Genomic DNA, 165,103 nt, shown 5'->3' with positions numbered 1-165,103 from the left:
CGGCGTTGTTGCTCGCGGTCCGCGCTGCCCGCCGCCCCCGTGGTGGTGCGGGGAATTGTCGAAGGCGGGGCGGTGTCGGATTGCGGGGTGTCCGCGGCATGGATGCCGCGGCCAAGCCCCCATGGATGGGTTTACGGCGTCCCCGCAATCCGACACCGCCCCGCCAAACCCACAGATAGTGCAGAGCCGGCTGTTGCTGTTGCTTCGGCTGTTGCAGTTGCTGTTGAGGTTGCCGGCCAGCGGCCGGCACTACCGCAGGTGCCGGGCGCAGCCCGGCCGGACCCCCTACAGCACCTGGTACGCGCGCTCGGCCGCATCGAACACATTGCCCGGCGCGAACTGCTCGCCCAGGTAATGCAGTGCTTGCCGGTGCTGCTGCAACGAGCGCTGCGCCGCGCCGGGGCCCAGCAGCATCTGCTCGAATTCGATCAGGTCCTGCAGGATGCGCCAGTGCCGATACCACGCAATCCAGCGCGGATCGCCCAAGTCGCTGCCATAGCCTTCGGCGAAGCCCAGCGGATGCTCGCGCCCCCAGCGACCACCTACCGCGGCGCCGACAAACATCAGGTCGCGCTCGCGCGGGGCCAGTGCCAGTCCGTCCCAGTCGATCAGGTGCAGTGCATCGTCCTGCCCCATCAGCAGGTTGCCCGCGTGCAGGTCGGTGTGGCACAGGCGCAGCGCCGGTGCCTCACCCTGCAATTGGCGATGCAGCGCTTCTGCACGCTGGTGAAGTTCGGCGATGCGCGGCCGCTGCTGCTGCCACAGCGCCAGGAACGCACTGCCGGACCGATCCTGCGCCTGCGCCAGCGTCGAGGGATCGCGCAACCATGTCCCCACCGTGTCGACCGCTGCGGTTTCAAGCCGCAGCGTCGGCAGGGCCTGGCGCAACGCCGGCGGAATCTCGGCCTCATGCAGGCGACGCAGCACTTCGCCCAGCTGGCGCCATTGCGCACGGCTCAGCGGCGCCTCGAAGCCCGACTGCCCTTCGATGTAGGGGAACAGCGTGAACTGCAGGCCCCAGCGCTGCACCGATGCGCCGCCGGTCAATGCCGGCCACGGCGCAACAATCTCTTCGATGCCCAAGGTGCCACGCAGCCAATGCAGGCTGTCCCACACCGCGGGTGCCACCTGGAAGTTGCGGCACTTCAACCACCAATGGTCGTGGCGGGCATCGATGCGGAACACGCACGCATTGGCGTCGGCGCCCACCGGACGCGGCACCACCGCGGTCGCGTTGATGTCGTAGGACTGCTGCAGGACTTCAACGATCTGCTGCGCCGAAGCGAATGACATGGATGCAGGCGTGCTTTGGTGACGACACCTACTATCGCAGATGGCCTTGCATCCGCACAGGCAAACTGGTCACAACATCGCTCTCCTGCGACAAAAGAACTAGCCGGCGATGCGTCGCATGACCGCTTCCAACGGACCGCGCGCGAACTGCCACGACCACAACCAGGCCGCCGCGGTCGCCAGCATCACGAACAACAACGCGGCCATCAGCACCCACGACAGGCTGGCACTGCCATCAAGCAGTCCAAGCGATTCCAGCACGCCCATGCCGATCAGGATGTGCGCCACGTACAGGCTCAGCGTCATCCGTCCGGCCGCGGTGAACGGTTCCAGCCAATCGCCAGGATGCAGCCGCACCAGCCACAGGCATGCCGCGATCAGTGCACATGCCGCGCCTGCGCCGGTCAGCAGATAGGCCGGACCGGGCGGCATCGGCTGCGTCGCCAGCCACACCTGCCACACCGTGCCGTGGCCCCACTGCTGCAACACCTGGCCGGCCCCCATCAGCAGCAGGCCGAGCAGCAGCAAGGCACGCTGCACCCGGGGTTGCGACAGCGGCAGCCGCGCCAGCAGCATGCCCAGCAGGAAAAAGCACAGCCACGGCAACACCGGATGGAAGCCATTGAACAGCAGGTTGCGCATCGCACCCGGCCAGTGCCACAGCCCCTCGTAAGCCAGCGTCTGCCAGTTCCAGCCCTGGCTGTAGTCCCAGCGCAGCAGGGCCCAGAACGCGACCATCGCCAGAGCCACCATGCTGCCCAGCAGAACACGGGGCGACGCGCGCAGCCACAGCACCGCCAGCGCGAAGTACACCGCGTAGTAATGCAGGATATCGGCAGGAAACACGGTCAGGTTGAGCAGGCCGAGCACGGCCAGGAACACGGCCCGCCGCCAGGTCTGCACGCTTGCCTGCCACCACGCCAGTCGCTGTGTGGCCAGCATCAGGCCCACCCCGGCCAGCGTCACGAAGGTCGCCGAAGCCTTGCCTTCCAGCAGGTGGAAGAATCCAGCAAGCCAGCCGCCGCCGTCGGTCTCGGCGGCCATCGCCAGGCGGAAGTTGACCAGCACCATGCCGGCCAGGGCGAGGTAGCGCGCCAGGTCCAGCCCATGCAGCCGCCGATCGTCAGTGCTCACGCACGCGCCCCAAGCAGAGCTGCCAGCAGAGAGGGATCAAGCACGTCGGTATCGGCATCGCTCGCCTCACCCAATCCCTGTCGCAGCGCAGCGCTCTCGATCGCATCCAGCAGCACCTGCGCCTGCAGCGCGGGCGCCAGCACGGGCCGGCGGTGCTCACGACGTGCGACCTCCTGCAAAGCCTCGGCAAGACCGCGCTGCAACTGCGCGCGGTTGCCAGCGAATGCCGCCGCCACCGCCGGATTGCGCGCGCTCTCGGCCAGCACTTCCACGCTCAACAGCGCCCATTCCGGCTGCCGGCACAGGGTGTGGAAGTCCCGCAGGAACCCCTGCACCTGCGCACGTTCGCCATTGCATCCCGCCAACCGCTGCAGCAACGGCTGCAGTTCGTCCCGTTCGGCCTCGGCCGTCGCCAGGATCAGCGCCTCCTTGCCGGGAAAGTGGTTGTAGAGATTGCCCAGGCTGACCCCGGCCGCCTGCGCGATGTCGCGCATGCTGGTCTGGTGGAAGCCCTTGGACAGAAAGCACTGCAGGGCCGCCTGCAGGATCTGCGAAGCGCGTTGCTCATTGCGGTCGGTGCGGTTCATGCGGCAAACAATGAACGAACGTTCGTCCATTTAAAAGCCGAATCCAAGCCTTCGGCCAGTCGCCGTTCAGCGCGTCGCGCTTGACCTCAACCGCTGTTGAGGACCGATCCTGCCGCGCCCTGCTGCAACTGCGGACCCTGCATGCACCTAGAAGAACTCGTCCAGCAGGCGGTAGAACGCGAGTCGGCGCTCATCGGCACCCATGCCATAGCGGGCCAGCAAGGGCGCAACCCAGCGGGTGTCGTCATAGTTGTGGACCAGGCTGCGTGCGGCCAACGCCAGGTCCTGGCAACGATCAGCCACACCCAGCCGGCCGCAATCGATGAAACCGCTGAAGCGGCCGTCGACCGCCATCAGATTCGGCAGGCATGCATCGCCGTGCGCTACCACCAGATCTTCATCCGCCGGACACGTTGCGATCAGCTCGGCATGCACCTGCTCGGCGCTCTGGCCCAGGCGCTCATCGTCGAAATCATCCGCATCGATCAACCCTGCGGCAACGCGCGCAGCGACCTCTGGCAAGCGCGATGCAAGGCGATGATCGAACGGACAACCGGCAACCGGCAGCGCATGCAGGGCGCGCAGCGCGTCAGCCAGCAGCACGACCACCTGGGCGGGCGCCAGCGTCGGCGACGATGCCAGGTCATGGCCGGGCAACGCGCTCATCAGCAGCCAACGCCGACCGCCCTCCTCCGCAGTGTCCAACACCGTTGGCACCGGCTGTCCCTGTGCCCGCAGCCAACGCAGACGCAGGATTTCGCCCTCCAGTTCGCTGAAGGCATCGATCACTTCCGATTTCAGGAACGCATCCGGCAACCCTTGACGTCGCACCCGCGCCACATCGGCGCGCGACACGCCGATGCCCTGCATCTCGATATCTGCATCGCGCAGCGCGCTGCGCCACTGCGACGGCAAGGGCATTACACCGCCATCGCTCGATCCTGCTTCCATCCCCACCTCCGGCCCCGGTCACAGCCTGGATTCTCTCCGAATCGGACACCCCACAGCAAAGGACATCGCATGAAATTCATGGTCATCGGCGCCAGCAAAGGTCTTGGCCGCGCCTTCGTGGAAGGCCTCTGCCGGCCCGGCGATACCGTCATCGGCGTATCGCGCACACGCCCCACGCAGCTGGACTGCAGCGAGGGCGTCGACCTGCACTGGATAGAAGCAGACCTGAGCCAGCCAGCACGGGCCGCCGCCAGCATCGCGGCGCAGGCGCCGCCGGATCTCGATGTGCTCATCCATAACCTTGGCATCTGGGAGGAGACCGCATTCAGTGACGACTACGATTTCCTCAACGAAAGTGACAGCGCGCTGGCGCAGCTGGTGGACGTCAACATCACCGCCACCCTGCTGCTGCTCAAGCAGCTGCTGCCGCGCGTGCTCGGCGGGCGCCGCCCGCAACTGGTGTTGACCGGCTCGACCTCGGCACTGCCACGCAGTGGCCGCCCCGAGGTGACCTTCGGCGCGTCCAAGTTCGCGCTCAACGGCATTGCCGATGCCCTGCGCGAAGGCTTCCGCCAGCAGCGGCTGGCCGTGACGACGCTGCAGCTGGGCTACCTCAATACCGAAGATGCACTGTCGGTGCCGCTGCAGCAGGCGGCCGCACGCGGCAATGGCGAGTACGTGCCGGTGCACGACGTGGTGTCGATGGTGCGCGCCCTGCTGCAGCTGTCATCGTCCAGCTTCGTGCGCGAGCTGGTGCTGCCCGCCATCGCCGATCCGCGTTACTAGACCAGCGCTCAGCACACACTGGCAGCCCCGGTTTGGCCGTACACGCGGCCGTGGTTTACTCTGCGTCTACTGGCAGTTGGCCGCACACAGGACCGGCTATGGCTATCGATGCGCTATCGAGGCTCTCGACCCGGGTTCTGGACAGCGCCCTGCCCAGCCTGCCGCTGTACTTGCTGCAGGCCACTGCGGTGATCGGCATGATCGGCGTGTTCCTGATCGCCACCCGCCGCGGCGGCCATGCCATGGAAGGACGCCGCGTCTACATCGGCGCGATCCTCGGCCTGATCTACTTGTTCAATTCATGGTTCGTGGCCGGCTACGCGCAGGGCGTGGTCAAACTCAACCTCGGCATCGACATCCTGCTGATCAGCGGTCTGCTGGGCGGCTGGCGCGGCGGCGTGACCTGCCTGCTGGCCAGCCTGCTGGCGCGCTACCAGTTCTCCGGCACGCAGTATTTCCTGCCCGCCAGCCTGGAAGCGGCGCTGCAGGTGCTGGCAGGCATCTGGCTGCGCGGGCGGATATACCCGCGCATGCTCACCCACTTCTCGCTGCGGTTGATCCTGCAGGCCTGGGCGGTGCGCATCGCGGTGACCTTGATCGGGCTGGTGTTGGGCGTGGCGATCATCGGCAGCGCGCAGCTGCCCCTGCTGGAACTGGCCACCCAGCGCGTGCTGGCCCTGCCGGTGTCACTACTGGTGCTGGTGGCCGTATTCGCGCTGGTCTACAACGATGCGCAGATCGATGCCCAGCGCCAACGCGAACATGCGTGGATGCGCATCGACCCGGTGAGCGGCCTGCCCAACCTGCGCGCCCTCGACGAGCGTCTGCAGCGTCATTGGCGCAGCAGCGACGACCGCGGCAACGCGTGCCTGATCGTGACCGAGATGGGCAACCTGCAGGACCTGCTGCTGCGCTATGGCCCGCTCAATGACAGTGGCCTGTGGAACCCGCACAACGCCGAGGCCGTGCGCCGCACCCTGCTGCATGCGCGACCGACCGATGCGATGGAGATCTATCAGTTCGGTGACAGCGCGCTGGCGATCCTGCTGCCGGACGCAAGCCTTGCCGATCTCCGCGCGGATACCGGGCTGCCTGCGTTGGCCGACCGCCTGTCCACGGTGATCGGCGATGACTGGCCGGGCTTCCGCCCGGTGTTCCGCTGCGCGGTGGTCGAGCTGCAGCCGCCCACGCAGGACGACAGCTCCATCCCGTTCCGCGCGGTCACCCTGGCCTTGAACGCGATCGAGTCCGGTGTGGTGTTCTTCGATGATCCGATCCAGCGCGACAGCGAAGTGGATGCCCTGATCGAGACCGCGCTGGACCACTGGCTGCAGCACGCCGATGCACCACTTTACTACCAGCCCAAGTTCCGCCTGCAGGACCGCCACCTGGTCGGCGCCGAGGCGCTGCTGCGGATGCGCGATGGCGATGGCCACCTGATTGCACCGATGCGGGTGGTTTCGCTGCTGCGCCGTCGCGGACGCCTGGCCGAACTGGAATGGGCCACGCTGCAGGCAGCCACCGCCTTCCTTGGCCACTGCAGGGATGATGGGCATACGCTGACGATCGCAGTGAACGTGTCCGCCGAATCGCTGCGCCAACCCGGTTTCGGCGCACGCCTGTGCACCTTGCTGGAGCAGCAGCGCATACCCGGCGCGATGCTGCGGCTGGAGATCGTCGAATGGACCGAAATCGTCGAGCGCGACGTTGTCGATGCCAACGTCGTCGTCCTGCTGGCCGCTGGCATGAGCCTGTCACTGGACGACTTCGGCGCCGGCTATTCGACCCTGATCCTGCTGTCGCAGCTGTCGGTGGCCGAGGTCAAGATCGAGCGGGCATTGATCGCCACGTTGTCCGATGCCAAGTCGCAGTCCATCGTCCGCTTCATCGTGGAAGTAGCCCACCGCTGCGGTGCCATCGTCGTTGCCGAAGGCACCGAGACCCCGGCGCAGGAGCAGCTGCTGCGTGCGCTGGGGGTGGATGTGGGCCAGGGCTATCTGTATGCACGGGCCCTGCCACCGGAGCAGTTCCGGCAGCTGGCCTGAGCGGCCTTCAGGCCAGCCGCATCGACAGCTCCACATCGTCGGCGAAGGGCACGGACAGATAGCCTGCATTGCCCGAGCGCATGCGCTGCTGGTAGCGCGGGCTGTCGTCGGCGTTGTCGGCGATCACCACTGCGCCCGGGCGCAGCCGCTCGTGCAGCAGCTCCAGCACATCGTCGTACAGCACCTTGGCACCATCGAGCAGCACCAGATCGATCGTATCGGGCAGGTCCACCGCCAGGGTCTCCAGTGCGTCGCCCACGCGGATCTCGACCAGATCGTCCAGGCCCGCTTCACGCAGGTGGCCGGCGGCACGGCGCGCCTTCTCCGGTTCGAACTCGGTGGTGATCAGGCGGCCGCCGCCGTTGTCACGCAACGCCGCAGCCAGATGGATGCTGGAGATGCCGAACGACGTACCGAACTCAACGATGCTGCGCGCGCCACTGCTGCGCGCCAGCAGGTACAGCAGGCGGCCGGTTTCCGGCGACACCGGCAGCCACAGGTCCTTCAGCAGCTCGCCATACAGGCGCCGGTATTCGGTGCGGCTGCCCAGCAGGCGCTGCCGTTCTTCGGGGGAGACGGAGGTCAAGGCCGGGCTGAGCGCGCTGTCGGCTTCGGCAAACAGGCGCGCAAGCAGGGGCGCGACCGGGGTTGAGATCAGGGTGGACATGGGCGGGTGTTCCTTGCGATGACGGGGTTAGAATGCGAATGATTCGTCGCAATCAAGAATACGGACGATCTCCGGTTCCGCCTATTCGCATTGGAAAAGCCCCATGTCCGAACGTCGTCCGCCGCAGATTTCCTCGAGAAAACAGCCTCGCCAGTCACGATCAAACGACCTGGTCGCAGCCATCCTCGAAGCCGCTGCTCAGGTTCTGAAGCACGAAGGCGCCCCCCGGTTCACCACCGCGCGGGTGGCCGAACGCGCCGGCGTCAGCGTCGGCTCGCTGTACCAGTACTTTCCCAACAAGGCGGCAATCCTGTTCCGCCTGCAGCGCGACGAGTGGCAGCAGACCGGCGCGATGCTGCGCGACATCCTGCAGGACACACGACAACCGCACCTGCAGCGCCTGCGCACGTTGGTGCATGCCTTCATCGTGTCGGAATGCGAAGAAGCGCAGACCCGTGGCGCGTTGAACGATGCCGCGCCGCTGTACCGCGATGCGCCGGAAGCGCAGGAAGCACGCAGCGAGACCGACGAAGCGATGCTCGTGTTCATGGCCGAGCTGCTGCCGCAGGCCTCGGCGGGCACGCGCCAGCTGGCGGTGGATCTGATCGATACCACGCTGGGTGCCACCGGTCGCGAATTTTCCAGTGAACCGCGCACTGCCGCCGAGATGCGCGTCTATGCCGATGCGGTCGCGGATATGTTCTGCGCCTATCTCAGGCAGCTGGGCGCGCACTGAGGTGCAGCCGCCGGCTTACACCGTGTAGAAGCCCAGGAACATCGCCACCGCCGACTCGGCCACGCGCGTGCGTTCGGCCTGTGCCAGCGGCGCCTGGCCCATCGTCACCTGCGGCCAGAACGCGAAGCTCTTCACCAGGCCCTGCAGCTGATGGCCGGCGAATTCCGGATCGACCTGGCGCAGCCGCCCATCGGCAATCGCCGCACGGATCCATGCGCTGACGCCGCTCTCCTTCTCGCCCATGCGGCAGACGATCGCCTGCGCGCGCTCGGGTGAATGGATGATCTCGGCCATCGCCACCCGCGCCAGATCGATGAAGTTGGCATCACCCAGCAGGTCCAGCTTCTGCCGCAGCAGCTGCAGCAGCTGCACATCCAGCGGCTGGTCGGCGCGGTACGGCAGCTCGACGCTGGCCACGCTGCTCTGCCACAGCTCTTCCAGGATCAGCGCGAACAGTTCTTCCTTGCTCGGGAAGTGGTTGTAGACGGTGCGCTTGGAGACACCAGCCACCGCCGCGATGCGGTCCATGCTGGTCGCCTCGTAGCCGGCCGAACGGAACTCTTCCACCGCCGCGCGGACGATGGCCTCGCGCTTGCGGTCGGTAAGGCGTTGCGGGGTACGGGGCATGGCGGAACCAGACAGCTGAACGGATGCCACCATTTTACACCCAGCAGTGTACTTTCTGAAATCCGGAAACTACACTGTGCAGTGTACCCTGCGGACGTCACCCATGAAGCGCCTGCTCCTTGTCCTCCTGCTCGGAATCCTCGCCGTGACCGCTTATACCTTCTGCAAATCCTGGTCCCTCCCTGACTTCCCCGATTCGCCGCAGTACCGCGAAGGCAAGTTCCGCAATGCCCTGCCGAAACCGGCAATGGGCCTGCGTGATGGCCTGGAGATCTGGTGGACCTTCCTGTTCAACAAGCCCAAGGGCACCGTGCCCGACCACCCCATCCCGGTGCAGGCGCTGGACCGCGCCACCCTGGACGCGGCGCCCGACCGCAGCCTGTTCCGGCTGGGGCATTCGACGATCCTGCTGAAGCTGCGCGGGCAGTACTGGCTGACCGATCCGGTGTTCTCCGAACGCGCCTCACCGGTGCAATGGATGGGCCCGGCACGCTTCCATGCACCGCCGATCAGCATCGACGAACTGCCGCCGATCGCCGGTGTCATCCTCTCGCACAACCACTACGACCACCTCGACCACGCGGCGGTAATGAAGCTGGCTGGCAAGACCGCGCGCTTCATCGCACCGCTGGGTGTGGGCGACCAGCTGATCGCCTGGGGCGTGGATGCAGCCAAGGTCGAGCAACTGGACTGGTGGCAGTCCACCGAAGCCGCTGGCCTGCGCCTGACCGCAACCCCCGGCCAGCATTTCTCCGGCCGCGGCCTGGGTGACGGCGATCGCAGCCTGTGGGCATCGTGGGTGATCCAGGACGGCGACTTCCGCATCTTCTTCAGCGGCGACACCGGCTACTTCGACGGCTTCAAGGCCATCGGCGAGAAGTACGGTCCGTTCGACCTGACGATGATCGAAACCGGTGCCTACGATCAACGCTGGGCGTTCGTGCACATGCAGCCCGAACAGACCCTGCAGGCGCACCTGGACCTGCGTGGCAAGTGGCTGCTGCCGATCCACAACGGCACCTTCGACCTGGCCCTGCACGAGTGGCAGCAACCATTCGAACGCATCAGCGCATTGGCTGCCGCAAAGAACGTGCCGGTGGCCACGCCGATGATGGGCGAGGCACTGGACATGCAATCACCGACCGCTGGTACGCGCTGGTGGGAGCGTGTGCAACTGTAACGGCCTGTCGCGCAGCGACCCTCAGCCGGGATGCTGAACCAGCCGTTCCTGCTCCTTCGCCACATTGATCTGCAGCGCCGCAGCAGCGAGCTCCGCCAGCTCGCTGCTGACCTTCTGGCTGCCGCGCGCCTGCATCCACGAAAGAATATCGGCCAGATGCCAGATCGACGCGCTGCCTTCGTGCACCGGTGCCGGAAACGTCTGCGGGTGCGCGAGCAGCAACTTGCGCATGTTCTGCCGTGACATGCCCAGCAGATCAGCGACATCCGTCAGCCCTACCAGATCGGGACTGACTTCGATCAGCTCTGCATCGGGTACGGCTTGTCGTACATCTGCAAGCGCGGAAAGTACGGCCTCCCGGGCGCTGGCCGCCTGACGGCAGAATTCAAGCGCCAACCTGCCCGGCCTGCCAATGCCCAGCAGCGCATCATCACAGCCGGCATCGGCAAGGCGTTGCTCAAGCGAGCCAGCATCGGTACCTGTATCCGGCAGACGGTATTTGAGAATGAAGGTGAATTCCATCATCGATGTGTCCTTGGGAGGATGGCGGCTGCGTCATCGCTCACGGCTGCAGTTCTCGACAACGCGACACAAGGCCCGCGCGTGGTTCAAGGCATTCCGGGGCGTGCTCCATACGCTCACCACACAGAATTCCCCGCATCGGCAGTCCCTGTCGTTGTAGGGACAGTACATTCGTCCCCAGGCATGACTGCCGCCGATCCGCAGCCACCATCCACGCGACTCGGCGAAACGGAGGGCAGCTTCAATGTCTTTGTCCGGATGGCGCGAACGGGGCATTCCCTTCCCTCTGAGTCTGGATGCGATCGCAAAGGTTGTCAAGTGACAACCCGTGGTGGTGCGATCAGTCGCTTCGACCCTACAGCCTCTCCGCCATGGGTCCAGAGCCATCCGCGTCAGTGATCCGGGTGCACCTGTTCCTGCAGGTGAATTCCCAACCCACACTCCTTCGCCGAGATTCCAGGTCGCAGCTCAAGCGATGGGATCAGATAATCCCCAGCGTTCTGCCGCCGATAGGCAATCACCGGATCGCTCGCCAGCCCATCCAGCCGCGCGCCCAGCCCCTCCAGCACGCCAGGCAAGGACGCCTCATCGATACGGCTGCTGCGGTAGATCACATGCGCGGGCAGCACGTCAAAGCCGGGATAGAACAGGATGCCGTGCTGGATCGGGAACAGCACATCGTCGATCGGCCCATTGATGCCGCGCGGACCGTAATGCGACTCCCAACCACCGGTGGTGACCACCAGCATCGCGCGCTTGCCGGACATCGCGCCCTCGCCATAGCGGTCGCCCCAATGCCGATCGGAATGTTCGCCCACGCCATAGGCAAAACCATAGGCGTACACGCGATCCACCCAACCCTTCAGGATGGCCGGCATCGAGAACCACCACAGCGGGAACTGCAGGATCACCGCGTCGGCCCAGCGCAGTTTTTCCTGCTCGGCGGCGATGTCGGCGCTCTGCCGGCCCGTCCTGAAGGCGTCGCGCGAATCCAGTGACGCGTGGAACGGCACCGAAGGATCCCGCCCGGGGTGATCGTCGGCATCGATCTGCGCCTTCCATTGCATGGCATGCAGGTCGGACACCTGCACGGTGTGGCCGGCGCGTTGCAGGTGCTCGACGGTGAAGGCCTTCAGGCTGCCATTGAGCGAGGTGGGTTCGGGGTGGGCGTAGACAAGCAGAACGTTCATGGTGGTACCAGGGAGGGAATGCCGGCCATGTTGGGTGCCGCCACGCTATAGTTGAAATGAATTCCTGCAATCCCCGGCATTGCCATGGACAATACCCTGCGTCGCATCGACCTCAACCTGCTGGTAACCCTGCAGGCCTTGCTGGAAGAGCAGAACGTCACCCGCGCGGCCGAACGCCTGCATCTGGCCCAGCCCACGGTCAGCGTGCAGCTGGCGCGCCTGCGCCACCTGTTCGATGATCCGCTGCTGCTGCCGGGGCCACGCGGCATGCGTGCCACCGCACGTGCCGATGCGCTGCGCGAACCATTGGCCGACGCACTGGCTGCACTGCAGCGTGCGGTCGCACCGGTGCAGGCGTTCGATCCCGCCCAGGCTACGCAGACCTGGCGGATCATGGCGTCGGACTTCGGCGAAACCACGATCGTCCTGCCGGCATTGGCCGACCTGCGCGTGCGCGCACCCGGCACGCGCCTGGCCGTGGTCAGCCTGGCGCCGGCGCAGATGGTGGCGCAGAGCGAACGCGGCGAGATCGATCTCGCCCTCCACATCACCTCCGACGCGCCTGCCTCCCTGCACCATCGTCCGCTGTTCCAGGAACGCTACGTACTGGCCGGGCGTCGCGACCATCCACGACTGAAGCGGCGGCCGACGCTCAAGCAGTTCTGCGCGCTGGACCATGTGATCGTGTCACCGGATGGCGGCGGTTTCCATGGCGGCACCGACAGTGCGTTGGCGCATGTAGGCGCGCGTCGCAACGTGGTGCTGTCGGTGCCGCACTTCCTGTTCCTGCGCAGCGTGCTGCTGCGCACGGACCTGGTGGCGATGATGCCCTCGCGCCTGGTCGCGCAGGACCCGGCCTTGAAGGCGGTTGCCGCGCCCATTGATGTGCCCGGGTTCGAGATAGTGATGCTCTGGCACGAACGCGTGCATCGCGATCCGGCACATCGCTGGCTGCGCGAGCGCATCTGTGCGCATTCATGAAACCTCGTGCCAGGACCCGCCCGGGAAATATTGCGACGCGTCATGTAACCGGTTACATCCCTTGCTAGCGTAGGCCCGCCCGTTCCCGGGCCCTGCCGATGTGAGGCCTTCGCAATGACGTTGTGCGCTGACCGCTGGACCGCTCCCTGCCTGCCGAACCGGCGCCTTGCCGCGGCCCTGCTGCTCGGCCTGTCACTGGCCGCCACCGCCACCGCACAGAACCTGCCACCGCGCGCGCATTGGCAGGCCAGCGCGTCGTCGCAGCAGGTTCCGGCGATGGCGATCAGCCACCTGATCGACAACGATCCGAAGACGGTGACCGGCGGCGCGTTCAGTCCCGGCCACTGGTTCCAGGTCGATCTCGGCAAGCCTGCGATGCTGGCCGGTGCACGCCTCACCTGGGATGTCTCCAACCCCGAAGGCTATTCGCTGCAGACTTCGCTCGACGGCAAGCAGTGGCAGAACGCCTACGTGATGGGCGATTCGCTGGGTGGCATCGAGACCCTGTACTTCGCGCCGCGACAGGCCCGCTACCTGCGTCTGGCCAGCCCGCAGCGCACCTCCGACTGGGGCGTATCCATCTTCGAAATGGAACCGCTCGACACCACGCTCAGCGCACGGGTGACCGGGCTGGACGCCACCCAGTCCGCTGCGCTGTGGCAGGGCGGCGGCACGGTTGCCATCCCCGCAGGCAAAGGCGGCATCCACACGCTCGACATCACCCTGCCCCGTGCGCAGCCCAGCACCGGGCTGGCGGTGGACTGGGCCAATGTGCACGGCGCTGCACGCCTGCAGGCGCAGGACACACAGGGCCGCTGGCACGAACTGGCGCGCGACGCGCAGGCGGCGACCCGGCAGCAGAGCTGGCTGGCGGCCGACGCGCCACTGGACATCAAGGCACTGCGGCTGACCGTGGAAGGCGATGCCCCCCAGGTCAAACGCATCCGCCTGCTCGGCCCGAAGGCGGTGATGACGCCGATGAAGCGCTACCAGATCGCCGCCAGTGGCGCGCAGCGCGCGTTGTTCCCTGCCTCGTTGCACATGCAGCAGACCTACTGGACCGCAGTCGGCGTGCATGCGGGCCGGCAGAAATCGATCTTCGACGAATACGGCAACATCGAAGCCTACAAGGGCGCACCGCTGGTGCAGCCGATCTGGCGCAGTGCCGATGGCCGCGCGACCGGTGCCGCCGAACAACCGGTGCAGCACGCACTGCGCGATGGCTGGAAGCCGATGCCGTCTGCCACGTGGTCACCGCAGCCCGGGCTGGAACTGCGCAGCGAAGCCTTTGCCATCGAGCGCGACGGGCAACCGGTCACCTTCGTGCGCCATCGCCTGCGCAACACCGGCAGCGCGGCCATCGAAGGCACGCTGACCCTCGCAGTGCGACCGATGCAGATGAACCCGCCGTGGCAGAACGGTGGCCTGTCGCCGATCCGCCAGGTGGCCGTCGAAGGCAACAGCGTGCGCGTCAATGGCCGCATGCTGTTGCAGTCACTCAGCGCGGTGGATGCCGCTGGCACCGCCCCCTTCGGCAACGAAGGCGACACCGAGATCACCACGGCCATCGCCAGCGGGCAGCTGCCTGCCGCTCAGCAGTCCAGCGATGCCGCAGGCTTGGCAGCGGCGGCGTTGAGCTACCGCGTCACCCTGGCACCCGGTGCCAGCGACGCGGTGGTGGTGGCCTTCCCGCTCGGTACCGCCACCGCCGATGCCAATGGCGTGCTGCCGGAAGCACCGGCCCTCAACCTCGCCTCGCTGCCGCGCGACGGCGACAAAGCGTTCGACACGCTGGCCAGCCGCGCCTCCGCCGATTGGCAGGCGCGGCTGGGCCAGGTCGGCCTGCGCCTGCCCGACCCTTCGCTGGTGGACATGCTGCGCGCACAGGCCGCCTACATGCTGATCAACCAGACCGGCCCGGCCATGCAGCCCGGTCCGCGCAACTACAACCGCTCCTTCATCCGCGATGGCATGGCCACCTCGGCCGTGCTGCTGCGCATGGGCGAAGCCAAAGTGGCACGCGACTACCTGGCCTGGTACAGCGAACACGGCGTGCACGGCAATGGCCTGGTGTCGCCCATCCTCAACGACGATGGCAGCGTCAATACCGGCTTCGGCTCGGACATCGAGTACGACAGCCAGGGCCAGTACGTCACCCTCGTTGCCGACGTCGCCCGGCTCGATGGCGGGCCGGAAAGCGTGCGTGCCTACCTGCCCAAGGTGAAGGCCGCGCTGCGCTTCCTGCAGGAACTGCGCGAACGCACGCTGGTGCCGGGCTACATGGCCGACCAGCCTTCGCCGGAGCGCTTTGCCGGCATCCTTGCGCCGTCGATCAGCCACGAGGGCTACCCCTCACCCACCCACAGCTACTGGGACGACTACTGGGGCCTGAAGGGCTGGCATGACGGCGCGTGGTTGGCCGAATCGCTGGGCGACCACGAAACCGCCACGTGGGCGCGCGAACAGTACAAGGCGCTGTATGACGCACTGCACGCCTCGATCCGCGCGACGATGGCGTGGAAGGGCATCGACTTCATTCCGTCGTCGGCCGACCTCGGCGATGGCGACCCGACCGGTGTATCGATCGCGCTGGATCCCACCGGTGCGCAGAGCGTGCTGCCGGCCGAGGCCCTGCGCACCACCTTTGCCCGCTACCTGGACGATGTGCGCAAGCGCAACCAGCCTGGTGCGCTGTATGCCTACACGCCGTATGAAATCCGCAACGTGCTGAGCTACGTGCACCTGGGCCAGCCCGAAGCGGCCGACGAGCTGCTGCAGGGCCTGCTGCACGATCGCAGGCCGCTGGAATGGCAGGTGCTGGCCGAGGTCGTGCACTCGCGGTTGCGCTTCCCGCGCTATCTGGGCGACATGCCGCACACCTGGATCGGCGCCGAATACGGCCGCACCCTGTTCGGCATGCTGATGCGCGAGGATGACGATGCGTTGTCGCTGCTGCCGGGCACTCCCCGTTCCTGGGTCGCTGGCGAGGGCCTGGCCGTGGACCGCCTGCCCACCGCCTATGGCACCCTGCAGATGCAGGCACGCCAGCGCGACGGCAACCTGAGCGTGTCGCTCGGCAAGGGGCTGCGCAAGGGCACGCCGGTACGCGTATGGTGGCCCAGCCGTACCCTGCCCAAGGACGTGCGCGTAGATGGGCGATCGGTACGGAACTTCGACAAGGACGGCGTGCTGCTCGATGGCCCGTTCCGCACCCTGGAGGCACGTTGGCAGTAATGCCGATGCAGGAACCGAAGTGATCGAACTTCTACTCGATGGCAGCCCTGTCGCCGCCGCTACCGACGATCACCTGGCCAGCGCACTGGCGCTGGCCGCATCCATGCCCCAGTTCGAACTATGGGCATCGGTGCCCGACGGTCCATCGCTGTGCATGCTGCGCAATGCCGAGCATGCATGGCTGATGTACCTGCGCGAGCCTGGCGACGGCGGCTTCCACTCCTGCGGAAACGAACACCGCGCCGGCAACGCTTATTTCCGGCTCGACAATGGCCAGGTGGATGGCTATCCCCTGGCGTGGTGCATCGGCATCGAGGCGTGCTTCGCCGCGATCCGCTTCTTTCACGGCAATGGAGGCGCCCGCCTGGAACACATCGATTGGCAGCCCTGACCCCGGTAGAGGCCGACTTTGGTCGGCATGCCCCGCCTCGCATTCCGGTGGGTGCCAACCGTTGGTTGGTACGCCCTCCGGTAGAGGCCGACCTTGGTCGGCACGCCTTCCGTCGAGCAAGCGCGACGCCTACCAAGCGGCATCGCTAGAACCCTGGCAACCCCGGCGGATTGGTCTGCGACTGCGGCACCGCTTCTTCGGCCACATTCCAGCGCGCCAGCACCTTCGCGTAGGTACCGCTGCTGATCTGGGTGTTCAATGCCTGGGTCACCGCATCGGCCAGGCCACTGCCCTTGCGGGTGGTCACCGAGATCGCCGCTGCGTCCGGCCAGCCACCCGGGAACAGGCCGACCCGGCGCACCTTGCCATCACGCGCCGAATAGGCGCCGGTGGCATTCGGCTCGAACGACACGTCGGCGCGGCCGGTGATCACTGCCAACCGCCCGATCACCGCATCATCGAAGTACTGGTACTCCACCGGTTTCAGGCCTGCGGCGATGTTCTGCTTGTCCCATTGGCGCAGGATCTGGTCCTGGTTGGTGCTGGCCCCCACCACCACTTTCAGGCCTGCCACGTCGGCCGGTGTGGCGATCTTCTGGATCGGGCCATCGGTGCGGGTATAGATGCCCAGCAGGTCGAAACGATAGCTGGAGAAATCGAACTTCTTCTTGCGTTCTTCAGTGACCGTCACGTTCGACAGCACCGCATCGTACTTGCCCGATTCCAGCCCCAACGGCCAGTCGGCCCAGGCCACCGGCACCACCACCAGCTTCAGGCCCAAGCCATCGGCGATCAACCGCGCGATGTCCGGCTCCACGCCCACCACTTCCTTGCTGTCGGCACCGTAGTCGGCCAACGGCAGCTGGCCGGGATGGGTGGCGATGGTGAACGCGCCCGGGGTGACGAAGCGATAGCCGGCCGGAATCAGCGCCTGCGCCTTCGGATCGGGCGTGCCCTTCAGTATCTGCGCGTTGCTGGCGGCCAGCGAGGTCGCCGCAACGGGCACGCCGTCGGGGCCCTGGCGCACGCGCGAATAGACGATGCCGGCAATGCCGATGACCAGCACACCGACGATCAACAGGGTGCTACGGGCGGGACGTCGCTGCGATGCTGGGCTCATGGCGGTTCTCGAAAAAGGGTTACAGGGTCTTGGCCAGGAAGTCGGCCGTGCGTTGCTGGCGCGGATGTTCAAACAGCGCGTCCGGCGTGCCCTGCTCGATCACCCGGCCCTGGTCCATCATCACCACGTGGTCGGCAACGCGGCGGGCGAAGCCCAATTCGTGGGTGACGATCACCAGCGTGGTGCCGGAACTGGCCAGTTCCTCGATCACGCTCAGCACCTCCGACACCAGCTCCGGGTCCAACGCGGAGGTCGGCTCGTCGAACAGCAGTACCTTCGGCTGCAGGGCCAGCGCGCGGGCGATGGCCACACGCTGCTGCTGGCCGCCAGACAGCTGGCGCGGGAAGGCATCGGCCTTGTCGGCCAGCCCCACCCGCTCCAGCAGGGTGCGTGCCTGCTGCTCGGCCTGGGCGCGCGAAATGCCGCGCACCGCGATCGGTGCTTCGATGATGTTCTCCAGTGCGGTCATGTGCGGGAACAGGTTGAAGCCCTGGAACACCATGCCGACTTCCGCGCGGCGACGGCGGATCTCACCTTCCGGCAGCTCGTACAGGGTGTCGCCGTCGCGGCGGTAACCGATCAGCTGGCCGCCCACGGTGACGAAGCCGCTGTCAGCACGCTCCAGGTGATTGATCAGCCGCAGCAGCGTGGACTTGCCCGCACCGGACGGACCAATCAGCACGGTCACGCTGCCGGCCCTCAGTTCCAGATGCACGTCATCAAGCACCGTCTGCTCGCCGAAGGCCTTGCCTACCCCCTGCAGGGACACAGCCGCGCCCGTTCCGGCCTCGATCGGCACGGCAAATGCCGCGCGGCTGGGCACGCGTGCAGCGGTCGCCGCCGCCCGCGGTGCTGCAGACGATACCCGCGACACGTTGCGCTCATGCTGCAGCTGGCCGCGGGCAAAGCGCTGCTCCACCCGCCGTTGCAGCAGCGACAGCACCGTCAGGATCACCAAGTACCAGACGGTAGCCACCATCAGCAGCGGCACCACCTCCAGGTTGCGCCGGTAGATCACCTGCACGGTGTAGAACAGCTCCGGCAACGCCAGCACGTAGACCACCGAGGTGCTCTTGGCCAGGCCGATCACATCATTGAACGCTGCGGGCAGGATCGAACGCATCGCCTGCGGCAGGATGATGCGGCGCACCTGGCGCCCACGCGGCAGGCCCAACGCTGCGGCCGCCTCGTACTGGCCGTGGTCGACCGACAGGATGCCACCACGGATCACCTCGGCCGAGAACGCCGCCTGGTTCAAGGTGAGGCCGAGCACGGCGGCAGTGAACACGCCGATCAGCTGCGTGGTCGGGTACGAGAACAGGCTGATGCCGGTGAAGGGAACGCCCAGTTCGATGGTGCTGTACAGGTAGCCCAGGTTGTTCAGCAGCAGCAACAGCACCAGCAGCGGAATCGAACGAAACAGCCACACGTAGCCCCACGACACTGCCGACAACAGCGGTGAACCGGAGACCCGGGCCAAGGCCAGCAAGGTGCCCAGCGCGAAGCCGAGGCCGGTACCGAGTGCGGTCAGCAGCAGCGTTCGCCCCAACCCTTCCAGTACCGGCCGGGCAAAGAACCACTCGGCGAACGTGCCCCAGCCCCAGCGCGGATTGCCCAGCACCGACTGCAGGCCGATCAGGATCAGCGCGAGTGCCAATACCGTGCCGATCACCTGCAACGGATGCCGCGCCGGCACGATCTTCAACGCCGTGGCCGGCTGGCGGACAATGCCCTCGATGGCAGTGGAAGGCGTACTCATGCCGCCGCTCCATGCAGTGCGAGGGCGGTTGCGTCGCCCGCCTGTGGCTGTGGCACCAGATGTTTCTCGAACGGCAGATGCGCGATGGTTTCCGGGTCCGCATCCAGATCGAACAACGCGGTGTAGCCGTGGCTGAGATACAGGCCGACCGCCTCGGGCTGGCGGAAGCCGGTGGTCAGGAATACACGCCGATAGCCCTGACGTGCAGCCTGGTCTTCCAGTTCCTGCAGCACGCGCCGGGCGATGCCCTGCCGACGCAGGCCAGGCAGCGTCCAGATGCGTTTGAACTCTGCGGTGTCCTCATCGCGATGCGGCATGAACGCGCCGCCGGAAATCGCCACGCCGTCGCGCAGCAGCAGCACGAACGCACCGACCGGGGCAGCGAAGGCTTCGGCCGGATAGCGCTGCAGCTCCTCGCGGGCACTGCCACCGATACGCCGGCGCACGTCCGCATAGCGGTGGTCGTACTCCTGCTCCAGGCCGTCGAACAATGGGCGCGCCAGCGGATCGTCCACCGAGGTGTACAGGAACCGATCGTTGTCGTACCGCACGCTCATGCCACGTCCTCCACCAGATAGTGCTCGGCCAGACGCGCCCACAGGCTGGCCGCCGGGGCGATGGCCGCGTCGTTGAACACATAGCGCGGGCTATGCAGCGGCGCGCTGTCGCCGTTGCCGACGAACACGAAGCTGCCCGGCCGTGCCTGCAGCAGGAAGGCGAAGTCCTCGCTGGCGGTACGCGGTGCGAAGGCCTCCACCACCTGCCGCGCACCGAACCCCTGTACCGCCACCTCGCGGATGTAGGCCGTCTGCTCAGGGTGGTTGATCACGCTGGGGAAGCCACGCGGGAATTCGATCTCGGCACGCGCACCGAAGGCAGCGGCGGTCTGCTCGGCAATGTCGGTGACCCGCCGGCGCAGCGTATCGCGCACCTCCGGCAGGTAGGCGCGCACGGTCAGCTTCAGCTCCACCACATCGGGGATGACATTGGCGGCCTGCCCACCGTGGATCGAGCCGACGGTGACCACGCCCATCTGCCGCGGATCGACATTGCGCGACACCACGCTCTGCAGCGCGGTGATGATGTGCGCGGCAGCCAGGATCGGATCGACGCTGCCCTGCGGCTCGGCGCCGTGGCCGCCCTTGCCGATCACCCGCAGACGCGCCCAGTCCACCGATGCCATCGCCGGTCCGTCGACGAAGCCGAAGTGCCCCACCGGCACGCCCGGCCAGTTGTGCAGGCCATAGATGGCATCGACCGGAAAGCGTTCGAACAGGCCATCGGCGATCATCTTCGAAGCGCCCGAGCCGGTTTCCTCGGCCGGCTGGAACACCAGCTGCAACGTGCCATCGAAACGCCCGTGGTGCGCAAGGTAGTGGGCAGCCGAGAGCAGGATGGCGGTGTGGCCATCGTGGCCGCAGGCGTGCATCAGGCCTTCGCGCTGGCTGGCATAGGCCAGCCCGGATTCTTCATGGATCGGCAGCGCATCGATGTCGGCACGCAGACCCAACCGGCGACTGCCCTGCCCACGCTGCAGCGTACCGACCACGCCGGTGCCACCGATGCCGGTGCTGACCGCATAGCCCCATTGCTGCAGCAGCTCGGCCACGCGGGCGCTGGTGCGGTGTTCTTCGAAGGCCAGTTCCGGATGCTGATGCAGGTCGTGGCGGATCGCGATGGCCTGGTCGGCACGTGCCGCGATTTCGGGCAGTACGCCCGTTGCCGGCGAATTCCGCCGGGCATGGCCCGGCGCTACCGAAGTGTCTCCGCTCATCGCCTTATCCCACCTTCCGCGCCGGCTCGGCGTCGGTGCTGTAACGGCTTGCCTTGCGTGGCAGGCCCAGGTGGTCGCGCAGGGTCTGTCCTTCCAGCGCACTGCGGTGGTAACCGCGTGCTTCCAGCAGGGGCAGCACCAGCGTTACGAAATCATCCAGGCCTTCGCGCTGCGCGGCGAAGCCGAGGATGAAGCCATCGCTGGCGCCGGCGTCGAACCAGCGGATCAGTTCGTCGGCCACATGTTCCGGCGTGCCGATGAAGTTCGGCCGCGGGCTCACCGCCTGCAGTGCCACCTGGCGCAGGCTCAGGCCCTGCTCGCGCGCGTCCTGCTTGATGCGGTCGGTGGTGGAGCGGAAGGAATTGGCGCCGATGTCACCCAGCTCCGGGAACGGTGCATCCGGGTCGTACTGGCTGAAATCATGGTGGTCGAAGAAGCGGCCGAGATACGCCAGGGCATCATCCAGCCCGGCCAGCGCAGCAATCGCCTGGTACTTGGCCTCGGCGTCTTCCGCCGTGCGGCCGACGATCGGGCCGATGCCCGGGAAGATCTTGACGTCACCGGCGCTGCGGCCATGGGCGATCGCCGAGTTCTTCACCTTCTGGGTGAACGTACGGGTCTCCTCCAACGACGGCGCGTGGGTGAATACCGCATCGGCGTACTTGCCGGCCAGCGCAATGCCATCGTCGGACGATCCGGCCTGGAAAATCACCGGCTGCCCCTGCGGCGAGCGCTGGATGTTGAGTGGGCCTTCCACCTGGAAGAAGCGGCCCTTGTGGTCGAGGCGGCGGAACTTCTCCGGCGCGAAAAACGTGCCGCTGTCGCGGTCACGCACGAACGCATCGTCATCCCACGAATCCCACAGGCCCTGCACCACTTCCAGGTACTCATCGGCAATCTGGTAACGCAGCGCGTGTTCCGGATGCGGACGCCCGTAGTTGCGGCCCGAGCCTTCCAGCGGCGAGGTCACCACGTTCCACCCTGCACGGCCACCGCTGAGCAGATCCAGCGAGGCGAACTGGCGCGCCACGGTGAACGGATCGCTGTACGAGGTGGAGAGCGTGCCGGCCAGGCCGATCTTCTTCGTCGCCGTCGCCAGCGCCGACAGCAGCGAGATCGGCTCGAAGCGGTTGAGGAAATGCGGGATCGACTTCTCGTTGATGTACAGCCCGTCAGCAACGAAGCCGAAGGCGATGCCGTTGTCCTCGGCGGTACGCGCGATATCGATGTAATAGCCCAGGTTGACGCTGGCATCAGGCACGTTGGACGGATGCTTCCACGCATGCATGTGGCTGCCGGGGCCCTGCAGCATGATGCCGAACGGGATGGGACGCGGGGTCGTGCTCATTGGGTCGCTCCAGCAGTCAGGCCACCGCCGCGCGGGGTTCGGGCGACAGCAGTTCAAGGGAGGTCAGGCGTGCGTCGAGGTCGGCCACCGGCGCGTCGAGGATGAATTCACCGACGCCGAAGCGGCGGTGCAGCGCATCCAGCTCGCTGCGTACATGCTGTGCATCGCCAGAGAGCACGCTGGGGCGTGTTTCTTCGATGCGGAAATCAGCAACCCCGACCTGCCGTGCGTACTCGGCAGCGGCCTCGGGGCTGGGCAGGTTCACCGTCTGCCCTGGGGCGAGGTGCAGCTTGTAGACCCGCAACGCGCCAATGTGGCGGGCGGCGGCCTCGCTGGTGGGCGCGGCGAAGGCCACCGTTGCCAGCAACGGGGCGTGCGCGGACACCGCGCGATAGGCCTCGAAGGCGGCCTCGATGTGCTTCGGGTCGCCATCGAAGTGGGCGGCGTAGACGAAGCGCCAGCCAAGCTCTGCGGCCTGCCGCGCACTCTGTGGACTCGCGCCCAGCAGGAAGCGCTCTGGCGGCGTCTGCGGAATCGGCCGCGCCTGCGCGTCTGCCTGCGCATCGGACAGATAGCCTTCCAGGTCGCGCAGCTGCTGGTCGAAATCGGCGAATGCCGGGCGACCGGCGGCCAATGCGGCAGTCGATGCCGGCAGACCACCCGGCGCCTTGCCCACGCCAAGATCCACGCGTCCGGGCGCAAGGGCGGCCAGCAGATTGAAATTCTCGGCCACCTTGTAGGGGGCGTAGTGGCGCAGCATCACCCCGCCACTGCCGATGCGGATGCGCCGGGTCTGCGCCAGCACCCACGCCGCCAGCACTTCCGGTGCCGGGCTGGCCAGCGTCGGCGCGGCATGGTGTTCGGCAAACCAGTAGCGGTGGTAACCCAGTTGCTCGGCGCGCTGTGCCAACTGCAGGCTGTTGCGCAGCGTTTGTTCGGGCGTGCTGCCGTCGGCCACTGGGCTCTTGTCCAACACGCTGGTGAGGTAGCTCATCGTCACGTCCTCGCTCAGGGATGGGCCACGGGAATGCCAAGCAGGCCATTCAGTGCCGCCAGGATCGGCTCAGCACCGGAGATGTACTGGCGCTGCTGGTACTCACCACTGGCGTGCTCATTGACCACGCCCTGCGGCAGCACCAGCTTCGGCAGCGACTGGTCCTGCTCACCGATCTCGGCGATCACCTCGCGGCGCGGCCGGCTGAAGCCGATGCGGCGCACATCCAGCTGTGCGTCCAGGCCATCGATGCTCGACAGCGCACCTTCCAGCAGCAGGCTGTGCCGGCAGAAGAAGCGTTGGCCGGGCAGCTGGCCGTCCTCGAACTCGCGGTCCAGCAGGAACAGGATGGGTTTGTGGGTTGCGTCTACAGCCACGGGATCGTCCTCGTAGGGGCCGGCAATGCACTGCCGCTTCGATATCGATGCTAGAGAAGGACGGCCCGATGCCAGCGCCGGAACTCGACAATCCACGGTCGGATCCGGCCATGCAGATGCAGGTTGGCAATAAGCAGACTGCCGGCCGTTATGGGCACGGGCGGCATCACGCCGCTTGCGCAGGTGCGCGCCAGCCCAGCGCCGGCGCGATGTCCTCGATCACCGTGGTGAGGATGCGCCGGTAGTCCTGCTCGGGCAGCTCATAGGGCAGCTCCACCCGCAGCTCGTCCACCTGCTGCAGCAGCGGATCGGCCTGCAACCGCGCGATGATCTGCGCCGTGCTGCCGACCACGTCGGGTGCGAACATCGTGCGTCGCGGCCCTTGCGGGGCCAGGGTGCGCGCATGCCGCTGCGCACTGAAGGCCTCGATCCGCTGCCGCGTGGCCGCATCCACACCCTCGGTGGGCACCAGCACCCGCCCCACCGCCACGCGGCGTGCGCTGCCCACCGGCAATGCCGCACGATAGGCCTGCAGGTGCTGCAGCTGGGCGCCAAAGAAATCATCACTCAGCTCGGCACGGTTGACGTTGCCCAGCAGCAGATTCAGCCCCTGCTCACCCGCAGAACGCGCCGACTGCAGGGAGCCAGCGCCATACCAGACCCGGTCCACCAACCCCGGCGCATGTGGCTGCAGACGCGGGCGATAGCGCGTGGCGGCGTTGCCGACTTCGGCATCGGCGGCGCCCAACGGCTCACCACGCAGCGCTTCCAGCAACCGCGCCACCCGGCCATGGGAAAAGTCGATGCGCGCAGGGTCGCTGTCGTACAGCAAAGGCCCTACCAGCTCCCCGTGCGGCGGCGCGCCAGTACTGACGCCTACCTGCAGCCGGCCACCGGCCAGCGCATCCAGCAATGACAGATCCTCGGCCAGGCGGAAAGGTGTTTCGTAGCCCAGCTGGATGACCGCACTGCCCAGTTCGATGCGCGTTGTGTGCTGGCTGGCCGCCGCCAGGAACACCGCTGCCGAGCTGATGCCCGGTTCCAGGTGCCGATGGCGCACCCACGCGCCGTCATAGCCCAGCTGTTCGGCAAACGCGATCAGCGCCAACGTCGCGTCCAGGCCTGCGCGCGGTTGTTCCGGCAGATAGCTTCCCGGCGTGAGGAACGCCAGGTGCCGCAGCTGCACCGCCACGTCCTAGGCGATCCTGCGCAGCGGCGCAGGCAGCGCCGCCGCCACGTGCGCCACGTGTCCCGCCGCACGCTCGGCCGCCAGTTGGATGCGTGCCTGCAGTGCAGCGCTGTTGATCCGGTCGCCGTCGAAGTCGGCTGGCGTGGCATACACCCCGATCGGTAACGTATGCGCTTGCAGGAAGCTGAAGAGTGGACGCAGCTGATGATCGATCACCAGCGCGTGGCGCTCGCTGCCACCGGTAGCCGCCAGCAGCACCGGCGTATCCACCAGCGCGTCCAGCCCGATGAAGTCGATCAGGTGCTTGAACAGGCCCGGATACGACCCGCGATACACCGGCGCGGCCGCCACCAGCAGCTGCGCCGATTCAATCGTGGCCAGCGCGCGCTCCACCTGCGGCTCTACTTCACTGCGCTGCAGCGCCTGCCCCAGCGAGCGCGCGATCGGCGCCAGCTCGACCAGCTCCACGCTGATGTTGATCCGCTCACGCAGTTCTTCCAGCAGATGCCGCACCAGCAGCAACGTGCGCGAGGTCGCCGAACTAGTCGGCGACCCCACCAATGCAACCACCTTCAATGCAGAAGACATGACCCCTCCTCGGTAGCGCCGGGCCATGCCCGGCGACGTTTCACATGAACCCTCAGAACCGGTAATTGACGCGCCCGTACCAGAACGTCCCGACGTTGCTCAGCACATCACCGCTGTCCCAGGTGGTCTCGATGCTGGCCACATCGGTGGCGCTGCGTGCGTACGCAGGCACCTTGCGGGTGCGCTTGTCGAACACGTTGTTGATGCCCAGCGCCGCGCTCCAACCGGCACCCAGCTCGACGCCACCGGACAGGTTGGTCACCAGCACCGGCGGCTGCTTGTACTGCACGCCGTTGTTCAGGCGCTTGATCGGGCCGTAGTAAGTGAAGTCCACGTTCGAACGCCAGCGCCCGTTCTGCCAGCCCAGCCCCGCCACCTGCGTGTACGACGGCGTGCGGAAGCGCAGCGCGTACTCACTGGATTTGGTCAGCAGGTTGATGTTCGGCAGCCCCTGCAACGCCTGCGGAATCGCGCTCACTTTCTGGATGGTGGTGCGGCCCACATTGGCCGCGTAGCTCCAGCGCAGCTTGCCCCACTGCGTTTCCTGGTTGGCTTCCAGGGTCAGCTCCACGCCGCGCGTGCGGGTGTCGCCCACGTTGGTGAAGTAGCTGGCATAGAACGCATCACCGGGCAGGATGCTGATGCCGGCCGTGCCCAGCAGCGCGTCGATGGTGTTCTTCTGCGCGGCGGTCAGCACGGTGCCACTGTTGTCGGTCACCCGCGCCGGGTCCTGCGCGTTGTAGCCGATCTGGCTGGACTGGCCCAGCTGGCCACGGATGTCGATCTGGTACGCATCCACCGCCAGATGGAAGGCCGGGCTCGGGTCCCAGGTCACGCCGAGGCTGTAGTTGGTGGCCTTCTCCGGCTTCAGTGGCGTAGCGCCCAGCGCCACTGCTGCCGGCGAAGCGACCTGCGCCACCAGCGTGGTACCGCACGGGCAGCTGCCGGTGGCCTGGTAGAACTGCGCGCCCAGGCTCGGCGCGTGGAAGCCATTGCTGACCGTGGCACGTACGCCCAGCGCATCGGTGAAGTCGAAGCGCGTGGTCAACCGACCGGTCGACACCGTGCCGAAGTCCGAGTGGTCTTCCCAGCGCGCGGCGGCATCCAGGTACCAGCGCGACGTGATGTTGGTCGCTGCACCGGCGTACACCGCCTTGCTGTTGCGGGTGGCCTTCACCGCATCGGCGGTCGAATAGCCCACGAAGGCGGCCGCACCGAAGCCGGTGTACGACTCCCACTGCCCTGCCCCGCGTTCGTACTGTTCGTGCTGGTACTCGGCACCGGCGCTCACTTCCAGTGGCGATGCGAAGGCCGCCACCTCGAAACCGCGACGCAGATCGAGGTTGGCGATGCCCTGCTGGTAATCCAGCTTGCCGTCATAAAAGTCGGTCGGCGAGTCCGGGTACGGCAGCGAGTAGTTCACCGAATTGCGGGTGTAGGTGCGCACCGTGTTGCGGTTGCCGGTCAGGCTGAAGTCGTAGTCCCACCCCGCAACCTGGCCCTTCACCCCAGCCGTGCCGGTGTACTGCTTCTCCTTGGTTTCCAGCACCGGCAGGAAGCCATCGGGAAACACGCTCAGCACGCCCGGCGCCTTGTAGGTGGTGAAGATCGTTGCCGGCAGGCGGAAGTTCTGGATCGCCTGCGCGGTGCGGTCGCTGGCGGTCGCATTGGCGTAGAACTGGGCGTTCTCGCCCAGCCCATGACCCACGTTCACCGCGAAGGCCTTCAGCGCATACGACGGCGAGCTGAGGATGATGTTGGCCTCGGCATCGCGCCCGGCCTCGGCCGGGTTCGGCGTCGCTCCAGCCGGCAGGCGGTTGTTTGGACGCAGCGCCACCAGGTTGCCGTTGCCATCCACGGCGGGATAACTCAGGTAGCCGTCGATGTAGCGCCGCGTGCGGATCGCATGGTGCTGGCGCGTGCTCTCGCCGGACAGGTTGATGAAGCCATCCTCGCCCCACGGCAGGCCGATGTTGGCGCGCACGCTGGTGCGGCTGCCGTCGCCGTCGGTGCTCTGCCCGCTCTCCACCGAAACATCGCCACCGTGCGCCTGCGATTTCAGGATCACGTTGATCACTCCGGTGATCGCGTCCGAACCATAGATGGCCGAAGCACCATCACGCAGCACCTCCACATGGTCGATGGCCGACACCGGAATCAGCGCCAGATCGGCCCAGGCGTGGCCGGGATAGCCGCCACCGTTGGCGCCACTGACATACGCGCTGGCGTTGCGGCGCTTGCCGTTCACCAGCACCAGCGTGTAACCCGGCGACAGGTTGCGCAGCTGGTAACCGCGGATCAGGCTTTCCTGGTCGCTCTGGTAACCGCCGATCTGGCTGAGCGATGGCAGGCTGCGCTGCAGCGCTTCCAGCAGGTTGGCCTGGCCGGTCGCGGCCAGGTCCTCGGCGGAGATCACGTCGATCGGTGTCGAGCTGTTCTTCACCGTGCGCGTGCTGGTGCGTGAACCGGTCACCACCACCGCATCCAGCGTGGACGCGGCAAGGTTCGCAGAAGTGGCAGTGGTCGCCGACGGTGCATCGGCCTCAGCCGCATACGCCGGGGCAGCGGCAAGAGTGGCGGCAATCAGCAGGGAGAGCGTGGACAGCGCAGGAATGTGGGCAGCAGGCATGGGGGCTCGTGGGGGTGGGCCGGAGACACGCCTCCATTCAAGAGCCCACGCCCAACACGCAACAGCGGATATCGCGTCATGTGACCGTCACATCGCGCCAGCCACATGACTGCTGGTAATGACCTTACGCAGCCTGCACACACCGGGTCGGATCCCTTTCCCAAGGAAAAGGCTCTGACCCCATACACGCGAATCCGCAGGGTCAGAGCCCTTCCTGCGGAAAGGATCTGACCCCGGTCTCCATATACCCTGCGGGCATCACCTCATGCCCGCGCGCCACTCAGCGGCACGTGCCTTCATCGGTAGCATCAAGCCATGCCCACCCTGCCTGCCGATCCGACCGCGCCCACCGTCGCCATCGTGGCCTGCCACGGCCAGGGCCTGTTCGAATTCGGCTGCGCGGTCGGCCTGTTCGCACCCATCCGCCCTGAACTGGGCGTGGCCTGGTACCGCACCCAGCTCTGCGCTGGCGAACCCGGTGCACTGCGCATGCTCGGCAGCGCGCAGGTGCAGCTGCCCTACGATCTGAGCGCCGTCGACGACGCCGACATCATCGTCATTCCCGGTTGGCGCGAACCCAGCGAGCGCCCGCCGCAGGCGTTGCTTGATGCCCTCACCCGCGCCCACGCGCGCGGCGCACGCATCACGTCCATCTGCTCCGGTGCATTCGTGCTCGCCTGGGCTGGATTGCTCGATGGTCGCCAAGCCACCACCCACTGGCGCCTCACCGAAGCGCTCGCGCGCGAATTTCCGCGCATCCACGTGCGCGACGATGTGCTGTACGTGGACGCCGGCAGCATCATCACCTCGGCCGGATCGGCCACCGGCATGGACATGATGCTGCACATGGTGCGCAAGGATTACGGCGCGCGCGTGGCCAATCTGGTGGCCGAACGGCTGGTGCTGGCACCCTGGCGCGATGCCGAACGCAGCCAGCGGGTCAGCCGCGCGATCCCGCTGGGCGAGCCCACGCGGCTGGCGAAACTGATGGAATGGATGCGCCGCAACCTGCGCGAGCCGCATTCGCTGGGCAGCCTGGCCGAACAGGCCGCACTCAGCCAGCGCACCCTGCAGCGGCAGTTCCTGGAAGCCACCGGCCTGTCGCCCATCGACTGGCTCATCCGCGAACGCGTGGCCTACGCACGCGAACTGCTGGAAACCACCGACCGCCCGCTGCAATGGGTGGCCGAACAGGCGGGGTTCGGCTCGCAGGAATCGTTCCGCCGGCACTTCCGCGGCATGGTCGATGCCAGCCCCATCGAATACCGCAACCAGCACCGCAGTGGCCTCAGCGCCGACCGGCTGGTGGGTTGCTGAGCGCCGCCCGGTTATTCAGGCCACAGACGTACATCGCGTGTGCCGACCGGGAGCATGCCCCTCGGCTTGCAGAACACCAAGTCCCGCCCGACGCAGTTGTCGCGCGTGAAAATAGCGACGCCGCCCTCGCTGCCGAACACCGCATAGTGCGACGTCAACTGGCAGACCAGGGTGTGCTCCGCGTCAGGGTGATGCCGCCAGAACGGACTTTCCGCGTAGTAGGGAAACAAATGGAGCTGCGCGTTGGCATACCCGCGCTGGATGGAATAGTCAGCAAACCCGGAGTGCTCAACCTCCACACTCCGAAGCGCTTCGCCAAGCTGCTTCATCGCAGCCGCTGCGTCCTGCGCTGGCGGCATTCCTTCGAACAATTCCAATGCCAACTGTAGCCGTTCGCTCTTTCTCATCACCTGATCCGTGGATAAGCAGCTTCCCTGCACAGGATTGTAGAGCGTTGCCGCGATGGGCACAGCGTCTGTTCGACCGCATCAGAGTCGTGTCCGCGCGCGAATCCGCCAGCACTGCGCCACGAATCCGATCGCGAACACCACCGCGCACCCCAGCAACGTCTGCAGGATCTCCGGCGCCAACGGCGCAGCCGCGATCGGGTGCGCCACCGGCAAGCGTGTCAGCGTTTCATTCACGCCTGGCACCAGAGACAGCAGGAAGCTGAAAGACAGCGCGAACGTGGACAGATAGGGTGCCAATCGCCCAAGGAACCGCAACCGGGCCGCCAACACCCCACCGAACGCAATCAGCAGAATCACCACACCAAACGCGTGGCCAGGATTGAGGCCCCCGGTGCTGGAGACGGTGAACGAGGTCACCACCGACAGCACCAACCCCAGCAGATAGAGCTTGCCGGCGCGCGTAGCCGGATCGATGCCGCGATGGCGGATGAAACCGTACAGGCCGGCGGCGATGGGAACCAGGCTGATCGCGGTGTGCACAATGCCCAAGGAAGAAAGCGGATGACTCATGGCGACCTCTGTTGGAGTTTTTAACCTACTAGTAGGTAGGCTCAGTGGACAAAAAGAAGGCCCGCTCCACGCAGGCCTTCGTCGAAACATTCAGACCGCCGGCACCAGCCGGGCAATCGACAACCGTGCGAGCGCCGCGAACGTCGCCGCATCACCAAATCCACGCGCGGCCAGCATCGCGCCGTGCACCGAGGCCATGAACGCCTTGGCCTCATCGGCAGGCGTGCCCTGCAGCCTCAGCTGCCCCTGCGCCGCCCCCTTTTCCAGCGTGATCGTCAGCCAGCCGCTCAGATCCTCGAAATGCCCGCGCACTTCATCGGCAATCTCGTCGGGGATCATCGGCGCTTCGGCCGCCAGCATCGCGCAGATGCAGAACGACGAGGTGCCACCGGCAATGCAGCTGGACCAGTAGTCCACGTAGGCGTTGAGCGCCAACAAAGGATCGCCCAGCTGCCGGTCCAGCAGCGCCAGGCCTTCCCGTGCCTCTGCCCGGTACAGCTCCACCACCGTCCGCACCAGATCCGCCTTGCTGGGGAAATGGTGGTGGATGCTGGCCTTGCTGATGTTCACCCGCGCGGACACGTCGGCATAGCTGAAACCGTTGTAGCCACCGGCTTCCAGCAGCGAACGGGCGTGGGCCAGGATCTCGTGGGCCTTGGGGGACAGTGACTCTTTCATGGGTGCAAACCTACTAGTAGGTAGGCCCCCTGTCAACCGACTCGTTCTCCGGGCATGGCCCGGCGCTACCTGACACGGGCTTCCCTGGTAGCGCCGGGCCATGCCCGGCGAGCGCAGCGGTCAGTGCGAAGACACATACAGCGCATCGGCTGGCGCCGGCCGCAGCGCAAAACTTCGCCGCATGCGCGCCACCTCGGCCGCCGGCGGCAACCCGAACAAGCGCTTGAACTCCCGATTGAACTGCGACGGGCTGGCGTACCCCACCGCCAACGATGCCGCCTCGGCCGTCATGCCCTGCCGCAGCATCAGTACCCGCGCCTGGTGCAGCCGCGTCGACTTCACGTACTGCATGGGCGAGGTACCGGTAATGCTGCGGAAGTGATCATGGAACGTGGCCACGCTCATCTCCGCCTGCGCTGCCAGCGCATCCACATCCAGCGCCGTCGAGTAGGCCGCATGAATATGCCGCAGCACCTTGCCGATGCGGCCGAAGCGCCCGCGCATCGCCAACGCCTCGCGCAGCGCCCCACCCTGTGCGCCGGTCAGCACCCGGAAATACAGCTCGCGCACCAGCGAGGGCCCCAGCACGTCGGCCTCCAATGGATCGGCCAGCGCTTCCAGCAATCGCAGCACCGTGGCCTGCATCGCAGGCTGCATCGGGCTGGACATCATGCTTCTTGCCGGCGCTTCGGCGCTGGTAGTGCGCTCGCCCAGTTCTATCAGCAGATCTGCGGCCAGCTGCAGATCCAGATGCAGGTAGATCGCCAGCAGCGGTGCCTCGGCCGTGGCCTCGGTTTCCATGGTGAAGGGCACTGGCACCGACACCGCCAGGTAGTGCTGCGCGTCGTACTGGTAGACCTGCCCGCCCAGATAGCCGCGCTTGACGCCCTGACAGACGATCACGATGCCCGGGTCGTACAGCACCGGCGTGCGCGCCAGTGGCCGGTTCGAGCGCAGCAGCCGCACCCCGGGCACTGCCGTCAGCGTGTAGCCCTCGTCCACGGCCAGCGCCTGCAGCAGGCCGACCATGCGCGCCTGTGCGGGATGTTGCAGCGGATCGTCAGCCGGCCCCATCAGGTACTCCAGAGGAATAGGCAAGAAAGCCCGAAGCTTAGGCCTGGGCGGCCGCGCACTCAATCACTAACGTGCAACTCCCCAGCCACGAGCCCTCAGCCATGACCGTATCCCGCCTCCTCCTCATCACCGGCGTCAGCAGCGGCTTCGGCCGCGCCCTGGCCCAGCAGGCCCTGCTGGCCGGCCATCGCGTGGTCGGCACCGTGCGCAGCGAATCTGCCCGCCAGCAATTTGCGGCGCTCGCCCCCGGTCGCACCTTCGGTCGCCTGCTGGATGTCACCGACGCCGCGGCCATCGATGCACTGGTGGCCACCGTCGAAGCCGACATCGGCGCCATCGACGTGCTGGTCAACAATGCCGGCTACGGCCACGAAGGCATCCTCGAAGAATCCACGCTGGACGAACTGCGCCATCAGTTCGAAGTGAACGTGTTCGGTCCTGCCGCGCTGATCAAAGCCGTGCTGCCGCACATGCGCGCGCGCCGCCGCGGCCACATCCTCAACATCACCTCCATGGGCGGCTTCATCACCTTGCCGGGCATCGCCTGGTACTGCGGCAGCAAGTTTGCGCTGGAAGGCATCAGCGAGGTGCTGGGCAAGGAAGTGGCGCAGTTCGGCATCCACGTGACCGCGATCGCGCCGGGCTCGTTCCGCACCGATTGGGCTGGCCGTTCGATGGTGCGGGCCTCGCGCAGCATCGGCGACTACGACGCGCTGTTCGATCCGATCCGCAGCGCACGCGAGGAAAAGAGCGGCCATCAGCTGGGCGACCCGATCAAGGCCGCGCAAGCCATGCTGCAGGTGATCGACACCCCCAACCCACCCACGCATCTGCTGTTGGGCAGCGACGCGCTGCAACTGGTACGCGGCAAGCTGGCCGCCATGACAGAACGCATCGATGCCTGGGAGAACCTCAGCCGCTCCACCGACAACGCGGCGTTGCGGTAGCGCCGGGCTATGCCCGGCGAGCGAAGCGGCGCCAAAAGAAGCCGCCGGGCATGGCCCCGCGCTACCTCCCCGCTCGCTCAGTCGTCCTGCACCAGCCCGAACTCGCGCAGCAGCCCACCAATCTGGGTCTTGTCCAGCTTGTTCATCAGCAGGTTGCGCAGGAACGCCGGCCCCGGAATGTCCAGCTCCTTGCCATCGCGAAGACGCCCGGTCGCTGCCAGCAGCGTGCGCACGTCGTAGGTCGAATTGAACACCTCCGGCACGCCGCGCTCGATACCCAGCAGCGTGTACACCGCTTCCATCGGCGTGCGCACCGAATACTCGGTGGTGAAGATGCAGTCGCACTGCTTCGATTCGGCGAACTGGCCGATGAAGGCAAAGTTCACCGCGCCCTCCGGCACCACGTCCGGGCGGTCACCGGCCTGGCGCGGCATGAAGAACGCAGTGATGTACGGCATCATCACCGGCACTGTCTTCGCCCCGGTCGCCGCCAGCTCGTCGATCTCCTCCACCGGCACACCCAGGTGGTACAGCCATTCGCGGGTGATCTCCTCGCCCGTGCAGTCCTGCATCGGCTTGTTCACGTAATCGCCCGGCGTATCCACGAACAGCGAATACACCCACACCACGATCTGGTCCTTCGGCTGGTTCTTGAAGTGCGGCTGGCGGTTCACCGTCCAGCTCATCAACCAGCGCGAATCGCGCACGCTCACGATGCCGCCGGTCACCACCCTGCCGCTGAACGGATCGCGCTTGGCAATCTTCTCGATGTACGCCGGAATGCGCGCGTCCAGCGTGGTCACCGTCGCCGATTCCCACTTGGTTTCCGGTATATGCGCACCGAATACATCCGGGCGCCCGAACGCCGCATCCTTGGCCGCGATGCGTCGCCACAGGTCCCACGCCGGTGCAGGGCCTTCATTCAAGCGTGCGGCGGTGTGATGGTCGCCGTTGTCGGAATTCTCGGTCAGCGAGCCGATCGTCATGAACACCAGATCGTCCGCGCCCAGGTCCACGCCACCGGCCTGTCCATCCTGCATCCAGTGGATGCGCGTGGCCTGCTTGCGGCCCGCCTGCAGGTCGAAGTCAACATCGGTCACTTCAGTGCCGTACTGGAACCGCACGCCGCGCTCCTGCAGCCACTTCACCAGCGGCAGCACCAGCGATTCGTACTGGTTGTACTTGGTGAACTTCAGCGCCGAGAAATCCGGCAGCCCGCCGATATGGTGGATGAAACGATGCAGGTACAGCTTCATCTCCAGCGCCGAGTGCCACTCCTCGAACGCGAACATCGTGCGCCAGTACAGCCAGAAATTGCTGTCGAGGAAATCGCGGCCAAGCACTTCGTTGATGCGCTTGTTCTCCATCTCCTGCCGGGTGGCCAGGAACAGCGCGATGACGTCCTTCTGCGCCTGCTCGCTCAGGGTGAACAAGCCATCGGTATGCGCATCTTCGCCGCGATTGATCGTGGCACGCTGCAGCGAATAGTTCGGGTCGTCCTTGTTCAACCAGTAGAACTCGTCCAGCACACTGGCATCGTCGATTTCCAACGACGGAATCGAGCGGAACAGATCCCACAGGCACTCGAAGTGGTCTTCCATCTCGCGGCCACCACGGATCACGAAACCCTTCTCCGGCACCTTCAGGCCATCCAGCGCGCCACCGGCAATCTGCTGCTGTTCCAGGATGGTGATGCGCTCACCGGGCATGCGCCCATCGCGCACCAGGAACGCCGCACCGGCCAGCGAGGCCAGGCCCGAACCCACGAACCAGGCCGTCTTGTTGTCCACGCCCTGCGGCTTGCGCGGGCGCGCGAAGGCCTCGTAGTTGCCACTGCTGTAGTACATGCGTGTCTCCTTCCTGGATGGGGTAGCCCCCACTCTAGCGCCGAACCGATGTACCGCATCCTGCAGAGAGACTGCGACGCAGTGACGCAGGTGCTTCCCGTCCCAGCGTTGCAAGCGGCCTCATCCGCGGTCAGCCGTCGCCTCGGTAGTGAACCAGCGCTGGAACCCCTGGATGGCGTCAGGCATCAGCGCGCTGGCGCGCTCACGCACAATAGACTCGGCGTGGCGAATGGCACTCACTGCATCCGGCTGCGCACACAACGCCATCGCCACATCCGACGCGTCCAGCATCGCGAGGTTCACGCCCACGCCCACCGGCGGCATCAGATGGGCAGCATCGCCGATCAGCGTCACGCCATTGCGCGGTGTCCAACGGAAATCCGCCGGCAGGCTGTAGATCGGCCGCCGCACGAAGTCGGTGCACGCCTCCAGCAGCCGCCGCAGGTTCGGTGCCCAGCCGGTGTAGCTGCCTGTCACCAGCGCGCGCATGCCTTGTTGCGCGATCTGCGCATCAAGCCAATCAGAGGGCCGCTTCAGCGCCGCGTACACGCAGAATCGATCGCCGCTGTTGCGCTGAACGAACAGCGCTTCCTCGCCGCCAAAGCAGAACAGGCTGCCCTGCCCCACCATGCCCGCGATATCTGCCGCAGGCTGCGCTATCCATCCTTCAAAGAAAGTAATGCCGGTCGACAGCGGCTGGCAGGCACTCAAGGCAGCGCGCACTTTCGACCACGCACCATCGGCACCAATCACGATGTCCGCCTCGGCCTGCACACCATTGGCGAAGCGCAGGCTCTGGCAGCCGGCATCTGCAGGTTCCATCCCGCTCAGGCAATGGCCCCACTGCACCGTGTCGGCCGGCAACGCGTCCAGCAGCAACTGGCGCAGGTCACCGCGGTCGATCTCCGGCTTGTCCATGCTTCCCTCCGGCCCGAACCCACCTGCGGTAATCGCCCCGGACCACGGATCACCCACCCGCGCCTCCTGGCCTTCATGGCGCGCCACCGCCCGGAACGCCTCCAGCAGACCAGCCCGCTGCAGCGCTACCTGGCCGGAGTCCTCGTGCAGGTCCAGCGTGCCGCCCTGGGTGCGCTGCTGCCCGGACGACTCGCCCTCGTACACGCTCACCCGATGGCCGCCGCGATGCAGGATGAGCGCGGCCGTCAGGCCGGCGGGGCCCGCGCCGATGATGGCGATACGTGGAGGGTGCGGCATGAGGTGGCCTGCTGGTCGGTTGATACATCAACCGTAGAACGTTCGAGTTGACACGTCAACCAACCGCAGGCAACGTGAGCGCATGACCTCACCCACCATCACCCCTGACGAGTGGGCCGCTTGGCGCGGCTTCCGGCGCATGGCCGAGATCACCTCCGGCCGCATCGTCCACGACATCACCCGCAGCACCGGGCTTTCCAGTGCCGACTTCGTCGTGCTGATGGAACTGAGCAAGGCCAAGGACCGCTGCCGCCGCCAGCGCGACCTGCAGGACTACCTGGAATGGGACAAGACCCGGCTCTCGCACCAGCTCACCCGCATGGCCGGCCGTGGCCTGATCGAGCGCGACACCGACAGTGACAACGTGGTGGTGATCCGCATGACCGCAGAAGGCCGCACCCAGCTAGGCGCAGCGCGGCCGGTACACGTCGCCAGCGTGCGCCGGAATTTCCTCGATCATCTCTCAGCCGATGACCTGGCCGCGCTGCAGCAGATCACCGACAAACTGCATGCAGCACTACAGGACGCGGAAAACTGAGACGCCGCCAATCGCCCGCGGCATCCCGGTAGTGCCGGCCGCTGGCCGGCAGCTGCAATCACCCAACCCCGCCAGGCTGCCGGCCAACGACCGGCACTACCCCAACCGACAATCCACGCCGCGTCATTGACCGGTAGTGGCGGGCGCCGGGCCGCCCCCCCCCCCCCCCCCCCCCCCCCCCCGGGCCCGCCCCCCCCCCGCCCCCCCCCCCCCCCCCCCCCCCCCCCCACCCCGCCTTCGACAGATTTCCGCGATCTGTCGGGAAGGCATGGCCTGCTCTTGGTGGGTGTCGACCTTGGTCGACAGGTAGATGTAGATCCACGCCACGCGTGGATGCTTTTCGATCAATTGTCGAAATATTCGAATTCGATGGAGTCATCCACGCATGGCGTGGACCTACCAGATCGCGGGAAACCGTCAGAGGTGGGGCGGTGTCGGAGTGCGGGGTGTCCGCGGCATGGGCCCGAGGCATGCCTCGGGCGGGTTGGGCAGGACGCCCAACCCCGGTCTTGCCGTGTGCGCAGGACAGCGCACACGAGCAAGCGGCGGCCAAGCCTACAAGGACGTACTTGCGGCGTCCCCGCAGTCCGACACCGCCCCGCCATCCCACGGAAGCCCGCTGTAGCTGTAGCGGTTGCTGTTGCTGTTGCTTGAAAGCATCTGCAGGTGCAGGGCGCAGCCCTGCCGACCTACTCCGCCCAGCCTTCGATTTCGCCGTGCGCGAACGGTCCGAGCTTGGCCTTCACCATCCGTCCCTGTGCGTCGAACAACACGCTGTAGGGCAGCAGACCCTGCGCGTTGCCCAACTGCACGCTGGCATCGCGTGGGCCGGGGGTATCGAGCACGATGGGATAGTCCACCGGCACCCGCTGCAGGAAATCATGCACGCCGTCCGGCGTATCCAGTGCCAGGCCCAACACCTGCACGCCGTGCGCGCCTTGGCCCTCGGCAAAGCGGGCCAGTTCGGGCATCTCTTCCACGCAGGGGCCGCACCAGCTGGCCCACACATTGACCAGCAATGGGTGGCCCTTGAAGCGTTCGCGGATATCCAGCGCGTGACCTTCAGCATCGGCAAGCACCAGCGCCGGCAGCGGATCACCGGGCCGCAGCATCGGCAGCGCCGGCGGCGATACCGCAACAGGCGCTGCAGCTTCCGTCGCCGGCTCCGGCGCCAGCCGGTTGCCGGCCCACAGGCCAAGACCGGCAGCCAGCACTGCTGTCCACAGCAGCGCTGGCCGTTGCCACTTCATCGCGCGGTGCGCAGCAGTGCTTCTTCCACCAGCGCCTGCGTCAGCAGGGTCGGCAGCACCGTCGGCGGGGCGCCGGGGCCGTACACCACGTACAGCGGCACGCCCACGGCCTTGTGCTCATCCAGGAACGCGGTGATCTGCGGGTCGACATTGGTGTAGTCGCCACGCATGTACACCGCGTTGGTGCGCTTGAGCAGTTCCTTGAACTCCGGGCGCGACAGCACCGCGCGCTCGTTGGCCTTGCAGCTCACGCACCAGTCGGCGGTCATGTTGACGAACACGACGCGGTTGTCGGCGCGCAGGCGGTCCAGCATCTGCGGCGAATAATCCACCACGTTCTCGCTGCTCGCCTGCGCGGCACGCGCCGGCGGTGCCAGCTGGGTCACACCCCACACCGGCACCAGCGCGGCGATCACCAGCAGCACGCCCAGCAGCCCGGCCGCGCGCTGGCTGCGCCAGCGGCTGCGCTCGAACAGCCACAGGCCACCGGTAAGCAGCAGCAGGCCACCCAGTGCCAGCGCCATGCCATCCACGCCGCGCTGCTTGCCCAGCACCCACAGCAGCCACAACGCGGCGGCGTACATCGGGAAGGCCAGCACGTGCTTGAGGGTTTCCATCCACTGGCCCGGCTTGGGCAGGCGACGGGCCAGCGCCGGCACGAAGCCGATCAGCAGGAACGGCAGGGCCAGGCCCAGGCCGAGGAACAGGAACACCAGCATCGCCGCCACCGGCGGTGCAACGAAGGCATAGGCCACCGCCGGGCCGAAGAACGGTCCCACGCAGGCACTGCCGACCACGCAGGCCAGCACGCCGGTGAAGAAGTCGCCGGCCGGGCCACTGCGTCGCGCCAGCGACTGGCCGAAGTTGCCGATGCCGCCGCCCATGGTGAACACGCCGGACAGGCTCAGGCCCACCGCGAACATGATGTAGGCCAACGCCGCGACCACGCCGGGATGCTGCAGCTGGAAACCGATGCCGACCGCATTGCCGAGCATGCGCAGGCCGACCATCAGCGCGCCGATCACCGCGAAGGCGACCAGCACGCCCAGCGTGTACCACATGGCATGGCTGCGGGCGCGCTCGGCGCTTTCACCGCTCTGCGCCAGGCTCAGCACTTTCAGCGACAGGATCGGCAGCACGCAGGGCATCAGATTCAGCACCAGGCCACCGCCCAGTGCCAGCAGCAGTACCCACAGCAGCGAGCTGTCGGTTTTCGGTACGCGGCTCGGAGCCTTGGTACGCAGCGCATTGTCCTGCTGCGCGTCGGCGGCGAAGGCATCGCGCGAGCCGTTGCTGGCGTCGGCACCACCCGTGGCGGCCGGCGCGTCGTTGGGCACGGTCGGAAGCAGGCGCAGCGGTGTGCCGTTGGCGCCCTCGCGGGTGCCGGCAGTGGCCGAAGCCGGCAGCGAACGAATCACTTCGTCGCGTGCGGCAGGTGCATCACTGGTGGTGTTGGCCTTGCCGGCGGGGATCGACAACTTCACCCGGCGGGTCATCGGCGGGTAGCAGATGCCATCGGTCTGGCAACCCTGGAAGGTCACCACCAGCGTGCTGTCGACCGCCTCGGCGCGGCTGCGGCGCAGCGGCACCGGCACTTCCACCTGGTTGAAATAGACCGCCACATCACCGAAGTGCTCGTCGCGGTGCGACTGCGCCGCCGGCCAACGCGGCTTGTCGGCCAGTACCCCGGCGCTGCCTTCCAGCTTCAGCGAGGTGCGGTCGCGATACAGGTAATAGCCCGGTGCCGGGCTGAAGCGCAGCAGCAGGGTATTGCCATCGCTGGCGATGGCATCGAAACCGAATGCCTGATCCGACGGCAGCGGCAGTGCCTGGCTGTTGCTGGTGCCCGGCAGTCGCAGGCCACCGCCACTGCCGGCGCCGGCCAGCGGGTTGTTGAATGCACTGGCGCCGGTGGCGCGTGCGGTCGGCAGCGTGGCCGCCGCACCGCCTGCACCGGGCAGGGTCACCTGCACCACGCGCTTCTGCGGCGGGTAGCACACACCAGCATCGGCGCAGCCCTGGTAACGCACTTCCAGGCTGATGGTGCCGGCGGCATCGGTGGGCGCGCCGGGCAGGGTGGCCTGCAGGCGCTCGCGGTAGGTCTCCACCTCACCGAAGAAATCGTCGTGGTGCTTCTTGCCTGCGGGCATCTGCAGCGCAGCGGCGTTGAACGCCGGATCGGCCTTCACCGTGGTGCGGTGGCGATACAGGTAGTAGCCCGGGGCGATCTTGAACTGCAGTTGGATCTGGCCACGCTCGGGCGCGCTGGCGGTCAGCGCGAACGCCTGGTCCACCGGCAGCAGATCCTTCTCATCCAGCGCGAAGGCCGGCAATGAAAGCCACAACAGAGCGCACAAGGCGGCGCCACGCGCAAACAGAGTCTTCAATCAGTGTCCTCCCGGGTCTGTGCCCGGATCCAGTCCAGATACGCCGGCAGGCCGGCCCGGGTTTCGACCGCGATGCACTCCGGGAGTTCATACGGATGCAGTTCGACGATCCGGGCGATGGCTTCATCGACACGGCTCGCGGTGGTCTTCACCAGCAGCTGCAGCTCGGCGTCGGTGGTGACCTCACCCTGCCAGCGGTAGGTCGACTGAGCGCCGTCCAGGCGGGTCACGCAGGCAGCCAGATGCTCGGCGACCAGCGCATGCGCGATGCGCTCGGCACTGGCCCGGTCCGGGCAGGTGGTCAACAGCAGCAGGACGGGATCGACGGTCGACATGACCGTCGAGTATAGGGCCGTCGCCGGGGCAGGGCCCGGCGACGGCAGTGGACCGCAGCGTTGCGCGGTCAGTTGGCCAGCTGGCAGGTGGCCGGCTTGGCCGAGGTGAACAGGCCCGGGGTGGCCCACTCGGGGTGGTCGATGAAGGGGTTGCGGTTGCCCTGGAACGAGTAGATCACGTCATTACGCGCCTGCTCGGCGGCATCCGGCGGATCGGACAGGTGCCAGTCGATCAGGGTCGACAGCAGGCCCATGTAGGCCGGCGAGCTGCTGGTCTTGACGATCTTGCTGCGGTCGTCGGTCAGTTCCAGGTCCGGTTCGGACTGGCCGGTGGCCGCATCCTTGCCACCTTCATAGCGGATGGCCATGTACATCACCGCGCGTGCCATGTCGCCCTTGCGATGGCCCCACACCTCGAAGGTACCGGCATTGCCATCCGGTGTACGTACCCAGTTCGAATTGCCCGGGTAACCACCGCTGCCACCGCCGTGGCCGTTGTTGGCTTCGGTGGCACGCTCGCCGCAGTTGGCATCGCACTTGCCGAACGGCTTGTTGCCGCGGTCGGCATTCCACTGTGCGTCGGTCAGGTACAGCATGTGGGTGTCGGTGTAGGGCGCGTACGGCAGGCCCTTGTCACCGGTGGTGCTGGCAAAGCCCAGCGAGTTCGGCCAGGTGTGCTCGCGGTTGTACTTCAGTCCACCGCCACTGCCTGCACGGTCGGTCACCTTGGCGAAGCTGTGGTTGCGGTAGGCATCGAGGATCCGGCCACTGTTGTTCGGATCTTCGTCGGCGATTTCCAGGATGGTCCAGGTGCTGGTGCCCGAGCCACTGTACGGATACGCGGTGTGGCCCTTGATGGTGGCGTGCAGCGAGCAGCGCAGCTGGCTGGGGCTGCTGGTGTTGACCTTCGAGTAGTAACCGGCCGGTCCGCCGGGATTGCCCGGGTCCGGATTGCCGGTGGTGGTGGCCACGGTGAAGGCGATGCGGCTGTCGGTCGCCGGGCGGGCACCCTGCGCATCGGTGATGCGTGCGGCACGGATGTCGAAGCGGCAGGCTTCACCGGCGACCAGCGCGGTGTTGGTCGACAGCTTCACGCTCTTGCCGCTGGCCGGCCAGGTCAGCGGCACGCTGCCCGAAGTGCCGCAGGTCAGTGCGAAGGCACCGCTGGCGAGGTTGACCGTCTCGCTGAACACCACTTCCAGGTCGGCGGCGGCAGGGAAGGTGCTGCTGCCCTGTGCCGGCGTGGTGGTGGACACCGACGGCGGCGTGTTCGGGCCCGGGGTGCTACCGCCGCTGAAGGTCTGGTTGTTGTTGCAGCTGCCGAAGGTCTGCCTGGCCGATTCGGCCCAGGTGAAGTGCGCGTACTGGCTGCCGCTGCCGGTCAGCTGCAGCGAGGTGCCCGCTACGGTGCTGTTGGTTTCGGCAACCGGAATGTTCTGGCTGGTCATGCCGGCGGCGGGGCCGCCGGAGGCGGTGATCGCGCCCTCGTAGCTGAGGAACTGGACCACCTTGCCGCTGGCGTCGACCAGGGCGATGCCGTCGTTGGCACCGTTCTGCAGGCCGTTGCTGGGGTAGGTGACCACCGCCAGGGTGGCGCTGCCGCAGCTGGCCGCGGTTCCGGCCGGCACCGCGTTGTTGGCGTAGACCGTGGCGGCCGACGGGTTGCTGCCGTTGTAGAGGTACAGGCGGTAGCCGGACAGGTCTTCGCCGGCGGTGGCGACCACTTCGATGGCTTCGCCGACGTCACCGGCAGCGGTGCTGTCGTCGTAGTGCAGTTCGTTGATGAAGACCTCGGCCTGGGCCGGCGCGGCAGCCAGGGCCAGCAGGCAGGCGGCGGCGAGCGGGGACAGCAATCGCATCGACTACTCCTTGTGATTGGGAATGCCGGGCCACCCTAAAGCCGATCCGGTGACACTTTGTCGTAAATGAACGCCAGATATCTGACAGTGCGACGGCGGTCACCAAATGGTGGCCAATTCCCCCTTGGCTTGCCGCGACGCATCCCTATAAAGGCGTCCGCGCAGGGAAGGAGTGCCGCCGGGCCGCCGGGAAAAATTTCGGGGGCGGGCCTTGAAAGGCCTCCGGAGGTCTCCATCTCTGTCGTGCTCCCGACCTGTCGGGCTTTTTCACGCGCGTTGCTGGCAGTCGCCTGGTGCGAGTGCTAACATCGCCGGACTTTTTCAGACCAATCAATAACTTAAGAGGTCCCACATGAGCATCAAGCCGCTGCACGACCGCGTTGTGGTCAAGCCGATCGAAGCCGACGAAGTTTCCGCCGGTGGCATCCTGATCCCGGACTCCGCCAAGGAAAAGTCCACCAAGGGTGAAGTCGTGGCCGTGGGCCCGGGCAAGCCGCTGGACAACGGCAACGTGCGCGCTCCGTCGCTGAAGGTCGGTGACAAGGTCATCTACGGCCAGTACGCCGGCAGCTCGTACAAGAGCGAAGGCGTCGAGTACAAGGTCCTGCGCGAAGACGACGTGCTCGCCGTCATCGGCTGAGCGTCGGCGCGACCTGCTTCATCCCCTGATTCCAACACCCAGCCGCCGGGCATGGCCCGGCGCTACCAATGAGGTAAACGCAATGGCTGCCAAGGATATTCGTTTCGGTGAAGACGCCCGTTCGCGCATGGTGCGCGGCGTCAACGTTCTCGCCAATGCCGTCAAGGCCACCCTGGGCCCGAAGGGCCGCAACGTCGTGCTCGAGAAGAGCTTCGGCGCCCCGACCATCACCAAGGACGGCGTGTCCGTCGCCAAGGAAATCGAACTGGCTGACAAGTTCGAGAACATGGGCGCGCAGATGGTGAAGGAAGTCGCCTCGCGTACCAACGACGACGCCGGCGACGGCACCACCACCGCCACCGTGCTGGCCCAGGCCCTGATCCGCGAAGGCGCCAAGGCCGTTGCTGCCGGCATGAACCCGATGGACCTCAAGCGCGGTATCGACAAGGCCGTCGTGGCTGCCGTCGCCGAGCTGAAGAACATCTCCAAGCCGACCGCTGACGACAAGGCCATTGCCCAGGTCGGCACGATCTCGGCCAACTCGGACGAGTCGATCGGCCAGATCATCGCCAACGCGATGAAGGAAGTCGGCAAGGAAGGCGTAATCACCGTTGAAGAAGGCTCGGGCCTGGACAACGAGCTGGACGTGGTCAAGGGCATGCAGTTCGACCGCGGCTACCTGTCCCCGTACTTCATCAACAACCAGCAGTCGCAGACCGCTGACCTGGATGACCCGTACATCCTGCTGCACGACAAGAAGATCTCCAACGTCCGTGACCTGCTGCCGGTGCTGGAAGGCGTCGCCAAGGCTGGCAAGCCGCTGCTGATCGTTGCCGAGGAAGTCGAAGGCGAAGCGCTGGCGACCCTGGTGGTCAACACCATCCGCGGCATCGTCAAGGTCGTGGCCGTCAAGGCTCCGGGCTTCGGCGACCGTCGCAAGGCGATGCTGGAAGACATGGCCGTGCTGACCGGCGGCACCGTGATCTCCGAGGAAGTCGGCCTGTCGCTGGAAAAGGCCACCATCAAGGACCTGGGCCGCGCCAAGAAGGTGCAGGTCTCCAAGGAAAACACCACCATCATCGATGGCGTGGGTGATAAGGCTGCGGTCGATTCGCGCGTTGCGCAGATCAAGACCCAGATCGAAGACACCTCCTCGGACTACGACCGCGAGAAGCTGCAGGAGCGCGTGGCCAAGCTGGCCGGTGGCGTTGCAGTGATCAAGGTCGGCGCGTCGACCGAAATCGAAATGAAGGAAAAGAAGGATCGCGTCGACGACGCCCTGCACGCGACCCGTGCAGCCGTTGAAGAAGGCGTGGTCCCGGGCGGCGGCGTTGCCCTGGTCCGTGCGGTCTCCGCACTGGCTGGCCTGAAGGGTGCCAACGAAGACCAGAACCACGGCATCCAGATCGCCCTGCGCGCGATGGAAGCCCCGCTGCGCGAAATCGTTGCCAACGCCGGTGAAGAGCCGTCGGTCATCGTCAACAAGGTCAAGGAAGGCACCGGCAGCTTCGGCTACAACGCCGCTACCGGCGAGTTCGGCGACATGCTGCAGTTCGGCATCCTGGACCCGACCAAGGTGACCCGTTCGGCGCTGCAGAACGCAGCCTCGATCGCTGGCCTGATGATCACCACCGAAGCCATGGTTGCCGACGCTCCGAAGAAGGACGAGCCGGCCATGGGTGGCGCTGGTGGCATGGGCGGCATGGGTGGCATGGGCGGCATGGACTTCTAAGTCCCGCTGCACTGCTGCAATGAAAAACCCCGCCGCAAGGCGGGGTTTTTTTGTGGGTGGCGTGTTGCCGCCAATGGGCACACGCCAATGGGTCCATACCCATGTGTCCATGCCAATGAATCCATGCCCATCGGTCCATGCCAGTAGATCCACGCCATGCGTGGACGGCGTCAGCGCACGAACACCTTCTCCGCGCCGTACTCCCAGTTCCACGGCACTCCGGTATCGCCCAGCACGAACGCCACCAGCGCCGGAAACGCCGCCTCGGCGCGGACATCGTTGCCCAGCATCACCACGCAGCGCTGGCCCTGCTCGATGCACACCAGGGTGTTGCCCACCGCGTCATCGTGGCCGCCCTTGTAGAACCCTGGCCCCTGCGGCCCGCGGAAGGTGACTACGCCCAGGCCGGCTGCCAGGTCCCTGCGCCGCTCCGCTACCGGCAGTTCCGCCTGCAGGGTCGGAAACTGGCTGGCCGTGGTGATCGGCAGCTGCGGACGTACCAGCTCCTGCCGTATCGCCGCTGAAAGGCCTTCGCCGCGTACATAGCCCGCTGCGAAGTTGGCCATGTCGGCGATGGTGGTATCCATCGAGCCGGCGGCCCGCACCCGGCTGCGCTCGTCATGCGGCTCGGGCGTGCCATCGGTGGTCCAGCCGTCGGCCAGGTTGGTGGCGAAATCCTCGCGCCACATCATGCTGGTGCGGGGCATGCCGAAGCGGTCGAACACGCGCCGCTGCATCAGCGCGCCGATGTCCTGGCCAAGGCGCCCCCGTTCGAGCACGAACTGCAGCAGGATCAAGCCTTCGCCGGAATAGCCGTAGCGGCTGCCCGGATCGAAATGGAATTGCAGCCTGCCATCCGGTTCCAGAAACGCGAAGTTGGCAAAGCCGCTGCCATGATTGAGCAGCAGGCGCGGGGTGAGCCGGCGCCAGCGTTCGTCGCCGGCCAATACGCTGTAATCGGCGTAGTGCTTCGTATCGACGGGGTAGTCCGGCAATGGCTTGTCCAGATACGTGGCAATGCCGGCGTCCAGCGCGATCACCTGGTCCTGTGCCAGCTGCGCGACCAGGTGGCCGAAGGCCATCTTGGTCAGCGAAGCGGCGTACATCACGGTGTCGGTACGCAGCGGTTCGCCGGCGGCGTTGCGCTCGCCATAGGCGGCCACGTGCACCACCTTGCCGGCGTCGATCACCGCCAGCGCCATGCCACGTGCGTGTGCGGCCTGCATCAGCCGGTGCGCCTGGGCATCAATGCGGGCTGGCGATGGCAGCGGTGGTGGCGCAGCGACTACGGCCATCGGCAACAGCGTCAGCAACAACAGGACGACACGGCACATGCGTGGAACTCCTGGCGGGACGTGGCGCGATGCTACCGCAGCTTTGGCTGTTGGCGCCTGTCGACCCCATCCAGGCCCCGGGGCGGCGCCGCGTCATGCCCTGCGGCAGCCCGGTCCGGACTTGCGCCCTGCGGGAGCGGGAATATAATAAGGCACCTAATCATAACGGGTATGATGGATGCTTGAAGCAAAACACACGGCTCTCATCCAGGAGGCTGGCCGTCGCGGCGATCCCCACCTGGCCCAGCTGCGCCTGTGCTTCCAGCTGCTTTCGCTGTCCAACGCGATCGACCGTGACTGCGCTTCACGCCTGGCGCCGCACGGCCTCAGCGAAGGCCGCTTCGTGGTGCTGTTCCTGCTGCACGGCGCTGGCGGCACGTTGCCTCCGCACGCGTTGGCCGAGCGCGCTGGCGTCACCCGCGCCACCATCAGCGGGTTGCTCGATGGCCTGCAGCGTGACGGCCTGCTGCAGCGACGCAACGATGCCGAGGATGGCCGCCGCCTGCAGATCGTGCTGACCGCGCGCGGCAAGCGCCTGGCTGCCGATCTGTTCGACCAGCACACTCAGTGGATCGGCGGACTGTTCAACGGTCTTGATTCCCGCCAACAGGTGCAGTTGTCGCTGCTGCTGGAAAAAGTCTGGCGACACACCGACGCAGGCCAGGAAACAGTCACATGAGCGGCACCATCGGCACTGCACGCCTGCAGGCACTCAATGCGGGCAGCGTATCCAGCACGCACCTGGCCGAGTGCCTGGCTGTGGACTTCGCTGCGTTGCTGCAGGCGGTGGCACCGACCTTGCCACCGGCCTCGATACAGCGCATGCAGGCCGCCGCAGGCAGGGGGATCACCCAGCGCATGGCATTGGCCGCAGCGCTACTGCGCGAGGCAGGGCAGGGTGACGTGCAGCGCAGGCAGGCGCATCCATCCGATACCGTGCGGGGATGGGCGTGCTATCTGATTGGCAGTGACCCGCAGGCGGCATTGGCCGACAAGCTGCAGGCCATGCGTCCTCTGGCAGATGATGCGCACTTCGGTGTGCGCGAATGGGCATGGTTGGCCTTGCGCAGCGATATCGTCGCCGAGCCGCTGGAAGCGCTTGCCCTGCTGCAACCCTGGACGCAGCAGCGCTCGCCGCATCAGCGCCGCTTCGCCTGTGAGGCGCTTCGCCCGCGCGGCGTATGGGCCACGCACATCGCGCTGTTCAAGCAGCAACCCGAGTACGCGTTGCCCCTGCTGGAGGCCCTCGCTGACGATCCCGAGCGCTATGTGCAGGACTCGGTTGGCAACGGGCTGAACGACGCAGGCAAGAGCCAGCCCGGATGGGTGCGCGATGTATGCGCACGGTGGCAGTCAACGCACGAAAGCGCAGCCAATACGTACATCCGCAAGCGCGCGCTGCGCTCGCTGTAACGCCGTTCCGTTCACCCGCGTTTCCCGGTAGTGCCGGCCGCTGGCCGGCAACCCCATGACCTTCAAGGGAGACCCCATGCGCCACCGCCTCATCGGACTGCATTCCGGCACCCTCGTGGCACATGCGCGTGTCATCCATTCCGGGTAAAGATGGCGCTCGGCCGTGTCCACCCGCAGGGAAGTCGAGCATGCAGAGCAAGATCCAGGTGACGTTGTACGGAGCGCTGGGCAGCAGTCCAGCGCTGCAGGTGCCCGGCCTGGAAGGGCCGGTGGTGGCCATCCAGGAAGCCACCCTGCGGCAGCTGGTGTCCGATCTGTATACGGCCAGGTCCATGCTCAACCCCGAACAGCTTGATGAGGCCAGGCAGGAACTGGACCGCGTGGTGGAGCGTTGGGTCGACATCCACGAGACGCTGCTGCTGGATGTGGAAGTGCATGGCGGCCGATAGTCCGCTGAACCGCGCCCGCAGTTGCGGATGAAACAGTTGGCACCCGCCAAAACCCTGTGTTATCAATAGATCCCATGAACGCAGCCCACGCCAGCTTTTATTGGTATTACTTTCCGAAGCCCCCGGCGGAGGAAGGATTGCGCTCACCCTGAAGAAAGCTTCAGACGCATTCCCGAAAGCCGCCAGCGAACCTGGCGGCTTTTTTCATGTCGCCACGCTGCGGACCCCCAACGTTCCGTAGAGACCCCTCACCATGCCCCCGCACACCGACGACCTGCGTATCCGCACCATCGAACCGCTGACACCGCCTGCCCAGCTGCTGGCGATGCTGCCCTGTGATGACGAAGCCTCCGACACCGTCAGCGCTTCGCGCGCCGCCCTGCACCAGATCCTGCATGGCCGCGACGACCGCCTGGCGGTGGTGGTCGGGCCGTGCTCGATCCACGATCCGAAAGCCGCCATCGAGTACGCACAGCGCCTGAAGCCGCTGCGCGATGCGCTGGCCGGCGAGCTGGAAATCGTCATGCGCGTGTACTTCGAGAAGCCGCGCACCACGGTGGGCTGGAAGGGCCTGATCAACGATCCGGACCTGGACGGCAGCTTCAAGATCGACAAGGGCCTGCGCATCGCCCGTGGCCTGCTGCGCGACATCAACAAGCTCGGCCTGCCGGCCGGCGTCGAGTTCCTCGACGTGATCTCGCCGCAGTACATCGCCGACCTGGTGGCATGGGGCGCGATCGGCGCACGCACCACCGAAAGCCAGGTGCATCGTGAACTTGCGTCGGGGCTGTCGTGCCCGGTCGGCTTCAAGAACGGCACCGACGGCAACGTCAAGATCGCCGCCGATGCCGTGGGCGCGGCCTCCAATCCGCATCACTTCCTGTCGGTCACCAAGCAGGGCGGCACCGCCATCGTCTCCACCACCGGAAACCCCGACTGCCACGTGATCCTGCGTGGTGGCAAGCAGCCGAACTACGATGCGGCCAGCGTGGCCGATGCCTGCCAGGCGCTGGCCAAGGCCAAGCTGCCGACGCGCCTGATGATCGATGCCAGCCACGCCAACAGCCTGAAGAACCACGAAAACCAGCCGAAGGTGATCGAAGACATCGCCATCCAGCTGGAAGATGGCGAGCAGCGCATCGTCGGTGTGATGGTCGAAAGCCATCTGGTCGGCGGTCGCCAGGAACTGGTGGAAGGCCAGCCGCTGGTCTACGGCCAGAGCATCACCGATGGCTGCATTGATTGGGACACCACCGTGCAGGTGCTGGAGCGGCTTGCCGCTGCCGTGCGCGCCCGCCGTGAGGTGAAGGTGTCCGAAGCCGCTTGAGTGCGGCACGTGTGTGGATGGCGGCCAGCGCCTGCGGGGGTGCGGCCGCGATCAGGGCCGGTCGGAGTTGGAGACCGGCCCGTCTGCACCGGCGATGCGCCTGGCGCTGCGTATGTGCGACAGCGCCAGGTACATCGCCGGGGTGGCGTGAGACCCGAACCGGCGATGGCCGCAGTAGACCCACGCCATGCGTGGATGAAGCCGCCTCGCTCACCGCCCCGCCCGTACTCGCGCCAACGCCAGATACATCGCCGGCGTGGTGTACAGCGTCAACCACTGGCTGACCAGCAACCCGCCGACGATGGCGATGCCCAGCGGCTGCCGCAGCTCCCAGCCTTCACCGTTGGCCAGCATCAGCGGCAATGTGCCCAGCAGTGCCGCCAGCGAGGTCATCAGGATCGGCCGCAGGCGCAGTCGTGCAGCTTCCATCACCGCATCCTGCGCGCTCAGGCCGCGGCGTTCGCCGGCCAGCGCGAAGTCGACCAGCAGGATCGTGTTCTTCATCACCACCCCCACCAGCAGGAACAGGCCGAGCAGGGCGATCAGGTTCAGTTCGTTGCCGAACAGCCACAGCGCCAGCAACGCCCCGATGCCGGCCGACGGCAGCGTGGACAGGATCACCAAGGGCTGCAGGAAACTCTCGTAGAGGATGCCCAGCACCAGGTACACCGCCAGCGTCGCACCCAGTACCAGCCACAACTGGCGCGAACGCAGCTGCTCCAGGCCACCGGCCTCGCCGGAAAGCTTGGCCTGCACCGAGCGCGGCAGCATCAGTTTGGCCATCGCCGCATCAATGGCCCGGGTGGCCTGTTCCAGGCCCACGCCCGGCGCCAGCGCGAACTCGATCCAGATCGAGGCGAACTGCTCGCTGTGATACACGCGGTCCGGCGCCATGCCATAGCGCCAGCTGGCGATGCTCGATAGTGGAATGCGCTGGCCGCTGCCATCGATCACCTGCAGCCGTGCCAGCGTGCCCGGGTCCTGGGTGTGCTTCGGGTCCAGCTCCATCACCACCCGGTACTGGTTGAGGCTGTCGTACAACGTGGCGACCTGGCGCTGGCTGAAGGCGTTGTTGAGCATGTTGGCCACAATGCGCAGGTCCACGCCGTGGCGCGCCGCTGCCTCGCGGTCGATGTCCAGCATCACCTGGCGCATGCCGGCCTCGCCCTGCGCTTCCACGTCCACCAGTTCCGGCAGGCCACGCAGCGCAGCAGCGACCTTCGGTGCCCATTGGCGCAAGGGTGCGGTGTCCGCTGACAGCAGCTGGAATTCGTATTTGCCGCTGCTGCCGGCGCCTTCCAGGCGGATGTCCTGGTCCACCCACAGGTACAGATTACCGCCGGGCAGCTTGGGCAGGCGCGCGCGCAGGCGATCGATCACCTGCTGGCTGGAGACACCGCGCTCGGCCAGCGGCTTCATCTTGATCATGATGAAGGCGTTGTTGACCCCGTTGCTGCCACCGATATACCCGATGATGTCCTCGATGGCCGGGTCGGACAGCAGCAGTCTGCGGTAGGCATCGATCTTCGGCTGCATCGCCTGGAAGGACAGGCCGTCATCGCCACGCGCGAAGCCGCGCAGCTGTGCGGTGTCCTGCTGCGGAACGATGCCCTTGGGTACCTGCTGGAACAGCCAGGCGTTGAGTGCGATCACTGCCACGAAGGCCAGCAAGGGCCAGCGCAGGTGACGCAGGCTGGCCTGCAGGGTGCGCAGATAGGTGCCACGCACGCGCTCGAACAGCGCATTGCTGCCGCGCTGCCAGCGCGAGGGTTGTTGCGCGTCATCGACGAACAGGCGCGCACACAGCATCGGCACCAGGCTGAGCGCCACCAGTACCGACACCGCCATCGCTGCTACCAGGGTCAGCGAGAATTCGCGGAACAGGCGCTCGACGAAATCGTCCAGGAACAGGATCGAGACGAACACCACGGCCAGCGCCAGGTTCATCGACAGCAACGTAGTGCCCACTTCCGATGCACCACGCACCGCCGCCTGCCAGCGGTCGGCGCCCAGCTCGCGATGGCGCGCGATGTTCTCCAGCACCACGATGGCGTCGTCCACCACCAGTACCGCCGCCACGATCAGGGCCATCAGCGAGAGCGTATTGAGCGAGAAGCCCATCAGCGCGATCAACGCCAGCGTGCCGAACAGCACCACCGGAATCGCCACGCTGGGCACCAGTGCTGCGCGCCAGTGGCCGAGGAAGCCGAGCACCACCAGTACCACCAGCGCGATCGCCAGCAGCAGGGTCACTTCTGCTTCGTGCAGGGTGGCGCGGATCACCGGCGAGCGGTCCATCACCAGGCGCATGTCCACCGTGCTGGGCAGCAGGGCGTGCAGCTGCGGCAACTGCGCCTGGATGGCATCGACGGTGGCGATGATGTTGGCGCCGGGCTGGCGGCTGACGATCAGCAGCACGGCGGGGCGTTCGTTGTGGAAGCCACTGGCATAGCGGTCCTCGACGCCCTCGGCGACGGCAGCGACATCGCCCAGCCGCAGCAGGCGGTCATCGCTGGCCTTCAGCGCCAGCTGGCGATACTGCGCTGCCTGGCGCAGCTGCAGCGGCGCTTCCAGTTGCCAGTGCTGCTGCGCGCCTGCGACCGCACCCAGTGGGCGCACTGCATTGGCGCGGCTGATTGCCTGTGCCACGTCTTCCAGTGCCAGGCCTGCGTGATTGAGAGCATTGGGGTCCAGCGACACGCGAACCGCCGGCAGCGCGCTGCCGCCCACCTGCACTTCGCCCACGCCCGGCACCTGCGACAGCTTCTGCGCCAGCACGGTCGAACCCAGGTCGTACAGCTGTCCCGGCGAGAGCGTATCGGAGGTCAGCGCCAGCGCCAGGATCGGCGCCTGCGACGGATTGACCTTGCGGTACTGCGGCATGCCCGGCATGCCGCTGGGCAGCTGGCCGCGGGCGAGGTTGATCGCGGCCTGCACTTCGCGCGCGGCCTCGTCGATGTCGCGGCCGAGCACGAACTTCAATTCGATCTCGGTCTGCCCCTGGGTGCTGGCCGAGTCGATGCGCGAGATGCCGGGCAGGCTGCCCAGCGCACGCTCCAGCGGCGTGGCCACGGTGGCCGCCATCGATTCGGGCGAGGCGCCAGGCAGGCTGGCGCTGACTTCAATGGCGGGGTAGTCGACCTGGGGTAGCGGCGCCACCGGCAGCAGGCGCAGCGCCAGCAGGCCGGCCAGTCCCAGCGCCACCGCCAGCAGGAGGGTCGCCACCGGACGCTGCACGCAGGCCTGTGCCAGGCGTGCCACAGGGGTCATGCGCTGGCCTCGCCAGCGGTTGCCGGTGCTGTCGCGCGGCGACGCTGCAGACGGTCGAAGGCCAGGTAGATCACCGGCGTGGTGAACAGGGTCAACACCTGGCTGACCATCAGGCCACCCACCATCACCCACCCCAGCGGCTGCCGCAGCTCTGCGCCCGAGCCACTGGCCAGCATCAGCGGTACCGCGCCGAACAGCGCGGCCAGAGTGGTCATCAGGATCGGCCGGAAGCGCAGCAGCGCCGCCTGGTGGATCGCCTCACGCGGGCTCATGCCGCGCGTGCGCTGCGCGTCCAGCGCGAAGTCGATCATCATGATCGCGTTCTTCTTCACCAGGCCGATCAGCAGCACGATGCCGATCACTGCGATCAGGTCCAGGCTGCGTCCGCTCACCCACAACGCGGCCAGGGCGCCCACGGTCGCTGAGGGCAGGGTGGAGAGAATGGTGATGGGGTGGATGAAGCTCTCGTAGAGCACGCCCAGCACGATGTACATCACCACCACCGCCGCCAGGATCAGCCACAGCGTGCTCGACAGCGAACTGCTGAAGGCCGCCGCCGCGCCCTGCAGGCGCAGCTCGATGCTCTGCGGCAATGCCACCTGTGCCTGCGCGGCATGCACGGCATCCACCGCTTCGCCCAGCGATGCGCCGGGCGCAAGGTTGAACGACAGCGTGGCCGCCGGGAACTGACCGACATGGTTGCGCAGCAGCGCCGTTGGCCCCTGCTCGACGCGCGCCACCGCGCCCAGCGGCACGGTCTGGCCGTTGCTGCTGCGCACGCGCAGGCCGCTGATCGCCTCCGGCCCCGGTTGCCGCGCCGGATCGGCCTCCAGCACCACCCGGTACTGGCTGGCCTGGGTGAAGATGGTCGAGATCTGCCGTTGCCCGTAGGCGTCGTACAGTGCGTCGGCCACCGCTTCCACACTCACGCCCAGACGCGCGGCAGCATCGCGGTCGATGCTCACCCTGGCCTGCCGGCCCTGCATCTGCAGGTCACTGGCCACATCACGCAGCGCCGACGATTGGCGAAGCGCTTGCAACAGTTTCGGCGTCCAGGTTTCCAGCGTCTGCAGGTCCGGCGTGGTCAAGGTGAACTGGTACTGGTTGCGGCTGATGCGGTCTTCGATGCCCAGCTCCTGCACCGGTTGCAGGTACAGGGTGATGCCGGGAATCCTCGCCACGCGTTGCTGCAGCCGCGCCATCACCACGTCGGCGCCCTCGCGCTCGCCGTGTGGCTTCAGTTCGATCAGCAGGCGGCCGGTGTTGAGGGCGGCATTGTTGCCGTCCACGCCGATGTAGGAAGACAGGCTGGCCACGGCCGGGTCCTGTTCAATGGCCGTGGCCAAGGCAAGCTGGCGCTCGCGCATGGCTTGGAACGAGATTGCCTGCGGGGCTTCGCTGATGCCCTGGACCAGGCCGGCATCCTGCACCGGGAAGAAGCCCTTCGGCACCGCGAAATACAGCGCCACCGTCAGCGCAAGCGTGGCCACGGTCGCCAGCAGCATCAGTGGCTGGCGCTGCAGCACCCAGCGCAGCTGGCGGTCGTACAGGGCAATGATGCGATCGAACACGTCGCGCTTCGGGGTTGGAGCCCTGACCGGATCCGACCCGGGCGGGGTCAGATCCCCGTGGGGCGCTGACCCTTTGGCATGTGGTTTCAGGAAGCGCGCGCACAGCATCGGCGTCAAGGTCAGCGACACCAGCAGCGAAATGCCGATGGCCACCGCCAGCGTCACTGCGAACTCATGGAACAGCGCGCCCACCAGGTCGGCCATGAACAGCAACGGGATCAGCACGGCGATCAACGAGACCGTCAGCGACACCAGGGTGAAGCCAATCTCGCTGGCACCTTTCAGCGCTGCCTCGCGCGGGCTTTCGCCGTCTTCCAAGTGGCGGGCGATGTTCTCCAGCATCACGATGGCATCGTCCACCACGAAGCCGGTGGCAATGGTCAACGCCATCAGCGTGAGGTTGTTGAGCGAATAGCCGGCCAGCAGCATCACCGCGAATGTGCCGATCAGCGACAGCGGCACCGCCACGCTGGGAATCAGCGTAGCCGGCAGGTTGCGCAGGAATACCCAGGTGACCAGCACCACCAGCGCGATGGCCAGCACCAGTTCCTTCTGTACGCCGCGCACGGACGCGCGGATCGATTCGGTGCGGTCGCTGAGCACGGTCATCTGCACGCCGGCCGGCAGCGTGGCCTGCAGCTGCGGCAGCAACGCACGCACCTGTCCGACCACGGCGATGACGTTCGCGCCGGGTTGGCGCTGGATGTTCACCAGCACCGCCGGGGTGGTGCCGCTCCATGCCGCCAGCTGGCGGTTCTCGGCGCCGTCGGTGATGGTAGCGACATCGCCCAGCCGCAGCGGTGCGCCCTCACGCCAGGCCAGCACCAGTGCGCGGTATTCGGCAACGCTGCGCATCTGGTCGTTTGCATCGAGCATCACCGCACGGATCGGGCCATCGAAGCTGCCCTTGGGTAGGTTGACGTTGGCTGCGGCAATCGCAGTGCGGATGTGGTCCATGCCCAGGTTGTTGGCGGCCAGCGCGGCCGGATTGACCTGGATGCGCACGGCGGGACGCTGGCCACCGGCCAGGCTGACCAGGCCCACGCCCGGCAACTGCGCCAGCCGCTGCGCGATGCGGGTGTCGACCAGGTCATGCACCTGCGGCAGTGACAGGCCCTGCGAGGTCACCGCCAGGGTCAGGATCGGCGTGTCGGCCGGATTGACCTTGCGATACACCGGCGGCACCGGCAGGTCGCCGGGCAGGAAGCTGCCGGCGGCGTTGATCGCCGCCTGCACGTCCTGTTCGGCCACGCCCAGCGACACCTCCAGGCCGAACTGCAGGGTGATCACCGACGCTCCCCCGGAACTGGTGGACGACAGCTGCTTCAGGCCGGGGATCTGCCCGAGCTGGCGCTCCAGCGGCGCGGTGATGGTGCGCGTGGTCAGCTCGGGGCTGGCACCGGGGTACAGCGTGGTGATCTGGATGATCGGATAGTCGACCTGCGGCAGCGCCGCCACCGGCAGCAGGCGATAGGCCAGTACCCCGGACAGCAGCAGCGCCACCATCAGCAGGGTCGTGGCGACCGGGCGCAGGATGAAGGCGCGCGAGAGGTTCATGCGCCGGCCCTGGTCGATGCCTCCTCGGTGATGATCTCCACCGCGGTGCCGTCTTCCAGCCCGTCGATGCCTTCGATCACCACCTTGTCACCAGCCACCAGGCCGGAACGCACCGCCACGCGTCCGGCGTCGGCCGGACCGAGCACCACCGAGCGACGTTGTGCCTTGTTGTCCTTGTCGACGATGTGCACGTAGTTGCCCTGGCTGCCGAACTGCACGGCGGCATCGGGAATCAGCAGCGCGGGATGCTCACCCAGCTGCAGGCGCACATTGACGAACTGGTTGGGGAACAGCGCCTGGTCGGCGTTGTCGAACTGCGCGCGCAGCTTCAGCGTGCCGGTGGCGGTATCGATGCGGTTGTCGACGCTGGACAGGGTGCCGCTGGCGAGCTGCCGTTGTTCTTCGCGGTCCCAGCTTTCCACCGCCAGCGCCGGCTGCGCCTGCACCGCATCGAGCAGGGCGGGAAGCTCCGGCTCGGGCACGGTGAACAGCACGCTGATCGGCGCCGTCTGCGCCAGCGTGACCAGGCCTTCGGTATCGCTGGCGTGCACCAGGTTGCCTACGTCCAGCCGACGCAGGCCGACACGGCCGCTGACCGGGGCGATGATGCGCGTGTACTGCAACTGCAGTCGCGCTTCGTCCACCGATGCCTGGTCGCTGAGGCGACGCCCCTGCAGCTGCCGCACCTTGCTCTGCTGGTCGCTCAGTTCCTGTGCCGACACGTAGTTCTGTCGCTGCAGTTCGCGGTAGCGCTGCAGCTGGCGCTCGGCATTCTCCAGCTCGGCCAGGTTCTGCTGCTGCGTACCCTGTGCGTGCGCAAGCTTCACTTGGTAGGGGCGGGGATCGATCTGTGCCAGCAGGTCGCCGGCGTTGACCTGCTGACCTTCCTGGAAATGCAGGCGCATCAGTTCGCCGTCCACGCGGCTGCGCACCACCACGCTGTGCAGCGGAGTGACCGTACCGACCGCCTTCATCCGCAGCACCAGCGGCTCGGCGCTGGCAAGGGCGATGCGTACAGGCACCGTCTTGCCGCTGCCGGCTTCGCCACTGCCCGCCTCGGCCCGGGGCCACAGCCACCACGCCAGGCCAGCGACAAGGGCAAGACCGGCAGCTACCAGCAACAGGCGGGCACGACGTGAGCGGGAATTTTCGGCGACAGACATGGGCATCCTGCGCCCTGCGTGCACGCAGGGTCATGCGGGCCCGTCGGCACCACGAAGGGCCACGGGCAGCGGGGGAGGGGGATTGTCTGGCGGGGCCGCAGGCGCGGCGTGGCTGGATGCCGTCGCGCGTGCGACGGGGCGCCAATGGTAGCGGTTTACGCAGGCCGTCGCCGCGTGACCTTGGTCATGCCACCCCGCCGGTGGTGCCGGCCCGCGCCGCTCAATGCACTTCGTCGTGGTACACGAACTTGGGCATTTCCCAGCGGTAGTGGATGGCCAGCAGACGCACGGCGAAACCACCGCCCAGGCAGCACAGGATCGCCGTAGCATCGGCCACGCCCCAGTGCAGCAACAGCAGATACACCGCACCGGTCAGCAGCGAGATGATGGCGTACAGCTCTTTCTGGAAGATCAACGGCACCTCGTTGCAGAGGATGTCGCGCAGCACGCCGCCGAAGGCGCCGGTGAGCATGCCGGCGATCAGCACGATCGGCAGTGCATGGCCGGCCTCGCGCGCGATCGAGCAGCCGATCAGGGTGAAGGCGATCAGGCCCAGGCCATCGAGCACCAGGAAGGTGCGGCGGAAGTGATGCATCCAGCGCGCCACCCAGGTGGCGATCAGTGCCGCGCACACGGTGAAGCCCAGGTACTCCGGATGTTTCACCCAGCCCAGCGGGTAATGGCCGAGCAGGATGTCGCGCAGTGAGCCGCCACCGAGTGCGGTGACACAGGCGATCATGACCACGCCGAACAGGTCCATGCGGCGGCGGCCGGCAGACAGGGCACCGGTCATGGCTTCGGCGGAAATGGCGATCAGGTAGATGATGGACAGCAGCATGGGACAGGCTCCGGGCGCGGTGTGGCCGGCCATGCATCACTATCGCCACTGCCTGCGCAATGACGGGATGACGATGACCGGTGCCGCTCCCGCTGTCCTTTTGCCTGAGAGTTCAGCGGCGTGAGCCGCGTGCCCCTTCGGCGGATCGTCCCGGGCGTGCCCGGTGACCTCTCTCCAGCTCGGCGAGTCGAATGCATGGTTGGTGGGATTCCAGCCCACCGGCCTGAGCGATCATGGGAGCCTGCGCCTTCGGCGGGCGCCAGCGCGGCGCCTCTCTCCTGCATTCGGTCGCCAGTATATCCGCTGCAGTGCAGCACGGCATAATCCGGCAATGGTTTCGCCCTCCCGCCCGTGGTTCCTGTACCTGCTCGAATGCCGCGACGGCAGCTATTACGCCGGCATCAGCACCGACGTGCAGGCCCGTTTTGCTGCCCACCAGGCCGGCAAGGGGGCCCGCTACACCCGGTCGCGGCCACCACTGCGGGTCCTGGCGGTGCGCGAGTACCCGGACCGGGCAGCGGCCTCACGTGCCGAATGGGAGCTCAAGCGGCAGCCGCGCGAACGCAAACTGGCGTGGCTGTTGCAGTAGATCCACGCCATGCGTGGATGGGGCGCATCCGGCCATGCCATGATCGCCCAGCCCTCAGCGCTGGAGACCCGGATGTCCACCGTTGCCCTGTTGTTCGCACTTTCCGCAGCAGCAAGCCCTGCCGCCGACGCCGCCACGATCGCAGCCATCGATGCCACCTGCCACGACTACGTCGACGGTCAACTGGAAGCCGACCCGCAGCGCGTCGCCCGTTCCCTGCATCCGGACCTGGCCAAGCGCGCGGTGCTCGGTGATACACCGGACGAGCGCCTGGGCCTGCGCCGGATGTCGAAGGAAGAGCTGGTTGCGCTGACGAAGCAGGGCGCGTTGAAGACCCCGAAAGATCAATGGGATCGCCGCTGCACGGTGCTGGACGTGACCGGCAACGCCGCATCGGTGCGGCTGGAAACCCCGTGGTTCGTCGACTACTTCCACATGGGCCGCTTCGAGCAGCGCTGGGTCATCGTCAACGCGCTGTGGTACCCGAAGCCGAAGGCGAAATGAGCAATGCGCGCCGCCGGTAAAGCGTGGCTCTCGGTCGTCCTGCTGGCAGCCGGTATCGCGCTGCTGCCCGGCCTACTGTACCTGCTGGGGCTGGCGATGGTGGAAGGCTGGCCGCAGCCGGCTGATCGCGCGCCCAGTGGTGTGGCCGCATGCAGCGGTGAGCCGCGCATGGGGCACCAACCGATCAACCCCTGGAGCTTCACCGCGCAGTTTTTCGACAAGGATGCGATGAAGAAGAAGGTGCCGGATGTCGAGCGGGAGGCCTACTGGATTGCCCGCCGCCACCTGTGGCGGCAGCCGCAGCACGACATGCTGCGCTGGCATCTGAGCAGCACCGCGTTGGCGATCTGGATCACCCGGCATTGGAGTGCCGCACAGATTGCCGATACCGCGAGGAAGGAAGATTTCTGCCGGGCATGGTCGAAACGGCGTGTGCCCGGCGGCCCGATGAAACGGTGAATCCACGGCATGCGTGGCTACGCTCCCTGCGGCCTGCACAGAAATTCATCCACGCATGGCGTGGATCTACTGTGTCGGTCGAGGGCGCTCGCCGCGCTACCTACCGCGAAGATTTCTGCCGGACATGATCCAGGCCCGATGAAGCAGTAGAGCCACGCCATGCGTGGCTGCGCTCCATGCAGCCTGCGCAGAACTTCATCCACGCATGGCGTGGATCTACTGTGTCGGTCGAGGGCGCTCGCCGCGCTACCTACCGCGAAGATTTCTGCCGGACATGATCCAGGCCCGATGAAGCAGTAGAGCCACGCCATGCGTGGCTGCGCTCCATGCAGCCTGCACAGAAATTCATCCACGCATGGCGTGGCTCTACTGTGTCGGTCGAGAGGTCACCCACGGCAGTACCTACCGCTTCGGTCGCCGGTCTTCGCGGTCATCGCCGAAGATGATCCGCGCGCTGCGCTGGTAGCTCCAGTACGCCACCGCCCAGTTCAACAGCACCACGACGCGGTTGCGGAACCCGATCAGGAAGAACACGTGCGCGGCCAGCCAGAACCACCAGGCCAGCACGCCGGACAGCTGGAGCTTGCCCAGGTGCACGATCGCGGCCATGCGGCCGATGGTGGCCAGGTTGCCGAAGTCGGCGTACTTGAACGGTCCGGGTGCTGCCTTGCCATGCAGGCGCGCGCGAATCACGTCCGCCACGTACTTGCCCATCTGCTTGGCGGCAGGCGCAACGCCCGGTACCGGCTTGCCGTTGGCCTGGTTCAGCGCAGCGAGGTCGCCGGCCACGAACAGTTCCGGATGACCAGGCAGGGTCAGGTCGGGCTGCACCTGCACGCGACCGGCGCGGTCCAGCGGCACGTCCAGGGTGCGCGCCAGCGGTGAGGCGGCCACGCCGGCGGCCCAGACCACGGTGCGCGCGGGCACGAAGTGGTCGCCCAGCTTGAAGCCCTGTCCATCGATGTGGCTCACCGGCGTCCCAGTCATCACTTCCACGCCCAGCTTTTCCAGCTGCCGGCGTGCCTTCAGCGAAAGTACTTCGGGGAAGGTGGACAACACGCGCGGACCGGCCTCGACCAGCCGAACCTTGGCGCTGGCCGGATCGATGTGGCGGAACTCATTGCGCAGCGTATGCCGGGCGATTTCCGCGAGGGTGCCGGCCAGCTCGACCCCGGTCGGGCCACCCCCCACCACGGCAAAGCTCAGCCATGCCGCCTTCTTTTCCGGGTCCGGCTCGGCTTCGGCGCGTTCGAACGCCAGCAGCAGTTTGCGGCGCAGGGCGATGGCATCGTCCAGGGTCTTCAGGCCGGGCGCATCGTCCGCCCATTCGTCGTGGCCGAAGTAGGCGTGGGTGGCGCCGGTGGCCAGCAGCAGGCTGTCGTAGTCCAGCGAGCTGCCATCGGCCATGCGCACCTGGCGGGCCTGCTTGTCGATGGCCACCACTTCGCCCAGCCGCACCTCCACGTTGCGCTGGTGGCCGAGGATGTGGCGCAGCGGTGCGGCGATATCCGGAGCGGACAGCCCAGCGGTGGCCACCTGGTAAAGCAGCGGCTGGAACAGGTGGTGGTTGCGACGGTCGACCAGGGTGATGCGTATGCGTTCGCGGGCCAGCGCACGGGTGGCCCACAGGCCGGCGAAACCGCCGCCGACAACGACCAGGTGGGGGACGCGATCACGACTCATCGACTCACTCCAGGGGGGCATGGGGGAAGTGCCTGGCATCTTCGCACGGCCGCTCCTTGTCACGTCAGCGTGCATCGGGATCGGCGATACTCGGGTTCAGGCAACTGCCCGTGAGGAGTCCATGAGCGAACCGGAAAAGCGCATCGCCCTGTTGATCGACGCCGACAATGCACCGGCCTCGAAGATCGACGAAGTCCTGGCCGAGGTCGCGCGCTACGGTGTGGCCAACGTCCGCCGTGCCTACGGCAACTGGAAGAGCCCACGACTGAAGGGCTGGGAGGCGGTGCTGCACGAGTACGCGATCCGCCCGATCCAGCAGTTCGCCTACAGCAAGGGCAAGAACGCGTCGGACATGGCGATGGTGATCGACGCGATGGATCTGCTGTACGCGCGCAACCTCGATGGCTTCGCGATCGTGTCCAGCGATGCCGACTTCACTCCGATGGTGATGCGCCTGCTGACCGATGGCGTAAAGGTGTATGGCTTCGGCGAAAAGAAAACGCCGGAACCCTTCGTCAACGCGTGCTCGAAGTTCACCTACCTCGAAGCGTTGGGCCAGACCCACGCCAGCGTGCAGGATGTGGAGCAGGCAGCGAACGAACAATCATCGAACGGACAGGCGCCCAGCGAGCAGGCCACCAGCGATGATGCGCGCCCACGCAAGAGCGGGGCGGAAATGCGCAGCGACACGCGCCTGGTGAAGATGCTGCGCCGTGCGGTGTCCTCGGCAGAAGGCGAGGATGGCTGGTCGCACCTGGGTCCGGTCGGCAGCCAGATCGGCAACCAGGCCTCGTTCGATCCGCGCAACTACGGTTACGGCAAACTCAGTGACCTGCTGGCGGCGATCGGTTTGTTCGAACTGAAGAAGGACGGTAAGTCCTCCTACGTACGCGCGCTGCCGAAGAAGAACCGGTAGCGCCGGGCGTTGCCCAGCGTTTGCCGGTCGCGCAGCACTGCAGAAGACATGGTGTGGCTACAGCGTGCGTGCGCTGGAGCCGGCATAGCCTTCCGCAAATCCGTTGGCGAAGTCTTCAACGCCATTGAAGGCCAGCAGCAGCACGCCGGCGCACAGCAGCATGTTGCGGTTCGAGCGCCGGTACCCGAGCACCAGCATCAGCAGTCCTGCTGCCAGAAGCGTGTAGTTCACTGCATCCCATGCGGTCATGTCGTCTCTCCCTGTGGATGGGCGTATCGTAGCGGCTCCGCGCCATCGCGGCGCACTGCTGCACGCAAGGAAACCCGCATGTTGAAGATCTGGGGCCGCCGCAATTCCAGCAACGTCCGCAAGGTGCTGTGGTGCGCCGAGGAAATCGGCCTGCCGTACGAGTCCATCGAAGTGGGTGGCAGCCACGGTGGCACGCAGTCGCCGGAGTACGTGGCGATGAACCCGAACGGCCTGGTGCCGGTGATCGAAGACCACGGCCTGCCGCTATGGGAGTCGAACACCATCGTGCGCTACCTCAGTGCGCGCTATTCGCTGGGCACGCTGTATGCCGAAGATCCGATGGAGCGCGCCCAGGCCGAAAAGTGGATGGACTGGAGCACCTCGCGGATGGCGCCGCTGTACTCCGAACTGATCTGGGGCATCATGCGCACCGCACCGGCCGACCGCGATGAGGCGCGCATCAATGCGGCGATCGTGCGCGCCGGTGATTTCCTGGCGCTGCCCAACGCAACCCTGGCCAAGCAGCCGTGGCTGTCGGGCGACACGTTCGCCATGGGTGACATCGCGCTGGGCTCGTTGATCTACGCCTGGTTCGAACTGCCGATCCAGCGCCCGGACCTGCCGCACCTGGCCGAGTGGTATGCACGCCTGCGCGAACGCCCGGCGTACCAGCGCGGCGTGATGTCACCGATGACGTAAGCGAAGGCGCGACGTTCGGGGTCAGAGCCCTTTTCTGCGGAAAGGGATCCGCCCCAAGCCATCGGGGTCGGATCCCACCCAGCGGGTGGGCTCTGACCCCAGCGTATTGTCCTCAGTACAGATCCGTCGGATCCACATCCAGCGACCAGCGCACCTTGCGTGCCTCCGGCAGCGCGTACAACTGCGGCACCAGCTGTGCCAGTACCCCATGCAGCGGCGGCCGCTGTGCCGCCGACAGCAGCAGCTGCGTGCGCTGATAACCGGCACGGCGTGGCATCGGCGCCGGCATCGGCCCGTAGGCCTCCACCATGTCCTGTTCACCCAGCAGTTTCCGCGCAGCGAGCAGGAACGCGTTGGCATGCTCGACCTGCTGTGCTTCGGCACGCATCAATGCCAGGTGCGCGAAGGGCGGGAACCCGGCTGCCTGGCGCTGGTTGAGTTCGGCCTGGGCGAACGGGTGGTAGCCACCGTTGACCAGCGTCTCCAGCAGCGGATGGCCCGGATGATGGGTCTGCAGCCACACTTCACCCGGATCGCGCGCGCGACCGGCGCGGCCGGCTACCTGGATCAGCTGCTGCGCCAGTTTTTCGCTGGCGCGGAAATCGGCCGAGAACAGGCCTTCGTCGATGCCCACCACCACCACCAGCGTCAGCTTGGGCAGGTCGTGGCCCTTGGCCAGGATCTGCGTGCCGACCAGGATGCCGGGCGTGTTGCCGAGCTTGGCCAGCTGCTGCTCCAGCGCATCGCGGCGGGCGGTGGTGCCACGGTCGATGCGCACCACCGGGAAATCGGCGAAGGCACTGACAAGGTGTTCTTCCAGCCGCTCGGTGCCGATGCCCTGTGGCTGCAGGGCCAGGCTGCCGCAGGCGGGGCAGGCCAGTGGTGCCGGCTGCCGCGCACCGCAGTGATGGCATTGCAGGCGACGGCCACCGCCATGCACGGTCATCGGTGCATCGCAGCGGTTGCAGGGTGCGGTCCAGCCGCAGTCGTGGCACAGCAGCACCGGCGCATAGCCGCGGCGGTTCTTGAACACCAGTACCTGCTGGCCACGCTGCAGGTGTTCGCCGATGCCGGCCAGTACGTCGGCGGAAAGGCCATCGCGAAGCGGGCGTTTGCGGACGTCGAGGATGCGCACGCGCGGCGGTCGGGCATCACCGGCGCGCTGTTTCAGGCGCAGGTGCGCATAGCGGCCGGCATAGGCGTTGTGCAGGGTTTCCAATGACGGCGTGGCGCTGCCCAGCAGCACAGGAATGCCCTGCGCCTTGGCCCGCACCAGAGCGAAATCACGTGCGTGGTAGCGGATGCCGTCCTGCTGCTTGTAGCTGCCGTCGTGCTCTTCGTCCACGATCAGCAGGCCGGGCTGCGGCAGCGGAATGAACACCGCCGAGCGCGTGCCCACGATCACCCGTGCTTCGCCGCGCGAGGCCGCAGCCCAGACCCGCGCGCGTTCGTTGTCGGTCAGCCCCGAGTGCAACGCATGCACGGCGATGCCGAGACGGCCGCGGAAGCGCGCCAAGGTCTGCGGGGTCAGGCCGATCTCGGGCACCAGCACCAGGGCCTGCCTGCCCTGCGCCAGGCAATGGATGATGGCCTGCAGGTAGACCTCGGTCTTGCCGCTGCCGGTCACCCCGTCCAGCAGGAATGCCTGGAAGCTTTCGGCGGCGGTGATTGCGGCCACCGCTTCGGCCTGCTCCGCATTGAGGGTGGGGCCGGGCAGGGGCTGGGCGTGCTGCGGCGCCACGCTCAGGGCGATGCGCTCGGCCAGGTCGCGCTTGCCCAGGCTGCGTGCGGCCACCCGCCAGTCCTGCATGCGTGCGGACAGGACATCTTCGTCCACCACCGCTTCGGCCAGCAGCTCGGCCAATTGCCGCGGTCGGCTGCCGGCGCGCAGCTTGTCGCGCTGGGCATGGCCTTCGGCTGTCAGCTGCCAGCCCCAGTGATGGGTGTCGGGCAGCGGTTCGCCATGCCGCAGCGGGCCGGGCAGGGCGGTGCTCAGTACTTCGCCCAAGGGGGCGTGGGTATAGCGGGCCAGCCACTGCAGGCTCTGCCACAACTCGCCCTGCAGCAGCGGTGTGGTGTCACACCAGGCCAGTGCCTGGCGCAGGCCCTGGCTGTCCTCCACCTGCCCATGCCCTGCCACCACGCCGATCAGTTCGCGGTTGCCGAACGGCACCTTCAGCCGGCAGCCGACCGCTACCGTCGGGCCTTCGCCCTGCGGTGACAGGTAGTCGAACAGGCGCGGCAGGGGCACGGGCAGGGCGACCTGCAGGGTCGGGACAGGGCCGGATTCAGGGGCGAGCATCGGGTCAGTGTAACGGCCCATGCGAGGGCGCATGGCAGTGGCAGATGCGACTGGCATGCCCTCCGGCGAATCATAAATGTCACCTAAATATCGGTGTCTATTGGAGATTCAGTCTTATCCACATCTTCTGTGGATAAGTCTGTGCGTTAGCGGCTCATGGCGCCGTATGAGGCCGATGGCGACGGCCTCACGCTTCGGTTGGTCAAAAAATAGCCACACTTTAAATTCAATTGAAATCAACAGCTTAAGTGTGAAACATTGCTGAAACAGGGTGAATTCAGCCATTCACGCAGGAATCGCCCGGTTCCCGCGTGGTGCTGTGCACAACCTGCAGCAGAAAGCGTCTGCAATCGCAAGTCCTGCCGGGCAGTGATGGGCTGCCGCTATCATGCCGGCAGACCTTTGGAGTGACCGATGACGGCTGTGCCCGCCCCTGTTTCCTCGACCGCGGCCGGCGCGCTGTCGGCATTTCTGCGTGGCGTCGAACGCCGTGCCCTGGTCGTGGCCGAACTGCAGTGCGGTGACCCCGCCCGTGCCGAACAGACGCTGGTGGCGGTGATGCGCGCCTTCGCCGCGGTCGCCAGCGACCTGCCGATGGCGCAGTGGCCCAGCCGCTTCTGGACCCTGCTGGGCCAGCGCCAGGCGCTGCGCGAGCCGGCCACCGGTCAGTGGCCACCGTCGTTGGCCGCGCTGGGCGAGATGGCCCCCTTGCCGCGGCTGGCCTTGCTGCTGCGGGTGGGGGGCAGCTTGGACGAGGGCATCGCCACCCGCGTTCTGGATGTCGACGAAGAAGGCTATCAGCGCCTGTTGGCCACGGCCTGCCCACGCGATGCCGATGGCCAGCCCGACGCCGCTGCATGGCGCGCTCTGGCCGAACAGGTGCAGCTGCGTGTCCGCGACCTGCCGGCCAAGCGCCTGCAGCAGCTGCAGCAACCGTCCGCGCCAGCGGCCAACAACCAGGCGCCTGCGTCCAGCTGGCGTGCACCGCCGCGCGACGAACGCGCATCTGCAAGCGGCAAGCGTCGCCGCCCCAATGCCAAGCCGCGCTGGCGTGGCCCGGTGATCCTGTTGATCACCGTGGCGGTGCTGCTGCTGGCTGCGTTGGGCTGGCGCCATTGGCAGGGCCGTGCGCTGACTGCCGATGGCCCCCTGCCCGAAGGCGTGGTGGGTGAGGCCGGGCCGGTCACCGTCGAGGCGCTGCCAGCCAGCGATGTCCGCCCTGCTGCGGGCAGCGATGCGCTGGCCAGCGAAGATGCCGCGATGCTGGCCGACCGCGATTACCCGCTGCTGGCCGAGGCCGACATGCATGCCTGGAGTGCCGCCGGTGGCCCGTTGCCGGTGGACGAGTCACAACCCAAGCCGACCCGGCCGGAACCGGTCGGCGCAGCGCTGGAAACCTCTGCTGCCGATGAATAAGCTCCTCTTCGCCGGCCTGCTGCTGGCCCTGCCGCTGTCGCTGGCGGCCGCTCCGCAATCAGTGAACGTGCCGCTGCCCGCACCGTCGGCAACACCATCTGCGGCGCCCACTGCCGCGGCGGCATTCGCGCAACTCGATCCCGCCCAGCAACGCCAGCGCCGCAGTGACTACGCCGCGTGGCGGGCCCTGCCGGAGGGTGAGCGCGAACGCATCCGCCAGGCCGCCGCCCGCTTCGCCGCGTTGCCGGCCGACCAGCAGCAACGCCTGCGCGCGCAGTTCCAGGCACAGGACCAGGCCTTCCGCGAAGGCTGGCGGCTGGGCCCGCAACTGGGCGCCGAATTCCCCAAGCTGCACGGCCTGTTCGGCTTCGTACCGCCGCAACAGCGCGACGCCGTGCTTGCTGTGCTGCGCCAGCTGAGTCCGTCGCAGTTGGCGCAGCTGGCCCTGGTCGCCCAGCGCACGCCGCCGCAGGAACGCGACAGCGTACGCAGCGCATTCCTGACGGTCCCCGCCGCCGAACGCGACACCTGGCTCAAGCGCCAGGCCGGCCAATAAGCGAAAAGGGGACGGAGGGAATTAAGTCGTTTCTGGCGCGACTGTGCCGGAAACGACTTAATTCCCTCCGTCCCCTTTATGGGGCAGTCATGGGAATGACCGCCCGGCGCGCGTAAGATGGCCGGCCGCAACCCGGTGCCTGTGCCCTTCGCGCGCAACCGTAGTTCGCGTCAAGCACCTTATGTCTACTGCAACCTCCACGCCGCGCTTCAGCAAGGAAGTCGGCGCTACCGGTCTGCTTGCCCTGCCGCTTGTGCTCGGGCACGTCTCCACCGGTCTGATCTCCTTCGTCGACAACGTGATTGCCGGCCACCATGCGACATCCACCCTGGCCGCAGTGACCATCGGCACTGCGCTGCTGTGGCTGCCGATGCTGATCCCGATCGGCACGCTGATCTCCCTCACCGCCTCGGTGTCGCAGCTGCATGGCGCCGGCCGTGAGCGCGAGATCGGCCCGCTGTTCCGGCAGGCGCTGTGGCTGGCGCTGGGCCTGGGCCTGATCATGTTCACCTTCCTCACCGTGGTGCCGCCGCTGCTGCCGGCATTCGGCATCGCCCCGGACATCGTGCCCGGCGCAACGGCCTTCCTGCATGCGGTGCGCTGGGGTGGCCCGGCGCTGACGCTGTACTTCTGCATGCGCTACCTCAGTGAAGGCATGCATTGGACGCTGCCGACCATGCTGCTCGGTTTTGGTGGCCTGCTGGTGCTGGCGCCGATGGGATACGTGCTGGCCAACGGCAAGCTGGGCTTCCCGGAAATGGGCGCTGAAGGCCTGGGCATCGCCTCGGCGGTGATGATGTGGCTGCAGGCGATCGCCTTCGGTACCTACCTGTGGTTCACCAAGCGCTTTGCCCACCTGCAGCTGTTCTCGCACTTCGAGGGGCCGCGCTGGAAAGCGATCTGGGACCTGCTGCGCACCGGCCTGCCGATCGGCATCACCGTACTGATGGAAGGTGGCCTGTTCATCGTCACCGCATTGCTGATTGGTCGCCTGGGCGCCAATGAAGCGGCCGCGCACCAGATCGCGATCAACGTGGCGCAGCTGTGCTTCATGATTCCGATGGGCGTGGCCGAGGCGACCACCGTGCGGGTCGGCCATGCGGTTGGCCGTGGCGATGGCTTCGGCGTGCGTCGTGCGGCATGGGCCGGCTACGCGATCATCATGGGTACGCAGACGCTGTCGGCGGCGGCACTGCTGTTCGGCCACGACGCCATCGTCGGCGTCTACACCAACGACCTGGCCGTGGCCGGGCTGGCCTCGACCCTGCTGCTGTACGCGGCCACCTTCCAGTTCCCCGATGGCATCCAGGTGCTGTCGGCCGGCGCGCTGCGCGGCCTGAAGGACACCCGCGTGCCGATGTTCATCGCCATGTTCGCCTACTGGGGCCTGGGCATGCCGCTGGGTGCCGGGCTCGGCCTGGGCCTGGGCATGGGGCCGCAGGGCATGTGGATCGGCCTGATCGTCGGCCTGACCGCCGCCGCCATCCTGATGGGCTGGCGCCTGAGCCGCAGCAGCAAACGCATTGGCCAGTCCACGCTGGCCTGACATCACGCCGGTCCCGGGCAACCGTGACTGGCGATCCCCTGACTTGTGTCCGATGCTGCCTCACGCGGCACCGGCTATGCTGTTACCACGGCAAGAAGCCATCCGGAGTGCTCCATGAACCAACCCGTGCCGCCGTTGCCCCCGGCGAACCGCAATCCTGTCGCCAGCTTCTTCATCGGGCTGTGGGATGTGATGAATTTCACCCGCCGGTTGATCCTCAACCTGGTGTTCTTCGGCCTGTTGCTGCTGGTGCTGGTGATGTTCATCGTCGCTGCGGGCATGGGCGCAGGTGCCAGCAAGGCGCTGCAGGACCGCACCACCCTGGTGATCGCGCCGGAAGGCCGCCTGGTCGAGCAGTACAGTGCCGATCCGGTCAGTCGCGCGCTGGCCAAGGCCGTCGGTGACAACGGTGCCGAGGAAGTGCAGCTGCGCGATCTGATCCGGGTGATCGAGAGCGCGCGCGATGACAAGAAGATCGAGCGGGTGGTGCTGGAACTGGACAAGCTGCAGCCGTCCGGTTTCGCCTCGCTGCGCGAAGTGTCCGCCGCGCTGCAGGAACTGCGCGCTTCGGGCAAGCAGCTGGTGGCCTTCAGCGAGAGCATGGGGCAGTCGCAGTATCTGCTTGCCGCACAGGCCGACGAGGTCTACCTGGACCCCATGGGTTCGGTGGTGCTGGAAGGCCTGGGTCGCTACCGCCAGTATTTCCGCACCGGCCTGCAGGACAAGCTGGGCGTGGACGTGCACCTGTTCAAGGTGGGCGAGTACAAGTCGGCCGCCGAGCCGTACGTGCTCGACGCGGCGTCGCCGGCGTCCAAGGAAGCCGATCTGTTCTGGATGAACGATGTGTGGCAGCGCTACCTCGGCGATATCGCCAAGGCCCGCCGCCTGGATCCGGCACAGCTGGCGGCCGGTATCGACACCCTGCCTGAAGGCGTCGCTGCCGCCGGCGGCGACCTGGCCAAGTTCGCCCTGCAGCAGAAGCTGGTGACCGCGCTGAAGACCCGCGAGGAATTCGAGGATCTGATGATCGAGCGCGGCGTGGCCGACGAAGACGCTGACGGCGGCTTCCGCAACATCGATTTCGGCACCTACATGGCCCAGCTCGATGCGCGTCGCAACCCGGTTGATTCGCGTCCGCAGGTCGCCGTGGTGGTGGCCTCCGGTGAAATCAGCGGCGGCGATCTGCCGGCCGGCCGTATCGGTGGTGAATCGACCTCGGCGCTGCTGCGCGCGGCGCGCGACGATGACGACGTCAAGGCTGTGGTACTGCGTGTGGATTCGCCGGGTGGCGAGGTCTACGCCTCCGAGCAGATCCGTCGCGAAGTGGTGGCCCTGCAGGCTGCGGGCAAGCCGGTGGTGGTGTCCATGGGTGACCTCGCTGCATCGGGTGGTTACTGGATCAGCATGAACGCCGATCGCATCTATGCCGATCCGTCGACCATCACCGGTTCGATCGGCATCTTCGGCATGATCCCCAACTTCAGCCGTGCGCTGGACAAGTTCGGCGTGCACACCGATGGCGTCGGCACTACCCGTTTCGCCGGTGCCTTCGACGTCACCCGGCCGATGGACCCGGCGGTGGGCCAGGTCATCCAGTCGGTGATCAACAAGGGCTATGCCGATTTCACCGGCCGTGTTGCCGAGGCCCGCAAGAAGCCGGTCGAGGCGATTGACGAAGTGGCCCGTGGGCGCGTCTGGAGCGGTGCGCAGGCCAAGGAGCGCGGTCTGGTCGATGCCTTCGGTGGCCTGAAGGACGCCGTGGCTGACGCTGCTGGCCGGGCCAAGCTGGGCGCGACCGACAAGTACCGCGTGCGTTACATCGAGAAGGCGGCGACGCCGTTCGCGCAGTTCGTCAGCGGCTTCGCTGGCAGCCACGCCGGCGCCTGGATGCTGGCCGATTCCGGCGTGGGCCGGATGATGCTGGCGCGCACGATGCCGGAAATCGATACGCAGCTGCGCTTCGTTGAGAACGCGGCCCGCGAGAAGGGCAACGGTGCACCAGTGAAGTCGCTGGCGTATTGCTTCTGCGGGTTCTGATGGCCCATCCACGCATGGCGTGGATCTACTGAACGCACAACGCCCGGCCTTGGCCGGGCGTTGTTGCATGCGGGGTTCTACTGCGCGTCGGCCTCTGCCTTGCGCTCGCGTTCGGCCGCCTCGTCCAGGGTCTTCTGCACGGCCTTTGCGCGCTCCAGCGGTTGATTGATCGCCTTGGCCATCGCCTGCGGTTGCGGTGGTCGTTCGGGATTGGGCGGTGCAGGGCGCTGGCACCCGGCCAGCGCGACGGCCGACAGCAGGACGGGAATCAGGACGCGCATGGCAGCTCTCCACGAGGGACGTGCAGCCAGTGTCGCATCCCGGGCGGCGGACGGTCGTGAGCGCGTATCCTTGCCGCATCGAAACACAGTGGGCGCGGCCCCGGAGGACATATGACCCAGCAACGGTGGCGCCTGGATGGGCAGACGGCCCTGATCACCGGTGCCAGCGCCGGTATCGGCCTGGCGATCGCGCATGAACTGGCGGGTCTCGGCGCCGATCTGATGATCGTCGGCCGCGACCTGGACATGCTGGAGAGTGCCCGCGACGAACTGCTGGATGTGTATCCGCAGCACCAGGTGCATGCCTTGGCCGCCGATGTGTCCGACGACGAAGACCGCCGGCAGATCCTGGACTGGGTCGAGGACCACGCCGACGGCCTGCACATCCTGGTCAACAATGCCGGTGGCAACATCACCAAGCCCGCCACGGAGTATTCCGAAGACGAGTGGCGCGGCATTTTCGAGACCAATCTGTTCTCGGCGTTCGAGCTGTCGCGCTATGCGCATCCGTTGCTCGCGCGACACGCTTCATCGGCCATCGTCAACGTCGGCAGCGTGTCCGGCCTGACCCATGTGCGCAGCGGCGTGGTCTATGGCATGACCAAGGCGGCGATGCACCAGATGACCCGCAACCTCGCGGTGGAGTGGGCCGAGGATGGCATCCGGGTCAATGCAGTGGCGCCGTGGTACATCCGGACCCGTCGCACTTCGGGCCCGCTGTCCGATACCGACTACTACGAGGAAGTGATCGGACGCACGCCGATGCGGCGCATCGGTGAGCCGGAGGAAGTGGCCTCGGCCGTGGGCTTCCTGTGCCTGCCGGCATCGAGCTATGTCACCGGCGAATGCATCGCGGTGGATGGCGGCTTCCTGCGATACGGGTTCTGACGGGACCGCCCGCTGCGGATGGAGGCATCCACGGCGGGCGTGGATGCTCTACTTCGGTACGGGGCAGTCGCTGGCTTCCAGCACGGCCTGCAGGCGTTCGCGTTCGCCGCGCGCTGCCGGTTGGTTCTCGGGCGCAGCAAAGCGCTCGCGACCGCGTGCATCGCGGAAGCGCTGCTGCCAGCTGCCGCAGCGCTGCGCTTCGGCCACTTCAGTGCAGCGGTCCCGGACCACCTCGCAGCTGGCGGCGTTCACCGGTGTCGCTCCGCCCAAGCCCTGCACGTTCAACAGTTCGCAGCGGCCTGGTGCAGCCTCGTACTCATGCAGGTACGAGCTTCCCTCGCTGCTGAGGCATTGATAGATCGCCGGCAGCGGTGGCTTTGACGGAGTGTTGCCATCCCCCGACGTGGCGTCGCTCGAACGTGGCAGCACCGCGCTGTCGAGTATGGCGTCGCCGCCTTCGTGCTCGACCATGCGTGCTTCCATGATCGTTCGGCCCTCACGTGGCTGCGTCGCGGCAGGCGAGGCGGCGACGTCCATGGACGGCATCGCTGCAGGCGGCGGAGCGGGGCTGTTCTGCACCGGTACGATCGGCGCCGTCGGCGAAGGCGCCGGGACACGCTGGATTTCCTGCCGGGTGCCGGCGGGGCAGGGGGTGCGCTGCAACGTAGGAACATCGCTGCTGCCCATGCAGCGGTAGATCACCATGTCATCGGCCAACGCGTTGCCGGGCAACAGGGCGATGGCCAGCCAGATCAGTCTTCTCATGCGAGCAGCCTACAGCGGTGGTCCATGCCCGGGTAGTTGCCAACCTTGGTTGGCACCCGTAGTGCCCATGCCGTGGTAGTTGCCAACCTTGGTTGGCACCGCTGTTTGCCAGTGCCCACCAAGGTGGGCATCTACCAAAGCGGGGGCATGGCCCCCAGCGCAGGGCTCAGATGCCCCGGTAGTTGCCAACCTTGGTTGGCACCGCTGTTTGCCAGCGCCCACCAAGGTGGGCCTCTACCAAAGAGGGGGCATGGCCCCCAGCGCAGGGCTCAGGTGCCCCGGTAGTTGCCAACCTTGGTTGGCACCGTTGTTTGCCAGCGCCCACCAAGGTGGGCATCTACCAAAGCGGGGGCACAGCGCCAGCGCAGGGCTCAGATGCCCCGGGTAGTTGCCAACCTTGGTTGGCACCGCTGTTTGCCAGTGCCCACCAAGGTGGGCATCTACCAAAGCGGGGGCATGGCCCCCAGCGCAGGGCTCAGGTGCCCCGGTAGTTGCCAACCTTGGTTGGCACCGCTGTTTGCCAGTGCCCACCAAGGTGGGCGTCTACCAAAGCGGGGGCATGGCCCCCAGCGCAGGGCTCAGGTGCCCCGGTAATTGCCAACCTTGGTTGGCACCGCTGTTTGCCAGTGCCTACCAAGGTGGGCATCTACCAAAGCGGGGTACCGTCCTCAGCGTGGGGCTCAGCCGCCGCAGTCCTGCGCCAGCCGCGCGTCGATGCCACGCTGCTCCCTGCTGATCGCGGTGCGCTCGCTCTGCAGCGCGCTGTTGTAACGCCGGTCCAGTTCCCAGCGACGATCACGCAGGCGTGCGCACACTTCCTGCGGGGGCAGGGCGTGGCAGGTATCGCGCACCAGGATGTTGCCGGCAGGCACGTTGACACCGACGCCCACTGACGGCGGGCGATACACCGCAGGCCCGCCGCCGATGGGGGTACCGATGGTGTTGCCGCTGCCGGCCGGACGCGGCCCCGGATGCGGTCCGGGGTACGCACCGCCAGGATGACCATGCGGGTACCAGACCGTGGTCCACAGCGGCACCCAGCGCGGATTCCCTTCGTTGTTGTCACTGGTGTAGCGGTCGCCGTCTTCACTCACGCATTCGTACATCGGCTGTGGCGGCTGGATGTAGACATGGCGCACCTCGCGCTCGCGCATCGCTGGCGTCTGCACCGGTGCGGGCGGCGCGGCCTCGGTGCTGACCACCCGTGGCGGCGGGTCGCGCGGCCGTTGCAGGTCGCGCACTTGCTGGCGGCCGGCCGTGCAGGGCTTGTCCTGCAGCGCGACGGCACCATTGCTGCCGACGCAGCGATAGACCCGCACGTCGTCGGCGGCAAGGGCCGGCAACGACAGCAGCAGGGCCAGAGACAGGACAGGGCGCAGCAGGGTCATGGGCGCAGCGTGCGCGATCGGCAACACCGACGCAATGGACCTGTCAGGAGCGCAGTACGTTGCCACTGAGCGCGTCGCGGATCGGCGTGGGTTGGGCCAGGCCGCCGGTCTGCCCATCGAGGATGCCGTCGAGCAGGCGCAGCAGGCGTGGGTCCAGTTCTTCGCGGCTGCGCGCGGGGGGCTCGCCGGCAAGGTTGGCGCTGGTTGATACCAGGGGGCCACCCCAGGCCTGGCACAGCGCTGCGACCAGCGGGTGGGCGCTGATGCGTACCGCGATGCCGCTGTGTTCGCCGGTGATCCAGCCGGGCGCGCGGGTACCGGCGGGCAGGATCCAGGTGTTGGCGCCGGGCCAGCTGGCGAGCACTGCGCGCTGGCGTGCATCGGGCAGCGCCTGCAGGCGCACCCAGCCCTGCAGCTGCGACAGGTCAGCGGCCACCAGGATCATGCCTTTCTCGATCGGGCGCTGCTTCAGTCGCAGCAGCGTGTGCACCGCTGCCTCGTGCGCAGGATCGCAACCCAGGCCCCAGACCGCTTCGGTCGGGTAGGCAATCACCCCGCCACTGCGGAGCGTGGCGACTGCGGTGTCCAGTGTGAGTTCTTTCATGGCGGCGACCGGGCCCGGCGTGGGCCTTCATTATCCCCCCGCTGCGTGCAGAGCGGGTGGAGCGGTGGGGGCGGACCGTGGGTCCGCTCACCTTGGCAGATCATCCACGCGTGGCGTGGATCTACTTGGCCGCCTTCTTGACGGCCTTCTTTGCCGGTGCCTTCTTGGCCACGGCCTTCTTCGCAGCCGCCTTCTTGGCCGGCGCCTTCTTGGCAGCAGCCTTCTTCGGCGCGGCTTCCTTCTTCACTGCCGCCTTCTTTGCCGGGGCCTTCTTGGCGGCGACCTTCTTGGCGGCGACCTTCTTGGCGCCAAAGCCCTTGCGCACCGGCTTGCCGGTTTCTTCCATCAACTGCTGCACCTCGGCCAGGGTCAGCGATGCCGGTTCACGATCCTTGGGGATCTTGCCGTTCATCTTGCCGTCGCTGATGTACGGGCCGAAACGACCGTTCAGCACCTGGATGTCGCTGCCCTCGAACTCCTTGATGATCCGGTTGCGCGCGATTTCTTCCTTCTCTTCGATCAGGAACACGGCGCGGGCCAGGTCGATGGTGTACGGGTCGTCTTCCTTCTTCAGCGAGGCGTAGGTGCTGCCGCGCTTGGCGAACGGGCCGAAGCGGCCGATGCCGACGCTGACGTCCTCGCCCTTGTCCTCACCCAGCGCGCGCGGCATCAGGAACAGTTCCAGCGCGTCTTCCAGGGAAATGGTGTGCATCGACTGGCCCGGCCGCAGCGAAGCGAACTTGGGCTTGTCCTCGGCATCCTCGGCGGTGCTGCCGATGGCCGCGTACGGCCCGAACCGGCCCAGGCGCACGCTGACCGGCTTGCCGGTCTTCGGGTCGGTACCCAGTTCGCGCGCACCACTGGCCTCGGCACGGTCGACCGATTCCTTCTTGTCTTCGACCAGTTCCTTGAACGGTCCCCAGAAGCGCGACATCAGCGGAATCCACTCTTCCTCGCCACGCGAGACGGCATCGAGCTCGTCCTCCAGCTTGGCGGTGAAGTCGTAGTCGACGTACTGGGTGAAGTGGCTGGACAGGAACTTGGACACCGCACGGCCGACATCGGACGGGCGGAAGCTGCGGCCTTCCATTTCCACGTACTTGCGGAACAGCAGGGTCTGGATGATCGAGGCGTAGGTCGAAGGACGACCGATGCCGTACTCTTCCAGCGCCTTCACCAGCGCCGCTTCAGTGAAGCGCGGCGGCGGCTGGGTGAAGTGCTGGTCGGCCACGATGCGCTCCAGCGGCACGCGGTCGCCCGGCTTCATCGCCGGCAGCTTGCGGCCTTCATCGTCATCCTCGGCGCTCTTGCTGTCCTTGCCTTCCTCGTACACGGCCAGGAAGCCGGGCACCACCACCGTGGTGCCGCTGGCGCGGAACACATGTTCGCTGCCGGCCGACAGGTCCACGCTGACGGTGTTGAGCGTTGCCGGGATCATCTGGCAGGCCACTGCACGCTTCCAGATCAGCTCGTACAGCTTGCGCTCGTCGTCGGTCAGGAACCGCGCGACCTGGGACGGGGTGCGCAGTGCCGAGGTCGGGCGCACCGCTTCGTGCGCTTCCTGGGCGTTCTTGGACTTGGTCTGGTAGGTGTTGGGCTGGTCGGGCAGCGAGGCAATGCCGTAATCACGGGCAATCACGTCGCGGATTTCGGCCAGCGCGTCCTGCGACAGGTTCACCGAGTCGGTACGCATGTACGAGATCAGGCCGACCGTGCCTTCGTCGCCGCCGATGTCCACGCCTTCGTACAGCTTCTGCGCGACCTGCATGGTCTTGCGCGTGGTGAAACCGAGCTTGCGCGAGGCTTCCTGCTGCAGCGTGGAGGTGGTGAACGGCGGCGCGGGGCGGCGCTTGCGCTCCTTGCTGGCCACGTCGGTGACATGCAGGGCGCCCTGTGCGGCCTGCTGGATGCGCAGGCGGGCGGCCTCGGCGGTGTCGCCGTCGGTGACGGTGAACTGCTCGAACTTCTGCCCGTCCAGCTTGACCAGCTTGGCGTTGAAATGCTGCGAGGGGTGCGCGCACTCGGCGGCGATCGACCAGTACTCGCGGGCGATGAAGGCTTCGATCTCTTCCTCGCGCTCAACGATCATGCGCAGCGCCGGGCTCTGCACGCGGCCTGCCGACAGGCCGCGCTGGACCTTGCGCCACAGCACCGGCGACAGGTTGAAACCGACCAGGTAGTCCAGCGCGCGGCGCGCCTGCTGGGCATCGACCAGATCGCTGGCGATCTCGCGCGGCTGGCTGATCGCTTCCTTGATCGCGCGCGGGGTGATCTCGGTGAACACCACGCGCTGCATCGGCTTGTCCTTGACCAGCCCGCGCTCCTTCAGGATCTCGGCGATATGCCAGCTGATCGCTTCACCCTCGCGATCCGGGTCGGTCGCCAGCAGGATGTCGTCGGCGCCCTTTGCGGCCTTGGCGATCGCATCGACATGCTTTTCGTTCTTCTCGATCACGTCGTAATGCATGGCGAACCCGTTGTCCGGGTCAACCGCGCCTTCCTTCGGGATCAGGTCACGCACGTGCCCATACGAGGCCAGGACCGTGTAGTCCTTGCCGAGGTATTTGTTGATCGTCTTGGCTTTGGCCGGCGATTCAACGATGAGCAGGTGCTTGGGCATGGCAGCAGGGTCTGTGGGTAAGCCGCGGGGAAGGGCCGCTAGGGTGGAGCAAACGGCCGCATTAGTGAAGCGGCCACGGGCAAATCAATAAACTGAACGCCCGGGACTGTGCCGGGCGTTCAGGTTTCACCTTATTAGAGGAATCACGCCCGGCCTGCCATTGTCAAGCAGGGGGGCGTGAGGATGGCCGTCCGCGACGGCGCATTGGCCCTCGATCCGCGATCACGACGCCATGTTGGCGATGACGCCGACGGCGAAGATGATCGCGGCGAAACCGGCCAGCATCAGCAGGCCGCCCAGCACCAGGATCACGATGGTCACCGTGCCCATCTCGCGGCGCTGCAGCTGCGGCTGGTCGGTATAGGCCCAGCGGTCGACCACCACCGTGTCGCAGATCAGGTCATGCAGGCCCTGCTTGCGCTCGGTGAAGGCGGCCATCAGGTAGCCGATGCACAGTGTCAGGCCACTGAGGATGGTGGCGAAATAGCGGCCGATGCTGCGGCCCAGGGTCAGGCGATCGCCATTGCCGCGCACGACCTTGATGCCGATGGCCATCTTGCCGAGGGTGGCACCGCCGCGGGAGGCATGGAACCAGCCGTAGTAAGCGGCGGCGATGAACAGGCCGGCCAGGCCACTGATCAGCTGGGTGACCACTTCAACCGCTGTTTCGCCGCTGCCGGCAGCGCCCATGCCCGCGCCGAGCACGAAGCCCAGTACGCCACCGACCACGCCGCTGGGAATCAGCAGGACGAAGTAGTCGATCAGGTAGGCGGCAAAGCGCTTCCAGAAGCCGGCGTAGACCACCTCGCCGCCCTGCACCGGCTGCGAATAGTCACTGCCGCCTGCGCCGGGCGCGGTGTACGGCGAGCTGCTGAGGGCGCCGGTGCCCGGCAGGGGCGCGGTGCCGTTGTCGATCGCGGCGTAGTCGTTGCGCAGGTCGAAGCCACCGGTGGCGGTGGACGTGCTGGCATCGGCCAGGGTCTGCAGGCCCAGCTCTTCCACCATCTGCCGCAGCGGCGCCCACTGCCCCATGCCTTCGCGCCAGACCAGGGTGTCCAGGTTCAACTGGCCACGCTGGAAGCGCTGGCGGATCTCGGTGACCTCCAGCGGTCCCTGGCGTTGCTGTCCTTCGGCGTAGTACCACTCAGTCATTGCATGTCCCCTGTTGGGTCGTCCTTGGTGGGTTGCCCGGTGCGCGGCTCAGCCGCGGCATTGCGTGGGCAGATACTTGTCGTCGCTTTCGCCGCTGCATTCCCAGCGCCCGCTGTCGCGGTCGTATTCGAGCCAGAGCAGGTCGCCATCCTGGCTCTTGCCGGGAACCGCCAGCGTCGCTTCGATGCCGCAGTGGCCATTGTTGAAGCGGCCGATATGCACGGCCGACAGGCCCTGGCCTGCGAATTCGTCCGCCGCCGGGAAGCCGGCGTCGTTGGCGCCCGGGCAGCGGCCCTGGTCATCGGCGAAGTGCTGGACCTTGTCCTTCAGCGGCTGCAGCACGGTGACCGCGCCGGCGACCTTGGCCTTGATGGTGTAGTCGTTGTAGGCCGGCAGGGCGATCGCGGCCAGGATGGCCAGGATCGGCACCACCACCAGCAGTGCGACGCCGCCGATGATGGCGGTCAACGCGCAGCCGGACAGGCCCTTCTTCGCGACCGGGGCAGCGTCCATCGGCGTGGTCGCGTACGGAGAGGCGGGCGGAAGGGTTGGCGGCAGAGGGGCGGCAGGCGGCGGCGGTGGTGCCGTGGCGGCTGCATCAACGGCGGGCACGATCAGGCCCAGTTCGTCGACCACGTTGCGCAACGGCTGCCATTGCGGCAAGCCGTCGCGCCATACCAGGGTGTCCAAGGTGATCTGGTTGCTGCGGAACAGCTCGATCAACTGTTCCGAGGGCAACGGGCCTTGCTGGCGGTTGCCTTCGGCATGGAACCACTCACTCACGGGGACGCTCCTGAATGCGCACGGTCCCCAAGTGTACGGTCAGTGCAGGGGTTCTGGCTCGTCCACGAACATCTGCGTTTCCATCCAGGCGTAGGCCGCCTCGGCGCCGGGCTGGTTGAACAGCACCATCAGCACGACCCATTTCAGGTCGTCCAGGTCCAGTTCGTCCTGGTCCAGGGCCATCGCCCGGTCCAGCACCAGCTCGCGCTGGCCGGCATCGAGGATGCCGTGCTGTTCCAGGTACAGCAGGAAACCACGGCACTCCACGTCAAGCTTGTCCAGCTCCGGGCCGTGATAGATGCGCACCGGGCCATCGACCCGGGCCTGGGCCGCGCTTGGGCGCTGCGCTGCCAGGGCATCGAGCCATTCGAATGCCTTGTTGATCTCAGTGGGGCTGAAACCGGCCTGGATCAGGCCATTCTGCAGGGAGTCGCGGTCACGGATCAGGTCCGCATCTTCGCTGAAATAGTGTTCAAACAGGTACAACAGTACATCCAGGATGCTCTCTTTCATTGCCCCTCGGCCTGCGTCGCGCGACGCTGTGGAGGTGAAGAAACTAGGGACGTCGACAGTAGCGGCCGTGTACGCACACCACGATCCCCGCAAGTTCCATGGCCAGCAGCATGGAGGACACCTCCGACGCCGTCAATCCACACTGCGTGATCAGTGAATCCATACTGATTGGGTCGTGCTCCAGCACCCGCCACAAGCGCTGGTAGTCAGCGTCGTTCGCCCAGCATGCCGGCAGGTCCGCCGGCGCTGCCTGTTCAGTGGGGGTGGCAAGCCGGGTTTGCAAGCCTGGAAGCTGGTGACGCAGTGCCGGGGCCAGCAGTTCCAGCACTTCTTCGGGCCGTTCGACCAGGGCAACCCCTTCACGGATGAGCCGGTGGCAGCCAGCGGCACGCGGATTGAGCACCGAACCGGGTATCGCGCAGACCTCGCGGCCGGCTTCGGCTGCCAGCCGGGCGGTGATCAGGGCGCCCGAGCGTTGTGCTGCCTCGACCACCACCGTGGCCAGGGCCAACCCGGCCACCAGCCGGTTGCGCGCGGGGAAGTGACCCGGCCGTGCGGGCGTACCTGGCAGGTACTCGCTGAGCACCGCGCCGTCGGTGGCGATTCTTGCCTGCAGGCGGGCATGGCTGGTGGGATAGGCGCGGTCCGGGCCAGTGCCTATCACCGCGAGGGTGCAGCCGCCTGCCTCCAGCGCCGCCTGGTGGGCGGCCGCATCGATGCCTGCCGCCAATCCACTGGTCACCGCCAGCCCGGCCTCGACGAAGCAGGTGGCAAACCGGGCGGCCAGGGCACGACCGGCGGGGGTGGGTGAACGGCTGCCGACCAGGGCCACCGCAGGACGCCAGGCGATGGCCGGATCGCCGGCAACGAACAGCGCCAGGGGCGGATTGGGTGCATCAAGCAGGAGGGGCGGGAAGGCTGGATCGTTGCAGGCCAGCAGATGATGATCAGGCTGCTGCAGCCAGCGCTGCGCAAGCGCGAGGGCGCGGGTGTCGGGACGCTCCAGCGCAGCGCATTGTTCCGTCGTGCAGCCGTGGGCCCGCCAGCCTGCAACACCGAGCGCCAACGCTGCATCCGCATTGCCGGTGGTCTGCAGCAGCGCGCGCCTGGGTGCCAGGGAACCAGCCGCGATCAACAGGCGCAGCAGCGCCTCATGTCCATGCTCAGTCATCCCCCGACTATCGGCCTCACGCAACAAAGGCGCCCTAGGGCGCCTTCGCGTATTGCTGTCAGGGTATCCCGGAGGTTGCCGGCCGATGCGGTCGGCACTCCCTGCCGAGGCCGGGCGGGGCCCGGCGCCGGATCATTTTGCGTCCGGATGCAGCGCGCTGTAGCCCACACGCACCGGCTTCACACCCTGCATCACCAACGCATAGCTGACGTTGTCGAAGGTGCGGAAGACCATGGCATGCGCGGCGTACTCATCAGGCAGGCTGACCCGGCCGGCGCCGGTGCTGATCGAGTCGTCCATGCGCGAGGACCCCGGGAACTTCATCCGGTGCGCCACGTGGCTGCCATGGCGCCACAGCGAGAACACGGTGCCGTTGTCCACGCCCTGGGCGCGGCCAGCGGAAATCGCGATCACATCGCGCGGGCCGCCGGTAGTGAACATATCGGTGACTGCCAGCACGCGTACATCCACGCCTTCCACGCCGGCTGCGGGCACATGCGGGAAGAACTGCAGGTCGTACGGGGTGGCCTCGACCGGCACCAGGCGGTCGCCTGCACGTACTTCACGGCCGCCGCTGGCGTTGTCCAGCGCCAGGGTCGACGCTTCGGTCTTGCCGCCGGCCACCTGGGTGATGGTGCCGGTGCCGACCTGTGCCAGCTCATAACCCAGCACGCCGCGGCGGTGGTTGGGCGCGCTGAAGGCCTTCCAGAGATTGCCGCTGCCCGGGGTGACGTCGCCGTTGGCGGTCAGGTCCTCGGTGGGCTTGGGCTGGGCGTAGCGCACGGTCGGGCGGACCACGGCCCAGCGCTGCCCGACCTGGGCGTCGGCCAGGCGCACATAGGCGGTCTGCCCACCGGTGGCGCGCAGGCGGTTGTCTTCCAGGCCGACCACATAGGGCAGCTGTTCGATGCTGTCGACCACGCTGAGCTGCTTCAGGAACGGCTCGACCTGGGCCAGCGGCACGCCGGTTACCGGGGCTTCCTGGCGCGGGCCGGGCTGGGCCGTCACGCGGTCCAGGTAGGCCAGGCTGAGGACGTCACCGGGATAGATCAGGTGTGGATTGGCGACCTGCGGATTGGCCTGCCATATCTCCGGCCACAGCCATGGTTTCTGCAGGAATCGTCCTGCGATGTCCCACAGGGTGTCCCCTTTGCGGACCACATAGGTGTCCGGGTGCCCGCCATTCACTTCCACGGCGGTAGCATAGGCAGCCACGGTCAGCATCGCCGCGGCGACGACCGTACGAAAACGAAGCAACATAGGTGTGAAGCCCTGATTCCCCAACAGGTTCGCGCACTATAGTCCAGAAACCGGGGCGCAAGGCAAGCGTTGGAGCTAGAATCTGCGACGTATGCCGGCGTACCCCGGCCCCAACCCCGGAAACTGCCATGGCTTTACTCCCCATCCTTGAGTTCCCCGATCCGCGCCTGCGTACCAAGGCTGCGTTGATCGATGCCGCCGAAGTGACCACTCCGGCGTTCCAGGAGCTGCTCGACAACATGTTCGAGACCATGTACGACGCCCCGGGCATCGGCCTGGCTGCCAGCCAGGTGGACGTGCACCAGCGCTTCATGGTCATCGACGTGAGCGAAGAAAAGAACGAGCCGCGCGTCTTCATCAACCCGGAAATCGTCGCCAAGGACGGGGGCCAGGTGTACCAGGAAGGCTGCCTGTCGGTGCCCGGCATCTTCGCCGACGTGACCCGTGCCGACACCATCACCGTCAAGTTCCTGGATCGCCAGGGGCAGCCGCAGGAGTTGACCACCGACGGCCTGCTGGCGGTCTGCGTGCAGCACGAGATGGACCATCTGGACGGCAAGCTGTTCATCGATTACCTGTCGCCGCTGAAGCGCGAGATGGTCCGCAAGAAGCTGGCCAAGCAGCGCAAGCACGTGGCGTGATCGCTGCTCCGGGCCGCCCTTCGGGGTGGCCCGCGCCTGCGCGTGACGCGCGGGCTGCATGGCGCCGGCCGACGGCGCCGTTTTTTTTCCTGCACGATTTCATCCTGCAAGTGGGGTTGCCATGAGGATTGTCTTTGCCGGTACGCCGGAATTTGCGGTGTCGTCGCTGCGCGCGGCCGCGCGTCATCACGAGGTGGTGGCTGTTTATACCCAGCCCGATCGCCCTGCCGGTCGCGGCCGTGGTCTGGCGCCTTCGCCGGTCAAGCTGGAAGCGGTCGCCCGTGGCATCCCCGTGTACCAGCCGGAAACGCTGAAGGACGAAGCGGCCCAGCAGCAGCTGCGTGACCTGCAGCCGGACCTGATGGTGGTGGTGGCCTATGGCCTGATCCTGCCCAAGGCGGTGCTGACCATTCCGACCCACGGTTGCTGGAACGTGCACGGTTCGCTGCTGCCGCGCTGGCGTGGCGCCGCACCGATCCAGCGCGCCATCCAGGCCGGTGACAGCAAGACCGGCATCTGCCTGATGCAGATGGAAGCCGGTCTGGATACGGGCCCGGTGCTGCTGCACCAGGAGCTGCCGATCGCCGCCACCGATACCGGTGGCCAGCTGCACGACAAGCTGGCCGAGCTCGGCGCGCAGGTGCTGTCCGATGGGCTGGGCCTGCTGCGCGCCGGCATCAAGCCGATCGCACGGCCGCAGCCGGAGCAGGGCGTGACATACGCGCACAAGCTGGACAAGGCCGAGGCAAAACTTGACTGGGCGCAGGACGCAGAAGCGTTGGCGCGCACGGTGCGTGCATTCAATCCGTGGCCGATTGCCGAGGCACTGCTGGCCGGTGAGCGCGTGCGCATCCACGGCGCGGTGGCGCTGGATGTGGCGCATGGCCAGGCGCCGGGCACGGTGCTGGCCGCGGGCCGCGAGGGCATCGACATCGCCTGCGGGCAGGGCGCGTTGCGCCTGCGCGTGCTGCAGCGCGAAGGCGGCAAGGCAATTACCGCTGCCGACTACCTCAATGCGCGCCGTGATCTGCGCGTGGGGGTTTGACGGGTGAGCAAGGCAAACGATTTTTCCATCGCCAAGGCGGCGCCGGGCGCGGCCACCCGCATGCTGGCTGCGCGCGTGCTGGCGCAGGTGTTCACCCGCGGTCGTTCGCTCAAGGCGGAACTGGCCTGGGCGCTGCCGAAGCTGTCCGACACCCGCGACCGCGCGCTGCTTGAAGCGTTGTGCTTTGCGGTGCTGCGTCGTCGCAGCACCTATGACGCCGCCCTGCAGGGATGGATGCAGAAGCCGCTGTCCGCACGCGATGCCGACCTGCGCACGTTGCTGATGGTGGGCTTCGCCCAGCTGGATGTGCTGGAACTGCCTGCCCATGCGGCCCTGTCGGCGACGGTCGATGCTGCACGCGCACTTGGCCGCGAACGCCAGGCTGGCCTGGTCAATGCGATCCTGCGACGGGCCCAGCGCGAAGGCTTCCCCGAACAACCGGCGCGCGACGCATTTCCGGCATGGCTGGCCGAGGCCGTCGAGCACGACTGGCCGGCACAGGCCGAGGCGATCTTCGCCGCCAGCCTGCAGCCAGCGCCGCTGTGGCTGCGTGCCAACCGCCAGCAGGGCGGGCGCGACAAGATGATGGCGGCCCTGGCCGAGGTGGGCATTGCCGCCGAAGCCAGCGCGCTGAGCGCCGATGCGCTGCGACTGGCCGTGCCGGTTCCGGTGAACCAGCTGCCCGGTTTCGGCGAAGGCCTGCTGTCGGTGCAGGATCTGTCGGCGCAGTGTGCAGCCGACGCGCTGGCGCCGCCGGCCGGCAGCCGCGTGCTTGACGCCTGTGCCGCCCCGGGCGGCAAGTCGGCGCACCTGCTCGAGCGAGACCCCGGCCTGCGATTGCTGGCGCTGGATATCGATGCCCGTCGTCTGGCGCGCGCCAGGGATACGTTCGCCCGCACCGGTGTGGGCGAAGGCGCGCAGGTGCAGGTGGCCGATGCCAGCGATCCGGGGGCATGGTGGGACGGCGTTCCGTTCGACGCGATCCTGCTGGACGCGCCGTGCTCGGCCACTGGCGTCATCCGCCGGCAACCGGACGTGATGTTCCATCGCCGTGCGGAAGACATCGATGCGCTGGTCGGCATCCAGGCCCGCCTGCTGGAAGCCTGCTGGTCGATGCTGCGCCCCGGTGGTGTGTTGCTGTATGCCACCTGCTCGATCCTGCGCGCGGAAAACGTCGATCAGGTAAAGGGCTTCCTGAAATGGCACGCGGATGCGGAAGCGGTCGCGCTGGATGACGCATTTGGTCTGGATTGTGACGGTATTGCTCGCCAGCGCCTGCCCGGTGAAAACGATGCTGACGGATTTTTCTACGCGCGTCTGCTAAAAAAGGGCTGACCCAACCGCTGTCCGAGCCCCCATGCTGAAAACCCGCGCGTCACGCCAGACATGGCTGTTCGTTGTGATGGCCCTGTTGGTGTTGGGTGCCGGGCTGGGACTACGCGATCCCTGGCCCTCGGACGAACCGCGCTTCGCCCTGGTCGCCAAGCAGATGGTGGACAGCGGCGACTGGCTGTTCCCGCACCGTGGGCTGGAACTGTACTCGGACAAGCCGCCGATGCTGATGTGGTGGCAGGCCACGCTGTACAGCGTGATCGGCAACTGGCGGGTGGCGTTCCTGCTGCCTTCGCTGATCGCTGCTCTCGGCACGCTGTGGTGCGTGGTCGACCTCGGCCGGCGCCTGTGGACACGCCAGGTCGGCCTGTACGCTGGCTGGGCGCTGCTGTTCGCCCTGCAGTTCACCTTCCAGTCGAAGAAAGCGCAGATCGACCCGCTGGTGGTGTTGTTCATCACCCTGGCCAACTATGGTCTGCTGCGCCACCTGCTGCTGGGCCCTGCCTGGCGCTGGTGGTGGCTGGGCTGGTTCTTTGCCGGCATCGGGGTGATCACCAAGGGCGTGGGCGTGATCGCGCTGCTGATGATCGTGCCAGCGGTGATCGGCTCGGCCCTGCACTGGCCACGGGTGCGGCTGCATGCGTGCGACCTGCGCTTCTGGCTGGCACCGCTGGCATTCGTGTTGGCCATCGCGCTGTGGCTGGTGCCCATGGTGATGACCGCGCTGGCCACCCGTTCCGGCGAATACCTGGCCTACATGGACGACATCCTGTTCCGGCAGACCGCCAAGCGCTATGCGCAATCGTGGGACCACCACCAGCCATGGTGGTACTTCCTGGGCACCATGCCGTCGATGTGGATTCCGGCCTTCCTGGCGGTGCCGTGGGCGATCCCCGCCTGGCGGCGCCGGCTGCAGCGCCGGGACGCACGCTATCTGTTGCTGCTGGGCTGGTGGGCGCTGATCGTGCTGTTCTTCTCGATCCCCAATGGCAAGCGCGACGTCTACATCCTGCCGGCGTTGCCGATGTTCTGCCTGGCACTGGCGCCGTTGCTGCCGGGGCTGCTGCGCCGGCGCGATGTGCAATGGCTGCTGGGCGCGTTCACCCTACTGCTGTCGCTGGGGACGTTGGCCGCGGGGTTGTCTGCCCTGCTGGGCAAGCCCGGCTTCGAAGTGCGGCTGATGCAGACGCGGGGCATCGGCAATGGCGAAATGAACGCCCTGGCCTGGGCGGCGATGGCGATGGGCGGCTGGGGTGTGGCCAGCCTGCTGCTGTTCGGGCGCGGCCGCCGTCAACTGGCGCTGGTTTCGACTCTCACTGCGGTGTGGGTGCTGTACAGCCTGATCGGCTATCCGCTGCTGAATGATTCAAGTTCCGCCCGCGGCCTGATGCGGCACACCGGCCAGCGTATCGGCGCCGATGCCGAGCTGGGACTGGTGGCCTGGAAAGAGCAGAATCTGCTGATGGCCGACCGCCCGGCAGCCACCTTCGGTTTCAACGAGCCCTGGGATGAGCAGCTGGCTGCGGCGGTGGAATGGCAACAGCTGGCGCCCCGGCGCCGCTGGTTGCTGGTCCACGAAGACGCGCTGCTGCCCTGCATCGACCGCGACCGTGCCGAGCTGGCCGGGATCGCCAACCGCCGCCGTTGGTGGCTGGTACCGGCTGCTGCCGTGCAGGGCCGCTGCGTGGCCAGCGCGGAGGAACGCGAACGTGAACGGCGGCTGCAACGTGAGGAATAACCATCCTGGCCCGTGCTTGTCCAGACTGCCCAAGCGACAGCAAAGGCAGTAAAACGTCAGCGTGGGATCGGCCGTGCCAGTGATCCCGTTCATTCCGCCGGATTGCAGCGAACTTTTTCGACGTGGCAGCTTCACAGCACAACCTGGAATCCACGATCGGCGATCCGCTGGGCGTCCCCGCAGGCAGGCGCCCGCGCGCGGCGCACTGGCTGGCGCAGATCGGCCTGTTCTGCATGCCGGCACTGGTGCTGACGATCCCGATCAACCTGTTGCCCTACGCGCTGCTGCTGCTGGTCAGCACGGCGATGGTGCCAGGCCTGCTGTGGCAGGCCCGGCGTATGGACATGCAGCCGATCAAGGTTCTCAGCTGGCTGATGCTGGCGGTGCTGGTGATGGCCATCGTGTCGGTCGCGCTGTTCGAACAGGGCCTGCGCGATGTCGACAATCGATCCCGCTTCCTGGTCATCCCGTGGATCGCACTGTGGGTGTGTGCGCTGCGCCCGGACATGCGCTGGCTGTGGCGCGGTGCGTTGGCCGGACTGGTGGGCACCTTCGTGCTTTCGGCGCTGCAGGTGTTCCAGGGTGCGCCACGCGCCGAACTGTTCACCAACGCGATCGTGCTCGCCGACATCGTGATGATGCTGATGGTGCTGCTGGTGTTCTGCCGGCCGTCGCGGCGCTGGTCGTTGGTGATCGTCGGCATGGCCGCCGGCTGCGGAACCATCATCCTGACCGGAAGCCGGGGCGTGTTCGCGGCCCTGCTGGCGCTGCTGGTGGTGCTGGCACTGAGCCTGCGCTGGCGCACCGGCGCGGCGCGTCTTTCAGTGCTTGCCGGCATGCTGGCCATCGGCGCGACCCTGCTGCTGTCGGTGCCCGAACTGCGCCACCAGGTGCGGTTGTCTGAACTGCACAGTGATGTGCAGCGCATGGAGCAGGGTGACAGCGACTCTTCGGCCGGCGCGCGCGTCGAGCGCCTGCAGGTGGCGTGGGAGACCTTCCTCGACCATCCACTGACCGGGGTGGGCATCGGCCACTTCGACAGGGCCATGAAGCGGGTGCCGGCCTGCCGCGAGAATCCGCAGGAAATCCGCTGCCACCTGCGCCATGCGCACAACGATCTGGCCGAGTGGTCGGCCACCCAGGGCCTGCCGGGCATGTTGCTGCTGCTGGCGGTATACGGGGTGCCACTGTGGGTGTTCCTGCGCCTGCACCGGCGCAGTGGACACGCTACCTTCCGTGGCCCTGCCGCCGCCGGTGTGATGGTGGTGGCGTCCTACATCCTGTGCGGCCTGACCCAGTCGATGTTCGCGCACCAGATGACCGCAAGCTTCTACGTCACCATCGTCGGCCTGCTGGCCGGCCTGTCGATCGTGGAAGGGGCGCGGCACCGGGCGAAGAACGCCCGGTAGCGTCCAGCCACCCTCGATTCCGCACTCAGGGGTTGGGCGGATCGGACACGGCCTGACCGTTGCCCAGCATCCACAGCATGATGGTCTTCTGGCGCACGTAGTTGGCGCGCACGTAGGCATATACCAGGCCATGCCAGCCGTCGCGGAAGCCGCCACGGAACAGGAAGCCGCGCCAGAACCGCCAGGCCGGGGCCAGCACCAGCTTGCCGAGGGTGGCCCGCTTGCCACGCGCGAACTCGTGCTCGGCCATCATCCGTGCGTACTTCTCGGTCTTGGCCAGCTGCTGCTGCAGCGAGCGGTAGGGGAAGTGGATGAGGTCCCCGCGCAGGGTGCCGACCGTGCCATCGACACTGGCCGCCTCATGGATCTCGCGCTTGCCGCGCCAGCCGCCGTGGCGGCGGTCGAACAGGCGCAGCACCCGATCCGGATAGGCATTGCCGTGGCGCAGGAACCTGCCGAAGTACTCCGACAGGCGGGCGAAGCGGTAACCCGCATGACCTGCAAAGCCGCCGTCGCGGGCCTGCTCGATGGCCGTGCGCAGTTCCGGGCTGATGCGCTCGTCGGCGTCCAGGCACAGCACCCAGTGGTGGGTGGCCTGCTCGACGCAGAACGCCTTCTGGCTGCGGAAGCCATCGAACGGACGCTGCAGCACGCGGGCGCCGGCCGCCTCGGCGATGGCCACCGTGGCGTCGGTGGACTGCGAGTCCACCACCACGATCTCATCGCAGAAGGCCAGCGAGGCCAGGCAGTCGCCGATGCGCCCGGCCTCGTTGAACGCGATAATGCAGGCCGAGATGCGAGGCCGTTCGATGGGAGCGGTCGTGGAGGACATGATGGCCGGGTACCTGTTGTTTGCGACGGAGCGCTATGCGCTGCCTATTCTCGCCCCGTTGGTGCAGGCCTTGCACGCTTCCGGCCAGGAAGTGGCGGCCTGGTTCGAAGATGGTGCGGCTGGCAGCCAGCTGCCCGGCGTGCCGAACATCGGCCTGAAGCAGGCCCTGGCGATGCGGCCGCGGGCGGTGTTCAGCGCGGCCAACTGGGTGCCGACCTTCCTGTCGGGGGCCAAGGTGCAGCTGTTCCATGGCTTCAACGTGGAAAAGCGCGACAGTGCGCGTGGCCACTTCCGGGTGCGCGGCATGTTCGACCTGTACTGCACGCAGGGCCCTGCCACCACCGCGCCGTTCCGCGGGATCGCGGCAGTGCAGGGCCATTTCGCCGTGGCGGAAACCGGCTGGCCGAAGCTGGACCCGCTGTTCCGCGACGACGGTGGCGACAGTGCCGCGCTGCGCAGTGCAGCCGGCGGCCGCCCGGTGATCCTGTTCGGATCTACCTTCACCGAGCGCTTGAGCGCCGCCCCGCACCTGCATGCGCAGATCGCGGCCGACATCGCCGCCGGGCAGCACTACTGGCTGCTGACCCTGCACCCGAAGTGCCCGCCGGAACTGTTCGAACGCTACCGCGCGCTGGCCGGCGCCAATGCGCGTTTCATCGAACCGGAGCAGGTGATGGCCGCCCAGCGCGCCGCCGACGTGCTGGTGTCGGACACCTCATCGATCGTTTCGGAGTTCATCGTCCAGCACAAGCCGGTGGTGACCTTCCGCAACCGCGTGCCGAAGCCGCACATGATCGATTTCGACGATCCGCAGCAGTTGCCGGCAATGCTGGCGCGCGCGCTGCATCCCGACGCGGCGTTGCAGGCGGAGATCGTGCGTTACGCCGATGCCATTCACCCCTATCGCGATGGCCTGTCCAGCGAGCGGGTGATCGCCGCCACCGAGGATTTCCTGTCCGGCGAAATGGGCGTGCTGCGTCGCAAGCCGTTTGGCAGCTGGGTGCGCGACCTGCAGATCCGCAAGGACCTGGGCTACTGGGGTCCGTCGCAGCGTTGATGTGGGTAGTGCCGGCCGCTGGCCGGCAACCACCGGAATGCCTGCGGATGTGGGTAGTGCCGGCCGCTGGCCGGCATCCACCGGAATGCCTGCGTTTGCCGGCCAGCGGCCGGCACTACCGTTGATCCACGCCATGCGTGGGGGGCAGTAGATCCACGCCATGCGTGGGTGGTGCAGTAGATCCACGCCATGCGTGGGTGGTGCAGTAGATCCACGCCATGCGTGGATGGCGATTCAACGATCGGCCGCGCTACCAGCGCAGCTTGCGCCGTGCCAGCGCCGTGGCCAGTTCTTCCATCAACGCCTGTGCACGCGCCTGCGGCAGGTAGCGCAGTGCCAGTGCCACATCGCCATGCGCACCGGCGGTGTCCAGCTGCAGGCTGGCCGTACCCAGCAGCTTGTCCAGCGGCGAACGCTGCAGGCGCAGGCCCTGCACCTTGTCCAGCTCGGCCCAGCGCCACCAGCGCTTCCACCAGCCGCCGCGCACCGCCACGAACTGGCCATCCAGGTGCCAGCCCATCCGCGCCATCTGCCGGTGCGCGATCAACAGGCTGACCGGCAGCCAGGCCAGCAGTGCCAGGGCCGGCAGGCCCCAGCGCCAGTACAGCGCGGCGGTCAGCAACGGCACCACCAGCAAGGTGGACAGCGACAATCGCCACCATCCGCGTTGCGGTATCGGTTGCCACTGCTGCGGCGGCCATTGCAGCTGCGGCAGCAGGTGGCGCACCAGCCCATCGCAGGCGCTTGCACCAGCCAGCGGTGCCAGTTCGCGCAGCGCGCGGTCGTCGTCGCGCGAGGGGCCACCGGCAGCGCTGTCGATACGCAGCTGGCGCAGCCCGAACCAGCGTTGCAGGGTGCTCTCGCCCAGCGTCCATGCCTGGATGCGGCGGCGCGCGACGCTGCTGCGGGTGCGGCTGAGCAGGCCGGTGGAGACGGTCAGGCGCCGCTCGCGCTCGCTGAGGGTGAAGCCGTGGTAGCGCAGCAGCGTCAACACCACCGACAACACCCGCAGCAGCAGCCAGCCCAGCAGCAACGCGGCCGCCAACAGCACCAGCCCGCCGGTCACCCCGGCATGCAGGTGGCTGGCGTAGCCGAAGGCCTCGCGCCCGCCACGCTGGATGGCATCGTCCATCACCGGGCGCGGTACGGTCTGGAACAGGACGCCGAAGGCGGCGATCGCCAGCGCCCAGCCACGGTTGGACAGCAAGCCCATGCGCAGCACGTCCCAGCTCGACAGGCGCAGCAATACCTGCTCGTCGTCGGATGGCACGACATCGGCAGCCGGCGCGTCGCCCGGCGTCGGCTGGGGCGCCTGTCCACGCTGGCGCACCAGTTGTTCCAGGGCCAACGCCTGGTCCAGCCGCAGCACGCGCATCTCCGCTTCCGGACGCACCCCGCCGGCCGACTCCAGGCGCAGTTCGGCAACCCCGAACAACCGGTGCAACGGGTTCTGCCGCACTTCCACGTTGTGGATGCGGGCGAAGGGAATCTCGCGCCGGTTGCGCGCCAGTAGGCCGCTGCGCACGGTGATCGCATCGTTGCCGATGCGATAGCGGTAGCTGAGGTACTGCAGCACCGACACCAGCACCAGCGCGGCGATGGCGGTCAACGGGATCAACTGTGCCCACATCGGATCGCGGTCGCCGCGTTGGCCGAACACCAGCAACGCGACCAGCGGCAGGAAATAGTGGCGCAGCTGCATCAGCAGCACGAACAGCCACGACCACGGATGCAGGCGATGCTCGTCGCCACCGCTGGGCAGCGAGGGCGGCAGGGGCGGGGGCAGGCTCACAGGGCGTCGGCGTCCTGGTCGAGCTGATGGGCCAGGGTGTCACGCAGGCGCTCGGCATCGGCTTCGTCCAGGCCGCTGACGGTGACCGCACTCAGGCGGGTGCCGGCGGTATGCACGATCAGCGTGGCCAGGCCTGCACGCCGCTCCAGGGGCCCGCGACGCAGGTCCAGGTGCTGCACGCGCGAAATGGGGATGCGGGTCTCCAGCTGCCACATCAGGTCGCGGCGCAGGCCCAGGCCCTGTGCGTCCAGCCGCCAGCGGGTGCGGGTCAGGCGCCGATGGCCGATCCAGGCGCCGAAGGCGAGGCCGACCAGCAGGCCCAGCATCGCTGCCCACAGGCCACCGGGAAGATCGAAGAACCACCAGAGGGCCGCCAGCGGTGCGCCGGGGATGAACAGTCCGCCGAAGGCGCCCTCCAGCGCCGCCAACCGGGCGGCGCGCCGCGGCAGGGGTTGCCAGTGGTCGAGGGGCATTTCGGCAGCAGCAACAGGCAAGGGCAGTTCGGTCACGCGGGCGTCCGTCGGGCAGCAGTTCGGGCAGGCGCGGTGATGGCCGCACCGCGCAGACGTTAGCAGGTCGCCCGCGTTACTGGGCGGCCTGGATCAGCGCATCGACATCCAGCAGATGGCCGGCGCGGTCGGCCTTGGTGCGCAGGTAGTGCTCGTTCTCGGCGGTGATCTCGCCGGTGACCGGAATGCAGTCCAGCACTTCGATGCCGGCATTGCGCAGGCGCTGTGCCTTGGTCGGGTTGTTGCTGAGCAGGGCAACACGGGATACACCCAGCCCGCGCAGCATCGCCACCGCGCTGCCATAGCGGCGCTCGTCGGCGCCGAAGCCCAGTTGCGCATCGGCGTCGATGGTATCCAGGCCGTCATGCTGGTAGCCGTAGGCGCGCATCTTCGCGGCGATGCCGGTACCGCGGCCTTCCTGGTCCAGGTACAGCAGTACGCCGCCGCCCAGTTCCTTCAGTTTGCGCAGGCCGCGCCGCAGCTGGTCGCCGCAATCGCACTTGAGCGAACCGAACAGGTCGCCGGTGAGGCAGGACGAATGCACGCGCACCGGCACCACTGCGGACAGGTCCGGTTCGCCGACGATGATCGCTACCTGGTCGCGCTGGGCGACGCCACCGCGGAACACCGCGAACGTGGTCATGCCGACGTCGCGCAGCGGCACCGGAGAACGCGCCACCAGTTCGTAATCATGTGCGGCGTGCGCGGCGCCTTCGGCCAGATCGCACAGGCCAACCTCGGCCGCGCTATCGAACGTGGCGTCGTCTGCATCCAGGCGCACGGCCACCATCGCCGGCAACAGCAGGCCCAGCCGGGCCAGTTCGACAGCGCCGGCATCGAACGCATCGCCTGCGCTCCAGGCCGCGGGCATCGGTCCGGGTTCGCGCAGGTAGCCCAGCGAGGGCAGGGCATCGAAGGCAACGCCGGCCAGCGGCAGGCGCGCGCCTTCGGGGGCCTCCACGCCGAGCACGCGGGCGCGGGTGGCGGTCAGGTACAGGTAATGGCGCTCGCGCGCGGCACTGGCGAAGGCGGCGAAGCTGCTGGCAGTGGCGCTGTCCAGCGCGATCACCGCCAGGCGCTGGCCCTGGCCATCGTGGAGCAGGACCGGGCGACCGGCGCGCAGTTCGGCGACCGCGCGCTCGCAGCGGATCGCTGCCGGATCACCGAACAGGGAGGAAGCAGACATGGCAGGACCGGGGGAGGCGGACATCGGTGTCTCTATGGGGGCGCCAGCGTCGTATTCAACGTGCTGCGGCGGTGTGTCGCAGGCCGGTGCAGCGGCTCTCAGTGCGGATGTTCGTCGGTCGCGTACGGGTCTTCCTCGCCGCTGCCCGGTGGCCGCAGCGTATAGCGCTTGTAGGTCCACTGGTACTGCGCCGGGTCGCGGCGGGCGATGCGTTCGATGCCCGCGTTGAGCGCGGTGGCCGCCACGTGCGGGTCCGGATCGGCCACGGCCGGGTCGGTCGGCGCGATGTGCAGGGCAAATTCCATGTCCGGGCCGATGCGCTCGCACCAGCCATACAGCACGGTTGCGCCGGTGCGCTCGGCCAAGCGGTTGACCAGGGTCATGGTCAGTGCCTGCACGCCGAAGAACGGCACGAACACCCCGTCGCCGGCCTTGGGCTGCTGGTCGGGCAGGATGCCGGTGGCACCGCCGTCCTTGAGCACCTTGAACAGCTGGCGCACGGCCGGGCCTTCGGCACGCACCTGCTGCACGTTGTCGCCGCCGCGCACGATCTGCAGGAAGGCATCGCTGGCCTCGTCCTCCGGCGGCTTGTAGACGATGGCGATCTGGCCGCGCGAGGCCAGCCACTGGTTCAGCAGCTCCCAGTTGCCGTAGTGCGGGGCCGCCACGATCACGCCCTTGCCGCTGGCAAGGGCCGCGTCGTACAGCGCCTGGCCGTGGCGCTCCTTCAGGTGCAGGCGCAGGTTGTCGGCGGGCTTCCGGCTCCACAGGCGCAGGGTCTCGATGGCCTGCAGGGCGGTGGAGCGCAGCAGTTCGCGCTGCAGGCGGTCGCGTGCCGGTGCGTCCAGCTCGGGGTAGGCCAGCTCCAGGTTGCGGCGGGTGACGCGGCTCTCTCGGGCATCGAGGCGCACCCACGTCCAGGCCAGGGCGCGCGCGAACCCGCGCAGCAATGGCCAGGGCAGGCGGGCGAACAGGGTGGTGGCGCGGTAGACCAGCCGGGCTTTGCGGTGTGGATTCATCGGCCCCAGTTTAGCCAAGGGCGCTGCTATCGTGGCCGGCCCCTTGCCTGGAAGCCCGCCGATGCTCGTCCTGATTCAACGTGTCAGCCAGGCTGCCGTGCATGTGGAAGGTGAGGCGGTGGGGCAGATCGGCCCCGGCCTGCTGGCCCTTGTCGGCATGGAGCCGGGCGATACCGAGGCCCAGTTGCAGCGGATGGCCGAACGCCTGCTCGGCTACCGTGTGTTTGCAGATGAGGCCGGAAAAATGAACCGCTCGCTGCGTGATACCGGCGGCGGCCTGCTGCTGGTCAGCCAGTTCACCCTGGCCGCAGACACCCGTTCCGGCATGCGGCCAAGCTTCACCAGCGCGGCACCGCCGCAGGAGGCTGAACGCGGGTTCAATCGATTTGTCGACATCTGTCGTGAAAATCACGCGCCGGGGGTGGAAACGGGCCGCTTCGGTGCCCATATGGTCGTCAGCCTGGTCAACGACGGTCCCGTGACCTTCCTCCTCAGGCCCTAGGCCGCCGGGACCACCGCCCGGCAGGCCGGGCCCCGGGCTGGTATAATGCTACGTTCCCTATTTCCCCCTAGCCGGTGGCGCGAGCACTACATGGCCAACGAACGTCCTGCCCAATCCGAAATCAAGCAACTGATCAGCAAGGGCCTGGAACAGGGCTACCTGACCTATGCCGAAGTCAATGACCATCTGCCCGACGACATGGTCGACCCGGAACAGATCGAAGACATCATCGGCATGATCAACGGCATGGGCATTGATGTCCATGAAGTTGCTCCGGATGTGGAAACCCTGCTTCTCAACGACGGCAACACGGGCAACCGTGAGGTCGACGACACCGCAGCCGAAGAAGCTGCCGCCGCGCTGAGCGCGCTCGACACCGAAGGTGGCCGTACCACCGACCCGGTGCGCATGTACATGCGCGAAATGGGTACCGTCGAGCTGCTGACCCGCGAAGGCGAAATCGCCATTGCCAAGCGCATCGAAGAAGGCCTGTCCCAGGTCCAGGCCGCACTCGGCCAGTTCCCGGTGTCGGTCGAATCGCTGCTGACCGATTACGAAGCGCACAAGGAAGGCCGCAAGCGCCTTGCCGAAGTGATCGTCGGCTTCAACGACCTGACCGACGACGTGCCGGCCCCGGCCGCTGTGGTGGCCGATGACGCGGACGACGCCGATGCCGACGCCGACGAGGAAGAAGACGACGTCGACGGCGGCGATGAAGAAGCCGCACCGACCGGTCCGGATCCGGAGGAAGTGGCTGCGCGCATGCAGGCGCTGGGCGATGCCCTCAACGCCTTCAAGAAGGCTGCCGCCAAGGGCGACAAGAAGAACCTGCTGAAGCTCCGCGAGGAGATGTCGGCGGTGTTCGTCACCCTGAAGCTGCCGCTGCCGCTGACCGACGTGCTGACCAAGCAGCTGCGCGACACCATGGGCAGCATCAAGGCCCACGAGCGCCGCGTGCTGAACCTGGCCACCGTCACTGCCCGCATGCCGCGCAAGGACTTCATCCGTTCCTGGGAAGGCAACCAGACCAACCTGGAGTGGGTGGAAGACGCACTGAAGCGCAAGCAGAAGTGGTCTTCGGCGCTGCGTGAAGTGAAGGACCAGATCGTGTCCGAGCAGCAGGCCACCATCGACATCGAGAAGGTCACCCTGCTGGACCTGGACGAGCTGAAGGAACTCAGCCGTGCCATGGCCTACGGCGAAGCCAAGGCGCGCAAGGCCAAGAAGGAAATGGTCGAGGCCAACCTGCGCCTGGTGATCTCCATCGCCAAGAAGTACACCAACCGCGGCCTGCAGTTCCTCGACCTGATCCAGGAAGGCAACATCGGCCTGATGAAGGCCGTGGACAAGTTCGAGTACCGCCGCGGCTACAAGTTCTCCACGTATGCGACCTGGTGGATCCGCCAGGCCATCACCCGTTCGATCGCCGACCAGGCGCGCACCATCCGTATTCCGGTGCACATGATCGAAACGATCAACAAGTTGAACCGCATTTCCCGCCAGATGCTCCAGCAGTACGGCCGCGAGGCTACGCCGGAGGAGCTGGCCAAGGAAATGGACATGCCGGAAGACAAGATCCGCAAGGTGATGAAGATCGCCAAGGAGCCGATCTCGATGGAAACCCCGATCGGCGACGACGAGGATTCCCATCTGGGCGACTTCATCGAGGACACCAACGTGGAGTCCCCGATCGAGAACACCACCAACATCAACCTGTCTGAAACCGTGCGCGACGTGCTGGCCGGCCTCACCCCGAGGGAAGCCAAGGTGCTGCGCATGCGCTTCGGCATCGACATGAACACCGACCACACCCTCGAGGAAGTCGGCAAGCAGTTCGACGTGACCCGCGAGCGCATCCGCCAGATCGAAGCGAAGGCCCTGCGCAAGCTGCGTCACCCGAGCCGTTCGGAGCAGCTGCGCAGCTTCCTGGATATCGATTGATCTCCAGGTAGTGCTGACGTGTTGAGAGAAACCCCGCTTCGGCGGGGTTTTTCTTTGGGGGATCCGGTGTGGAGCCGTGGCCATGCTTGGCTGCGGTTGGCGATGACGCATCCGCCCTTTGACGTGCGGAGATGACAGACGCACGCTGGCGTCGCAGGTGCTCAACACACCTCGTGGGCGGGCCGGATTACCGGCACCGGCGCGGACGCGCTGCGGGGACACGTGCAACGTGTATCTGCGGCATCACCCCTGTTGAGCATTGGAGCTTGGCCATGAAGGCTGTTGAACATGATGTGCCTGTTGTCGCTGCCCTGGATTTCCCGCCGTTGATGACGTGGCAGGACGTCATGCAGGACGAACTGGAGGATCGGCTGGGCTTCGCCCGACGGGCCACGCTGGCGCTGCTGACGCAATCGGGAGAACAGTTGGTTGCGGGGTTTGCCGGTGGCAACCGGAGGGGGCTGGAGGGCGCAATGAAGGCGGTGGCGCTGTTCCAGGCGCATCTGCAGGAGATGGAGCGGTTGGCGGGGATGGCGGAGCGACGGTTGCAGCGTGTTGGCGAGGCGCTTGCTGCTGCCGACTGAGTAGCCGACTCCGGCCGTGCTCCACTACACTGTGACGCTGCGCAGGGCCTATAGCTCAACGGTTAGAGCAGGGGACTCATAATCCCTTGGTTCCAGGTTCGAATCCTGGTGGGCCCACCATAAAAAACAGGCACTTAGGCGGCGGCCCAAGTGCCTTTTTTGTGCCGGCGGAAAAATTGCCGGGAAAATTCACTGCCGCAGCGCTCGGTGATCCCGATGATGACCTGCAGCTCATGTAGCTTCTGAATCGGGGAAGATACGTCGCTGTTGAGTACGTCGATCATGGTTGCCCCCTAGGCGTGATTCGAGAAAGATGAAACGGCGTGTACAGGGATCTTGGGGGGGATTGGCACGACACGATCGACGGTTTCGCGGAGCTGTCGGAATAGTCGATGCTCACTGCTCCTCCATTTCGGCAAGCTGAAATCCATGCAGATCGCGCGTCCAACACATGCTCTCTAAAATCAAACCCATCTACTGCCACGGGTTTTCCCCCAGGCCTCAGAGAGCTGCAGGTCTTCACTTCGGGATCAAGCACAATCACTCCGCCACCGGTAAACAGGCCGTAGTTCCCTTGGCAGTCGTTGCGTGAAACCTCTCGCATCAGTTCCGCGGCAATGCGGAACTGCTGGTCCTTGCTCAAGCCGCTGATCGTTTCGCGAAGCGCGTAGCCATTCTGGGCTAGAAGTTCGATCATCGCGTTCTGCACCGGCGATCGCGCACCGAATGCCTCATTGAAGTCGGTACTTCCATTGAAACGCGACGAGGAGTTCTCTTGCAGGGTACTTTTCCAGAACGTGCCCAGAGCGACTGCTGGATCAGAATCTATCCGGATGAGGTTGATGAAGGTGTAGACCATCCCGCAGGAGTACGCGAGTTGATACTCGCCCCCACTGATCAGGTCATTCAATGGTCGCTTCTTGTACTCTGCCTGGTCGATACATGACTCCGCAGCTGCGCCTACGTCGCGCGTGATCCCTTGCTCCTTACTCCCGGTCACCTCCGACAGAAACAAGCTCGCTGCCATTTCTGCCCCGCCCTCGAGCAGCATAATTCTGCTTTCCTGCGGGAGTGACTCCATCATCTGCACATCTTGATTCCATTGATGAAATGCTTCATGGGCAATGAAGTGAGACAAGTCATTTGGAAAGCCTTTTGAGGTGTCCAGGCAGCCCGCACGAAGGCCAATCAGCAGCAGTCCGGGCAATGAGCTTCCGCTGAAGCGGCAGCCCTGCTGGGTATTGGCGCCCTGCTCAAGCAAGAAGATTACAGAGCTCACGCTGTGCGGCTCAGGTCCCAGGGCACGCCTATAGAACTTCTGGGCCTTCTCCAGCCAATCCTGATATTGGCTCCTGAACGCCTGTGGCACGCCTTGATCCGCCAGCAGCGTTGGAACTGGTATTGGCCGCCCATCGCTGAAGAATGCGTAGCCTTCGAACAACGTCACTGGAGAGCTTGCTGGAAGCTGTGAGGTTTCTGGATCGATATCGCCACATAGGCGTTCAAACTGCGAATCATCAGGATTGATCAAGGGCTGGAGGTTGATCGCGACAGTGGAGGGCGCCAACCTGATGATCAGCGGATACTTTCTTCCTTCGGGAAGCAGGCTCCTGCTGATATCCAAGGTGTAGACGTGTTCGTCCGAGCGGGAGCGCTTCGACGCTTGCCACTCCTGCAGGTTCAATTTGGGCGTACTCCGCGCTGTCACACGCAAAGTCGCCTTTGACATGGCTGTGTCGACCTCAAGGCCGGACGCGAGGCAATCACGCGTCCCGGCCCATGCGTTTGCTGTGAGGAGAGCCCACAGGAGCAAGGCTGCCAACAGAGCCCATGGCTTTGGAGCTACGGGTACCAGTCGAATGAAAGCCTTGCCGGCAGTTTCGCGCATATCACCCCGTCCACAGCCACTTCCCTGAAGCCTCACACTCAGCATTGCTCAGCCCTCCCGGTGGTTTATCGCGAACCGTTAGTCTGCACTGTAATGACCCACCGGTTTCTGCTGAGGCCATGCGGTTAATGTAGCGGCATAGGCCGCGTCCGCGGTCATTATTACCAATGCCAGGATGAGCCCGCCATCCTTGCCACCCGTTGTGCACCACCCTGACGTAGGCTTCCTGGCAGCTTCCGCAACGCAAGGATGCATCCAATGCCGGCACCCGCACATTCGCGCTTGATCACCGTAGCGGCCAGAACCCATCTCCGCCCCCTGGGCTGTGTGCAGAAAGGGCGCTCCAGAGTCTGGCTGGACGACCAGGGGAGGTGGGTCGGGATGGTTGAATTCCAGCCGTCTTCGTGGAGCAAAGGAAGTTATCTGAACGTTGGGGCGTGCTTCCTCTGGAATGAGAAGGACTTCCTGTCATTCGATGCCGGCCACAGGGTCGAGGGTTTCCACGAATTCACCAGTGACGCGCAGTTCGCAGTGGCGGCGACGTTCCTGGCCGAACGCGCGGGGCAGGAGGTGCTCGCATTGCGGGAGCGTTTCGCATCGCCTTCGCATGTGGAGGCCTGGATGGCAGCCAACGCAGGCCTGTCGTTATGGGGCCACTACCACGCGGCAGTCGCGGCAGGCGTTTCTGGTGCGGTTGACCAGAGCAGGCAACTGTTCGAGAAGATCATTGCCGATCCGCACGACGTGCCGTGGGCGATCAACCTCAAGCACCGATGCGAGGCGCTTCTCTGCAGTGTGCAGAACGGCGCTGAATTCGAAGCAGAAATCGCCAGCATGATCACTCGGACCCGACGTCAGCTGGGACTTGCTGAACATGCGCAGGCAATGCCCGCTTGGCTGCGACAGCATGATTCGTAAAGCGGGTTGAAGACGGCCACCTGTCAGCTAGGCGCGGTACCAGACCCAGTGCGAATGTCACCCCGCGGCCACCGCTGTGGCGCGATGCGTGTGCTGCAGCAGACGGAACAGGCTCAGGGATAGCAGGAAGGCGATCTGCTCGACCAGGAAAGCGGCAACCCCACTGGGACAGCTGCCGGTGGGCCACCAGGTTGCCCAGCATTGCTTGCGGGTCAGCCCCGACGCGCAGCTGCCTCGGCACATAGCCCAGACTGAAGATGCCGATGACCACCACCAGCAGGTACACCGCACCCGCGCTGCGGCTGATTGCACGTTCCGTTGCCATGTCCGGTACCCGCACAGGCTCAGAAGGTGGGCAGCCCGAACGCTACGAGAAGCATCGGCCGGGGGTGACTGCCAGAAGTCGGGGGGGACAGCTGGCATCGCAGGCGCAGGCCCCGCCCGTGATCCCGGCTTCACGCCCCGCACGCTATCCACGGCGGTCATGGACCTCATACGACTGCTGCGATCGCTGGAAGAATTCCTCTACGAGCTGGTCGGCTGGCTGGTGTTCTATCCGCGGATGTTCTGGCGGGTAATGATTCACCCCGGCGAGGTCGCCCTCTACACCCGCCGCGAGCTCGGCAAGGATTCGGACCAGCGGTTCTCCGATGCGATCAGCCCGGTGCTGATGCTGATCCTGTCGGTGGCCATCGCCCATGCGCTGGAGATGGCGCTGCGCATGTCCTCGCCCCGGCTCAGTACACCGGTGGGGCAGCTGCTTTTCAGCAGCGAGCAGGGGCTGCTGCTCACCCGCTCTGCGGTGTTCTGCGTGTACGCGCTGGGTGCGGCACTGGGCACGCTTCGGCGCCAGCGGCTGCCCGTGAACCGCGAGACGCTGCGCGAGCCTTTCTCCATCCAGGCGTTCATCGCATGCCCCTTCGTGGTGGCACTCGCGCTGGCGCAGGCGGCAGCCGCGTCCCCGGCGCAGGCCGGCCCGTTCACCGCGCCAGCCATCGGCGCGCTGGCGGTGGCGTGGTACCTGTGGGCCCGCATGCGGGCCTTCGTGGCCTTGAATGGAGGATCAGCGCTGCGTGCGCTCGGCTCGGTAGTGGTCTCGTTCCTGCTGACGACGATCGGGGTTGTCGGCCTGTTTGCTGCCGTCATTCTCTGATCTTCAACAGGGCGGCGATCACTCGAGAGCGTGATCGGACTTGCGCGGTGGCACTGCCGTGGCCTCACCACGCTGCAGGAGGTCGAAGAAATCCACTGCCTCCGCCGCCAGCGCATCGTTGGCGTCGAAATCCCAGTTCTGCTTGTACTCGCGGGCGAGCAGATCACAGACGGCCTTGGCTTGCTGGTAGGTCTGCGACTTCTCCCCGCGATCGGCCAACTGATCGCGGTGGATCTGGCACAGCATGAGCTGGTGGGCATCTTCGGCCCGCTCGCGCTCCCAGCCTATGTCGGGCAGGGCGGACAGTGCTGAGGCAAGTGCGATGGCAATCAAGGGCATGAGCCGGTTCCGGGCGGGGGGCGGAACCTGAGCGTAGGTGATGGTGCAGTGCGCGTGGCGGCACGCGCGATGGCCGTTTTACGGGGTGTTCACCATTCGCAGCAGCATGGTGGCTGCGCTGAAGTTGGTCATGCCGATGGCTCGCCTGCCGCTGGTTTCTGCTCCTGCCACAGCAGCAGCGCGTCCAGTGCCGGGCACAGTGCCTGCCCCCACGCACTGAGTCGATACTCCACTTTCGGTGGCACCTGCGGGTACACCGTGCGCAGCACGATGCCGTCGGCTTCCAGTGCACGCAGCTGCTGCGCAAGCATCTTCTGCGAGATGCCGGGGATGAGCCGCTCCAGGTCGGAATAGCGCTGCACCTTGCCGTCGAACAGGTGGAAAAGGATCAACAGCTTCCAGCGGCCTTCCAGCAGTGCGAGTGCACTGGCCACGTCCGCGGCGGCGGTCTCAGGGGTATAGGCCTTTCTCATGGGGTGGGTCACTTACCTTCAGGTGCGTTCTTGTGGCGGCCAGGGTGCGGTTCGAGAATAGCGCCAGTCCCGCCTGGAGTGCCTGCGATGTCGATTGATCTTCCCGCGCCGTTGTCCCGCTATTTCCTGCTGGCCAATGGCGAGCCCGGAACGCACGTGGAGCAGTGCTTTGCCGCAGGCGCGACGGTGGGCGATGAGCGCCAGCGGCACCAGGGACACACGGCGATTGCCGCCTGGGTGGCGCAGACGCGTGCGGCCTACCAGCAACACGTGGTCCCCCTGCAGCTGCACGTGCAGGACGGTCGCCACATCGTGTCTGCGGAGGTCAGCGGCACGTTCCCGGGCAGCCCGGTGGTGCTGACGCACGCGTTCACCCTGGAAGGGGATTGCATCGTCGCGCTGGACATCCACTGATCCAGTGGCGGTTGCTTCCGGAGATCGGGTGGCACGCGGATGGCAGCCGATTGACGCGTAGCAGTGCCAATGGATGGCGATCTCCACGCATGGCGTGGAGCTACTGGGAGCGGCGTGGAGCTACAGGTTCTGGAACACCGCCAGCTGCGCGGCGAAGGCACGCTGGTAGGCCGGCCGCGCGGTCGCGCGGTCAACGTAGGCAGCAAGGTCTGGATACTCGCCGACGATGCCGCTGCTCTGCAGCCGCAGCAGCACCGACACCATCAGCAGATCGCCGGCGCTGAAGTCTCCGTCCAGCCATGGTGCATCGCCCAGCCGGGCGGACAGCTGGCTCAGCCGCCTGCGCACGCGCTCGTCCAGCATCACCAGCCGTTGCGCGTACCAGGGCTGTTCGCGTTCCAGCACCCACGCCATGGAGCGTTCGACGATCGGCGGCTCCACAGTGTTCAGCGCGGCGAACATCCAGGTGATCGCACGCATGCGCGCACCCGTATCGGCGGGCAGCAACCCGGGGTGCTGTTCGGCCAGGTGCAGCAGGATCGCGCCTGATTCAAACAGCACTACGTTGCCATCCTCATAGGTGGGAATCTGACCGAACGGATGCCGCGCCAGGTGTGCGGGTTGCTTCATCTCCTCGAAGGTGAGCAGATGGACGTCGTAGGCGAGGCCCAGCTCTTCCAGCGCCCAGCGCACGCGCATGTCGCGGGCCAGCCCCTGGCCACGGTCCGGGGAATGCTTGAATGCGGTCAGGATCGGCGTCATCAGGATGTCCATCGGCGTTGGCTGCCACGTTGGCCGGCCTTTCTTCTCTCGACGCCCGGACGGCTCGGGAATCGACACGCCTCCGCTGACAGAGGGCCCGACATCGCCGGCCCGGATGAACGGTTCACGTCGGACGATTCGCCCGGGAGGGTCGGTGCAGCGATACTGCCGTCCTGCACACCCTTGGGGAAGTACGTGAGCACGTCCAGACTGCCGCGCATCGTTGGGTTCGACGTGCCACGGCTTCACCAGCAGGTCGATGCGACTGCCGATGAAGCCATCACCGCGCTGCTCGATCAGGCACCCGATGAACAGTGGACCGGCCGCTTCCTGCAGCACTGCGCGACGCTGGCGTCGCAGCTTTCATTGGCGGAAGTGAGGGTGGAGGGCACCCGCATTGCCTTCCACGGTTCGATCGCCGATGCGCGTGCCTTGGCCGATGCGGTCATCGCGCTGGTGAACCGGTTGAATGATCAGCTGATGCAGGAAGGCAACCAGCTCGCCGGCGAGGAGTGATCTGCGCGCAGCCGGTGTCAGCCCGCTTGCGGGGCCAATGCCGGCCCGGACAGGCGCGCCCAGCAGCCCATCGCCATTTCCGCCGACCCCGGGTGGCCACGCAGGCTGGTGCGCAGCGCAAGCCGTGACTGCAGATCGGTGAGCCACGCCGTGCGCGTGCCATGTGGGTTGCGGACATAGATGTCGCACGCCAGGCGGATGACCGGTGCGACCTCGTGGCGGAAGTTGATGGCGGGCAGATCGCCCGTCTGGAACGCGGCCTGCCAATGCTGCAGCTCGCGCTCGACGTCAACGAAGTCCTTGTTGGTGATGCGTTCCATGAGACTTCTCCTGTTGGAACGCCAACGTACACCTGTGCATGTCAGGAGCCTGTGTGCGCGCAGCGCTGCTCATGGTGCCCGTTCATTAATCTCCGGCTTTCATGCAGCTGCGTAACCGGCCCACGCCCACAGTGGCGTTGCAGCAGATCGCTGCGGTGGAGCAAGACATGAACAACAATACGCCGCAAGGCCAGACCGACCGCACCAACGCCCCGACCGGAATCAAGCAGGCCGCCCAGCAGGGCCAGGCCGACGGCAACGCAATGGGCGGCGACCGCAAGCAGGACGGCAAGCAGCGCCAGCAGGAGCAGCAGGTCCAGCAGGATGCAAAGCCGGTCGGCCCGCAGAAGTCCGGGCAGGAACAGAAGAGCGAGCCGGGCCGTGACAGCCGTCGCTGAGCAGTAAGCGAAGAAGAGGCCGCGCGTTGCGCGGCTTTCCTCTGTCCAACGTTCGGGAAGAGCGCTGATGCCATCCCATGCCCGTGCGGTAAGCCTGATGACGAAGATCATGTACCAGTGCCGTCCGGCAAGAACGACGACGATGGCGCGCTGCCGCGCCTGCCAGGCCCCCAGTCCGGGTGGCATGGAGTGCGCGCGTTGCCTTACCGAAGAACTCGGGGGCGTGATCGGCAACCGCGGTGCTGCGGCGCGCTGGCTGGATTCGTTCCTGAAGGTGCAACAGGACGAGGCGTTCGTTTTCGTGTGCGCCAAGCGGGTCGAGGAAACCGCGTCTGCGGGTCGCAGTCTGGAGTGACATCGCGCAGGCGTATGCTCGAACTCCAATGGGAGCGAGCGTCATGTCTTTTCAGATCAACCTCTATGACAGGGACGGACGCGGGCTTCGCCTTCCCGATGGATGGTGGATCGACCTGCACACCGATCCCCCCGCGCTGGTCAACGGCGCTGTCCGCATCGATCTGCCGGCGTCCGCGCGCAACGAGCATCCTGATCTGCAACCGGACGTCCTGAACCATCTCCGCCGCCGTATTGAAGGTGCGCAATGGCTAACCTGACCTACCATCCGCCGCTGGGCGTGCGCTGGCTGACGTTCCGCCTGCGCAACGGTCAATCCATCGGCCCGGAGAAGCTGCGGGCCGCGTGGTCCGATGCCGCAGAAACCAACAACTGTTCTGTGCGCCGCGAGCACGTGGAAGGCGCCGGCTTCGTCTATGCGCTGTACGCACCGAGCGGGTTGTGCGTCCCGCGGCGCGCGGAACTGCGCATGCGGCTGTTGCTGGAAGAAGCGGGCTACGCGTTTTCGATGGGCGTGCTTACCGGCAGCCATCCTGCCTACGGTTGAGCGCAGGGCGATCTGATCGGCCCGGAGGTTGCTAGACTGCGCGCCCCGCGCGTTGCCGCAATCACGGAAGATTCCCCATGCCGAAGCTGTCTGCTCTTGCTGTTTTCCTGGCGCTCGCTGTCTGCGCGCCAACCGCACACGCCGAGGAACAGGACAGCGCCTCGACCATCGCGTTCAAGTCGATCAGCCCGGTGCTGAATGCCCTGATCAATGCCGACGATGCGCAGGACCTGATGGAGCGGGCCGAGGAAGACGACGCCACGCTGCTGCAGTCGCTGGCGCTCTATCTGGCCGCAACCCGCGAAGACCCCACGTTGGCGCAGGCGCCGTACCACGCAGCGGGATTGTTCGCACGCCGCGGTGACGATGCGCTGGCCGAGCGCTATCTGCGCCAAGCCGATGAGCGTGGCATGTGGTTCGCGCCCGCGCTGGCCGACAACGATGACTTCGAGCACCTGCGCGGAACGCCGTTCTTCAAGCAGGTGCTGGCCAATACGCAGGCACGCTACGCGAAAGTGTCGGTCGGCAAAGTAGGCGCCATCTCGGTGCTGCCGCCTTCGAAGGGTGTTGCGATGCCGGCCTGTGCGCCGGTGCTGGTGTGGCTGCACGGCTACGGCATCAACGGCCACCTGGACAGCAGCGAGCAGCCGCTGGCCGATGCTGGTGTGGTGTTGCTGGGCATCAACGGTACGGAGATGCGCGAGTCGTTCGACAGCTTCAGCTGGACCGGCCCGTATGAGGGCACGCACAAGGTGGTGCAGGCGGGGCTGGAGCAACTGGCCGCGCGCCAGTGCATCGACCGCAAGCAGGTGTACCTGATGGGCTTCTCGCAGGGCTCGCAGCATGCCGGCGCGCTGCTGGCGCAGCATCCGGATGACTATGCCGGCGCATTGCTGGTGTCGCCGGGTGGCTGGCGCCAGCCGGTGCCCACGCAGAGCAGCGCGCACGGCAAGCGGGTGTTCGTCATCAACGGCGAGCAGGAAGGGCCGGCGAACCAGAAGATGAGCGCGGATTTCCGCGCCCTTTTCAGCGATGGCAACGAGCTCCGGTCGCGTACCCATGAGGGTGGCCATTACTATCCGGACGACTGGAAGACCTCGTTCCCACAGGCCATCCGCTGGCTGATGGGCAAGGGCGGCTGAGCGAAGCCCACCGGGTGGCAGGCGGTGGGCGGGAACCACGTCGCCCACTGCTTCCCAAAAGGCAACGCCGCGAGCCCGCCTGCGGGTCTACTGCGCACTGCCTGCGTTGCCTACGCTGATCCCACACGGCCCTTGCCGTGCTCCGGGGCCACGACAGCTCGTGGATCCCGTCTTCAATCGAACCAGCGGCGCTGTGCTGCAGGGCATTGCTGCCCGGCAACGCCATGCCCTGCGCCGTGCGAAGGCGTACCCCGGAACTGTCCGCCGGCCCTGCTTCACTGCCTGCCAGCCAACCTTCGTGGAGATCGCCTCATGTTCAGCCTGGAAAACACCATTGCCCCTGCCGCGCCCGCGCTCGACGAGCTTGTTCCCTCGCGTTACGCCCTGAAAGTCGGTGATATCGATGTGCTGGTGGTCAGCGACGGCGTGCTGCCGCTGCCGACGCAGATGCTCGGCCACAACGTGCAGGCGTCCGAGCGCGCCGAATGGTTCGACGAGATGTACCTGCCACAGGATGCGTTCGACTGGGCGTTGAACGTGATGGTGGTGCACAGCGGTGAGCGCACCATCCTGATCGACGCCGGCCTGGGCATGGACCCGGACCTGCAGCTGCCGCGCGCCGGCCAGCTGATCCGTCGCCTCGGCGCTGCCGGTATCGACCTGCGCGAGATCACCGATGTAGTGATCACGCACATGCACATGGACCACATCGGTGGCCTGCTGGTGGACGGAGTGAAAGCACAGCTGCGGCCGGACCTGAAGATCCACGTTGCGGCGTCGGAAGTGGCGTTCTGGAAGTCGCCCGACTTCACCCGCACCAACATGCCGCAGGGATTCCCGGACGCGCTTCGCGCAACGGCGACGCATTTCTGGGCCGAGTACGGCAGTTTCGTGCACACCTTCGAGGATGAGCATGAGATCGCACCGGGCGTAGTCGCGCGCCGCACCGGCGGCCACACGCCGGGCCACTGCGTGGTGCGCGTTGCTTCGGGGGGCCAGGCGCTGACCTTTGCTGGCGATGCCGTGTTCGCCGTCGGTTTTGATCAACCGAACTGGCACAACGGTTTCGAGCACGACCCGGAGGAAGCGGCGCGGGTGCGCATTGAACTGCTCAATGCGCTGGCCGGCACCGGCGAGATGCTGGTGGCCACGCACCTGCCGTTCCCGTCGGTGGGCCGCGTGTCCCGCGACGGCGAGGCGTTCCGCTGGGTGCCGGCGTTCTGGGATTTTTGATCAAGTTTTCTGGACTTCACGTCACCAATGGTCCCGGATAGGGGCGCAAAGTAGCCCCTGTCGAAACCCACCCATCCGCTGGAGGTCCACCATGAACACCGTTACCCGCACCCTCGCTGCAACTGCCCTGGCCCTGTCGATGCAGGCGGGCCTGTCCGCCCAGGCCGCCGCGCCGGCACACCCGTCCGCGCCCAGCGCTGTCACGCGCACCGCCAGCACCATCACCACCGCCGATGGTGTGCAGCTGTATTACAAGGACTGGGGCCCGAAGAACGGGCCGGTGGTGACCTTCAGCCATGGCTGGCCACTGGATTCGGACAGCTGGGAATCGCAGATGATGTTCCTGGCGGACCACGGTTACCGGGTGGTCGCACACGACCGCCGTGGCCACGGTCGTTCCAGCCAGCCCTGGGATGGCAACGACATGGATCACTACGCCGATGATCTGGCCACGGTGATCAATACGCTGGACCTGAAGGACGTCACACTGGTGGGCTTCTCCACCGGCGGCGGCGAAGTGGCGCGGTACATCGGCCGCCATGGCACGGGACGGGTGAAGAAGGCCGTGCTGATCAGTTCGGTGCCGCCGTTCATGCTGAAGACCGCAGACAACCCCGGTGGCGTTCCGATCGAAGTGTTCGACGGCATCCGCAAGGCGCAGCTGGAGAACCGCTCGCAGCTGTACAAGGACATTCCGTCTGGTCCGTTCTATGGATTCAACCGACCGGGCGCGAAGGTCAACCAGGCGATGGTCGATGCATGGTGGGCGCAGGGCATGCTGGGTGGGCAGAAGAACACCTACGACTCGATCGCGGCGTTCTCGGCGACCGACTTCCGCGCTGACCTGCAGAAGTTCGATGTGCCGACCCTGGTGATCCACGGCGACGACGATCAGATCGTGCCGATCGACGTGGCGGGACGGATGTCGGCCAAGCTGATCAAGGGCGCCAGGCTGATCGTCTACCCGGGTGCGCCGCATGGTCTGACCGAGACCCACAAGGACAAGGTCAACCAGGACCTGCTGGCCTTCCTGCAGCAGAAGTAACCACAAGGGCAGCCGTCAGCCAGCACGGAGACCGGTAGAGCCACGCCATGCGTGGCTTTGCCGTGGATGAGAGCAACCGCATCCACGCATGGCGTGGATCTACTGGATTGACGCAGGGTGGAAAGTCCGCCAGTAGAGCCACGCCATGCGTGGCTTTGATGTGCATGAAGGCAACCGCATCATTGACGCAGGGTGGAGAGCCCGCCGGTAGAGCCACGCCATGCGTGGCTTTGCCGTGCATGAAGGCAACCGCATCCACGCATGGCGTGGATCTACTGGATTGACGCAGGGTGGAGAGCCCGCCGGCAGAGCCACGCCATGCGCGGCTTTGCTGTGCATGAAGGCAACCGCATCCACGCATGGCGTGGATCTACTGGATCGAGGTTGGCTGGTTCAGGCCCTGCAGCTTGTGCGGGTTGCGCTGCACCAGGATCTGCACGATCTGCTCGCCGTTGGTATCGAAGGCCATTGCCGATTCCAGCACGTCGTCGAAGTAACGCAGCAGCCCCAGTCGTCCATTGATCATGCTCGGCACCATGCGCAGCTGGTCCTTGCGCCGCAGGTGCGGGGCGTACAGCAGCTGTGCGATGCGTGCGCCGCCGACCATCGGTTTCGGGAAGCTGGTGACGATGCCGCCGCCATCGCCGATCAGCACGGCCGATTCGGCCATCAGGGTTTTCATCGTCCTGAAGTCGCCATTGGCGATGGCCTCTGCGAAACGCCGCATCAGTTTCTGGTGCACGTCCTGCGGCACGTTGTAGCGCGGTCGCTCCTGCCGCAGCTGCAGGCGTGCGCGGTGCACGATCTGCCGGCAGGCGGCTTCGGTCTTGTCCAGCGTGCGTGCCACCACGTCGTAATCCTGGTCGAACACATCGTGCAGCAGGAACGCGGCACGCGCGTCCGGGGCCAGCCGCTCCAGCACGTTGAGGAAGGCCACCGACAGATCACTGGCCGTTTCCAGCATGTACTCGGGTGTGCCGGTGTCTTCGGTGAGCAGCGGCTCCGGCAGCCACATGCCGACATAGTGCTCGCGCGTGCGCCGGGCCAGGCGCAGGCCATCGATGGCGCGGCGGGTGGTGGTGGCCACCAGCCAGGCTTCGGCGTTCTCGATGTCCTGCTGGTTGGCGCCATGCCAGCGCAGCCAGACATCCTGCACCACGTCCTCGGCCTCGTGCGAGGAGCCGAGCATGCGGTAGGCCACGCCGAACAGGCGCGGGCGTAGTCGGGTGAACAGTGCGGTGGGGTCGTCCATGCCAGCAGAGACGGGACAGGTCCGCCGATTGTGACACCGGCGGACCTGTGGGAGTGGCGGGTACTGCCCCGGACCGGTGGCGGTCAGCGTGGTGGCAGTACCGCCGGCTTGCCGATGTCCTTGATCAGGAACACGACGAATGTCGCCGGTTCGGTCTGGCTGGCATTGCGGCCGACGGTATGCAGATCGTCCGGGCCCTCATGGAAGGCCTCCCCCGGGCCGAGGGTAACCTCGCGGCCGCCGGCCACGCCCATCACGATGCGGCCCTGCAGCACATAGACGAAGCCGTGGGCGTCGTGCCGGTGCACGGGATCGGCGCCGCCGGGGGGGTACTGCACCTTCAGGATCAGTGCTTCCTTGCCCGGCTGTTCCGGCAACGGACGGGTCATGACCTCGCGCACGATGGGCTCGGGCGCGGTGGGCGGCGGTGTGGCGGCGATGCTGGTCAACGGCAGCAGGGCCAGCAGCGCCAGGGAACGGAGAGAACGCATGGCAGGTCTCCAGCAGGGAAGTGTGCAGTCGACGCTCAGGCCAGACCGGCCTTGTCCAGGCCAAAGGCCTGGTCCAGCGAGCCGGGTTGCGTACGGAAGGCGACGTTGGCGCGGTTCCAGGCATTGATCGCCATCACCGCGTAGGTCAGATCGACGATTTCCTGTTCGGACAGCTGACTACGCACGCGCTCATACACGTCGTCCGCAACCCCCTGCGCTGGGAGGTGGGTAAGTGTGTCGGTCCACGCCAGGCAGGCCCGTTCGCGCGCACTGAACAGGTTCGATTCGCGCCACGCCGCGACATGGTGCAGGCGCAGTGCGCGCTCGCCACGGATCGTCGCTTCCTTCACGTGCATGTCCAGGCAGAACCCGCAGCCGTTGAGCTGCGAGGCGCGGATGTTGACCAGGTCGATGATGGCCGCTTCGATCGAGCTGTTGTGCACGGCGTGGGAGAAGGTGCCGAGCTTCCTGAAGAGTTCGGGCGACTGTGCGGCGTAGTCCAGGCGTTGGCTCATGACGGTGTTCCGATGGGAGTTGAGGGACGCAGCGAGGCTAGGCCCGCTGCACGCGGGGCGGTAGGCGAGGGCAGGGCTGCACGGTGTTGCACGAAAAACACCAATGGCCTGTCACAGCGGCGGATGCTCGCCCGTCTGCCGGGCATGGACACCTCATCCGCCCCGAACCGCGCAGCAGCCTGCCCCGCCAGTGAGCGGGTCTGGCAGGCCTTCCTTGCCGCATTGCACGAACTGCCACCGGACATGCGGGCCGTGCTGTTGCTGCATGACGTGCTGGGCGCGGGCTTTGAAGACATAGCGCCGCTGCTGGGGCTGGAGCTGCCCGCATGCCGCCAGCGACTGGCCCATGCACGCGCCCACCTGCTTGCCCGACGCGACTTCCAGGAGCCCGGAACACCATGAATGTCATGCCGCAGTCCTGTCTGGCCAGCGACGGCCGCGATTCCCTCACGGCGTCCTTTTCCGCCAGCTATGCCGGGGTCCTGGCATTCATCGCGGTAGCCGCCGAGGGCAGCTTCGCCCGCGCCGGTGATCGCCTCGGCATCGGTCGTTCGGCCGTCAGCCGCAGCGTGCAGAAGCTGGAGGGACAACTGGGCGTGCGCCTGTTCCTGCGCACCACGCGCTCGACAACACTCACCCGCGAAGGCGAGCTGTTCCTGGAGGGCTGCAGCCCGGGCGTTGCCAGCATCCTGCAGGCGCTGGACGAAATGCGCGACCTGCGCGAGGGACCGCCGCGCGGGCATCTGCGGATCAGTGCGACCCATGGCTTCGGACGCCGGGTGATCGCGCCGCTGCTGTCTGCGTTCCGCGCGGAGTATCCAGAGGTCTCTGTGGAGTTGCTGCTGGACGAGCAGGCACCGGACCTGGCCGCCGATCGCATCGATGTGGCGTTCCGCGATGGCGTGCTGGAAGACAGCCAGGTGATCGCCAAGCAGCTGGTGCCGATGCAGCTGGTGGTCTGTGCATCGCCCGCGTATGTGCAGGCGCATGGCCTGGCAGACACCATCGAAGTGTTGTCCAGCCATGCCTGCATCGGTCGACGCCTTCCCGGTGGGCGCCTGCAGCGCTGGGACTTCCGTGTGGACGGCCAGGATGTGAATCTGCAGCCGCCGGCGGAGGTGGTGTTCAATGATGCCGATCTTGTCCTGCAGGCAGTGATCGACGGGTTGGGGATCGCCCAGCTGCCCAGCTACCAGGTAAGTGATGCGTTGCGCGCAGGCGCTGTAGTGACCTGCCTGGACCGCTACGCGCCGCACGATCGTGGCCATTACCTGTGCTATCTCAGCCGACGCCAGCTGCCCAAGCGGATCCGCGCGTTCATCGATTTCAGCACCCAGCGCATACGCGCGCTGGATCTGGATGTGTTCTCGCACTGGGAAGCGCGGCAGCAGGCGGCAGCGCAGCGCGATGCGGCCCCGGCCTGGGCATGACCGCATTGGTGCCGATGCGGCAACAGTGCGTGGCCCGCTGCGGATCTACTGCGCCGGCCAATGCGTTCCTAGCATGCAGCCACATCCGAACTTTCCACGTTCCAGGAGACCTGTCATGAAGATCCTCGTCATCGGTGGCACCGGCCGCATCGGCAGCAAGGTGGTTGATCGCCTGCATGCGGCCGGCCATGAGGTCGTCGTCGCTGCACCCTCCACCGGTATCGATGTGCTGAGCGGCGAGGGCCTTGCCGCTGCGATGGCAGGCACCGAGGTAGTGGTCGACCTGGCCAACTCGCCCTCGTTCGAAGATGCGGCGGTGCTGTCGTTCTTCGTGACGGCCGGCCACAACATCCTGGCGGCCGCGGCGCAGGCAGGCGTACGCCATCATGTCGCGCTGTCGGTGGTGGGTACCGACAAGCTGGCGGCCAGCGGCTATTTCCGCGGCAAGATCGCCCAGGAACGCCTGATCCGCGATTCGGGCCTGGCGTACACGATCATCCACTCGACACAGTTCTTCGAGTTCCTGCCGGGCATCCTCCAGGCAGCCGGTGACGGCCAGACCCTGCAGCTGCCGACCGCCGCAGTGCAGCCGATCGCCGCCGAGGATGTGGCCGATGCGGTTGCGCGCATCGCGCTGCAGGCACCAGCCAATGGTGTGGTGGAGATCGCCGGCCCGGAACGCGAATCGATGGCGGTGCTGGCGCAGCGCTTCCTGCAGGCAACCGGTGACGCGCGTGAAGTGGTTGGCGATGCCCAGGCGCGCTACTTCGGTGCGCAGCTGCAGCAGGACACGCTGGTGCCGGTGGGCCAGGCATGGCTCGGCTCGATCGGCTTCGAGCGCTGGTTGCAGCAGTCCGGGCTGGCACAGGGCCAGCCGGCCTGATCGGCGGTGGACGCTCCCAGCAGGAACCTGCGATGACCGGGCTGAAACCGCCTCCGCACACGGTGCTCGACAAGTACCACGGTGATGAGGTGCGCCCGCTGTATACCGGACGGGTGCGGGTCAGTGGTGGCGTGGCACAGCATGGCCGGGCGTCGGGCGTGGTGCGGTCCGATGATGGTGCGCTGTCAGTGGACCTGCGGTTGCCTGCTGAGCTGGGTGGACCCGGTGGCGGTACCAATCCCGAGCAGTTGCTGGCGGCGGGCTACGCCGGCTGCTTCCACGGTGCGATGGTGCTGGTGGCTGCGCGTGCAGGAATGGAACTGGTCGAGCCGAGCATCGAGGTAGCGGTGACGTTCGCGCGAGATCCCGTGGACGGCCTGTACCTGCTGTCGGCCGAGATCGTGGTGTGCCTGCCTGGCATGGACCCGATACGTGCAGCCGAACTGGTGCGCAACACCGAGCGGGTCTGTCCGTACGCGAAGATGTTCCATCGGGGCATCAGCCACGTGGTGCGGGTAGCGGTGGACTAGACATGCGGTGCGGATGATCGGGCAGGTCATTTGCCAGGATTCAGATGCGGTGAAGACACCGCGTCGCCCGCGTGAGTGGGTGGGGCGCCGTTGGGCAGCATGATCACCGCATCAATCGATGCTCACCCGCGAACCACACCCGGTCGGCCAGTCTGGGCTCGCAGGCAACGGATTCCACTGTTGCCCTTTTTCCCCCCAGAGGAGACTACACATGAGCACCCAGTCCACCATCGAGCATCGCCTCAACGACCTGATCGAGATCGCACGTGATGGCAAGTCCTTCTACGAGGAAGCCGCAACCAAGGTGAAGGATGCCGAGCTGTCGGCATTGTTCGTCCGCATCGCCGGCGTGAAGGGCCGCATCGTGTCCTCGCTGAGCAGCTCGGTGGCCGCTACCGGCGGCAAGCCGGCCGAGCACGGCACCATGGTCGGTTCCATGCAGCAGTTCTACGGCAAGGTGCGCGCGGCCTTCGGTGACACCAACTACGGTTACGTGGCCGAACTTGAAGAGTCCGAGGATCGCCTGCTGGGCGCGTTCAAGGACGTGCTGAAGGACAACGACCTGCCGCCGGCGGTGCGCCAGGAAGTAACCCAGTGGCTGCCGGAAGTGCAGGAATGCCACTCGGTCATGCGCGATCGCAAGCATGCGATGAAGGCTGCCTGATCGCATCCGGCGATCGTCCCCCACATCGCCGCGACCAGGGCAGCCCAGTGCTGCCCTGGTCGTTTCTGCGTCTGCCATCTGCGATCAGGCGCGTGGCCTGAGCAGGGCAACGGCCAGGCTGGCCAGCGTCGCTGCTGCGGCGGCAGTCCACAGGGACGCGGCAAAGCCCTGGCTGTAGATCGCCCGCGCCAGATCAACCTGGGCTCCTCGGGTCAGTGCACCGGTGGCGATGGTGTCGGCCAGACGCATGACTTCATCTGCAGGAACGCGTGCTGAGAGTCCGGCGCGGATGCCGACGGTCAGGGCGCTGGAGAGGACCGTGAAGCCGAGCAGGATGCCGACGAAGCGCGTCGTCGCACTGATGCCCGAGGCCATGCCTGCGCGGTCGCGGGGCGCCGAACCGATGATCGCCTTGGATGTTTCGCCGTTGAGGATGCCACCGCCTGCGCCGATGATGACCATCGCCAGCAGCGCCACCGTCGGCTGGTTGTGCCATGCACCGACACCGGCCAGCGCATTGCCGGCGGCAGTGATGGACAGGCCGATGGCCAGCACCATCCCGCTCGACAATCGTCTGCCCAAGCGCCTGCCCACGCTGGGGAACAGCAGCATCGCCGCAGCGAACGGCAGCATGCCGGCGCCCGTGGCCAGCGCACTCAGGCCGACGCCGTTCTGCAGGTACTGCGGCAGCATCGAGGCCATCACCTGCGCACTGACCGCGTAGCCGACCATGGCGATCAGTGCACCGACAAAGCGCGGGCTGGCAAGCAGCCGCAGGTCGACCATCGGATGCCGACGCGTGAGCTCGATGCAGGTGAACAGCGCGGCCATCGCGATGCCCAGGCCCAGGCCGGCCAGCGCCACCGCCGATGTCCATCCCTGCGCGAGTCCTTCCACGAGGAAGAACACGATGCCGAAGATCGCCATGCTGAAGGTGATGATGCCGGGCGGATCGAGCGGGCGTACCACCGTGTCGGCAGTGTCGGGAACCCAGCGGATCGCACCATAGGCCAGGAAGGCGAGGAAGGGCAGGATCGCGATGAACACCGAGCGCCATCCCCACAGCGAGGACAACAGCCCACCGATAAGCGGCGAGAGCACCATCATCATGCCCATTGCCGTGCCCCAGAAGGCCCAGGCATCGTCGCGTTGCTTGCCCTCGTGGAATTCGTGGCCGATCACCGACAGTGATGGGGCCAGCAGGAAAGCGGCACCCACGCCCTGCAACGCTCGGGCCACATACAGCGCACTGGCCGTGGGGGCCAGCGCGCAGGTCAGCGATGAGAGGGCGAACAGTGCGATGCCGATCAGCAGCACCCGCCTGCGGCCATGACGATCGGCGATGGCACCGGCGGGCAGAAGCAGCGAGGTGAAGGTCAGGATGTAGCAGCTGATCACCCATTCGATGTCGGCGAAGTCAGCCTGCAGATCCCGCGCGATGGTCGGCAGGGCGACGGCCACGGCGTTGGTTTCCAGCACCGTCATCGTGCAGCCGAGCGAGGCGATGATCAGGATCCAGTTGGGCGGTCTGCGGCGGGGGAAGAGAGACACCGGGCACTCGGGTGGGGAAGGAAGAAGGCCCATTCAAGCAACTTCGACTGTTTGTTTCATTGCCGGTGTTCTTCAAGTACGTTAGGCCAAAGCTAACGAGCCGGTGCGCATGGACCGTCGACATCTGCAGTACTACGTCGCACTGGCCGAGGAGCTGCATTTCGGGCGCGCCGCGCTGCGCCTGGGCATCGCCACGCCGACGCTGAGCGTTCAGATCCAGCAGATCGAGCGTCGCCTGGGCACCTCCTTGTTCGATCGCAGTAGGCGCGAGGTCACGCTGACCTCTGCCGGTGCGATCTTCCTGGCCGAAGCACGCAACGTGCTGCGCCAGTTCGAGCAGGCAGAGGCCGTGGGCCGCCGCGCTGGTCGCGGGGAAATCGGCAGGATCGAGATCGGCTACGTAGGTTCGGCGGTCCATGCCGGCGCGCTGCAGGAGCAGTTGCAGCGGTTCCGCAGCGCATCGCCCGACGTGGAGCTGAAGGTCGGCGAATGGCCGATGGCCGACCTGCCGGACCTCCTGCTGGACGGTCGCATCGATGTGGTGTTCTGCCGGCTTCCGATGGAGGTGCCCGATGCGCTCGGTTCGCACATCCTGATCGAAGATCAGTTCTGCGTGGCGTTGCCGGCATCGCATGCGCTGGCCCACGCGGGGGTGCCGGTGCAGCCGGCGCTGCTGGCGAAGGAGGCGTTCATCATGCCGGAGCAGCCCGCCGGCACGCTGGAAGTCGCCCGCCGTGGCGGATTCGTGCCGGACATCCGCTCCCGTCCCGGTCATCTTGCCGCGGTACTCGCGCAGGTCTCGGTGGGCGATGGCGCCGTGGCGATCGTGCCGTCGGTGCTGCAGCGGACGCTGCTGCTGCCAGGCGTGGTGTATCTGCCGATCGCCGGGCCGGTCATCGCCTCGACCATCGCTGCGCTGTACCGTGAACAGGAAACATCGCCAGCGGTCCGCCGGCTCATCGAGCAGGTGCGGCGTACCCCCTCCCGGCGCATCGACATGCTGCCCTTGTCCTGAGGCCTTTGCGGACGACGTTGCCGGATTGCCCCGCAATGGCCTTGCTACACTGGCCGCACTCGATCTTCCACCGGATCATCAGATGAACAACGGGAACGGTCCGCAGACAGTCCGCTGAGCCGCAACAACGGTACGCACGTTGTTGCGGTGATCTTGTCCTGCGATTTCCACGCACTGGGTTGATCACCGCCGGATTCCCTCCTGAGCGGATGTTTCCCCATGTCTGATCGAAAAGCCCTTCGCTGGGCCCATTCCCTGCCGGGCGCCATCGTGTTGATGGCCCCCTTCGACCTCCTGGCCTCGCTGGCCATGGATATCTACCTGCCGGTCGTATCGGCCATGCCGCAGGCACTCGGCACGTCGCCCGCCCTCATCCAGTTGACGCTGAGCCTGTACATGCTCGTGCTGGGGCTGGGCCAGCTGATCTTCGGCCCGCTGTCGGACCGGATCGGGCGACGGCCGGTGCTGCTGATGGGCGCGCTGTTGTTCACGCTGGCGTCGTTCGCGCTGGCCGCGTGCAGCGGTGGTGCGGCATTCCTTGCGTGGCGCGGCGTGCAGGCGGTTGGGGCGTCGGCCGCACTGGTGGCCACCTTCGCCACGGTGCGCGACGTGTATGCCGACACGGCCGAGGGCGCCACGCTCTATGGCTTGTTTTCCTCGATGTTGGCGTTCGTGCCGGCGCTCGGTCCGATCCTCGGCGCATTGATCGCCTATACGCTGGGCTGGCGGGCTATTTTCATCGCGCTGGGTGTGCTGGGACTGCTGGCGGGTGCACGCGCATGCCGCGGCTGGCAGGAGACACGGCCACCGCAGCATGTCCACGCATCGCCAGCCTTCGCGCGCATCCTCGGCAATGCCGGCTTCTGGGTTCATGCATCGGGATTCAGTGCGGCGATGGGCACGTTCTTCGTGTTTTTCTCGATCGCCCCGCGGGTGCTGATGGGGAGGGCCGGCTATTCGGCGATGGGCTTCAGCCTGGCCTTCGCGACGGTGGCGCTGGTGATGATCGTCACCTCGCGCTTCGCTGCTCGATTCATCGGGCGATGGGGCATTGGTGGCAGTTTCCAGCGTGGGCTGATGGTGATGATTGGCGGCGCGCTGGTCATGGCGATGACGGCGATGCTGCCGCCATCCTTTGCCAGTGTCGTGTTGCCGATGTGGCTGGTGGCCATCGGCATCGTGATGGTGGCTGCGGTGGCGGCCAACGGTGCGCTGCGCGATTTTGCCGATGCCTCCGGCACGGCAGTGGCGCTGTACTACGCCGTGCAGAGCCTGATCGTGGCAACGCTTGGCACGCTCGCGACGCTGCTGCTGCCGGGCGATACGGTCTGGCCGCTGGTGGCCTTTGGGCTGCTGCTGCCGTCGCTGAGCCTGGGTGGCCTGGTGATGCTGAGGCGGTGAACTGTGCAATCAGCATCAGAAAGAAAAACTGCTGGCGTGATACGTTCCCGCGTCGGGCAATTGAACAGTGGCTGCCCGGATCGGTTCCGTCTCCATGCTGTCCTTCCGTTCGGTCACCCAGGTCGCTTCATGACACCAACCTCCCGCAAGTCCTTCCGCAAGCCCCAGATCGCCATCCTGGGGAGTGCCGATCCTGGCTCACCGGCGTTCGACCTCGCTGCACAGGCGGGCAGGTTCCTCGCTGAAAATGGAATCACCCTGGTCAGCGGCTGTGGCAGCCCAGCCACGCGGGTGGCAGCCGAGCATGCAGTCGCAGCCGGCGGCACGGTGCTGAGCGTGATTCCGGAAGGCAACATGCCCGCAGCAGACTGGCCGGCAACGGTGGTGGTGCCATGCGGCATGGGCGATGCCCGCAACCTGATCATGGCCTTGGCCGGCGATGCCTGCATTGTCATCGGCGGGCGCGCGGGCACGATTTCCGAAGTGTGTCTGGCCTGGCTGCACAAGCGGCCTTTGCTGCCGCTGGTGGGCGCGGGTGGCTGGTCGGAGGGGCTCCCGGGCAACCCTCCCGATGAGCGCGGGAACTCGCCGATACTGCCGTGGCATGACCTCGCGGAGTTGCGCGCGCAGCTGCGTGATCTGCAATTGCTGGCAGGCTGAACCGGCGCCTTCACTTCCTATCCCGCACACGCGGGTAGGGTGATGCGGCCTGGAGTCACCAGGCCTATCAGGGAGTGATATCGATGCGAGCCATCAGGAAAGTGATCGTTGCTGCAGTGTTTGCACTTGCGTGTACCGGTTCGGTGGCGGTGGCCGGTCCGGTCCAGCCGTGCGACTTCCCGTGCTGGAAGGCCTACCAGGCCTGCGTTTCCGGCGGCGGCGATGCCATGGAGTGCCAGTTCGAATACGATCGCTGTGTCATGGACAGGTGCGGCGCCGTCTGAGGCCTGCATACCGTTCGCAATGGGGGGCCGGATCCAGGGGCCCCTTTTCACCTGGCCGCAGGCACGAAGTCCGCGGTCCTGATCGTCTGGAGCCGCAACATGGCCGTCAAACGTGTCGTCGCCAACATCGCCAGTGCCGATCCTGCGCAGGCGGCCGCGTTCTACGGCGACATCCTCGGCATGGACATCGTGATGGACCACGGCTGGATCGTCACCTACGGTGGGCAGGGCACTGCGCTGGCACAGCTCAGCGTTGCCAGCGAAGGCGGATCGGGTACCCCGGTGCCGGATCTTTCGATCGAGGTGGATGATCTGGACGCCGTGCTCGAACGCCTGCGACACGCGGACATTGCGCTTGAATATGGCCCGGCCGAAGAGCCATGGGGTGTACGTCGCTTCTACGTGCGCGACCCGTTTGGGCGCCTGCTGAACATCCTCGCCCACACCTAGCCGGCGCGCGCCAGCTCAGCGGCGCTTTCCCACTGTGCTGGCAGTGCTGAGTGCTGATCGACGTCGGCCGCACCGCCGGTACGCGGCGCAGTGACCGCAGCACGTCAACGTTGTTGACCGCTGTCAGGTTTGTCGGCCATGTCCTGCTGTTGCTGTTGCTGGCGGCTGCTGGCGTGCCGCGCATGGCCGCCCTCACGGCCGATCGCGGCCATGTGTTGGCGGTCCTGGCTGATCGCTTCACCGCCTTTCCGGCCCGCCACCCGGGCCTCGGCCGGGCTGAACTGGTGTGCATTGCCGGATGCGTGGGCAGCACGTCCCCCTTTGGCCGCGATCGCGCGCTGTTTGTCTTCGTCCATCGAGGCAAAGCCCCGATTGCTGTTGCCATTGCGTGAGTTGGTCATTACCGGTCTCCGGTGTGAACATGGGTCGCTGCCATCAGTGACGGTCCCATGTTGCACAGTGCAGGCTAAAGACAGGTCGAAGTGGGCTGTACGAGGCTCACATGGCCTGCGCACGCGTTTGACAACCGGTTACCGTGCAGGAAGCGCCGGGCTCTGCAACCGGTCGTCACGGCAGCCACCCGTAGCGCCCTGGCAAGGGAGAGTCCAAGCGGTTGGCCGGATGTGGATGGCATGCAGAATGTCATCGTCTGCTATCGCCGATGCCATCGTGCATGCCTAGAATCAAGTCATCCCGGTAGGTCCCGGGCGCTGTCGAGTGAATGGATTCAATGAAGATTCTGTTGACCGGAAGTTCCGGGCGGATAGGGCGGGCGATCTTTGGTGCGCTGGCCGCTGCCAATGAGGTGGTGGGGCTGGATCGCAGTCCGTTCGCCACCACGCGCGTCATTGCCGATGTCACCGATCGCCGGGCGCTGGAACGCGCCGTGCAGGGGGTCGACGCGGTGATCCACACCGCGGCCCTGCACGCCCCGCACGTGGGCCTGGTACCCGACGCGGTGTTCCAGCAGATCAACGTGGAGGCTACCGCGAACCTGCTGCAACTGGCGCGCGAGGCCGGCGTGCAGCGCTTCGTGCTGACCAGTACCACGGCGTTGTACGGCCATGCCGTGGTGTCCGGCGGCTGCCGTTGGATCGACGAGGACACCGAGCCGCTGCCACGCACGATCTACCACCGCACCAAGCTGCAGGCTGAGGCGGCTGCCGAAGCGGCGGCCAGCGCAACATTCACCGTGCGCGTGCTGCGGATGGCACGTTGCTTCCCCGAACCACCTGACCGCATGGCGATGTTCCGCCTGCACCGTGGTATCGACGCGCGCGACGTGGCCAGCGCGCATGCCGCGCTGCTGCACGATGAAGGCGCGGCCTTCCAGCGTTACCTCGCCTGTGCACCGACGCCCTTCCGGCGCGAGGACTGCCTGCAGCTGGCCGCGGATCCGCGCCAGGTGCTGGCGCGCCGCGCACCGCAGCTGCTGGCCGAGTTCGAGCGCCGTGGCTGGCCACTGCCGCTCAGCATCGATCGGGTCTATGACAGCAGCCGGATGCGTGCAGCGCTGGGCTGGCAGCCACGTTTCGGTCCGGAGGACGTGCTGCAGCAGTACGCCGCGGGCAGCATCGAGGTCCTGCCCCGTGCGGAGTGGATCCGCGACCGCGTCGCCGAATAGCACAGGCGAGCAGCACAGGCCTGGGTCGACGGCCGCAGCTGAGCGGGTTCAGGTTTTGTGCGTGCGGCGAGCCTCAACCTCGCCCGGCCATGGCCGCTAACCCGGTGCGCGCCTTCCCGCGCCGGGTTCCTATCCGGCGGGCAGGCGGCCCGCGCGACGGATCGCGCATCTGCGCGGTGCCCTGGTGGCACCGGTCGACCTGAACTGCCTGCGGATCCTCCCATGTCTTCTTCCCGTTCCGTCGCTGCCCGTCGCCCCGGCAGCATCGCCCACAAGCTGATGCTGGGCACCGCGGTGATCGCGTTGCTGTGCTTCGGCGCGACCGCGTTCCTGATCTATCACCAGGCCAGTTCGGCGCTGGTGTCGTCCTCGCGGCAGACCATGGCCAGCGAAGCCCGTGCCGAGGCGCGGCAGGTGGCTGCCGACCTGGGCACGGCCTTTGCCAGCAACGATGCGATGGTGGAAACCGTGCTGGCCCAGCGTGCGCGCGGTGATGCCCCTGATCGCGCCAGCCTGGCCAATGTCATCGGCGAGCAGCTGCACGCGCACCCGGAATGGCTGGGCAAGAGCACCATGTGGGAGGCCAATGCCTTCGACGGCAAGGACGCCGAGTTCGTCAACAGCGAGGCGCACGACGCCACCGGCCGCTACATGAGCTACTGGGCCTGGCAGGACGGCAAGCCGCAGCAGTCGACGATGACCGACTACACCGAGACGCCCAGCGGCTCGGGCAACTGGTACATGGTGCCCAGCCGCGACAAGCTGCCGCTGGTCAGCGAACCGTATGCCTACGACATCGGCGGCAAGCAGGTGCTGATGAGCACGCTGAGCACGCCGATCGTCGAGAACGGCACCTTCCTCGGTGTCTTCACCGTCGACTTCTCGCTGGACGCGCTGCAGAAGCACCTGGCCACGCTGACGCCGATGGGCGCTGGCCGCGTCGAACTGCTGTCGCCGAAGGGCGTGGTGCTGGCCTCGGCCGATGCTGCCGAGATCGGCAAGCCGCGTACCGATGCCGCCACCCTCGGCATGCTGGCGCAGATCGCCGCCGACAAGACGTACGAAGCGTTCGAGCCCGACGCTGCCGGCAACGTCCGCTTGTACGTGCCGCTGCAGGTCGGTGACGCGCCGCAGCGTTTCGCGCTGGGCGTGGTGGTGCCGCATGCGGTGATCATCGCGCAGGCCCGCGAGCTGCTGTGGATCATCCTGCTGGTGGGTGTGGTGGCTGCGCTGGTGCTCAGTGGTGGTGTCTACCTGCTGCTGCAGCGCCTGGCGGTGCGACCGCTGGCGCAGGCCGTGCGCATCGCCGGCGACGTGGCTGCGGGCAAGCTGGATACCGCCATGCCGGCGCTGGGCAACGACGAAGTGGGCCGCCTGCTGGACGCCATGCAGGGCATGCGTGGCCAGCTGCAGGCAGTGATGGCCGCACAGGCGGAGATGGCGCGCCGCCATGATGCCGGTGAAATCAGCTACCGCATGGATGCCTCGGTGTTCCCGGGCGAATATGGCCGCATGGTGGCCGACAGCAACCAGCTGGTGGCCGACAGCAATGCGGTCACCCAACGCCTGGTCGAGGTGATGGAGCGCTACGCGGTGGGTGACCTGAGCGTGGACATGGAGGCACTGCCGGGCGAAAAGGCGGTATTCACCGCTGCCATGGCAACCACCAAGACCAACCTGGCGGCGATCAACGAGCAGATCCAGCAGCTGGCCGCTGCGGCGGCGGCAGGTGATTTCGCCGTGCGTGGCGATGCCCAGCGCTTCGAGCATGACTTCCGCCGCATGGTGGAAACGCTCAACACCATGATGCAGGTCAGCGACCAGAACCTGGCTGCGCTGTCGACGCTGCTGCGCGCCATCGCCGCCGGTGACCTGAGTACACGGATGGAGGGTGACTTCCACGGCGTGTTCGCGGTGATGCGCGACGATGCCAACAGCACCGTGCAGCAGTTGACCCAGATCGTCGGCCAGATCCAGCAGTCTGCGGCCAGCATCCGCCTGGCCGCAGGCGAGATCGCGTCGGGCAACAGCGACCTGTCACGCCGTACCGAGCAGCAGGCGGCCAACCTGGAAGAGACCGCCGCGTCGATGGAGGAACTGACCTCCACCGTGCGCCAGAACGCCGATCATGCCCTGCAGGCCAACAAGCTGGCGGCCTCGGCCGCAGGCGTTGCCAGCGAAGGCGGGCAGGTGGTCAGCCAGGTGGTGCAGACCATGGAGCAGATCGAGACCTCTTCGCAGCGCATCGCCGAGATCATCTCGGTGATCGATGGCATCGCTTTCCAGACCAACATCCTGGCATTGAACGCGGCGGTGGAAGCGGCGCGCGCCGGTGAACAGGGCCGTGGCTTTGCGGTGGTCGCCAGCGAAGTGCGCGCGCTGGCACAGCGCTCGGCGGGCGCGGCCAAGGAGATCAAGGAGCTGATCGACGCTTCGGTCGGCCATGTCGGCGCCGGCGCGCAGCTGGTGCACGGTGCGGGCCGCACGATGCAGGAGATCGTCGGCCAGGTCGGCCGGGTCAACGAGATCATGGCCGAGATTTCGGCCGCCTCGCGCGAGCAGTCGGCCGGTATCGAGCAGGTCAACCAGACGGTGGTGCAGATGGACGAGACCACCCAGCAGAATGCTGCGCTGGTGGAAGAAGCCACCGCTGCGGCGCGGGCGATGGAAGAACAGGCCGAGCAGCTAGCGGTGGCGGTGTCCCGCTTCCGCCTGCAGGCCGACACCCGACCGGCTGCCGCGTTGCGCGCCGCCTGAGCCGGGGCATGAACGACGACGCCCGGCCAAGGCCGGGCGTCGATGTGCCACTGCGTGTGTGGTGCGCTGGGCTTAGAACATGCCTTCGAAGGGGTTCCAGCTGGTGTTGCCCTTCACCTGTTCCAGGTAATAGCTGTAGTTGGTGCTCGAGGCGACCAGGAAGTTCATTGCAATGAACAGTGCGCGGGCCACGATGTCCGGCAGCACCAGGCTGACCGCGATCAGCACGATGTTGATGCCGATCACCACCAGCGCCTTGCGCCACATGCCCAGGATGAACAGATAGATCGCGCCGAAGAAGAAGGCGAAGAAGTTCAGGTTGATCTTCAGGCGGTCGCCGAAGGACAGCGCCTTCCAGGCTTGCTTGAAGCCGGGCTCCTTGGGAGCGCCGTGCTGCTGGAAGAAGTTGAAGCGGAACTGCCACTTCGGGCTGAAGCGGGTCAGGTCAACGGTGTTCATGTATAGGGACTTCCCTGTTAGGAAAACGTTTTCATGATAAGTGAGTCACATTCAGCAAACCAGCTTGGAGCGTCAAAAATGTGACGTTCCTACGGCAAAGGGCTTGCGTCCCGGTGCCGCACCGTCACCCATCCGCCTTGTTTTTAGGATAGGGTGCGCAGTTCCGCTGCCACCCCGGTTGTTCACGGGTAGCAGCGGTATGTCCATGGAGGTTGCATGACCACACCAGCTACACCGGAAAACGCACCCGGACCGGTGCTCCTGCCGACACCCGAAGTGGTGCAGGCACAACAACTGCTCGCCCGCCAGCAACTGGCGGTGGCGATGGACCGTGCACGCATCGCGGCCAGCCGCGACGCTGCGCCGGCGGTTCTGGAAAACGACTGAGCCTGGGAAACCAGCCGCGATCGCGCTGGCCTGCTGCCAGCGCGATCGCAGTGCGCATCAGAAGCGCGCGGTCATGCTGAGGAAGTAGCTGCGGCCGGCGACGAAGTAGTCGGTAGAGCCGTCGGCGTACAGCTTCTTGTCGGCCAGGTTGCTGACGCCGCCACGCAGGGTCAGCACCTCATTGACGTTCCAGGCAGCGGTCAGGTCATACAGCGTGTAGGCCTTCAGGAAGGTATTGACCACGCCGGTCTGCTTGCCGGTGTACTGCGCCGACAGGCTGCTGGAGAACGTGGTGTTCGGGGTCCAGTCCAGCGACGAATAGCCTGAGAACTCCGGGGTGTCGATCAGGTTGCGGCCAGTGGTCAGGTTCTTGGCTTCCTTCATCCAGGTCGCCGACGTGCGCCAGCGCCAGTGATCGCCGAAGCGGAAGTTGAGGTTGCCTTCCATGCCGCTGGTGCGCGCGCGCTGCACGTTGCTCATGCGCGTCCACCAGTAGCCGTTGAAGAAGCCCAGCGCTTCATACTCGATCTTGTTCCTGAAGTCGGTATGGAAGTAGGTCAGGCCGGCGTCGACCAGGTCGTTGTCGAAGCTGATGCCGATCTCGCGGTTGGTGCTGGTTTCCGGGTCCAGGTCCGGGTTGCCGGCCATGTAGCAGCCGCCGCGGGTATAGCCCAGCGGGTACAGCGAGGTGCAGCCGCGGCCACCGGACTGGGTCGCCGCGCTGGGCGAATTCTCGGTCAGGCTCGGCGCGCGGAAGCCCTTGGACACGCCGCCACGGATCGTCCACTGCTCGCTCGGGTGCCAGACCAGGTAGGCACGCGGACTGACATGGCTGCCGAACTGTTCATGGTGGTCCAGGCGCGCGCCCAGGGTCAGTGCCAGGGTACGGTGCAGCTTCAGCTCGTCTTCGACAAACAGCGCCCAGGTGTCCACTTCCAGGCTGGAGCCGACCACCGGGTTGCCGGCATAGTCCACCGGCGCCTGGCCGATGGTGTCGGTGTTGGTCAACTCCTGGCGCTTCCACTGGCCGCCCACCGCGAACTGGTGGTCCACGCCCAGAGTGAAGGGCGTGCTCAGGCTGCCTTCGATGATCGTATCGGTTGCCTCGGAGCGACCGGTGGCGCCGATGTCGTTCTTGTACTCGGTCCAGTACGCGCTGAGCTTGGAAGTACCGAAATCCCACTTGCCGTCGTGGTTCAGCGCCAGCGAACTGCGCTTGAGCTCACTGGCACCCCAGGCGCCTTCGTCCTGCTTTTCCAGCGCCTGGGCGATGAAGGCCTGCTGCACACCGTGGCCAGCTTCCAGTGACACTTCCTGTGCCTCGCTCAGCTTCCACTGCAGCAGCGCGTCGACATTGCGGTCCTTCTCGCCGGCGTAGGCGTTGCCATACACGCCGCCGTTGGAGCGGTCCGAGTCGCGGCGCATGCTGTTGGCACCGATGCGCAGGCCGAAGCGCTCGCCCAGCGGGCCGGAGAAGGTCGCGCCGATCTGCTGGGTGTCGCCACGGTCGCCATCCTGCGGCCGGGTGTAGCTGTGGGTCGCGCTGCCGTTCCAGCTGTCACCGATGCGCCTGGTGATGATGTTGATCACCCCGCCCATCGCGTCCGAGCCATACAGCGAGGACATCGGGCCACGCACCACTTCGATGCGCTCGATCTGGTCGGGGGAAATCCAGTTCAGGTCCTGGCGGCCCAGGTCGGGGCGATAGTTGGTCGAGGCCGAGCTGCCCATGCGCTTGCCGTCCACCAGCACCAGCGTGTAGTTGGACGGCATGCCGCGCAGCTTGATCTTGGACTGCTCGCCAATGGCGCTGAGCCCACCGGTCACGCCCGGAATACGGCTGAGCAGGGTAGCCAGGTCGTGCACCGGCTGGCGTTCGATGTCTTCGCGGCTGATCACGCTGATGCTGGCCGGGGCATCCTTGATCCACTGCTGGTTGCCCGAGGCGGTAACCACCACGGTATCCAGGTCCTTGGTCGAGGCATCGGCGCTGGCTTCAGCGGCGGCGAGGGCAGGCAGGGCCAGCAGGCAGGCGGCGGCCAGGGCGCTGGCCAGGCGGGTGCGCGACAGGCGCGCGGAACGGAGAGGGGACATGACGGCTTCCAAGGGAGAGGAGAGACCCGGTGGAAGCAGCAGGCGCACGCAGACAGCAGGCAGCCAACCCCTTCCCTGGGTCGTCGGGCGCGCGGAGGGTCCGGCGCAGCTGGGTGGGTCCGGTGCGCGGAGCACGGCGACCTGCCTGGTTAACGTAATGATAACCGTTCTCGTTTGTTACGATCCAGTACTTTCCGGGATGGATCGACACCCGCGGGGCGCACGGCGTGGTTCGCCTGCTGATTGCTGAATGGGGAGATTTTCCGGCGTAGACCTTCGCACCCGGCTTACATTCGGGGCCATAGACTGGGCCGCATTTTTCGATTCCGCCCCGTTGGAGATCGTGTGGGTTCTGGTAGTGACAGACAGCGACTGCGCGGCATGACGCCGTGGCAGACAGGACAAGTGCGGACGCCTGGAATGCGGGCCATGAACCTTGGTGCATGCAGCCTGGCCGGGACGGCCGGTCCTGCGGCCTGCAGGGAGTAGGCGGCCATGGGGAGTGAAACCATCGACACGGAACCGGTCACGGCCGGTCCCGACGCGGGCTGGGCCCTGCTGCCGGCCGAAGCACCGCTGGTGATGCCCGAACAGACGCTGCGGCAAGGCTCGCTGAAGGTCCGGCGCCATCGCACCTCGCCACGCATGATCGGCCTGCGTCGCCTGTACATCCTCGGCGGCACCGTGGCGATGACCGCCGTGGCCACCCGGATGATGTGGCGGGTGCTGTCCGGCAATGGCATCAGCGTGCTGGAGGCCTGCCTGCTGGTGCTGTTCGTCGGCCTGTTCGCCTGGATCGCGCTGTCCTTTGCCAGTGCGGTGGCCGGCTTCCTGACGGCCGTGTTCGACCGGGGCTACCGCCTGGGCATCGATCCGGACAAGCCGCTGCCCACCGTGCACAGCCGCACCGCGCTGCTGATGCCCACCTACAACGAAGACCCGCGCCGGCTGCTGGCCGGCCTGCGCGCGATCTACGAATCGGTGGCGGCCACCGGCCAGCTGCAGCGGTTTGATTTCTTCGTGCTCAGCGATACCCGTCGCGAGGACATCGCGCGGGCCGAAGAACAGGTGTTCGCCGAACTGCGCGAGCTGGTGCCCGATGGGCGTGCGCGACTGTTCTATCGCCGCCGTGGCGACAACAGCGCGCGCAAGGCCGGCAACATCGCCGACTGGGTACGCCGTTTCGGCGGTGCCTACCCGCAGATGCTGATCCTGGATGCCGACAGCCTGATGACCGGTGACAGCATCGTGCGCCTGGTCGCCGGCATGGAGCACAACGCCGACGTCGGCCTGATCCAGACCCTGCCGTCGGTGATCGGCGGCCGCACCCTGTTCTCGCGCATGCAGCAGTTCGGCGGGCGCGTGTACGGGCCGGTGATCGCCCGTGGCGTGGCCTGGTGGCACGGTGCCGAAAGCAATTACTGGGGGCACAACGCGATCATCCGCACCCGTGCCTTCGCCGACCACGCTGGCCTGCCGGAGCTGCCGGGGCGCAAGCCGTTCGGCGGCCACGTGCTCAGCCATGATTTCGTGGAAGCGGCGCTGATGCGCCGTGGTGGCTGGGCCGCGCACATGGTGCCCTACCTGGGCGGCAGCTACGAGGAAGGCCCGCCGACGCTGACCGACCTGCTGGTGCGCGACCGCCGCTGGTGCCAGGGCAACCTGCAGCACGGCAAGGTGGTGGGCAGCCGTGGCCTGCACTGGATCAGCCGCGTGCACATGCTGATCGGCATCGGCCATTACTTCACCGCACCGATGTGGGCGATGCTGATGCTGATCGGCATCGCCATCCCGCTGTTCCAGGAAGGCATCGATTTCAACGCCCTGCTGCACCTGTCGCCCAGCGTGTACTGGCGTGCGCAGGATGAAGAACAGGTGGTGCGCCTGTTCGCCGCCACCATGGCGGTGCTGCTGATGCCCAAGGTGCTGGGTTACTTTGCGATGCTGCTCGATCCGGTTGAACGCCGTGGCTGTGGTGGCGCGATCCGGGCGTTCCTGTCGATGCTGGTGGAAACCGTGCTGGCCGCGCTGATGGCGCCGGTGGTGATGTACGTGCAGTCGCGCGGGGTGGCCGAAGTGCTGTCCGGGCGTGACTCGGGCTGGGATGCACAGCAGCGCGATGACGGTGGCATCTCGTGGATTTCGCTGGTGCGCGGCTACGGCGGCCTTGGCGTGTTTGGCGCCTTCATGGGCGTGCTGGCGTGGGCGGTGTCGCCGTCGCTGGCGGCCTGGATGGCGCCGGTGGTGATCGGCATGGTGCTGGCGGTGCCGGTGGTGGCACTGACCTCGCTGCGCGGGCCGGGCGCCTTCCTGCATCGCCTGGGCCTGCTCGACATTCCCGAAGAGAACATCCCGCCGCCGGTGCTGGTGCGCGCCGCACAGCTGCGCCGGGAAGCGGCCGAGCAACCGCCGCTGTACTGATCGCACCGTGCCAGCGGCATAATGCGGCTCGAACGTACAGGAGCCGCAACATGCTGCAAACGGTGGAACAGGAAACCGGCGCCTCGCCGCAGTGGTCGGTGATCTGGCTGCACGGCCTCGGTGCCGACGGCCATGATTTCGCGCCGATCGTGCCCGAACTGGTGCGTCCGCACTGGCCGGCGCTTCGCTTCGTGTTCCCGCACGCACCGGTGCGGCCGATCACGATCAACAACGGCGTGCCGATGCGTGGCTGGTACGACATCGTCGGCATGGACTTCCGTTCGCGCGCCGACATGGCCGGCGTGCAGGAGTCGGTGGTGCAGCTGGATGCGCTGATCGCCCGTGAGATCGAACGCGGTGTCGCCGCTGATCACATCTTCCTGGCCGGCTTCTCGCAGGGCGGGGCGGTGATCCTCAGCGCCGCGCTGGCACGCACTGCCCCCTTGGCCGGCCTGATCGCACTGTCGACCTACCTGCCGGAGGCCGAAACCGCGTCGCGCGTTGATGGTGCGGTGGATGTGCCGGTGTTCATGGCCCACGGCAGCAGCGATCCGGTGATCCCGCAGGCGGTGGCCGCGCACAGCGCCGAGACGTTGCGCACGCTTGGGCTGGACGTGCAGTGGCACAGCTACCCGATGGCCCACCAGGTCTGCGCCGAGGAAATCGACGCGCTGGGCGACTGGCTGCAGGCACGCCTGGGCGTCGCCTGACCCATGGCCGCGAGCGCTGCCACCCCGTGGATGCCGGAACTGTGCCGTTTGCCGCGGTTGGCAGCGATGCTCGGCCTGGCCGAACTGGTGGTGGTGGTGCTGGCGCTGGCGCCCGATGGCAGCCGCCACTGGACGATGGGGGAACTGGCCTCGGCCAGCGGTTTCGCGCTGTGGCTGGCGCTGGCGGTCACCGCCAGCCTGTGCCTGCTGCGGCAGGCGCTGTCGAAGCTGCCGGAACTGCTGGGCGCCCTCGCCGCCGTCGGCCTGGCCGCGCTGATCGCCATCCTGTGCGCGGGCATCATCCATGCCCTGTATGGCGTGCTGGGCGACAACTTCGCGCGCGGCATCGGCTTCTGGCGCTTCACCCTGGGCAGCGCGGCCACCACGGCGCTGATCACCGCGTTGGCGCTGCGCTACTTCTATGTCAGCGACCGCTGGGCGGCGCAGGTACAGGCCAATGCCCGTGCGCAGGCCGACGCCCTGCAGGCGCGTATCCGCCCGCATTTCCTGTTCAACAGCATGAACCTGATCGCCAGCCTGCTGCATCGCGACCCAGCGGTGGCCGAGCGTGCCGTGCTCGACCTGTCCGATCTGTTCCGCGCCGCGCTGGGTGCAGGCGAGGGCGATTCGACCCTGCGCGATGAGTGCGAACTGGCCGAGCGCTATCTGTCGATTGAATCACTGCGCCTGGGCGACCGCCTGCGGGTGCATTGGCAGCGCGATGAACCCCTGCCCTGGGACCTGCCGATGCCGCGGCTGGTGCTGCAGCCGCTGGTGGAAAACGCGGTGCTGCACGGCATCTCGCGCCTGCCCGAAGGCGGCACCATCGAGCTGCATCTGGCCTGTGTGGGCAGCGAGCTGCAGATCCGCGTACGCAATCCTGCACCGGATCCGCAGGTGCCCGGGCTGGCCCTGGCCCAGGGAGCGGGCCACGCCCAGCACAGCATCGGCCATCGCCTGAGCTGGCGCTTCGGCCGCGCCGCGCGGATGACGGCTGGCTGGAGCGAGGGCTACTATGCCTGCCAGGTGACAGTGCCGATCCAGTGAGGGGACGATCGTGAGGGTAGTCATCGCCGATGACGAACCGCTGGCGCGCGAGCGCCTGCGCAGCCTGTTGGCCGCGCAGGAAGGGGTGGACGTAGTGGCCGAGGCCGGCAACGGCGAGCAGGCCCTGCACGCGTGCGCCGAACTGCAGCCGGACCTGGTGCTGCTGGATATCGCCATGCCCGGCCTGGACGGCCTGGAAGCGGCCCGCCACCTGGCCAGTTTCGAGCCCAGGCCGGCGGTGGTGTTCTGCACCGCCTACGATGCGCACGCGCTGTCGGCGTTCGAGGCAGCGGCCATCGATTACCTGATGAAGCCGGTGCGCGCCGAGCGGCTGGCAGCGGCGATCGCACGCGCCCGCACCTTCCTGGCCGGCCGTGACGGGCAACCCCAGCACACCGGCGGCCAGGCCCGCAGCATGCTGTGTGCCCGCCTGCGCGGCAGCCTGCGGTTGATTCCGCTGGACGATATCCACTATCTGCAGGCCGAAGAAAAGTACGTGGTGGTGCATCACGCACGTGGCGAGGACCTGATCGAGGAATCGTTGAAGTCGCTGGAGGAGGAGTTCGCCAGCCGCTTCGTGCGCATCCATCGCAACTGCCTGGTGGCGCGCCACGAGCTGGTGGAGCTGCGGCGTGGCAGCGGAGGCCAGGTGCAGGCGGTGCTGCGGCATGGCAAGCAGCCGCTGGAAGTGAGCCGGCGCTGCGTGGCGACGCTGAAGCAGGAATTGCGGCATCTGTGAGGTTCCGCGCGGCCTGCGGCCGCGACTGCTTCGACATCAACATCAACAGCAACAGCAACAGCAACAGCAACAGCGGGTTGTCGGCTCTGTGTTGTTGCGTGTTGGGTGAGGCGGGATGGGCGGGCGGGACACGCCGTAAACCCATCCATGGGGGCTCGATGGCGCCATCCATGGCGCCAACGGTCCCGCCCGCCCATCCCGCCTCGCCCTCGCGAATTTCCCGGTGACGGACAGCAAGAGCGTTGGTGTTATCGGGTGGGGAAAGAGGGGTCAGATCCCTTTTCCTGCGGAAAAGGGATCTGACCCCGGAAGTCGCCGGCTGTTGCTTCTGCTTCTGCTCTTTCTTTTTTCTTTTGATCTTCCGTGGCTGACGCACACGGAAACTGTCAGAGGCCGGACGGGGTGGGCTGCGTGGGGGTGTCCGCGGCATGGATGCCGCGGCCAAGCCCCCAGGGATGGGTTTACGGCGTCCCCCGCGCAGCCCACCCCGCCCGGCCAAGCACAGCTGTTGCTTCCAGCCACGAGGGGCTCCGCCGTTGGCCGTATCCCGCCGATAGGCGCGATAATGAAAGGATGGAAACCGTCCGCATCGCCACCCGCAAGAGCCCGCTCGCCCTCTGGCAGAGCGAACACGTCGCCGACCGCCTGCGCCAGGCACATCCCGATCTGCACGTGGAACTGGTGCCGATGAGCACCCGCGGCGATGAAGTGCTTGACCGCTCGCTGGCGGCCATCGGTGGCAAGGGCCTGTTCCTCAAGGAACTGGAGCTGGCCATGCTGCGTGGCGAGGCCGACTGCGCGGTGCACTCGTTGAAGGATGTGCCGATGGAACTGGATGCGCCGTTCGCGCTGCCGGCAATGCTGACCCGCCACGATCCGGCCGATGGTTTCGTCTCCAACCTGTATGCCTCGCTGGATGCACTGCCGATCGGTGCGCGCGTCGGTACCTCGTCACTGCGCCGCCAGGCCCAGCTGCGTGCGCTGCGCCCGGACCTGGAACTGCTGGACCTGCGCGGCAACGTCAACACCCGTCTGGCCAAGCTCGACAACGGCGGCTACGACGCCATCGTGCTGGCCGTGGCCGGGCTGGAACGGCTGGGCCTGGGCAACCGCATCGTCGCCCGCCTGCAGCCGCCGCAGTGGTTGCCGGCACCAGCACAGGGCGCGGTGGCGGTGGAGTGCGATGGCGGCAATGCCGCGCTGATGGCGCTGTTTGCAGGCCTGGATGACGCCGCAACGCGCGCCTGTGTGGAAGCGGAGCGGGCCATGAACCGCGCGCTGCACGGCAGCTGTCATGTGCCGGTGGCGGCGATCGCGCAGTGGCAGGGCCAGGACCTGCACCTGCAGGGGCTGGTCGGCAGCGCCAGCGACGGCCGCGCGGTGCGTGCCGACGCCGTGGGCCCGGCCAGCGACCCGGAAGTGCTGGGCCAGCGCGTGGCGAAGATGCTGCTGGATGCGGGTGCTGGCGAGCTGTTGAACGTCTGAGCCACCGCAGGTAGTGCCGGCCGCTGGCCGGCAACCTCATGATCCCGATTGAATGCAGTTGCCGGCCAGCGGCCGGCACTACCAGAAGCAGAACGGGCGCCAGGCGCCCGTTTCGCTTATTTGAACTTGTAGACCACGTTCATCGTGGTCAGCGTATCGGTCTTGCGCTTGTCCTCGGCGACGTCGCTGTTGTAACGCGCCTGCCAGCCGGCCTTCAGCGCCAGGTGCTCGTTCATGCTCACCGAGACACCGAAATCGTTCTGGCCGAAGGTGTTGTACGAACCCGATTCGACCAGCAGCGTGTTGATCAGGTCGGTGTTGTCGGTCAGCGAGTACTTCAGGTCGAACAGGCCGCGACCGATCAGGCCGGTGCGGGTGCGATCGTCCTCGGTGCTGTGGGTGCGGCGCACACCGGGGCCGATCTGCGCATCGAACGAGAAACGCTCGGTGTTCCACAGCCGGGTGCCGTAACCCAGACCGAACGAGCTCTGCCGGTCGTAGGTGGCGAAATCATCACGCTCGGTACGTACCGTGGCCGTCAGCTGGCGATGTTCGCCCAGCTGCAGCGCGCTGCCTGCACTGCCGGTGTAGCGGTTGGCGGTGGTGTTGTTGCGGCGCGTGGTGGTGCCGTCGTCGCTGGTTTCGGTCACCTTGGAGCTGGAGCGCAGGCCGAACAGGTCCATGCTGTGCACCCAGTCGCCATCGGTGTAGCGCAGCCGCAGGCGGCCGTTGAAGCTCTCGGTGCTGCTGTTGCCACGTGCCGACGCGAAGCCGAGTTCGCCACCACTGCCGCTCCACGGCGAGGACATCGCCGCCAGTTCGGAGGCATCCTGCGCATACGCCAGCGGGGCGCAGAGCAGCAAGGGGACCAGCAGGGACACGCGCAGGGACATCGAGGCTTCTCCGAAGCGGTTGGCAGCCGGTGATGATACTGGAAGCGTGATGACCGTCCGAATCGTCCGTCCCGCCTGCTTCAGCAGGCGTTGTCGGCCAGGCCCATTCAGGGCAGGTCGACCTGCAGGGCAGGATCGTTGAAGCGCGAGTACCGCAGCCGCAGCTGGAAGGGCTTGCCGTTGTTGTGGCCGCTGCGCACGATCTGCCGCGGCAGGCCCTGCGCATCCACCCAGTACTCCAGGCGCTCACCGGCCGTGGCGCCACGCAGGCGGTAGTGGCGGGTGCTGACGCCGTCCAGCGTCTGCTCGCCCAGGTCTTCGGCCTGCAGGGCCTGTGCAGGGATATCGGCGGGCAGCGGGCTGCGCCATTGCTCCAGCAGCCCCGGCGGGGTCGGCACCTGGCGGATCGCATCGTCGGCCTGCAGGAACATGGTGTCGCCGATGATCACCTGTGGTCCGGCAGGGGTCTGCACCCGGAACCGGTCCGGGGCGACGAAGTCCATCGCGGTACGCACCGGCTGCTGCGCGCCCAGCACCTCCAGCTCGGCATGGAAGCTGCGCAGGGCGGCAAAGCGCTGGCTGGCAGACAGCACTGCCTGTGCCGGATCGGCAGCGGGGACGGGCCTCGCAGCGTCGGTGGGCGCCGGTGCGCGGTCGCAGGCGGCCAGCAGCAGGCAGGCCAGCAGGGGCAGGACAGACAACCGGCGCATCGGGCGCTCCACGGGGCAGGGGGCGCCCACGATAGCCCAATCGTCCGCCACAACGCCCGAGACTCGGACATAATCGGGGGCATGGACCGATACGAACGCATCACCGCCCTGCATCGTCTGCTCAAGTCCGCACGCTATCCGGTGACGGTGGCGACCCTGCAGGACAAGCTCGGTTGCTCCCGGGCCACCGTCTACCGCGACCTGGCGTTCCTGCGCGATGCGCTGATGGCGCCGATCGAGGGCGATGGCGAGGCCGGCTTCCGCTACCTGGCCGACGAGAGTGACCGCTTCGAGCTGCCCGGCCTGTGGCTGAGCTCGGAGGAGCTGCACGCCCTGCTGGCCTCGCAGCACCTGCTGGCCCGTACTGGCGGCGGCGTGCTGTCTTCGGTGCTGGCGCCGCTGCAGCAGCGCATCGAGAGCCTGCTGGCCGCCCAGGCCGGTGTTTCCAGCTGGCCGGTGGATCGGGTGCGGGTGATTCCGCACCGTGGCCGCAAGTTCGATGAAGCCAGCTTCCGTTCGGTGGCCTCGGCGGTGCTGGAGCGCAAGCAGCTGGGCTTTGAGTACCGCGCCCGCTCGACCGACGAAGCGACCAAGCGCACCGTATCGCCGCAACGGCTGACCCATTACCGCGACAACTGGTACCTGGACGGCTGGGACCATGATCGCGAGGCCCTGCGCAGCTTTGCGGTGGACCGCATCTACAAGGCACGGGTGATCGACAGCACCGCCCGCGATGTCGCCGACAGCGAACTGGACGAGCAGCTCGGCGCCAGCTACGGCATCTTCTCCGGTGCGCCCAAGGGCTGGGCAACCATCCTGTTCAGTGCCAAGGCCGCGCGCTGGGTTGCCGACGAGCACTGGCACTCCAAGCAGCAGGGACGCTTCCTTGCCGATGGCCGCTACGAACTGAAAGTGCCCTACAGCGTGTCGCGCGAACTGTTGATGGACGTGTTGCATTACGGGTCCGATGCCGAGATCGTCGAGCCGATGATGCTGCGCGAGCAGGCCAAGGCACTGCTGGAACTGGCCCTGACCAACTACGAAAAATCCTGATACCTCCCCCGAGATCGATTGCGCCCATGAAGAAGACCCTGTTGCTGCCCCTGTTCGCCGCTGCGCTGGCCCTGACCGCCTGCGGCAAGTCCGGTGAGCCTTCGCAGAAGCTGGTGGTGGCCGCCACCGCCGTGCCGCACGCCGAGATCCTGGAAGTGGTCAAGCCGATCCTCAAGCAGGAAGGCGTGGAGCTGGACGTGCGCGTGTTCAACGACTACGTGCAGCCCAACGACCAGCTGGTGCAGAAGCAGGTGGATGCCAACTACTTCCAGACCGAACCGTACCTGGACGCCTACAACCGTGATCGCAAGACCGACCTGACCAAGGTGGTGGGCGTGCACATCGAGCCGTTCGGTGCCTACTCGCGCAAGATCAAGTCGCTGGCCGAACTGCGTGAAGGGGCCGATGTGGTGATCCCCAACGACCCCAGCAACAACAGCCGCGCGCTGATCCTGCTGCACAAGGCCGGCGTGATCGAGCTGAAGGATCCGACCAACGCACTGGCCACCCAGCGCGACATCGTCTCCAACCCGAAGAACCTGAAGTTCCGCGAGCTGGATTCGGCCATGCTGCCGCGCGTGCTCGACCAGGTCGATCTGGCCCTGATCAACACCAACTATGCGCTGGATGCCGGCCTCAACCCGACCAAGGACGCGCTGGCGATCGAGAGCAAGGACTCGCCGTACGTGAACTTCCTGGTCGCCCGCCCGGACAACAAGGACGACGCCCGCGTGCAGAAGCTCGCCAAGGCGCTGACCAGCCCGCAGGTGAAGACCTTCATCGAGACCAAGTACAAGGGCGCGGTGCTGCCGGCGTTCTGACTCTGGGGTAGTGCCGGCCGCTGGCCGGCAACCCAGCAGGTGTACCCGAAGATCACGGTGTTGCCGGCCAGCGGCCGGCACTACCGTCAGTCGACATGGAAGGCGAGGGTGGCGGCCACGGCCTGCTGCCACCCGGCGTAGAGTTTCTCGCGCCGGGCCACCGCCATCTGCGGTTCGAAGCGGCGATCCAGCCCCCACTGTGCCGCGATCTGTTCGCGGCTCTCCCAGAAGCCGACCGCCAGCCCGGCCAGGTAGGCCGCACCCAGCGCGGTGGTCTCGGTCACCCGCGGTCGCAGCAGGGGGACGCCGAGGATGTCGGCCTGGAAGCTGGCAAGGAAGTCGTTGCCGATCGCGCCGCCATCGGCGCGCAGTTCACTGAGCGAGATGCCCGCATCGGACTGCATCGCATCCAGAACGTCGCGGGTCTGGTAGGCCATCGCCTCCAGCGCTGCGCGCACGAAGTGGGCCTTGCCGGTGCCACGGGTCAGGCCGAACATCGCACCGCGCACGTCGCTGCGCCAGTACGGTGCACCCAGGCCGACGAAGGCCGGCACCAGGTACACCCCCGCGCTGTCCGGCACCTGTGCAGCCAAGGCCTGGCTGTCAGCAGCGCGATCGATCATGCGCAGCCCATCGCGCAGCCACTGCACCACCGAGCCGGCGATGAAGATCGACCCCTCCAGCGCGTACTCCACCTTTCCCTCCAGGCCCCAGGCAATGGTGGTCAGCAGGCCATTGCGCGAGCGCACGGCCTGCGTGCCGGTGTGCATCAGCATGAAGCAGCCGGTGCCATAGGTGTTCTTGACCATGCCTGGCTGGAAGCAGGCCTGGCCGAACAGCGCGGCCTGCTGGTCACCGGCGATGCCGGCAATCGGGATCGGATGGTCGAAGAAGAACTGCGGGCGCGTGTGCGCGTACACCGAACTGGAATCGCGCACCTGCGGCAGCATCGCACGCGGAATGTCCAGCAGGGCCAGCAGGTCCTCGTCCCATTCCAAGGTGTGGATGTTGAACAGCAGCGTACGTGCGGCGTTGCTGTAGTCGGTCACGTGCGCCTGGCCGCCGCTGAGATTCCACACCAGCCAGCTGTCGATGGTGCCGAACAGCAGCTCGCCACGTTCGGCCCGCTGCTGCGCGCCTTCCACGTGGTCGAGGATCCAGCGGATCTTGGTGGCCGAGAAATAGGCATCGATCAGCAGGCCGGTACGCTCGCGGATCAGCGCTTCGTGGCCGTCAGACTTCAGCCGCTCGCAGATCGCCTGGCTCTGCCGCGACTGCCAGACGATGGCGTTGTGGATCGGCTGGCCGCTGGCACGGTCCCAGACCACGGTGGTTTCGCGCTGGTTGGTGATGCCCAGTGCGGCGATGTGGCGGGGATCGATCTGTTCGCGGCTGAGCAGTTCGGTGATCGTGGCATAGACGCTTGTCAGGATCTCGCGCGGGTCATGCTCGACCCAGCCCGGCTGTGGAAACAACTGGGCAAACTCGCGCTGCGCGCTGCCGACGATGTCGCCGGCGCGATCGAACAGGATCGCGCGCGAACTGGTGGTTCCCTGGTCGATGGCCAGCACGTAGCGGGGGGTCATGCAGCGTCTCCGGTGGCGATGTTTGGATCGTAATGCATCGGCGGCGCCGGGCCGCGCGCGGCATTACCGGCGATGTGAATCCATCCAGGCCTGCAGCCGTGCCGCCTGTGTCGCGTCCATCTGCAGCCCCAGCTTGCTCCGCCGCCACAGTACATCCTCGGCGCTGCGGGCCCACTCGTGGTCGCACAGGAACGCCACCTCGCGTGCGTGCAGGCCCGCGCCAAAGTCTTCGCCCAGATCGAACAGGCTGCGTGCGCCGTGCAGCAGATCGATGCTGCGACTGCCATAGGCGCTGGCCCAGCGCCGCAGCGTGGTCTCCGGCAGCCAGGGGGCCTGGTGCCGAAGCTGTTCCCGTGCCTGCCCGGCATCGCCCCAGTCGCTGCCGGGCAGTGGCTCGCCTGCCGCCGTCCAGGCGGGGCGGGCGTGCGGCAGATAGGGGCGCAGCAGGTCCAGTGCCTCCTCGGCCAGTACCCGGTACGTGGTCAGCTTGCCGCCCAGCACGTGCAGCGCAGGCGCACCTTCGGCGTCCAGTTGCAGGCGATAGTCACGGCTCAGTTCCGCCGCGCGCGGGTCCGGGTCGGCCAGCAACGGGCGCACGCCGGCAAACTGCCAGACCACCTCGGCAGGTGCGACCGGATCGCGCAGGTAGCCGTTGGCAGCGCTGCACAGGTAGTCCACTTCAGCGGGCAGCACACTGCAGCGTGCGGGGTCGCCGCGATAGTCGGTGTCGGTGGTGCCGATGAGCAGATGGTCGTGGAAGGGCAGCAGGAACACCACACGGCCGTCGGGCTGCTGCAGCAGGCAGGCGCGGTCGTTCGGCCAGGCGCGGCGCAGCACGATGTGGCTGCCCTGGACCAGGCGCAGCGCAGGTCCGCCGCTGCGGGCGTGCATGCGCTCGAGCAGACCGCCGGCCCAGGGGCCTGCGGCGTTGACCACCGCCTGTGCCTGCACGGTCTGCTGATGGCCTGCGGCGTTTTCCAGTACGGCGTGCCAGCGTCCGTGCCCGCGTTGCAGGTCCACGCAGCGCGTGCCGGTCAGGATGCATGCACCCCGCTGCGCAGCATCGAGCGCGTTGAGGAGGACCAGCCGCGCATCATCCACCTGCGCGTCGGCGTAGCTGAAGGCGTGCTGCAGCTGTGGCGACAGCAGCGCGCCGAGTGGATCGTCGTGCAGATCCACGGCGCGCGACGCAGGAAAGGCGGGACTGCGCCGGCCCAGATGGTCGTACAGCCAGAGCCCGAGCCGCAGCATCCAGCGCGGGCGCAGGTGCGGCTGCCACGGAAGCACGAAGCACAGCGGCCGCACCAGGAACGGCGCCTGCCGACGCACCACTTCGCGCTCGCCCAGCGCCTTGCGCACCAGGCCGAACTCGCCCTGTTCCAGGTAGCGCAGGCCGCCATGGATCAGCTTGCTGCTGGCGCTGGAGGTGTGTGCTGCCAGGTCGTGCTGTTCGCACAGCAGCACCTTCAGGCCGCGGCCGCTGGCATCACGGGCGATACCGGCGCCGTTGATGCCACCGCCGATCACCAGCAGGTCGACCTCGTGCATCGCGCCTCCGCATCCCGTCTGTGTAGATCCGACTGTCAGTCGACTCTACAGAACCCGGGTGACGGAAACGACGACGGGCCCCGAAGGGCCCGTCGCGGTACAACAATGACGCAGAAGCGCTTAGAAGCGGGCGCCGATGCCGAAGCCGACGGTCCACGGATCCATCTTCGCTTCGCCGATCTTCTCGCCGCCGACCTTCACGTCCGGACGCGAACGCATGTAGCGGGCGTCGGCACGGGCGAACCAGGTGGAGTTGATGTTCATGTCCACACCGACGGTGCCGATCACGCCCTTGGCGTCCTTCAGGCGGATGTCGGAGTCGCTGCCGTCGGCCAGGGTTTCATTGCTGAAGGCCGACTGGAAGTAGCCCACGCCCACGAACGGACGGAACACGTTGTCAGCCTGGCCGAAGTGGTACTGGCCGCTCAGCGCGACCGGCTGCTGCTCGACGTTGCCGAGGCGGGCATTGCCCGGGCCCTTCACCTTGTGGTCGAACTTGTCTGCAGCGCCCCACAGTTCAACGGCCCAGTTGTCGTTGATGTAGTAGCTGAAGCTGACGGTCGGTGCCGGGCCGCCATCGACCTTCTTGACGCCGTCGATCGGGTCATTCTTCGGCTGCAGCAGCGAGACGCCGCCAACCACGGCAAAATGCTTGCCCGAGGCGGTATCGGTGGTGCTGCTGTCCTGCGCGAAGGCAGCCGGTGCAAACGCGGCGGAGGTCAGCAGGGCGAGGCTCAGGATACGGATGGAGCGCATGGGGGAATCTCCTAATGTTTCTTGTTTTGGGCCCCCGGTTGCGGGGCGAGCACACCGTAGTCGCCCCAACATGAATCGAATCCGACGCGCGTTAAAAATTAGTTCGCACTGTTCAGCGAACAGCGCGAAATCCCTGTTTCCATGCGGTTTCTGCCCTCCTGGAATATTCATGCAGTTGGAGAAGATGTGAGCGCTGCAACGTTGTGCATCGGCCTGCCTGCGCAGGTGAACGCGGATTGCCGGGTGTTGCTGCTGGGTTCAATGCCCGGTATCGCTTCGTTGCAGGCACAGCATTACTACGCGCACCCGCGCAATCGTTTCTGGCCCTTGCTCGGCGATCTGTGCGGCTTCGACCCGGCAATGCCGTACGCGCAGCGACTGCAGGCGCTGGCAGCCAATGGCGTCGGCCTCTGGGATGTGATCGGCCGCTGCGAACGACGCGGAAGCCTGGATGCGGACATCGTGCGTGGCACGGAAGTGGCCAATGCACTTCCCGCACTGATCGCCGCACTGCCTGACCTGCAGCTGATCGGCTGCAACGGTGGCGCGGCGATGCAGGCCTTCCAGCGCTGGGTGCAGCCGCAGCTGGCCACGTCGGCCAAGGTGCTGGCGCTGCCGTCCACCAGTCCGGCCAACGCAGCGTGGTCCTTGCCGCGCCTGCGCCAGGCCTGGCAGCCGGTGGCCGTCGCACTGGCGACATCAAGCGGACATCGGCAGGACAATACGCTACCGACTGGAAGCGCCGGCGGGCCATGAGCAACAGCGTGTCCCGGCTGCGTGCGTACTGAAAACACCTGTAACGGTTGGCGCTGGCTCCCGCTGGCCGCACAATAGACGTTTCCCTACACCAGATTGCCGGAGTTCTCCCCATGGCCGAAATCAAGGAAGCACGTGTCCCCGATATCGGTGACTACAGCGATATCCCGGTAATCGAGGTGCTTGTTGCCGTCGGCGATACGGTGAAGAAGGACCAGGGCCTGGTCACGCTGGAAAGCGATAAAGCGACCATGGAGGTGCCGTCCTCGGTGGCCGGCGTGGTCAAGGAAATCAAGGTCAAGCTGGGCGACAGCCTGTCCGAAGGCAAGGTCGTGGCACTGATCGAAGTGGCCGACGGCGAGGCTGCCCAGCCGGCCGCTGCCGCTGCACCCGCCGCTGCACCCGCACCGGCCAAGGCCGCTGCTCCGGCCGCTGCCACCCAGGCCGCTCCCGCTCCGGCCGCTGCTGCCGCCCCCGCTGCCAGCGGTGGCGCGGTGGAAGCCCTGGTGCCGGATATCGGCGATTACAGCGGCATTCCGGTCATCGAAGTGCTGGTCGCCGTGGGCGATACGGTGAAGAAGGACCAGGGCCTGGTCACGCTGGAAAGCGACAAGGCCACCATGGAAGTGCCGTCGTCGGTCGCCGGCGTGGTCAAGGAGATCAAGGTCAAGGTCGGCGACAACCTGTCGCAGGGCAACGTGGTCGCCATCATCGAAGCCGAAGGCGCTGCCGCCCCGGCCCCGGGCAAGGCTGCCGCCGCTGCTGCCCCGGCCGCCGCCGAGACCGCTACCAAGGTCGAGCCGGTCGCCGTGCCGGCCCAGCCGGACAAGCTGGCCGCCCGCGAGATCGCCAGCGCCCCCTCGGCCGGCGCGCCGACCAGCCCGCCGGTACAGTTCAACGCCGATGGCGTGCTGCCGGCCAAGGTGCCCTACGCATCGCCGGTGGTGCGCGTGTTCGCCCGTGAGCTCGGTGTCGACCTGCTGCAGGTCAGTGGCAGCGAGAAGGGCGGCCGCATCACCAAGGCCGACGTGCAGAAGTTCGTCAAGGCCGCGCTCAGCGGCGGCGCTCCGGCAGCTGCCGGTGGCACCGTGGCTGCCGGCGGTGGCCTCAACCTGCTGCCGTGGCCGAAGGTTGATTTCAGCAAGTTCGGCGACGTTGAAGTGCAGCCGCTGTCGCGCATCAAGAAGATCTCCGGTGCGAACCTGGCCCGCAACTGGGCGATGATCCCGCACGTCACCCAGTTCGAGCAGGCCGACATCACCGACCTGGAAGGCCTGCGCGTGGCGCTGAACAAGGAAAACGAGAAGGCCGGCATCAAGCTGACCATGCTCGCCTTCCTGATCAAGGCCAGCGCCGCGGCGCTGAAGAAGTTCCCGGAGTTCAACGCTTCGCTGGATGCCAGCGGCGAGAACCTGACCCTGAAGAAGTACTTCAACATCGGCTTCGCTGCCGATACCCCGAACGGCCTGGTCGTTCCGGTCATCCGCGACGTCGACAAGAAGGGCGTGGTGCAGATCGCGCAGGAAACCGGCGAGCTGGCCAAGAAGGCGCGTGACGGCAAGCTGGGCCCGGCCGACATGAGCGGCGGCTGCTTCTCGATCAGCTCGCTGGGCGGCATCGGCGGCACCGCGTTCACCCCGATCGTCAATGCCCCGGAAGTGGCCATCCTCGGCGTCTCCAAGTCGTCCATCCAGCCGGTCTGGAATGGCAAGGAGTTCGCTCCGAAGCTGATGCTGCCGCTGTCGCTGAGCTACGACCACCGCGTCATCGATGGCGCCTTGGCCGCACGCTTCACCACGTACCTCTCGCAGGTGCTGGCCGACATGCGCCGCGTGCTGCTGTAAGGCACCGCTTCGCCCCCACCGTGCGGCCGCTGCCCCTGGCGCGGCCGCCTGTCGAAACGCAGTGACAGCCCGCCGGCCACGCCGGTCGGGCACGAGGAAAACCCACCATGGCCACGATTGAAATCAAGGTTCCCGACATCGGCGATTACAGCGATGTGCCGGTGATCGAAGTGCTGGTCGCCGTTGGCGATACGGTGAAGAAAGACCAGGGTCTGGTGACCCTGGAGTCGGACAAGGCGACCCTGGAAGTGCCGTCCTCGGCAGCCGGCGTGGTCAAGGAAATCAAGGTCAAGCTGGGCGACACGCTGTCCGAAGGCGCGGTCGTCGTGCTGCTGGAGACCGAAGGCGCCGCTGAAGCGCCGGCCAAGGCCGCTGCGCCGGCCCCGGCGGCCGCCGCCCCGGCCAGCAAGCCGCCGGTGACGCCGTCGCACCGCGCCCCCGCCGAGCCTGCAGCACCGAAGCCGGCACTGGCCAGTGGCAAGGCCGCCGACATCGAGTGCGAAATGGTCGTGCTGGGCTCGGGCCCGGGCGGCTACACCGCCGCCTTCCGCGCCGCCGACGTCGGCCTGGATACGGTGCTGGTCGAACGCTACGCCAGCCTCGGCGGCGTCTGCCTCAACGTGGGCTGCATTCCGTCCAAGGCACTGCTGCATGCCGCTGCGGTGATCGACGAAGTCGCCCATGCCGGTGATTTCGGCGTCGAGTTCGGCAAGCCGACCATCACCCTGGACAAGCTGCGCCAGTACAAGGAAAAGGTCGTCAACCAGCTGACCAAGGGCCTGGCCGGCATGGCCAAGCAGCGCAAGGTCCGCAATGTGCAGGGCGTTGGTACGTTCGTGTCGGCCAACGAGCTGCTGATCACCGCTGAAGACGGCAGCACCCAGTTGCTGCGCTTCCAGAAGTGCATCATCGCCGCCGGTTCGCAGGCGGTGAAGCTGCCGAACTTCCCGTGGGACGACAAGCGCGTGATGGACTCCACCGACGCACTGGAACTGGCCGAAGTGCCGGGTTCGCTGCTGGTCGTCGGTGGTGGCATCATCGGCCTGGAAATGGCCACCGTGTATGGCGCGCTGGGCAGCAAGGTCACCGTGGTCGAGTTCATGGACCAGCTGATGCCGGGCGCCGACAAGGACCTGGTCAAGCCGCTGGCCGACCGCCTGAAGAAGCAGGGCATTGACGTGCACCTGAAGACCAAGGCCTCCGGCGTGACCGCCGATGCCAAGGGCATCACCGTGACCTTCGAAGCCGCCGAGGAAGGCCAGACGCCGGCATTGGCGCAGGGCACCTTCGACCGCGTGCTGGTGGCCGTGGGTCGTTCGCCGAACGGCAAGAAGATCGATGCTGAAAAGGCCGGCGTGCAGGTGACCGATCGTGGCTTCATTCCGGTCGACCGGCAGATGCGCACCAACGTGCCGCACATCTTTGCCATCGGCGACATCGTCGGCAACCCGATGCTGGCCCACAAGGCCACGCACGAGGGCAAGCTGGCGGCCGAAGTGGCTGCCGGGCACAAGAAGGAGTGGGTCGCGCGGGTGATTCCGTCGGTGGCCTACACCAACCCGGAAATCGCCTGGGTTGGCGTCACCGAGACCGAAGCCAAGGCCAAGGGCCTGAAGGTTGGCGTGGCCAAGTTCCCGTGGGCCGCCAGCGGCCGCGCGATCGGCATCGGTCGCACCGAGGGCTTCACCAAGCTGATCTTCGACGAGGACAGCCACCGCATCATCGGCGGTGCGATCGTCGGCGTGCACGCCGGTGACCTGCTGGCCGAGATCGGCCTGGCGATCGAGATGGGTGCCGAGGCCGAGGATATCGGCCACACCATCCATGCGCATCCGACGCTGAGCGAGTCGGTGGCGATGGCCTCGGAAATCTACGACGGCACGATCACCGATCTGTACATGCCGAAGAAGAAATAAGGCGCCCGCGCCTTCCCGAACAAAAAGCCCCGGCATTGCCGGGGTTTTTTTGTTTCTCCGTTCCGGATTTTTGCGAGCTGTAGGGCCGCTGCGCGGGCGGCAGGCATTTCGACAAATGTCCCCCGTCGCCCGCCTTCGGCGGTCGCCTCCTCCTTTACTTTGTCGAAACGCCTGCCGCCCGCGCAGCGGCTCGGCTTGCGGAAGGCGGAAGCCACAACCACTCCCACCGCAGCGGCTGCCTGGATGCCTGACACGCGGAGGGAGAGGGGGCCGGGTGCGAAGTAAAGGAGGAGGTGACGGCCGCAGGCCGGCGCCGGGGGACATTCGCACCCCGCCCCCTCTCCCTCCAGCGCTCGACCAACCCGCTTCTGCTCTTCTGCCAGGAAGCCACAAAAAAACGCGGCCCCCGATGTTCCGGAGGCCGCGCCAGGAGAGAGAGTTCTGTGGAAGGGGAGCAGGGTTTAGAAGGTGACGCTGATACCCGCCACCGGGCCCTTGAATTCCTGCTTCAGGCCGATGGTGCCGTCGCTGCCCTTCTTGTCCGCATCCAGCTTGAACCAGTCGTAGCCGGCGAATACGCCGAAGTTCTGGGTGAAGCGGTAATCGACGATCGCGTTGGCGCGGCTGAGGTCACCCTTGTAGTCGTCGAAGCTGCCCCAGCGCGTGTTGAGGTACTGGCCCTGCAGGGTGATCATCCACTTTTCGGACGGGGTGAAGCTCAGGCGTGCACCGACCACCGGCGCCACACCGTCGGTCTTCTCGTCCAGGAACTGGCCTTCATACACCGTGCCCAGGTCGGCGTAGCCCTTGGTGCTGACCTTGGCGTATTCGGCACCCAGCTGCAGGCCGAGGTCGAACTTCTCGGTGTCCACCACCGAGTAGTCATACACCAGGCTGGCCACCTGGTACTTCAGCTCCGCCTTGACGAAGCTGTCGGCCGGCACGTTGACGTTGCCGAAGGAAATGTCCTGGCCAAGCGTCTCGCGGCGGTCCTTGTCGTACTTGAAGTAGTTGAACAGCAGGCGCTGGCGGTTGCTGATGCGGAACATGCCGTCGATGCGCGGCTCCCATTCCTTGCCACCCAGCTTGAAGTCCTCGGAGAAGCCGATGTCCTGGCCGGCGACATTGGTGTTGCCGCGCAGGGTGTTGTCCGAGTCGATGTTCATCGCACCCAGGCGCAGGGCGAAGCGGTCATCGCCTTCGGCGGCATGGGCGGAGGAGGCGAACGACGCGCCGGCGGCGAGAAGCGAGAGGGCGAGCAGGGTGGGGACGGAGCGCATCGAAAGAGTCCTTGCAGTGGTTCATCGGAATGAAGGCCACTTTGCCGGACGTCGCTGTCCACCATTCGTGAAGGTATGGTCCACGCGATGTGGACGGTTCAGCGCTGTCAGCGCCCTGCGAAAAGATGGCCCCGGAGCGGCGCTTCGGGGCCATCATGGGGACCTGCAGGCGAAGCGTCGACGAGGTAGCTGCAGGCAGGTCGGAAGATGGGACCACGGCCGTCGGCGGAAAGTTCCGCCGCCTGCGACCAAAGTTCAATGCGTTGCACCGCAACATCGCGCAGATGGCATTGTCCCCGTGGTGGGCTGCAAAACCGCAGCCCTTACCGCAACTTGCGCTGTTCCGATATGAACAGGCAGCGGTTGTCTCGCAAATTGTCCCATTGCTATAATTTGGCGGCTCGATGAGGCCCCCCTGCTGTAGTCGCCTCAGCCATCCACTTGTAACCACGCGGGACGTCCTGTGCTGAACTCCGTAGAAACGGGTCGGCGACTGATGCTGCGCGCCGCGGTCTACCCGCTGGCCGCGGTGGCTGTCCTGGCTCTGGCCTTCCTGCTGGTGGGGCCGAAGTATGCCCTTGGTGCCCTGGCATCCGGTGTGGCGGTTTCGGCCGGTGGTTGGGTGGCGGCACGGATGGCGCTGGGTGGTGGTGCGCTGGGGGCCGGTTCGGCCATGGCACGCCTGATCGTTGCGATCGTGGCCAAGTGGGCGCTCGTTTTTGGTGTCCTGATGGTGGGGTTCCTGGTCTTCAAGCTGCCTGCACTGGCGCTGTTGGCCGGTATCGCCGTCGGGCTGATGTTCCAGGTCCTGGCCATGGCCAGGCGCTAATCGAATTCATTTAACTTAAGGTTCCGGACACATGGCAGGCGAGGCGCTTACACCCACCTCCTACATCCAGCATCACCTGCACAATCTGACGGCAGGTCATGGCACCCCGTGGGCGATCCACGTGGACACGCTGGTAACCTCGCTGCTGATGGGCCTGGTGATGGTCGTCGCCTTCTGGATGGCGACCCGCAAGGCCACCTCCGGCGTGCCGGGCAAGTGGCAGGCATTCGTCGAGATCTGCCTGGAGTTCGTTGACCGCCAGGCCAAGGACACCTATCACGGCACCAGCAAGCTGGTGACCCCGATCGCGATCACGATCTTCTTCTGGATCCTCCTGATGAACCTCATCAAGATGATCCCGGCCGACTTCATCGCCAAGCCGCTCGAACTGATGGGCGTGCCGTACTGGAAGCCGGTCCCCACCGCCGACGTCAATGCCACCTTGGGCATGTCGATCAGCGTGTTCTTCCTGATGCTGTTCTTCGCGTTGCGCGCCAAGGGTATTGGTGGTTTCACCAAGGAATTCCTGACCGCACCGTTCGGCAAGTGGATGATGCCGTTCAACCTGATCCTGAACATCGTCGAGTGGCTGAGCAAGCCGATTTCGCTGGCGATGCGACTGTTCGGCAACATGTTCGGCGGTGAAATCGTGTTCCTGCTGATCTGGGTGCTGGGCGGTGCAGGTATCGCCGGCATGTTTGCAGGCGCGTTCGCCGGCTTCGGCTGGATGCTGTTCCACCTGCTGGTGATCCCGCTGCAGGCCTTCATCTTCATGATGCTGTCCATCGTGTACCTGAGCCTGTCGGAAGACGCTCACTGAGTTTCGCTTCACCCTTCATCCGTTTGTTTCTAAACCCTTAGCAATCAAGTTCCTGGAGAAAACCATGTACTTCGCCGTCCTGACCAATCTCGCCCAAGTTCAGAGCTCCACCGTCCTCGCCGTCGGCATCATGATCGGCCTGGCCGCGCTGGGCGCCGGTCTGGGTCTGGCCATCATGGCCGGTAAGTTCCTGGAGTCGGCCGCGCGCCAGCCGGAACTGATCCCGGTCCTGCAGGTCCGCATGTTCATCACCGCCGGCCTGATCGACGCCGCCTTCATCATCTCGGTCGCCGTGGGCCTGCTGTTCGCCTTCGCCAACCCGCTGGTCGGCGAGTTCGTCTCGCGCCTGCCGGCAATCGCTGGCTGATCCAGCGAAAGTGAAACGACCGGGCGCCGCAGGCGCCTGGTCGCGGATGAAGGTTCGGAGGCGCCGCCCGTGTGGCGGCGCATCCATCCCGTCACAACCGACTGAGCGAACCCCATGGATATCGGTTTTACCCTCATCGCCCAGGCCCTGGCCTTTGCCGCCCTGATCTGGCTCATCGCGACCAAGATCTGGCCGCCGCTGATGAACGCGATCGAAGAGCGCCAGCAGAAGATCGCTGAAGGCCTCGCTGCTGCCGACCGCAGCCAGAAAGATCTGGCCCAGGCGCAGGACAAGGTCAATGAAGCGCTGAAGGAAGCCCGCACCAAGGCCAACGAGATCATCGACCAGGCCCACGCGCGTGCCAACCAGATCGTCGACGCGGCCCGCAACGAAGCTGTTGCCGAAGCCACCCGTCAGAAGGACCTGGCCCAGGCCGAAATCGACGCCGCCGCCAACCGTGCCCGTGAAGATCTGCGCAAGCAGGTGTCCGCGCTGGCCGTGACCGGTGCCGAAAAGCTGCTCAAGCGCGAAATCGACGCCAACGCCCACAAGGCGCTGCTCGACGAGCTGGCCTCGGAGATTTAAGGATGAGCCAGGCCCTCACGCTTGCCCGCCCGTACGCCCGCGCCGCCTTCGCGACCGCGCGTGACGAAGGCGCGTTCGCGCCGTGGTCGGACGCTTTGGCGTTCTCCGCCCACGTCGCCGCCGACCCGCGCGTGGCGGCCCTGCTCGCCAACCCGGAGCTGGGTCGCGATGACGCCATCGCCCTGCTGGCGCCGGAGTCCCGCGGCGAGACCTACTCGCGCTTCCTGGCTGTGCTTGCCGAGTCGCATCGTCTGCCGCTGCTGCCGGAGATCGCCGGCATGTTCGACGCCCTGCGCGCCGAGGCCGAGCACGTGGTCAAGGCCACGGTGACCTCCGCGGCCGAGCTGTCGGTTGCCGAGCTGGACGCGATCAAGGCCGCGCTGCGCAAGCGCTTCAACCGCGAGGTCGAAGTGGCCACCGCGGTCGACGCCTCGCTGATCGGCGGCGCTGTGATCGACGCCGGCGACGTGGTCATCGATGGTTCGCTGAAGGGCAAGCTGGCCCGTCTGCAGACCGCGCTCGCTAACTGAATTCATTTAACGTCCGGCCCCGCTGCCGGCACTAGGACTTGACGATGGCAACCACGCTCAACCCCTCCGAAATCAGCGAACTGATCAAGAACCGCATCGAGAAGGTCAAGCTGGCCGCGGAATCGCGCAACGAAGGCACCGTGACCAGCGTGTCCGACGGCATCGTGCGCATCTTCGGTCTGGCCGACGTGATGCAGGGCGAAATGATCGAACTGCCGAACAACACCTTTGCCCTGGCCCTGAACCTGGAGCGCGACTCGGTCGGCGCCGTGGTCCTGGGTGGCTACGAGAACGTGCGCGAAGGTGACGTCGCCAAGACCACCGGCCGCATCCTGGAAGTGCCGGTCGGTCCGGAACTGCTGGGCCGCGTCGTCAACGCGCTCGGCGAGCCGATCGACGGCAAGGGCCCGCTGGCCACCCAGCTGACCGCTCCGGTGGAGCGCGTTGCTCCGGGCGTGATCTGGCGCAAGTCGGTCGACCAGCCGGTGCAGACCGGTTACAAGTCGGTCGACTCGATGATCCCGATCGGCCGTGGCCAGCGCGAGCTGGTCATCGGTGACCGCCAGACCGGCAAGACCGCACTGGCCATCGATGCGGTGATCAACCAGAAGGGCACCGGCATCAAGTGCGTGTACGTAGCGATCGGCCAGAAGGCTTCGACCGTTGCCAACATCGTGCGCAAGCTGGAAGAGAACGGCGCCCTGGCTCACACCATCGTGGTGGCTGCCACCGCGTCCGAATCGGCCGCGATGCAGTACATCAGCGCCTACTCGGGCTGCACCATGGGCGAGTACTTCATGGACCGCGGCGAAGACGCGCTGATCGTGTACGACGATCTGTCCAAGCAGGCCGTGGCCTACCGCCAGATCTCGCTGCTGCTGAAGCGCCCGCCGGGCCGTGAAGCCTACCCGGGTGACGTGTTCTACCTGCACTCCCGTCTGCTCGAGCGCGCTGCCCGCGTGTCCGAAGAGTACGTCGAGAAGTTCACCAACGGTGCGGTGACCGGCAAGACCGGTTCGCTGACCGCGCTGCCGATCATCGAGACCCAGGCCGGCGACGTTTCCGCGTTCGTTCCGACCAACGTGATCTCGATCACCGACGGCCAGATCTTCCTGGAAACCGATCTGTTCAACGCCGGCATCCGCCCGGCCGTGAACGCCGGTATCTCGGTGTCGCGCGTCGGTGGTTCGGCGCAGACCAAGATCATCAAGAAGCTGTCCGGCGGCATCCGTATCTCGCTGGCCCAGTACCGCGAGCTGGCTGCGTTCGCGCAGTTCGCCTCGGACCTGGACGAAGCCACCCGCAAGCAGCTTGAGCGCGGCCAGCGCGTCACCGAGCTGATGAAGCAGAAGCAGTACGCGCCGATGTCGATCGCCAACCAGGCGCTGTCGATCTACGCCGTCAACGAGGGTTACCTCGACGACGTGCCGGTCAGCAAGCTGCTGGCGTTCGAAGAAGGCCTGCACGCGCATTTCGCCAACACCCAGGGCGAACTGATCGGCAAGGTCAACGCCACCGGCGGTTGGGACAACGACATCGAAGGTGCCTTCAAGAAGGGCATCGTCGAGTTCAAGACCACCGGCAGCTGGTAATCGAGGTCCTGTAGAGCGGAGCGATGCTCCGCTGGACCAGACGATCAAACGGTTGAACAACGCGGGGCCCCGGCCCCGCGCCACGGGAATAAAAGATGGCAAGCGGACGCGAAATCAAAACCAAGATCAAGAGCGTGCAGAACACCCGCAAGGTGACGCGCGCCCTGGAAATGGTCTCGGCCTCCAAGATCCGCAAGGCGCAGGATCGGATGAAGACCTCGCGTCCGTACGCGCAGGCGATGAAGCAGGTGATCGGCCACCTGGCGCAGGCCAGCACCGACTACCAGCATCCGTTCCTGGTCGAGCGTGAGCAGGTCAAGCGGGTCGGTTTCATCGTGATCTCCTCCGATCGCGGTCTGGCCGGCGGCCTCAACAACAACCTGTTCCGCAGGATGCTTGGCGAAGCCAAGGCCTGGCAGGACAAGGGCGCCGAAGTGGACCTGGTGACCATCGGCCAGAAGGCTTCGACCTTCTTCCGCCGGGTCAAGGTGAACATGGTCGGCACGGTGACCCACATCGGCGACACGCCGAAGCTGGAATCGCTGATCGGTGTGATCAAGGTCATGCTCGACGCCTTCACCGAAGGCAAGGTCGACCGCGTGTACCTGGTCTACAACCGCTTCGTCAACACGATGACGCAGAAGGCCAGCTTCGATCAGCTGCTGCCGCTGCCGGCAGCTGAGAAGCAGGTTGCGCACCACGACTGGGACTACCTGTACGAACCCGATGCCGCGACCGTGCTCGAGCACGTGATGACGCGTTACATCGAGTCGCTGGTGTACCAGGCGCTGCTGGAAAACGTCGCTTCCGAGCATGCCGCGCGCATGGTGGCGATGAAGTCGGCCAGTGACAACGCCAACAAGCTGATCGGAACCCTGCAGCTGGTCTACAACAAGGCCCGCCAGGCAGCGATCACCCAGGAAATCTCCGAAATCGTCGGCGGCGCGGCAGCAGTCTGACCGCGTTCGTTAAAAGCACACATTTAGAGGATGCAGCAATGAGTCAGGGCAAGATCGTTCAGATCATCGGCGCCGTCGTCGACGTCGAATTCCCCCGCGAGTCGGTGCCGAAGGTGTACCACGCGCTGAAGGTGGACAACACCGAAATCACCCTGGAAGTGCAGCAGCAGCTCGGTGACGGCGTGGTCCGCTGCATCGCGCTGGGCTCCACCGATGGCCTGAAGCGCAACCTGGTGGCCACCAACACCGGCCGCGGCATCTCCGTGCCGGTCGGCGCTGGCACCCTGGGCCGCATCATGGACGTGCTCGGCCGCCCGATCGACGAAGCCGGTCCGGTCGCCTCCAGCGACACCTGGGAAATCCACCGCGCTGCTCCGTCGTATGAAGACCAGTCCCCGGCCACCGAGCTGCTGGAAACCGGCATCAAGGTCATCGACCTGATGTGCCCGTTCGCCAAGGGCGGCAAGGTCGGCCTGTTCGGCGGCGCCGGCGTCGGCAAGACCGTCAACATGATGGAACTGATCAACAACATCGCCAAGGCGCACAGCGGTCTGTCCGTGTTCGCCGGCGTGGGTGAGCGTACCCGTGAGGGCAACGACTTCTACCACGAGATGAAGGACTCCAACGTCCTGGACAAGGTCGCGATGGTGTACGGCCAGATGAACGAGCCGCCGGGCAACCGTCTGCGCGTCGCCCTGACCGGCCTGACCATGGCCGAGTACTTCCGCGACGAGAAGGACGAGAACGGCAAGGGCAAGGACGTGCTGCTGTTCGTCGACAACATCTACCGCTACACCCTGGCCGGTACCGAAGTGTCGGCACTGCTGGGTCGTATGCCGTCGGCAGTGGGTTACCAGCCGACCCTGGCCGAGGAAATGGGCGTCCTGCAGGAGCGCATCACCTCGACCAAGAATGGTTCGATCACCTCGATCCAGGCCGTCTACGTGCCGGCCGATGACTTGACCGATCCGTCGCCGGCGACCACCTTCGCCCACCTTGACTCGACCGTGACCCTGTCGCGTTCGATCGCTTCGCTGGGTATCTACCCGGCGGTCGATCCGCTGGACTCCACCAGCCGCCAGATGGACCCGCTGGTCATCGGCCACGAGCACTACGACACCGCCCAGCGCGTCCAGCAGACCCTGCAGAAGTACAAGGAACTGAAGGACATCATCGCCATCCTGGGCATGGACGAACTGTCCGAAGAAGACAAGCAGGCCGTGTCGCGTGCCCGCAAGATCGAGCGCTTCTTCAGCCAGCCGTTCCACGTGGCCGAAGTGTTCACCGGCTCGCCGGGCAAGTACGTGTCGCTGAAGGACACCATCCGTGGCTTCAAGGCCATCGTCGATGGCGAGTACGACCACCTGCCGGAGCAGGCGTTCTACATGGTCGGCAGCATCGAAGAAGCGGTCGAGAAGGCCAAGAAGATGGCCGAGAAGGCCTGATGCGGCGGGGACGGGCACACGCCCGTCCCGACCGTGACACGGGGTGGGCCTGCGCCCACCGCTGCGGAATCCCTGCGGTGGGTTCGACCCGCCCCCTAGCGAAGAGAGTTACATGAGCACCATCCGTTGCGACATCGTCAGCGCCGAGCAGGAAATCTTCCGTGGCGAAGCGACCCTGGTCGTGGCCACCGGTGAGCTGGGCGAACTGGGCATCGCGCCCAAGCACGCACCGCTGATCACCCGCCTGAAGCCGGGCAAGGTGGTAGTGACCACGCCGAGCGGCGAGCAGCTGGATTTCGCCATTTCCGGCGGCATCCTGGAAGTGCAGCCGCAGGTGGTGACCGTGCTGGCCGACACCGCGATCCGCGCACAGGACATCGACGAAGCCTCGGTCCGCAAGGCCAAGGAAGAAGCCGAACGCATCCTGGCCAACCGCGGCGAAGCGATGGAAGTGGCCGAAGCCCAGCAGAAGCTGGCAGAGGCCGTTGTCCAGCTGCAGGCGCTTGAGCGCCTGCGCAAGACCCTCAAGCACTGAGGTCCAGCGCCATCGAGCAGGAACGCCGGCCCAGTGCCGGCGTTTTTGTATGTGTCGACAACGTAGCGGAAACGCCGTTACCGGTACACGACATGGCGCAGCAGCAGGAAAGACACCACCGCCAGGCCCGCTTCCACCAGCGGCTTTGCCAGCCAGGCGTACCGCAGGCCCAGCGCATGGTCGGCGGCGGCCACCAGCAGTGTGCTGGCCATGGTCAGCAGCAGCCACAGCGGCAGGAATCGTGCGAAGCGGCGCCAGCCCAGGCGCTGCCCGTTGGCGTCGGCGAAGGTGATGCGTCCATTGAGCCAGAAACCCAGCAGCATGCCGGCCACGCGTCCGCAGACGTTGCCGGGCGCAGCCGGCATGCCGGCCGCCGTCGCCAGCACGAACACCGCCCAGTCCAGCAGCAACTGCAGCAGGCCGATGACGAGATAGGAACGGCCTTGGCGGAGCAGGCTCATGGTGCCGGGGTCATGATGGGGGCTCCATGTTAACGGCCTCCGTTCTAGAATCACCGCCATCGAATCGTGGACCGCCCGCATGACCCAACCCCTGCACGTGATCATCCTCGCCGCTGGCGCCGGCAAGCGCATGAAGTCGGTGCTGCCCAAGGTACTGCAGCCGATTGCCGGCCAGCCGATGCTGGCGCATGTGATCGCCACGGCGCGGGAACTGCAGCCGGCCGCCATCCACGTGGTGTACGGCCACGGCGGGGACCAGGTGCGGAGCTACTTCGCTGACCAGCCGGACCTGTTGTGGGCGGAACAAGCGCAGCAGCTGGGTACCGGTCACGCCGTTGCCCAGGCCATGCCGGAGGTGCCCGACGCCGCCCAGGTGCTGGTGCTGTACGGCGATGTGCCGTTGATCCGTGCGCAGACCCTGCGCGACCTGCTGGCCCAGCCGGGCCGGCTGGCCGTGCTGGTGGCCGATGTCGACGATCCCACCGGCTATGGTCGCGTGCTGCGCGACGCCGAAGGCAAGGTCGGGGCGATCGTCGAGCAGAAGGACGCCGATGACGAACAGCGCCGGGTGCGCATCATCAACACCGGCATCATCACTGCCGAATCGACGGCGCTGCGCCGCTGGCTGTCGCAGCTGTCAAACAGCAACGCGCAGGGCGAGTACTACCTGACCGATGTATTCGCCTTTGCCGCCCGCGAGTTCACTCCGGCGGAGATGGCCCTGGTGGCCGATGCGCAGGACGCCGAAGGCGCGAACGATCCGTGGCAGCTCTCGCAGCTGGAACGGGCCTGGCAACGGCGCGCGGTGCGCGCGCTGTGCATCCAGGGCGCGCGCGTGCGCGATCCGGCGCGGGTGGATATCCGGGGTGAGGTGATCGTCGGCAGCGACGTGATGATCGATGTCGATGTGATCCTTGAAGGCAAGGTGGTGCTCGGCGATGGCGTGACCATCGGCCCGTTCACCCGGCTGAAGGACGTCACTCTCGGCGCGGGCACCGAAGTGCGTGCGCACTGCGATGTGGAAGGCGTGATCAGCGAGGGGGCGGCCCAGATCGGCCCGTTCGCGCGCCTGCGCCCGGGCACCGTGCTGGCTGATGGCGTGCACGTGGGCAACTTCGTGGAAACCAAGAAGGTCACCCTGGGAGTGGGCAGCAAGGCCAACCACCTCACCTATCTGGGCGATGCGGTGATCGGCAGCAAGGTCAACATCGGCGCGGGCACCATCACCTGCAACTACGACGGCGTGAACAAGTCGACCACCACCATCGGCGACAACGCTTTCATCGGCTCCAACAGTTCGCTGGTGGCGCCGGTGCTGATCGGTGAAGGCGCGACGATTGCTGCCGGTTCGGTCATCACCCGCACTGCGCCGGACGGCAAGCTGACCGTAGCCCGTGCGCGCCAGGAAACCATCGATGGCTGGCAGCGCCCCATCAAGAAAAGTTGAGCCGAGGCCACCGCGCGTCGATGAACTGAGTGCGCTGCCCCGCATCGAACAGCGTGCGGGTGAACTGCTGCGCGGGCACGAGGCGTACCCGGTGTTCGCCGGCCATGGACTGGACCTTCCCACGTTGCAGGCCGGACTGCGGCGTGGCCTGTTGTGGATCATCGAAGGCGCCGCTGGCGGCATCGCCGGCTATCTGCTGGGCGGTACGCTCGACGGCGATTTCCATGTGCTGCAGATGGATGTGGATCCCAATCATGCTCGCCGTGGCTACGGACGGGCGTTGCTGCAGCATGCACTCGCCGAGGCCAAGGCGCTTGGCTATCCGGCGGCGGTGCTGACCACGTTGTCCGATGTACCGTGGAATGCGGCGTTCTATGCCAGCGAAGGATTCACCCTGCTGCCGGAGCCAGAGTGGGGCGCGGGCCTGCGAGGGGTGATGGCCGAGGAAGCCGCGTTGGGATTCCCGATGCACCTGCGGGTGGCGATGCGACGGAGGCTTTAGTTTTGCTTCTTCTGTTGCTTGCTGAAGGTTGATCATTGTTCATGGGTGTCACTTTTCTTTTCGCGCGAAAAGAAAAGTAACCAAAAGAAACGCGCCGCCAGTCCGCGAGCCGTCGTGCTGCGCACGCCGGTACCCTGCGCTCCTCGGTCCGTCGAGGGACGGCGCGGGAACTCGCTGCGCTCAGACACCCGCGCCTCTTCGCCCTCGCCGGCCCTGCGGTGCTCGGCTCGCTTCAAGGCGGACCCAAGTCAAAGGCCACAGTTGCACCCAGTAGATCCACGCCACGCGTGGATGCTTTTGCTCTGCTTCTCGAGTCCGTCTTGAAGCGAGCTGAGCTCCGATGCGCAGCACGACGGCTCGCGGCCGGCGGAACGCTTCTTTTGGTTACCTTTCTTTGCGTACAAAGAAAAGTGACACCCATGAACCGTGATCAACCTTCAGCCATCAACAGAAGAAGGAAGAACAAACCTACCCCACCGGCAACAGGATCGACACACACAGCCCGCCCTCGGTGCGGTTCTGCAGTGACACGCGACCACCGTGCGCCTCGACGATCTCGCGGGTGAGGGCCAGCCCCAGCCCGGTGCCGTTGCGCTTGGTCGAATAGAACGGCATCAGCGCATTCTGCAGCACCTGCTCGTTCATGCCCTTGCCGCGGTCCAGCACATCCAGCCGCAGCCACTGCGGCAGCCGGGTCAGCTGCACCTGCACGTCGTCGTTGGGCGGATCGGCTTCGGCGCAGGCCTCGTGTGCATTCTTCAGCAGGTTGAGCAGGGCCTGGCCGAACTGGGCGATGTCGATCCGGCTGCTCAGTTCCTCGTCGGGTGCACGCTCCATCGTGAACGGAATCTGCTGGCACAGGCTGGACAGGAACGGCGCCCAGTGCACGGTCTGCAGCTGCGGCTGCGGCAGCTTGGCGAAACGCGCGTAGCCGCGGATGAAGCCTTCCAGGTGGCGGGCGCGGTCTTCGATGGTGGTGAAGATCTCCGGCAGCCGGTCGAAGCGTTCGCGCTTGACCAGTTCGCCGCCGGAGTGCGCCAGCGATGCGATCGGCGCCAGCGAGTTGTTGAGTTCGTGGCTGATCACCCGGATCACCTTCTTCCAGGTCTGTACTTCCTGCCGGCGCAGTTCGGCAGTGAGCTGGCGTACCAGCAGCAGGTCATGCGGGCGGCCGTTGAGCTGGAACGCGCGCCGCGACAGGTGATAGACCTGTTCGTCGTCCTCGTCGCCTTCCACGCCGTCTTCGCTTTCCGACTTCACCGCAAACAGGCTGTCGCCGCCGCGGCCGATGGCATCACGCAGTTCCACCGGCAGCTGCTCGAGCACGTCTTCCATGCGCTGGCCTTCCAGCTTCCAGCCGCTGTGCAGCAGCTTGCGCGCGGCCAGGTTGGAGAACACCACGCGGGAAATGCCATCGCCACCGGCGGCGATCAGCAGCATCGCCACCGGGGTGTTCTGCACCATGGTGTCCAGCAGCAGTTCGCGCTGCACCAGGCCCTGGCGTTGTGCGCGCAGCACTTCCCCCAGCTCGCGGTGTGCCTGCACCAGGTCACCCAGTTCGTCATTGCCGGGCCAGTAGATGCCGAAGTTGTACTCACCGTCGCGGTAGCTGCTGGTGGTCCCGGACAGCGCCCGCATCAATGAGCGCACCGGTGCGGTGGCGCGGCGCAGCGTCCACCACATCAATGACAGCAGGATGATCGTGGAGACCGTGGTCACCACCCAGCCATGGTCCATCCAGTAGGCCAGCAGCCACGGCAGCGCGGCAGCCAGCGCCAGCACCGGCAGCAGGCGCAGGAACAGGCGGAAGGTGAAGGAGCGTCGCTTCATTCGCGTGGGATGCCGTGACGGTCCATGCGCCGGTACAGCGCCTGCCGGCTCAGTCCAAGCTCGTTGGCCGCCTGTGCGATGACGCCGTGGTTGCGCGCCAGCACTTCTTCGATGCGTGCGCGATCGGGATCATTGCCGGCGCTTGGCGTCGGGCGCGGTGCAGCAGGTGCACGCGGCAGGTTGAGATCGGCCACTTCGATGCGGTTGCCGGTGGCCAGCAGCTCGGCACGCTGGATCACGTTGCGCAGCTCGCGCACGTTGCCCGGCCACAGGTGGCGCTGCAGTGCGGTGGCCGCCGTGCTGGACAGCGGCTTGCCGATGCTGAGGAAATGCTCGGCCAGCGGCACGATGTCGCCGGGGCGGTCGGCCAACGGCGGCAGCGTCAGTTCCACCGTGTTGAGCCGGTAGTAAAGGTCTTCGCGGAACGTACCTTCGCGGATCATCGCCGGCAGGTCGGCATTGGTCGCGCTGACCACGCGCACCTTGACCTGGCGTTCGCGGTTGGAGCCCAGGCGTTCGAAACGTCCTGTCTCCAGCACGCGCAGCAGCTTCATCTGCCCACCCAGCGACAGGTTGCCGATCTCATCCAGGAACAGCGTGCCGCCGTCGGCTGCCTCGAACTTGCCTTCGCGCGCCTTGTTGGCGCCGGTATAGGCGCCGGCCTCGGCGCCGAACAGTTCGGCCTCGATCAGTTCGGAGGGCAGGGCGCCGCAGTTCACCGCCACGAACGGGCCCTTGGCCACCAGCGAGTTGGCCTGGATGATCTGCGCGATCTTCTCCTTGCCCGCGCCATTGGGGCCGGTGATCAGTACCGGCAGCTCAGAGCGCGCGACCTGGCACGCCAGGGCGATCACCCGCTCGCTGGCGGGGTCGGCGAACACCGCACCACACAATGCGTACTTGTCTTCCAGCGCATGCCGCTGGCGCTGTTCGCGCTGGCGTCGCTGGTCCAGCTCGCGCCGCGCTTCGGACAATTCCAGCAGGTTGTTGACCGTGGTCAGCAGCTTGCGGTCATCCCAGGGCTTGGCCAGGTAGTCGGCGGCACCGGCCTTGACCAGGTCCACCGCGCTGCTCAGGTGGGTCCAGGCCGTCAGCAGGATCACCGGCAGATCGGGGTGGCGTTCGCGGATCTGTGCGAACAGCGCCTCGCCTTCCTCACCGGAGGTGGTGTCCTCGCTGAAATTCATGTCCTGGATCACCAGGTCCACCGGCTGTGATTCCAGCAGCGCCAGCCCTTCGGCCGGGCTCTGCGCCAGCAGGGTGTCGATGTCGTGCAGGGAGAACAGCACGTCCAGCGCGGTTCCCACGCTGGCGTTGTCGTCGATGATCAGGATCGCAGGCATGGGTCGCAAAGAGGGTAGCGCCGGGCCATGCCCGGCGGGGCGGGTGCAGTTGCAGCGGCTGGAACCGCCGGGCATGGCCCGGCGCTACCGGGCCGCTCTGCAATATAGCGAAACCAGCGGTAGCGCAGGGGCGTCCGGACTCAGCGCCGTGGCGGCGGCGGCGGCGGAGCCGGAGGGGGGGGCGGCGGCGCCAGCGCGGGGCGCCACTGGGCCACGTTCACCGGTACCGTGAGCATCCGGCCATCGCGGCGCAGCAGCAGGTGGACGGTGGGCGTCGATGCCGCCCGCACTGCGTCGGCGAGCTGTTCGATCTGCCGCACCGGCGAATCGTCCACGCGCAGGATGCGGTCGCCATGGCGCACGCCGAAGCGCGCCTCCGGGCTGGCCGCATCCACCCTCACCACGCCTTCGGTCGAGCGCAGCGCCAGCCGCGCATCGTCCTGGCGCCACTCCAGCGTCTGCGCGCTGCTGCTGCCGGCGAGTACCGGCAGCGGCAGGGCCAGCAACAGCACCAGCAGGCTGGCGCGCATCTCACGCCCCCCGCGTGGCGACGGCCGGTGGCACCGCCGCAGCGCGGCGGGCCGGGCCGAACACGGCGATCTGCCCCAGCAGCCACAGCAGCGCTGCGCCCAGCGGCAGGTACAGCAGCGGCATGCGCGGCAGCTCGTACATGTTCATCAGGGCCAGGTTGATGGCGTACGCCGCCAGCATGCCCAGCACGATGCCCAGCGTGGCCAGCAGGAAGTTCTCGGTCTGGAAGTAGCGCAGGATCTGCCCGCGGGTGGCGCCCAATGCGCGGCGGATGCCGATCTGCTTGCTGCGCTGCTGCACCCAGAAGCTGGCCAGGCCGACGATGCCCAGGGCGGTGACAACCAGCAGCGCCACGCAGACCGTCACCAGCAGGCCGACCATCGAGCGGTCGTTCTTGAAGTAGTCGGCACGCTGTTCCTGGTAAGTCAGTTTCTCGCGCACCAGGCGGTTGGGGTCGTTGTGCTCCAGCGCGGCCAGCGCACCCTTCAGCACTTCATCGCGGCGTTCCGGCGAAGTGCGCAGCATGTACGGGCCGCGGGTGAAGTCGGTACGCACCGGCAGCATCATCGACAGGGTGCTGTTGTCGTTGTAGTCGGTGGGGGTGGCCAGATGGGCGACCACGCCGACCACGTGCAGGGCCTGGTTGCCCATGTAGAAGGTCTTGCCCAGCGCGCTCTGGTCCGGATACATCTTGGCGGCGACCTGCTGGTTGATGATCACCGGCGCGGCGCGGTCAGGCTTGGGATTCTTCTGGGCTTCCTCATAGTCGATGTATTCACTGGGCAGGAAGTCGCGGCCGGCGACCAGCTGCAGGCCAAGCGTCGGAAGTGCGTTCTCGCTGAACATGTACAACGACACGAACGCGGTCGGGCGCTCCTGGTCACGTTCGCGCGAGATGCTGGTGTTGCTCGAGTTGCGGCGGAATGGCAGCTGGTTGACCTTGGTCACGCTGGTCACGCCGGGAATCGCGCGCAGCGATGCCAGGTCTTCGTTGGTGCGGGCCATGGCGTTGGCCTGCTTGCCGATGCCGCTGACCCGGACCATGACCAGTTCGTTCTCGGCCAGGCCGCTGGGCTGGCTGATCTTTTCCACGCGCTGGGTGACCAGGAACAGGGCATTGCAGACGATGGCGCAGGTCAGGGCGATTTCCAGCACGATCAATGCGGCTGCGGTCTTGTGCCGGCGCAGGGTGCTGAGGATGGGGCGGATGTCCATGGGAAGTCCTCGTTCTGGTGCTTACTGCGACTTGAGCTGGATGGCCGGGGTGACCTGCATCGCGCGCCAGGCGGGCAGGAAGCCGGCAGCAATGCTGGCCAGCAGGGTCAGGCCGAGGGCGAGCAGCAGCATGCTGCCGTCGAGGTGGGCCAGCTTGGCGTAGTCCACCGGCTGCTGGCGCACTGCATACAGGCCCAGTAGTGCCAGGCCGATGCCGAGCACGCCGCCGACCACGCCCACCGCGCCCGCCTCGACCAGGCACTGCAGGAAGATCTGCCCGCGGCTGGCACCCAGTGCGCGGCGCACGCCGATCTCACCGCTGCGGCGCAGGAACTTGGCCAGCAGCAGGCCGACCGTGTTGACCAGGCAGACACCGAGGAAACCCAGGGCCAGCCACATCTGCAGGCGCACGTCGCTGGGTACCGCGTTGTTGAAGGTCAGCCACTCCATCACGGTGCGCAGGCGCACGTTGGCCGGGCGCTCGAAACGGCCGGCAGCCCGCTGCTGGTCCGAGTAGTTCACCAGGTAGCGGCGGTAGTCCTCGGCCTTGGACGGCTCAAGCTCCACCCAGTACTGGATCCAGGTGCACGGCGCGTTGATCGAATTGCTGTCGTCATCGGGTGCGCCGTCGCGGAAGCAGTTCATGTTGCCGTTGCTGCCGAGCTTGAGGTCCATCGCGGTGGACAGCGGCATCATCAGGTCCTCTTCGCGGCCGTAGTTGCCAACGGTCAGGTCGAAGAAGTGCGGTTCCGGATTCCAGGTATCCATTACGCCGATCACGCGCAGCGAATGGCCCTCGACCCGGATCTGGCGGCCGACACTGTCGGCGCCCTGGAACAGCTTGTCATTGATCACCTTGGACAGCACCACCACGCGGGCGCGACCGTCATCGTCGCTGGCGGTCCAGGCGCGGCCGTACAGCATCGGCACGTTGAACATCGGGAAGAAGTCGGCCGAGGTCCAGCGGGTGTCGATGTTGAACGGCTTCAACGTGCTGCCTTCCGGCTCGACGGTGACGGCGCCCGCACTCATCATCGCCTGGCGCTCGCCACGCTTCTCGCGCAGCAGCGTCTCTGCATCGAAGCGGGTCATCTGGGTCTCCGGCTCTTCGCCGGTCAGGTAACCCGAGCGCGGGCGCGGATCGACCTGCACGTAGAACAGGCGGTCGCTCTTGTCAGGGATCGGGTCGCCGGACAGCACGTGGAAAACGGTCAGGGTGGTCATCGAAGCACCGATGCCCAGCGCGATGGCGACCACCATCAGCGCGGTCAGTACCTTGTTGCGGCGGAAGCTGCGTACCGCCAGTCGGGCGTAGTAGGCGAACATGGTCGTGCCCTCACTCGTTGACGGCGACGATGCGACGCGGGGTGGCCAGCACCGGCTCGCGCACCAGGTCGGTGACCTGGCCGTCGACGATGTGCACGTTGCGCTGCGCGCGTGCGGCCAGTTCCGGGTCGTGGGTGACCATCACAATGGTGGTGCCGGCGGCGTTGATCTCCTCCAGCAGTTCCATCACCCCGCGCGCCATCTGCGTGTCCAGGTTGCCGGTCGGTTCGTCGGCCAGCAGCAGGCGCGGGCTGCCGGCCAGGGCACGGGCGATCGCCGCGCGCTGCTGCTGGCCGCCGGAGAGTTCGTTCGGGTAGTGCTTCATGCGCGAGCCCAGGCCGACCTGGCTCAGCGCCTTCTCGATGCGCTCGCGGCGCTCGCCGGCGCTCATCCTGCGGTAGCGCAGCGGCACGTCCACGTTGTCGAACAGGTTGAGGTCCGGAATCAGGTTGAAGCCCTGGAAGATGAAGCCGATCTTCTGGTTGCGCAGGCGGCTGCGGGCATCATCGCCGAGCTTGCTGACGTCCTGGCCATCAAGCATGTAGGTGCCGCTGGTGAAGGTTTCCAGCAGGCCGGCGATGTTGAGGAAGGTGGTCTTGCCGGAGCCGGACGGACCGGTGACGGCGACGAACTCGCCTTCCTTGACCTGCAGTTCCAGTGAACGCAGCGCGTGGGTTTCCACCTGTTCGGTACGGAAGACCTTGGCGACCGAACGCATTTCGAGCATGTACATGGGGTGTCCTCTCTCCAGGATGTATGAGTTGTCAGTTGACGGAGACGCGTTCGGCGTCCTTGAACAGGTCGCTGCCCGAGACCACGATGCGGTCCCCCGGCTGCACACCCGACTTGATTTCCACTTCGCCCAGGCTGCTGACGCCCAGTTCGATCGGACGACGCACCGCGGTGCGGCCATCCATTACGTACGCCACACCGTTGCCCTGTTCCACGAACGGGCCGCGCTCGACCTTCATGACATTCCTGCGGGTATCCAGCAGCACCCGCACCGACATCCGCTGGCTCTGGCGCAGGCCTTCAGGCTGGGCTGCGGCAAAGCGGACGCGTGCGTTGACTTCGCCATTGACCACTTCCGGCGACACCGCACTGATCTCGCCCGGGAACGGCTGGCCATTGCCGCCGGTCAGCTGCGCCGGCATGCCGATCGCCAGATCGCGCGCGAAGCTCTCCGGCACCTTGATCTCGACTTCGAACTTGGACAGGTCGACCACGCCCAGCACCGGCGCGTTGGCGGCAAGGTTGGTGGCCTGGGTGGCCTGCACCTGACCGACCTGGCCATCGAACGGTGCACGCAGGGTCAGTGCGTCCACCTGGCGCCGCACTTCGGCCACTACGGCCTTCTGGCGGTCGGCCAGCAAACGCTTGTTGCGTGCGTCCAGGTCCGCGCCCTGGCTCTGCAGGCGTGCATCGGTGGTGGCATTGACCAGGCTGATGTCGGCCTTCTTCAGGGTGTCCTGGGCCTTGGC

158 protein-coding genes, 1 tRNA gene and 2 riboswitches (1 of these 161 only partly in view) are annotated in these 165,103 nt (G+C 66.6%); of the genes, 81 read left to right on the top strand and 78 right to left on the bottom strand.

Annotation, left to right across the window (positions count from 1 at the left end; translation table 11 throughout):
• Positions 1-285: 285 nt before the first annotated feature.
• From ABIA73_RS12595 to ABIA73_RS12580, 4 genes are all read right to left on the bottom strand, one after another.
• On the bottom strand, positions 286-1,293 hold the full coding sequence (locus ABIA73_RS12595; protein ID WP_059063992.1) for an aminoglycoside phosphotransferase family protein: 1,008 nt from the start codon (positions 1,291-1,293) through the stop codon (positions 286-288).
• Between the two features lie 99 nt (positions 1,294-1,392).
• Entirely contained in the window at positions 1,393-2,427 is a 1,035-nt protein-coding gene (locus ABIA73_RS12590; RefSeq protein WP_059063991.1) for a DUF418 domain-containing protein, read from the bottom strand.
• A complete protein-coding gene (locus ABIA73_RS12585; protein WP_354275871.1) occupies positions 2,424-3,014 on the bottom strand; it encodes a TetR/AcrR family transcriptional regulator in 591 nt (196 codons plus the stop codon). Before ABIA73_RS12585 ends, ABIA73_RS12590 begins: the two co-directional genes overlap by 4 nt.
• A 147-nt stretch (positions 3,015-3,161) precedes the next feature.
• A complete protein-coding gene (locus ABIA73_RS12580; RefSeq protein ID WP_354275870.1) occupies positions 3,162-3,965 on the bottom strand; it encodes an APH(3')-II family aminoglycoside O-phosphotransferase in 804 nt (267 codons plus the stop codon).
• Between the two features lie 69 nt (positions 3,966-4,034).
• Between ABIA73_RS12580 and ABIA73_RS12575 the strand changes: the two genes are divergently transcribed.
• Together ABIA73_RS12575 and ABIA73_RS12570 are read left to right on the top strand one after the other, a co-directional pair.
• The gene (locus ABIA73_RS12575; protein WP_354275869.1) at positions 4,035-4,751 is read left to right on the top strand and encodes an SDR family NAD(P)-dependent oxidoreductase; all 717 of its coding nucleotides are present in this window, start codon (positions 4,035-4,037) and stop codon (positions 4,749-4,751) included.
• Positions 4,752-4,855: 104 nt separating this feature from the next.
• The gene (locus ABIA73_RS12570; RefSeq protein WP_080149509.1) at positions 4,856-6,796 is read left to right on the top strand and encodes an EAL domain-containing protein; all 1,941 of its coding nucleotides are present in this window, start codon (positions 4,856-4,858) and stop codon (positions 6,794-6,796) included.
• A gap of 7 nt (positions 6,797-6,803) precedes the next feature.
• Here the strand turns inward: ABIA73_RS12570 and ABIA73_RS12565 are convergent, their stop codons facing one another.
• Positions 6,804-7,463: an O-methyltransferase gene (locus ABIA73_RS12565; protein WP_080148985.1), complete on the bottom strand. Its 660-nt coding sequence runs from the start codon at positions 7,461-7,463 to the stop codon at positions 6,804-6,806.
• Positions 7,464-7,566: 103 nt separating this feature from the next.
• Between ABIA73_RS12565 and ABIA73_RS12560 the strand changes: the two genes are divergently transcribed.
• Positions 7,567-8,199, top strand: a complete 633-nt coding sequence (locus tag ABIA73_RS12560) for a TetR/AcrR family transcriptional regulator (protein ID WP_025874904.1) — start codon at positions 7,567-7,569, stop codon at positions 8,197-8,199.
• 15 nt (positions 8,200-8,214) lie between these two features.
• Here ABIA73_RS12560 and ABIA73_RS12555 read toward each other — a convergent pair whose 3' ends face one another.
• Positions 8,215-8,826 carry a TetR/AcrR family transcriptional regulator C-terminal domain-containing protein gene (locus tag ABIA73_RS12555; protein ID WP_279207746.1) on the bottom strand — a complete coding sequence of 204 codons (612 nt, stop codon included), beginning with the start codon at positions 8,824-8,826 and terminating at the stop codon, positions 8,215-8,217.
• Positions 8,827-8,929: 103 nt separating this feature from the next.
• On the opposite strand from ABIA73_RS12555, the gene ABIA73_RS12550 reads away from it, so the two are divergent.
• Complete coding sequence (locus ABIA73_RS12550) at positions 8,930-10,006, top strand: MBL fold metallo-hydrolase (protein ID WP_223485248.1); 1,077 nt, start codon at positions 8,930-8,932, stop codon at positions 10,004-10,006.
• A gap of 21 nt (positions 10,007-10,027) precedes the next feature.
• On the opposite strand, the gene ABIA73_RS12545 is transcribed toward ABIA73_RS12550, so the two are convergent.
• Both ABIA73_RS12545 and ABIA73_RS12535 read right to left on the bottom strand, forming a co-directional pair.
• The gene (locus tag ABIA73_RS12545; protein WP_025874910.1) at positions 10,028-10,528 is read right to left on the bottom strand and encodes a helix-turn-helix transcriptional regulator; all 501 of its coding nucleotides are present in this window, start codon (positions 10,526-10,528) and stop codon (positions 10,028-10,030) included.
• Between the two features lie 392 nt (positions 10,529-10,920).
• The gene (locus tag ABIA73_RS12535; protein ID WP_059063989.1) at positions 10,921-11,718 is read right to left on the bottom strand and encodes an NAD(P)H-dependent oxidoreductase; all 798 of its coding nucleotides are present in this window, start codon (positions 11,716-11,718) and stop codon (positions 10,921-10,923) included.
• An 84-nt stretch (positions 11,719-11,802) separates the two neighbouring features.
• Between ABIA73_RS12535 and ABIA73_RS12530 the strand changes: the two genes are divergently transcribed.
• The 3 genes from ABIA73_RS12530 to ABIA73_RS12520 all read left to right on the top strand — a co-directional run bounded on the left by ABIA73_RS12530 (position 11,803) and on the right by ABIA73_RS12520 (position 16,324).
• Entirely contained in the window at positions 11,803-12,699 is an 897-nt protein-coding gene (locus ABIA73_RS12530) for a LysR family transcriptional regulator (protein WP_354275868.1), read from the top strand.
• Between the two features lie 114 nt (positions 12,700-12,813).
• Complete coding sequence (locus tag ABIA73_RS12525; RefSeq protein WP_312401480.1) at positions 12,814-15,933, top strand: discoidin domain-containing protein; 3,120 nt, start codon at positions 12,814-12,816, stop codon at positions 15,931-15,933.
• Between the two features lie 19 nt (positions 15,934-15,952).
• A complete protein-coding gene (locus ABIA73_RS12520) occupies positions 15,953-16,324 on the top strand; it encodes a hypothetical protein (protein ID WP_354275867.1) in 372 nt (123 codons plus the stop codon).
• A gap of 145 nt (positions 16,325-16,469) precedes the next feature.
• On the opposite strand, the gene ABIA73_RS12515 is transcribed toward ABIA73_RS12520, so the two are convergent.
• The 10 genes from ABIA73_RS12515 to ABIA73_RS12470 all read right to left on the bottom strand — a co-directional run bounded on the left by ABIA73_RS12515 (position 16,470) and on the right by ABIA73_RS12470 (position 28,102).
• Positions 16,470-17,444 carry an ABC transporter substrate-binding protein gene (locus tag ABIA73_RS12515; protein ID WP_025874921.1) on the bottom strand — a complete coding sequence of 325 codons (975 nt, stop codon included), beginning with the start codon at positions 17,442-17,444 and terminating at the stop codon, positions 16,470-16,472.
• 19 nt (positions 17,445-17,463) lie between these two features.
• On the bottom strand, positions 17,464-19,203 hold the full coding sequence (locus ABIA73_RS12510) for an amino acid ABC transporter permease/ATP-binding protein (RefSeq protein ID WP_081323698.1): 1,740 nt from the start codon (positions 19,201-19,203) through the stop codon (positions 17,464-17,466).
• Entirely contained in the window at positions 19,200-19,760 is a 561-nt protein-coding gene (locus tag ABIA73_RS12505; protein WP_354275866.1) for a GNAT family N-acetyltransferase, read from the bottom strand. Before ABIA73_RS12505 ends, ABIA73_RS12510 begins: the two co-directional genes overlap by 4 nt.
• Positions 19,757-20,977, bottom strand: a complete 1,221-nt coding sequence (locus tag ABIA73_RS12500) for a M20 aminoacylase family protein (protein WP_354275865.1) — start codon at positions 20,975-20,977, stop codon at positions 19,757-19,759. Before ABIA73_RS12500 ends, ABIA73_RS12505 begins: the two co-directional genes overlap by 4 nt.
• A 4-nt stretch (positions 20,978-20,981) precedes the next feature.
• Positions 20,982-22,325 (bottom strand): LLM class flavin-dependent oxidoreductase, encoded by a 1,344-nt coding sequence (locus ABIA73_RS12495; RefSeq protein ID WP_049465722.1) that lies wholly within the window; start codon positions 22,323-22,325, stop codon positions 20,982-20,984.
• A gap of 16 nt (positions 22,326-22,341) precedes the next feature.
• Positions 22,342-23,319, bottom strand: coding sequence for an LLM class flavin-dependent oxidoreductase (locus ABIA73_RS12490; RefSeq protein ID WP_354275864.1), 978 nt, complete (start codon positions 23,317-23,319; stop codon positions 22,342-22,344).
• Between the two features lie 14 nt (positions 23,320-23,333).
• On the bottom strand, positions 23,334-23,696 hold the full coding sequence (locus tag ABIA73_RS12485; RefSeq protein WP_089240600.1) for a DUF3088 family protein: 363 nt from the start codon (positions 23,694-23,696) through the stop codon (positions 23,334-23,336).
• Between the two features lie 166 nt (positions 23,697-23,862).
• Positions 23,863-24,888: an LLM class flavin-dependent oxidoreductase gene (locus ABIA73_RS12480; protein ID WP_354275863.1), complete on the bottom strand. Its 1,026-nt coding sequence runs from the start codon at positions 24,886-24,888 to the stop codon at positions 23,863-23,865.
• Between the two features lie 3 nt (positions 24,889-24,891).
• A complete protein-coding gene (msuE, locus tag ABIA73_RS12475; protein ID WP_025874937.1) occupies positions 24,892-25,473 on the bottom strand; it encodes an FMN reductase in 582 nt (193 codons plus the stop codon).
• Positions 25,474-25,525: 52 nt separating this feature from the next.
• The gene (locus tag ABIA73_RS12470) at positions 25,526-28,102 is read right to left on the bottom strand and encodes a TonB-dependent receptor plug domain-containing protein (protein ID WP_354275862.1); all 2,577 of its coding nucleotides are present in this window, start codon (positions 28,100-28,102) and stop codon (positions 25,526-25,528) included.
• A 315-nt stretch (positions 28,103-28,417) separates the two neighbouring features.
• Here ABIA73_RS12470 and ABIA73_RS12465 point away from each other — a divergent pair, with 315 nt between their 5' ends.
• The gene (locus ABIA73_RS12465) at positions 28,418-29,419 is read left to right on the top strand and encodes a helix-turn-helix domain-containing protein (RefSeq protein ID WP_140227083.1); all 1,002 of its coding nucleotides are present in this window, start codon (positions 28,418-28,420) and stop codon (positions 29,417-29,419) included.
• 11 nt (positions 29,420-29,430) lie between these two features.
• Here the strand turns inward: ABIA73_RS12465 and ABIA73_RS12460 are convergent, their stop codons facing one another.
• The 4 genes from ABIA73_RS12460 to ABIA73_RS12445 all read right to left on the bottom strand — a co-directional run bounded on the left by ABIA73_RS12460 (position 29,431) and on the right by ABIA73_RS12445 (position 32,175).
• The gene (locus ABIA73_RS12460; RefSeq protein WP_099783745.1) at positions 29,431-29,826 is read right to left on the bottom strand and encodes a hypothetical protein; all 396 of its coding nucleotides are present in this window, start codon (positions 29,824-29,826) and stop codon (positions 29,431-29,433) included.
• Between the two features lie 81 nt (positions 29,827-29,907).
• Positions 29,908-30,399 (bottom strand): hypothetical protein, encoded by a 492-nt coding sequence (locus ABIA73_RS12455; protein ID WP_354275861.1) that lies wholly within the window; start codon positions 30,397-30,399, stop codon positions 29,908-29,910.
• Between the two features lie 90 nt (positions 30,400-30,489).
• Positions 30,490-31,077: a TetR/AcrR family transcriptional regulator gene (locus ABIA73_RS12450; RefSeq protein WP_033830933.1), complete on the bottom strand. Its 588-nt coding sequence runs from the start codon at positions 31,075-31,077 to the stop codon at positions 30,490-30,492.
• A 120-nt stretch (positions 31,078-31,197) separates the two neighbouring features.
• Positions 31,198-32,175 (bottom strand): AraC family transcriptional regulator, encoded by a 978-nt coding sequence (locus ABIA73_RS12445; protein ID WP_354275860.1) that lies wholly within the window; start codon positions 32,173-32,175, stop codon positions 31,198-31,200.
• Positions 32,176-32,252: 77 nt separating this feature from the next.
• Here ABIA73_RS12445 and ABIA73_RS12440 point away from each other — a divergent pair, with 77 nt between their 5' ends.
• Positions 32,253-33,098 (top strand): oxidoreductase, encoded by an 846-nt coding sequence (locus ABIA73_RS12440; protein WP_354275859.1) that lies wholly within the window; start codon positions 32,253-32,255, stop codon positions 33,096-33,098.
• A 77-nt stretch (positions 33,099-33,175) separates the two neighbouring features.
• Here the strand turns inward: ABIA73_RS12440 and ABIA73_RS12435 are convergent, their stop codons facing one another.
• Together ABIA73_RS12435 and ABIA73_RS12430 are read right to left on the bottom strand one after the other, a co-directional pair.
• Positions 33,176-34,945, bottom strand: a complete 1,770-nt coding sequence (locus ABIA73_RS12435) for an oleate hydratase (protein WP_354275858.1) — start codon at positions 34,943-34,945, stop codon at positions 33,176-33,178.
• A gap of 120 nt (positions 34,946-35,065) precedes the next feature.
• Positions 35,066-36,160 carry an FAD-dependent oxidoreductase gene (locus ABIA73_RS12430; RefSeq protein ID WP_354275857.1) on the bottom strand — a complete coding sequence of 365 codons (1,095 nt, stop codon included), beginning with the start codon at positions 36,158-36,160 and terminating at the stop codon, positions 35,066-35,068.
• An 82-nt stretch (positions 36,161-36,242) separates the two neighbouring features.
• On the opposite strand from ABIA73_RS12430, the gene ABIA73_RS12425 reads away from it, so the two are divergent.
• Positions 36,243-36,698, top strand: coding sequence for a MarR family winged helix-turn-helix transcriptional regulator (locus ABIA73_RS12425; protein WP_059063955.1), 456 nt, complete (start codon positions 36,243-36,245; stop codon positions 36,696-36,698).
• Positions 36,699-37,387: 689 nt separating this feature from the next.
• Here the strand turns inward: ABIA73_RS12425 and ABIA73_RS12420 are convergent.
• From ABIA73_RS12420 to ABIA73_RS12405, 4 genes are all read right to left on the bottom strand, one after another.
• Positions 37,388-37,948: a TlpA family protein disulfide reductase gene (locus tag ABIA73_RS12420; RefSeq protein WP_354275856.1), complete on the bottom strand. Its 561-nt coding sequence runs from the start codon at positions 37,946-37,948 to the stop codon at positions 37,388-37,390.
• Positions 37,945-40,335, bottom strand: coding sequence for a protein-disulfide reductase DsbD domain-containing protein (locus tag ABIA73_RS12415; protein ID WP_354275855.1), 2,391 nt, complete (start codon positions 40,333-40,335; stop codon positions 37,945-37,947). Before ABIA73_RS12415 ends, ABIA73_RS12420 begins: the two co-directional genes overlap by 4 nt.
• Complete coding sequence (cutA, locus tag ABIA73_RS12410; protein ID WP_025878647.1) at positions 40,332-40,670, bottom strand: divalent-cation tolerance protein CutA; 339 nt, start codon at positions 40,668-40,670, stop codon at positions 40,332-40,334. Before cutA ends, ABIA73_RS12415 begins: the two co-directional genes overlap by 4 nt.
• A gap of 68 nt (positions 40,671-40,738) precedes the next feature.
• Positions 40,739-42,529, bottom strand: coding sequence for an endonuclease (locus ABIA73_RS12405; protein ID WP_301865511.1), 1,791 nt, complete (start codon positions 42,527-42,529; stop codon positions 40,739-40,741).
• Positions 42,530-42,881: 352 nt separating this feature from the next.
• On the opposite strand from ABIA73_RS12405, the gene ABIA73_RS12400 reads away from it, so the two are divergent.
• Both ABIA73_RS12400 and groL read left to right on the top strand, forming a co-directional pair.
• Positions 42,882-43,169: a co-chaperone GroES gene (locus ABIA73_RS12400; RefSeq protein ID WP_025878649.1), complete on the top strand. Its 288-nt coding sequence runs from the start codon at positions 42,882-42,884 to the stop codon at positions 43,167-43,169.
• A gap of 82 nt (positions 43,170-43,251) precedes the next feature.
• A complete protein-coding gene (groL, locus tag ABIA73_RS12395) occupies positions 43,252-44,901 on the top strand; it encodes a chaperonin GroEL (protein ID WP_025878650.1) in 1,650 nt (549 codons plus the stop codon).
• Between the two features lie 170 nt (positions 44,902-45,071).
• Here the strand turns inward: groL and ABIA73_RS12390 are convergent, their stop codons facing one another.
• Positions 45,072-46,235, bottom strand: coding sequence for a serine hydrolase domain-containing protein (locus ABIA73_RS12390; RefSeq protein WP_354275854.1), 1,164 nt, complete (start codon positions 46,233-46,235; stop codon positions 45,072-45,074).
• Positions 46,236-46,413: 178 nt separating this feature from the next.
• Here ABIA73_RS12390 and ABIA73_RS12385 point away from each other — a divergent pair, with 178 nt between their 5' ends.
• The 4 genes from ABIA73_RS12385 to ABIA73_RS12370 all read left to right on the top strand — a co-directional run bounded on the left by ABIA73_RS12385 (position 46,414) and on the right by ABIA73_RS12370 (position 49,424).
• Entirely contained in the window at positions 46,414-46,914 is a 501-nt protein-coding gene (locus ABIA73_RS12385) for a MarR family winged helix-turn-helix transcriptional regulator (protein ID WP_354275853.1), read from the top strand.
• Positions 46,911-47,648, top strand: coding sequence for a DNA alkylation repair protein (locus ABIA73_RS12380; RefSeq protein ID WP_354275852.1), 738 nt, complete (start codon positions 46,911-46,913; stop codon positions 47,646-47,648). The genes ABIA73_RS12385 and ABIA73_RS12380 overlap by 4 nt, the downstream gene beginning before the upstream one ends.
• A 188-nt stretch (positions 47,649-47,836) precedes the next feature.
• Entirely contained in the window at positions 47,837-48,097 is a 261-nt protein-coding gene (locus tag ABIA73_RS12375) for a hypothetical protein (RefSeq protein ID WP_025878654.1), read from the top strand.
• A gap of 253 nt (positions 48,098-48,350) precedes the next feature.
• Positions 48,351-49,424, top strand: a complete 1,074-nt coding sequence (locus tag ABIA73_RS12370; protein WP_025878655.1) for a 3-deoxy-7-phosphoheptulonate synthase — start codon at positions 48,351-48,353, stop codon at positions 49,422-49,424.
• 210 nt (positions 49,425-49,634) lie between these two features.
• Here the strand turns inward: ABIA73_RS12370 and ABIA73_RS12365 are convergent, their stop codons facing one another.
• From ABIA73_RS12365 to ABIA73_RS12350, 4 genes are all read right to left on the bottom strand, one after another.
• Entirely contained in the window at positions 49,635-52,694 is a 3,060-nt protein-coding gene (locus ABIA73_RS12365; protein ID WP_354275851.1) for an efflux RND transporter permease subunit, read from the bottom strand.
• Complete coding sequence (locus ABIA73_RS12360) at positions 52,691-55,822, bottom strand: multidrug efflux RND transporter permease subunit (protein WP_354275850.1); 3,132 nt, start codon at positions 55,820-55,822, stop codon at positions 52,691-52,693. Before ABIA73_RS12360 ends, ABIA73_RS12365 begins: the two co-directional genes overlap by 4 nt.
• Complete coding sequence (locus ABIA73_RS12355) at positions 55,819-56,985, bottom strand: MdtA/MuxA family multidrug efflux RND transporter periplasmic adaptor subunit (RefSeq protein ID WP_218788047.1); 1,167 nt, start codon at positions 56,983-56,985, stop codon at positions 55,819-55,821. The genes ABIA73_RS12360 and ABIA73_RS12355 overlap by 4 nt, the downstream gene beginning before the upstream one ends.
• Positions 56,986-57,205: 220 nt before the next feature.
• Entirely contained in the window at positions 57,206-57,823 is a 618-nt protein-coding gene (locus tag ABIA73_RS12350) for a trimeric intracellular cation channel family protein (RefSeq protein ID WP_032952083.1), read from the bottom strand.
• An 84-nt stretch (positions 57,824-57,907) separates the two neighbouring features.
• Positions 57,908-58,011: riboswitch (glycine riboswitch) on the bottom strand.
• 13 nt (positions 58,012-58,024) lie between these two features.
• Positions 58,025-58,114, bottom strand: a riboswitch (glycine riboswitch).
• 40 nt (positions 58,115-58,154) lie between these two features.
• Between ABIA73_RS12350 and ABIA73_RS12345 the strand changes: the two genes are divergently transcribed.
• From ABIA73_RS12345 to ABIA73_RS12335, 3 genes are all read left to right on the top strand, one after another.
• Positions 58,155-58,412: a GIY-YIG nuclease family protein gene (locus ABIA73_RS12345; RefSeq protein ID WP_032952084.1), complete on the top strand. Its 258-nt coding sequence runs from the start codon at positions 58,155-58,157 to the stop codon at positions 58,410-58,412.
• A gap of 72 nt (positions 58,413-58,484) precedes the next feature.
• A complete protein-coding gene (locus ABIA73_RS12340; protein WP_033832347.1) occupies positions 58,485-58,916 on the top strand; it encodes a nuclear transport factor 2 family protein in 432 nt (143 codons plus the stop codon).
• A 3-nt stretch (positions 58,917-58,919) separates the two neighbouring features.
• Positions 58,920-59,375 (top strand): hypothetical protein, encoded by a 456-nt coding sequence (locus ABIA73_RS12335; protein WP_059065280.1) that lies wholly within the window; start codon positions 58,920-58,922, stop codon positions 59,373-59,375.
• 402 nt (positions 59,376-59,777) lie between these two features.
• Here ABIA73_RS12335 and ABIA73_RS12330 read toward each other — a convergent pair whose 3' ends face one another.
• The gene (locus tag ABIA73_RS12330; protein ID WP_312401457.1) at positions 59,778-61,058 is read right to left on the bottom strand and encodes an NAD(P)/FAD-dependent oxidoreductase; all 1,281 of its coding nucleotides are present in this window, start codon (positions 61,056-61,058) and stop codon (positions 59,778-59,780) included.
• A gap of 121 nt (positions 61,059-61,179) precedes the next feature.
• Between ABIA73_RS12330 and ABIA73_RS12325 the strand changes: the two genes are divergently transcribed.
• Positions 61,180-61,974, top strand: a complete 795-nt coding sequence (locus ABIA73_RS12325; RefSeq protein ID WP_025879390.1) for an NYN domain-containing protein — start codon at positions 61,180-61,182, stop codon at positions 61,972-61,974.
• Positions 61,975-62,031: 57 nt separating this feature from the next.
• Here ABIA73_RS12325 and ABIA73_RS12320 read toward each other — a convergent pair whose 3' ends face one another.
• A complete protein-coding gene (locus ABIA73_RS12320) occupies positions 62,032-62,223 on the bottom strand; it encodes a hypothetical protein (protein WP_313282956.1) in 192 nt (63 codons plus the stop codon).
• A gap of 78 nt (positions 62,224-62,301) precedes the next feature.
• On the opposite strand from ABIA73_RS12320, the gene ABIA73_RS12315 reads away from it, so the two are divergent.
• A complete protein-coding gene (locus ABIA73_RS12315; RefSeq protein WP_025879392.1) occupies positions 62,302-62,922 on the top strand; it encodes a glutathione S-transferase family protein in 621 nt (206 codons plus the stop codon).
• 112 nt (positions 62,923-63,034) lie between these two features.
• On the opposite strand, the gene ABIA73_RS12310 is transcribed toward ABIA73_RS12315, so the two are convergent.
• Positions 63,035-65,224 (bottom strand): primosomal protein N', encoded by a 2,190-nt coding sequence (locus ABIA73_RS12310; protein ID WP_502960550.1) that lies wholly within the window; start codon positions 65,222-65,224, stop codon positions 63,035-63,037.
• Between the two features lie 414 nt (positions 65,225-65,638).
• On the opposite strand from ABIA73_RS12310, the gene ABIA73_RS12305 reads away from it, so the two are divergent.
• The 4 genes from ABIA73_RS12305 (at position 65,639) to sppA (ending at position 70,779) form a co-directional block, all read left to right on the top strand.
• A complete protein-coding gene (locus ABIA73_RS12305) occupies positions 65,639-66,640 on the top strand; it encodes a hypothetical protein (RefSeq protein ID WP_059065276.1) in 1,002 nt (333 codons plus the stop codon).
• Complete coding sequence (locus ABIA73_RS12300) at positions 66,633-67,196, top strand: DUF3106 domain-containing protein (protein WP_059065274.1); 564 nt, start codon at positions 66,633-66,635, stop codon at positions 67,194-67,196. Before ABIA73_RS12305 ends, ABIA73_RS12300 begins: the two co-directional genes overlap by 8 nt.
• 181 nt (positions 67,197-67,377) lie before the next feature.
• Positions 67,378-68,742, top strand: a complete 1,365-nt coding sequence (locus tag ABIA73_RS12295) for an MATE family efflux transporter (protein ID WP_025879396.1) — start codon at positions 67,378-67,380, stop codon at positions 68,740-68,742.
• A 114-nt stretch (positions 68,743-68,856) separates the two neighbouring features.
• Positions 68,857-70,779, top strand: a complete 1,923-nt coding sequence (gene sppA, locus ABIA73_RS12290; RefSeq protein ID WP_025879397.1) for a signal peptide peptidase SppA — start codon at positions 68,857-68,859, stop codon at positions 70,777-70,779.
• Between the two features lie 77 nt (positions 70,780-70,856).
• Here sppA and ABIA73_RS12285 read toward each other — a convergent pair whose 3' ends face one another.
• Positions 70,857-71,060 (bottom strand): hypothetical protein, encoded by a 204-nt coding sequence (locus tag ABIA73_RS12285; RefSeq protein WP_059065272.1) that lies wholly within the window; start codon positions 71,058-71,060, stop codon positions 70,857-70,859.
• A 111-nt stretch (positions 71,061-71,171) separates the two neighbouring features.
• Here ABIA73_RS12285 and ABIA73_RS12280 point away from each other — a divergent pair, with 111 nt between their 5' ends.
• Positions 71,172-71,948, top strand: a complete 777-nt coding sequence (locus ABIA73_RS12280) for an SDR family oxidoreductase (RefSeq protein WP_025879399.1) — start codon at positions 71,172-71,174, stop codon at positions 71,946-71,948.
• 48 nt (positions 71,949-71,996) lie between these two features.
• Here the strand turns inward: ABIA73_RS12280 and ABIA73_RS12275 are convergent, their stop codons facing one another.
• The 9 genes from ABIA73_RS12275 to ABIA73_RS12235 all read right to left on the bottom strand — a co-directional run bounded on the left by ABIA73_RS12275 (position 71,997) and on the right by ABIA73_RS12235 (position 82,204).
• Entirely contained in the window at positions 71,997-72,713 is a 717-nt protein-coding gene (locus tag ABIA73_RS12275; RefSeq protein ID WP_218788040.1) for a hypothetical protein, read from the bottom strand.
• 680 nt (positions 72,714-73,393) lie between these two features.
• Positions 73,394-74,101 carry a DUF4124 domain-containing protein gene (locus ABIA73_RS12270; protein ID WP_059065262.1) on the bottom strand — a complete coding sequence of 236 codons (708 nt, stop codon included), beginning with the start codon at positions 74,099-74,101 and terminating at the stop codon, positions 73,394-73,396.
• A gap of 43 nt (positions 74,102-74,144) precedes the next feature.
• Entirely contained in the window at positions 74,145-74,705 is a 561-nt protein-coding gene (tsaC, locus tag ABIA73_RS12265; RefSeq protein WP_032952114.1) for an L-threonylcarbamoyladenylate synthase type 1 TsaC, read from the bottom strand.
• A 121-nt stretch (positions 74,706-74,826) separates the two neighbouring features.
• A complete protein-coding gene (locus ABIA73_RS12260) occupies positions 74,827-77,325 on the bottom strand; it encodes a DNA topoisomerase I (protein WP_354275848.1) in 2,499 nt (832 codons plus the stop codon).
• A 222-nt stretch (positions 77,326-77,547) separates the two neighbouring features.
• On the bottom strand, positions 77,548-78,477 hold the full coding sequence (locus ABIA73_RS12255; protein WP_059065258.1) for an RDD family protein: 930 nt from the start codon (positions 78,475-78,477) through the stop codon (positions 77,548-77,550).
• Positions 78,478-78,525: 48 nt separating this feature from the next.
• Positions 78,526-79,260 carry a GYF domain-containing protein gene (locus tag ABIA73_RS12250; protein WP_032976674.1) on the bottom strand — a complete coding sequence of 245 codons (735 nt, stop codon included), beginning with the start codon at positions 79,258-79,260 and terminating at the stop codon, positions 78,526-78,528.
• A 39-nt stretch (positions 79,261-79,299) separates the two neighbouring features.
• The gene (locus tag ABIA73_RS12245) at positions 79,300-79,773 is read right to left on the bottom strand and encodes a DUF494 family protein (protein WP_025879062.1); all 474 of its coding nucleotides are present in this window, start codon (positions 79,771-79,773) and stop codon (positions 79,300-79,302) included.
• A 43-nt stretch (positions 79,774-79,816) separates the two neighbouring features.
• A complete protein-coding gene (gene dprA, locus ABIA73_RS12240) occupies positions 79,817-80,944 on the bottom strand; it encodes a DNA-processing protein DprA (RefSeq protein ID WP_354275872.1) in 1,128 nt (375 codons plus the stop codon).
• Positions 80,945-81,076: 132 nt separating this feature from the next.
• The gene (locus ABIA73_RS12235; RefSeq protein ID WP_032976676.1) at positions 81,077-82,204 is read right to left on the bottom strand and encodes a LysM peptidoglycan-binding domain-containing protein; all 1,128 of its coding nucleotides are present in this window, start codon (positions 82,202-82,204) and stop codon (positions 81,077-81,079) included.
• A gap of 128 nt (positions 82,205-82,332) precedes the next feature.
• On the opposite strand from ABIA73_RS12235, the gene def reads away from it, so the two are divergent.
• The 5 genes from def to ABIA73_RS12210 all read left to right on the top strand — a co-directional run bounded on the left by def (position 82,333) and on the right by ABIA73_RS12210 (position 88,369).
• Complete coding sequence (gene def / locus ABIA73_RS12230) at positions 82,333-82,845, top strand: peptide deformylase (protein ID WP_025879059.1); 513 nt, start codon at positions 82,333-82,335, stop codon at positions 82,843-82,845.
• Between the two features lie 121 nt (positions 82,846-82,966).
• Complete coding sequence (fmt, locus tag ABIA73_RS12225) at positions 82,967-83,890, top strand: methionyl-tRNA formyltransferase (protein ID WP_049468220.1); 924 nt, start codon at positions 82,967-82,969, stop codon at positions 83,888-83,890.
• A 3-nt stretch (positions 83,891-83,893) separates the two neighbouring features.
• A complete protein-coding gene (rsmB, locus tag ABIA73_RS12220; protein ID WP_354275847.1) occupies positions 83,894-85,225 on the top strand; it encodes a 16S rRNA (cytosine(967)-C(5))-methyltransferase RsmB in 1,332 nt (443 codons plus the stop codon).
• A 22-nt stretch (positions 85,226-85,247) separates the two neighbouring features.
• Positions 85,248-86,960: a glycosyltransferase family 39 protein gene (locus ABIA73_RS12215; protein ID WP_354275846.1), complete on the top strand. Its 1,713-nt coding sequence runs from the start codon at positions 85,248-85,250 to the stop codon at positions 86,958-86,960.
• Positions 86,961-87,193: 233 nt separating this feature from the next.
• Positions 87,194-88,369 carry an O-antigen ligase family protein gene (locus ABIA73_RS12210; protein ID WP_229655712.1) on the top strand — a complete coding sequence of 392 codons (1,176 nt, stop codon included), beginning with the start codon at positions 87,194-87,196 and terminating at the stop codon, positions 88,367-88,369.
• 25 nt (positions 88,370-88,394) lie between these two features.
• Here ABIA73_RS12210 and ABIA73_RS12205 read toward each other — a convergent pair whose 3' ends face one another.
• Positions 88,395-89,201, bottom strand: a complete 807-nt coding sequence (locus ABIA73_RS12205; RefSeq protein WP_032976680.1) for a glycosyltransferase family 2 protein — start codon at positions 89,199-89,201, stop codon at positions 88,395-88,397.
• Here ABIA73_RS12205 and ABIA73_RS12200 point away from each other — a divergent pair.
• The gene (locus tag ABIA73_RS12200; protein ID WP_088101463.1) at positions 89,200-90,258 is read left to right on the top strand and encodes a CDP-glycerol glycerophosphotransferase family protein; all 1,059 of its coding nucleotides are present in this window, start codon (positions 89,200-89,202) and stop codon (positions 90,256-90,258) included. The two genes, ABIA73_RS12205 and ABIA73_RS12200, sit on opposite strands and share 2 nt — an antisense overlap.
• A 250-nt stretch (positions 90,259-90,508) precedes the next feature.
• Here ABIA73_RS12200 and ABIA73_RS12195 read toward each other — a convergent pair whose 3' ends face one another.
• The 4 genes from ABIA73_RS12195 to ABIA73_RS12180 all read right to left on the bottom strand — a co-directional run bounded on the left by ABIA73_RS12195 (position 90,509) and on the right by ABIA73_RS12180 (position 94,764).
• Positions 90,509-92,050: a PH domain-containing protein gene (locus ABIA73_RS12195; RefSeq protein ID WP_025879052.1), complete on the bottom strand. Its 1,542-nt coding sequence runs from the start codon at positions 92,048-92,050 to the stop codon at positions 90,509-90,511.
• Positions 92,047-92,523 (bottom strand): PH domain-containing protein, encoded by a 477-nt coding sequence (locus ABIA73_RS12190; protein WP_088101515.1) that lies wholly within the window; start codon positions 92,521-92,523, stop codon positions 92,047-92,049. Before ABIA73_RS12190 ends, ABIA73_RS12195 begins: the two co-directional genes overlap by 4 nt.
• 112 nt (positions 92,524-92,635) lie before the next feature.
• Entirely contained in the window at positions 92,636-93,769 is a 1,134-nt protein-coding gene (gene ribA / locus ABIA73_RS12185) for a GTP cyclohydrolase II RibA (protein WP_354275845.1), read from the bottom strand.
• Positions 93,770-93,843: 74 nt separating this feature from the next.
• Positions 93,844-94,764 (bottom strand): lauroyl acyltransferase, encoded by a 921-nt coding sequence (locus tag ABIA73_RS12180; RefSeq protein ID WP_059065246.1) that lies wholly within the window; start codon positions 94,762-94,764, stop codon positions 93,844-93,846.
• 61 nt (positions 94,765-94,825) lie between these two features.
• Between ABIA73_RS12180 and dtd the strand changes: the two genes are divergently transcribed.
• The 4 genes from dtd to ABIA73_RS12160 all read left to right on the top strand — a co-directional run bounded on the left by dtd (position 94,826) and on the right by ABIA73_RS12160 (position 97,911).
• Complete coding sequence (gene dtd / locus ABIA73_RS12175) at positions 94,826-95,266, top strand: D-aminoacyl-tRNA deacylase (RefSeq protein WP_032976683.1); 441 nt, start codon at positions 94,826-94,828, stop codon at positions 95,264-95,266.
• A 90-nt stretch (positions 95,267-95,356) separates the two neighbouring features.
• Positions 95,357-97,207 carry an RNA polymerase sigma factor RpoD gene (rpoD, locus tag ABIA73_RS12170; RefSeq protein WP_032976684.1) on the top strand — a complete coding sequence of 617 codons (1,851 nt, stop codon included), beginning with the start codon at positions 95,357-95,359 and terminating at the stop codon, positions 97,205-97,207.
• Between the two features lie 272 nt (positions 97,208-97,479).
• Positions 97,480-97,791, top strand: a complete 312-nt coding sequence (locus ABIA73_RS12165; protein ID WP_025879046.1) for a hypothetical protein — start codon at positions 97,480-97,482, stop codon at positions 97,789-97,791.
• Between the two features lie 44 nt (positions 97,792-97,835).
• A tRNA-Ile gene (locus tag ABIA73_RS12160) sits at positions 97,836-97,911 on the top strand.
• 14 nt (positions 97,912-97,925) lie between these two features.
• Here the strand turns inward: ABIA73_RS12160 and ABIA73_RS12155 are convergent.
• The gene (locus ABIA73_RS12155) at positions 97,926-98,075 is read right to left on the bottom strand and encodes a hypothetical protein (protein WP_154881118.1); all 150 of its coding nucleotides are present in this window, start codon (positions 98,073-98,075) and stop codon (positions 97,926-97,928) included.
• Positions 98,072-99,475, bottom strand: coding sequence for a hypothetical protein (locus tag ABIA73_RS12150; protein ID WP_154881117.1), 1,404 nt, complete (start codon positions 99,473-99,475; stop codon positions 98,072-98,074). Before ABIA73_RS12150 ends, ABIA73_RS12155 begins: the two co-directional genes overlap by 4 nt.
• A 585-nt stretch (positions 99,476-100,060) precedes the next feature.
• Here ABIA73_RS12150 and ABIA73_RS12145 point away from each other — a divergent pair.
• Both ABIA73_RS12145 and ABIA73_RS12140 read left to right on the top strand, forming a co-directional pair.
• Entirely contained in the window at positions 100,061-100,597 is a 537-nt protein-coding gene (locus ABIA73_RS12145; protein WP_238582214.1) for a hypothetical protein, read from the top strand.
• Positions 100,598-101,081: 484 nt separating this feature from the next.
• Positions 101,082-101,750: a hypothetical protein gene (locus ABIA73_RS12140; protein ID WP_059065240.1), complete on the top strand. Its 669-nt coding sequence runs from the start codon at positions 101,082-101,084 to the stop codon at positions 101,748-101,750.
• Between the two features lie 18 nt (positions 101,751-101,768).
• Here ABIA73_RS12140 and ABIA73_RS12135 read toward each other — a convergent pair whose 3' ends face one another.
• Both ABIA73_RS12135 and ABIA73_RS12130 read right to left on the bottom strand, forming a co-directional pair.
• Complete coding sequence (locus ABIA73_RS12135; RefSeq protein WP_059065238.1) at positions 101,769-102,089, bottom strand: hypothetical protein; 321 nt, start codon at positions 102,087-102,089, stop codon at positions 101,769-101,771.
• A 128-nt stretch (positions 102,090-102,217) separates the two neighbouring features.
• Positions 102,218-102,562: a winged helix-turn-helix transcriptional regulator gene (locus ABIA73_RS12130; protein WP_025879040.1), complete on the bottom strand. Its 345-nt coding sequence runs from the start codon at positions 102,560-102,562 to the stop codon at positions 102,218-102,220.
• Positions 102,563-102,649: 87 nt separating this feature from the next.
• On the opposite strand from ABIA73_RS12130, the gene ABIA73_RS12125 reads away from it, so the two are divergent.
• Positions 102,650-102,976 carry a nuclear transport factor 2 family protein gene (locus tag ABIA73_RS12125; RefSeq protein ID WP_354275844.1) on the top strand — a complete coding sequence of 109 codons (327 nt, stop codon included), beginning with the start codon at positions 102,650-102,652 and terminating at the stop codon, positions 102,974-102,976.
• A 120-nt stretch (positions 102,977-103,096) separates the two neighbouring features.
• On the opposite strand, the gene ABIA73_RS12120 is transcribed toward ABIA73_RS12125, so the two are convergent.
• Positions 103,097-103,738, bottom strand: a complete 642-nt coding sequence (locus ABIA73_RS12120) for a glutathione S-transferase family protein (RefSeq protein ID WP_059065267.1) — start codon at positions 103,736-103,738, stop codon at positions 103,097-103,099.
• 195 nt (positions 103,739-103,933) lie between these two features.
• Here ABIA73_RS12120 and ABIA73_RS12115 point away from each other — a divergent pair, with 195 nt between their 5' ends.
• Positions 103,934-104,254: a hypothetical protein gene (locus ABIA73_RS12115; protein WP_080149919.1), complete on the top strand. Its 321-nt coding sequence runs from the start codon at positions 103,934-103,936 to the stop codon at positions 104,252-104,254.
• Positions 104,255-104,271: 17 nt separating this feature from the next.
• Here ABIA73_RS12115 and ABIA73_RS12110 read toward each other — a convergent pair whose 3' ends face one another.
• Positions 104,272-104,574, bottom strand: a complete 303-nt coding sequence (locus ABIA73_RS12110) for a hypothetical protein (protein WP_025879036.1) — start codon at positions 104,572-104,574, stop codon at positions 104,272-104,274.
• 167 nt (positions 104,575-104,741) lie between these two features.
• Here ABIA73_RS12110 and ABIA73_RS12105 point away from each other — a divergent pair, with 167 nt between their 5' ends.
• The 7 genes from ABIA73_RS12105 (at position 104,742) to ABIA73_RS12075 (ending at position 109,293) form a co-directional block, all read left to right on the top strand.
• Positions 104,742-104,972, top strand: a complete 231-nt coding sequence (locus ABIA73_RS12105) for a hypothetical protein (protein WP_139784961.1) — start codon at positions 104,742-104,744, stop codon at positions 104,970-104,972.
• 97 nt (positions 104,973-105,069) lie between these two features.
• Positions 105,070-105,327 carry a hypothetical protein gene (locus ABIA73_RS12100; protein WP_223496722.1) on the top strand — a complete coding sequence of 86 codons (258 nt, stop codon included), beginning with the start codon at positions 105,070-105,072 and terminating at the stop codon, positions 105,325-105,327.
• A gap of 43 nt (positions 105,328-105,370) precedes the next feature.
• A complete protein-coding gene (locus ABIA73_RS12095; protein WP_025879033.1) occupies positions 105,371-105,586 on the top strand; it encodes a hypothetical protein in 216 nt (71 codons plus the stop codon).
• Positions 105,574-105,873 (top strand): hypothetical protein, encoded by a 300-nt coding sequence (locus ABIA73_RS12090; RefSeq protein WP_354275843.1) that lies wholly within the window; start codon positions 105,574-105,576, stop codon positions 105,871-105,873. The genes ABIA73_RS12095 and ABIA73_RS12090 overlap by 13 nt, the downstream gene beginning before the upstream one ends.
• 77 nt (positions 105,874-105,950) lie before the next feature.
• Positions 105,951-107,015 carry an alpha/beta hydrolase gene (locus ABIA73_RS12085; protein WP_354275842.1) on the top strand — a complete coding sequence of 355 codons (1,065 nt, stop codon included), beginning with the start codon at positions 105,951-105,953 and terminating at the stop codon, positions 107,013-107,015.
• A 312-nt stretch (positions 107,016-107,327) separates the two neighbouring features.
• Positions 107,328-108,248, top strand: a complete 921-nt coding sequence (locus ABIA73_RS12080; RefSeq protein WP_033832295.1) for an MBL fold metallo-hydrolase — start codon at positions 107,328-107,330, stop codon at positions 108,246-108,248.
• 91 nt (positions 108,249-108,339) lie between these two features.
• Positions 108,340-109,293, top strand: coding sequence for an alpha/beta fold hydrolase (locus tag ABIA73_RS12075; protein ID WP_032976695.1), 954 nt, complete (start codon positions 108,340-108,342; stop codon positions 109,291-109,293).
• 370 nt (positions 109,294-109,663) lie between these two features.
• On the opposite strand, the gene ABIA73_RS12070 is transcribed toward ABIA73_RS12075, so the two are convergent.
• From ABIA73_RS12070 to ABIA73_RS12060, 3 genes are all read right to left on the bottom strand, one after another.
• Positions 109,664-110,545 (bottom strand): RNA polymerase sigma-70 factor, encoded by an 882-nt coding sequence (locus tag ABIA73_RS12070; protein WP_025879027.1) that lies wholly within the window; start codon positions 110,543-110,545, stop codon positions 109,664-109,666.
• An 83-nt stretch (positions 110,546-110,628) separates the two neighbouring features.
• Positions 110,629-111,036, bottom strand: coding sequence for a cupin domain-containing protein (locus ABIA73_RS12065; RefSeq protein ID WP_354275841.1), 408 nt, complete (start codon positions 111,034-111,036; stop codon positions 110,629-110,631).
• Between the two features lie 35 nt (positions 111,037-111,071).
• Positions 111,072-111,551 (bottom strand): carboxymuconolactone decarboxylase family protein, encoded by a 480-nt coding sequence (locus ABIA73_RS12060; RefSeq protein ID WP_025879025.1) that lies wholly within the window; start codon positions 111,549-111,551, stop codon positions 111,072-111,074.
• A 144-nt stretch (positions 111,552-111,695) separates the two neighbouring features.
• Between ABIA73_RS12060 and ABIA73_RS12055 the strand changes: the two genes are divergently transcribed.
• The 5 genes from ABIA73_RS12055 to ABIA73_RS12035 all read left to right on the top strand — a co-directional run bounded on the left by ABIA73_RS12055 (position 111,696) and on the right by ABIA73_RS12035 (position 115,058).
• Positions 111,696-111,953: a sigma factor-like helix-turn-helix DNA-binding protein gene (locus ABIA73_RS12055; protein ID WP_223483463.1), complete on the top strand. Its 258-nt coding sequence runs from the start codon at positions 111,696-111,698 to the stop codon at positions 111,951-111,953.
• Positions 111,950-112,981: a LysR family transcriptional regulator gene (locus ABIA73_RS12050; RefSeq protein WP_059065230.1), complete on the top strand. Its 1,032-nt coding sequence runs from the start codon at positions 111,950-111,952 to the stop codon at positions 112,979-112,981. Before ABIA73_RS12055 ends, ABIA73_RS12050 begins: the two co-directional genes overlap by 4 nt.
• A gap of 115 nt (positions 112,982-113,096) precedes the next feature.
• Positions 113,097-113,864 (top strand): SDR family oxidoreductase, encoded by a 768-nt coding sequence (locus tag ABIA73_RS12045; protein WP_354275840.1) that lies wholly within the window; start codon positions 113,097-113,099, stop codon positions 113,862-113,864.
• Between the two features lie 32 nt (positions 113,865-113,896).
• Positions 113,897-114,394 carry an Ohr family peroxiredoxin gene (locus ABIA73_RS12040; protein ID WP_025879021.1) on the top strand — a complete coding sequence of 166 codons (498 nt, stop codon included), beginning with the start codon at positions 113,897-113,899 and terminating at the stop codon, positions 114,392-114,394.
• A gap of 211 nt (positions 114,395-114,605) precedes the next feature.
• Positions 114,606-115,058: a PA2169 family four-helix-bundle protein gene (locus ABIA73_RS12035; RefSeq protein ID WP_032952113.1), complete on the top strand. Its 453-nt coding sequence runs from the start codon at positions 114,606-114,608 to the stop codon at positions 115,056-115,058.
• Positions 115,059-115,142: 84 nt separating this feature from the next.
• On the opposite strand, the gene ABIA73_RS12030 is transcribed toward ABIA73_RS12035, so the two are convergent.
• The gene (locus tag ABIA73_RS12030) at positions 115,143-116,609 is read right to left on the bottom strand and encodes an MFS transporter (protein WP_354275839.1); all 1,467 of its coding nucleotides are present in this window, start codon (positions 116,607-116,609) and stop codon (positions 115,143-115,145) included.
• Positions 116,610-116,718: 109 nt separating this feature from the next.
• Between ABIA73_RS12030 and ABIA73_RS12025 the strand changes: the two genes are divergently transcribed.
• The 5 genes from ABIA73_RS12025 to ABIA73_RS12005 all read left to right on the top strand — a co-directional run bounded on the left by ABIA73_RS12025 (position 116,719) and on the right by ABIA73_RS12005 (position 120,419).
• Positions 116,719-117,624, top strand: a complete 906-nt coding sequence (locus tag ABIA73_RS12025; RefSeq protein ID WP_354275838.1) for a LysR family transcriptional regulator — start codon at positions 116,719-116,721, stop codon at positions 117,622-117,624.
• A 219-nt stretch (positions 117,625-117,843) separates the two neighbouring features.
• Positions 117,844-119,025, top strand: coding sequence for a CmlA/FloR family chloramphenicol efflux MFS transporter (gene cml, locus ABIA73_RS12020; RefSeq protein ID WP_354275837.1), 1,182 nt, complete (start codon positions 117,844-117,846; stop codon positions 119,023-119,025).
• 36 nt (positions 119,026-119,061) lie between these two features.
• Positions 119,062-119,685, top strand: a complete 624-nt coding sequence (locus ABIA73_RS12015) for an SLOG cluster 4 domain-containing protein (protein WP_279209195.1) — start codon at positions 119,062-119,064, stop codon at positions 119,683-119,685.
• A gap of 83 nt (positions 119,686-119,768) precedes the next feature.
• On the top strand, positions 119,769-119,969 hold the full coding sequence (locus tag ABIA73_RS12010; RefSeq protein ID WP_033832284.1) for a hypothetical protein: 201 nt from the start codon (positions 119,769-119,771) through the stop codon (positions 119,967-119,969).
• 99 nt (positions 119,970-120,068) lie between these two features.
• A complete protein-coding gene (locus ABIA73_RS12005; RefSeq protein ID WP_279209197.1) occupies positions 120,069-120,419 on the top strand; it encodes a VOC family protein in 351 nt (116 codons plus the stop codon).
• Positions 120,420-120,523: 104 nt separating this feature from the next.
• On the opposite strand, the gene ABIA73_RS12000 is transcribed toward ABIA73_RS12005, so the two are convergent.
• Positions 120,524-120,820, bottom strand: coding sequence for a KGG domain-containing protein (locus ABIA73_RS12000; protein ID WP_025879016.1), 297 nt, complete (start codon positions 120,818-120,820; stop codon positions 120,524-120,526).
• A 329-nt stretch (positions 120,821-121,149) separates the two neighbouring features.
• Between ABIA73_RS12000 and ABIA73_RS11995 the strand changes: the two genes are divergently transcribed.
• Positions 121,150-122,043 carry an NAD-dependent epimerase/dehydratase family protein gene (locus ABIA73_RS11995; protein WP_080149788.1) on the top strand — a complete coding sequence of 298 codons (894 nt, stop codon included), beginning with the start codon at positions 121,150-121,152 and terminating at the stop codon, positions 122,041-122,043.
• A 222-nt stretch (positions 122,044-122,265) separates the two neighbouring features.
• A complete protein-coding gene (locus ABIA73_RS11990) occupies positions 122,266-124,800 on the top strand; it encodes a methyl-accepting chemotaxis protein (RefSeq protein WP_354275836.1) in 2,535 nt (844 codons plus the stop codon).
• A gap of 72 nt (positions 124,801-124,872) precedes the next feature.
• On the opposite strand, the gene ABIA73_RS11985 is transcribed toward ABIA73_RS11990, so the two are convergent.
• A complete protein-coding gene (locus ABIA73_RS11985; protein WP_025879013.1) occupies positions 124,873-125,259 on the bottom strand; it encodes a DUF2628 domain-containing protein in 387 nt (128 codons plus the stop codon).
• A gap of 216 nt (positions 125,260-125,475) precedes the next feature.
• Between ABIA73_RS11985 and ABIA73_RS11980 the strand changes: the two genes are divergently transcribed.
• Positions 125,476-125,646: a hypothetical protein gene (locus tag ABIA73_RS11980; RefSeq protein ID WP_162887695.1), complete on the top strand. Its 171-nt coding sequence runs from the start codon at positions 125,476-125,478 to the stop codon at positions 125,644-125,646.
• Between the two features lie 57 nt (positions 125,647-125,703).
• Here the strand turns inward: ABIA73_RS11980 and ABIA73_RS11975 are convergent, their stop codons facing one another.
• On the bottom strand, positions 125,704-127,740 hold the full coding sequence (locus tag ABIA73_RS11975) for a TonB-dependent receptor domain-containing protein (RefSeq protein ID WP_154881102.1): 2,037 nt from the start codon (positions 127,738-127,740) through the stop codon (positions 125,704-125,706).
• Between the two features lie 495 nt (positions 127,741-128,235).
• Here ABIA73_RS11975 and mdoH point away from each other — a divergent pair, with 495 nt between their 5' ends.
• The 5 genes from mdoH (at position 128,236) to hemC (ending at position 134,142) form a co-directional block, all read left to right on the top strand.
• Positions 128,236-130,161 carry a glucans biosynthesis glucosyltransferase MdoH gene (gene mdoH / locus ABIA73_RS11970; protein ID WP_051501661.1) on the top strand — a complete coding sequence of 642 codons (1,926 nt, stop codon included), beginning with the start codon at positions 128,236-128,238 and terminating at the stop codon, positions 130,159-130,161.
• A 50-nt stretch (positions 130,162-130,211) separates the two neighbouring features.
• Entirely contained in the window at positions 130,212-130,871 is a 660-nt protein-coding gene (locus tag ABIA73_RS11965; RefSeq protein ID WP_059065212.1) for an alpha/beta hydrolase, read from the top strand.
• 30 nt (positions 130,872-130,901) lie between these two features.
• Positions 130,902-131,918 carry a sensor histidine kinase gene (locus tag ABIA73_RS11960; RefSeq protein WP_154881373.1) on the top strand — a complete coding sequence of 339 codons (1,017 nt, stop codon included), beginning with the start codon at positions 130,902-130,904 and terminating at the stop codon, positions 131,916-131,918.
• Between the two features lie 10 nt (positions 131,919-131,928).
• Complete coding sequence (locus ABIA73_RS11955; RefSeq protein WP_025879008.1) at positions 131,929-132,657, top strand: LytR/AlgR family response regulator transcription factor; 729 nt, start codon at positions 131,929-131,931, stop codon at positions 132,655-132,657.
• A gap of 573 nt (positions 132,658-133,230) precedes the next feature.
• Entirely contained in the window at positions 133,231-134,142 is a 912-nt protein-coding gene (gene hemC / locus ABIA73_RS11950; RefSeq protein WP_025877394.1) for a hydroxymethylbilane synthase, read from the top strand.
• Between the two features lie 116 nt (positions 134,143-134,258).
• On the opposite strand, the gene ABIA73_RS11945 is transcribed toward hemC, so the two are convergent.
• Together ABIA73_RS11945 and ABIA73_RS11940 are read right to left on the bottom strand one after the other, a co-directional pair.
• The gene (locus ABIA73_RS11945; RefSeq protein ID WP_025877391.1) at positions 134,259-135,035 is read right to left on the bottom strand and encodes a DUF481 domain-containing protein; all 777 of its coding nucleotides are present in this window, start codon (positions 135,033-135,035) and stop codon (positions 134,259-134,261) included.
• A gap of 107 nt (positions 135,036-135,142) precedes the next feature.
• Positions 135,143-135,745, bottom strand: a complete 603-nt coding sequence (locus tag ABIA73_RS11940) for a LolA family protein (RefSeq protein ID WP_025877389.1) — start codon at positions 135,743-135,745, stop codon at positions 135,143-135,145.
• 81 nt (positions 135,746-135,826) lie between these two features.
• Here ABIA73_RS11940 and ABIA73_RS11935 point away from each other — a divergent pair, with 81 nt between their 5' ends.
• Positions 135,827-136,798: a helix-turn-helix transcriptional regulator gene (locus ABIA73_RS11935; RefSeq protein WP_025877388.1), complete on the top strand. Its 972-nt coding sequence runs from the start codon at positions 135,827-135,829 to the stop codon at positions 136,796-136,798.
• Between the two features lie 26 nt (positions 136,799-136,824).
• Positions 136,825-137,619: a MetQ/NlpA family ABC transporter substrate-binding protein gene (locus ABIA73_RS11930; RefSeq protein WP_025877387.1), complete on the top strand. Its 795-nt coding sequence runs from the start codon at positions 136,825-136,827 to the stop codon at positions 137,617-137,619.
• Between the two features lie 86 nt (positions 137,620-137,705).
• On the opposite strand, the gene glpK is transcribed toward ABIA73_RS11930, so the two are convergent.
• The 3 genes from glpK to ABIA73_RS11915 form a co-directional block, all read right to left on the bottom strand.
• Positions 137,706-139,205 (bottom strand): glycerol kinase GlpK, encoded by a 1,500-nt coding sequence (glpK, locus tag ABIA73_RS11925; RefSeq protein ID WP_088101921.1) that lies wholly within the window; start codon positions 139,203-139,205, stop codon positions 137,706-137,708.
• A 63-nt stretch (positions 139,206-139,268) separates the two neighbouring features.
• Positions 139,269-140,753, bottom strand: a complete 1,485-nt coding sequence (gene glpD / locus ABIA73_RS11920; protein WP_354275835.1) for a glycerol-3-phosphate dehydrogenase — start codon at positions 140,751-140,753, stop codon at positions 139,269-139,271.
• A 120-nt stretch (positions 140,754-140,873) separates the two neighbouring features.
• Positions 140,874-141,509: an OmpW/AlkL family protein gene (locus tag ABIA73_RS11915; protein WP_354275834.1), complete on the bottom strand. Its 636-nt coding sequence runs from the start codon at positions 141,507-141,509 to the stop codon at positions 140,874-140,876.
• Between the two features lie 186 nt (positions 141,510-141,695).
• On the opposite strand from ABIA73_RS11915, the gene ABIA73_RS11910 reads away from it, so the two are divergent.
• The 3 genes from ABIA73_RS11910 to lpdA all read left to right on the top strand — a co-directional run bounded on the left by ABIA73_RS11910 (position 141,696) and on the right by lpdA (position 146,025).
• Positions 141,696-142,265 carry a DNA-deoxyinosine glycosylase gene (locus tag ABIA73_RS11910; protein WP_025877378.1) on the top strand — a complete coding sequence of 190 codons (570 nt, stop codon included), beginning with the start codon at positions 141,696-141,698 and terminating at the stop codon, positions 142,263-142,265.
• 113 nt (positions 142,266-142,378) lie between these two features.
• Positions 142,379-144,109 carry a dihydrolipoyllysine-residue acetyltransferase gene (aceF, locus tag ABIA73_RS11905; RefSeq protein WP_032976572.1) on the top strand — a complete coding sequence of 577 codons (1,731 nt, stop codon included), beginning with the start codon at positions 142,379-142,381 and terminating at the stop codon, positions 144,107-144,109.
• Between the two features lie 107 nt (positions 144,110-144,216).
• A complete protein-coding gene (lpdA, locus tag ABIA73_RS11900; RefSeq protein ID WP_354275833.1) occupies positions 144,217-146,025 on the top strand; it encodes a dihydrolipoyl dehydrogenase in 1,809 nt (602 codons plus the stop codon).
• Between the two features lie 461 nt (positions 146,026-146,486).
• Here the strand turns inward: lpdA and ABIA73_RS11895 are convergent, their stop codons facing one another.
• Positions 146,487-147,305, bottom strand: coding sequence for a hypothetical protein (locus tag ABIA73_RS11895; protein ID WP_025877373.1), 819 nt, complete (start codon positions 147,303-147,305; stop codon positions 146,487-146,489).
• A 496-nt stretch (positions 147,306-147,801) separates the two neighbouring features.
• Here ABIA73_RS11895 and ABIA73_RS11890 point away from each other — a divergent pair, with 496 nt between their 5' ends.
• The 9 genes from ABIA73_RS11890 (at position 147,802) to ABIA73_RS11850 (ending at position 154,967) form a co-directional block, all read left to right on the top strand.
• On the top strand, positions 147,802-148,134 hold the full coding sequence (locus ABIA73_RS11890) for a hypothetical protein (RefSeq protein WP_032952006.1): 333 nt from the start codon (positions 147,802-147,804) through the stop codon (positions 148,132-148,134).
• A 31-nt stretch (positions 148,135-148,165) separates the two neighbouring features.
• Complete coding sequence (atpB, locus tag ABIA73_RS11885; RefSeq protein ID WP_025877369.1) at positions 148,166-148,954, top strand: F0F1 ATP synthase subunit A; 789 nt, start codon at positions 148,166-148,168, stop codon at positions 148,952-148,954.
• A 64-nt stretch (positions 148,955-149,018) separates the two neighbouring features.
• A complete protein-coding gene (gene atpE, locus ABIA73_RS11880; RefSeq protein WP_025877367.1) occupies positions 149,019-149,321 on the top strand; it encodes a F0F1 ATP synthase subunit C in 303 nt (100 codons plus the stop codon).
• 114 nt (positions 149,322-149,435) lie between these two features.
• A complete protein-coding gene (locus ABIA73_RS11875; RefSeq protein WP_025877365.1) occupies positions 149,436-149,906 on the top strand; it encodes a F0F1 ATP synthase subunit B in 471 nt (156 codons plus the stop codon).
• Between the two features lie 2 nt (positions 149,907-149,908).
• Complete coding sequence (locus ABIA73_RS11870; RefSeq protein ID WP_025877363.1) at positions 149,909-150,436, top strand: F0F1 ATP synthase subunit delta; 528 nt, start codon at positions 149,909-149,911, stop codon at positions 150,434-150,436.
• 44 nt (positions 150,437-150,480) lie between these two features.
• Positions 150,481-152,028 (top strand): F0F1 ATP synthase subunit alpha, encoded by a 1,548-nt coding sequence (gene atpA / locus ABIA73_RS11865; protein ID WP_025877361.1) that lies wholly within the window; start codon positions 150,481-150,483, stop codon positions 152,026-152,028.
• Positions 152,029-152,123: 95 nt separating this feature from the next.
• Positions 152,124-152,987 carry a F0F1 ATP synthase subunit gamma gene (gene atpG / locus ABIA73_RS11860; protein WP_025877359.1) on the top strand — a complete coding sequence of 288 codons (864 nt, stop codon included), beginning with the start codon at positions 152,124-152,126 and terminating at the stop codon, positions 152,985-152,987.
• A 38-nt stretch (positions 152,988-153,025) separates the two neighbouring features.
• Entirely contained in the window at positions 153,026-154,432 is a 1,407-nt protein-coding gene (gene atpD, locus ABIA73_RS11855) for a F0F1 ATP synthase subunit beta (RefSeq protein WP_025877357.1), read from the top strand.
• Positions 154,433-154,544: 112 nt separating this feature from the next.
• Complete coding sequence (locus ABIA73_RS11850; RefSeq protein ID WP_025877355.1) at positions 154,545-154,967, top strand: F0F1 ATP synthase subunit epsilon; 423 nt, start codon at positions 154,545-154,547, stop codon at positions 154,965-154,967.
• A gap of 77 nt (positions 154,968-155,044) precedes the next feature.
• Here the strand turns inward: ABIA73_RS11850 and ABIA73_RS11845 are convergent, their stop codons facing one another.
• Positions 155,045-155,428: a GtrA family protein gene (locus ABIA73_RS11845; protein WP_100436938.1), complete on the bottom strand. Its 384-nt coding sequence runs from the start codon at positions 155,426-155,428 to the stop codon at positions 155,045-155,047.
• Between the two features lie 79 nt (positions 155,429-155,507).
• On the opposite strand from ABIA73_RS11845, the gene glmU reads away from it, so the two are divergent.
• Together glmU and ABIA73_RS11835 are read left to right on the top strand one after the other, a co-directional pair.
• A complete protein-coding gene (gene glmU, locus ABIA73_RS11840) occupies positions 155,508-156,875 on the top strand; it encodes a bifunctional UDP-N-acetylglucosamine diphosphorylase/glucosamine-1-phosphate N-acetyltransferase GlmU (protein WP_059065199.1) in 1,368 nt (455 codons plus the stop codon).
• Positions 156,844-157,377 carry a GNAT family N-acetyltransferase gene (locus ABIA73_RS11835; protein ID WP_354275832.1) on the top strand — a complete coding sequence of 178 codons (534 nt, stop codon included), beginning with the start codon at positions 156,844-156,846 and terminating at the stop codon, positions 157,375-157,377. The genes glmU and ABIA73_RS11835 overlap by 32 nt, the downstream gene beginning before the upstream one ends.
• A 468-nt stretch (positions 157,378-157,845) precedes the next feature.
• Here the strand turns inward: ABIA73_RS11835 and ABIA73_RS11830 are convergent, their stop codons facing one another.
• The 7 genes from ABIA73_RS11830 to ABIA73_RS11800 form a co-directional block, all read right to left on the bottom strand.
• The gene (locus tag ABIA73_RS11830; RefSeq protein ID WP_025877347.1) at positions 157,846-159,207 is read right to left on the bottom strand and encodes a sensor histidine kinase; all 1,362 of its coding nucleotides are present in this window, start codon (positions 159,205-159,207) and stop codon (positions 157,846-157,848) included.
• On the bottom strand, positions 159,204-160,550 hold the full coding sequence (locus tag ABIA73_RS11825) for a sigma-54-dependent transcriptional regulator (protein WP_025877345.1): 1,347 nt from the start codon (positions 160,548-160,550) through the stop codon (positions 159,204-159,206). The genes ABIA73_RS11830 and ABIA73_RS11825 overlap by 4 nt, the downstream gene beginning before the upstream one ends.
• Positions 160,551-160,690: 140 nt before the next feature.
• Entirely contained in the window at positions 160,691-161,080 is a 390-nt protein-coding gene (locus tag ABIA73_RS11820) for a PDZ domain-containing protein (RefSeq protein WP_218788011.1), read from the bottom strand.
• Position 161,081: 1 nt separating this feature from the next.
• Positions 161,082-162,296 (bottom strand): ABC transporter permease, encoded by a 1,215-nt coding sequence (locus tag ABIA73_RS11815; protein ID WP_033832271.1) that lies wholly within the window; start codon positions 162,294-162,296, stop codon positions 161,082-161,084.
• 21 nt (positions 162,297-162,317) lie between these two features.
• Positions 162,318-163,622, bottom strand: a complete 1,305-nt coding sequence (locus ABIA73_RS11810; protein ID WP_033832270.1) for an ABC transporter permease — start codon at positions 163,620-163,622, stop codon at positions 162,318-162,320.
• A 10-nt stretch (positions 163,623-163,632) separates the two neighbouring features.
• A complete protein-coding gene (locus ABIA73_RS11805; RefSeq protein WP_025877338.1) occupies positions 163,633-164,355 on the bottom strand; it encodes an ABC transporter ATP-binding protein in 723 nt (240 codons plus the stop codon).
• A gap of 31 nt (positions 164,356-164,386) precedes the next feature.
• Positions 164,387-165,103, bottom strand: partial view of an efflux RND transporter periplasmic adaptor subunit gene (locus tag ABIA73_RS11800; RefSeq protein WP_025877336.1) — the 3' portion only. It continues 561 nt past the right edge of the window; the window shows 717 of its 1,278 coding nt (coding positions 562-1,278); its start codon lies beyond the right edge, outside the window; its stop codon occupies positions 164,387-164,389.

Source organism: Stenotrophomonas sp. 2694 (assembly GCF_040548715.1).
GTDB classification, from domain to species: domain Bacteria; phylum Pseudomonadota; class Gammaproteobacteria; order Xanthomonadales; family Xanthomonadaceae; genus Stenotrophomonas; species Stenotrophomonas indicatrix.
The sequence above is the reverse complement of the archived record's forward strand: the minus strand, read 5'-3'. Positions and strand labels throughout refer to the sequence as shown.

What these genes read in the sequence shown, in the direction of transcription:
- ABIA73_RS11820 (WP_218788011.1), bottom strand. Translation starts at nt 161,080, where the DNA reads ATGCGCGCCAGCCTGCTGGTGCTGTTGCTGGCCCTGCCGCTGCCGGTA.
- lpdA (WP_354275833.1), top strand. Translation starts at nt 144,217, where the DNA reads ATGGCCACGATTGAAATCAAGGTTCCCGACATCGGCGATTACAGCGAT.
- ABIA73_RS12470 (WP_354275862.1), bottom strand. Translation starts at nt 28,102, where the DNA reads ATGCCTGCTGCCCACATTCCTGCGCTGTCCACGCTCTCCCTGCTGATT.
- ABIA73_RS12305 (WP_059065276.1), top strand. Translation starts at nt 65,639, where the DNA reads ATGACGGCTGTGCCCGCCCCTGTTTCCTCGACCGCGGCCGGCGCGCTG.
- ABIA73_RS11845 (WP_100436938.1), bottom strand. Translation starts at nt 155,428, where the DNA reads ATGAGCCTGCTCCGCCAAGGCCGTTCCTATCTCGTCATCGGCCTGCTG.
- ABIA73_RS11830 (WP_025877347.1), bottom strand. Translation starts at nt 159,207, where the DNA reads ATGAAGCGACGCTCCTTCACCTTCCGCCTGTTCCTGCGCCTGCTGCCG.
- ABIA73_RS12000 (WP_025879016.1), bottom strand. Translation starts at nt 120,820, where the DNA reads ATGACCAACTCACGCAATGGCAACAGCAATCGGGGCTTTGCCTCGATG.
- ABIA73_RS12555 (WP_279207746.1), bottom strand. Translation starts at nt 8,826, where the DNA reads ATGCCCCGTACCCCGCAACGCCTTACCGACCGCAAGCGCGAGGCCATC.
- ABIA73_RS12375 (WP_025878654.1), top strand. Translation starts at nt 47,837, where the DNA reads ATGCAGAGCAAGATCCAGGTGACGTTGTACGGAGCGCTGGGCAGCAGT.
- ABIA73_RS12215 (WP_354275846.1), top strand. Translation starts at nt 85,248, where the DNA reads ATGCTGAAAACCCGCGCGTCACGCCAGACATGGCTGTTCGTTGTGATG.
- ABIA73_RS11930 (WP_025877387.1), top strand. Translation starts at nt 136,825, where the DNA reads ATGAAGAAGACCCTGTTGCTGCCCCTGTTCGCCGCTGCGCTGGCCCTG.
- ABIA73_RS12325 (WP_025879390.1), top strand. Translation starts at nt 61,180, where the DNA reads ATGAGCGAACCGGAAAAGCGCATCGCCCTGTTGATCGACGCCGACAAT.
- ABIA73_RS12065 (WP_354275841.1), bottom strand. Translation starts at nt 111,036, where the DNA reads ATGCGTTCTCTCCGTTCCCTGGCGCTGCTGGCCCTGCTGCCGTTGACC.
- ABIA73_RS12585 (WP_354275871.1), bottom strand. Translation starts at nt 3,014, where the DNA reads ATGAACCGCACCGACCGCAATGAGCAACGCGCTTCGCAGATCCTGCAG.
- ABIA73_RS11980 (WP_162887695.1), top strand. Translation starts at nt 125,476, where the DNA reads ATGACCACACCAGCTACACCGGAAAACGCACCCGGACCGGTGCTCCTG.
- ABIA73_RS12130 (WP_025879040.1), bottom strand. Translation starts at nt 102,562, where the DNA reads ATGAGAAAGGCCTATACCCCTGAGACCGCCGCCGCGGACGTGGCCAGT.
- def (WP_025879059.1), top strand. Translation starts at nt 82,333, where the DNA reads ATGGCTTTACTCCCCATCCTTGAGTTCCCCGATCCGCGCCTGCGTACC.
- ABIA73_RS12595 (WP_059063992.1), bottom strand. Translation starts at nt 1,293, where the DNA reads ATGTCATTCGCTTCGGCGCAGCAGATCGTTGAAGTCCTGCAGCAGTCC.
- ABIA73_RS12260 (WP_354275848.1), bottom strand. Translation starts at nt 77,325, where the DNA reads ATGCCCAAGCACCTGCTCATCGTTGAATCGCCGGCCAAAGCCAAGACG.
- glpD (WP_354275835.1), bottom strand. Translation starts at nt 140,753, where the DNA reads ATGCACGAGGTCGACCTGCTGGTGATCGGCGGTGGCATCAACGGCGCC.
- ABIA73_RS12530 (WP_354275868.1), top strand. Translation starts at nt 11,803, where the DNA reads ATGGACAATACCCTGCGTCGCATCGACCTCAACCTGCTGGTAACCCTG.
- ABIA73_RS12235 (WP_032976676.1), bottom strand. Translation starts at nt 82,204, where the DNA reads ATGTTGCTTCGTTTTCGTACGGTCGTCGCCGCGGCGATGCTGACCGTG.
- ABIA73_RS12125 (WP_354275844.1), top strand. Translation starts at nt 102,650, where the DNA reads ATGTCGATTGATCTTCCCGCGCCGTTGTCCCGCTATTTCCTGCTGGCC.
- ABIA73_RS12405 (WP_301865511.1), bottom strand. Translation starts at nt 42,529, where the DNA reads ATGCGATTGCTGTCCCCGCTCGCCGCCGCCTGCCTGCTGGCCCTGGCT.
- tsaC (WP_032952114.1), bottom strand. Translation starts at nt 74,705, where the DNA reads ATGAAAGAACTCACACTGGACACCGCAGTCGCCACGCTCCGCAGTGGC.
- ABIA73_RS12490 (WP_354275864.1), bottom strand. Translation starts at nt 23,319, where the DNA reads ATGAGCTACCTCACCAGCGTGTTGGACAAGAGCCCAGTGGCCGACGGC.
- ABIA73_RS11940 (WP_025877389.1), bottom strand. Translation starts at nt 135,745, where the DNA reads ATGCGCCGGTTGTCTGTCCTGCCCCTGCTGGCCTGCCTGCTGCTGGCC.
- ABIA73_RS12370 (WP_025878655.1), top strand. Translation starts at nt 48,351, where the DNA reads ATGCCCCCGCACACCGACGACCTGCGTATCCGCACCATCGAACCGCTG.
- ABIA73_RS12330 (WP_312401457.1), bottom strand. Translation starts at nt 61,058, where the DNA reads ATGAGTCGTGATCGCGTCCCCCACCTGGTCGTTGTCGGCGGCGGTTTC.
- ABIA73_RS12435 (WP_354275858.1), bottom strand. Translation starts at nt 34,945, where the DNA reads ATGTACTACAGCAGTGGCAACTACGAGGCCTTCGCGCGCCCGCGCAAG.
- ABIA73_RS11975 (WP_154881102.1), bottom strand. Translation starts at nt 127,740, where the DNA reads ATGTCCCCTCTCCGTTCCGCGCGCCTGTCGCGCACCCGCCTGGCCAGC.
- ABIA73_RS12320 (WP_313282956.1), bottom strand. Translation starts at nt 62,223, where the DNA reads ATGACCGCATGGGATGCAGTGAACTACACGCTTCTGGCAGCAGGACTG.
- ABIA73_RS12560 (WP_025874904.1), top strand. Translation starts at nt 7,567, where the DNA reads ATGTCCGAACGTCGTCCGCCGCAGATTTCCTCGAGAAAACAGCCTCGC.
- ABIA73_RS12165 (WP_025879046.1), top strand. Translation starts at nt 97,480, where the DNA reads ATGAAGGCTGTTGAACATGATGTGCCTGTTGTCGCTGCCCTGGATTTC.
- rpoD (WP_032976684.1), top strand. Translation starts at nt 95,357, where the DNA reads ATGGCCAACGAACGTCCTGCCCAATCCGAAATCAAGCAACTGATCAGC.
- ABIA73_RS12080 (WP_033832295.1), top strand. Translation starts at nt 107,328, where the DNA reads ATGTTCAGCCTGGAAAACACCATTGCCCCTGCCGCGCCCGCGCTCGAC.
- ABIA73_RS12140 (WP_059065240.1), top strand. Translation starts at nt 101,082, where the DNA reads ATGGACCTCATACGACTGCTGCGATCGCTGGAAGAATTCCTCTACGAG.
- ABIA73_RS12200 (WP_088101463.1), top strand. Translation starts at nt 89,200, where the DNA reads ATGATGGCCGGGTACCTGTTGTTTGCGACGGAGCGCTATGCGCTGCCT.
- ABIA73_RS11810 (WP_033832270.1), bottom strand. Translation starts at nt 163,622, where the DNA reads ATGTTCGCCTACTACGCCCGACTGGCGGTACGCAGCTTCCGCCGCAAC.
- dtd (WP_032976683.1), top strand. Translation starts at nt 94,826, where the DNA reads ATGCTCGTCCTGATTCAACGTGTCAGCCAGGCTGCCGTGCATGTGGAA.
- ABIA73_RS12355 (WP_218788047.1), bottom strand. Translation starts at nt 56,985, where the DNA reads ATGTCTGTCGCCGAAAATTCCCGCTCACGTCGTGCCCGCCTGTTGCTG.
- ABIA73_RS12190 (WP_088101515.1), bottom strand. Translation starts at nt 92,523, where the DNA reads ATGCCCCTCGACCACTGGCAACCCCTGCCGCGGCGCGCCGCCCGGTTG.
- ABIA73_RS12360 (WP_354275850.1), bottom strand. Translation starts at nt 55,822, where the DNA reads ATGAACCTCTCGCGCGCCTTCATCCTGCGCCCGGTCGCCACGACCCTG.
- ABIA73_RS11990 (WP_354275836.1), top strand. Translation starts at nt 122,266, where the DNA reads ATGTCTTCTTCCCGTTCCGTCGCTGCCCGTCGCCCCGGCAGCATCGCC.
- atpA (WP_025877361.1), top strand. Translation starts at nt 150,481, where the DNA reads ATGGCAACCACGCTCAACCCCTCCGAAATCAGCGAACTGATCAAGAAC.
- ABIA73_RS11945 (WP_025877391.1), bottom strand. Translation starts at nt 135,035, where the DNA reads ATGTCCCTGCGCGTGTCCCTGCTGGTCCCCTTGCTGCTCTGCGCCCCG.
- ABIA73_RS12105 (WP_139784961.1), top strand. Translation starts at nt 104,742, where the DNA reads ATGAACAACAATACGCCGCAAGGCCAGACCGACCGCACCAACGCCCCG.
- ABIA73_RS12535 (WP_059063989.1), bottom strand. Translation starts at nt 11,718, where the DNA reads ATGAACGTTCTGCTTGTCTACGCCCACCCCGAACCCACCTCGCTCAAT.
- glmU (WP_059065199.1), top strand. Translation starts at nt 155,508, where the DNA reads ATGACCCAACCCCTGCACGTGATCATCCTCGCCGCTGGCGCCGGCAAG.
- ABIA73_RS12525 (WP_312401480.1), top strand. Translation starts at nt 12,814, where the DNA reads ATGACGTTGTGCGCTGACCGCTGGACCGCTCCCTGCCTGCCGAACCGG.
- ABIA73_RS12155 (WP_154881118.1), bottom strand. Translation starts at nt 98,075, where the DNA reads ATGATCGACGTACTCAACAGCGACGTATCTTCCCCGATTCAGAAGCTA.
- ABIA73_RS12110 (WP_025879036.1), bottom strand. Translation starts at nt 104,574, where the DNA reads ATGGAACGCATCACCAACAAGGACTTCGTTGACGTCGAGCGCGAGCTG.
- atpE (WP_025877367.1), top strand. Translation starts at nt 149,019, where the DNA reads ATGTACTTCGCCGTCCTGACCAATCTCGCCCAAGTTCAGAGCTCCACC.
- ABIA73_RS12500 (WP_354275865.1), bottom strand. Translation starts at nt 20,977, where the DNA reads ATGAGCGGAGACACTTCGGTAGCGCCGGGCCATGCCCGGCGGAATTCG.
- ABIA73_RS12180 (WP_059065246.1), bottom strand. Translation starts at nt 94,764, where the DNA reads ATGAATCCACACCGCAAAGCCCGGCTGGTCTACCGCGCCACCACCCTG.
- ABIA73_RS12085 (WP_354275842.1), top strand. Translation starts at nt 105,951, where the DNA reads ATGCCGAAGCTGTCTGCTCTTGCTGTTTTCCTGGCGCTCGCTGTCTGC.
- aceF (WP_032976572.1), top strand. Translation starts at nt 142,379, where the DNA reads ATGGCCGAAATCAAGGAAGCACGTGTCCCCGATATCGGTGACTACAGC.
- ABIA73_RS12310 (WP_502960550.1), bottom strand. Translation starts at nt 65,224, where the DNA reads ATGCTCGCCCCTGAATCCGGCCCTGTCCCGACCCTGCAGGTCGCCCTG.
- groL (WP_025878650.1), top strand. Translation starts at nt 43,252, where the DNA reads ATGGCTGCCAAGGATATTCGTTTCGGTGAAGACGCCCGTTCGCGCATG.
- ABIA73_RS12295 (WP_025879396.1), top strand. Translation starts at nt 67,378, where the DNA reads ATGTCTACTGCAACCTCCACGCCGCGCTTCAGCAAGGAAGTCGGCGCT.
- ABIA73_RS11805 (WP_025877338.1), bottom strand. Translation starts at nt 164,355, where the DNA reads ATGTACATGCTCGAAATGCGTTCGGTCGCCAAGGTCTTCCGTACCGAA.
- ABIA73_RS12035 (WP_032952113.1), top strand. Translation starts at nt 114,606, where the DNA reads ATGAGCACCCAGTCCACCATCGAGCATCGCCTCAACGACCTGATCGAG.
- glpK (WP_088101921.1), bottom strand. Translation starts at nt 139,205, where the DNA reads ATGACCCCCCGCTACGTGCTGGCCATCGACCAGGGAACCACCAGTTCG.
- ABIA73_RS12050 (WP_059065230.1), top strand. Translation starts at nt 111,950, where the DNA reads ATGAATGTCATGCCGCAGTCCTGTCTGGCCAGCGACGGCCGCGATTCC.
- cml (WP_354275837.1), top strand. Translation starts at nt 117,844, where the DNA reads ATGTCTGATCGAAAAGCCCTTCGCTGGGCCCATTCCCTGCCGGGCGCC.
- ABIA73_RS12335 (WP_059065280.1), top strand. Translation starts at nt 58,920, where the DNA reads ATGCGCGCCGCCGGTAAAGCGTGGCTCTCGGTCGTCCTGCTGGCAGCC.
- ABIA73_RS11995 (WP_080149788.1), top strand. Translation starts at nt 121,150, where the DNA reads ATGAAGATTCTGTTGACCGGAAGTTCCGGGCGGATAGGGCGGGCGATC.
- ABIA73_RS11960 (WP_154881373.1), top strand. Translation starts at nt 130,902, where the DNA reads ATGCCGGAACTGTGCCGTTTGCCGCGGTTGGCAGCGATGCTCGGCCTG.
- ABIA73_RS12040 (WP_025879021.1), top strand. Translation starts at nt 113,897, where the DNA reads ATGACCGGGCTGAAACCGCCTCCGCACACGGTGCTCGACAAGTACCAC.
- ABIA73_RS11815 (WP_033832271.1), bottom strand. Translation starts at nt 162,296, where the DNA reads ATGGACATCCGCCCCATCCTCAGCACCCTGCGCCGGCACAAGACCGCA.
- ABIA73_RS11870 (WP_025877363.1), top strand. Translation starts at nt 149,909, where the DNA reads ATGAGCCAGGCCCTCACGCTTGCCCGCCCGTACGCCCGCGCCGCCTTC.
- ABIA73_RS12210 (WP_229655712.1), top strand. Translation starts at nt 87,194, where the DNA reads ATGCCGGCACTGGTGCTGACGATCCCGATCAACCTGTTGCCCTACGCG.
- ABIA73_RS12550 (WP_223485248.1), top strand. Translation starts at nt 8,930, where the DNA reads ATGAAGCGCCTGCTCCTTGTCCTCCTGCTCGGAATCCTCGCCGTGACC.
- mdoH (WP_051501661.1), top strand. Translation starts at nt 128,236, where the DNA reads ATGGGGAGTGAAACCATCGACACGGAACCGGTCACGGCCGGTCCCGAC.
- ABIA73_RS12460 (WP_099783745.1), bottom strand. Translation starts at nt 29,826, where the DNA reads ATGAGAAAGAGCGAACGGCTACAGTTGGCATTGGAATTGTTCGAAGGA.
- ABIA73_RS11835 (WP_354275832.1), top strand. Translation starts at nt 156,844, where the DNA reads ATGGCTGGCAGCGCCCCATCAAGAAAAGTTGAGCCGAGGCCACCGCGC.
- ABIA73_RS12455 (WP_354275861.1), bottom strand. Translation starts at nt 30,399, where the DNA reads ATGAGTCATCCGCTTTCTTCCTTGGGCATTGTGCACACCGCGATCAGC.
- ABIA73_RS12135 (WP_059065238.1), bottom strand. Translation starts at nt 102,089, where the DNA reads ATGCCCTTGATTGCCATCGCACTTGCCTCAGCACTGTCCGCCCTGCCC.
- ABIA73_RS12575 (WP_354275869.1), top strand. Translation starts at nt 4,035, where the DNA reads ATGAAATTCATGGTCATCGGCGCCAGCAAAGGTCTTGGCCGCGCCTTC.
- ABIA73_RS12090 (WP_354275843.1), top strand. Translation starts at nt 105,574, where the DNA reads ATGGCTAACCTGACCTACCATCCGCCGCTGGGCGTGCGCTGGCTGACG.
- sppA (WP_025879397.1), top strand. Translation starts at nt 68,857, where the DNA reads ATGAACCAACCCGTGCCGCCGTTGCCCCCGGCGAACCGCAATCCTGTC.
- ABIA73_RS12280 (WP_025879399.1), top strand. Translation starts at nt 71,172, where the DNA reads ATGACCCAGCAACGGTGGCGCCTGGATGGGCAGACGGCCCTGATCACC.
- ABIA73_RS12275 (WP_218788040.1), bottom strand. Translation starts at nt 72,713, where the DNA reads ATGAGAAGACTGATCTGGCTGGCCATCGCCCTGTTGCCCGGCAACGCG.
- ABIA73_RS12390 (WP_354275854.1), bottom strand. Translation starts at nt 46,235, where the DNA reads ATGTGCCGTGTCGTCCTGTTGTTGCTGACGCTGTTGCCGATGGCCGTA.
- ABIA73_RS12245 (WP_025879062.1), bottom strand. Translation starts at nt 79,773, where the DNA reads ATGAAAGAGAGCATCCTGGATGTACTGTTGTACCTGTTTGAACACTAT.
- ABIA73_RS11915 (WP_354275834.1), bottom strand. Translation starts at nt 141,509, where the DNA reads ATGCGCTCCATCCGTATCCTGAGCCTCGCCCTGCTGACCTCCGCCGCG.
- ABIA73_RS12425 (WP_059063955.1), top strand. Translation starts at nt 36,243, where the DNA reads ATGACCTCACCCACCATCACCCCTGACGAGTGGGCCGCTTGGCGCGGC.
- ABIA73_RS12055 (WP_223483463.1), top strand. Translation starts at nt 111,696, where the DNA reads ATGGACACCTCATCCGCCCCGAACCGCGCAGCAGCCTGCCCCGCCAGT.
- fmt (WP_049468220.1), top strand. Translation starts at nt 82,967, where the DNA reads ATGAGGATTGTCTTTGCCGGTACGCCGGAATTTGCGGTGTCGTCGCTG.
- ABIA73_RS12505 (WP_354275866.1), bottom strand. Translation starts at nt 19,760, where the DNA reads ATGAGCGTGCGGTACGACAACGATCGGTTCCTGTACACCTCGGTGGAC.
- ABIA73_RS12385 (WP_354275853.1), top strand. Translation starts at nt 46,414, where the DNA reads ATGCTTGAAGCAAAACACACGGCTCTCATCCAGGAGGCTGGCCGTCGC.
- ABIA73_RS12340 (WP_033832347.1), top strand. Translation starts at nt 58,485, where the DNA reads ATGTCCACCGTTGCCCTGTTGTTCGCACTTTCCGCAGCAGCAAGCCCT.
- ABIA73_RS12450 (WP_033830933.1), bottom strand. Translation starts at nt 31,077, where the DNA reads ATGAAAGAGTCACTGTCCCCCAAGGCCCACGAGATCCTGGCCCACGCC.
- ABIA73_RS12010 (WP_033832284.1), top strand. Translation starts at nt 119,769, where the DNA reads ATGCGAGCCATCAGGAAAGTGATCGTTGCTGCAGTGTTTGCACTTGCG.
- ABIA73_RS12255 (WP_059065258.1), bottom strand. Translation starts at nt 78,477, where the DNA reads ATGACTGAGTGGTACTACGCCGAAGGACAGCAACGCCAGGGACCGCTG.
- ABIA73_RS12120 (WP_059065267.1), bottom strand. Translation starts at nt 103,738, where the DNA reads ATGACGCCGATCCTGACCGCATTCAAGCATTCCCCGGACCGTGGCCAG.
- ABIA73_RS12350 (WP_032952083.1), bottom strand. Translation starts at nt 57,823, where the DNA reads ATGCTGCTGTCCATCATCTACCTGATCGCCATTTCCGCCGAAGCCATG.
- ABIA73_RS12510 (WP_081323698.1), bottom strand. Translation starts at nt 19,203, where the DNA reads ATGAGTACGCCTTCCACTGCCATCGAGGGCATTGTCCGCCAGCCGGCC.
- ABIA73_RS11825 (WP_025877345.1), bottom strand. Translation starts at nt 160,550, where the DNA reads ATGCCTGCGATCCTGATCATCGACGACAACGCCAGCGTGGGAACCGCG.
- ABIA73_RS11935 (WP_025877388.1), top strand. Translation starts at nt 135,827, where the DNA reads ATGGACCGATACGAACGCATCACCGCCCTGCATCGTCTGCTCAAGTCC.
- ABIA73_RS11895 (WP_025877373.1), bottom strand. Translation starts at nt 147,305, where the DNA reads ATGCGCTCCGTCCCCACCCTGCTCGCCCTCTCGCTTCTCGCCGCCGGC.
- ABIA73_RS12070 (WP_025879027.1), bottom strand. Translation starts at nt 110,545, where the DNA reads ATGGACGACCCCACCGCACTGTTCACCCGACTACGCCCGCGCCTGTTC.
- ABIA73_RS12420 (WP_354275856.1), bottom strand. Translation starts at nt 37,948, where the DNA reads ATGAAGTGGCAACGGCCAGCGCTGCTGTGGACAGCAGTGCTGGCTGCC.
- cutA (WP_025878647.1), bottom strand. Translation starts at nt 40,670, where the DNA reads ATGTCGACCGTCGATCCCGTCCTGCTGCTGTTGACCACCTGCCCGGAC.
- ABIA73_RS12565 (WP_080148985.1), bottom strand. Translation starts at nt 7,463, where the DNA reads ATGTCCACCCTGATCTCAACCCCGGTCGCGCCCCTGCTTGCGCGCCTG.
- atpD (WP_025877357.1), top strand. Translation starts at nt 153,026, where the DNA reads ATGAGTCAGGGCAAGATCGTTCAGATCATCGGCGCCGTCGTCGACGTC.
- ABIA73_RS12060 (WP_025879025.1), bottom strand. Translation starts at nt 111,551, where the DNA reads ATGAGCCAACGCCTGGACTACGCCGCACAGTCGCCCGAACTCTTCAGG.
- msuE (WP_025874937.1), bottom strand. Translation starts at nt 25,473, where the DNA reads ATGTCTTCTGCATTGAAGGTGGTTGCATTGGTGGGGTCGCCGACTAGT.
- ABIA73_RS12145 (WP_238582214.1), top strand. Translation starts at nt 100,061, where the DNA reads ATGGTTGAATTCCAGCCGTCTTCGTGGAGCAAAGGAAGTTATCTGAAC.
- ABIA73_RS12285 (WP_059065272.1), bottom strand. Translation starts at nt 71,060, where the DNA reads ATGCGCGTCCTGATTCCCGTCCTGCTGTCGGCCGTCGCGCTGGCCGGG.
- ribA (WP_354275845.1), bottom strand. Translation starts at nt 93,769, where the DNA reads ATGTCCGCCTCCCCCGGTCCTGCCATGTCTGCTTCCTCCCTGTTCGGT.
- ABIA73_RS12430 (WP_354275857.1), bottom strand. Translation starts at nt 36,160, where the DNA reads ATGCCGCACCCTCCACGTATCGCCATCATCGGCGCGGGCCCCGCCGGC.
- ABIA73_RS12300 (WP_059065274.1), top strand. Translation starts at nt 66,633, where the DNA reads ATGAATAAGCTCCTCTTCGCCGGCCTGCTGCTGGCCCTGCCGCTGTCG.
- ABIA73_RS12005 (WP_279209197.1), top strand. Translation starts at nt 120,069, where the DNA reads ATGGCCGTCAAACGTGTCGTCGCCAACATCGCCAGTGCCGATCCTGCG.
- ABIA73_RS11965 (WP_059065212.1), top strand. Translation starts at nt 130,212, where the DNA reads ATGCTGCAAACGGTGGAACAGGAAACCGGCGCCTCGCCGCAGTGGTCG.
- ABIA73_RS12365 (WP_354275851.1), bottom strand. Translation starts at nt 52,694, where the DNA reads ATGACCCCTGTGGCACGCCTGGCACAGGCCTGCGTGCAGCGTCCGGTG.
- ABIA73_RS12495 (WP_049465722.1), bottom strand. Translation starts at nt 22,325, where the DNA reads ATGAGCACGACCCCGCGTCCCATCCCGTTCGGCATCATGCTGCAGGGC.
- ABIA73_RS12315 (WP_025879392.1), top strand. Translation starts at nt 62,302, where the DNA reads ATGTTGAAGATCTGGGGCCGCCGCAATTCCAGCAACGTCCGCAAGGTG.
- ABIA73_RS12205 (WP_032976680.1), bottom strand. Translation starts at nt 89,201, where the DNA reads ATGTCCTCCACGACCGCTCCCATCGAACGGCCTCGCATCTCGGCCTGC.
- ABIA73_RS12440 (WP_354275859.1), top strand. Translation starts at nt 32,253, where the DNA reads ATGACCGTATCCCGCCTCCTCCTCATCACCGGCGTCAGCAGCGGCTTC.
- ABIA73_RS11875 (WP_025877365.1), top strand. Translation starts at nt 149,436, where the DNA reads ATGGATATCGGTTTTACCCTCATCGCCCAGGCCCTGGCCTTTGCCGCC.
- ABIA73_RS12045 (WP_354275840.1), top strand. Translation starts at nt 113,097, where the DNA reads ATGAAGATCCTCGTCATCGGTGGCACCGGCCGCATCGGCAGCAAGGTG.
- atpG (WP_025877359.1), top strand. Translation starts at nt 152,124, where the DNA reads ATGGCAAGCGGACGCGAAATCAAAACCAAGATCAAGAGCGTGCAGAAC.
- ABIA73_RS12515 (WP_025874921.1), bottom strand. Translation starts at nt 17,444, where the DNA reads ATGAGCCCAGCATCGCAGCGACGTCCCGCCCGTAGCACCCTGTTGATC.
- ABIA73_RS12400 (WP_025878649.1), top strand. Translation starts at nt 42,882, where the DNA reads ATGAGCATCAAGCCGCTGCACGACCGCGTTGTGGTCAAGCCGATCGAA.
- ABIA73_RS12580 (WP_354275870.1), bottom strand. Translation starts at nt 3,965, where the DNA reads ATGGAAGCAGGATCGAGCGATGGCGGTGTAATGCCCTTGCCGTCGCAG.
- ABIA73_RS11890 (WP_032952006.1), top strand. Translation starts at nt 147,802, where the DNA reads ATGCTGCGCGCCGCGGTCTACCCGCTGGCCGCGGTGGCTGTCCTGGCT.
- ABIA73_RS12465 (WP_140227083.1), top strand. Translation starts at nt 28,418, where the DNA reads ATGCCCACCCTGCCTGCCGATCCGACCGCGCCCACCGTCGCCATCGTG.
- ABIA73_RS12545 (WP_025874910.1), bottom strand. Translation starts at nt 10,528, where the DNA reads ATGGAATTCACCTTCATTCTCAAATACCGTCTGCCGGATACAGGTACC.
- ABIA73_RS12100 (WP_223496722.1), top strand. Translation starts at nt 105,070, where the DNA reads ATGACGAAGATCATGTACCAGTGCCGTCCGGCAAGAACGACGACGATG.
- ABIA73_RS12075 (WP_032976695.1), top strand. Translation starts at nt 108,340, where the DNA reads ATGAACACCGTTACCCGCACCCTCGCTGCAACTGCCCTGGCCCTGTCG.
- ABIA73_RS12025 (WP_354275838.1), top strand. Translation starts at nt 116,719, where the DNA reads ATGGACCGTCGACATCTGCAGTACTACGTCGCACTGGCCGAGGAGCTG.
- ABIA73_RS12095 (WP_025879033.1), top strand. Translation starts at nt 105,371, where the DNA reads ATGTCTTTTCAGATCAACCTCTATGACAGGGACGGACGCGGGCTTCGC.
- ABIA73_RS12270 (WP_059065262.1), bottom strand. Translation starts at nt 74,101, where the DNA reads ATGACCCTGCTGCGCCCTGTCCTGTCTCTGGCCCTGCTGCTGTCGTTG.
- atpB (WP_025877369.1), top strand. Translation starts at nt 148,166, where the DNA reads ATGGCAGGCGAGGCGCTTACACCCACCTCCTACATCCAGCATCACCTG.
- hemC (WP_025877394.1), top strand. Translation starts at nt 133,231, where the DNA reads ATGGAAACCGTCCGCATCGCCACCCGCAAGAGCCCGCTCGCCCTCTGG.
- ABIA73_RS11985 (WP_025879013.1), bottom strand. Translation starts at nt 125,259, where the DNA reads ATGAACACCGTTGACCTGACCCGCTTCAGCCCGAAGTGGCAGTTCCGC.
- dprA (WP_354275872.1), bottom strand. Translation starts at nt 80,944, where the DNA reads ATGACTGAGCATGGACATGAGGCGCTGCTGCGCCTGTTGATCGCGGCT.
- ABIA73_RS12380 (WP_354275852.1), top strand. Translation starts at nt 46,911, where the DNA reads ATGAGCGGCACCATCGGCACTGCACGCCTGCAGGCACTCAATGCGGGC.
- ABIA73_RS11850 (WP_025877355.1), top strand. Translation starts at nt 154,545, where the DNA reads ATGAGCACCATCCGTTGCGACATCGTCAGCGCCGAGCAGGAAATCTTC.
- ABIA73_RS12345 (WP_032952084.1), top strand. Translation starts at nt 58,155, where the DNA reads ATGGTTTCGCCCTCCCGCCCGTGGTTCCTGTACCTGCTCGAATGCCGC.